This window comes from Pseudomonas medicaginis (assembly GCF_965119365.1).
In the GTDB taxonomy this organism is placed as follows: Bacteria; Pseudomonadota; Gammaproteobacteria; order Pseudomonadales; family Pseudomonadaceae; genus Aquipseudomonas.
The window spans coordinates 5,600,908-5,829,030 of sequence record NZ_OZ221631.1 but is presented as its reverse complement, the minus strand read 5'-3'; the positions used below and the strand labels follow the sequence as shown (position 1 = coordinate 5,829,030).

Here is a 228,123-nt window from a genome sequence, read left to right as displayed (position 1 = left end):
GAGAAAGATGAGCAACGAGGGCAATGAGCCGGGGAGGCCCATCGCGCCAGGGGGGGATTTACGGCAGGACTTGCTTGAACGGCTTGACCACGACATCGGCGTAGACGCCGGCCGCCACGAACGGATCGGCCTTGGCCCAGGCTTGCGCGGCGGCCAGGGAGTCGAATTCGGCCACGATCAGGCTGCCGGTGAAACCCGCCGCGCCCGGGTCATTGCTGTCCACCGCCGGGTGCGGGCCGGCCAGCACGATGCGACCTTCGGCCTTGAGCTGTTGCAGGCGCTCCAGGTGGGCCGGGCGCACGGCCAGGCGTTTTTCCAGGGAGTCGGCGACGTCGGTGGCAATGATTGCGTAGAGCATGTCAGTCCTCGGTTTTGGGCGTGGTGGGGTCGGCATCATGCAGGTGACGGGACAGGTAGATGCCCTGGCCAATCAGGAACAGCAACGTCATGCCCAGGCTGCCGAAGACCTTGAAGTCGACCCAGTACGCCTGGAACGTGAACGCAACGAACAGGTTGGCGGCGCCGCAGAACAGGAAAAACGCGATCCAGGCGATGTTCAACCGGGCCCAGATCAGTTCCGGCAGGTTGATGGCATGGCCCATGATGCGCTTGATCAGCAGGCGGTCACCGATGAAGTGGCTGCCGATGAACGCGAGGGCGAACAGCCAGTTGACCACCGGGGCCTTCCACTTGAGGAAGGTTTCGCTGTGGAACGCCAGGGTCAGGCTACCGAACACAAGGCAGGCGATCAGGGTCAGCCACTGGCTCTTCTCCAGCTTGCGCTGGGACACGAACAGCGCGCCGTAGACCACCACGGAGCTGATGATCAGCACCGCGGTAGCGCTGTAGATACCGCCTACAGTCAAGGAGTGACCGGCGAACTCGACGACCCGGGGATCAAGTTTGTAGACGATGAAAAACAGCAGGAGCGGGATGAAGTCGATGAATTGTTTCACAGTGGCAGCCAGAAGCAGGATGTGGCGGCATAATAACAAACATCCTTGGCCGCGATAGGGCCAGCTGATTTGAGGTAACAAACTCTCGTGAATGTTGATTTGCACTGCCATAGCACGGCCTCCGATGGCGCCCTGGCGCCTGCGGTTCTGGTGGCGCGGGCGTTCGAGCACGGCGTGCGAGTCCTGGCCCTGACCGATCACGACACCCTCGAAGGCCTCGACGAGGCCCGCAGTGCCGCCACGGCGCTGGGCATGCAGTTGGTCAATGGGGTCGAATTGTCCTGTACCTGGGGCGGGGCGACCATCCATGTGCTGGGCTACGGTTTCGATGTCAATGCGCCGGCGCTGGTCGAGGCCATCGCACAATTGCGCGACGGGCGCTGGCTGCGTTCCGAAGAGATCAGCCGCAAGCTGGCGCTCAAGGGCATGCCCGGTGCACTGGACGGCGCCCGGCAGATCCAGCAGGAGCTGGGCGACAGCGGCAACGCACCGGCCCGGCCTCACTTTGCCGACTGGATGGTGCGCGAAGGGTTCGTCAAGGACCGCGCCGAAGCGTTCCGCAAATGGCTGGGGGCCGGCAAGCTGGGGGATGTGAAGCAGCACTGGCCGACGCTGGAAGAAACCGTCCAGACCCTGCGGGCCGCTGGCGCCTGGGTCAGCCTGGCGCATCCGTGGCACTATGATTTTACCCGCAGCAAGCGCCGCCGGCTGGTGGCCGACTATATTCAAGCGGGGGGCCATGCCATCGAGGTGGTCAACGGCCATCAGCCCGCCGAGCAGGTGGGCAGCTTGGCGATCCTGGCCCGTGAGTTCGGTCTGCTGGTGACCGCCGGCAGTGATTTCCATGGCCCTGGGGGCTGGTCCGAGATCGGCGAATACCGCCCGTTGCCGGACGATCTGCCGCCACTATGGTGTAGATTCAAACATGATCCCGTTACCGCCGCCGTCTGAACAGGTAGAACACGTGAGTCAATTTTTCCAGATTCATCCGGAAAACCCGCAACCGCGCCTGATCAAACAGGCCGTTGAAATCATTCGTAGCGGTGGCGTGGTGGTCTATCCCACCGACTCGTCCTACGCTATCGGTTGCCAGATCGGCGACAAGAATGCCGTGGAGCGTGTCAGACGCCTGCGTCAACTGGATGAAAAGCACAATTTCGCGCTCATCTGCAGCGACCTCTCGCAGTTGGGCCTGTTCGCCAAGATCGACACCGGCACCTTCCGCTTGCTCAAGGCCCATTTGCCGGGGCCGTACACTTTCATTCTCAATGCCACGCGGGAAGTCCCGCGGCTGTTGCTGCACCCGAAGAAACGCACCATCGGCCTGCGGGTGCCGAGCCATCCCATCGCCCTGGCGCTGCTGGCGGAGCTGGGTGAGCCCCTGATGAGCGTGACGCTGATCATGCCCGGCGACACCGAGCCGTTGACCGATCCCTATGAGATGCGCCAGATACTCGAGCATCAGGTGGACCTGATCATCGACGGCGGTTTCGGCGGCATGTCGGCGTCCACCGTGATCAACCTCGCCGACGGCGAACCCCAGGTGGTGCGTGTCGGTTGTGGCGATCCGACGCCGTTCATGGTCGAGGCCTGAGTGTCCGTAGTGGAAACCGCCGTGGAAAGTGCCGACAGCCAGGCCGGCGCGCAGCAGGAGCTGCCGTTCGCCATGGTCTATGGCCAGGCGGTCATGGAAATGCCCCTGGACCTGTACATTCCGCCGGATGCGCTGGAAGTGTTCCTCGAAGCCTTCGAGGGCCCGCTTGACTTGCTGCTGTACCTGATCCGCAAACAGAACATCAACATCCTCGACATCCCCGTGGCGGAAATCACCCGCCAGTACATGGGCTATGTCGAGTTGATGCAGTCGGTGCGCCTGGAACTGGCGGCCGAGTACCTGGTGATGGCGGCCATGCTGGCCGAGATCAAGTCGCGGATGTTGCTGCCGCGCTCGGCGGAGGTCGAGGAGGAAGAAGACGACCCGCGGGCCGAACTGATCCGGCGCTTGCAAGAGTACGAACGCTTCAAGGTCGCCGCCGAAGGCATCGACGGCTTGAGCCGGGTGGGGCGCGATGTGGTGGTGCCCAAGCTCGATGCGCCCGAAGCGCGGGCGCGCAAGCTGTTGCCGGATGTGAGCCTGGAAGAGTTGCTGATGTCCATGGCCGAGGTCCTGCGCCGGGGCGATATGTTTGAAAGTCACCAAGTCAGCCGCGAAGCGCTGTCCACCCGCGAGCGCATGAGCGATGTGCTGGAGCGGCTCAAGGGCGGCGGCTTCGTGCCGTTCGTCGAGCTGTTCACCGCCGAGGAAGGGCGGTTGGGGGTGGTGGTGACGTTTATGGCGGTCCTGGAATTGGTCAAGGAATCCTTGGTCGAGCTGGTGCAGAATGAGCCGTTCGCAGCGATCCATGTGCGGGCACGAGCCGAATAACGAGCAAATCAATGAATCTGACTGAACCCCGCGAGCTGGCCCCCTTGCTTGAAGCCTTCCTGTTGGCCTCGGGAAAGCCGCAATCGATGGAGCGCCTGTTCGAACTCTTCGAAGAAGGCGAACGACCCGAGCCGGCCGTCTTCAAGAAGGCTCTGGCGTTGTTGGGCAAGTCCTGCGAGGGGCGGGCTTTCGAACTCAAGGAAGTGGCGTCCGGCTATCGCCTGCAGATCCGCGAGAAGTTCGCGCCCTGGGTCGGGCGTCTATGGGAGGAACGGCCGCAGCGCTATTCCCGAGCACTGCTCGAAACCATGGCGCTCATCGCCTATCGCCAACCGATCACCCGGGGCGAGATCGAAGATGTGCGGGGCGTGGCGGTCAACAGCAACATCGTCAAGACGCTGTTGGAGCGCGAGTGGATCCGTGTCGTCGGCTATCGTGACGTGCCGGGCAAGCCGGCGATGTTCGCCACCACCAAGGGCTTCCTCGATCACTTCAACCTGAAGAACCTGGATGACCTGCCGCCGCTGGCCGAACTGCGGGAGCTGGAACCCGAACCGATGCTGGAGTTCGACGACGCCCCGGTGCCACAGGGCCTGCAGGAATTGGCCGACGCCAGTGCCGAGCCTGAGGAGCCCAAGGAGGAAACCAGTTTCCATTCGTTGTTGCTGGAACTGGACACCATGGAAGAAGGCCTCAAGACCGACTTCGACGACTTGCTGCGCGAGGGGCCGGGGCCTGAAGGCGAGACGGATGAGTTGCCTGAGCCTGACAGCGAGTCGGAACCTGAGCCAGAGCCAGAGCCAGAGCCAGAGCCAGAGCCAGAAGAAGACATCCTCGGCGTGGCCGAAGCCCGGGAAAAACTGCTGGCCGCCGTCGCCGCCCTCCAACCGCCGGAACCCGAATTGAGCGACGAAGAAGCCGAAGCCCGCGCCCTGGCTGAAGCGATCGAAAACGAACGGCGCAAGTTCGACGACTGATCCGATTTTTTGGTGATTGGACCTCTGCTATCGCGAGCAAGCTCGCTCCCACAATTGATCTTCAGTGTTCATGGGGTCCGAATACCCACAGAACCCTTGTGGGAGCGAGCTTGCTCGCGATAGCGGTGGGTCAGTCAACGAAGATGGTGAGGGTAATGACGCTATCGCGAGCAAGCCCGCTCTCACATTGGATGGTGCGGCGTGTCACCGGTCGGCGGAAAAAGCGTCGGGCGTTCGTCGATCAGCTAGTCTCTGATGCGCTATCGTCTCAACGAGCGTATGATTCGCGACCCTTTGGCGATCCCTTCGCCGAAAGACCCGTTTCCAAAGTGTCAGGCCAAGCCTGACCCGACCACACCGGGAGGTGCCCAGAATGAAAGACCAAGATCAGAACGACAGCCAGGAAATCGGCCCAGCGGGCGAGAAGCTGCAAAAAGTCCTCGCCCGTATCGGCGTCGGTTCGCGCCGCGACGTGGAAGCCTGGATCACCCAGGGCCGGATCAAGGTCAACGGCAAAGATGCCACCTTGGGCCTGCGTGTCGACATGCACGATGCCATCACCATCGATGGCAAGGTGATCAAGCGCGAAGAGGCCGCCGAAACGGTGCGCCGCGTGATCATGTACAACAAACCCGACGGCGAGATCTGCACCCGTGACGACCCGGAAGGCCGTCCGACCGTGTTCGACAAGATGCCGCGTCCCAAAGAAGGCCGCTGGATCAACATCGGTCGCCTGGACATCAACACCACCGGTTTGCTGATGTTCACCACCGACGGTGAACTGGCCAACCGCTTGATGCACCCGTCCTACGAAATGGACCGCGAATACGCTGTGCGCGTGCGTGGCGAAGTCGACGACGAGATGATCGAGCGCCTCAAGGCCGGCGTTGTGCTGGAAGACGGCCCGGCGCGTTTTACCGACATCAAGCAGGCGCCCGGCGGTGAAGGCTTCAACCACTGGTACCACTGCGTGGTGATGGAAGGCCGCAACCGTGAAGTGCGGCGTCTGTGGGAGTCCCAGGGGCTGGTGGTCAGCCGCCTGAAGCGCGTGCGTTTCGGCCCGGTGTTCCTCAACTCCGATCTGCCGATGGGCCGCTGGCGTGAAATGAGCCAGTACGAAGTCGACATCCTTGCTGCCGAAGTGGGTCTCAAGCCGGTGGCAATGCCGCAAATGACCGCCAAGAGCAAGGACAAGCTGGAGCGGATGCAGCGTAAGTCCTCGCGTCCGATGGGCAAGACCGAGCGCGTGCGCACGCTGCGTCCGGCTGCCGAGGGCGCGCCGACTGGCCCACGTCCTTCGCGTGAGCCGCAGATCGAAGGCGAGCGCCCGGCCCGCAAGCCTGCGCCACGCCAGGACGGCGAACGTGGCCCACGCACGCCGCGTCCGGCCAATGGTCGGACTGAGCGTGGCGAAGGTCGCGGCGCCCCGGCTGGCCGTGGTACGCCAGTCGCCGATCGCCCGGCCGACACCAAGCGTCCGGCCAAGCCAGCGCCGAAAAAGCGCCCGGGTATTGTCCTGGCCGACCGCGACGCGCCATCGGGCAAGCGCCGTGGTGCACCGACAGGTTCGGGACAGCGTCCGGGGTTCGGGCGTCGTAAGCCGGAGTGAGGCCGCTGTGAGCTTCTAGCTGCAAGCTGCAAGAAAAAACGGCAACCACTAGGTTGCCGTTTTTGTGTCTGGCGTTATTGATACGGTGCCGGTGCGGCCGTCTTCGCGAGCAAGCCCGCTCCCACACTTGATCTTCAGTGAATAGAATATTTTCGTCGGCGTCGCTTCATTGTGGGAGCGGGCTTGCTCGCGAAGAGGCCAGCAGCTCCACACCACGATCCAGAGACTGCTCGCCCTTTCTTGCCGCTTGAAGCTCGCCGCTTGCAACTGCCCCTAAAGCACAAACCGCCCATCAAACATCCGCTCATTATCCAACGCCAACACGCCACTCTCGAAAATCAGATCCAGGTGATGGCTGCCCTTGGCCCCGCCACCCAGTCCCAGGTGCAGGCCGCAGTGGCGCTCCTCGAAACCGGCATTGCGGGCGTACAGGCTCTTGACCCCTTCGTTGGTGCCGATCCCCAACTCCTCGATGCGGCGGTTGGATGGGTTGGCGTCCAGGTACTTGTTGAAGTCATGTTCCAGGCCCGGCACGTCGGTGGCGATTTTCTGGATGGTCGAGTCTTCGATCCACAACTCCAGCGGTGATTGCAGCACGCCGTATTTGCGGGCGAATGGAATGGTGCTCAGGAACGTACCGACGAATTTCACCCGGCCATTGATGGTGTCGCTGTGGGTGGCGATTTCGCCAGGAGCCAGGTCGTAGTTGCCGAGGCCGTTGATGTCGGTCCATTTCTTCACGCTGCCCAGGGCGGTGTCGAAATACGAACCGTGGTCATCCTGAAAACTCAAGGTCGTCGCCTGGGACATGCGCCGGATCAGGTGACTGTTGAGCCCGGCGATACGCTGGGGAATCACGCTGAAGGTGTCGTAGAAATAATCGCCATAGTCCTTGAACAGCAGCGATTTTTTCCAGTTGTCGGCCATGACGCCTTGCAGCGCGCGGACAAACTCCGGGCCGTCGGGGCGTGGGTTGGGCAGGGTGGAAGAGTCGTAGAAGAAAATGTACAGATCGCTGTCGGCAATGGCCTTGGACAGGCGCTCCGTGGACTCGAGGTCCAGGCGCATGGCGCTGAACCTGAAGGGCGTGTCGCTGCCCGCCTGTTCGGCAATGGCGCCGGTCAGCGCTTCGTAGTCAGCGGTATGACCGAGCAACACCTTGGCGGGCTGGATACCAGCCAGGGCGGGATGGTGTTCGAGGTAGTAAAGGAAATGTGAGATGGCTCGTTGTGTGTCCATGCTTATTCTTCCCTGACAAGTTCATTTGACTTCCCTGACAACCGGCAAAGTGTGGCGGAGTCGACCGGCCGGATCGCCTCCGCCGGGTCGAGGCCTACAGAGGCCACATCGCCGTGCCGAACGGAACGACGGCGTCGGCTTGCATCATTTCAACGGCGGCTTCATGGGTAGGGGCTTCAAACCATTCGTCCAGTTGAAGTTCGGTTTCCAAGTCTTTGTCCAGTGCTTGCATAGTGAATCTCCTAGATGACTTTTACGGAAATGAGCGGGCCGGTCGGCCAGTGGAAACCGACCGCAAGCGGCACCGCAAAACTTGTCGGCACGATGCCTTGGCAAGTCGGTGAAAACCTAGTCGAGGGTTTTTTGGAATGCAAAAAGAAATTTTATTTTTTTCAGATGAACTTTTTGTTCTATTTTTGGCGGTTTTTTTTGCTCATGTAAAACAATTGGCTGTGAGGTTTATTCATTAGCTAGCTTCCTACCGTCAATTTCCAGACGGATGACAGAAAATTCCTACATGGAAAAATTGCGTTACGTGTTGTAAAGAAATGCTGACGAAATCGGGCTGTCGCATCGATCCCAAATACCTGTCCCGGCGAATGTAAGAAAAAGCTTCCATCAGACGCTTCAAACGGCGTTTTCCAGGGAATGGGGCGACTTGTTTCCGCCTCTGGGGCAGGGTCAGATGCGTGCCATGCCTTGTGATGGTGTCTGGCGGCAAAAGGTCGGCGGTGTACAATGCGCCGCGTTTTACTGTGACCCTTCGCGTACCCACGCACTTTTCAAGGTTATCCGCCTTGTTCACTCCGCCACGCCACAAGCGTGTCGGGTTCGATTTCGTCACAGATAAAAACAAACAGGTGACGCATGACCGTTGTAAATACGCTGAATTCCTGGTGCCTGCGCTGGGGTTTGATGGGCGCTGCTTGACATCCATTTGAGCGGCAACGTCCTACGAACATCATCAAACCTTGCGTGAGACCCTTTTCATGAGTGGACAAAACTCGCATTCAGGCGAGCTGAAACGCGGCCTGAAAAATCGCCACATCCAATTGATCGCCCTCGGCGGCGCCATCGGTACCGGTCTGTTCCTGGGTTCGGCCGGGGTGCTGAAGTCGGCCGGTCCGTCGATGATCCTCGGTTACGCCATCTGCGGCTTCATCGCCTTCATGATCATGCGCCAGTTGGGCGAAATGATCGTCGAAGAGCCGGTCGCCGGCTCCTTCAGCCACTTCGCCCACAAGTACTGGGGCGGTTTCGCCGGGTTCCTGTCGGGTTGGAACTGCTGGATCCTCTACATCCTGGTGGGCATGTCGGAGCTGACCGCGGTCGGCAAGTACATCCATTACTGGGCCCCGGACATTCCGACCTGGGTGTCGGCGGCGGCGTTTTTCATCCTGATCAATGCCATCAACCTGGCCAACGTCAAAGTCTTCGGCGAGGCCGAGTTCTGGTTCGCGATCATCAAGGTCGTGGCAATTGTCGGCATGATTGCCCTGGGCAGCTATCTGCTGGTCAGTGGCCATGGCGGCCCGCAAGCGTCGGTGACCAACCTATGGTCACACGGCGGGTTCTTCCCCAATGGCGTGAGCGGCCTGGTGATGGCCATGGCGATCATCATGTTCTCCTTCGGTGGCCTGGAAATGCTCGGTTTCACTGCCGCCGAGGCCGACAAACCGAAAACCGTGATCCCCAAGGCCATCAACCAGGTGATCTACCGGATCCTGATTTTCTACATTGGTGCGCTCGTGGTGCTGTTGTCCCTGACCCCGTGGGACAGTCTGCTGACCACCCTTAACGCGTCCGGCGATGCCTACAGCGGCAGCCCGTTCGTGCAGGTGTTCTCGATGTTGGGCAGCAACACCGCCGCGCACATCCTCAACTTCGTCGTACTGACTGCCGCATTGTCGGTGTACAACAGCGGTACCTACTGCAACAGCCGCATGTTGCTGGGCATGGCCGAGCAGGGCGATGCGCCCAAGGCCTTGGCAAAGATCGACAAGCGTGGCGTACCGGTGCGTTCGATCCTCGCCTCGGCGGCGGTCACGCTGGTGGCGGTGCTGTTGAACTACCTGGTGCCGCAGCATGCGCTTGAGTTGCTGATGTCGCTGGTGGTCGCGACCCTGGTGATCAACTGGGCGATGATCAGCTACTCGCACTTCAAGTTCCGCCAGCACATGAACCAGGCCCGCCAGACGCCGCTGTTCAAGGCGCTGTGGTATCCCTACGGCAATTACATTTGCCTGGCGTTCGTGGTGTTCATCCTGGGCGTGATGCTGCTGATCCCCGGCATCCAGATTTCGGTCTACGCGATTCCGGTATGGGTGGTGTTCATGTGGGTGTGCTATGCGATCAAGAACAAGCGCAGTGCCCGGCATGAACTGGCTGTGGCGGCTGCCACCAAGTAAGAAGCCTGAAATACAACAAACCCGGCCAAGTGCCGGGTTTGTCGTTTCAGGCAGGACAACACCTGCTCTTGTGGGAGCGAGCTTGCTCGCGATAGCGGTGTATCAGTCCACATCAATGCTGCTGATCCACCGCCATCGCGAGCAAGCTCGCTCCCACATTGGCTCTTCAGAGTTCACAGAGTGTGTGGTCACCACCACTCCCACAGGGGGCAGGTGTTGTCTAGGGGATTCGCGGTATCCTGTGGGGCCTGATACCGGACACTTTCCATGCTGGCGATTTCCAACACTGTGCATATCCCGGACGCCGAGATCGAGCTGATGGCCATCCGCGCCCAGGGGGCCGGGGGGCAGAACGTCAACAAGGTTTCGAGCGCCGTGCATTTGCGCTTCGACATTCCGGCCTCGTCGCTGCCCGAGTTCTACAAGGAGCGGTTGCTGGCCCTGCGCGACAGTCGCATTACCAGCGACGGTGTGCTGATCATCAAGGCCCAGCAATACCGCACGCAGGAGCAAAACCGGGCCGACGCGCTGGAGCGCCTGACCGAACTGATCCTCAGCGCCACCAAGGTCGAAAAGAAGCGCCGCCCGACCAAGCCGACCCTCGGGTCGAAAAAGCGTCGCCTGGAATCCAAGACCAAGCGCGGCTCGATCAAGGCCGGACGCGGCAAGGTGGATTTCTAGTGCTTCTCCCGCGCTTCACGGTACCGGGGTGCCTGCCGGTACAGGTAGACACTCAGTGCCAACCCGCCCAGGGCTGCCAGGGCGGCGAACAGAAAGATCGAGGCAAAGCCGAAGCCCGCGGCAATCGCGCCGGCCAGCGGCCCGGTGATCCCCAATGACAAATCAATGAACAGCGAATAAGCGCCCACCGCCGCCCCACGACTGGAGGCCGGCACCAGGTTGACCGCTTCCACGCCCAGCGCCGGAAACACCAGGGAAAAGCCGAAACCGCTCAACGCCGCCCCCGCCAGGGCCCAATGGGCATCCGGTGCGAGCCACAACAGCAACAGGCCCAGGGTTTCCACCGACAGGCAGGCAATCGCCACGCGAAAGCCGCCCAGACGGTTGATCAGGTTGCCAAACAGCAGGCGTGCGCCGATGAAGCTGGCGCCGAACAGGCTCAGGCACAGCACGGCGTTGTCCCAGTGCTGCGTGGCGTAGTACAGGGTGATGAAGGTGGCGATGGTGCCAAAACCGATGGAGCCCAGGGCCAGGCCGCAGCCATGGGGCAGGACGCGACCCAGCACGTGCATGAATGGCAGGCGTTCGCCGGCGACGATGGGCGCGGCCAGTTTCGGCCAGGCCAAAGCCAGGCCCAACGAGGCCAGCAGGATAATGCTGACGCCCATGCTCCACAGCCCCAGCGTATTCACCAGCCACACCCCCAGCGGTGCGCCGATCGCCAGCGCACCGTAGCTGGCGATGCCGTTCCAGGAGATGACCTTGGCGGTATTCGCCGCGCCGACCCGGCCGATGCCCCAGCCGATGGAACCCGAGCCGACAAGGCTTTCGGCGCTGCCCAGCACCAGGCGGCCGATGAACAGGCTGGCCAGGCTTAGCATCGGCAGGCTCGGCGTCCAGACCGACACCAGCATGAACACCCCGCTCAGCCCGCAACCGGCGAGGCCGATCATGACCGCACGCTTGCTCCCCAGGTTATCGATGATCCGGCCCGCGTAAGGACGGCTGAGCAGGGTGGCGAGGTACTGGACGCTGATCACCAGCCCGGCAATGACCGCGCCGAAACCCAGTTCGCCGTGGACATACCCGGGCAGCACGGCGAGGGGGATACCGACATTCAGGTAACCAATGAATGTGAACAGGACGATGGAAACGACTTGCAGCGTGACCGCCAGGGGGCGCTGGGAATCTGACATGGGAAAAAGGTCCGCGGAGCAGCAGGATAGATAGGCTGCTTATGATAACGGCGACCGTGGCGTTCGGGCGGGGAAAAGTAAAACTATTTGCCCAATGGTGGCTCAGCTGTCGTGCTGTCCACTGACCAGGCGCGTGGTTACCAGCGCGGCGATGGCGTTTTCTTCGCTGCCGAAGCGAGCCAGCAGGGCCGCTTGTTTCTCGGCGGGAAGGCGGGTCCAGATATCGACCATTTTTTCGGCGGTGCCGATCAGGACGCTGGCCTGGGCTTCGCTGAAGGGAGGGGTGTCATCGCTCATGGGTGGGCACTCGGATTCAGGCAGTGTGGAAAGCGCATCTTAGCGCTTTCCACACGGTCTGGTGGTGCGGGTCAATCAGTCTTCGCTGTCGGCCTGGCGGCGTTCAGCGGCTTCCTTGGGCTCGGGTTGCTGGACATCAGGTTGCCCCCCGGCTTGTAGCGTGGTCGTCTGCTCAGTGTCGTGCAGGCTTGGGAAGGGGAGATTAGGGATCTCGTGCATATCGCGCTCCTCGCAAAGTCTGTGGATAGATCTGGTAGATCCGCGCTTTTACAAAGCCCGGGCAGGATACCCCAGGAGAAATGACAAAAAGACTTTTAAATCCCGTCGGGCCGACAAAAGGGATTGTCTAGACACGTCATGTTCAATAGTCACGTCGCTTGCGAAATGCCCAGCGGCCGGCAATCAGCGTGAAGGTTGCCACCAGTGCCACCAGGATCCAGAAGCCTTCGGGATCGCTGGCAAGCGGCACGCCACCGACGTTCATGCCAAAGAAGCCGGCAATGATGTTGATGGGCAATGCCAATACCGTGACCACCGTCAGGGTGAACAGGGTGCGGTTGCTTTGTTCGTTGAGGTTGGCGGCGATTTCTTCCTGGAGCAGCTTGATCCGTTCACTCAACGCGGTGAGGTCGTTGATGATCAGGGCGAACTCCTCGGTGGATTTGCGCAGCTCCTTGACGTCTTCTTTCTGCAACCATTGCGGCGGGCGGTTGAGCAGACGTAGCAATGAACCCGGCTCCAGGGCCAGCAAGCGCTGCAAGCGCACCAGCACCCGGCGGTTGCTGCCCAGCTCGGCGCGGTTGGTGGACAGCTGCGAGGACAGCAACTGATCTTCGACCTGGTCGACGCTCAGGCTGGTCTTGCGCACGATCTGGGTCAGCACTTCGCCCTGGTCACGCAGCAAGTGCACGAGTAACTCCACTGGCGAGCGAAAGCACTCGCCGGCCTTCACCGACGAGCGCAGCTTGTCGACCGAGTGCAAGGGTTGCAGGCGCGCGCTGACGATCAATCGACTGTGCACGCAAACCCACAATGTGGAGACATCCGAGGACACCATGTTGCTGAGGTTGAACACGACATCGTTCACCACGGCCAGCAACGCCGAGTCGACATGCTCAATGCGGGTCGAGCGCGAGCCTTCGTGCAAGGCTTCGAAAAATTCCTGGGGCAGGTCCAGGTGACCTTTCATCCAGCGCTCGCACGCAGCGTGGGCCAGGTTCAGGTGCAGCCAGAGGAACTCATCCGAGTCTTGCGCGTGTTGCAGGCTCCGTAAGGCCTGGGCCGAATCGATCTCCTGCCCGCGTTCGCCGGGGCGGAAACGGAACCCGTAAAGCAGGCCGAACAGGTCCGGATCACGGTGGCTTTGATCAAGGCTGTGGTTCATGAAGTCTCGCTGGCGGGAAGTGCCTGTCGCGGCTACAGGTTCACTTGAACGCCATCTTCGCAAGCTTTCTTGATGGTTTTGTGACAGTTCCATTCGCACCGCCAAGCTGGCGCTACCGGCAGTCGCCAAGTTTCAAGAATGCCCCGGGCAGGCCGATGCCGTGTACATATCCCCCCCGTATTCAGTGTGTTGCGGACATGGGGGGGCGGGACATCGTTCCTGTTCCTCTTGCTTAGAGATTGCTCCCATGATTCTACAAAAATCCCTTCGAGCCCAGATTCTCGCCCTGTTGAGTGGCAGCCTGCTGGCAATGTTGCTGATCGCCCTGGCGTCCTTTCATTTCCTTTCCAACGGTGTCCAGAACTATCGCAACCTGATCGATGGACCGTTGCGTGCCTCGCAATTGATCGACGAGGCCAACCTGCAGTTCAAGGTGCAGGTGCAGGAATGGAAAAACGTCCTGCTGCGCGGCAAGCAGCAGGCGGACCTGGATAAATACTGGAAGCAGTTCGAGGAACGTCAGCGTGAGGTCCAAGGCATCCTTGGCCAATTGAGCGAACGTGAAGGTGTGCCGGCATCAGTCAAGACCCGTATCGTGGCCCTGCGCGATGAACATCGTCAGTTGGGCGCCGCCTACCAAAAGGGCCGTGACGCATTTGTCGCCTCCGGTGGCGATTCGGCGGCGGGTGATGCGGCGGTCAAGGGCGTGGACCGTGCGGCCAGTGAACAAATGAGTGCGCTGGTGGCGGAACTGCGCAAGCTGGGCTCCGAGCAATCGACGCTGATCAGTGCCGGCGCCGATCGCACGATTATGCTGGGCACCGTGATCATGCTGGTGTCGGGTGTGCTGATTGGGCTGTTCAGCCTGTGGCTGGTCAATCGCAACCTGGTTCAACCGATCCGTAACCTGATCGACTACGTGACCCGACTCAGCCATGGGCGTTTCGCCGAGCGTGTGACGAGCAACCGTCAGGACGAGCTGGGCAATCTGGCGGTAGCGGCCAACACATTGCGCGATTTCCTTGCCGAAACCTTTACCCGTCTGCAACGCAGTGCCACGGAACTGGACAGTGCCAGCGGTGAGCTCAATGCCATCGCCAGCCTGATGAGCCAGGGCACCAGCGAGCAATTCGAACGCACCGACCAGGTGGCGACGGCGATGAACGAAATGTCCGCCACGGCCCAGGAAGTGGCCCGTCATGCCGCCGATGCGGCGCAGGCGGCCGATGACGCCGATCAATCGGCGCAACAGGGCGAGAAGGTCATGCAGGGGACCATCCACACCATCACCCGGATGCGCGGCGAGATCGCCAACACGGCCACGGTCATCCGTCAGTTGGAAACCGACAGCGGGCGCATCGGCAAGGTGCTAGAGGTGATCCGCGGCATCGCTGAACAGACGAACCTGCTGGCCCTCAATGCTGCCATCGAAGCCGCGCGAGCCGGGGAGGCGGGGCGCGGTTTCGCGGTGGTCGCCGATGAGGTCCGCAGCCTGGCCCAGCGTACGGCCTCGTCAATCATCGAGATCAACCAGATTATCCAGACTGTACAAACGGGAGCGGTGGACGCGGCCCACGCCATTGAGAGTGGGCAGTCACGCAGCGAGGAAAGTGTGGAGCAAGTGACCCAGGCCGGTGTGATGCTCGAACGCATCACCCAGGCTGTCGAAGCGATTCGCGACATGAACCGCCAGATCGCCACGGCAGCCGAAGAGCAGACTTCCGTGGCCGAAGACATTTCCCGCAACCTGACGGAAATCACCTGCATTGCCAGCACTAACCTGGACAATGTGCAGCGCACCGAAGCCGCCAGTCGGGATTTGCACGGTTTGTCGGGACAGTTGAATGAAGTGACGGCGCGGCTGAGTGCCTGACGGTCGTTCGCGACAGGTATCGATAAACGCAAAAGAGCCGCGCAACCCCAAGGTTGCGCGGCTCTTTTTTTGCCGATGGATCAAGTGTCTTGCTTGTTGCTCAGGACTTTGCCGGTCGTGGCATCGAAATCAACATCAAACTCTTTGCCGTCGGCGGTTTTCAATTCGACTTCATATTCATAACCGTTGAAGTGGTTATCCAGGTCGGTGTCGGTGATGGTAGCGCCCGGGTGCAACTTCAGGGCTTCGTCGTTCATCGATTCAAGGGACTTGATCTTGCCTTCCTTGACCAGTTGAGGAATCTGATCGACGCGAACATCTGCCTGGGCCAGGCCAGCGGTGAGAGTCAGGGCAGCAGCGGTAAACAGGGCAGTCAACGTTTTCATGAGTGCTTTCCTTGGTGTTGTTAAGGGTGAGTCGTTTAAGTGGGTTCAGATTATCTGTGGCAACTTAATTCACCCTTAATTCGAAAAAACTTGAAGCAGAGCTCCTGAAAACGTCCTTCGGCTCAATAGCCGTTCTTTTCCAATAGTTGCGCCACGCTGCCTGTATTGGAACGATTGAAGTACTTGAGCAGTTCACTGGCACGGTTGGTGAAGATGCCATCGACGCCGGCATCCATCACTTTTTTGAAGTCCACCGGCTCATCCACGGTGTAGACGTGCACCAGCAAACCCTGGTCATGGGTGTACTGGTTCATCCACGGTTGCACCAGGTCCGAGTAACTCTGGCTGCCGCCATGGGTCAAGGCCGCGGACGGTCCGGTGCCTACTGCGCCCTGGGCCTTGGCGTACTGCACCCATTTTTCGAATTCAGCCCTGTCCTTGGGTGCCTGCTTGGCATAGTAGACCGCCTTGTCCGTTTCACCGGATTCGGCAAACGGCACCTTGGACTTGGGTTCGATGTTGCCTTCGCCGACCCATAGCAAGAGGATCTTCGGCACCTTTGGCATCTCTTTGTGCAACAGTTCGAGGCTACTTTTTTCGAAGGTCTGCAAGACCACCTTGCCCTTGCCTTGGCCAACGCCGGTAGCGCTTTTTGCGAGCTTGGACCCGGACGGGCTCAACCAGCCACGGTCCTGCAATTTGTCCTTGAGGTCACGTTCGATGCCGGGAAAGAGCTTGGGCTCCTTGGTTTCGATGTACAGCCCCGGTTTGTGCAACGGGTTGCCCTCGGCAATGTTGATCACTTCGTCGAGGGTCAGGATTTTCAGGCCGGCGAACGAAGGGCGGGCGCGGTCCGGGTAGGCGGTGTTGAACCAGCTGCCGGCATCGAGGGTTTTGAGTTCCGCCATGGTGAATTCGTTGGCGGTGCTGTCCTTGCGTTCGGGAAATCGGGTAGCGACATCCGTGGTGCGCAGCAGGCTGTCGTCATGCAGGACGAACAACACGCCGTCCTTACTGCGTTGCAGGTCCAGTTCCAGGTAGTCGGCGCCCAGGTCGCGGGCCAGCTTGTAGGCGGCAGCGGTGGATTCCGGCGCGTCGAACGAGGCGCCGCGGTGGGCGATGACCGCCGGGTGCGGAATGCCCTGGCGAGTCGCCAGGGCCTTGGGGTTCGGGGCTTCGGAGGCCTGTGTCTGGCCGAAGCCGAGTAACAGGCTCAGTACCAGGGCGCTGCGGGTGAAGGTGACGGGCATGCTCGAGGTCCTTTTGTAGGAGGATGCAAAAACCTATCTTTTAACAACTGAACGCGGTTGGCGCTATCGCTACGCCGACATAAAACAGTGCAAAGCAGATTTTTCCCACGCATTTCCCAGCCGCTTTGCAGTACCCTTGGCCGCAGCAGTTTCCCCGGCAGAGGGAGACCTTGAATCCAGTGTTCGCTTGCCCTGCGTGTAAACCATCGATCAGCCGTCCCGAGGGACGCATCCATGAGGTTTACCATGCGCACCACTTCGACATTCATCTGCCAGGCCGCCGACCAGCTCAAGGGTTTTGTCGGCCTGAACCGCAAGACCGGCCAGTACATCGTGCGGTTCAGCGAAGACGCCTTCGGCATGGACGTGGCCGATGACGGCATCATCCCCGTCAGCGAATTTGTCTGGACCCCCGCGGCAGACTGCACCATGGTCCTCAAGCGCGAGCGAATCCAACTGTTGCTGGACCAGAATATCGACGACCGCATCCATCTCACCGAACCTTTGCGGGTGTACATGGCCCGCAGCGATCTACCGGAAATCGTGGCGGTGCGGCAGTTGGTGGAAGGCTGAAGCCCTCGGTCTTGCGTCGAACAGAGATCTTGTGGGAGCGAGCTTGCTCGCGATAGCGGTGGATCAGCCAACATTATCGTGACTGACCCAGCGCCATCGCGAGCAAGCTCGCTCCCACGGGTTTTGTATCCCGGCATCAGGCTTGGCGTTGGAAGGCATAGTCGCGTTCGACCTTTCACACCCTCGTATGGCAATGGGTATACCAGGTGGAACGGCCGCGCTCACGGATTGCGAGGTGTTCGGGATGCTGCTTCCAGGCCAGGATCGCAGCTTCATCGCTCCAATAGGACACGGTAATCCCCAGGCCATCTTCGCCGCGCGCCGATTCGACACCGAGAAACCCCGGCTGCTCTCGAGCCAAGGCCTGCATGCGCTCGGCGGCTTCGGCGTATCCTTGGTTCCCCTCGGTGCGCAGGGAGGTGAAAATCACTGCGTAGTAGTGAGCGCTCATGGCGTTGTCCTGGCGCAAGCTTCGACAAACGCGCTGACCAGCGGCGGCACGCGCCCTTCCAATGCGGCACGTTCAGGCTGGAACAACGTGGCGACGAAGAACGGATGATCCCGCAGCTCCACGGCCCGCAGTTCGCCGGTCGAATCTCGGGCCACGGCACGCAGACGCTCGCTCAGCAGATCTCGTTCAAACGCTGGATTGACCCCAAAGCGGCAACGATAGCCTTCGAACACTGTCCGGCGGCCATAGGCTTCGGCAATCAACGAGTCCGCATCGAGCTGAAGGCTGTCGATGGTTTCCACCAAGGCACAGCTCAGCGGCGTCAGCAGCGCCCGTTCTGCGCCGGGGGAGGTTTCTCCGTGGGCGGCGTCGGTCCAGCCCATCACGTGGCGCGCGTATTCCAGTACGGCGTGCTGAAACCCACCGCAGGTGCCCAGGAACGGACGACGTTGTTCGCGGGCAAAGCGAATGGCATGCAAGGCGCCGTTTTCGTTTCGGTAGGGGCTGCCGGGTACGCACCAGATGCCGTCGAAGGCGCCCAGAGGGCTATCCTCGGCGATCAGATCGGTCGCCAGCCATTGAAAGCTGATGTCGTGGCCGGTCTGCCTGCTGGCGAGATCAAGTGCAATGGGAATGGCCCGATGGGCCGTTATTTGCGGGTCGTGGTCGCCGATCAGGGCGATGTGTAAAGGACGCTGTTTTTCCATGAGAGACTCGCCGCTTGTTGATTCCTGGTCGCCACTATAGATTGGCGTTCACGCAATCAATATTGGCGTTTATCCAAGTGATCAATGCATCAGCGCACTATCGTCTGGACTATCCCGACCTGTCCCTGATCCTCGCACTGGTCCGTGGCGGCTCACTGGCCCGGGCCGCTCGATTGCTGCAGGTGGACGTGTCCACGGTGTTTCGTTCGGTACGTCGGCTGGAGGCGGCCCTGGGCCAGCCCTTGTTCGAAAAAAGCCGTTCCGGGTACTTGCCCACGAGCCTGGCCCAGGCGCTGGCCGAGCAAGCCGAGCGTGCCGAACAGGCCCTGGAAGCGGCGCGGGTGGGGGTGGAGCTGGGCGGCGAGGTCATCAGCGGGACGGTACGCTTGACGTGCAGTGACTCGGTCCTGCAAGCGTTGCTGCTGCCTGCGCTGGCGCGCTTCATGCCCGCGTATCCGGCGTTGACCCTTGAGCTGAGCACTTCGAACGACTTTGCCAACCTGAGCCGCCGCGATGCCGACATTGCGTTACGCCTGACCCGTACGCCGCCGGAACACCTGGTCGGTCGAAATCTGGGCAATGTGGCATACCGGGTATGCGCCAGCGCCAGCTACCTGCGCTCGACGAATACGGATGACCTGGCTTCCATGACCTGGATCGCGCCGGACGATTTCCTCCCGGATCACCCCACCGTAGCCTGGCGCCGCCAACATCTACCCGCCGTGGTGCCCGCCTATCGCTGCAACAGCATGCTCTCGGTCACCGAACTGGTGCGAGCCGGCTTGGGTGTAGCGGCGCTGCCGGACTTTCTGATCGATGAACACCAGGGTCTGATGCCCCTTGGCGAACCGCTGGTGGGGTATGACACAGCCCTGTGGCTCCTGACTCGCCCCGACTGCCGGGCCTTGCGCTCGGTGGTGACCTTGTTCGATGAGCTGGGGCGCAATCTGCGCTGGCGCTGACTTTTAACGAGTAGGGTGTGCATGACTCAATGGATGACGGTCCCCCAACGGTTATAGTGCCTCGAGCACCAGCCCTTGGCAGAGAACATCACGATGACGAAGTCTTCCCAACCCACTCCCGCCGCACCCGTTGACCACTTGCGTTTTCATCGCCCCCACGCGCATCTGGCGCCGACCTTTGGCAATGACCGCTTTGCGCTGAGAGCGGAGGCGTTCGCGCGTTTTTTCGGGACGCCGATGTTCCTCGGCGCGCAAACCTTGATCGTGCTGATATGGGTCAGCCTGAACCTGGTGGGGGTCTTTCATTTCGATGCTTACCCATTCATCTTGCTGAACCTGGCGTTCAGCCTGCAGTCGGCCTATGCCGCGCCGCTGATTTTGCTGGCACAAACCCGTCAGGCTGCTCGGGACAAAGCCCAGGCGGAAGCCGATGCTCAGCATCGTGAAGCCTTGGCCATCGCCAACAGCGAGCGCCAGGCCCAGGCCGCGCAGAATACGGCGCAATTGCTTGAGTTGTTGGAGCAGAACACGCGTCTTACGGAAATGACCAAGGCATTGACCGAGCGCATCGACAACTTGACCACTGAAATGCACCAGAAGGTCGTGCACAACCCGTCGCTACAGTAGCCCTTCACGCCAGGACTTATTGATCAAGCCTGGTAACGACTCAGGAACATGTCGAGGGCCGATTCGATCACCTGGGTCTGCTCATCCTGGGTCAGGCTGGGTTGCCCCATCGAAACCTGCGGCCAGAAAGCGAACGTCTTGAGCAGCCCGTGCATTTGCTGGGCGGCAAATGCCGGCTCCACGGGTTTCAAGCGGCCGTCGGCCTGGGCCTGGCGAATCCATGCCGTCAGGCCCTCTTCACGTTGCCCCATGCGCGACACCATGTCCTGGGCTCGCTCCGGGGAATGAATCGTTGCAGCGATGGCGATGCGCGCCAAGTCGAGGAAATTCTCGTCCGCCAGCAGGTGCAGCTTGGTTTGCAGCAACGTTTGAAGCTGCTCCCGTAACGGCGTTTGCGGGCTGTAGGGCATGTCCTGTTCTGCGGTAATGCTGTTCCATAACCGATTCAGGATTTCGGCAAACAATGCTTCCTTGCTCGGGAAGTGGTTGTACACCGTGCGCTTCGATACGCAGGCTGTCGCCGCGATCCTGTCCATGCTGGTGATCTCGAAACCGCTGCTGCGGAATTCAGATATCGCGGCCTGGAGGATGGCTTCGCGTTTTCGCTCGGTTAGGCGCTGCGGTACGGTCATGGGCAATTCGTCGGTTGAGGTGAGGAACTTACACTCGGAAGTTTACTTGCTCCCGGGATTCATGCAATCTAGAAACTACACCGAGCGGTGTAGTTCTGTGTCAAACGGCTGAGCGTGCATGCAACGGCCATCCAGCGTCCCACAACGACGAAGCGCAATGGCGGCGACGTCCCTGGAGTTATCGCACCATGACCATTCCCTCTCTTTCGACCGACAGCCCGCCTGTCCATGACTCGTCCCGGCTAGAACAGGGCAAGTACCGCAATCACGCCTTCACGCCACGGGAAGGTTTTGGCACCACCCTGCGCATCATCTGGAACATGATCTTCCACAAGCCGCGTTCCACCCGCCCCGCAGGTGCCATCGACGTTCAACCACTGACGCGCGCTGCCCTGCTGGCCGCGCCGAATCACAGCGTCTTCCGTCTCGGCCACTCCACTGTGCTGCTCAAGCTGCGGGATAAGTTCTGGCTGACAGATCCGGTATTCTCCGAGCGCGCCTCTCCGGTGCAATGGGCTGGCCCGAAGCGTTTTCATCAGCCGCCCATCAGCCTGGACGAGTTGCCGCCCATCGAAGCAGTGATCCTGTCCCATGATCACTACGACCACCTCGATCATCAGGCCATTCTCAAGTTGGCGGCCAAGACCCGTCACTTCCTGGCGCCCCTGGGCGTGGGCGACACCTTGATCAAATGGGGGGTCGACGCCAGCAAGGTACGTCAGTTGGACTGGTGGCAAGGCACCGAGGTGGACGGCATCGAGTTCATCGCCACGCCTTCCCAGCACTTTTCCGGACGCGGCCTGTTCGACAGCAACAGCACCTTGTGGGCCTCATGGGTGATGATCGATGCCGCCACGCGAATTTTCTTCAGTGGCGATACCGGCTATTTCGATGGTTTCAAGCGCATCGGCGAACAATACGGTCCCTTCGACCTGACGTTGATGGAAACTGGCGCCTATAACGTCGATTGGCCTCATGTTCACATGCAGCCGGAGCAGACCCTGCAGGCCCATATCGATCTAAAGGGCCGCTGGTTGCTGCCGATCCATAACGGCACGTTCGACTTGGCGATGCATGCCTGGTATGAACCCTTCGATCGCATCCTGGCCTTGGCCTGGGAGCGCAACGTTTGCATCGCCACACCACGAATGGGCGAAGCATTCACCCTGACGCAGCCGCAGCGTGGCCGCGCCTGGTGGCTGGACGTGGAGCCCTCGGCGTATCAGGACCAGGCCGGTATCGCCTGACACCCGCGCAATAGGGTTATTCGATCATCGCGTAATCGGAGCGCCCCATCGGGTCCGGCGTCGCGCCCTTGATGTTCATGCCGCGCCCCGGCGCGAAGCCGGGGAAGAACACCAGGCCCTCGGCCTCCAGGCGAAACGCCAGGGCCAGGCGAGTGACATCGAGCAACTCGCCGCCCGCTTCGAAGCGGCGGATGGCCTGGACCGAGACGCCGGATTGGCGGGACAGTTCCTCGACACTCCAACCCAGCATGGCTCGCGCCTGTGCACTGTGAGCAGGGGTGAATTGATAGACAGCGATGCGTTCCAGGGTGGTTTTGATTGCGAGAGAGGCCATGGGGGCTCCAAAGCTGTGGGATTCAAAAATACTGTGTTTTTGTACAGTTGTTTTGAATCCGGATCAATCCTATTTTTTTGATCAATGACCGGCGGTCTTCTCCAGCCAGGCGCTCGGGGCATGACCCAATACCCGACGGAACATGGTGGAGAACGCAGCGGGGCTGTCGTAGCCCAGATCAAGGGCGATGCGGGTTATCGAATCGCCTACGGCCAATTGGGGCAATGCCGACATCACACACGCCTGTTGCCGCCATTGGCTGAAACTTACCCCGGTTTGCTGGCTGAACAGGCGATTGAACGAGCGCAAGCTGATATGTAACTGCGCCGCCCATTGCACGGGCGAGACGTGGGCGTTGGGGTGTTTCAGAAAACCCTGACACAGGCCTAGCAGACGCGGGTCCTTGGGCAGTGGAAGGTGCAGCGGCAAATGCGCGCTGCGGACCAGTTCGTGCAGCAACAGATTGATTAATGCACTGTCGCGTCCAGCCTCGTCATAGTCCAGCGCAAGCTCCACGGCTTCCATCAGCAACTGGCGCATCAGGGGCGACACGCTGATGACCTGGCAACGGGCGTCCATGGCCGTTACGGCGGCCGGTTCGATATACAAGCTTCGCGTGCTGACGCCCAGCATCAGCACTTCATGGGCAACCCCGGGCGGGATCCACACCGCCCGTTGGGGCGGCACTACCCAATTGCCCTCCGCGGTGCTGACCTGCATGACTCCGGTGGCGCCGTAGAGCAACTGCGCACGCCGGTGGGTATGGCGGGGCAACCGATGACCGTCGGGGTAATCCGTGCCGATAGCCACCACTGGCCGTGGGGTGTTGTCCAGCAGGTCAATCGAAACATTGCGCATCGAGCGGTATCCGGCGATTGGCGTAAACGCAAACATTATTGGCCTACTTGCTGAAGCAGGCCAAGCCCCATCGCTCTATCGTCGGCCTCTCTCAATTTACGGATGCTGCGCGATGTCCTACCTCTTGCTGGCACTCTTCGGCTGCATGACTGGCGTCACCGCCGTGTTGTTCGGCTTCGGCGGCGGATTCGTCGTGGTGCCCTTGCTATACCGCATGCTCACCGCCACCCACGGCGCTGACGACCCTATCGGTCAATCGGCGATGCACATCGCCGTGGCCACCTCGACCTGCGTGATGATCGTCAACGCGCTGATCGCCACCGCCAAGCATCACCGCGCCGGTAACCTTATTCGCCATTACGTGTGGCCGTTGGGCGGCTTCATTGGCCTGGGCGCTATCGTTGGAGCCGTTGCCGCGATGTGGGCGAGTAGCGAAATCATTCGCTATGCCTTCATCGTTTATCTGGGCGTGACCATTCTGGACTGCTTATTCAGGCGCGGTTTTCTGACACAGTCTGACGCTGTAGTCCCACGGCGATTGGGTAGGGCAGAGGTATCGGCGGGCGGAATCAGCATCGGCGTCATCGCCACTTTTCTGGGCGTGGGTGGCAGCGTCATGACGGTGCCGTTGTTGCGTCGTTGCGGGCTGAACATGTCGCGCGCGACGTCCATGGCCAACCCGCTGAGTTTGCCGGTTGCGGTGGCCGGTACGCTGACTTACATGGCCATGGCGGGGTTTACCGCGTTTGATTTGGGGCCGTGGTTTGTTGGTTACGTCGACTTGATGGCCTTCGCTGCGCTCACACTTGGCGTGCTACTGGGTATTCGTCTGGCAACGCCATGGATCGGACGGATACCGGATAGGCTTCACGCCTGGGTCTATATTGGATTGTTGGTCATTGTGATGCTGGGTATATCGATACAATAATCGCAGCATGATGTGGCTCGATATCTATTTTCGCTGATGCTAAAAAAGCGGACGTCGAAGGTTTTGTTCGACGGTTTTCCGAACGATGGATCGAGGGCCTGATGCGTCACGCAGGGCAGCACGACCTTCTTCGCTGGGTCGATGACGAACCGATGATGGAGCGCTTCCAGGAAAGTTGTCGTAAATACATCTTTTATAAACGTGGCCATCGCGGTGCACAAAAGCACCTCAACGAGATTTCCTGAAGAAGGCATTGCGCTACATCTGGCCTAAGGCGAAGTCACTTATCGGCCAACCCCGGTGCCTCCCGAATAATGAAGTGATCCAGGTTCTCGATATTGGCACTGAACACCCCGAACGTTTCTTCGGGGTTCTTCTTGCTCGGCACCTGTTTCAACTCCGGCGTCACGCCATAAAAGAAGCAATACAACGGCGCGTCACTGACGACGGCATGCTTGATCTCTTCCAGGAACGCTTTGCGCTTGCGGTAGTTATCGATCAGCTTCTTGCTCAGGTAAACGTTGACCGGGTAAGGCTTCTTCTTCGCCTCGTCCGGTTGCTTGAACCAGACCTTTGCTTCGAAATCGATGCGAAAACTCAACGTGTAATCCTTGATCTCCTTGATCTTGCCCCAGTAAATCAAGCCCTTGTTGTCCTGCAAGTATTCGATCTTCTTGAAGAACGATCCATAGGGCGCCGTGTGCTCGCCAATCTTCAACAGCTTGCGCTTGAGCAGGTCCTTGTCTGCGAAGTTCGACACGAAGCACTCCACCGGATGGGCGAAGACATGGGTCTTGTCCGGCGCCGAATCACGGCCCGGGTGCTCGTCATGCCTGGCAACTGAAGGCACTCGCTCATCGCGCATCACGTCTGCCACCACCGTCGGGCTGGACGGCTTGCGCACATACTCACGCCGAGTCAACAACAACTCCGAAGGGAAATGCTCCTCCCGATCGTCATCCGATTCCGCACCATCCACTTCCAGGCCCGACGCCGGCGCCTTCAGGCTGACATAAGGACAACCCTCGATATGCCGCGTACTGGGGATGTTCTTGAAGTGCGGCGTGCGTACGTAATTCACATTCTTGGCGTTGAACGTCCCCAACACATTCGCCGCATCAAACGCCATTCGACAGGCATCGCTGGGGCACTGGAACTGTTCCTTTGCGGAATCGAACGCCACTGTCTCGTCGAAATTCAGATCGCGCACGTCATAGATCGACAGCTTATCGTCGAGGCTACGGCAGTAGGCGAGGTCGAATTTCATGGCAGGCTCGGGTCCTTGAGTGGGGAAGGGTATTAATATCGGGAGGTGGGGCGGGTTGCACTGAATGTTTTCAATACAATACAAAATCGCAGTTATGCGTCGGTCATTGGCAGGGCATGTTGAGACCGTCAGCTTCAGGCAACCCTCGTGGCGAGGGGATTTATCCCCGTGGGGCTGCGAAGCAACCCCAATCCATAAAACCACAAAAAACCGCCGCCCGAACACGGACGGCGGCTGTCATGTGAGCCCGTACGCTCCCGTGTTGGTACTGACGGCCTCGGTCCAGCGTCAAAGCACGCAGTCATAAGTGCGGATATTCTGTCTCAGCGCCGCCAGAAACGAGAAGGCGTTTTCCACCCGCTCGCCCTGGAACCCGTGGTAATAGTTTTCCGGCGTCAGCACCGTGCCGGTGCCGCGTTTGTTGTCGGGGTGCAGGCAGTAGGGGATCGACAGAAAACTGCTGTCGAAGGCACCGAGCAGGGCTTCGGACAAGTTGCTGTCGTGGGCCAGCGTGCCTTCGATCAGGCGTTTTGCGCTACGCAGGACGCGTCCGTGTTCCTGGGAATCGAACGGAATCTGCGGTAAAACACCGTCGGTGTTCAGGCAGTAGTCGCAGTACTCCAGCGCCGCGATATTTTCCTCTACCCGGGGAATGCGCCTTGATTCCACCGGTGTCTTGATGATCACGCGCTGCACACCCGTGGCGCGGATCATAGCCAGCGCATCGCCAGTGATTCGGCAAAAACCGCCAAGCGAGCGCGGGAAGAACCCCATGAACACATAACCGACAAAGTGATAGCTTCCCGGCGCAAAATATTCGGCCGCGAGTTGTTGGAGGGCTGTCACCGCCGCACGATCCTGCACTGGCGAGGTGCCTTGAGCGTAGGAGAATGACAGCGTCTTGATGCCATGGGAGCGCAAGAACAACCCTTCAAGAATATTTAGCGCCACCAGAATCACCGGGTCGCACATCTGTCCCATCATGCAACCGGCGAAGCTTTCGATGTGACTGTTGTCGACGCCGCCGGACAGCACCTGACAGGCTTTCTCCCAGTGACCGAACGCTTCGCGCAACGGCGTGCGACTGTAGGGCAGGCAATAGGAAATCGGCCCGCCCTCGGTGGTGGGCAGACCGACTTCGACCATGCGCTCGAAAATGTGCAAGGGGTCGGGTGAACCATGACGAACCTGCACTGGCAGGCGGTAGCGCGCATCGATCTGGTCGATCATGGCACGGGTCTGCGCCGGCGGATGGTTGACGATCGGATAGCCGTTGAGCATCGATTCGCTGTCGATGGCCCGTTGCGCTGCTTCAAGATTGTTTACCCGGGTGAACGCATCAAGCGTGATGGTGCACACAGTGTTCGCCCGGCTCGCAGCTGTGGCTTCCAGGCCGGCTTGCATCCGGGCCGGGTCACTGAAGCCCATTCGCGGCTGGAGCACCGGGCCATGCGCGTTGAAGCGTTCAAGAACATGGGTGTTGAAATCGATCATCCTGATCTGCCTTTTTCTGCGAATCGGTAAGGGTGCAACGGGTCAGCGAGCGACCCGTTTCTCCAGGTAATGCTCTGGATACAACTGGGCAGACACCAGCTCCTGAAAGGCATCGAAGCTGTTGGCCACGCTGTCGTCGAACACCTCATCGAAACCTGCGGCGCGCAGCGTGTCGCTATGTCGGGCAATAGTTTGAGGATCGTTTTCGGTGCAGATTTTGCCGCCGATATACACCCCGTCGGTGTGTTTGGTTTCGCTACGAATACGCTGCGCGAGTTCAGCGCCTTCGATGTAGCCATGGCCATTGACCGTGCTGACGACAACCATGGCGCAGGCATGGCGGTTGAGCCGCGCGATCACTTCATCCATGGGCGTGTTCGGTCCCAGATTCTCGACGTTGTAGCCCATGTCCGTGAGCAGGAACTCCATGAACACCAGATTCCAGCTATGAGAGTCCGAAGGCACGGTGGTGAGCAGAGCGGTTTTGCTGAACGTCATTGTTAAAGTCCCTTTTTAAGTTGCTATCCTGGTTGCGTAGTACGGGAGCGCCCGCTGAAAGTTGCGAAAGTTGGTGGTCACCGAGTTGATGTAGCCCCAGGTCTCGGTGTAGTTCGTGGGAAAGGGTTTGGAGCCTTCGATCCTGTCGCGTTCGCGGGCAGTAATGTAGTTCGGCCAGTCTTTGGATCGTGGGCGCCGGTGATGAAAGTCGTGACAGGGTGTATCGCCGACCATCACAAACACCCGGACAAACAAGTGGAACGCCAGCATCTTGATCAGCCAAACACTGATATGGGCGAAGCGTCGAACAGTTCCTGCGCCTTCGGGGATGCGCAGCTCTTCGCCGATAAAGACGGCGCTGGTGCTCTCGCAAATGAAGTCGATGCCGCGCCGTTCCAGCACGTCCACGCTGGGCCAGGTGTGCTCGGCCGCCAAGCGAAATGTGGTGCTGATGTGGTAGCCGGCGAAGATCGGAATCACCCACGCCACGATGAACAGATCGAAATGGCCCAAGACTGCCGACAGCAGTGCAAGGCCCGCCCAGAAGACCAAGGTCAATACTGCAACGCGGCGGTTTTCAGCCGTGGCGGTGCCTTTCAGTCGGCCCCAGCACGAACGCAGCACGGCCAGTGGCGACAGCGCGGTCGAGACCAGTTTGGTCCACATGCTGGCGATGCTGTCGGACGGTCTTAACCCCACCACACTTTGCAGGTAGGAGAGGGTGTCATCATCGTCGGTCAGCAGCGTTTTCGAACTGTGATGCAGCGCGTGTTCGCTCTTGTAGGTGTCGAAGGGTTTGAGCATCAGGACGCCGGAAATGATCCGGCCGACGGTCATATTGGTCTCGCGCGATTCGAAGACCATGTCATGGGCGCAGTTGTGGCAGATCATCACTTGCATCTGCTTGATGCCACCGGTGGCCAGGACAAAGCCCAACAGCCACAGCGCAATACTGGCCTGTGCATAACCGATACCGGCCAACAGCGCGCCGCCGGCTATTAATCCCGCCGACACAACGATATGGTGGAACGGCTTCAGGGGTCGGACTTTATCGAGATCTTCGGGCAGAGGCTTGGCTGTCAGCCAACTCAGAAACGGCTGCATGAACCCTGGAAGGGCGCGCATTGAGTTACGTATCATCCATGTTTCCTCTAGGGTTTTGCTCCATGCAAAAACTGTAACGTGGCCTCTGGATATTTCGAATAGAAATAGGTGGGGATCGATTTTCCATTTTTGGGTATGTCATCGACATGGATTGGGATGATCTGAAGGTTTTTATCTTCGTCGCTAAATCGAACAACGTGACCGAGGCCGGAATCTCGCTCAAGGTTTCGGCCTCGACGGTGTCGCGCAAGATCGCGGCGCTTGAGGAATCGCTCGGTACGGTATTGTTTTCGAAGAAGACTAACGGTTACTTCCTGACTGAAGCGGGAAGAGCGTTGCTGCCATTGGCACTGGAAACGGAGGAGCGTTTCAAACTGATCGAGCGGCAGATGTCGCAACCGGTTGATCGGATGGCAGGACAGGTGCGCATTGATTGTCCGGAATTAATGGGCACGCACTTGATTATTCCGCAACTCGCGGCATTTCATGATCAGCACCCCGAGATCAGTTTTGACTTCATTAACTCGGCGGTGTCGTCGAAACTCACACAGAGCCACAGCGACATCATTATCCGCTTGCGCAGACCGGAGAACGGTAACTTCACCGTGCGCCGGGTCGGGACACTGATGCAGGGGCTTTTCTGCTCCCAGGCCTATGCCGATGCCAACGGTCTGCCGGCCGAACCCGCCGACCTCAAGCACCACAGCCTGATCGGCTGGACCGAAGAAATGTCGTATATGCCGCTCGCCCAATGGTTGAGCGAAATGACCGGAGACCAGAAGCTGTGGATGCGTGTTTCAAACCTGAATGCGCAGCTCAAGGCCGTCGAAGCCGATCTGGGGATTGCCGCGTTACCCGCCTATGTCGGACACCAGTCCGGTCTGTGCCAGGTGTTGGCCAATCGCCCTGCTCGCCGCTCGGAAATCTGGTTGCTGCGTAATCAGGCTACCCAGGGTGTGAGCCGCGTTGATCGAGTGGTGGAGTATCTGGCGGAGCTGTTTCACGGTAAAGCGGTCGGCATGCGCTGACGACCGTCTTACCGCGAGGTCATGGCACCAGAATCAATGAACCCTGGGTTTGGCGGTATTGCATGACGCAGTGGGCTTGGGCAGCCAGCGCGAGGGGGAAGCGCGCTATTGGCGGCAAACGAATCGCGCCGCTGGACACTGCTTGCAGCACCCGCGCGGCGGCCTGGGTCAATTCAGCGTCGCCACCGATGTAGTGCTTCAACGACGGCCGCGTCACATGCAGCGAGCCCATTTGCCCGAGCCGGGACAGGTTGAAATCCGTCACGTCGCCCGAAGCATTGCCAAATAGCACGAGGTGGCCGCGCGGACGCAAACTCGCCAATGAGAGCTCTACGGTATCTTTGCCGATAGAGTCGAAGACGACATGGGCACCTTTGCCATCGGTCAATTCACGGATCAACCCCAGTGTGTCCGGAGCTTCGGCATTGAGGGCCGCTATGCACCCCACATCCAGAACCTGACGGCGTTTAGCTTCGGTCGAAGCGAGACCTATCACGTGTACACCGCGAGCGACCAGCCAGCTTGTGGCAATGCTGCCCACGCCGCCCGCCGCCGCGTGCCATACCACAAAGTCACCCGGCGCCAGCGGCACGCAGCGATGCGTCAAGTATTCGGCCGTCAGTCCTTTGAACATTACGCCTGCCGAGACTTCGCTCGGCACGCCATCGGGCAGGCGTATCGCCCGCGAAGCGCGAACGACTGCGTGACCGGCGTAGCTGCCGGTCGAGCTGTCGACGAAGGCCACTCGATCGCCAATGGCCAAGCTTTTCACCTGCGTTCCACATTCGACGACACGCCCAGCACCTTCCATGCCCAGGCCTCTGGGGAAGGCAGAACCATCGTCCAGCGCGCCGGAGCGCCGGTGCAGGTCGATGAAGTTCACGCCGGCGGCTTCGATGGCCACAGTGATTTCTTCAGGGCCGGTGGTACGCAGCGGGTATTTGCGCAATTCCATGACGTTGGGTGCCCCGGGGGCGGCGAAGACAATGCCGTGGGTCTGGGTCATGTGAGCCTCCTTAAAGCGGGCCGATGCGCAGGAAAATCCATACGGCAACCGCTATCAGCATCAGACCGAACGCAGCGTTCTGAAACATCAGCAATTTGGGGCGGGACTGGATCAGTTTCTGCACGGTCGAACCCATCGACACCCAGATGACATGCGAGAAGAAGTTCAGCGAAATCAGCGCCGCACTGAGGATCAACACAACAGTGCTGCTGGTCTCGCCGGAAGGCATGAACGTGGAAAACATCACCAGCAACATCACGATCCCTTGCACGTTGCCCAGTTGTACAACAATGCCGTCCCGAAATTGCAGGTGCATGGCCTTGTCGGTGGGCGCTTTCAGTGGACGGCGCAGCATGCGCACACCCAGCCACAAGATGTAGAAACTGCCCACCACTTGCAGCGTCCATACCAGCGTCGGATTGTTCATCAGCGTGTGATAAAGGCCTAAGCCAACCAGCACGGCGATCAGGAAGTAAGTAATGTCGAGCCCAACGATAAACCGCACCGAACGACGCACACCACTTTGTGCACCCGACGTCGCCACCATCAAGTTGCCGGGGCCCGCACTCAGGGTCAGCGGAACCATGGTCGATAGCCAAAGCAACCAGTTGATGCTGAAGATTTCTTGCATGTTGTCTTCCTTAATCACAACGCGGACTTAACTCCGGCAAGTCTAATTCGCAGCTGCTTCCAAGGTTATAGCGAAGAGCGCAAGGCGGTTTCCCATAAATGGGGGAAGCGTGGTGGGGAGGAGGGTGGTCGCCGTTGCCTTTAGGTGAGCCGACGTTTCGGGGAGGCCAAGCTGCTTGGGCGTGAGGCGTCCGGTGACTATCGGAAATCTCCGGGGTGGGCTAGCTTAGCGAACCCCAGGGAGGTGATTATGAGTGAACGGGTGCAAGTAGATATACATCAGGCCAAGTCCCAACTTTCCCAACTGGCTGAACGTGTATGGCGTGGCGACGAGGTGGTCATCACCAGCTTGCCCTGAAGCTAAACACGGCTGATTCTGCGGGGCACAAAAAACCCCGTTTTTACGGGGTTTTTAGTTAAGCGCTCGCCAAGTAACTCGGCGGGTTCTGCTTAGGATCGTTCGAAATCAATCCCAGCTCAAAGCCCCACCCGTCTGATACTCAATCACTCGCGTCTCAAAGAAGTTTTTCTCTTTCTTCAAGTCCATGATCTCGCTCATCCAAGGGAACGGGTTAGTCGTGCCTGGATACTCTTCTTTCAGACCAATCTGCGACAGGCGACGGTTAGCGATGAACTTGAGGTAGTCCTCCATCATCGCCGCGTTCATGCCCAACACGCCGCGAGGCATGGTGTCGCGGGCGTATTCGATCTCCAGTTGCGTACCCTGCAGGATCATCTGGGTCGCTTCTTCCTTCATCTCGGCATCCCACAGGTGCGGGTTTTCGATCTTGATCTGGTTGATCACGTCGATGCCGAAGTTCAGGTGCATGGATTCGTCGCGCAGGATGTACTGGAACTGCTCGGCGACGCCGGTCATTTTGTTGCGGCGGCCCATGGAGAGGATCTGGGTGAAGCCGCAGTAGAAGAAGATGCCTTCCAGGACGCAGTAGTAAGCGATCAGGTTGCGCAGCAGCTCTTTGTCGGTTTCCGGGGTGCCGGTTTCGAACTTCGGATCGGAGATCGAACGGGTGTATTTCAGGCCCCAGGCGGCTTTTTTCGCGACCGATGGGATCTCGTGGTACATGTTGAAGATTTCGCCTTCATCCATGGCCAGCGATTCGATGCAGTACTGGTAGGCGTGGGTGTGGATCGCCTCTTCGAAGGCCTGGCGCAGGATGTACTGGCGGCACTCCGGGTTGGTGATCAGGCGGTACACGGCCAGGACCAGGTTGTTGGCAACCAGGGAGTCGGCGGTGGAGAAGAAGCCCAGGTTGCGCATCACGATGCGGCGCTCGTCGTCGGTCAGGCCTTCCGGGTTTTTCCAGAGGGCGATGTCGGCGGTCATGTTGACTTCTTGCGGCATCCAGTGGTTTGCGCAGCCGTCCAGGTACTTCTGCCAGGCCCAGTCGTATTTGAACGGCACGAGCTGGTTGAGGTCGGCGCGGCAGTTGATCATGCGCTTTTCATCGACGGCGACACGGGCGGAGGCGCCTTCGAGTTCGGCGAGGCCTTCGGCGACGTCGAGTTTGTCGAGGGCGGCCTTGGCGCGAATGATCGCGGCCGAGTCGCTGGCCGTCACGGCGCGGGCTTCGAGGGCGGCGGCACCGCCGGCGCTGTCGAGGCGGTCCATGTTGGCTTCAGAAGCGTGGCCGGCGTTGGCGCCTTTTACGGCAACTTCGCCGTCTTCTTTGTCGAATTCGTCCCAGCTCAGCATGACGTGTCGTCTCCTGCGTGAGGGCCAGATGCCCGATGAAGGCCTACTGGCCGCGGTGGATCTTGAAAAATCGTTTGTTGCAGCAGCTGACGCAGGCAATAAACAGAAAAATGTACGGGTCATTCCGGAGCGGCTGTGAACGCGAGGAGGCCATTGGCCTCTGCGTGGGCTCCAAGCTGGCGTGATCCCCTGTAAGGGAATATTGCAGGCCCGTTTAAGGCGGCATTATAAGGACTTTTTTGCCTACGTGGTGCGGCGAAATAGCTCACAGAAGGGGCGGTGGGTGGCATATCCGCGTGGGAGCGAGGGTTTACAAGGCTTTGGCCGCTCAAGATTTTTTTTGCATGAAGCGGATCGCGGATTTTTTTGATCAAAAAACCAGCGATTTTTGCGGTTTTGCACTACATGTTGTGTTTATGGAGGGTTTTCGGTGGTTCCAGACACAACCTGGCCCGATCGAAATCGGGCCATGGAAATTGCCAATAATGATCAATCGGTATGGGCCGAATCAGTGTGATCGCGATTGTCCGTGGCGACGGTTGCCGGGTTTGCGCTGTCGTGAGCGTCAGTGGCGATCGTGGCCGAATCCGTCAGGTCGTGACGCTTGAGCGCGGCAGCAGCGCCGGTGCGATCAAAACCGTCGGCGGCGAAGGTCTGGGTGGCCAGCACGGACAGGGCCAGGGCGAGGATCAGTTTGCTTTTCATGGTGATTGTTCCTGGTTCGATGACGTTGATCAGCCGTTGGAGCAACCGTTGCCCATGACGCTGTAGCGCAGGATGTGGCGTTGGCCCTTGGAGTCGTCGTATTCCATCTTCGCCGGGACCACTTCGCAGACGTTCGGGATTTCGCTCATGGAGATGACTTTGGCGATGTCCAGGTGGGTGGAGTAGGTGTATTCCTCGATGGCGGGTGTTTGCTGTGCGACATCGGTCGGGGCCTCATCCGCCATCGCCGTGGCGCAGAGGCTGCCGAGGACCAGAACCCATAAAGCTTTCATCTGTATTTCACCTTTTCTGAGGTCGAGTGGGGTCACGCAACCTTTTTGGGGTTGCGTGTGGAGCAGGTATTGGAAGTTTGATTAACGGCCTTCGTGGGGGCTGTGTTGCGTCAATCGTGTTTGCCGGTTGGCGAGGTGGATTTTAGAAGGTGGGGGTGGGGGTAAACAGACTCGGTTTTGATAAACACTGTTGGTTGATCTGGTAATAATCGTCGTAGGAAGCGCTGGCTGTCTGTTGCATTTGTGTTGGATCTACCGCCGCCTTCGCGAGCAAGCCCGCTCCCACGGAGGATCTGGGTTGGACACAAAATAGGTGTCCACTGACATTCAACTGTGGGAGCGGGCTTGCTCGCGAAGGCGGCGTTACATCAAGCGTTGATGTTGACTGACATACCGCCATCGCGAGCAAGCTCGGCTCCCACAGGTTAGATTCCCACAGGTTCGGTTCCCGCAGGGAAAGGCCTGCCGGCAGTGCTTGCACGTTAGTACCGACATTTTGTAGGGACTTGTTACTACCATCGTCGAATGGTTCTATAGGCCCGCCCCGGGCTACAACGGGACCATACAAAAACAACTATTCACCGAGGTAAGAAAGATGAGTGCGGCTTCTGTGTATCCCGTTCGTCCCGAGGTTGCGGCCAATACGCTGACTGACGAGGCGACCTACAAGGCCATGTACCAGCAGTCGGTGGTCAACCCGGACGGCTTCTGGCGCGAGCAGGCCAAGCGCCTCGATTGGATCAAGCCTTTCACCACGGTGAAGCAGACGTCCTTCGACGATCACCATGTGGACATCAAGTGGTTCGCCGACGGCACCCTGAACGTTTCCTACAACTGCCTCGACCGTCACTTGGCCGAGCGCGGCGATCAAGTGGCGATTATCTGGGAGGGCGATGACCCGTCCGAGAGCCGCAACATCACCTACCGCGAGCTGCACGAAGAAGTCTGCAAGTTCGCCAACGCCCTGCGCGGCCAGGACGTGCACCGCGGCGACGTGGTGACCATCTACATGCCGATGATCCCTGAAGCTGTGGTCGCGATGCTGGCCTGCGCCCGGATCGGTGCGATTCACTCGGTGGTGTTCGGCGGTTTCTCCCCCGAAGCACTGGCCGGCCGAATCATCGACTGCAAATCCAAGGTGGTGATCACCGCCGACGAAGGCATTCGCGCCGGCAAGAAGATCCCCCTCAAGGCCAACGTCGATGATGCGTTGACCAACCCGGAAACCAGCAGCATCCAGAAGGTCATCGTGTGCAAGCGCACCGGTGGTGGCATCAAGTGGAACCAGCACCGTGACATCTGGTACGAAGACCTGATGAAGGTGGCCGGCACCGTTTGCGCGCCGAAGGAGATGGGCGCCGAGGAAGCGCTGTTCATCCTCTACACCTCCGGCTCCACCGGCAAGCCCAAGGGCGTGCAGCACACCACGGCCGGCTACTTGCTGTATGCGGCCCTGACCCATGAGCGGGTGTTCGACTACAAGCCGGGCGAGGTCTACTGGTGCACCGCCGACGTGGGTTGGGTCACTGGCCACAGCTATATCGTCTATGGCCCGCTGGCCAACGGCGCGACCACGCTGCTGTTCGAAGGCGTGCCGAACTACCCGGACATCACCCGGGTGGCCAAGGTTGTCGACAAGCACAAGGTCAGCATCCTCTACACCGCGCCGACCGCGATCCGCGCGATGATGGCGTCGGGCACCGCCGCCGTCGAAGGCGCCGATGGCAGCAGCCTGCGCCTGTTGGGTTCGGTGGGTGAGCCGATCAACCCGGAAGCGTGGGACTGGTACTACAAGAATGTCGGCAAGGAGCGTTGCCCGATCGTCGACACCTGGTGGCAGACCGAAACCGGTGGCGTGTTGATCAGCCCGCTGCCAGGCGCTACGGCGTTGAAGCCGGGCTCGGCCACGCGTCCGTTCTTCGGTGTGGTGCCGGCGTTGGTGGACAACCTCGGCAACCTGATCGAAGGCGCCGCCGAAGGCAACCTGGTAATCCTCGATTCGTGGCCAGGCCAGGCCCGTACCCTGTACGGCGACCACGACCGTTTCGTCGACACCTACTTCAAGACCTTCAGCGGCATGTACTTCACCGGTGACGGCGCCCGTCGCGACGAGGACGGCTACTACTGGATCACCGGTCGCGTGGATGACGTGCTCAACGTGTCCGGCCACCGCATGGGCACCGCCGAAATCGAAAGCGCCATGGTCGCCCACCCGAAAGTCGCCGAAGCGGCGGTGGTGGGTGTGCCGCACGACATCAAGGGGCAGGGCATCTATGTCTACGTCACCCTCAATGCCGGCGAAGAAACCAGCGAGGCCCTGCGCCTGGAGCTGAAGAACTGGGTGCGCAAGGAGATCGGCCCGATTGCTTCACCGGATGTGATCCAGTGGGCGCCAGGGCTGCCGAAAACCCGCTCCGGCAAGATCATGCGCCGCATCCTGCGCAAGATCGCCACGGCTGAGTACGACGGGTTGGGTGATATCTCCACCCTGGCCGACCCGGGTGTGGTGGCTCACCTGATCGAGACGCACAAGACCATGAACGTCGCCTGACGGCAGTCTGCAGCACCGAAAAGCCCCGCCCGGCGTTTGCCGGGCGGGGCTTTTTTATGCTCGTCGTACGGCCTTTGTGGGCAGGGGATAACCTGCCACACCGAGGGGTTTGCATAGGGGCTGCTGCGCAGCCCAGCGGGGATAAATCCCCTCGCCACAGGTTTTGTGTGGGGCTTTGCTGCGAATAAATATCGACCTTCACTCTCAGACCTTCCTGAGCGTTACCGGTGTTTCGAAATGTGTAACCAAAGGCGCCACAACGGGGCGATGTGAAACGGCACGCCCCGAGACAGGGCGCTTCCGGGCGTCTCCAGAAATTAGCCGACACGCTGTGCTTGCCGGATTAGAAGGGTTTGCGAATAATGGGCCCGCAATTTGCAGCATAGATCGGTTTCCCTTCTTTTGCTCTTGCATGATTTTGCGGAGCTGTCAATGTGCTCGAACAGCTTTCTCGGTGCTTCTGTAATTTGTTGTCGCATTGAAGAAATATCGGCTTCGGGCCTGTCGTTAGAATGCCGATCACTCGCTCGTCGAGGCGTGCGTTGAATAAAACGTTCGCTTCCTAGGACGCAGCACCGGAATTCGTTTCACCCATTCGCATATTGGGCTGTTGCTCACTCTGCCGTTTTTGCCCTTTACCGATGGAGTCCCAAGATGAAGAAACTTGTGCTGCTTGGCGCCCTGGCACTGTCCGTGCTGTCCCTGCCGACTTTCGCTGATGAGAAGCCCCTGAAGATTGGTATCGAAGCGGCTTACCCTCCGTTCGCCTCGAAAGCCCCGGATGGCAGCATCGTCGGTTTCGACTACGACATCGGCAATGCGCTGTGCGAAGAGATGAAGGTCAAGTGCGTGTGGGTCGAGCAAGAGTTCGACGGCCTGATCCCGGCGCTGAAGGTGCGCAAGATCGACGCGATCCTGTCGTCCATGTCGATCACCGAAGACCGCAAGAAATCCGTTGATTTCACCAACAAGTACTACAACACCCCGGCTCGCCTGGTCATGAAGGCCGGTACCCAGGTCAGCGACGGCCTGACCGAGCTCAAGGGCAAGAACATTGGCGTGCAGCGTGGTTCGATCCACGAGCGTTTCGCCCGTGAGGTTCTGGCTCCGCTGGGTGCCGAGATCAAGCCGTACGGTTCGCAGAACGAAATCTACCTGGACGTCTCCGCCGGCCGCCTCGACGGCACCGTGGCAGACGCTACGCTGTTGGATGACGGCTTCCTCAAGACCGACGCCGGCAAGGGCTTCGCGTTCGTCGGCCCGGCCTTCACCGACGTCAAGTACTTCGGCGACGGCGTAGGGATCGCGGTTCGCAAGGGCGACGCCCTGAAGGACAAGATCAACGGTGCGATCGCCGCCATTCGCGAGAATGGCAAATACAAACAGATCCAGGACAAATACTTCGCGTTCGACATCTACGGCAAGTAACGACGTCCCGCCACTCGTGCGAAATGGCGCAAGCAACAGGATCTCTGCGGTTTGCGCCATTTTTTCATCCCACTTTCGAGGACCTGAATCATGTTGAAAGGCTACGGGGCTGTCATCCTCGACGGCGCATGGTTGACGCTTGAGCTCGCCTTGTCGTCCATGGCCCTGGCCATCGTCCTGGGGTTGATCGGCGTTGCGTTGCGCCTTTCTCCGGTGCGCTGGCTGGCGTGGCTGGGCGACCTGTATTCCACGGTCATTCGTGGCATTCCTGACCTGGTACTGATCCTGCTGATTTTCTACGGCGGCCAGGACCTGCTCAACCGCGTGGCGCCGATGCTCGGCTATGACGACTACATCGACCTGAACCCGCTGGCGGCCGGTATCGGCACCCTGGGCTTCATCTTCGGTGCCTACCTGTCGGAAACCTTTCGCGGTGCATTCATGGCGATCCCCAAGGGGCAGGCCGAGGCAGGCATGGCCTATGGCATGAACGGGTTCCAGGTGTTCTTCCGGGTGCTGGTGCCGCAAATGATCCGCCTGGCGATCCCTGGCTTCACCAACAATTGGCTGGTATTGACCAAGGCCACGGCGCTGATTTCCGTGGTGGGCCTGCAAGACATGATGTTCAAGGCCAAGCAGGCGGCGGATGCCACTCGCGAGCCTTTCACGTTCTTCCTCGCAGTGGCGGCGATGTACCTGGTGATCACCAGTGTCTCGTTGCTGGCGTTGCGTCACCTTGAGAAGCGCTACTCGGTAGGCGTAAGGGCGGCTGATCTATGATCTTCGACTACAACGTCATCTATGAGGCCTTGCCGCTGTATTTCAGTGGCTTGCTGACCACCCTCAAATTGTTGGCCCTGTCGCTGTTCTTCGGCCTGCTGGCGGCGTTGCCCCTGGGGCTGATGCGGGTGTCCAAGCAGCCGGTGGTCAACATGACGGCCTGGCTCTACACCTACGTGATTCGCGGCACGCCGATGCTGGTGCAACTGTTCCTGATCTACTACGGGTTGGCGCAGTTCGCGGTCGTGCGCGAAAGCTTCCTCTGGCCGTGGCTGTCCAGCGCGACGTTCTGTGCGTGCCTGGCGTTTGCCATCAACACCAGCGCCTACACCGCCGAAATCATCGCTGGCAGCCTGCGGGCCACGCCCAACGGTGAGATCGAAGCGGCCAAGGCCATGGGCATGTCGCGCTTCACGTTGTATCGCCGGATCCTGCTGCCGTCGGCCCTGCGCCGGGCGCTGCCGCAATACAGCAACGAAGTGATCATGATGTTGCAGACCACCAGCCTGGCGTCCATCGTGACCCTGATCGACATCACCGGGGCCGCGCGTACGGTGAATGCGCAGTATTACCTGCCGTTCGAGGCCTACATCACGGCCGGCGTTTTCTACCTGTGCCTGACCTTCATCCTGGTGCGCCTGTTCAAACTGGCCGAGCGCCGCTGGCTGGGTTACCTGGCCCCGCGCAAGCACTGATAACGCATCGATCCGATCGACTGCTCAACGACTGACGTTTTGTGAGAACCGACCGCATGTACAAGCTTGAAGTCCAAGACCTGCATAAACGCTATGGCAGTCACGAAGTGCTCAAGGGCGTGTCCCTGAAAGCCGCCGCTGGCGATGTGATCAGCATCATCGGCTCCAGTGGCTCCGGCAAGAGTACGTTTTTGCGTTGCATCAACCTGCTCGAGCAACCCCATGCCGGCAAGATCCTGCTCAACAACGAAGAGCTGAAGCTGGTGGCGGGCAAGGACGGTGCCATGAAGGCCGCGGACCCCAAGCAACTTCAGCGCATGCGTTCGCGACTGTCGATGGTGTTCCAGCATTTCAACCTGTGGTCCCACATGACCGCGCTGGAGAACATCATGGAGGCGCCCGTGCATGTACTGGGCGTGGCCAAGGCCGAAGCGCGGGAGAAAGCCGAGCACTACCTGAACAAGGTCGGTGTGGCCCATCGCAAGGACGCCTACCCGGGCCATATGTCCGGCGGTGAGCAGCAGCGCGTGGCGATTGCCCGTGCCCTGGCGATGGAGCCTGAGGTGATGCTGTTCGACGAGCCGACCTCGGCGCTGGACCCGGAGCTGGTGGGCGATGTGCTCAAGGTGATGCAGGCCCTGGCCCTGGAAGGCCGGACCATGGTGGTGGTGACCCACGAAATGGGCTTTGCCCGCGAAGTGTCGAACCAGTTGGTGTTCCTGCACAAAGGCATCGTCGAAGAAAGCGGCAACCCGCGCGAAGTGCTGGTGAATCCGCAATCGGAGCGCTTGCAACAATTTCTTTCGGGCAGCCTCAAGTAAACGCTCCCGTTACGCGCCTGATTTGGGTCATGCTGCGCACCGCGCGCCAGATGGTCTAATTTGGTTGCAGCCGCTTTTGGCTTTAACACTGTTTTCGCTTCGGATTGCCCGCCATGACTGCCCATCGAATAGGTTTCCTGATTTGGCCCAGCACTAGAGCCTTGACGCTGGCGCTGGCCGAGGACGCCTTGCGTGTCGCCCAGCGGGTGCATCCGGATGTGGTCTACGAGCTGTCGTTCCTGCAGGCCGAGCCGCCGGCCGATGGCGCCTGGCAACTGCCGGGCGAACCCTGGGCCGGCAAGCTGGAGGGTTTCCAGAAGCTGTTCCTGCTGGCCGATGAGCCGCCGACCGCGCTGGCCTCGCCCCTGAGCAGTGCCCTCAAGCAACTGGTGCGCGCCGGGTGTGTGATCGGCGGCTTGTCCGCGGGTGTCTACCCCTTGGCGCAATTGGGGTTGCTTGATGGTTACCGTGCTGCTGTGCACTGGCGTTGGCAGGATGACTTCTCTGAGCGCTTCCCCAAGGTCATCGCCACCAGCCATCTGTTTGACTGGGACCGCGATCGGCTGAGCGCGTGTGGCGGCATGTCGGTGCTGGACCTGTTGCTGGCGGTCCTGGCGCGGGATCACGGCGCGGAACTGGCCGGCGCGGTGTCGGAAGAGTTGGTGGTCGAGCGCATTCGCGAGGGCGGCGAGCGCCAGCGCATCCCGTTGCAGAACCGCCTTGGCTCCAGCCATCCAAAGCTCACTCAGGCGGTGCTGCTGATGGAAGCCAACATCGAGGAGCCACTGACCACCGACGAAATCGCCCAGCATGTGTGCGTATCCCGTCGGCAGTTGGAGCGAATCTTCAAGCAATACCTCAACCGCGTGCCCAGCCAGTATTACCTGGAACTGCGCCTGAACAAGGCCCGGCAGATGCTGATGCAGACCAGCAAATCCATCATCCAGATCGGCCTGTCCTGCGGTTTCTCCTCGGGACCACACTTCTCCAGCGCCTACCGCAACTTCTTCGGCGCCACGCCGCGGGAAGATCGCAATCAGCGACGCAGCAGCAGTCCGTTCGAACTCTCTTCGGTACCGTCCGAGCGCGGCTAGGACAGGCACAACACCTGAGGCCAGGGCAGACCAACATCTGTGGCCAGGGCAGGCGCAACACTTGTGGCCAGGGCAGACCAACATCTGTGGCCAGGGCAGGCGCAACACTTGTGGCCAGGGCAGACCAACATCTGTGGCCAGGGCAGGCGCAACACTTGTGGCCAGGGCAGACCAACATCTGTGGCCAGGGCAGGCGCAACACTTGTGGCCAGGGCAGACACAACATCCCGAGGCCAGGACAGACACAACACCTGAGGCCAGGGCAGACACAACACCTGAGGCCAGGGCAGACACAACATCCCGAGGCCAGGACAGACACAACACCTGAGGCCAGGGCAGACACAACACCTGAGGCCAGGGCAGACACAACATCCCGAGGCCAGGACAGACACAACACCTGAGGCCAGGGCAGGCACAACACCTGTGGCCAGAACAGACACAACACCCCGAGGCCAGGGTTGACACAACACCCTGTGGCGAGGGGATTTATCCCCGTTGGGTTGCGCAGCAACCCTTCATATCCCTGCCACCTCGGTTCACCAGACTTTCACATCGAGCCTTTTTGAGGCGGCTTCGCAGCCCAGCGGGGATAAATCCCCTCGCCACAGATAACGCCTCTCAGGTTCCAGTTGTGTCTGGCAGCGGAAATGTGGATGCAAGCGCCTCAAATCCCTTGGCAACGTTTAAACTGCGCCTTTGCGACGCTATTTGTCGCATTGCCGTAAACCCGCGAAAAACGTGGGTTGGCGCTATAAGAAGTTGTCGCTTGGCGGCAAGGCCGGGCTGAAAACTGTCCTTACAATCCTTACCAAGCCCGCCAGTTCCAGGCGGGTGTTCCTCATCAGGAGACTCCGATGTCCGTTGAGCAAGCCGCGGTACAACGCGCCGATTTCGACCAGGTTATGGTTCCCAACTATGCGCCTGCTGCCTTCATACCTGTGCGTGGCGCCGGTTCCCGCGTATGGGACCAATCCGGTCGCGAGTTGATCGATTTTGCTGGCGGTATTGCAGTCAACGTACTGGGCCATGCCCACCCGGCGCTGGTCGGTGCACTGACCGAACAGGCCAACAAGCTGTGGCACGTGTCCAACGTCTTCACCAACGAACCGGCCCTGCGCCTGGCTCACAAACTGGTCAACGCGACCTTTGCCGAGCGCGCGTTCTTCTGCAACTCCGGCGCCGAAGCCAACGAGGCCGCCTTCAAGCTGGCCCGTCGCGTTGCGTTCGATCGTTTCGGCAGCGAGAAGTACGAAATCATCGCCGCACTCAATAGCTTCCACGGTCGCACCCTGTTCACCGTCAACGTCGGCGGGCAGTCGAAGTACTCCGATGGGTTCGGGCCTAAAATTACCGGCATCACCCACGTTCCTTACAACGACCTGGCCGCGTTGAAAGCCGCCATTTCGGACAAGACCTGCGCCGTGGTGCTGGAACCGATCCAGGGCGAGGGCGGTGTGCTGCCGGCCGAGCAGGCCTACCTGCAAGGCGCCCGCGACCTGTGCGATGCCCACGACGCGCTGCTGGTGTTCGACGAAGTGCAGACCGGCATGGGCCGCAGCGGTCATCTGTTCGCCTACATGCACTACGGCGTGGTCCCGGACATTCTCACCAGTGCCAAGAGCCTGGGCGGTGGTTTCCCGATTGCCGCGATGCTCACCACCGAAGCGCTGGCCAAGCACCTGGTCGTCGGTACCCACGGCACCACCTACGGCGGCAACCCGCTGGCCTGCGCGGTGGCCGAAGCGGTGATCGACGTGGTCAATACCCCTGAAGTGCTCGCGGGTGTCAAAGCCAAGCATCACAAGTTCAAGGCGCGCCTGGAGCAGATCGGCGAGAAGTACGGCCTGTTCACCCAGGTGCGTGGCCTGGGCCTGCTGATCGGTTGCGTGCTGAACGACGCCTGGAAAGGCAAGGCCAAGGACATCTTCAACGCCGCCGAACAGGAAGGCCTGATGATCCTGCAGGCCGGCCCGGACGTGATTCGCTTTGCTCCGAGCCTGGTGGTGGAAGACGCCGATATCGACGAAGGCCTGGACCGCTTCGAGCGGGCCGCGGCGAAGCTGACGCAAGCCTGAGGCTGAAGCCGGACCCCTTGTGGGAGCGAGCTTGCTCGCGATGGCGTCGGACGAGCCAGCATCCATGTTGTCTGACACACCGCTATCGCGAGCAAGCTCGCTCCCACAGGAGTCTTGCAGCGGCTGAAGAATCGCAGACCGCCGCAGATGCAATGCAGACCCGCGTGTTCGTTTAGTTTTTTTCTGTGTATCGACCCCATGGTCGAACCGTTTATTTCAAGTTAAGGAGTGACACCATGCTGGTGATGCGCCCCGCGCAAATGGCTGATCTGGGCGAGGTACAGCGCCTGGCTGCGGACAGTCCGATAGGTGTCACTTCCTTGCCGGATGACGTGGAACGCCTGAGCGACAAGATCGCCGCAAGCGAAGCCTCGTTTGCCGCCGAAGTCAGCTTCAACGGCGAAGAGAGTTATTTTTTCGTGCTTGAAGACACCGCGACCGGCAAGCTGGCGGGCTGTTCGGCCATCGTCGCGTCGGCCGGTTATTCCGAGCCCTTCTACAGCTTTCGCAACGAGACCTTCGTTCACGCCTCCCGTGAGCTGAAGATCCACAACAAGATCCACGTGCTTTCCCAGTGCCACGACTTGACCGGCAACAGCCTGCTCACCAGTTTCTACGTGGTGCCCGAGCTGGTGGGCTCGCCATGGTCGGAACTCAACTCGCGCGGGCGGCTGCTGTTCGTCGCCAGCCATCCGGAGCGGTTCGCCGATTCGGTGGTGACCGAGATCGTCGGCTACAGCGATGAGAATGGCGACTCGCCGTTCTGGGACGCCATCGGGCGAAACTTCTTCGACCTCAACTACGCCGCCGCCGAGCGCTTGTGCGGGCTGAAAAGCCGTACCTTCCTCGCCGAGCTGATGCCCCATTACCCGATCTACGTGCCGCTGTTGCCGGACGCTGCCCAGGAAGCCATGGGGCAGGTGCATCCACGGGCACAGATCACCTTCGACATCCTGATGCGCGAGGGTTTCGAGACCGATCACTACATCGACATCTTCGACGGTGGCCCGACCCTGCATGCCCGCGTCTCGGGCATCCGTTCGATTGCCCAGAGCCGTGTGGTGCCGGTCAAGATTGGCGAACCCGTCAAGGGCGCCGGCCGGCAATACCTGGTGGCCAATGCCCAATTGCAGGATTACCGCGCCGTGTTGCTGGAGCTGGACTACGCGCCGGGCAAGCCTGTGACGCTGGACATGGAAGCGGCCGAGGCCCTGGGCGTTGGCGAAGGTGCCAGCGTACGCCTGGTGGCGGTTTAATGAGTTTCGCGGGTGGCGCAAGCGACCCGTTTGAGGAGATAGCATGATCGTTCGTCCCGTACGCAGCAGTGACTTACCCGCTCTGATCGCCCTGGCCCGTAGTACCGGTACCGGCCTGACCACCTTGCCGGCCAACGAAGAGCGCCTGGCCCATCGGGTCGGCTGGGCCGAGAAGACCTTTCGCGGCGAAGCCGGGCGCGGTGATGCGGACTACCTGTTTGTGCTCGAAGACGACGACGGTCGCGTGGTGGGCATTTCTGCCATCGCCGGTGCCGTGGGGCTGCGTGAGCCTTGGTACAACTTCAGGGTCGGCCTGACGGTCAGCGCTTCCCAGGAGTTGAACATCTATCGGGAGATCCCGACCCTGTTCCTGGCCAACGACCTGACCGGCAATTCCGAGCTGTGCTCGCTATTTCTCCACGCCGACTACCGCAGTGGCCTCAATGGCCGGATGTTGGCCAAGGCGCGGCTGTTGTTCATCGCCGAATTCCCACAGCTGTTCGGCAACAAGATCATCGCCGAGATGCGCGGCATGTCCGACGACATGGGGCGTTCGCCGTTCTGGGAAAGCCTGGGCCGGCACTTCTTCAAGATGGAATTCAGCCAGGCCGATTATCTGACCGGCGTGGGCAACAAGGCGTTCATCGCTGAACTGATGCCCAAGTTCCCGCTGTACACCTGTTTCTTGTCCGAAGATGCCCGGGCCGTGATCGGTCAGGTTCATCCGGACACCGAGCCGGCCTTGTCGATGCTCAAGAGCGAAGGTTTCAGCTACCAGGGTTATGTAGACATCTTCGACGCCGGCCCGGCGGTGGAGTGCGAAACCGGCAAGATCCGCGCGATTCGCGACAGCCAGGCGCTGGTGCTGGCCATCGGCACGCCGGGCGATGACGCCACGCCGTTCCTCATCCATAACCGCAAGCGCGAAGACTGCCGCATTACCGCTGCACCGGCGCGCTTCGCCGCTGGCACACTGGTGGTCGATCCGCTGACCGCCAAGCGTCTTCAACTCAACGCCGGCGATCAGGTGCGCGCTGTCGCGTTGTCTGCTGCCCGGGAGCCGAAATGATGAAATCGTTGTACATCGCCGGTAGCTGGCTGGAAGGCCAGGGCGACCTCTTTGAATCGTTGAACCCAGTGACCCAACACCTGTTGTGGTCGGGCAACGGCGCCACGGCGGCGCAGGTGGAGTCGGCGGTGCAGGCCGCGCGCCAGGCCTTCCCGGATTGGGCACGGCGCTCGCTGGACGAGCGTATCCAGGTGCTGGAAGCCTTTGCCGCGGCTCTGAAGAACCACGCGGACGAACTCGCCCGGTGCATCGGTGAGGAAACCGGCAAGCCGTTGTGGGAAGCGGCGACCGAGGTGATCAGCATGGTCAACAAAGTCGCCATCTCGGTGCAGAGCTACCGCGAGCGAACCGGCGAGAAGAGCGGCCCCCTGGGCGATGCCACCGCCGTGTTGCGCCACAAGCCCCACGGCGTGGTGGCGGTGTTCGGCCCGTACAACTTCCCCGGTCACTTGCCCAACGGCCACATCGTGCCAGCGCTGCTGGCCGGTAACAGCGTGCTGTTCAAGCCGAGCGAGCTGACGCCGAAAGTCGCCGAGCTGACGGTCAAGTGCTGGGTCGAAGCCGGTCTGCCGGCGGGGGTGTTGAACCTGCTGCAAGGGGCGCGGGAAACCGGTATCGCCCTGGCGGCGAACCCGGGTATCGACGGGCTGTTCTTCACGGGCTCCAGCCGCACCGGCAATCTGTTGCACCAACAATTTTCCGGGCGCCCGGACAAGATCCTCGCGCTGGAAATGGGCGGCAATAACCCGCTGGTGGTGGATGAGGTGGCGGACGTCGACGCGGCGGTCTACACCATCATCCAATCCGCCTTCATTTCCGCCGGGCAGCGTTGCACCTGTGCACGCCGTCTGCTGGTGCCGGAAGGCGCCTGGGGCGATGCCTTGCTGGCGCGCCTGGTGGCGGTCAGTTCGACCCTCGAAGTCGGTGCCTTCGACCAGCAACCGGCACCGTTCATGGGCTCGGTGATTTCCCTGGGTGCGGCGAAGGCGCTGATGGATGCGCAAAACCATTTGCTGGGCAAAGGCGCCGTGCCGCTGTTGGCCATGACCCAGCCGCAGGCCCAGGCCGCATTGCTGACGCCGGGTATCCTGGACGTGACGGCCGTGGCCGAGCGGCCAGATGAAGAGCTGTTCGGGCCGTTGCTGCAAGTGATCCGCTACAAAGATTTCGCAGCGGCAATCACCGAGGCCAACAATACTCAATATGGCCTGGCCGCCGGGTTGCTGTCCGATTCCCAGGAGCGTTACCAGCAGTTCTGGCTGCAAAGCCGCGCCGGTATCGTCAACTGGAACAAACAGCTGACCGGTGCCGCCAGCAGCGCGCCGTTCGGCGGCGTGGGTGCCTCGGGCAACCATCGCGCCAGTGCTTATTACGCGGCCGATTATTGCGCGTATCCGGTGGCGTCCCTGGAGACCCCGAGCCTTGTCATGCCGGCTGCCCTGACCCCCGGCGTGAGAATGGTGTGAGCCACGATCGCGAGTAAGCTCGCTCCCACAAGGACAGTGCAAGACCCTGTGGGAGCGAGCTTGCTCGCGATAGCCGCGCCGCGGTTGTTATTTGATGCCTATAAAAAAACAGATTCTCGTGGAGCCTCGCTGATGAAATCCTATGAAGTCAACTTTGACGGTCTAGTGGGGCCGACCCATAACTACGGCGGGCTCTCGTACGGTAACGTTGCGTCCCAGAGCAACAGCCAGCAGTCCTCCAACCCCAAGGAAGCGGCGTTGCAGGGCCTGGCGAAGATGAAGGCGCTGATGGACATGGGCTTCCAGCAAGGTGTGCTGGCGCCGCAGGAGCGTCCGGACGTGGCCGCCCTGCGCCGGCTGGGCTTTGCCGGCACCGATGCCCAGGTCATCCAGCAGGCCGCGAAAGAAGCGATGCCGTTGCTGGTTGCCAGTTGCTCGGCTTCCAGCATGTGGGTGGCCAACGCCGCCACGGTCAGCCCGAGTGCCGACACCGCCGATGGTCGCGTGCATTTCACCGCCGCCAACCTCAACTGCAAATACCACCGCAGCATCGAGCACCCGACCACCAGTCGCGTGCTGGGGGCGATGTTCGCCAACCCGCAACACTTTGCCCATCACGCCGCCTTGCCGGCGGTGGCGCAGTTCGGCGACGAAGGCGCGGCCAACCACACCCGTTTCTGCCGCGCCTACGGTGAGGCTGGTGTCGAGTTCTTCGTGTTCGGCCGCAGCGCTTTTGACACCCGCTATCCTGCGCCGCAGAAATACCCGGCGCGCCAGACCCTGGAAGCTTCCCAGGCTGTTGCCCGCCTGCACGGGCTGAGGGAGGAGGGCGTGGTGTACGCTCAACAGAACCCATCGGTGATCGACCAGGGTGTGTTCCACAACGATGTGATCGCGGTGGGCAATGGCGAAGTGCTGTTCTATCACGAAGACGCGTTTCTCGAGACCGACAAGATGCTGGCCGAATTGAGCAGCAAACTCGCCAAGGTCGGTGGGAAATTCCAGTCGGTGTGCGTACCGCGTTCGGCGGTCACCGTCGATGATGCGGTACGTTCCTACCTGTTCAATAGCCAGTTGCTGTCGCGTCCCGACGGTTCGATGCTCTTGATCGTGCCGGAAGAGTGCCGTAGCAACGAACGTGTCTGGCAATACCTACAGGGCCTGACGGGCACTGGCGGGGTGATTCGCGAAGTGAAGGTCTTCGACCTCAAGCAAAGCATGCAGAACGGTGGTGGCCCGGCTTGCCTGAGGTTGCGCGTGGCCCTCAATGAAACTGAGCTGGCGGCCGTCAATCCAGGGGTTATCATGACCGCGCCGTTGTACGATTCGCTGACCCAATGGGTCGAGCGGCACTACCGCGACCGCATGACCGAAAATGATCTGGCAGACCCCCAGTTGCTGCTCGAATGCCGTGCGGCACTGGATGAGCTGACACAAATCCTTAAACTTGGCGCGGTTTATCCTTTCCAGATCAATTGAAAGCGCGCGCGACCTGACTACAGTCAAAGCAGGGCGCGTTGCCTTATCCCCAGACGAGAATGTAAAGACATGAGCGATACCCTGCAGCTGATCCTTGAAGACACCGACGGCACCCAACTGGAAACCTCCTGCACCCGCGTCGCGGTGATGTGGCAAGGCAAGGAACTGTGGATCCAGCAGGATGGCCGCGGTCAGTTGCTGATCGGCGTCGATGTCGAGGAAGGGGACGAGGAATACGCCAACCTGTTGTTGCGTCCATTGGCGACCAATCTGGTCAGCCTGCAACTGGAGATGGAACCGGCGGACGTCGACGACGATGACCATGTCCATGGCCCGGATTGCGGCCACGACCATTAAGGAAACCGCGCTATGCTCGCCCTCGGCAAACTGCTTGAACTGACCCTCGCCGGCCGTGAACCGGCGGAGAAGACTCAACTGACTGTCGAAGGCGTACGGATGCGCTGGTTGAGCGAGGGCGCGCTGGAGGTCAAGCCGCCTGATGCACGGGATAACGGCCTGGACCTGCTGCTGTCGGCCGGTATCCACGGCAACGAAACCGCGCCGATCGAATTGCTCGATCGCTTGCTGCACGACATTGCCCGTGGTGATCTGAAACCGCGGGCACGCATACTGTTCCTGTTCGGCAACCCCGAGGCCATCCGGCGCGGCGAGCGTTTCGTCGAACAGGACGTCAACCGCCTGTTCAATGGCCGCCATGAGCTGAGCGGCGGTCCTGAAGCGCTGAGGGCCTGCGAGTTGGAGCGGCTGGCCGCCAGTTTCTTCAGTCGGCCGGAGCGCAGCCGCTTGCATTACGACCTGCACACAGCCATCCGCGGCTCGAAGATCGAGCAGTTTGCCTTGTACCCATGGCAGGAAGGTCGCGCCCATTCACGCCGAGAACTGGCGCGCCTGCGTGCGGCGGGCATGGAGGCGGTATTGCTGCAGAACAAACCGTCCATCGTGTTCAGTGCCTACACCTACGATCAGCTCGGCGCCGAGTCCTTCACCCTGGAACTGGGCAAGGCCCGGCCATTCGGGCAGAACGACGGGGTCAACGTCAGTTTGCTGGAAACCCGCCTGCAACAGATCATCGAAGGCAACGAACCGGAGCTGGATGAAGGGCTCGACGGCCTCCAGCTATTCAGCGTGGCCCGGGAAATCATCAAGCACAGCGACAGCTTCCGCCTGAACCTGCCGGCGGACATCGAGAACTTCTCGGAATTGGGGAAAGGCTACGTGCTGGCCGAAGACATCGCCCAGACCCGCTGGGTGATCGAAGAAGAGGGCGCCCGGATCATCTTTCCGAACCCCAAGGTCAAGAATGGCTTGCGGGCTGGCATTCTGATTGTGCCGGCGACCGACGAAAACCTGATCTAAAACCCACACGGAACTATTGTGGGAGCGAGCTTGCTCGCGATAGCGGCAGTACATCCAACCTTGATGTAACTGACAGACCGCTATCGCGAGCAAGCTCGCTCCCACAGGTTTTTTAGCGGTCTTTAGACCGCCACCGCCCGCTGTTCACTACGGCGCAACGCCCGGGTCTTGTGCAAGGTATCGGCGCAGGTCTTCGCCGCTTCCTGGCCCTTGTGCACGAAGTGCTCGAAGAAGAACTTCTGATGTTCTTCCCCTGCATGGAAGTGATGCGGTGTGAGCACGACCGAGAACACCGGCACTTCGGTTTCCAACTGGACCTGCATCAGGCCGCTGATCACCGATTGGGCGACGAACTCGTGGCGGTAGATACCGCCATCGACCACCAGGCCGGCGGCGACGATGCCGGCATAGCGGCCTGACTTGGCCAGCAGCTTGGCGTGCAGCGGAATCTCGAAGGCACCGCCGACTTCGAAGAAGTCGATATCGCTTTCCTGATAGCCCTGGACGATCATTTCGGCGACGAAGCCTTTACGGCTCTGGTCGACGATTTCCTTGTGCCAGCAGGCCTGGATGAACGCGACGCGCTCGCCCGGATGACTTTTGCTTTTGCTGTCGATTGCAGTGGGTTGCATCTTCTGGTTCCTGTTTGTGTGAGAAACAGGGCGTCATGAATCGAAGGGGATTCGAGGGTACGCCGCGCACGGACAGTCGCAGTCGGCCCTTGGGTATCAATCCCGTTCTCTCTTCATCCGGACTATGACCGTCGGCCCCGGAATCACACCGGGTCTGCTGACCTTGTCGCTACACCCCAAAAAGCGGTGCACCACCAAGCGCTCGCGGGCTATGCACGTTGCGTGCAATTACCGCCGGTGGGGAATTACACCCCGCCCTGAGAACGTTTTGCCGCCATGGTTTTTGGCCGCGGAGGATTTTTAACACATAACCTACTATGGGAGCGAGCTTGCTCGCGATAGCGGTAGTTCAGCTTGCGTTGATGCTGGATGCACTACCGCCATCGCGAGCAAGCTCGCTCCCACAGGAGTGTTTTGATTAATCTTCAGGTACAGGTGGTGTTTTCCTGGGGGCAGGGTTGATTATTCCTGCCCCTGCCCGCAGTAATTGCCCTTCGAAAGGGAATTCCCCCACCAGAACCCGAGGCCAGATTCATGAGTGTTATCGATCTTCGCAGCGATACGGTCACCCAACCTACCGCCGGCATGCTGGATGCCATGGCCAGCGCACCGACCGGCGACGATGTGTATGGCGAAGACCCGACCGTCAATCGTCTCGAAGCGGAACTGGCCGCGCGCCTGGGCTTTGCAGCCGCGCTGTTCGTGCCCACGGGTACCATGAGCAACCTGTTGGGGTTGATGGCCCACTGCGAGCGCGGCGATGAATACGTCGTTGGACAGCAGGCCCATACCTACAAGTACGAAGGTGGCGGTGCGGCGGTACTCGGCTCGATCCAGCCTCAACCCCTCGAAGTACAGGAGGATGGTTCCCTGGACCTGGCGCACGTCGCCGCGGCAATCAAGCCCGATGATTTCCACTTTGCTCGCACCCGCCTGCTGGCCCTGGAAAACACCATGCAGGGCAAGGTGCTACCCTTGGAATACTTGGCCCGGGCCCGGCGCTTCACCCGGGAACATGGCCTGGCCCTGCATCTGGACGGGGCGCGGTTGTACAACGCCGCGGTCAAGCTGAATGTCGATGCCCGGCAAATCACGCAACATTTCGATTCGGTGTCGGTGTGCCTGTCCAAGGGGCTTGGCGCTCCGGTGGGCTCGGTGCTATGCGGCAGCGTCGAGCTGATCGGCAAGGCCCGCCGGTTGCGCAAGATGGTTGGTGGCGGCATGCGTCAGGCCGGGATTCTCGCGGCGGCGGGGCTGTATGCCTTGGAGCATCACGTCCAGCGCCTGGCCGATGACCACGCCAATGCCCAGCGGCTTGCCGAGGGCTTGCGTGCAGCGGGCTACGAGGTCGAGCCGGTGCAAACCAACATGGTCTACGTGCAAATGGGCGAGCGGGCCGAGGCGATCAAGGCATTTGCCGATGAGCGGGGCGTCAAGCTCAGCGCGGCGCCACGCCTGCGAATGGTGACGCACATGGACGTGAGCGCGGCGCAAATCGACCAGGTGATCGCCGCTTTCGTCGAATTTTCCCGCCAATGACCCGACAACCGGGGCAATTGACAGTTTCTATCGCATAAACACGCTGTACCCCACGCGCAGGGCCGATATAATGCGGCCCTTTGCCGTTGCTTCGTCTGTTGACGTTTTGCACAGGCCTTTGGCCGCAGCCTCCGTGGAAGAACCTAATGAAAAGCGCAGAAATCCGTGAAGCCTTCCTTCGCTTCTTCGAAGAGCAAGGCCACACCCGAGTAGCCTCCAGCTCTTTGATTCCGGGCAACGACCCGACCCTGCTGTTCACCAACGCGGGGATGAACCAGTTCAAGGACTGCTTCCTGGGCCAGGAAAAACGTGCCTACACCCGTGCGGTGAGCAGCCAGAAGTGCGTGCGCGCCGGCGGCAAGCACAACGACCTGGAAAACGTCGGCTATACCGCACGTCACCACACCTTCTTCGAAATGCTGGGTAACTTCAGCTTTGGTGACTATTTCAAGCGTGACGCCATCACCTTCGCCTGGACCTTCCTGACGTCCGACAAGTGGCTGAACCTGCCCAAGGAAAAGCTTTGGGTGACGGTCTATGCCAGCGACGACGAAGCCTATGACATCTGGACCAAGGAGGTCGGAGTCCCGGCAGAGCGCATGGTGCGTATCGGCGACAACAAAGGCGCGCCTTACGCCTCCGATAACTTCTGGACCATGGGCGACACCGGCCCCTGCGGCCCTTGCACCGAGATTTTCTACGATCACGGCGCCGACATCTGGGGTGGCCCGCCCGGCTCGCCGGAAGAAGACGGCGACCGCTACATCGAGATCTGGAACAACGTGTTCATGCAGTTCAATCGCACCGCCGATGGCGTGTTGCATCCGTTGCCAGCACCGTCGGTGGACACCGGCATGGGGCTGGAGCGGATCAGCGCGGTGTTGCAACACGTCCATTCCAACTACGAAATCGACCTGTTCCAGAGCTTGTTGAGCGCGTCGGCCAAGGCCATCGGTTGCACCAACGACAACCAGGCTTCGCTGAAAGTGGTGGCCGACCACATCCGCTCCTGCGGCTTCCTGATTGCCGACGGCGTGCTGCCTTCCAACGAAGGTCGCGGCTATGTGCTGCGCCGGATCATCCGTCGCGCCTGCCGTCACGGCAACAAGCTGGGCGCCAAGGGCAGCTTCTTCTATCAGATCGTCGCGGCCCTGGCGGCCGAGATGGGCGATGCCTTCCCGGAACTCAAGTCCCAGCAGGCGCATATCGAGCGCGTGCTCAAGGCTGAAGAGGAGCAATTCGCCAAGACCCTGGAGCAAGGCCTGAAGATCCTCGAGCAGGACCTGGCCGAACTCAAGGGCAACGTGGTCCCGGGCGACGTGGTGTTCAAGCTGTACGACACCTATGGTTTCCCGATGGACCTGACCGGCGACATCGCTCGCGAACGCAACCTGACCCTCGACGAAGAAGGGTTCGAGCGCGAGATGGAAGCCCAGCGGGTGCGCGCGCGTTCGGCCAGCTCTTTCGGCATGGACTACAACAGCCTGGTCAAGGTTGACGTGGCCACCGAGTTCACCGGTTATGCCGGCACCACCGGTTCGGCCAAGATCGTTGCCATCTATAAGGATGGGCAATCGGTCGACATCCTGAGCGAAGGCCAGGAAGGCGTGATCGTGCTGGACAAGACCCCGTTCTACGCCGAATCCGGCGGTCAGATCGGCGACAGTGGTTACCTGCAGGCGGGCAGCTCGCGCTTCGACGTGCGTGACACCACCAAGACCGGCGGCGCCTTCCTGCACCACGGTGTGCTGGTGTCGGGCAGCCTGATGATTGCCGCTCCGGTCGCCGCCCATGTCGATGCCGAGGTTCGCCATGCCACATCGTTGAACCACTCGGCCACGCACTTGCTGCACGCGGCGTTGCGCCAGGTGCTGGGCGAGCATGTCCAGCAGAAGGGCTCGTTGGTGGACAGTCAGCGCCTGCGCTTTGACTTCAGCCATTTCGAAGCCATCAAGCCTGAGCAGCTCAAGGCGCTGGAAGAGATCGTCAACGCCGAGATTCGCAAGAATTCCCCGGTGGAAACCGAAGAGACCGACATCGAGACCGCCAAGCGCAAGGGCGCGATGGCGTTGTTCGGTGAGAAGTACGGCGACAGCGTGCGCGTGCTGAGCATGGGCGACTTCTCCGTTGAACTGTGCGGTGGCATCCACGCCAACCGGACCGGCGACATCGGCCTGATGAAAATCATCAGCGAAGGTGGCGTGGCCTCCGGCGTGCGCCGGATCGAAGCGGTGACCGGCGCTGCGGCCCTGGCGTACCTCAACGCGGCCGAAGAACAACTCAAGGAAGCGGCAACCCTGATCAAGGGCAGCCGCGACAACCTGATCGACAAGCTGTCGGCTGTGCTGGAGCGCAACCGCCTGCTGGAAAAGCAACTCGAGCAGTTGCAGGCCAAGGCCGCCAGCGCCGCGGGCGACGATCTGTCGGCCCAGGCCGTGGACGTCAAGGGCGTGAAAGTGCTGGCCGTGCGTCTGGACGGCCAGGATGGCAAGGCGCTGCTGGCGCTGGTCGATCAACTGAAAAACAAACTCGGCCGCGCAGTGATCCTGCTCGGCAGTGTCCATGAGGAAAAGGTCGTTCTCGTCGCAGGCGTGACCAAAGACCTGACTGGCCAACTCAAAGCCGGTGATTTGATGAAGCAAGCCGCTGCGGCAGTGGGCGGCAAGGGCGGTGGTCGTCCGGACATGGCGCAAGGCGGTGGTACCGACGTCGGCGCACTGGACGCGGCACTGGCCCAGACCGTTGCATTCGTAGAGCAGGGTATTTAAGGCAGCGTCGCGGGCTCGTGGTCTAGTGACGAGCCCAGCCGCTGTTTGAGTGATTTATTGGGCGCCCTTCATGGGCAGAGGCGGCTTTGAAATGGCTTTGATCGTACAGAAATTTGGAGGCACCTCGGTCGGCACTGTCGAGAGAATCGAACAAGTCGCCGACAAGGTTAAGAAATTCCGTGAAGCGGGCGATGACCTGGTGGTTGTGCTGTCGGCCATGAGCGGCGAGACCAACCGTCTGATCGATCTGGCCAAGCAAATCAGCGGCGACCAGCAACCGGTTCCCCGTGAGCTGGACGTGATCGTTTCCACTGGCGAGCAGGTGACCATCGCCTTGCTGGCCATGGCGCTGATCAAGCGTGGTGTGCCGGCGGTGTCCTACACCGGCAACCAGGTGCGTATCCTGACGGACAGCGCGCACAACAAAGCGCGTATCCTGCAAATCGATGACCAGAAGATTCGTGGCGACCTGAAGGCTGGCCGTGTCGTGGTCGTCGCCGGTTTCCAGGGCGTGGACGAGCAGGGCAACATCACCACCCTCGGCCGTGGCGGTTCCGATACCACCGGGGTTGCGCTGGCAGCGGCTCTCAAGGCTGACGAATGCCAGATCTACACCGATGTGGACGGCGTCTACACCACCGACCCACGGGTCGTGCCTGTGGCTCAGCGCCTGGACAAGATCACGTTCGAAGAAATGCTGGAGATGGCCAGTCTCGGCTCGAAGGTGTTGCAGATCCGGGCGGTTGAATTCGCCGGCAAATACAACGTTCCGCTGCGCGTTCTGCACAGCTTCAAAGAGGGTCCGGGCACCCTCATTACTATCGATGAAGAGGAATCCATGGAACAGCCGATCATTTCCGGCATCGCTTTCAACCGCGATGAAGCCAAGCTGACCATCCGTGGCGTGCCAGACACCCCCGGCGTGGCGTTCAAGATTCTCGGCCCGATCAGTGCCGCGAACATCGAAGTCGACATGATCGTGCAGAACGTCTCGCACGATAACACCACCGATTTCACCTTCACCGTGCACCGCAACGACTACCAGTCTGCCGAAGCGATCCTGAAAAAGACCGCTGGCGAGATCGGCGCCCGGGAAGTGGTGGGCGATACCAAGATCGCCAAGGTTTCGATCGTCGGTGTCGGCATGCGCTCCCACGCAGGCGTGGCCAGTCGCATGTTCGAATCCCTGGCCAAGGAAAGCATCAATATCCAGATGATCTCTACCTCGGAAATCAAGGTCTCCGTGGTGATCGAAGAGAAGTACCTGGAACTGGCCGTACGCGCCCTGCACACGGCTTTCGAACTCGACGCTGCCGTCCAACAGGGCGAGTAAGGCGTTGTCTGAGGGCGCGGCTGGACCGCGCCCTTTGTTTTTCTGAATGGCGCGTCCCAAAACTGTTCTTTTGCCCGCGCTGGTCAATACTAGGCCTGTAGGCTTCGACCGTTTCGGTTGTAGGTCCAATGCCTTTTTTTTGCAGACTGTTGTCCCTTAAGTGAATTGCGTGAGGAGAAAGGTATGCTGATTCTGACTCGTCGGTGTGCAGAAAGCCTGATTATTGGCGATGGCGAAATCACCGTGACCGTGCTCGGCGTCAAAGGAAACCAAGTGCGTATCGGCGTCAACGCCCCGAAAGAGGTTGCTGTACACCGGGAGGAAATCTACCTGCGTATCAAGAAAGAGAAGGACGACGAACCAAGCCATTAATTTTTATCGATTTTTATGTTTGCAAACGGGGATGAAGGTGGTTAATATACGCCCCGTGTTGCGGAGAGCTGGCCGAGTGGCCGAAGGCGCTCCCCTGCTAAGGGAGTACACCTCAAAAGGGTGTCGGGGGTTCGAATCCCCCGTTCTCCGCCATTATTCGTTTAGTGCGTCAAAACCTGGCTTGATCAGTAAGTGATTGAAATTACTGAAAAAAGCGCTTTACAAAAGGATTTGACGACCTATAATGCGCGGCAACAAATGCACTCGTAGCTCAGCTGGATAGAGTACTCGGCTACGAACCGAGCGGTCACAGGTTCGAATCCTGTCGAGTGCACCATTTAAGAGTTGTTTGCAGTAATGCAAATAACTTGGCTTCAACCAGTTGTGATCTGGTATAAAACCACAACCTGCACTCGTAGCTCAGCTGGATAGAGTACTCGGCTACGAACCGAGCGGTCACAGGTTCGAATCCTGTCGAGTGCACCAAACACCAAAAAGCCCGCGTTTAACGCGGGCTTTTTGCTGTCTACGATTTGCCTTTCACGCATCCCCTCTCATCGAACACGACCTCGGCACTGCGACCTTTCTTCGCCTTGTAGGTATACCGTGTGCTCGAATTCCGAATCTTGATTGAGTCTGGCTTGCCCAGGGCGCTCTCGACGTCCTGTTGGGTCATACCGGCGATGATTCGTCGTTCCAGGATGGCATCGCGGCGTTGCCTGGCATCGATGAGGTTTGCGCAGCGGTCCTGGAGCTGTCCAACCACGGTCGGTTCCTTGCGTGTGGTTGTGTTGCCGGATGTCTGCCAGCGCTCCGCCTCGGGCAGCATCGCTTCGGTTGACGACTCGATCGAACCTGGAGTGTAGGGATGGATCTGCTGCAGCGACAGGGCTTCTCCCGGACCGCAGCTCAGGGTGGTGAATGTCACATGCCCCGCGGTGCTTTCGCAGCGATGCACGGTTTGTCCCGCGGCCCACAAAGGCAGGCAGGGCAGGCTGGCGAGCAGAAACAGGTAGTAACTGGCGGGCATCCGGTCGTCCTCCTTGACGGTGCAGGAGAGAAGGGTAGTCGCTGCATTCCTGCTCGCGCGTGTGTTTTCTTTTCTGGATAAGTCGTCGTAGAGGAGCAGGTTCAGCCTGGGTTCAGGTTTGTCTCGCAAGCGCTTGTTCTTGCCATGATTTTTTAGCGTTTTAAAGCGTCAAGCGGTGTATGATTGCGCCCGTCAGCCCCGCCGGGGCTTTGGAATATCTCCATGGACTTACCCAGTAGTTACTCAAAATCTAGTTTTGCCAATCATGAATTAACTGATTGATCCTTCCGGCGTGCTCCACTGCTGGGAGTGGAGTTCGCCTATGACCCAAGTAGAAGTAAAAAAAACGCAGGAAAGCCTTCAGGATCGTCTCGCTCAAGTCGTTGAGCTGCTGCAGCGCCAGCGGGTCGTCGAAGACCTGACGCATCGCCAGGAAGGCCCGCATCATGACCGGGTCGAGAGCCTGGTCCACCGGCAGAATCTCGTCGAGCTGCAACGCAAGCTCGATGACCTGCACTCCGCCGACGTCGCCTACATTCTTGAAGCCTTGCCACTGGAAGAGCGTCTGACGGTCTGGCAATTGGTCAAGGCTGATCGCGACGGTGACATCCTGCTCGAAGTGTCGGACTCGGTTCGGGAAACCCTGATCGCCGACATGGATGACCACGAGTTGCTGGCGGCCGCCAAGGAAATGGACGCCGACGAACTCGCCGACCTTGCGCCAGAGCTGCCACGGGACGTCGTCCACGAACTGATGGAAGCCCTCGACGGCCAGCAGCGCGAACGTGTGCGCTCGGCGTTGTCCTACGACGAGGAGCAGGTCGGTGCGTTGATGGACTTCGAGATGGTGACGATCCGCGAGGATGTCAGCCTTGAAGTGGTCCTGCGCTACCTGCGTCGCCTCAAGGAACTGCCTGGCCATACCGACAAGCTTTTCGTGGTCGACTACGACGGCGTGCTCAAGGGCGTGTTGCCCATCAAGCGTCTGCTCGTCAACGACCCGGAAAAACAGGTGGCCGAGGTCATGGCCAGCGACCCTGTGAGCTTTCACCCGGACGAAGATGCCTACGACGCGGCCCAGGCGTTTGAGCGTTATGACTTGATTTCTGCACCGGTGGTCGACAAGAACGGCAAGCTGATCGGCCGTCTGACCATCGATGAAATGGTTGACTTGATTCGTGAGGAAAGCGAAAGCGAAGTCCTCAACATGGCCGGTCTGCGCGAAGAAGAAGATATCTTCGCTTCGGTCTGGAAGTCCCTGCGTAACCGCTGGGCCTGGCTGGCGATCAACCTGATCACGGCCTTTGTCGCTTCTCGGGTCATTGGCCTGTTCGAAGGCTCTATCGAGAAGCTGGTGGCCCTCGCGGCGCTGATGCCCATCGTCGCGGGTATTGGTGGCAACTCCGGTAACCAGACCATCACCATGATCGTCCGTGCCATGGCGCTGGACCAGGTCAGCACCGGCAATACTTCACGATTGATGCGCAAGGAGCTGGCTGTTTCCTTGATCAACGGCGTGATTTGGGGTGGAGTGATTGGTGTGGTGGCTTACCTGCTTTATGGCAGTTGGTCGCTGGGGGTGGTCATGACGGCCGCGATGACGCTCAACCTGCTGTTGGCGGCATTGATGGGGGTCTTGATCCCCATGACCCTGGCCCGCATGGGGCGTGATCCTGCCATGGGGGCCAGCGTCATGATTACCGCCGTGACCGACAGCGGCGGGTTCTTTATTTTCCTGGGGTTGGCGACGATTTTCCTGCTCTGATCGGTGCACTCCCACGCTCCGCGTGGGAGTGGTCAAATGCCAGGCAAAAAAAAGCCAGCACGAGGCTGGCTTGAGTATTTTGGTTGTGATCAGGTCGCGTCTGCGGCCATCTCTACGTCATGGGCAATCAGCGAAACGAGAGCGTTCTGCTGGCGGTGGGAGAGTTGTCGGAAGCGTTGAAGCAGCTCGCGCTCATGCAAAGACAGCTCTGGGCTGTCCAGGCGCATGCTCAACTCTTCACCCAATGCACCTTCCTGAATCAGGCTTTGCTCTAGGCGCGCAATGATTTCAGAGTTCATGCTGCGGTGATGATTACGAGCCACCTCGGCAATGCGCTCACGCATTCCGTCTGGCAGACGTACGACGAACTTGTCAGCCGTACGGCTGGAATAAATTGCCTTTGTCATTGGGCGCATATTTATTTAACCGGTTAGTTCAGGGGAGCGGTTTTCGGGATTGGCCGCAGGATGTCGATAGGACAAGCGCTGCTGCCAAATGTTCAACCTGAATTGTTAAGAGGCCCGCATCATGCCTCAAAATTGCCAGATCATTGGCGCCAATTCTGTGACAAATTCTGATCCGGGTAAAGGCGTTATGCCAGCACCTTTCATCAAAAAATGCGGACTGGTTAGAAAAAACAACAGGTTCGCATTTTGTGACCGCCGGATTGTGTCGATGTGCCATACCGTCTGGCGGATAACGGAAATGGACCAGAACGCCTGCCGTCCCTGTCTTGTACAAGGATAGTGGCAAATGGCCGATTTACTAGGATGACCAAGCTGGGGGCAGATGAATGGTGGTCGTGGGGGCGCTACGGCGTTGTCTGTCTTGCAGCGGTACTATTTGCCTACACTTAAAAACAGGGACGACATGACAAACGCAAGGTAGGTCGTTAACATGCACGCCGTCTCTCGCACCACGTTCCTCGTGGTCGACTCGTGTCTCAGTAGCTCAATTGGATAGAGCATCCCCCTCCTAAGGGGAAGGTTGGCAGTTCGAACCTGCCCTGGGACACCATATATCTCAAGGCTTTCAGCCGATTTTGTTAGTAGTGACTGACTTCGATAGTCAAGCTTGGTAACTACTATGGTCACTACTTCTCTTTCTGTTCCCATCGTTCCCCTGCCCCATGGGATGCCTTCAATGGCTGACAGGTAGGTGCCAATACTACTTCCTCTATTGATGCAGAAAGGCATCAGGCTCATGCTGCCCACAATTCAGGCCACCTCGCGAAAACGCCATGGAAGTGTCACTCAACGGAATGAGCCTTGTTGACTCAATCGTACAAGACCTAGCTGCTCCTGGTATGACTCCTGTGCTTGCAATAGAGCGTGCTCTGGAAGCTCATTTGCACGAGCGATTCGTAGCGGCGTTCTCGAACACCCTGGTCAAGCCGCCGAAGGTCAAGTTCCACTCGATGTACTTCAAGCAGCGTTACGCTTCGCTGCCGGCCCTTCTTAGTAGTGGATACGAGACCTGGTATCCAGAGATCACGCTTGCTACTGTCCCAGCCCATGCTTTCGATCAGATCGAGCTTATATCTGAGTCTCTCGACTTGCTCCCTATCGTGTATGGGGGAGGGGTTTCCAGGGCTCATCAGCTTAAGCGGAAGGATTTGAAGAGGCAGACGAACCACACGGTACGAATTAATCACATCAAGCTTGGTTCAGATGTCATCCAAGCTGTTTTGAGCCGCTTGCACCAATCACCGCCAGCCCAGCCGCTCATATCGAACCTCGACCCCTTATCTAGCTCATGGGGCCTGAGAATCGTGTCTTTCGATCACATGCTTTCCGGCGAGCGAAACCTCTGTGAGTGTTCCAGGGCGTTCCATGTGAATGCTATGGCGAATATGGATACTGGTGGATACCACAGGTCCGCGTTACGTGAGTACCTTTCTACTTGCGACTACACAGCGGGCCTGTGCCACTTGTGCCTGGCTCGGACTCTTTCTGAGAACGACAGGTACGGCCCTAGCATCGAGACCAATTATGAAAGCTATCTCGATCAAGTGATGTTCGACCTGAATGTAGATCAGAGAACCGCTCGCGCCGAGGTCATGCATCTCTTGGGATTGAGTCGATGGCGGCGTGAATCGACGCTCTACGGCCTAGTGAGGGAGATTTTTCCTGACAACCAGGTTCTTCGCGAAGCATCACCACAGTGGCTTGGCAGAATGCGCCTCGACATCTACCTACCGGAGCAGCGGCTTGCCGTTGAGCATCATGGAGAGCAGCACTACCGACCCCTTGCTGTCTTCGGTGGTGAAGAGGCACATCTGCGAGTTGTTGAAAGAGATGCCTTAAAACGTAGGCTCTGTACTGAAAATGGTGTTGAGGTTGTTGATTTTAGGTTTGATGCGCCGCTTACCATATTTTCCGTAAGGAAGCGTCTTTCCAGATATTTGGGTGTTAGCGGATGACAAATTTCAGGGATTTTGATAGTGACTTCAATGTCCTCATCGAACTGATGGTGGCTATGATCGATGCTCGTGCTGCGTGCGCCATCGCTCCAGGTATGGGATGGTTAAACGACATTCAAACGCTCTCAATTAAACTTTTCAAGCAGCTTTGTTCTACGAAAAGCCTATCCAGTGGGTGCGTTTTTCAAAGCGCTACGGGCAAGAGTATTGAATTCATCGATCAGGGATCGGTCTCGATTCTTGCTCGTGCATCTGTTGAGACCTTTCTGACCCTGCACTGGATCTTCGGATGTCCTGCTGAACTGTCCCAATTCAGGCATGCGCTGTGGCAATACGCTGGTCTCACGGATCGAGTGAATTTGAACCCATCAACAGATGAGGGGCGCGTTAAACAGTCTGATGCCAAGGTCCAGCAGATGGAACTGCTCCAGGTTATCGAGGCGTCACCTCTTCTCGGCTCTTACTCAGTAAAGGAGATCAAAGAGCTGAAGAAAGGGAACTGGAGGGTCGGGTGGTCATGGGGTAGCGAAGCGGTACGAGCGGGATTTCATAAATTGTATTTTGACAATGTGTACAGTCACCTGTGTGGCTATTCGCACAGTAATTACATAAGTGCAATGCAGATCGGGCAGGCCCAAAGTACCAGCGACCAAGCCAAACTCGCCTCGGCAGGTATCCAAATCAGCATCCATGTCCTTGCGCATTTCATTCATCTGTATGCGTCCACTTTCTCACCAGCTGCCGATCTTCTGGGTGCTTCGCCAGCTAAGGCAGTAGCTGACCTGTGGCACTTCAACGCCGAAGATATGAACTTCATTTTTGAGCTAGAAAAAAGCGCCGATCCTAATGGTTAGGGAAGGGCGCTCAGGTTGCATAAGGAGTCTGCTGAAGGCTGGGTTTACGCTGCTGGGTTAGTTCCAGCCTGCGTTTCGCTCTTGAGCTTAGTGATGGCTTCAGCGAGCTTGCCCAACAACTTTGCATCGGGTTTACACGTGAATGTCAGTTCGGTTGAGGTAGTGTAGTGGTCAACTAAGCCCGGACACGACGTTAAGTTTTTTCTCGGCCTGAGCCGGTGGCAGCCCACCATTAAATTGGTGCGGTCGAATCCAGTTGTACCGGTGCATCAAAAAATGGCTGATATCCCGCTGAGCTTGTTGGACCGTCGTGTAGCCCATGGTCGGTATCCACTCGGTTTTCAGGCTCCTGAACACCCGCTCCATCGGCGCATTATCCCAACAATTTCCTCGCCGACTCATGCTCTGACGCATGCGATATCGCCAAAGGCGCTGGCGAAAACTCCGGCTTCCATATTGCGAGCCCTGGTCGGAGTGGAACAGCAAACCTTGAGGCTTCCCTCGTTGCTCGTAAGCCATGTCCAAGGCCTTGATGACCAAGTCCGCATCCGGTTTTCCCGACAACGCCCAACCCACAACACGGCGGGCAAAAAGATCTAGCACAACCGCCAGATACTGCCATTTTCCTTGAGCCCAGATGTAAGTGATATCGCCACACCAGACGTGGTCAGGAGCGGGCACATCAAACTCCCGGTTCAAAATATTAGGAATGTCGGGCCGCTCGACCGTTGCCTTTTTGTAAGCATGCGATCCAGGTTGCTTGCTGACCAACTCCAACTCGCGCATCAGGCTGCGCACCTTGAATCGCCCGATCTGCTCGCCGTCGTCCTGCATCATGGCCATGATGCTACGGCTACCGGGAGCACTCCGGCCTTGGGTGAACAACTCGTTCACCTGACTGCGCAGTCGAAGGCGTTCTACATCCGGTGTGCGGCGCCTGAGACGCCGAGCGTAGTAGCACGAGCGGGTCACTTCAAACACCTTGCACAGCCAATCAACCGGCTCGTGGGTGCTCAACTGGTCAATCAGCGCGAACGCTCGAGATCTTCCGACATCAAGAGCGCGGTAGCCTTTTTTAAGATCGACTTTTCCCGCTCAAGGCGAGCAATTCGGGCTTCCAGCTCTTGGATTTTCTGCTGCTCCGGAGTCAGCGCTTTGCTCTGCGGGGTGACGCCCGTGCGTTCTTGCTGCACCTGGTCGACCCATCGGCGCAAAGCCGACTCGCCGACACCAAGCGAGCGGCTGGCCTCAATGAAGCTGTAATTCTGCTTGAGAACGAGGTCGGCAGCCTCGCGTTTGAATTCAGGGGAAAAGGTACGGCGTTGTTTGGTCATCTGACACCTCGTTCTGGCGAGCATTCTCGCCTAAATGGGTGTCCGGTTTCATTAGACCACTACAGAAATACAATCAGAAAATTGTAGTTTCATGTCCGACGGGGTCTATCGTCGCGTTGATGAATAAGCTGAAAACGCCTAATAAAGATCCGGATCTCGCCCTTCAGACATTTTTCGCTATGTCTGATAAGGAGCGTTATGATCTGGAGGATCATCAAGGTGAGTTTCTATTTGAGCGGGCGCTGGAGAAGTTGGGTGCACTTGACGAGCGTGAGGTCTATGGCTTTGAGCCTGCATTGTTTTTTGGAGGGACGGCTTCGCTGGATCAGTTGGTTAAGTGCAATTTAGAGGTTCACTTAACGATCCTTCGACAGATGCGGTCCTGAGTGAGCACGGTAAGCGGAAGGACGTCCTGCTGGTGTAAAAGGAGTGTATCGAAATGGATGAAATCAATGTCCGGCTTGATCGGCACCGTCGTTGGCTTTCCCAGTCGGAAGGCCTGATGGCTCAAGAGCTTGGCTATATTGATGAGGATCTTGCCAGCGACTCATTAAACGGATTGAACAATGTGGCTGACTCGTTGGGGATGCTGGCGACATATTACGGCATTCGGGGCGAAGTCGCGGTCAGTGATGGAGAGGCTTCTGGCTGGGAAGACGTCTCGCGCTCGATGATGTACCGTTATTGGGCGCTGATGCTCAACGCCAAGACTTTCTCAAAAACGAGTTTTCTTCAAGGCATCAAAACCATCCCCAATTTGACTAACCAATTGAGCATTGCTGGATGCTTGCTAGCCGGATTGATAGTGGCTGATCGTCGAGATCTGGCCACGTCCGTAGCCGATGTGCTGGCCGGAATGCTGACTATCAATGGCGCCGTGGATTCCAGCTATCTTGAACGGCGTCGATTCGAGCCTTTCATGCTCTGGCTTTATTCAGTCTATTCGCAAGGAGAGACGCTTCCAGAGATCAAGTCGATGGATCTGGGGATTTATCAAAACGTGATAGACGAATGGACAGATGAACAAGGGCTGGCTCATGCTCTGGAAGAGCTATGTCAATATCACCTCACCCACGCGGAAGACCGCGGTGGGGCGTGGGACCCTGAATTCAAATATGCGCCTTTCGATTGGTTGCCTGTGGAGGTCCACGCGATTTTCCAGGTCCGACAGCAGCTAGGTTTAACTGCTCCAGCGGTGTCGAGCCCTTTATTGTCCGCAGAGACGGCTGCGCTAGAACACCTGGTTATCATTTCTGATCAGCTTGCTGTCCGGGTGGAGACGGCCTACGAGCGTTTCTTCGGGCTTTAAACGTAGGCGCGACCCTTTTTTCAGTGAAGCAACGACACGCGGTGAGCTGAAATGAAGTATTACTTGTTGCGGGAAGATGTGCAGTTTCCTGAACGTTGGCATTTGGGAGATATAAAACACTGCAACAACTGGCTCTTCATCGACCCCCTTCTGAGTACATGGAACCGTGTACCTACGCCCTTGAGGTTCGTGAGGAAGGTGTGAGTCTGGATTTTTCCTTGGCTGGCTATGCCTCTGTGCCGGTCTTGAGTGAAAAAGCCAGGGATGCATTGTTGGGCGTTCCCGACGTTGATGAACCGTATATGAATGTCGTGCTCGAGCCTGTGGCGGTTGCAGGCGAGCAAGCTCATGATCGTTACTATGTGATGATTGTCGAGACCCAATTGGATTGCGTAGACGAATCACGCTCCGCTTTCAAAAAATATGAGGTCCATGATCCCGTGCGACCTGATCGAGCTGGCGAATACAGCGTTTTTCTGAATCTCGTCATTGATCCTGCCAAGGTCCAGGGAAAACATATTTTTCGTATCAAGAAACACTTGGGGGCATTGATCGTTAGCGAGGATGTGAAGCTTCGGCTGGAGCGTGCGGGTCTCAGAGGCATGCTATTGGAGGATGTGAATGGTGAGGGTGAAGTTATTTGCTGATTGGTTGAGGGATGAAGCCTGACCTCGCCACGGTTTGGTTCTCCGCACTGGGCTTCTCCCGCACCTTCCTCTTAACGGAACGCCATCTGCTGCCGATAACCCGATGAGCCCGGTTGTCTCCTGCGTTTTGGCTCGCAATGTGCGTCACGACACAGCCAAACCAAGCGATTACTGAAATCCCTTGAACGTTGCTGGCTGGTGGCTATCATCTGCGCGCCTCGGGGTTGTGACACGGCGTTTCGTTGTTATGCCATTGGGTTATTTTCTTACTTGCCTGGACATCCTCGATGCTGGCGTACCACCAAAAAAGTTTTCTGATCGTCGATGATTTCTCGGATTTCCGCAGTTCGATCCGCTCCATGCTGCGTGAGCTGGGCGTCAAGGACGTGGACACCGCCGACACCGGTGAAGTGGCGCTGCGCATGTGCTCGCAGAAGCGCTATGACTTCATCTTGCAGGACTATCACCTGGGCGATGGGCGCAAGAATGGCCAGCAGGTGCTCGAAGACCTGATGCTCGAGAAGCTGATCAGCCATGAAAGTGTGTTCCTCATGGTGACTGCCGAGACCAGCCAGGCGATGGTGCTCAGTGCCTTGGAGCATGAACCGGATGCCTACCTGACCAAGCCGTTCAACCGCTCCGGCCTGGCCCAGCGGCTGGAGCGGCTCGAGCAGCGCAAGACCCTGCTCAAGCCGATCCTGCAAGCCCTCGATCGTGGCAAGCCGATGGAAGTGCTCAATGCCTGCATCGCCTTGTGCAAGCAGGACCCGCGCTACGGGCCGTTGTGCCTGCGTTATCGGGCCGATGCGTTGCGCGACCTGAATCAGAACGAGGCCCTGGAGCGACTGTACAACTCCATCATCGCGGATCGCCCGTTGCCGTGGGCCTACGCGGGGCTGGGCAAGTTGATGTTCAGGCGTGGCCAGGTGGGGCAGGCCAAGGCCGTTTATGAAAAGGCCCTGAAAGTCTTTCCAATGATGCCGGCGTTGTACGACGGCATGGCCGAAGTGTTGATGGCCGAAGGTGACACCAAACAGGCGCAGCACGTGCTGGAAGAGGCGGTGCGCCTGTCGCCGCTGGCGGTGCGTCGCCAGTCGTTGTTGGGCAAGTTGGCGATGACCAACGAAGACTACGACACGGCTTCCCGGGCTTATCGCCAGGCGGTCGGGCAGGGTGCGCAATCGCGCTTCAAGGATCCGGAAAGCAACCTCGGCCTGGCCCACGCGCTGATCAGCAAGGGCAGCGAAAAAGGCCTCGATACCCGCACCCGGCTGGAGATCAACACCACCCTCAGCGCCGTGGCGAAGGAGAACCTCAACGACCCGGGGTTGCAGGTCCGGGCGCGGCTGATGAAGGCCACCAGCCTGTTGCTCAACGATGCCGAAACCGCCGAGAAACTTACCGAGCAAGCCTTGCAGCGCCTTGATGGCATGGAGCAGTTCATGAGCGCCGAGGCCGCGTTGCTGGTGGCCAAGCAGTTGCAGATGCTCGGCCAGACCAGCGCCGGCGAGTCGATGCTCAAGAACTGCGCGGAAATCTACGGTGATGACCCGACGGTGATGCAAGGCATTGCCAAGCTCACCGACGACCCGAACATCCTCAATCAGGGCAATGCCGCCGCCGAGTTGAACCGCGAAGGCGTGCGGGTCTACAAGACCGGCGCATTGCCGGAGGCGCGGGAGCTGTTCCGCCGCGCGCTGAAGATGCAACCGAAGAACATCAGTATTGCCCTGAACATGGCGCAATCGCTGCTGCATGGCACCGACACCAGCGTGGAGTCGGAACTGCTGCAGGAGTGCCGCGCCTGCCTGAAACTGGTGGGCATGATGCCCGACACCGATGCGCGTTTTGCGCGTTATCAAAAACTGCGAAGCAAGGCATTTGGCGATGAATGACAGCGAACAGGCCCTCGATTTTTCCACGGTGATCGCGTCGACCGTGCACGACATGAAAAACTCCCTGACCTTGCTCATGCAGGCGCATGGGCAATGGCTCGAACGCCTGCCCGAATCCGAGCGGCAGACCTCGGAGCAGGGTGTCATCGAGTTCGAGTTCGCCCACCTCAATGGCCTCATGGTGCAGTTGCTGGGGCTGTACAAGCTTGGCGTCAACCAGTTGCCGTTGCACCCGGCCTACCATGAGCTGGACGATTTCATCGAGGCGCAACTGGCCGGGCATCAGGATGTGTTCCGCAGCCGCGGAATCATGGCCACCTACGATGTCGACCCCCTCAGCCCCTTGGGCTTTTTCGACCGCGAGCTGGTGGCCTCGGTGCTCGACAACTGCATCAATAACGCCATTCGCCATGCGCGCCAGGCGCTGCTGATCAGTGTGAGTGACGAAGCCGGGCAACTGGTGCTGACCATCAACGACGACGGTGAGGGTTATCCGCCGCAGATGATCGAGCGTCAGGCCGAGTATGTGCAGGGCATCAACCACAGCAGCGGCAGCACTGGGCTGGGCCTGTACTTCGCCGCGCGAATCGCCGGGCTGCACCAGCGTGGCGGCGTCAGCGGGCGGACCGAGATTGCCAATGGCGGTGTGTTGGGCGGCGGGGTGTTCCGGCTTTACCTGCCCTGAGCGTGCGCTTTATAAAAAACAGCACAAATCCCCTGTGGGAGCGAGCTTGCTCGCGATAGCGGTGTATCAGTCAGCTCAATATTGACTGAGCCGATGCTATCGCGAGCAAGCTCGCTCCCACACATTTTAATTGCCTCTGGATGCTTGATATTCCGAACAGCCGGAGCCTATTTTGTACGGGTTGCCGTTCGCGGCTCGCACATAACAAGGATTGCGTCATGACGACCGATGGCCAGCGTTCACTCGCGCAGCGATTGACGGGCATTGATGAGATTGAATGCGTCACGCCGGATTTGAACGGCGTGCCGCGGGGCAAAGTGATGACCGCCGAAGGGTTTCTCGAGGGCCGACGGTTGCAACTGGCGCGGGGGGTGCTGCTGCAATGCATCATGGGCGGTTACCCGGCGGCGCGTTTCTACGGCAGCGACGATGGTGACTTGGCGTTGGTGGCCGACCCGAAACAGATCCACCGTCTACCCTGGAGCCATCAGCCCCGTGCCCTGGCCATCTGTGATGCCGACGAACTGAGCGGTGAAAGCTCCCCGCTTTCGACGCGCGGCCAGCTCAAGGCGGTTGTCGCGCGCTATGCCGCCCTTGGCCTGGCGCCGGTGGTGGCGACCGAGCTGGAGTTCTTCGTGTTCGCCCCCAACCCGGACCCGACCCAGCCGTTCCAGCCGCCGATGGGCCTGGATGGACGTCGCGAAGACGGCCATTCGGCGTTCAGCGTCAGCTCCAATAACGGCCTGCGCCCGTTCTTCAGTGAAGTCTATGCCTGCATGGCGGCGCTGGGCCTGCCTCGCGACACCTTCATGCATGAAATGGGCGTGAGCCAGTTCGAGATCAATCTGCTGCACGGCGACCCGCTGCTGCTGGCCGACCAGACCTTCTTGTTCAAGCACCTGCTCAAGGAAGTGGCCCTCAAGCACGGCCTGACCGTGGTCTGCATGGCCAAGCCCCTGGCCCACACGCCGGGCAGTTCGATGCATATCCACCAGAGCGTCGTCGAGGCGGACAGCGGTCGCAACGTGTTCAGCGACGAAGCGGGCGAACCGACGGCCGCGTTCCGGCATTTCCTCGGGGGCCAACAAGCTTGCCTGGCGGACTTCACCGCGTTGTTCGCGCCGAACGTGAATTCCTACCAGCGGCTGTGCCATCCGTTCGCTTCACCGAACAATGCCTGCTGGTCCCATGACAACCGTGCGGCCGGGCTGCGGATTCCCGCCAGTTCGCCGGTGGCCCGACGGGTCGAGAACCGCTTGCCCGGGGCCGACGCCAACCCCTACCTGGCGATCGCCGCCAGCCTGGCCGCCGGGCTGTATGGGATCGAACATCGCCTGGAACCGAGCGCGGCGATCCAGGGCGAATTCGACGTGCCGGATAATCTTTCGCTGCCATGTACCTTGCATGCCGCCCTGGAGCGTCTGAAGCGTAGCCATCTGGCAAAGGAACTGTTCGGCGCGGAGTTCATCGAAGGCTACATCGCTTCCAAGACCCTGGAGCTGACCAGCTTCTTCGACGAAATCACGCCTTGGGAGCGACGTGTCCTCGCGGCCCAGGCATAACGAACCGTCGCATTCGGGCTATCTTCAACAGGTAGCCCTTACTCACCTCAAGGAGCCGCTCGGAACGCCGATGCGCCAAATCTGGAAACCTTTTCGAGCGCTTTATTTCGCCTCGCTGATGATGTTGATCGGCTCGGGCCTCTTGAGTACTTACCTGGCCTTGCGCCTGGCCGCCGACCATGTGGACAGCCTCTGGGTCGGTGCGCTGATGGCCGCCAACTATTTCGGCCTGGTGCTGGGGGGCAAGATCGGCCATCGGCTGATCGCCCGCGTCGGCCACATCCGCGCCTATTCGGCCTGCGCCGGGATTGTCGGGGCGGCAGTGCTGGGCCATGGCCTGGTGGACTGGCTGCCGGCCTGGATCGTGCTGCGGATGATCGTCGGCCTCGGCATGATGTGCCAGTACATGGTCATCGAGAGCTGGCTCAATGAGCAGGCCGACGCCAAGCAGCGTGGGGTGGTGTTCAGCGGCTACATGATCGCCTCGTACCTGGGGTTGGTGCTGGGCCAGTTGATTCTGGTCATGCACCCGGCCCTGGGGCCTGAGCTGTTGATGCTGGTGGCGCTGTGCTTCGCCTTGTGCCTGGTGCCGGTCACACTGACCCGGCGAATTCACCCGGCGGCGCTGCATCCGGCGCCCATGGAGCCGCGCTTCTTCATCAAGCGTGTGCCGCAGTCATTGAGTACGGTGCTGGGCTCCGGGCTGATCGTCGGCTCGTTCTATGGCTTGGCGCCGTTGTACGCCTCTCAGCAAGGGTTATCGACCGAGCAGGTCGGTCTGTTCATGGGTAGCTGCATCTTCGCCGGGCTGCTGGTTCAGTGGCCCTTGGGCTGGCTGTCCGATCGATATGACCGGGCGCTGCTGATCCGCTGCTTTGCGTTGGTCCTGACGGTGTGTGCGCTGCCGTTGGCGATTCTTCCGACGGTGCCGCTGGAGGTGCTGTTCGTCGCCGGGTTCTTCTGTTCGCTGGTCCAGTTCTGCCTGTATCCGCTGGCGGTGGCGTTTTCCAACGACCACGTCGAAGCGGATCGAAGGGTGTCCCTGACCGCGATGCTATTGGTGACCTACGGCGTTGGCGCCAGTATCGGGCCGCTGGTGGCTGGCGTGTTGATGAAGATGTTCGGCAGTCAGATGCTCTACGGCTTCTTCGCCTTCTTCGCCTTGGTGCTGGTGTGGCGGATCCGGCCGAAAGCGGTGACCAACCTGCATCAGGTCGATGACGCACCGCTGCATCACGTGGCGATGCCAGACAGCATGTCGAGTTCGCCTTTGGTGGCGTGCCTCGATCCGCGGGTGGATGAGCAAGTGGTGCAGGAGCAGATGCAGGCACCGGCCAGCCCGGAGGTGGAACCGGAACCCGACCCTGAAACCGCGGCGGCAACTGAAGCCGAGGCGCCCAGCTTTACCCAGGCCAGACCTTGAAGCACGCATAAAAAAAACGGGCAGTCACCGCAAGGGACTGCCCGTTTTTCATGGTTCGACGATCAGAGGTCGTCTTTATCGAAACGCCGGGCTTCGCGCTGGAGCTGATAGACGAACCGCTCGACCTGCCGTTGCACCAGGCCACTGATGTTGTGGAAGCGTACGCCGGCGAACGTGGTATTGATCCTTTCTTCGAAATGCAGGTAGCGCAGTTCGACCGGGGCGGTCATGTTGCCAAAGGGCAGGGCCGCGATGAAACGCTCATACACCTGGCCCAATTGCAGGCGTTCGGTGATGTCACCGTCGAAACGCAACTTGCAACCGGTGGCGGAAATATCCAGCAGCTTGCCGTCCACGGGGGACTTGAGCTTGTCGCCACCCAGTTCAACGTTCACCAGTTGGGCCAGTTTCAGGGCGGCGCGGAAGGCGTTGCGACGTTGGTGGTAGACCACTTCGTCGGGCAGGGCGCCGCGGTAGCAGCGACCGTCGCTGGACTCATCGATGGTCAATGGGCCCTTGCCATCCCAGGCGATACGCACGCCGTCATGGAAACCCTCAACGCGAAACGGCTCGCCGGCCAGCAGGAACCGCTCACCATCCCGGGGAATCATTTCATCCAGGGCGATGGAGTTGGTCTCGCGATCGACATTGACCAGATAGCTCTGGAAGCGCTGGGTACGTTCATGGAAGGTAATGATCAACGGGTCATGGCTATCTTGCAGCATCCGCAGGTTGCCGGAGATTTCCAGGGGCGTGGTAAGGACCTTGGGGGGCTGCGGAGCATCATCCGCGTTTGAGGCATTGAACACGGTGGGTCAATCTCCAGGCAAAATACGACTACAAATAGCCAGCATTTTGCCAGCATGTATCGCGCGTTGATAGAGCGAAGGCATTGTTCGATTCATGCCTGGCTGAGCGGACGGTGCTTGACCATTCTGGCTGTCGAACCGCTGGCATCATACAGCGTCGGGATCTCGCCACCATTGAGGATGCGCAACTGGTTGGCAGTGGCGGCCTGCTGCATCTGGATCGACTGGCCGTTGCGGGCGTTGGTGGCCTGGCATTGGGCGAGCAGGTCGTTGAGCACTTTGCTCTGGGACCGCAACTGATCGCCGATCGCCGACTGGCCGGCCAGTTGCTCAAGACCGTCATGGCTGGCGGGCAGGTTGAGGCTGGCGAGGATCTCGCTGCGCTTGCGGCCATGCTGGTCGAGCAAGATGATCAGTGCCTGTTTCTGCGCCAGGATGTTTTCCAGCAAAGGCATGTCGCGACCGTGCAGTGCCACGGATTCGGCCTGCAATAACTCCAGCAATTGTTGCGCTGGAACAAAGTCGTCGATGATCAGTTGCAATAAATGAGTGTCGTGCATGGCTGGCCTTGGGTCTTAGCGTCCAAAAGCCTGGCGCAGGCGGCGGCCTAGCGCTGGGCTTCGAAGTTGAGCAGTTTGCTGGCTACGCGGTTGCTGTCGACCTTGTAGCTGCCATCGGCGATGGCTGCTTTCAACTCGGCCACGCGGGCGTTGTCGACAACAGGTTGATCGCGCAGCTTGTCAGTGACCTTCTGCAACTGCTGAGCCTCATTGCTGAGGTGTACCGACTCCCCGTTGCTGACCTTTTCGGCTGGCGTGGACAGCGGCGCGGATTTGTCGGTTTCGACGGTTTCCTTGGTGGCGCTGGTACGCGTAGTGCCTGTCAGCGGTGAAGAGCTGTTTAAACGATTGAAATCGATGACCATGGTAAAAAACCTCTGGGTATTTGGACGCTTGCCATGTTTTCGGCCATTCCCAAAAAAACTTTAGGCTCATTTATTCAATGAACGTGCGCACGTCTGCGCTTGCCTTTGCATAAGGCACAGTCTAGGGAACACCGGGATCAAGCGCCAGCTTTCTACCTCCTCTACCAGGTCATTACATCGCCACTTCCACTTGGCCTGGGGCCATCACCTGCGCCTTGATGACGCGCTGGGAATTGAGGTTTTTTACCCGTATCTGTTCACGCATGCCGCCGTTGGACAGGGCCTCGCCGGGCATCCGCACGGCCAGGGAGCCGCTGCGGGCGGTGATGACCACCTGGTCGCCCTTGCGGACCACCTCGGCCTGCTCCAGGTGCACCAGCGTCACGACCTGATCGGCGACCATTGGTCGGACAAGTTTCTGCCCAATGGCTTGATCGACAGAGGTCAGGAAGCCCTGGGTGATCTGGCTGATGTCCCGTTCGCGCAACATCACGTCCTGGGGCTCGACGATCCCGGCCCGCTTGAGCGGACGCGTGGTGGTGACAATGTCCCGGAACAGGCGCACTTGAGCGGGCACGAACACCGTCCAGGGCGCGGAGCTGTCGCAACGGACCTTCACCGTAACGCGCCCCAGGGGCCGGGCCGGGCTCTCCAGCGAAGCAGTCAATTCCTTGTCACACATGGGCATGCGCAGGCGTGGGTCCAGCTGGTTGACTTCGATTTCGTAACGACCTTCGGTTTGACTGGTTGCCAGATAGTCTTCTACGGTGAATTCAAGAAAGCCCTGAGTGACGCCGATAAGGAGATCAGGCAAGGTAACCGGAACCGCCGCAAGGGCAGGACCGCCCGAAGTGAGCAGGCAGGCAGCCAGCAATGCACCGAGCCAGTGGCGGCAGTGAGTGGTCAGGCGTCGAGAAAATGTCGTTTGTGCGTTCATGCCGGTTCAATAGCAAGCCCCGTGCCGTTTAGTGATGAATGCGCGTCGGACACATTAGCGTTAGGTAGGAGTCAGGGCATGGCGGGAGTAATGGATTCGGTAAACCAGCGCACCCAGCTGGTCGGTCAGAATCGCCTGGAGCTGTTGTTGTTCCGTCTCGACGGCCAACAAATGTATGGGATCAACGTATTCAAGGTCCGCGAGGTGCTGCAATGCCCCAAGCTGACCCTGATGCCCAAGTCCAGCCCCGTCGTGTGCGGTGTGGCCAATATCCGGGGTGCGACCATCCCGATTCTCGACCTGGCGATGGCGACCGGTTCCGGGCGTCTGCTGGACCAGAGCAATCCGTTTGTGATCATCACCGAGTACAACACCAAGACCCAGGGTTTCCTGGTGCGCTCGGTCGAACGCATCGTCAACATGAACTGGGAAGAGATCCATCCGCCGCCCAAGGGCACCGGCCGCGATCACTACCTGACGGCGGTGACGCGGGTCGATAACCAGTTGGTGGAAATCATCGACGTGGAGAAAATCCTCGCCGAAGTGGCGCCCACCCCGGAGACGATCTCCGTCGGTGTGGTGGATGCCGAGACGCAGCACAAGGCGGTTTCGCTGCGGGTGCTGACCGTGGATGATTCGTCGGTGGCCCGCAAGCAGGTCACCCGTTGCCTGCAAACGGTCGGCGTCGAGGTGGTGGCGTTGAACGACGGGCGGCAGGCTTTGGATTACCTGCGCAAGCTGGTGGACGAGGGCAAGAAGCCCGAGGAAGAGTTTTTGATGATGATTTCCGACATCGAGATGCCGGAGATGGACGGGTACACCCTGACCTCGGAAATCCGCAGCGATCCGCGCATGCAAAAACTGCACATCATCTTGCATACTTCGTTGTCCGGGGTTTTCAACCAGGCGATGGTCAAGAAGGTCGGTGCCGACGATTTCCTGGCGAAATTCCGTCCTGATGACCTGGCGTCCCGGGTCGTCGACCGGATCAAGACAGCAGAATAAAGTGAAGGTCGGGCGCATTGTGCGCCCGGCAAGTCAACACGATGAAAGAGGCGGTATCTTGTCTACGGGTAATTTGGATTTCGAACAGTTCCGGGTCTTCCTGGAAAAAGCCTGTGGCATCTTGCTTGGTGAAAACAAGCAATACCTGGTGTCGAGCCGTCTCAATAAATTGATGGAGCAACAGGGCCTCAAGTCATTGGGCGAGCTGGTTCAGCGTATCCAGACCCAGCCGCGCAGCGGCTTGCGCGAGATGGTGGTGGACGCGATGACTACCAACGAAACCCTGTGGTTTCGGGATACCTACCCGTTCGAGGTGCTGAAGAACAAAGTGCTGCCGGCTGCCATCAAGGCCAGCCCGGGCCAGCGCCTGCGGATCTGGTCGGCGGCCTGTTCGTCGGGGCAGGAACCCTATTCGCTGTCGATGTCCATCGATGAGTTCGAGCGCTCCAACCTCGGCCAGTTGAAAGGCGGTGTGCAGATCGTCGCCACCGACCTGTCCGGGACCATGCTCAATAACTGCAAGACCGGCGAGTACGACAGCCTGGCCATCGGCCGTGGCCTGTCGCCGGACCGCCTGCAACGCTACTTCGACCCGAAAGGACCGGGCAAGTGGGTGGTCAAGGCGCCGATCAAGAGCCGGGTGGAGTTCCGTTCGTTCAACTTGCTGGACAGCTACGCCAGCCTGGGCAAGTTCGACATCGTGTTCTGCCGCAACGTGCTGATCTACTTCTCCGCCGAAGTGAAGAAGGACATCCTGATGCGTATCCACGGCACCTTGAAGCCGGGCGGCTACCTGTTCCTCGGCGCCTCCGAAGCGCTGAACGGCTTGCCGGACCATTACCAGATGGTCCAGTGCAGCCCGGGGATCATTTACCAGGCGAAGTGATTGGCGGATGTAGTCAAAAGAACGGGAGCCCTTACAGGCTCCCGTTTTTTATGCCTGCCAAATCCCTATCAGTTCCCCCTTTCCCTTGTGGGAGCGAGCTTGCTCGCGATAGCGGTATTGCAGGCGACATCAATGTTGACTGATACACCGCTATCGCGAGCAAGCTCGCTCCCACATTTTTGACCTCTGTTGCCTGGATGAAAGCGGCAGAAAAGCGGCAGCTTGCGGAAGCCGATTGCCGCTTTTCTGGCATTGCCGCCTTGCCGCTGCCCGCAAAGCCCCGGTTTATGGGCTTTGTGAAAGTGGCACGGCGCTTGCTAAAGCCAACGTACGTACATTCTGGTCACCCAAAGGTTTCCGACATGAGCATCAGCTTCGATAAAGCGCTCGGTATCCACGAACAGGCCCTGAGCTTCCGCGCCCAGCGTGCCGAAGTCCTGGCCAACAACATCGCCAACGCCGACACCCCGAACTACAAGGCGCGGGACCTGGACTTCTCCAAAGTGCTCGCCGAGCAGAACGAGAAGACCAAGAACGGCCACTTCGCCTTGAACATGACCAACAGCCGTCATATCGAAGCCGAAGGCCTGGGCAATGGCGACGAGTCGCTGATGTATCGCACGCCGATGCAGCCATCGATCGACCAGAACACCGTGGACGCTCAACTGGAACAGTCCAACTACGCGGAAAACTCCGTGAACTTCCAGGCCAGCTTCACCCTGCTCAACAGCAAGTTCAAAGGGCTGGTATCGGCCCTGCGCGGAGAGTAAGCCATGTCGATTGCTAGCGTATTCAACATTGCCGGCAGTGCCATGAGTGCCCAGACCACTCGCCTGAACACCGTCGCCAGTAACATCGCCAACGCCGAGACCGTTTCGTCGAGCATCGACCAGACCTACCGCGCCCGTCACCCGGTGTTCGCCACCATGTTCCAGGGCGGCCAGTCCGGCGGCAGCGACTCGCTGTTCCAGGACCAGGACGCGGCCGGGCAGGGCGTACAGGTACTTGGCGTGGTCGAAGACCAGAGCAACCTCGAAGCACGTTATGAGCCGAACCATCCGGCCGCGGACGCCAAGGGCTACGTCTATTACCCGAACGTCAACGTCGTCGAAGAAATGGCCGACATGATTTCCGCCAGTCGTTCGTTCCAGACCAACGTCGAAATGATGAACACTGCCAAAGCCATGATGCAGAAGGTCCTGACCCTCGGTCAGTGATAAGGGGCGATTCACATGAGCGTCACCAACACTACCAGCGGTTTGAGTCTCAACGAAATTCTGGCCAACTCCTCGGTCAAGACCAACAACACCTCCGATGGCCTCGGGAGCGCGACCCAGGCGGCGAGCGGCAACCAGGAACTGGGCAAGGATGCGTTCCTGCAACTGCTCGTTACCCAGCTGAAAAACCAGAACCCGCTGGAGCCACAGGACAACGGCGAGTTCGTTGCCCAGTTGGCGCAGTTCAGCAGCCTGGAAGGCATCACCACCCTCAACGAGACGGTGAGCGGCATCGCCGGCAACTACAACTCGTCCCAGGCCTTGCAGGCCTCCTCGCTGGTGGGCCGCTCGGTCATTGCCCCGGGTGACAAAGCCGTGGTCGATACCTCCAAGAGCCTCAACGGCACGGTGGTGGTACCGGCATCGGTGTCCTCCGTCGCCGTCAAGATCGTGGACAAGGACGGCAAGACCGTTCGCACCATCGACCTGGGCAGTCAGAACGCCGGCAACTCCGCTTTCATCTGGGATGGCAAGAACGATGCGGGCACGACGGTCGAATCGGGCACCTACACCTTTACCGCGTCGACCACCATCGATGGCAAGGCCACGTCGCTGATCACCAACCTGCCGGCCACGGTCAGCAGTGTGACCATCAGCCAGACGGGCGGTGAGCTGATGCTGAACCTGGCCGGGCTGGGCAGCATCGCCCTGTCCAAAGTACAAACTATTGGTATGTAGAGCCGACTAACCGGCAAAAGGAGTCAACATGTCTTTCAACATCGGCCTTAGCGGTCTCTATGCAGCCAACAAACAGCTGGACGTGACCGGCAACAACATCGCCAACGTGGCGACCACCGGTTTCAAATCGTCCCGCGCGGAATTCGAAGACGTCTACTCGGCCACCAAGCTGGGTTCGGGCAGCAAGACCGTCGGTAACGGCGTGCGCCTGGCCAACGTTTCACAACAGTTCGGCCAGGGTGACGTCAACAACACCGGCAACGTGCTGGACATGGGCATCCAGGGCCAGGGCTTCTTTGTCCTGAGCAACGACGGCTCCCTGAGCTACACCCGTGCCGGTACCTTCAAGACTGACAAGGAAGGTTTCATCACCAACAGTGATGGCACTGCGCGTTTGCAAGGTTATGGTGTGGACGCCAATGGCAAGATCCAGAATGGGATCCTGACCGACCTGCGCATCGACACCTCGAACCTGCCGCCAAGTGCTACCAGCCTGATTTCCTCGACGATCAACCTGAACTCGACGGCGACGGCGATCACTGCGGCGTTCAACCCGACGGATACGGCCACCTTCACCAAGCAATTCACCACCCCGGTCTATGACACCCAGGGTAACCAGCATTCCATGGACCAGTACATGGTCAAGACTGCCGGCAACACCTGGAATGTCTACACGCTGATCGATGGCCGTAACCTGAATGGCACCTTGCCGACTACGACCGGTGCTACTGCGCCGATCCCTTCGACCATGAACTTCGATTCGAGCGGCAAGTTGACCACGGTCACCACTCCGCCAGCGACGGTCAATAGCGATCTGGTATTGACCGGTTGGGTTCCCGGTACCGTGACCAACGGCGTATGGGCCGCCAACGGCGCCGCGAGCGCGCCGACCATCACGATCTCCATGGGCAACACCACCCAATTCAATGCCGACACCGCGCGGTCGATTCCCGCCCAGAACGGCTACGCTACCGGCCAGATCACCAACCTGACCATCGACGGCAGCGGTGTATTGCTGGCCAACTTCAGCAACAACCAGACCAAGCCGATCGGCCAGCTCGCGCTCGCCAGCTTCACCAACGAGCAAGGCCTGCAGCCGGTAGGTGGCACCAGCTGGAAGGAAACCTTCGCCTCGGGTATCCCTGGCTACGATTCTCCACAAACTGGCACCTTGGGTTCGATCGTCTCCAACTCCCTGGAAGAGTCCAACGTCAACCTGACCAACGAACTGGTCGAGCTGATCAAGGCCCAAAGTAACTACCAGGCGAACGCCAAGACCATCTCCACCCAGAGCACCATCATGCAGACCATCATCCAGATGGCTTGATGTCGACAGTGGCTTGAAGGCTGCACAAGGAGCCCCTCGCAAGAGGGGCTTTCTTTTGGACGGGTGTTTTGTCTTGCCTGTTTGCCCTTGTGGGAGCGAGCCCGCTCGCGAAAGCGATGGTCCGGCCCATGTTCCTGGCGGATGGAACGACGCCTTCGCGAGCGGGCTCGCTCCCGCATGGGAATGCGTTGCCTTGTGGAAGTGAGCCTGCCCGTGGCGAAGCCAGGCGCCGCTTTCCCCCAGGCAAAAGAAAACCCCCGATAAACCAGCGGTCTATCGGGGGCTTTCTTTAGAGGTAGGCGCCTCGCAGCGCCCGCCCGCTCAGCTTATTGGCAAGCTTCGCAATCCGGCTCGTCGATCGCGCAGGCCTTTGGCACTGGCGCCGGACCTGCTGGAGCAGCCAGGACCGAATCGTCACCGTGGTTGCCGCCGCTGGAAACAGCGTTCAGCTTGCCGGTGTTGATGGTCGACTTCTCGGTGCTGGTGGCGGCCAGGGCACGGAGGTAGTAAGTGGTTTTCAGGCCACGGTACCAAGCCATGCGGTAGGTCACGTCCAGCTTCTTGCCCGAGGCGCCGGCGATGTACAGGTTCAGCGACTGCGCCTGGTCGATCCACTTCTGGCGACGGCTGGCGGCGTCGACGATCCACTTGGTGTCCACTTCGAACGCGGTGGCATAGAGCGCCTTGAGCTCCTGCGGGATGCGTTCGATCTGCTGCACCGAACCGTCGTAGTACTTCAGGTCGTTGATCATGACCGAGTCCCACAGGCCGCGAGCCTTGAGGTCGCGAACCAGGTACGGGTTGATCACGGTGAACTCGCCCGACAGGTTCGATTTCACATACAGGTTCTGGTAGGTCGGTTCGATCGACTGCGACACGCCAGTGATGTTGGCGATGGTGGCGGTCGGAGCGATGGCCATGATGTTGGAGTTACGGATGCCTTTCTGTACACGGGCGCGAACCGGTGCCCAGTCCAGGGATTCGTTCAGGTCAACGTCGATGTACTTCTGGCCGCGCTGGGCGATCAGGATCTGTTGCGAGTCCAGCGGCAGGATGCCCTGGGACCACAGCGAACCCTGGAACGTCTCGTAGGCGCCACGCTCGTCGGCCAGGTCGCAGGACGCCTGGATCGCGTAGTAGCTGACCGCTTCCATGGACTTGTCGGCGAACTCGACCGCGGCATCGGAACCGTACGGGATATGCTGCAGGTACAACGCATCCTGGAAGCCCATGATGCCCAGGCCGACCGGACGGTGCTTGAAGTTGGAATTCTTCGCTTGCGGCACCGAGTAGTAGTTGATGTCGATCACGTTGTCGAGCATGCGCACGGCGGTGTTCACGGTGCGTTGCAGCTTGGCGGTGTCCAGCTTGCCGTCGACGATGTGGTTCGGCAGGTTGATCGAGCCCAGGTTGCAGACCGCGATCTCGTCCTTGTTGGTGTTCAGGGTGATCTCGGTGCACAGGTTCGAGCTGTGGACCACGCCCACGTGCTGCTGCGGGCTGCGCAGGTTGCACGGGTCCTTGAAGGTCAGCCATGGGTGGCCGGTCTCGAACAGCATCGACAGCATCTTGCGCCACAAGTCTTTGGCCTGGACGACTTTGAACAGCTTGATCTTGTTGTACTCGGTCAGCGCTTCGTAGTACTCGTAGCGCTCTTCGAACGCCTTGCCGGTCAGGTCATGCAGGTCCGGCACTTCGGATGGCGAGAACAGGGTCCACTTGCCGTCATCGAAGACGCGCTTCATGAACAGGTCGGGGATCCAGTTGGCGGTGTTCATGTCGTGGGTACGACGACGGTCATCACCGGTGTTCTTGCGCAGCTCGATGAACTCTTCGATGTCCATGTGCCAGGTTTCCAGGTAGGCACAGACCGCGCCCTTGCGCTTGCCGCCCTGGTTGACCGCAACGGCGGTGTCGTTGACCACCTTGAGGAACGGCACCACGCCCTGGGATTTGCCGTTGGTGCCCTTGATGTACGAGCCCAATGCGCGAACCGGGGTCCAGTCGTTGCCCAGGCCGCCAGCGAATTTCGACAGCATGGCGTTGTCGTGGATGGCGCCGTAGATGCCCGACAGGTCATCCGGAACGGTGGTCAGGTAGCAGCTCGACAGCTGTGGACGCAGGGTGCCGGCGTTGAACAGGGTCGGGGTCGACGCCATGTAGTCGAAGGACGACAACAGGTTGTAGAACTCGATCGCACGGTCTTCACGCTGCTTCTCTTCGATGGCCAGGCCCATGGCCACGCGCATGAAGAAGATCTGCGGCAGTTCGAAGCGGATGCCGTCCTTGTGGATGAAGTAACGGTCGTACAGGGTTTGCAGGCCCAGGTAGGTGAACTGCTGGTCGCGCTCGTGGTTGATCGCCTTGCCGAGTTTTTCCAGGTCGAATTCGGCCAGGACCGGGTTCAGCAATTCGAACTCGATACCCTTGGCGACATAAGCGGGCAACGCCTTGGCGTACAGGTCGACCATTTCGTGGTGGGTCGCGCTCTCGGCAACGTCCAGGAAGCTCAGGCCTTCGGCACGCAGGGTGTCCATCAGCAGGCGGGCGGTCACGAAGGAGTAGTTCGGCTCGCGTTCCACCAGGGTCCGCGCGGTCATCACCAGCGCGGTGTTGACGTCCTTGAGGGCAACGCCGTCATAGAGGTTCTTCAGGGTTTCGCGCTGGATCAAGTCGCCATCGACTTCTTCCAGGCCTTCGCAGGCCTCGGTGACGATGGTGTTCAGGCGGCCCATGTCCAGCGGCGCCAGGCTTCCGTCGGCGCGGGCGATGCGGATCGAAGGGTGGGCCTGGACCGGTGCGTCGGCCGGGGAGCGGGTCGCACGCTCCTTGGCGCGGGAGTCACGGTAGATCACGTAGTCGCGGGCCACTTTCTGCTCGCCGGCACGCATCAGGGCCAGTTCGACCTGGTCCTGGATTTCTTCGATGTGGATGGTGCCGCCCGAAGGCATGCGACGCTTGAAGGTCGCGGTGACCTGTTCGGTCAGGCGGGCCACGGTGTCGTGGATTCGCGACGAAGCGGCAGCGGTACCGCCCTCAACTGCGAGGAACGCTTTGGTGATGGCGACGGTGATTTTGTCATCGGTGTAAGGAACGACAGTGCCGTTACGCTTGATCACACGCAGTTGGCCCGGCGCGGTGGCGGCCAGATCCGGGGTCGAATCGGCTGCCAGCGGCGCGGTGCCCTGCGGGTTCTCGCGAGTTGTGTCGGTGTGCATGGGTGTCTCCACGTTCTCTATGTTTGTTTGGGCACCATCACGGTGCCCACCGTTCCGTCCTGAAGCACTACAACCGACTGGCGCCGGGCATAACAACTTCGGGACAGTAGGAAGCAGGCGTTTAAGGCCGCTTCCATCCGAAGTTCTCAGGTCGCGAGCGAGGCTCGAAACCCGGTTGCGGGGTGGCAGCAATTGACTGCAACACCCGTACCGTTTCGGTCGTTTTCGACCTTGAAACAGCTGCCATCCGCAGGGGCGGTCTGGGCTTGGGGAAATGCGATGTTCCAGTTGGCCAGAAGCAAGAAAAGCGCTTGAATTCTCTGTCCGACTTGTGTTTGGTTTTTGGCCTAAAACCCTACATGTAGGGTTTTTTACGCGACGGGCTACAAGATAATGCGTTTTCGGGGGGTATGCAACGTACTACCTGTGGATAAGCCTGTGCGTAATTTGTGTGCGAAACGTGGAACTGCTCTGTAGGCCGCGACCTAGCTGGAGTGGACCTTTTTTAATCGGTTTTGACGATCCGAAAACAGCCTGAAGGTTTTTGCGGGCGCGGACGTTACCACATAAAACCCACCTGACCGAAACGCATTTGATGGCTTGTTTTCTGCGCAGGCGACGTTTATACAATCGGCCGGTGCATGGGTACGTTTATCCTCCTTCAACATGACAAAAAGACGGGGAGGCGCAGGACCCAACCTTGTGGGAGCGGGCTGCTCGCGATAGCGTCGGAGCAGCGGCATGGAGGCTGACAGACACACCGCCATCGCGAGCAAGCTCGCTCCCACAGGGTTCGTGCTTGTCAGTGATACTGGTGACACGCCTCTCCTTATTTAGCTAATCAGCCAAAAGGTCCCCCAGTGGAACAAGAAGCCTGGCAGGTATTGATCGTCGAGGATGACCAGCGTCTGGCCGAGCTGACCCGTGAGTACCTCGAAAGCAACGGGTTGCGTGTCGCCATCGAAGGCGACGGCGCGGTGGCGGCCGCGCGGATCATTGCCGAACAGCCGGACCTGGTGGTCCTCGACCTGATGCTGCCCGGCGAAGACGGCCTGAGCATCTGCCGCAAGGTGCGCGAGCAGTATGACGGGCCGATCCTGATGCTCACCGCCCGCACCGATGACACCGATCAGATCCAGGGCCTGGACCTGGGCGCCGATGATTACGTCTGCAAACCGGTTCGCCCGCGCTTGCTATTGGCGCGCATCCAGGCCCTGCTGCGGCGCAGCGAACCGGAACCGAGCGCGGCGCAAAAGCCGCGACGCCTGCAATTCGGCCCGCTGGTGGTCGATGACGCCCTGCGCGAAGCCTGGTTGCAGGGCAACGGCATCGAGCTGACCAGCGCCGAATTCGACCTGCTCTGGCTGCTGGTATCCAATGCCGGGCGCATCCTGTCCCGGGAAGAAATCTTCACTGCCCTGCGCGGCATCGGTTATGACGGCCAGGACCGTTCCATCGACGTGCGCATTTCCCGCATCCGCCCCAAGATCGGCGACGACCCGGACCATCCACGGCTGATCAAGACCATCCGCAGCAAAGGCTACCTGTTCGTTCCCGAAGCTTGCGTAGACCTGGCGCCGTGAATTCGATCTTCCTGCGCATCTATGGCGGCATGTGTGCGGCGCTGGTGCTGGTGGCGGTCCTCGGCGTACTGGCCCTGCACCTGCTCAACCAGACCCGCAGCGAGCAATACCGAGAGCGCCTGGCCCACGGCACGTTTTCGTTGATGGCCGACAATCTGCGGCCGATGAACGACACCGAGCGTCGCCGGGCGCTACTGGTGTGGGAGCGCCTGCTGGGTATTCCCCTGGCGTTGCAGACCTTCGCCCAGACCGACCTCGACCTCAGCCAGCGCACCCGCGTACTGCGCGGCCAGGCGTTGGTCGAGCAGACCGGTCCCCACGCGGCAAAAGTCTATCGGCTGGTCAACGATGCCGAGCAATTGATGTTGGTGGGGGAAGTCCAGCAGATCAGCGAGCAACTGGCCCGCGCGACCATTTACCTGTTGGCCGACGAACTGGTGCGTTACCCGGTGGCCGAACAACCCAAGCGGCTGGCGCAACTGGCGCAGGAAAAAGGGTTTGGTTTCGACCTGCGGCTCATGACCGCCGAGCAGGCCGATATGGACGAAGACCAGCGCCGTCGCGTGTCCGAGGGCGATACGGTGATGGCATTGGGCAAGGGCGGCGACTCCATCCGGGTCTTCGCCGGCATGGTCGGTACGCCGTGGGTGCTGGAGATCGGCCCGCTGTACCAGATGAACCCTTATCCGCCCCAATGGCTGGTGCTGATCGCGGCGCTGGGGTTGAGCCTGATCGGCTTGATCGTCTACCTGTTAGTGCGTCAGCTGGAGCGGCGCTTGCGTGGTTTGGAGTCGGCCGCGACCCAGATCGCCCAGGGCAGCCTGGAGACCCGGGTGCCGGCCCGAGGCGCCGACTCGGTCGGACGTCTGGCCGCGGCGTTCAACGGCATGGCCGAGCACTTGCAGCAACTGTTGGCGATCCAGCGTGAGCTGGTGCGGGCGGTGTCCCACGAATTGCGCACTCCGGTGGCGCGCCTGCGTTTTGGCCTGGAAATGCTCGGCAGCGCCACCACGCCCCAGGCCCGGGACAAATACCTGTCGGGCATGGACCATGATATCGAAGACCTGGATCGGCTGGTGGACGAGATGCTCACCTACGCGCGGTTGGAACAAGGTTCACCGGCCTTGAATTTCCAGCGGGTGGATCTGGATGCGCTGGTCAACCAAGTGATCGATGAACTGGGGCCGTTGCGGGCCGGGATCACGGTCGAGCGCGGTCTTTGCCTGTCGGCCGCCGATTGCGATGGTGCCTGGGTCGAGGCCGAGCCGCGCTTTTTACATCGCGCCTTGCAGAATCTGGTGAGCAATGCCATGCGCCACGCCAGTTCCAAGGTCACGGTCAGTTACCAGGTGGGCCAGTTGCGCTGTCGGGTGGACGTGGAGGACGACGGGCCCGGCGTGCCGGAAGCGGCGTGGGAGCGCATCTTCAAGCCGTTCCTGCGCCTGGACGATAGCCGCGCCCGTGCTTCGGGTGGGCATGGGTTGGGGTTGTCGATCGTGCGGCGGATCATCCACTGGCATGACGGTCGGGCGCTGATCGGCAAGAGCAAAAGCCTGGGCGGGGCGTGCTTCAGTTTGAGTTGGCCGAGGCATCAGGACAGGTCTTGAGAGATGCGGTGGCTATGCCGGCCTCATCGCGAGCAAGCTCGCTCCCACAGGTTGAACGTATTCCCATGTGGGAGCGAGCTTGCTCGCGATGAGGCCCTCCCAGACACCAAAACCCTCAGGTCCTGATCCCCACCAGGCTCAATAGCTGCCCATCCTTCACCCCAAACTGCGCCTGCAGCTCACTGCCATGGCGCCACTCGGCCGACAGGTCCGTCAACAGCCGCAGCCGCACCTGCCCGTCGTGTGTCCAGTCCAGCACTTCGGCGTGCTCGAAATAGAAGCGTTGCCCGACAATGGGGTACAGCGCCTTGAACAGGCTTTCCTTCACCGAAAACGTCAGGGTCACCAGCAGGGCCCGGTCATCGTGGGCGAGGGTGGCCATGCGCAGCAGCTCGGGTGGGGTGAGGATTTCACCGGCCAGGCGCTCGGCGCGTTCGGGGTCGAGCAGGTTTTCCACGTCCATGCCCAAGCCTTGCCAGTGAGCTTTTTTCGCGACGATGGCCGCTGCCCGGCCCGTGCTGTGGGTGATCGAGCCGCTGATATGAGCCGGCCACACCGGGGCGCGGTCTTCGCCGATGGCCGGCACGCAGGCCAGGCCGTCGAGTCGCTGCAAGGCGGCCCGGGCGCAGATCCGCCCGGCCAGGAACTCTGCCTGGCGCTTGGCCACCGAACGCTGGATGCTCGCCGGCGGCTCGATGGCGCTGTTGGGGAAGTCGGCCCCCACCAGCAACAACGGGTCGAAGCAGGTGCTCAGCAGCACCGTATCGGCCAGGGCGTCGGGTAATAACCAGTGCTCATCCAGTGGCGAGCAACAGGCGGGCAGGGCGGGGAGTCTGTTCATGTCGGGCATTTTGCCGGGTTGGTGGGAGGCTGGGTAGTGGGGTGCGCTTCATGGATAGAAGGAGAGGGCTTTTGGTGGCGAGGGAGCTTGCTCCCCCTGGTCTGATGCGGGTTAGCGTTGCGAACACTGTTGTGGCGAGGGGATTTATCCCCGCTGGGCTGCGAAGCCGCCCCAACAACAGCGATGCATCTGATACATGGCGTGTCAGATTCAGGGCCGCTTCGCGCCCCAACGGGGATAAATCCCCTCGCCACAGGTTAGGCGTCAGTCAAAGATCTTTTTGAAGAACGCCTGCATATCCGCCCACGACTTTTCGTCGGCCGCCTTGTTGTAGCCAATGTCCGGCCCGCCATGTTCGCCGTGGCTCAGGCGGTCGGCGTCAGGGTTGCTGAAGCCGTGCTTGGCGCCGTCGAGGCTGACGAATTCATAGTCGGCACCGGCCTTGTCCATCTCGCTCTTGAACGCGGTGACGTTGTCCTGGGTGACCATGCTGTCCTGGGCGCCATGCTCGACCAGCACCTTGGCCTTGACGCTGCCGGGCGTGGCCGGCGTGTTGGTCACCAGCGCACCGTGGAAACTCACCACACCGGCCAGCGGCACGCCCTGGCGCGCTGCATCGAGCACCACCTTGCCGCCGAAGCAGTAACCGATGGCGGCCAGTTTGTCGGGATCGGTCTGGGGCTGTTTTTTCAGCAGGTCGAGACCGGCCTGGAAGCGGGCACTGGCCGCCGCGCTGTCCTTGAGTGCTGCCTGCATGAAGGCCATGGCGTCCTTGGGATGCTCGGTGTTCTTGCCGCCACCGTACATGTCGATGGCCAGGGCGCTGTAGCCCAGGCCCGCAAGGTCACGGGCGCGGCGCTTGGCGTAATCGTTCAGCCCCCACCATTCATGCACCACCACCACGCCAGGGCGCGGGCCTTTGACGGCGTCGTCAAAAGCGTAATAACCCATCAACTGGGTGCCGTCGGCACTGGTGTAGGGGATCTCCTGGGTCTGGATGGCGGCGTGGCTCACACCGCTCATGGCCAGAAGTACAACAGCAAGCAGCCTGCGCATGACGGATCTCCTTATAAAAGTGGTTCGCACAGATTAGCCGATTCATTCAGCGCAGGTTCAGAGAACGTTCAAGGGGTGTTCAGGGACCGCTGGTTAAGGTGACGGCGACTTCACGAAACATCCACGCTGCAAAGGAGCTTGACCATGACTGCTATGAAAAAACTGCTGTTGGCTTTTACCGTGCTGGGCGCCACCGCCATGGCTCACGCCGATGACAACTTCGCCAGCCTGACCCTGGGCCAGACCAGCGACAAGGTGAAGAAATCCGATGCCTTGGACAGCGCCCTGAACAACCCGAACGCCGACGGCATCATCGGCAAGGACACCACGTATGGCCTGCGGCTGGGCAAGCAGAACGACCAGGGCCGCTACTACGCCACCTACGACAACGTTTCGGGCACCCACAACGGCATCAAGCTGCGCCAGGAAAACCTGCTGGGCAGCTACGATGTGTTCTATCCCGTCACCAGCAGCACCAAACTGTTCGGCGGCGGCACGGTGGGCCTGACCAAGTTGACCCAGGATTCGCCTGGCTTCAGTCGCGACAGCGACATTGGCTACGCAGTGGGTCTGCAGGGCGGCGTGCTGCAACAAATTTCGCAGAACACCTCGGTTGAACTGGGTTACCGTTACCTGCGCAGCAACGCCAGCACCGAGATGAGCCCGCACGGTGGCGACAAGGTCGGCTCGCTGGACCTGACCAGCAGCGCCCAGACCTACCTGTCCGCCAACTACACGTTCTAAGCGGGCGAGGATGAGTGTATCCAGCCGGATCGGTCGAAGCCGATCCGGCGCCTTTCGTCGAAGTGCGTCGCGCTGGATTGTCTGATTTGCCTGGGGAGAGGCTCCATGAAGTTACTGGTCGTCGAAGATGAAGCGCTGTTGCGTCATCACCTGCAAACCCGGCTGGCCGACAGCGGCCATGTGGTGCAGGCCGTGGCCAACGCCGAAGAGGCCTTGTACCAGACCCGGGAATTCAACCATGACCTGGCGGTGATCGATCTGGGCCTGCCCGGCATCAGCGGGCTGGAGTTGATTCGTCGGCTGCGCGCCCAGGACAAGACGTTTCCGATCCTGATCCTGACCGCACGCGGCAACTGGCAGGACAAGGTCGAAGGCCTGGCTGCCGGTGCCGACGACTACGTGGTCAAGCCGTTTCAGTTCGAAGAGCTGGAGGCCCGGTTGAACGCCCTGTTGCGCCGCTCCAGCGGTTTCACCCAATCGACCATCGTCGCCGGCCCGTTGCTGCTGGACCTCAACCGCAAGCAGGCGTCCCTCGGCGAGGAACCGCTGGCGTTGACGGCCTACGAATACCGCATCCTGGAGTACCTGATGCGCCATCACCAGCAGGTGGTGGCCAAGGACCGCTTGATGGAGCAGCTTTACCCCGATGACGGCGAGCGCGATCCCAATGTCATCGAAGTGCTGGTAGGGCGCCTGCGCCGTAAACTGGAAGCCCCGGCCGGCTTCAAGCCCATCGACACCGTGCGGGGCTTGGGTTATCTGTTCAACGAGCGCTGCCAGTGATCCGTTCGCTTCGGCTGCGGCTGATGCTGGCCGCGATGACCCTGGCGGTGCTGTTCATGCTGGCCTTGTTGCCGGCCATGCAAGGTGCGTTCAGCCTCGCGTTGCAGGAATCCATCGAGCAACGCCTGGCCTCGGACGTGACCACGCTGATTTCCGCCGCCCGGGTGGAAAACAACCGCTTGAAGATGCCAGCGCAGTTGCCCGATGAACGTTTCAACCTCGCCGATGCCCGCCTGCTGGGCTACATCTATGATCGCGAGGGGCGCCTGGTCTGGCGGTCGAAGGCTACCCAGGAAGAGAACATCAACTACACGCCGCGCTATGACGGCCAGGGCAACCAGTTCGCCCGCATCCGCGAGAACAACGGCCAGGAGTTTTTTGTCTACGACGTCGAGGTCAAGCTGCTCGGTGGCCAGAGTGCGGCGTTCAGCATCGTCACCCTGCAACCGGTGCGCGACTACGAAGTGACCTTGCAAGGGCTGCGGGACAATCTCTACCTGGGCTTTGGCGCGGCCCTGGCGGTGTTGCTGGCCCTGTTGTGGATCGGCCTGACCTGGGGCCTGCGAGCGTTGCGGCGCCTGAGCCAGGAACTGGACGAAATCGAAAGCGGAGCCCGGGAAAGCCTCAGTGCCGAGCACCCTCGGGAACTGTTGCGCCTGACCGGTTCCCTCAACCGCTTGCTCCACAGCGAGCGGGAGCAGCGCAGCCGTTATCGCGACTCCCTCGATGACCTGGCCCACAGCCTGAAAACCCCGCTGGCGGTGTTGCAGGGCGTCAGCGAAGACATGGCCCGGCGCCCCGAGGACCGTGGCCAGGCCTGGGTCCTGCAAACCCAGATCGAGCGCATGAGCCAGCAGATCGGCTACCAGTTGCAGCGCGCCAGCCTGCGCAAGAGCGGGCTGGTGCGCCATCAGGTGCGCGTGCGCCCGGTGCTGCAAAGCCTGTGCGACACCTTGGACAAGGTCTATCGCGACAAGCGGGTCACGGTCAGTTTCGATCTGCCGGAGCACTGCCAGGTGCCGATCGAACAGGGCGCCTTGTTGGAGATGCTCGGTAACCTGCTGGAGAACGCCTATCGATTGTGCCTGGGCGAGGTGCGCGTCAGCGTGCACCAGACCCTGGGTGGCACGGAGTTGACTGTCGAGGATGACGGGCCGGGCGTGCCCCCCGACCAGCGTGCGCGGATTCTCCAGCGGGGCGAGCGCCTGGATCGCCAGCATCCGGGGCAGGGCATTGGCCTGGCGGTGGTCAAGGACATCATCGAAAGCTATGGCGCCCGGCTGGCCCTGGGGGATTCAGAACTGGGCGGGGCGACTTTCCGGATTCATTTTCCGGTGGTTTGACTGGGATGTTTTCGGTGTGTTTGCGGGCCTCATCGCGAGCAAGCTCGCTACCACATTGGATTTTCGGCGCTCACAAATCCCCTGTGGGAGTGAGCTCGCTTGCGATGAGGCCCGTCAGCACGACACAAAAAACAATCAGGAAGTCAGCTCTCCAACTCCCTGTAAGCCCCCGGCGTCAGCCCCGTCCACTTCTTGAACGCCCGGTGAAACGCCGATGGTTCGGAGAAACCCAACTGCTCGGCAATCTGTTGCAACGACAGGTCCGCACGCCCCAAATGGTAGATGGCGATATCCCGCCGTAGCTGATCCTTGAGTTCCTGGAAGCTGGTGCCTTCTTCCCGCAGGTGCCTGCGCAGGGTCTGCGGGCTGATGTGCAAATGGGCGGCAACGGTGTCCAGGTCGGGCCAGCGTGCCGTGTCGCGGCTGAGCAGGCGGCGCAGTTGGCTGCTCAGGCTATGGCCATCGTCCGGGCGCGACAACAGGTCGGCGGGGGAGTGTTCGAGGAAATGCTTGAGGGTGCGTTCATCCTGCAGCAGCGGCATGTCCAGGTAGCGTCGGTGGAACAACAGGCTGCTGGCGGGTGCGTCGAACACCCGCGGGTAGGGGAACAATAAGTCGTATTCGGCCCCGTGGGCGGGCCTGGCGTAGCCGAAGGCCACCTGCTCCAGGCCGATGCGCTGGCCGATCAGCCAACTGGCGAGGCGATGCCAGACCACCAGCAGGCTTTCGGTCAGGAAGTGATCCGGGTCCCACAGTGTCGAATCGTCCAGCACCAGCCGTACGCGTTCGTCTTCGGTTTCCAGCGTCAGGCGCGGGGCGTCGGGGAACAAGCTGTAGAACAGCAAGCCGCGCTGAAGGGCCTTGCCCAAGGTCCGACAGTGGATCAGTGCGTGACACATCATGGCAAACGTCCCGGGTTTACTCGCCGCCCGGCCGAACCCCAGGTATTCGTCCTCCATTGCCAGCCATAGGGCCTGCAACAGGCGGGCGAACTGCTCTGGCGCAATCCGCGCTCGCGGCTCATCCAGCAACTCGGGGCTGATGCCCAGCTGTTGCAGCAAAGGCAAATAGTCGAAGCCTTGCCGACGCGCGCCGCCCAGGGCTGCGCGGGCGAAGTGGCTGGCAATCGTGCGTTGGCGCATGGCAGAAAATCCGTCCGTTAAGCGGACGAATGGTAGCAGGGGGGCGAGGTTGGACAAGGCGGATATCCGCCAAATCCCGGAGCGGTAAACAACCTGCGGGCGGAAATCCGCCATCTTTGACCGTCCTGTTTAAGCCCGGATGAATCCACGAACCCTTCTGTTATGGGGGTTGCAGGGCTTTTCAAAAAAATGGCACGGGGCTTGCGATAGAGCCAGCAGGTCTGCCGCGTGCAGCCGAAAAAAACAAATCCCTCCAGTGCAGGAGGGTTCGCAATTGAGGTGCCGTGGACGACAGGTGGATGTCGTCATGCGGGACTCTTGAGGAAGGTTTGCCATGACGACTCGTCAGCCACTGTACAAATCCCTGTATTTCCAGGTGATCGTAGCCATTGCCATCGGCATTTTGCTCGGTCACTTCTACCCGCAGACCGGTGTTGCCCTCAAGCCATTCGGCGACGGGTTCATCAAACTGATCAAAATGGTCATTGCCCCCATCATTTTCTGTACGGTCGTCAGTGGTATCGGCGGCATGCAGAACATGAAGTCGGTGGGCAAGACTGGCGGCTACGCGCTGCTGTACTTCGAAATCGTTTCCACCATCGCCCTGCTGATCGGCCTGGTCGTGGTCAACGTCGTGCAACCGGGCGCCGGCATGCACATCGACGTGTCGACCCTGGACACCAGCAAGATCGCCGGTTTCATCAGTGCCGGTAAAGACCAGAGCATCATTGCCTTCATCCTCAACGTGATCCCGAACACCATCGTGGGTGCGTTCGCCAACGGCGACATCCTGCAAGTGCTGATGTTCTCGGTGCTCTTCGGTTTCGCTTTGCATCGCCTGGGTTCCTACGGCAAGCCGGTGCTGGACTTCATCGATCGCTTCGCCCATGTCATGTTCATCATCATCAACATGATCATGAAGCTGGCGCCTATCGGTGCGTTCGGTGCCATGGCGTTCACCATCGGCGCCTACGGTGTCGGTTCGCTGGTACAACTGGGCCAGCTGATGATCTGCTTCTACATCACCTGTGTGGTGTTCGTACTGGTGGTACTGGGTGCCATCTGCCGCGCCCACGGCTTCAGTGTCGTCAAGCTGATCCGCTACATCCGTGAAGAACTGCTGATTGTGCTGGGTACTTCCTCCTCGGAATCGGCCCTGCCTCGCATGCTGATCAAGATGGAGCGCCTGGGTGCCAAGAAGTCGGTCGTAGGCCTGGTCATCCCGACGGGCTACTCGTTCAACCTCGACGGTACTTCGATCTACCTGACCATGGCTGCGGTGTTCATCGCACAGGCCACCGACACCCCGATGGACCTGACTCACCAGATCACCCTGCTGCTGGTGCTGTTGTTGTCGTCCAAAGGTGCGGCTGGCGTGACCGGTAGCGGCTTCATCGTACTGGCGGCCACCCTGTCGGCCGTGGGCACCTTGCCGGTGGCCGGCCTGGCACTGATCCTGGGGATCGACCGCTTCATGTCCGAAGCCCGTGCCCTGACCAACCTGGTGGGCAACGCCGTCGCCACGATCGTGGTTGCCAAGTGGGTCAAGGAACTGGACGAAGACCAGTTGCAGACCGAGCTGGCTTCCGGTGGCCGCGGTATCTCCGACGTTCGTGAAGAAGACGACGTGGTTGCAACGGCTGAAACCGTGCCAGCGAAGTAATCTTCAGGCTGCAATGAAAAACCCGCTTCGGCGGGTTTTTTTATGGCGGTCATTTTTCACCGTGGTTGAACCCGGTGGGAGCAGGCTCCCGTCGACCTTGCCTCTACATTGGCTTCCTTGAGCACAATCGTCATTCAACGTGACGAATACGGTAATTGCCCCACCGCCAGACCCTGCCTAGTCTTCAGCCATCACCCTCCCGGAGATCGCCCATGCAAGGTCCACTGGCATCGCTCAAGGTTCTGGACTTCTCGACCCTGCTGCCTGGCCCGTTCGCCTCGCTGTTGCTGGCGGACATGGGGGCCGAGGTGCTGCGCATCGAGTCGCCGACCCGTCAGGACTTGCTGCGGGTGCTGCCGCCCCACGACCAGGGCATATCCGCCAGCCATGCCTACCTCAACCGCAACAAACGCAGCCTGGCCCTGGACCTCAAGCAGCCGGAAGCGTTGGAGGTGGTCACGCAGTTGTTGGGGGACCACGACATCCTGCTAGAACAGTTCCGCCCCGGCGTGATGGAGCGGCTGGGCCTGGGCTACGAGGCCTTGAAAGCCATCAACCCGCGGCTGATCTACGTGTCGATCACCGGCTACGGCCAGAGTGGGCCTTATAAGGACCGTGCCGGTCACGACATCAACTACCTGGCCCTGGCGGGGCTGGCCAGCCACACCGGTCGTGCCGGCAGCGGGCCGTTGCCGCTGGGCATCCAGGCGGCGGACATCGCCGGCGGTTCGCTGCACGGGGTGATCGGACTGCTGGCGGCCGTCATCGCCCGTCAACAGACTGGGCAGGGTCAGCACTTGGACGTGAGCATGACCGACTGTGTGTTCAGCCTCAACGCCATGGCTGGCGCCGGTTTCCTGGCCTGCGGTGTGGCACCGGGCTGGGAGAACCAGATGCTCAACGGCGGTAGCTTCTATGACTATTACCGCACCCGCGATGGTCGTTGGATGTCGGTGGGCAGCCTGGAGCCGGCCTTCATGCAGGCGCTGTGCGCGGCCTTGGGGCGGCCGGAACTGGCGGCCCAGGGGGTGTCGCCCAAGCCTGAGCAACAACGCCTGCTCAAGCAGGCATTGCAAACCGAGTTCGAGAAGCATGATTTTGCCGAGCTGTGCAGCGTGTTTGCAGGGATCGATGCGTGTGTGGAACCGGTGTTGAGCTTGGAAGAAGCGGTCCGGCATCCGCAATTACAGGCCCGGGACGTGGTGACTCAAGTGCCTCGGGGCGATGGTTCGAGCCAGGCGCAGATGGCCTGTCCGTTAAAGTTTTCCGAGGGGTTGCCCGAACCTCGGCATATTGGCGCGGCGCTGGGGGCCCATACGGATCAGGTGTTGGGGGAGTTGGGGTTCAGTGCGCAGCGGATCGCTCAATTGCGGGATGCCAAGGTGATCTTGTAGTGCCCTTTAGGGCCTCTTCGCGAGCAAGCTCGCTCCCACACTGGATCTTGGGCGTTAACAAATCCCTGTGGGAGCGGGCTTGCTCGCGAAGGGGCCATCCCAGACCCCATAAAGCCTGTTACTCCACCCGCATCTCACCACTGAACACCAACGTCCCGCGACAGCGACGGCACAAATACCGCCGTCCCTGGCGCACCAGGCTGTGGCGCTGGGCCGAGAACGGGAAGTCGCTGCCTTCGCAAGGGCACTTGTAGATGTAGCGGGTCACGCTGCGGCGTTTGATTTCGTAGGTATGGCAACGGTTGGGCGGTAGTTCGTACACCCCGCGCATGATCAGTTGCCATTCTTCGCCGTGGGGCTGGATGCGTTCGCCAAACAGTTGGTGGGCGATCAGGTGCGCGACTTCGTGGGCGACGGTCTGCTTGAGGAAATCTTCGGCGTTTTCACGGTACAACTGTGGATTGAAGCGCAGCAGGTTCTCATGCAAGTGCGCGACACCGGCCTTCTGGCCACGCAATTTGAAGCTGACCACCGGGCGTTTGAAAGGACGCTTGAAAAAGGACTCGGCTTGTTGGTAACACTCTTCGACGCGGGTATTGAGTTGCTCGAGCATGCTTTACGGGTCTCCAGAAGCCCGAGTATGCCGCAAGCGTCGGCCGTTGCGAATCGTCCAGGCGCCCAGTGGTCGTTTCAAGCACAGGAAGGCCGCCTTGCGGCGGCCTGTGTCGGCAGATCCTGCTTTTTTATAGGAGGGCACTACTTCAGTTGGTATAGACCGGGCCGACGCCCAGCCCCCAGACGATTACCGTGAACGCCATGATGGCCACCAGCACCACCAGGCCGACGGCGAGTACTGAACTGGAAAACAGAAAGCCTTCGTCCTGGGGAATGTTCATGAACGTGGGCAGGCCCACATACAGCAGGTAGACCGTGTAGCAGATCGCCGCCGTGCCGACGATCATCCCCAGCCACATGTGCGGGTAGAGCGCCGCCAGGCCGCCGATGAACAAGGGTGTAGCGGTGTAGGTGGCGAACGCAACGCAACGGGCCAGGCTTGGATTGGCGTCGTAGGTGCGAGCCATCCAGTGGATGAAGGCACCCATGACCGCCACGCCGCCCAACATGGCCAGGTACGACATGATGGTCATCCACAGCGCACTTTCCTGAGTGAGCATGACCGGTGGACGATTGCCGATGACCCATCCCACCTGCGTGGTGCCGATGAATGCCGAAACCGCGGGAATGGCCGCCAGGATCAGCGTGTGGGTGAGGTACATGTGGCTGATGCTTTCCTCCTGATCGCCACGGATTTCTTTCCATTCTTGATCAGGGTGGGTAAAGAGCCCCACGACATGATGGATCATAGTCAGTCACTCCTTTGTTATTGCCATCGCCCCCCAACGGAGCGCCTACGGGCCAAAAGGCCAAGTAAGTAAAGGTCTGGATATGTGTGCGACCTTATGTCGCAGTATAGAAAGGAGTTACTCCGAGGGGGATGGGGGGCTTAGAGCAAATCGCGCTGTCGGTTGGCGGGTTAATCGCCGATAGGTCTGTATGCATTGCGGGAGGCCAGGGATCTGACCTGTGGCGAGGGGATTTATCCCCGTTGGGCCGCGCAGCGGCCCCTTCGTCAGGTTTGAAATATTGCAGGGGCCAGCGGGTTGGGGGCGCTTAGCGCCCAACGGGGATAAATCCCCTCGCCACAATGGCGTCCGTCACGAGCCTTCGCCCGGAGCAGGTTTTTTGCGTAAAATGCCGGCCTTTCGTCACACCTCACGGATTTCGCGTCATGGGCACTCTTACGGTCAACCAGAACAAACTGCAAAAGCGTCTGCGCCGCCTGGCCGGTGAGGCGGTCGCCGATTTCAACATGATCGAAGACGGCGACAAGGTCATGGTCTGCCTGTCCGGCGGCAAGGACAGCTACACCTTGCTCGATGTGCTGATGCATCTGCAGAAGGTTGCGCCGATCAAGTTCGACATCGTCGCGGTGAACATGGACCAGAAGCAGCCCGGGTTCCCCGAGCATGTGCTGCCGGCCTACCTCGAGTCGCTGGGTGTGGAATACCACATCGTCGAGAAAGATACCTATTCGGTGGTCAAGGAACTGATTCCAGAAGGCAAGACCACCTGTTCGCTGTGCTCGCGCCTGCGTCGCGGTACGCTCTACACCTTCGCCGACGAGATCGGGGCGACCAAGATGGCCCTGGGGCACCACCGCGATGACATCGTCGAGACCTTCTTCCTGAACATGTTCTACAACGGCTCGCTCAAGGCCATGCCGCCCAAGCTGCGAGCCGATGACGGGCGCAACGTGGTGATCCGCCCGCTGGCCTATTGCAGCGAGAAAGACATCCAAGCCTATTCGGATTTCAAGCAGTTCCCGATCATCCCCTGCAACCTGTGCGGCTCCCAGGAAAACCTGCAGCGCCAGGTGGTCAAGGAGATGCTCCAGGAGTGGGAACGCAAGACCCCGGGCCGTACCGAGAGCATTTTCCGCGGTTTGCAGAATGTCATCCCGTCGCAACTGGCGGACCGCAACCTGTTTGACTTCACCAACCTGCGCATCGACGAAAACGCCACGCCGCGGTTCGTCAATGTGGTGAACCTCTGACGCTTCCAAGCGCTTTATTCACGGCGCTCGCGGGCGCCGTTTTCATTTCTTGAACCAGGAGAGGGCATGCGCGATTACAAGTGGCTGCATGAGTATTGTCTGAATCGCTTCGGTTCGGCGGCGGAACTGGAAGCCCATCTGCCTGTTCCCAAGACCCCGGCGCAACTGCGCAAGATCAGCGACGACCGCTACCTCTCGACCATGGCGCTACGGGTGTTCCGCGCCGGGCTCAAGCACAGCCTGGTGGACGCCAAGTGGCCGGCCTTCGAAGAGGTGTTCTTCAAGTTCGACCCGGAGAAAGTCGTGCTGATGAGCGCCGAGCACCTGGAGCGGCTGATGCAGGATGCGCGGATCATCCGCCACCTGGGCAAGCTCAAGAGCGTGCCGCGCAATGCGCAATTGATAGTGGACGTGGCCCATGAGAAGGGCAGCTTCGGCGCGCTGGTCGCCGACTGGCCGGTGACCGACATCGTTGGTTTGTGGACCTACCTGAAAAAGCACGGCCATCAGTTGGGCGGCCTGTCGGCGCCACGTTTCTTGCGGATGATGGGCAAGGACACCTTCGTGCCCAGCTATGACGTGGTGGCCGCGCTCAATGCCCAGGACATCATCGACAAAGTCCCCACCAGCCTGCGGGACCTGGCGACGGTGCAGAACGCCTTCAACCAGTGGCATGAACAGAGCGGTGGGCGGCCGATGAGCCAGATTTCGATGATGCTGGCGTTCACCGTCAATCATTGAGACCGCGTCGCGCCCATCGCGAGCAAGCTCGCTCCCACAGGGGATTTGTGAACACCACAAGACCTCATGTGGGGGCGAGCCTGCTCGCGATGGCGGCCTCTCCCACAGGGGATTTGTGAACACCACAAGACCTCATGTGGGAGCGAGCTTGCTCGCGATGGCGGCCTATCAGGCGACGGAGACCTCGCCTTCGCCCGCCAGCCGCCGATTCAACTGAAACCGCCAGCGCACATACAGCAGGGCCGAGCAGAACACTGCCACGCTCGCCGCCATTTCCAGTACGCCGAACAGCTGCCGGTTCGGGTCATAGGCCGCCAGCGCGCCCTTGATGAAATACAGGTTCACCACGAAGCACATCCACGAGTGTCCGCGGGCGCTGCCGCTGAGCATGCCGGGTGCGAGTATCAGCAGCGGCACCAGTTCGATCAGCAGGATCACCCAGGGGCGCGCGCCGTGCAGGTCGGCGATCAGCAAGTAGTAGGCGCTGAGCAACCCCACCAGGCCAAAAAAACACAGCAGGCTAAGGACGCGGGCGAGGCGTACGCGCGGTTCGAGCCATTGGATGGAAGGCAGGATCTTGGGCTTCTTAGCCACGGCCGTTCTCCAGCAGCAGGGCGGTTTTCGCCAGGCGCGAACCCAAGGCGCGACACAGGGCGACTTCATGTTCGTTCAAGCCGCTTTTACCGTCGGCGCCGGCGTGATGGCTAGGGCCGTAGGGCGTACCGCCGCCCTGGGTGTCGATCAGGGCCGACTCGCTGTAGGGCAGGCCGGTGATCAGCATGCCGTGGTGCAACAGTGGCAGCATCATCGACAGCAGGGTGGTTTCCTGGCCGCCGTGCAGGCTTGCCGTGGAGGTGAAGACCCCGGCTGGCTTGCCCACCAGTGCGCCGGTCAGCCACAGGTTGCTGGTGCCGTCGAGAAAGTATTTGAGCGGCGCAGCCATGTTGCCGAACCGGGTCGGGCTGCCCAAGGCCAGGCCGGCGCAGTTCTTCAGGTCATCGAGGCTGGCGTAGAGCGGGCCTTGTTCGGGGATGTCCGGGGAAACCGCTTCGCACTCGGTGGAAATCGCCGGCACCGTGCGCAGGCGGGCTTCCAACCCGGCCTGCTCGACACCGCGGGCGATCTGCCGGGCCATTTCGTTGGTGGAGCCGCTGCGGCTGTAATACAGCACCAGGATGTACGGTGTGCTCACGGCAGGATCTCCAGGATCTTTTCCGGCGGACGACCGATCACGGCCTTTTCACCGGTTTCCAGAATCGGCCGTTCCATGAGTTTCGGGTGCGCGGCGATGGCTGCGATCAACTGGGCCTGGCTCAGGCTTTCGTCGGCCAGGTTCAAGTCCTTGTATTCATCCTCACCGGTGCGCAGCAACTGCCGGGCGCTGAGGCCGAGCTTGCCCAGCAGGCGTTCCAGTTGCGCGGCGTCGAGGGGGGTCTCCAGGTAGCGGACCACGGTGGGCGTCAGGCCGCGGGCCTCCAACAGTTCCAGCGCACCGCGGGATTTCGAGCAGCGCGGGTTGTGATAAAGCGTCAGATCGGTCATGAGCGGGTCGCATCTTGCGTAAGGTGGCGGCTATTCTACTGTGCCGCGAGGCGCCCGGCATCTTGAGAGAGGCAATGGCGCGCGGCAGCGTTCACATTCAGACAAGGATTGGCACATGGCAAGGCGATTGATAGCGGCACTGGCATTGATGGGAAGCTTGTTGCTTGCCGGCTGTGGAAACGACTACGGGGTGGACCAGAACGGCCAGGCCATCGCCTCGCAGCGGCTGGACGAACAATGGCTGGTGCTCAACTACTGGGCGGAATGGTGCGCACCGTGCCGCACCGAAATCCCGGAATTCAATGCCTTGGCCGAACAGCTCAAGGGGCGCAACGTCGGTGTGTTCGGGGTCAACTTTGATCAGGTCCAGGGCGAAGAACTCAAGAGTGCCAGCGACAAGATGGGGATTCGCTTCACGGTGCTGGCCCGGGATCCGGCCGAGCTCTTCGACCTCCCGCGCAGCGAAGGATTGCCGGTGACCTATATCATCGATAACCAGGGCAAGGTCCGCGAGCAGTTGCTGGGTGAACAGACGGCGGCGGGGGTGATGGCCAAGCTTGAGGCGCTGCAGGCGTTGAAGTAACGCGCTGTGACGGGACTGTTGTAGGAGGCTGTGTGGCGAGGGGATCCATGCCAGATTCAGGATCTTTCCCTTGAGGTATCAGCCTTCTTCCAGCCACCAGCGCAGCGGCTTGCCCTGGGCGGGCCAGAAGCGCATCTGCTCGATGGGCGAGATGTCCCAGCGTTCGACCTTTTCCAGGGCCTGCAAGAAGCGCATTTCCTGCTCCATCACGGCCGGGGCGCAGAGCTTGCGGGTGCTGCCGATCTTGCCGAAGCTCAAACTGTGGCCTTCCAGGGTATAGGGCGCGAACCAGTGGTTGCAGCCGCCGTTGCCATAGGCCCGGCCGTCGTCCCCAAGGGTGATGGTCAGGTGGCTATAGTCCATCAAAGGCCGTTCGCCGATCCATTCCAGGATATAGCTGCGGTTATGTTGCAACTGCACAGGTTCAGCGGCACACCCCATCAGGCTCATGCCGATCGACGCGGACAGGGCCAAACGTTTCATCAGGCGGCTTCCTGGCATGTCGGGCAGAGGTGCTTTTCACCCTGGGTGGTCCAGCCCAACTCGGCGATGCGGGCGCTGGCCGCCGGTTTCTGGGCCTTGACGCCGAGCTTGGCATCGACGGCGAATTCGAAGCTCAGTGCCTTGGCGCAACCGTCGCAGTTGACCTGCCAGGTATGGATCGCCAGCTCGCCGAACACCGGGCCGGTGGTCATGGCCGTCCATTGGCCCATGGGCTTGAGCAGGTGCCGCACGGTATCTACGGTCAGGCGCATGGACAAGTCCGTGCTGCCCTTGAGCGTGACGAGCAACACATCGTTGGCCTGGATCGAACCGCCATTGCCGGTGACCTGGTAGCGGCCCGGCGCCAGGGCACGGACTTCGGTCAAGGTGTGCTGCGGGTTCATCAGGGTGTAGCGGAAATCGTGTTCGGCCATGGGTCCTCCAAATAGGCGCGACATGCTAGCACGGGGCATGGCTGGGGATGGGCAACCACGAGTCTTGCCGACGAAACTCCATCCTGTGGGAGTTATGTGTTGGCTGATAGAGCAGGTCAGCCATCTACCAGGTTTTGTGGCGTGCCGGCCGCCCAGGCGGCGATGTTGTCCAGGGTGGTCATGGCAATCGCCGCCAAGGCTTCGTGGGTCAGGAACGCCTGGTGGGCGGTGACGATCACGTTGGGGAAGGTCAACAGCCGTGCCAGCACGTCATCCTGCAGAGGCAAGTCGGAGCGGTCCTTGAAAAACAACTGCGCCTCTTCCTCGTACACGTCCAGCCCCAGGTAGCCCAACTGACCGCTTTTCAACGCCTCGATCAAGGCCGGTGTGTCCACCAGACCGCCGCGCCCGGTATTGATCAGCATGGCGCCGCGTTGCATGGCGGCCAGCGTTCGGGGGTTGATCAGGTGTCGGCTCTGTTCGTTCAGCGGGCAATGCAGACTGATGATCTGCGCGTGCGCCAGCAGTTCGTTCAAGGACACGTAGCGGGCGCCCAAGGCTTCGACCTGTGGGTTGGGGTAGGGGTCGTAGGCCAGCAGTTGGCAGCCGAAACCGGCCATGATCCGCGCGAACGTAGCGCCGATCTGCCCGGTGCCGATCACCCCGACGGTCTTGCCCACCAGATCGAACCCGGTCAACCCATGGAGGCTGAAGTTGCCGTCCCGGGTGCGGTTGTAGGCGCGATGCAGGCAGCGATTGAGGGCCATGATCAACGCCACGGCATGTTCGGCCACGGCATGGGGCGAATAGGCCGGGACCCGGACGATGCTCAAGCCCAGGCGCTTGGCGGCAGGCAGGTCGACATGGTTGTAGCCGGCCGAACGCAGGGCGATCAGCCGCGTGCCGCCTGCGGCCAGCTGTTCCAGCACCGGGGCGCTCAGGTCATCGTTGATGAACGCACAGACCCCTTCATGCCGTTCGGCCAGGGCCACGGTGTCCAGGTTCAGGCGGGCGGGCTGGAACTGCAATTGAAGGCCCGCAGGCACGGGGGCTTGGGTGAAACTGTCGCGGTCGTAGGTTTGGCTGCTGAAAAAGATCACGCGCATGGCGGCCTCCTGGCACTGGGATGGACTCAGCTTAATCGTGATCGGCTGTGCAGCCATTGCCCTGGATCAGGCGCTGATGCGCGCCTCGCTGGCCAGGCGGTTGATGGCGCGCTCCAATTCTTCCAGGGCGATGGCAGCCTTGGGGTCCTGTTGCTTGAGCAGGGTTTCGCTGCGCTGGCAGGCCGCCCGCAATTGCGGCACGCCGCAGTAGCGGGTGGCGCCGTGCAGGCGGTGGACCCGTTCGATCAGGGCGTTGTGATCGTTGGCCTCGTTGGCTTGGCGGATCGCTTCGCGGTCGGCTTCCAGGGACGCCAGCAGCATCGCCAGCATGTCTGCCGCCAGGTCAGCCTTGCCGGCGGCCAGGCGCAAGCCTTCTTCGTGATCGAGCACCAGCAGTTCGCCGCCACCCAGGGCATCGCTGTTGCGCTCCGGCGATTGGTTGCGCAGCGCCAGGCCGGTCCATTTGAGCACCACTTGGGCCAGTTGCCGTTCGCTGATGGGTTTGGTCAGGTAGTCGTCCATGCCGCTTTGCAGCAGGGCGCGCTTTTCGTTGGCCATGGCGTGGGCGGTGAGGGCGACGATGGGCAGTGGCGTGCAGTGGCGCTCGCTTTCCCACTGGCGGATCGCCTCGGTGCTCTGGCGACCGTCCATGCCAGGCATCTGCACGTCCATCAACACCAGGTCGAAGGTTTCCTTCTGCACGGCCTTGACCGCCGCATAGCCGCTTTCCACCGCCAGTACCTTGGCGCCCATGTCTTCGAGCAGGGTCTGCACCAGCAACAGGTTGGCCGGGTTGTCGTCCACGCACAGCACTTTCGGGGCGCGGCTGGAAACCGGTTCGCTGGGTTCGCTGCGGGTCGGGCGTGGGTTGACCAGGTCGGACAGCGAGCGGCGCAACTTGCGGGTGCAGGCTGGCTTGGCCTGCAACTGACTGTGGGGGTTGGGCACCGAGAGGTGGTACAGGGTCTGTTCGGTGGTAGGGCACAGCACGAGCACTTTGCAGCCCAGGTGCTCAAGGTCCCAGATATGCTGGTTGAGGCGCTCCGGCGGCATGTCGTTACTGGTGATGCCCAGCACGGCCAGGTCGATTGCCTGGTCGGTCTGGTGGGCGACGGTAATGCCGTTGGTCAGGCTCTCCAGGGTGATGAACGGCGTCACTTGCAGGCCGCAGTCTTCGAGCTGGTGCTGCAAGGCCTGGCGGGCCAGTTCGTGGTTCTCCAGCACCGCCACGCGTCGGCCCAGCAACGGCGGCCCAGGCAGGTCCTCGGCATCGTCGCGGGTCTTGGGCAGGCGCAGGCTGATCCAGAACTCCGAGCCTTCGCCTGGTGTGCTGTCGACGCCGATCTCGCCGCCCATCTGCTCCACCAGGCGTTTGGAAATCACCAGCCCCAGACCCGTGCCACCCGGCTGCCGCGACAGCGAGTTGTCGGCCTGGCTGAATGCCTGGAACAGCGCCCGCACGTCCTGGCTGGACAGGCCGATGCCGGTGTCCTGGACGCTGATGCGCAATTGCACGCTGTCTTCGTGCTCGTCTTCGAGCATGGCCCGGGCGACGATGGTGCCCTCGCGGGTGAACTTGATGGCGTTGCTCACCAGGTTGGTGAGGATCTGCTTGAGGCGCAGTGGATCGCCCACCAGCGACAGCGGGGTATCCCGGTAGACCAGGCTCACCAGTTCCAACTGCTTGGCGTGGGCAGCGGGGGCCAGGATGGTCAGGGTGTCCTGCAGCAGGTCCCGCAGGTTGAACGGAATGTTGTCGAGCACCAGCTTGCCGGCCTCGATCTTCGAAAAGTCGAGGATCTCGTTGATGATCCCCAGCAGGCTGTCGGCGGACTTTTCGATGGTGCCCAGGTAGTCGAGCTGGCGCGGAGTCAGTTCGCTCTTTTGCAGCAGGTGGGTAAAACCGAGGATGCCGTTGAGCGGCGTGCGGATTTCATGGCTCATGTTCGCCAGGAACTCGGATTTGATCCGGCTCGCTTCCAGGGCTTCCTTGCGGGCCAGGTCCAGCTCGATGTTCTGGATCTCGATGGTTTCCAGGTTCTGGCGTACGTCTTCGGTGGCCTGGTCGATGCTGTGCTGCAATTCTTCCTGGGCGTTCTGCAAGGTACTGGCCATGCGATTGATGCCCGAGGCCAGTTCGTCCAGCTCCTGGCTGCCCAGCGGTGGCAGGCGGGTTTCCAGGTGGCCGTCCTTGAGTTGCGCCACGGCTTGCTTGATCTGGCTCAGCGGGCGGTTGATTGTGCGGCCCATGCGCAGGGCCAGCAGCGCGGTCAGGCACAGGCCGGCGGCGATCAGCAGCAGGCTGGCGAACAGGCTGCGATAACCGCGCAACAACATGCCGCTGTGGGATAACTCCAGCTCGACCCAGCCCAGCAGGCGGTGGGCTTCTTCGGGAATCAGTTCGCCCGCCAAATTGCGGTGCTTGCCGAATACCGGCAGCAGGTAGCGCGTGGCGTCGTTACCGGTGCGTTGCAGCAACTGCGCACTGTTGCCCTCCGGTGCCCGGTTGAGCATGGTCGGGCCGGCGTGGGCCAGCGGCGCGCGATCGGGGGCGAGGAAGGTTACGGCACGTACGTCCGCTTGCTCGAGGGACTGGGTGGCAATACGCTCCAGCAGATCGGTGTCCTGGCGGCTCATGGCCGGGGCGACCAGCGGGGCCAGTTGCTCGGCGATCATCTCGCCCCGTTGCAGCAACTGGGCGTGCAGGTCCGATTGCTGCATCCAGGTGAAATAACCGCCCAGGACCAGCGCCATCAGGCTGGTCGGCAACAGGGTCAGCAACAGCACGCGGCCTTTGATTCCCAGTTTCTTGAGCACACTTGTCTCCTGCATCCAGCGGTCTGATTGAGCGGTGCGCGCATCCGGCACGCATTACCTGCGCAGTGTAGCGATTTGCGGGCGGGGGATCTTCGTAAAATCGTGCCAGCCGTGCATTTGTGCCGTGGGCACCTGCCCACGGCGATAGGTGGCGGTGGCGTCCAGGAGAGCCTTGAGACTGCTGCGCGGCCCGGCACGAGCAAGCGCTCTCGCCACAGCGGCGCCCTCGGCTTTCGCCTCGCTTATTCCCATAAGCCATAACCACCACACTTTGCGTGATATGGCCGCGCCGGGTTTGCCGGTATGATAGGCACCCCCGCAGTCCGGATTGCGAATACGCCATGACTCTGCAGTACCCCACCATCGCCGATTGCGTCGGCAACACTCCGCTGGTCCGCTTGCAGCGCTTGCCCGGCGACACCACCAATACGCTTTTGCTCAAGCTCGAAGGGAATAACCCGGCGGGTTCGGTCAAGGACCGGCCGGCGCTGTCGATGATCACCCGTGGCGAATTGCGCGGGCAGATCCAGCCTGGCGATACGCTGATCGAGGCGACGTCCGGCAACACCGGTATTGCCCTGGCGATGGCGGCGGCGATCAAGGGCTACAAGATGATCCTGATCATGCCCGACAACTCCAGCGCCGAGCGCAAGGCAGCGATGACGGCCTACGGTGCCGAGTTGATCCTGGTGACGCAGGAGGAGGGCATGGAAGGCGCCCGGGACCTGGCCGAGCGCATGCAGGCCGAAGGACGTGGCAAGGTGTTGGATCAGTTCGCCAACGGCGACAATCCCGAAGCGCACTACACCACCACCGGTCCTGAGATCTGGCGCCAGACCGACGGCACGATCACCCATTTCGTCAGTTCGATGGGCACCACCGGCACCATCATGGGCACCTCGCGCTATCTGAAGGAACAGAACCCGAACGTGCAGATCATCGGCCTGCAACCGATGGAAGGCTCGGCCATCCCCGGCATCCGTCGCTGGCCCGAGGAGTATCTGCCGAAGATCTACCAGGCCGAGCGCGTGGACCGCATCATCGACATGGCCCAGAGCGAAGCTGAGGACGTGACCCGTCGCCTGGCGCGCGAAGAAGGCATCTTCTGCGGCGTGTCTTCGGGCGGTGCCGTGGCGGGGATGCTGCGCTTGTCCAAGGAAGTGGAGAATGCGGTGATCGTCGCGATCATCTGTGACCGTGGCGACCGTTACCTGTCGACCGGCATTTTCGACGCGCCCAACTGATGGCCAGGCAAGAAAGAGGCTTGCGCTTCCAGCCCAGCGGCGGAAGCCGGGCCCCGCAAGTGCCCACCGGTAAAAAGCAGCGCTTGACCATTGAGCGCCTGGCCAACGATGGCCGGGGCATTGCGTTTGTCGATGGCCGGACCTGGTTTGTCATCGGCGCCCTGGCCGGCGAAGACGTCGAGGCGCGGGTGCTCGGTGCCCATGGCAAAGTGGTCGAGGCGCGTACCGAGCGCGTGTTCCTGCCCAGTGAACTGCGACGTGCGGCGCCGTGCATCCATGCTGGTCGCTGCGGCGGTTGCAGCGTTCAACATTTGCCCCATGACGAACAACTCGCCCTGAAACAGCGCATGCTCGCCGAGCAACTGTCGCGGGTGGCCGGGGTCGAGCCCGATGAATGGGCCGCGCCGTTGAGTGGGCCGGAGTTCGGTTATCGGCGTCGCGCCCGGGTGGCAGTGCGCTGGGACCAGAAAGCGAAAAAACTCGAAGTCGGTTTCCGCGCCGTCGGCAGCCAGGACATCGTCGCCATCGGTGATTGCCCGGTGCTGGTACAGCCCTTGCAGCCGATCATGAGCCGCCTGCCGGAGATGCTTCGGCGCTTGAGTAAACCCCAGGCGCTGGGGCATGTGGAGTTGTTCGCCGGTTCGTCCCTCGCGGTGTTGCTGCGCCACATGGCGCCGTTGTCGGAGGCCGACCTGACGATCCTCAAGGATTTTTGTGCGTTTCACGAAGCCCAGTTGTGGCTGCACGGTGCAGGTGAGCCGCAACCGGTCGAGCCCGGACAGGCCCTGGGGTTTCGCCTGGATGCCTGGGAACTTGAGCTGGCGTACCGGCCCGGGGATTTCATCCAGGTGAACGCCGGGGTCAACGAGGCGATGATTGCCCAGGCTCTGCAATGGCTGGCGCCGCAGCCCGAGGAACGGGTGCTGGACCTGTTCTGCGGCCTGGGCAACTTTGCCTTGCCGCTGGCCAAAAGCGTGCGCCAGGTGGTGGCCGTCGAAGGCGTGCAAGCCATGGTGGACCGTGCGGCGGCCAATGCCGTCAGCAACAATTTGAATAACACTGCCTTTTTTCAGGCCGATTTATCCCAGCCTCTGGCCGATGCCGAATGGCTCGGCGAAGGCTTTTCTGCGGTACTCTTGGACCCACCCCGTGACGGTGCTTTCGAGGTGGTGCGCAAGCTGTCGTCCCTGGGGGCCAAACGATTGGTCTATGTATCGTGCAACCCGGCAACTTTGGCCCGGGATACGGTCGAACTGATCAAGCAGGGCTACCGGTTAAAACGTGCCGGGATTCTCGATATGTTTCCTCAAACGGCGCATGTCGAGGCCATGGCGTTATTTGAAGCGAGCCAGGATGGCTTGTCCGACTGACCCGTTCGTGCCAACCCGCCACAGCCCTGGGCGTAAACACGGGCATGAAGGTCAGCGAAGTTGACGCATTGAATCTGCGTCGTAGGGAAGGTAAGTAAAGATGGTACAGGTGAGAGCACACCAGCCGATCAACACCGACGGCAGTATCAATCTCGAGGCTTGGCTCGATCATGCGGTCAGCGTCGACATGGCACTGGATCGCGAAGCCTTGAAGGCCGCCTGCGAGTTCGCTCGCGAGGCGGAGCAGCAACACAACGCGGCGAAGAACCTGTGGTCCGAAGGCACCTCGAGTTTCCAGACGGGCCTGGAGATCGCCGAAATTCTCGCTGACCTCAAGCTCGACCAGGACTCCCTGGTGGCGGCGGTGCTGTACCGTGGCGTGCGCGAGGGGCAGATCCAGCTACCGGTGGTCAGCCAGCGCTTCGGCACCGTGGTGGCCAAGCTGATCGACGGCGTACTGCGCATGGCGGCCATCAGCGCCAGCCTCAGCCCGCGCCAGTCCCTGGTGCTGGGTACCCAGGGCCAGGTGGAAAACCTGCGCAAGATGCTGGTGGCGATGGTCGACGACGTGCGCGTCGCGCTGATCAAGCTGGCCGAGCGCACCTGCGCGATCCGCGCCGTGAAGTCCGCCGATGACGAAAAGCGCAATCGCGTCGCCCGGGAGGTGTTCGACATCTATGCACCCCTGGCCCACCGTCTCGGCATCGGTCACATCAAGTGGGAGCTGGAGGACTTGTCCTTCCGCTACCTGGAGCCCGACCAATACAAGCAGATCGCCAAGTTGTTGCATGAGCGGCGCCTGGATCGCGAGCGTTTCATCACCGATGTGATGACCCAGTTGCGCGAAGAGTTGCAGGCCACCGGCGTGGAAGCCGACATCAGTGGTCGTGCCAAGCATATCTACTCGATCTGGCGGAAAATGCAGCGCAAGGGCCTGGAATTCAGCCAGATCTACGACGTTCGCGCCGTTCGCGTACTGGTCCCGGAAATGCGCGACTGCTACACCGCGCTGGGGATCGTCCATACCTTGTGGCGACACATTCCGAAGGAGTTCGACGACTACATCGCCAACCCCAAGGAAAACGGCTATCGCTCGTTGCACACGGCGGTGATCGGCCCTGAGGGCAAGGTGCTGGAAGTGCAGATCCGCACCCATGCCATGCACGAGGAAGCCGAGCTGGGCGTCTGCGCCCACTGGAAATACAAGGGGACCGACGTCAAGTCCGGGTCCAACCACTACGAAGAGAAAATCTCCTGGCTGCGCCAGGTGCTCGAGTGGCATGAGGAGCTGGGAGACATCGGTGGCCTGGCCGAACAGTTGCGCGTCGACATCGAACCGGACCGGGTCTACATCTTCACCCCCGACGGCCACGCCATCGACCTCCCCAAGGGCGCGACACCGCTGGACTTCGCCTACCGGGTCCACACCGAGATCGGCCACAACTGCCGTGGTGCGAAGATCAACGGACGGATCGTGCCGCTCAACTACAGCCTGCAGACCGGTGAACAGGTCGAGATCATCACCAGCAAGCACGGTACGCCGAGTCGCGACTGGCTGAACCCGAACCTGGGCTACATCACTACCTCCCGGGCGCGGGCGAAAATCGTCCATTGGTTCAAGCTGCAAGCCCGCGACCAGAACGTCGCCGCCGGCAAGACCCTGATCGAGCGTGAGCTCGGTCGCCTGGGTCTGCCGCAGGTGGATTTCGACAAGCTGGCCGAAAAAGCCAACATGAAAACCGCCGAGGACATGTTCGCCGCCCTCGGTGCCGGCGACCTGCGCCTGGCGCAGTTGGTCAACCTGGCCCAGCAACTGGTGGAGCCGGAGCGTGGCAACGAACAACTGGAGCTGATTCCGCGCAAGGCCACCGGCTACAAACCGGGCAAGCGCGGCGATATCCAGATCCAGGGCGTGGGCAACCTGATGACCCAGATGGCCGGCTGCTGCCAGCCATTGCCGGGGGACGCGATCGTCGGCTACATCACCCAGGGCCGCGGCGTGAGCATTCACCGCCAGGACTGTGCCTCGGTGCTGCAACTGGCCGGTCGCGAGCCGGAACGGATCATCCAGGTCAGTTGGGGCCCGGTGCCGGTGCTCACCTACCCGGTGGACATCGTCATCCGCGCCTACGATCGCTCCGGTCTGCTGCGTGACGTGTCCCAGGTGTTGCTCAACGAGCGGATCAACGTGCTGGCGGTCAATACCCGTTCGAACAAGGAAGACAACACCGCACTGATGTCCCTGACCATCGAGATTCCGGGGCTGGATGCACTGGGGCGGTTGCTGGGGCGGATCTCCCAGTTGCCGAATATCATCGAGACCCGGCGTAACCGGACGCCGGGGTAAGCCCTCTGACTAATTGTGGGAGCGGGCTTGCTCGCGAAGGCGGTATGTCAGAAACACTAATGTTGACTGACCCACCGCTTTCGCGAGCAAGCCCGCTCCCACAGGGTTATTTATGTACAGTATTGAAGACCTGCTCCACTTGATGAGCCGCCTGCGAGACCCGCAGTACGGCTGCCCGTGGGACATCAAGCAAACCTACGCCACCATCGTTCCCCATACCCTGGAAGAAGCCTTTGAGGTGGCCGACGCCATCGAGCGCGGTGATTTCGATCACTTGCAGGGCGAGTTGGGCGACCTGTTGTTCCAGGTGGTGTATTACAGCCAGTTGGCCCGGGAAGAAAACCGATTCGAGTTCGCTGGTGTGGTCGACAGCATCACGCGCAAGCTGATCCGCCGCCATCCCCATGTATTTCCTACCGGTGACCTGTGTGCGCCCATGGATATCCCGCGTCTGAGTGAAGAACAGGTCAAGCAGCGTTGGGAAGAAATCAAGGCAGAGGAACGAGCCGAGAAAGCCTCTGCGCCCGAACAGTTGTCGTTGCTCGACGACGTGCCCGCTGCCTTGCCGGCGCTGTCCCGCTCGGCGAAATTGCAGAAGCGTGCCGCCCGGGTGGGTTTCGACTGGCCAGGTCCTTTGCCGGTGCTCGACAAGGTCCGCGAGGAACTGGACGAAGTGCTCGAAGCCATGGCTGACAATGACGCGCAAGCCATCAGCGACGAGATCGGCGACCTGCTGTTCAGCGTGGTGAATCTGGCCCGTCACCTCAAGGTGGACCCTGAAACAGCCTTGCGCGGCGCCAATGGCAAGTTCGAGCGGCGGTTCCGATTTATCGAACAGGCATTGCGCGACACCCACCGTCCCATGGAAGATTGCACCCTCGAAGAGTTGGACGCCTTGTGGGGCGAAGCCAAACGTCAGGAAAAGAATTTGCCCAGCTGTGGCTGAGGCCGTTGCCTAAGTGAGTAAGCACCATGAGCCTTTCCCTTCGCGACCAGTTGCTCAAAGCAGGGCTGGTCAACCAAAAGCAGGCCAAGCAGGTCGGCAAAGAGAAACAGAAGCAGCAGCGCCTGGCCCATAAAGGCCAGATTGAACTGGATGATTCCCAGCAGCGCGCCGCCCAGGAAGCCATGGCCGAAAAGGTCAAGCGCGACCAGGAACTCAACCGGCAGCAGCAGGAAAAAGTCGAGCAGAAGGCCCGCGCTGCACAGATCAAGCAATTGATCGAAGTCTCGCGCCTGCCGAAGCTGACCACCGAGGACTATTACAACTTCGTCGACGACAAGAAGGTCAAGCGTATCTCGGTCAATACCCTGATGCGCAACAAGCTGAGTAGCGGTTCGCTGGCGATCGTCCATCATGCTGGCGGCTACGAAGTGATCCCGCGCGAGGCAGCCCTGAAGATCCAGGAGCGTGACCCCAAGCGCATTGTCCAGCTCAATACCCAGACCGAAGAAGTGGACGCGGACGATCCGTACGCGGCGTATCAGATTCCGGATGATTTGATGTGGTAAGCAGGGTAGCCAGCTAAACACAAAACCTAATGTGGGAGCGGGCTTGCTCGCGAAGGCGGTGGGTCAGGCAACGATTATGTCGACTGACCCACCGCCTTCGCGAGCAAGCCCGCTCCCACAAGTGTTTTGTGTGGCTCAGGATTCTGCTATTTCACGCAAGCGCTGTTTTTCCTGGCGCTCCAGCTCAGCCTTGTAGCTTTGGGCCTCCGTCTCTGAGTGGAACATCCCCACCAGCAAATCCTGTTGATGCACATCCCAAATCCGGATACCCGCCGCAATGGCTTCGTGGGACATGTGGGCGTCGTCGCGTTCATTTACTTTCACAGTCATCTTGCAAGCTCCAATCTCTGTCATCTGCAGCAAGGCGTGTGCAGGACTTTGTTATAGGTTTTGATAGCCTGCTAAGTAAATGCTCCGGTTCGTTAAGAAGTCTTCATGAAACGGGCAGATGTCCTGAGGGTCAGGCGTTACGCGGCATTCGGTCGCAGGTCTGTTTCATGAAGAAAATTTCATGAGATCCCATAGTCCCCCAGCGAAAGCAAAAACCTTGTGGGAGCGAGCCCTGCTCGCGAAGAGGCCATCGCAGTCAGCGACAATTTTCAGCGAGGCAGAGCAAGCCCAAGCAGTCGCGACCGGACAGGCTCGATGAATCGCACCTCCAAAAACCATGCATACCTGTCAACTTTGACAGTTACCCCACTCCCTAAAACCCTGTTTACTTCTAACCAGCGCGGAGACGGGATGGGGTTGGTGGTGCCTGCTCTACCTTGAGGTGAGCCAGCCATGGGCGTCCATGGCAGGGTGGCAATCAAAAGGGGTCATATGATGAATATTTCCAAGGTGATATTGATTGGGCTTATGGTTATAGCCGGCTGTGTAGATGCTGCTTCATCAATGAACGCAGATATGCCAAATGGATCAATTAAACTGTCTGCAAACGAAGATGGGGGAGGTAAGTCATGTGTTTTGAAAATTAAAGAAACAACTGAAGCGCAGTATTTTTCTTTGGCGGATACTGGTTGTACTAATGATGAGGCGAGGTATTTTGCGCTTGATAATGTACCTTCGGCTACACTAATACGGTTTGATGATATACGTTGCAATCAAACCGATCATAACTGGTATTTCAAAATAAAAACAATTGTTCATCCTACTTCGACTCGTCGGATTAATCTCAGGGAGCTGCAGGGGGCGGCAACCGGCTCAATTATAGTTAAGGGGGTTGTGCTTGTAGAAAGAAAATATCCGGGTGACTATCAAGACGGGAAATTGAGTTGCGTCGTCGTTTGGCGTTCGGCCCAGCCGTGAAGTGAGCCAGGGTACATCGGGATAAGAAGGGTGCGCAGCACTTGTTTCTTAAGTTCTGTCTATTTAATTAATTTCTGTTGTTTCAACGCTATTAGTGTTTTCCTATCGGTGACAACGATCTTGCATGCTTTTATGGCTTCACGATTAGCATCACCGTTAACTGATCCACCGCCATCGCGAGCAGGGGGTTGGTGTTGGGTATGAAATTAAGGGCAAAAAGAAGCCCCGCGTTTGCGGGGCTTCTTGGTGTTCGGGTCGATCAGCTGCCTTTCACAGCCTTCCCGTTGACCGTACCGTCCTGGAGCATGATGTTGTACTCCTTGCCGTCGGTCTCGACCTGTTGCAGGCGCACCAGCAGGTAGTCCCAGTCCTTGGCGAACCAGAGCACGGTGATGCGCTTGCTTTGCGTCGGGTCGCGCACGCGTTCGACCTTGATCGCGTCGATCTGGCCGGCCTTGGTCTCGACTTTTTCCGAACCCAGCACGCGGAAGTCATAGGTGTCGACTTCGCCATCGTCGACCACCTGGTAGCTCATGCTTTTCTTGCCGGCCGCGACGTCGTGCTGCAAGGCCAACTGGTAGGTGGACTTGTCGACCATGCCACGGTTGAGCGGCAGCTTGACCGCATCGCCGCGATCGGTGCCGGTGACCATCTTGGTGTTCCAGTCGAAGTCCAGGTCGGCCTTCTTGGCCTTGCCCAGGCCGCCACGTTCGAAGTGGTAGGACTGGGGCAGCAGGGTGTCCTTGTCCAGGGTCAGGGTGCTTTCTTCGGTCAGGCTGGCGATCATCATCGAAGCCTTGAAGCTCAGCTTCCAGGTGCCGTTGGCTTCCTTGGTCAGGCTGCGTTCGGCGGTGCCGCTCATGGGCAGCTGTTTCCAGTCGGCGGTGTAGCTGGCGGAGAACGGTTGAAGGTCTGCGGCCTGTGCCAGGGGCAAGGCAAGCAGAGCGCAAGCGAAGAGCAGGGCGCGACGCATAAAATCTCCTAGTGTCGAATCAAATGGCCGCTGGCGGCGAGCAACTGGCCGTCCAGTGAGGCACCACGATCGTCGAGGGTCAGCCTTCCTTCGGCAAACCAACGCACGGCCATCGGGTAGATCTGGTGCTCGCGGGCGTGAACCCGTTGCGCCAGGCTTTGCGGCGTGTCGTGCAACTCTACCGGTATTACTGCCTGTACGACCAGTGGTCCGCCATCGAGTTCCTCGGTGACGAAGTGCACGGAGCAGCCGTGCTCCGTGTCTCCGGCCTCCAGCGCGCGCTGGTGAGTGTGTAACCCTTTGTATTTGGGCAGCAGCGAAGGATGGATATTGAACAGGCGGCCCTGGTAGTGACGCACGAAGCCAGCGCTGAGGATGCGCATGAACCCAGCGAGTACGACCAGGTGCGGATTGAAGGTGTCGATCTGTTCGATCAGCGCGGCGTCGAAGGCTTCGCGGCCCTCGAACGCCTTGTGATCCAGGACGCGGGTGTCGATCCCCGCGTCCTTGGCGCGTTGCAGGCCGTAGGCATCGGCGCGGTTGGAAATCACCGCGCGGATACGGACCGGGCTGTCGCCGGTCCGGGTGCTGTCGATCAGGGCCTGCAAGTTACTGCCGGTGCCGGACAGCAGCACCACCACGTCACAGGTTGCGGACATCAGTGCGCCTTAAGGTTTTTCAGCTCGACCTGGGCAGCGCCTTCGGCCGCGGTGGCGATCTGGCCGATGACCCAAGGCTGCTCGCCGGCTTCGCGCAGGACGTTCAGGGCAGTTTCGACATGCTCCTGGGCCACGCAGATGACCATGCCCACGCCGCAGTTCAGCACGCGGTGCATTTCTGTTTCATCGACATTGCCTTTCTCTTGCAGCCAGTCGAACACCGCCGGACGGGTCCAGCTCGCCACGTCGACCACAGCCTGGGCGCCTTTTGGCAGCACGCGCGGGATGTTGTCCAGCAAGCCACCACCGGTGATGTGGGCCATGGCCTTGACGGCGCCGGTGTCCTTGATCAGCTTGAGCAACGGCTTGACGTAGATGCGGGTCGGGGCCATCAACAGGTCGGCCAGTGGCTTGCCGTCGAGCTGGGTGTTTTCAATGTCGGCGCCCGAGACTTCGATGATCTTGCGGATCAGCGAGTAGCCGTTGGAGTGCGGGCCGGAGGACGGCAGGGCGAGCAGGGCATCGCCAGCGGCGACTTTCGAGCCGTCGATGATCTCGGCCTTTTCCACGACGCCGACGCAAAAGCCGGCCAGATCGTAGTCTTCGCCTTCGTACATGCCAGGCATTTCAGCGGTTTCGCCGCCGACCAGGGAGCAGCCGGACAGTTCGCAGCCGGCGCCGATGCCGGTCACGACCTGGGCGGCGGTGTCGACGTTCAGTTTGCCGGTGGCGTAGTAGTCAAGGAAGAACAGCGGCTCGGCACCGCACACCACCAGGTCATTCACGCACATGGCCACCAGGTCGATGCCGATGCTGTCGTGCTTGTTCAGGTTCAGGGCCAGGCGCAGCTTGGTGCCGACGCCGTCGGTGCCCGAGACCAGGACCGGTTGCTTGTAGCCGGCCGGGATCTCGCAGAGGGCGCCGAAACCGCCCAGGCCGCCCATGACTTCCGGACGCGCAGTGCGCTTGGCGACGCTCTTGATGCGTTCGACCAATGCTTCACCGGCGTCGATGTCTACACCGGCGTCCTTGTAGCTCAGGGAGGGTTGCTTGCTCATGATCCAGGCCTTTAGGGGGGATTTCTGGGTAACGACCGACGCCGGGGCCATTGAATAACCGTTGTACGAATTATTCTGGGAGCCCAGCCATTGCCGGTCTGCGAAGGCGCGCGATTTTATCAGGCTTGAGGGGCAGCGGCCATCCTCGCGCCGACGGGCAGGGACATATCCACGGAAAAAAACCGATATTTCTTATATTGGTACTGCGCAGCGCCTCTGTATAAGGTGTAGCGGTAACCGGTTATGGTGATGACCGTGCGAAACTTCCACCGGGCGTGTGAATGTTTTGCCGGGTGCTGTGGTCACAGCCATGCTCAATCTTCTTCACACGGCCAGTTCCAGCCGTTATGTCCGGGAATCTTCCATGCGTTTGTTCAAATTCTTGTCTGTGGGCTGCTTGTCGCTGATCAGCCTGGCGAGCCATGCCGAAACCGTCAATGGCCTCTATCAAGTGCTCGAACCGGTCACCAGCCAGGCGCCGGAGGAGCGCAACCAGGCGACGTTGCGCGCCCTGGATACGCTGGTGCTGCGCCTGACCGGCGACGTCAAGGCGGCCCAGAATCCCGGGTTGGCGGCGATCCGCCAGGACCCGCAACAGATCATTCTTCAATATGGCTATGACGCCGGCCCGCCGGAAAGCCTCAAGGTGGACTTCGATCCGACGAGCACCGACCGGGCATTGCGCTCGGCGGGCTTGCCGCTGTGGAGCGCAAACCGGCCATCGATCCTGGGCTGGTGGTTGAACGACTCGACCGAGGGCTCCAGCCTGGTGGGCGACGGCCAGGCCAGCGCCGCACCGCTGCGGCGTGCCGCGCAGCATCGGGGCCTGGCGCTGCACCTGCCGCTGGCGGATTTGAGCGAGCAGATCGTCGCCACTGCGCCGAACCTGGAAGGCAGTGACCCGGCACCGTTGCGCGATGCGTCGGAGCGCTACGCGACGGACGCCTTGCTGGCGGTCCATGCCAAGGAAGAGGGTGGGCAGTGGCAAGGCACCTGGCGCCTGTGGCTGGGGGACCAGCGTGAGCAGGGCACTGCCCAGGGCGCCGATCCCGCCGCCCTGGCCGATGCTGTCATGCTCGCGGTGAGTCAACGCCTGGCGCCGCGTTTCGTCGCCAAGCCGGGTGTGGCCACCGAACAACTGCTGGAAGTACAAGGCATGAACCTGGAGCGCTACGCGGCGCTTGGGCGCTTGCTCGAACCGTTCGCTGGGCAGTTGCAGCGGGTCGAAGGGGACCGGATCGTCTATCGGGTCAACGGCAGCGCCGAACAACTGAAGGCGCAGTTGGCCCTGGCAAAACTGCAGGAGGTTCCACCCGGCGAGGCGGTCGCGCCGGTGCCGGTGGCACCCCCTGCCGCCGAGGGTTCGGCCCCGGTTGCAGCGCCTGCGCCTGCGCCGGCCGCCAACTTGCGGTTCCGCTGGTAGGTTTTCTTTCTTATATATAGCTGGAGTGGTTCATGGGCGATACGCGGCGTTGGTTCTGGTTGGGCGGGGTTGCCCTGCTGTTCGCGCTTATCTATTTGCTGCATCCGATCCTCACGCCGTTCCTGGTTGCCTTGTTGTTGGCCTATCTGTTCGATCCGGTGGTGGATCGCCTGGAAAAACTCGGCCTGTCGCGGACCTGGGGGGTGGTGACAGTCTTCGCCTTGTTCACCTTGATCGTGGTCGCGCTCTTGCTGGTGCTGATCCCGATGCTCGCCAAGCAATTGCTGCGGCTGTACGAGTTGGCGCCGCAGATGCTCGATTGGTTGCAGCACAGCGCGGTGCCATGGGTGCAGTCGAAATTGGGCTTGGCCGACGGTTTCTGGAAGTTCGACAAGGTCAAGGCCGCCATCAGCGAGCACATGGGCCAGACCACCGACATCGTCGGCGTGGTGTTGAGCCAGGCCACGGCCTCGGGGCTGGCGTTGATGGGCTGGCTGGCGAACCTGGTGCTGATTCCGGTGGTGGCTTTCTATCTGCTGCGGGACTGGGACCTGATGATGGCCAAGATCCGCAGCCTGCTGCCGCGGCACCGTGAAGAACGCATCATGACCCTGACCGGCGAATGCCATGAGGTGCTGGGGGCGTTCGTGCGTGGACAACTGCTGGTGATGGTGGCCCTGGGCTTCATCTATGCGGCAGGGCTGATGCTGGTCGGGCTGGAGTTGGGGCTGCTGATCGGCTTGATCGCCGGGCTGGCGGCCATCGTCCCGTACATGGGCTTCGTGATCGGTATTGGCGCGGCATTGGTCGCCGGGTTGTTCCAGTTCGGCGGCGACTTGTACCCGATGGTCGGCATCGTGTCGGTGTTCATGGTCGGGCAGGCCTTGGAGGGCATGGTGCTGACGCCACTGTTGGTGGGCGACCGCATTGGCCTGCACCCGGTGGCGGTGATCTTTGCGATCCTGGCGGGGGGCGAGTTGTTCGGCTTCACCGGGATCCTGCTGGCGCTGCCGGTGGCGGCCGTGATCATGGTGCTGGTGCGGCATATGCACGATCTGTACAAGGATTCGGACATCTACAGCGGCGTCGAAGACCCCGACCTGTAGGGCGAACGGCGGGCGGGGTGTCAGGGAAACTGACGCTCCGCACCCTTGCCGTTGCAAACCTTTGATTTTGCTCGTGGTCCGGCGCATTGTGCGGTCCGCGTCACGGGTATAAACTTTGCGCACTTTACACAGAGGCCACTAACGGTTCCTTGGGAACTGTTCAGTCAGCATGAAACCGATTCAGCTGCCCCTAGGTGTGCGTCTGCGTGATGACGCCACCTTTATCAATTACTACCCAGGCGCCAACGCCGCTGCACTCGGCTATGTCGAGCGGCTTTGCGAAGCCGACGCCGGCTGGACCGAAAGCCTGATCTATCTGTGGGGCAAGGACGGGGTAGGGCGCACGCACCTGTTGCAGGCCGCGTGCCTGCGGTTCGAGCAATTGGGCGAACCGGCGGTGTACCTGCCGTTGGCCGAGTTGCTCGATCGCGGCGTCGAAATCCTCGACAACCTTGAGCAGTACGAGCTGGTGTGCCTGGACGACCTCCAGGCCGTGGCCGGCAAGGCTGACTGGGAAGAAGCGCTGTTCCATCTGTTCAATCGGTTGCGTGACAGCGGTCGGCGCTTGCTGATCGCCGCCTCGACCTCGCCTCGGGAACTGCCAGTGAAGCTGGCGGACCTTAAATCCCGCCTCACCCTGGCGCTGATCTTCCAGATGCGCCCGCTGTCCGACGAAGACAAGCTCCGTGCCTTGCAACTGCGCGCTTCCCGACGTGGCCTGCACCTGACCGACGAAGTCGGGCATTTCATCCTCACCCGTGGTACCCGCAGCATGAGCGCGTTGTTCGAACTGCTCGAACGCCTCGACCAGGCCTCGCTCCAGGCCCAGCGCAAGCTGACTATTCCTTTTTTGAAAGAAACATTGGGCTGGTAGAAGCGTTGCAAGTAGTGGCTCTTGGCCTGCTCTGGGCGCGACGAAACCCACGGTCCTGCTGGGCGGCAGGCCACGTGACGTTCAAAATGGGCTTAAGCGCTTAGATGTAAACGCAAAACCGAGAAGTCACATTTGCATCGATTGAATTTGCAAATGAGGTTGATAGAAGGCATAGTCTCGCCATCTTTACTACTCCAGCCACGGTCGTGCCCATGCTAAATCGCTTCGCACCCCTCGTGCCTCTCGCACTCGTTACCCTGTTGTTCGGTTGCGCTGCCCACTCCCCAGTGTCCCAGCAAGTACAACAACCACAGGTTCAGAACACCGTTACCGCCCAGTCTTCCTCCGTGTCCTTCCAGGAAGAAATGGCCAACGACAAAGAGCTGGCAGCCTTCGCCGGCAACAAGCCTTACCAACTTCCGGTGCTGGCCGACAGCATCCTGGAACGTGGCATGTCGTTGATCGGCACCCGTTATCGCTTTGGCGGCACCTCTGAAGCCGGGTTCGATTGCAGCGGTTTCATTGGCTACCTGTTCCGCGAAGAGGCCGGCATGAACCTGCCGCGTTCCACTCGCGAAATGATCAACGTGAACGCCCCGCTGGTAGCACGCAACCAGTTGGAGCCCGGTGACCTGCTGTTCTTCAGCACCAACGGTCGTCGCGGGCGCGTCAGCCACGCCGGTATCTACCTGGGCGACAACCAGTTCATCCATTCCAGCAGCCGCCGCAGCGGTGGCGTGCGGATCGACAGCCTGGGCGACAGCTACTGGAGCAAGACTTTCATCGAAGCCAAGCGCGCCCTCGCCATGGCACCGACCGTGGTCACTGCTCGCAAGTAAGCACACAGTTTGTAAGGCAAACTTAAAGTCTTACTTGAAGTTTGCTGCATAGCCGCTAGAATCCTTGATCATTGATTGATGGCAATCCGCCTGCGTATTACGCAGGCGGATTTGTTTTCATGCCCACGGCAGAAAAGCCGCATCCAGATCAGGATTGTTCTGCATATGTCGACGTCGGCCCGCCTCTCGCTCATGTTCTTCGCCGCACTGCTCAGTGCGTGTGCCAGCCGTACCCCGCCGCCAGCACCGGTGCGGGCCCCGGTGGTCTTTGCCCCCTCGCAATCCTTTTCCCCGGCCGCCGAAGATGTGCTCTTCCGGGCGCTGGGCCTGGTGGGTACGCCTTATCGTTGGGGCGGTAACACGCCGGATTCAGGCTTCGATTGCAGTGGCTTGATCGGCTATGTGTACCGCGACGCCGCCGGTATTGCGCTGCCACGTTCCACGCGGGAAATGATCAGCATGCGGGCGCCTGAAGTGGGTAAGGACGCGTTGCAGAGCGGTGACCTGGTTTTCTTCGCCACCAACGGCGGCTCCCAGGTCAGCCACGCGGGGATCTATGTCGGCGAGGGGCGCTTCGTGCATGCGCCGGCCACGGGTGGCACGGTCAAGCTCGACAGCCTGTCCAAGGCTTATTGGCAGAAGGCTTACCTGGGCGCCAAGCGTGTGTTGCAACCGGAGCACCTGGCGCGTAATCCCTGAGATGGCGTTGCGCGGATGCACTTTGTGACGGGGGGTATCCCCGCTGGCTGCGCAGCAGCCCCACTACCGCAAATCGCGGCGTGTCAGGCGACTCGCAACCAGGCAGCTATTTTGGGGCTGCTTCGCAGCCCAGCGGGGATAAATCCCCTCGCCACAAAGGTGGACAGTTTTATTTAGCGGACACCCTCCAGATCTTGTTCCCCACGTCATCGGCCACCAAAAGCCCGCCTTGTTTATCAATCACCACGCCCACCGGCCGGCCCTGGGCTTTCTCGTCCGCATCGAGGAACCCGGTCAGCACATCCACCGGTTGCCCCACCGGTTTGCCGCCATTGAACGGTACGAAAATCACCTTATAGCCACTGTGGGGCTTACGGTTCCAGGAGCCGTGCTGGCCGACGAAAGCCCCTTCGGTAAACGGTGCGGGCAAGGTGCTGCCCTCGGCGAAGGTCAGGCCCAATGATGCCGTGTGGGGCCCCACGGCGTAGTCCGGAGCGATGGCCTTGGCCACCAGGGCCGGGTTCTGGGGTTCGACCCGGGTATCGACGTTCTGCCCGTAATAGCTATAGGGCCAGCCATAAAAGGCGCCGTCCTTGACCGAGGTGATGTAGTCCGGCACCAGGTCGCTGCCGATCTCATCCCGCTCGTTGACCGCTGTCCACAGCGCGCCGCTGCGGGGCTCCCAGGCCAAGCCGTTGGGGTTGCGCAGGCCCGAGGCGAAGATCCGGTGATTGCCGCTGGCACGGTCCACTTCCCAGATGGCGGCGCGACCTTCTTCGGCCTCCATGCCATTTTCCGCAACGTTGCTGTTCGAGCCGGTGGTGACGTACAGCTTGCTGCCGTCACGGCTGGCAATCACGTTTTTGGTCCAGTGGTGGTTGAGGGTGCCACCGGGCAGATCGACGACTTTGGTCGGCTGGGCCTTGATTTGCGTGTCGCCATCCTTGTAGGGGAAGCGGATCAGTCGGTCGGTATCGGCCACGTACAGGTCATTGCCGATCAGGGTCATGCCGAAGGGCGAGTTGAGGTTTTCCAGGAACACCGTACGGGTTTCGGCAACGCCGTCGTGATCGGTGTCGCGCAACAACGTGATGCGATTGGGGCTGGGCACCCCGGCTCCGGCGCGGCCCATGACCTTTTTCATCACCCAGCCACGAATGCCCTTGGCGTCGTCCGGCTTGGGCGGGGCGTTGGTTTCGGCTACCAGCACATCGCCATTGGGCAACACATAGAGCCAGCGCGGATGGTCCAGCCCTTCGGCGAACGCCCCCACTTGCAGGCCCGGGGCCGCGGTCGGCTTGGCCCCCTCCGGCCAGCCGATGGCTTCGGCGATGTTGACGGTGGGGATCAGGGTCTTGTTCGGTTCAGGCAGTTTTGGCGCGGGGCCGGTGCCATCGGAGACTTGCAGGGTGGAAGACTCGCCACAAGCGACAAGCCCGGTGGCAAGGGCGACGATCAGAAGGTGGGGTGGCTTGAGCATGCTGGCTTCCCTATGAATGCATGTGGTTATTCATAGAGAAGCGTAGACGCGCGATGGTTCAACTGTGGGTAGGCCAGTCAGCCAGGCAGGTTCCCACAGCTTCTTGTGTGCAATGAATCAACCATGGGCCTGTTTGAACAGCACCGCGATGCCAGGGTGGTACTGCCCGGCTTCGTTGCGCAGCTTGCGATAGGCGTAAGGGAAGTACCAGGCCACGGCGCAGGTGTTTTCCTTCTGCAGGTCGTCGATCATGTCCTGCAGTTCTTCGGGTGTGGCGCTTTGCTGGGCTTTTTGCGGCGAGACGAACAGGCAGCCCAGCTTCAGGTCGCTGGCGTAGCTGATGCGCTTGGCATCGCTGGTGGCTTCCGACAGTGGCTGGGTCAGGTTCAGGTTGTTGACCTTGGGCCAGCGTTGGGTGGCCTGGATGAAGGCGCGTTCCTCGGTGCTGGCGATAAACAGATCGGCGCTGACGTTACGTTCGCCTTCTTCATTCTGCTTGCGAGTCGGCGCGTTCTGCAGCGTCACCATCTCTGCCATCCAGGCGGCGGCCGAGAGCAAGCCAAGGTTGGCCCGTTCATCGAACCAATAGGGCGTGTCATTATCGCCGCGCACGGCATTGTAGCGGTCGATGCAATCAAACCAGCGTTCCAGTACCGGACGCAGGAATTCCAGCTTTGGATTGCTGATGAGCATGCCTTGCATGTTTTTGCCCTCTTGTTCTTGTGATATCGGGTCGTGATGCCTATTTGATATCACTTGCCGCAGCGTGGCACAAGATTGACGTCACTTTATTGATCCGGGCCAATGTTCGGTACATAAGCCGTGGCGGCTTTAATTGACGCTCCACCCCCAACCCTCTAACCTTCGCCGCTTGTTTCAGGTGCTCTGTGGCCGTGGCCGACAGAGTGAAACAGGGAAGCCGGTGAGTGCATACGAACCCGGCGCTGCCCCCGCAACGGTAAATGAGTCAACGCTGTGCTCAAGCCACTGTGTCGCAGACATGGGAAGGCGCACAGACCGGCATTGTGCCGCTCATGAGCCCGGAGACCGGCCTGATCCATCCAACGGCATCACGGTGGGCGATGCCAGGCTTGTTGCCGTCCTTTTTTGTGCCCGCCCGCCGTTATCCAATCCCAACGGAGAGCCCCCATGACCGACTCCCTCATGACCGATACGTCTGATCGCGATGAGCGCCACCTGGCGCGCATGCTGCGCAAGAAAGCCGTGATCGACGAACGCATCGCCAACTCGCCGAACGAATGCGGTTTGTTGCTGGTGCTGACCGGTAACGGCAAGGGCAAGAGCAGCTCGGCGTTCGGCATGCTGGCCCGGTCCATGGGCCATGGCATGCAATGCGGCGTGGTGCAGTTCATCAAGGGTCGTAACAGCACCGGTGAAGAATTGTTTTTCCGCCGTTTCCCGGAGCAAGTGCGTTTTCATGTCATGGGTGAAGGCTTCACCTGGGAAACCCAGGACCGCCAGCGCGACATCGCCGCCGCCGAAGCGGCCTGGGCCGTCTCGCGGCAATTGCTCAGTGATCCGTCCATCGGCCTGGTGGTGCTCGACGAATTGAATATCGCCCTCAAGCACGGCTACCTCGACCTCGATCAGGTGCTGAGCGATCTGCAGGCCCGTCCGCCGATGCAACACGTGGTGGTGACCGGTCGCGGCGCTAAGCCCGAACTGATTGAGCTGGCCGACACCGTGACTGAAATGGGCATGATCAAGCACGCATTCCAGGCGGGTATCAAGGCACAGAAAGGCGTCGAACTGTGAGCGATGCTGCCATGACCCGCCACTGTCCGGCGGTGCTGATCGCAGCGCCGGCCTCGGGCCAAGGCAAGACCACCGTCACCGCAGCGCTGGCCCGGTTGCATCGCAACCAGGGACGCAAGGTGCGCGTCTTCAAGTGCGGCCCGGACTTCCTCGACCCGATGATCCTGGAGCGGGCCAGCGGCGCGCCGGTCTATCAATTGGACATGTGGATGGTCGGCGAGCAGGAAAGCCGCCGGCTGTTGTGGGAAGCCGCCGCCGAAGCGGACCTGATCCTGATCGAAGGGGTGATGGGGCTGTTCGACGGCACCCCGTCCAGCGCCGACCTGGCGCGGCATTTTGGCGTGCCGGTGCTGGCGGTGATCGACGGCACGGCCATGGCCCAGACCTTCGGCGCCCTGGCCCTGGGCCTGGCCCGCTATCAACCGGACCTGCCGTTCGCCGGGGTCTTGGCCAACCGGGTCGGCACCTTGCGCCACGCGCAATTGCTCGAAGGCAGCCTGACCGAAGGCTTGCGTTGGTACGGCGCGCTGTCCCGGGAGACCGGGATCGAGCTGCCCAGCCGTCATCTCGGGTTGGTCCAGGCCAGTGAGTTGAACGACCTCGACCTGCGCCTCGACGCGGCGGCCGATGCCTTGGCCGGCAGCTGCGAAGTCGCGCTGCCGCCTGCCGTCGAATTCGCGGCCCCTGAGGTGATCAATCCCGAGCCGTTGCTCGAGGGTGTGCGCATCGCCGTTGCCCGCGACGAGGCGTTTGCCTTCACCTACGGCGCCAGTCTCGATCTGCTGCGGGCCATGGGTGCGCAGTTGCGCTTTTTTTCGCCGATCCATGACACCGAACTGCCTGAGGCTGACAGTCTGTACCTGCCCGGCGGTTACCCCGAGCTGCATCACGTTGCGTTAGCTGAGAATGCCCCGATGCTGGCAGCGATCCGGGCTCACCATGCAGCCGACAAGCCATTGCTCGCCGAGTGTGGCGGCATGCTGTATCTGCTGGATTCATTGACAGACGTCGACGGCACCCGTGCCGAACTGCTGGGTTTGCTGGCCGGTGAGGCGCAGATGCAAAAACGCCTGGCGGCCCTGGCGCTGCAATCGGTGGAGCTGCCGGAAGGCACCCTGCGTGGGCACACTTACCATCATTCGTTGACCAGCACGGAGCTTGAGCCGATTGCCCGTGGGCACAGTCCCAATGGTGGGCGCGGGGCGGAGGCGGTTTTCCGGCAGGGGCGGATGACGGCTTCCTATGTGCACTTTTATTTCCCGTCGAATCCGCGAGCGATCGCCGGGCTGTTTGCGCCTGGCCTTGAGGCCGCCTTCGCGAGCAAGCCCGCTCCCACATTTGATCACCTGAACCCTGTGGGAGCGGGCTTGCTCGCGAAGAGGCCATGACCGACAACACTTTCTCCCAGGCCGAACGCGAGGCCATCTACCGCGCCATCGCCGAGCGCCGTGACATGCGCCATTTCAGCGGTGGTACGGTGGAGCCGGCTCTGTTGCGTCGGTTGCTGGAGGCTGCGCACCAGGCGCCCAGCGTCGGTCTGATGCAACCCTGGCGGTTCATCCGCATCAGCGATCGCGCCTTGCGCAGCGATATCCACCGGTTGGTGGAACAGGAGCGCATCCGCACCGCCGAGGCCTTGGGTGAGCGCAGCGATGCGTTCATGACGCTCAAGGTCGAAGGCATCAACGATTGCGCCGAGGTGTTGGTGGCGGCGTTGATGGATGACCGCGAGCGGCACATCTTCGGTCGCCGGACCTTGCCGGAAATGGACCTGGCCTCGCTGTCCTGCGCCATCCAGAACCTGTGGCTGGCCTCCCGCGCCGAGGGGCTGGGGATGGGCTGGGTATCGCTGTTCGAACCCCAGGCCCTGGCCGACCTGCTGGGCCTGCCCGCCGGGGCCAAGCCGCTGGCGATCCTCTGCCTGGGCCCGGTCGAAGGTTTTTACCCGGCGCCGATGCTCGCCCTGGAAGGTTGGGCGCAACCGCGTCCGCTCAATGAACTGTTGTATGAAAACCGTTGGGGAGTGAGCCCATGAGTGTGGCGTTGCTCAGTGCCGCCGCAGTGGCGCTGGATGCGCTGTGGGGCGAGCCCCGGCGCTGGCATCCGCTGGTGGCATTCGGCGGCTTTGCCGATCGCATCGAACAACGCTTCAACGCCGGCGGACGCGGCTGGCGCAGCCACGGGGTGACGGCGTGGGTGATCGCCGTGGTGCCGCTGACGCTGCTGGCCACGGCCCTGTCGTGGGCGCCGATGGTGGGCTGGTTGGTGGAGATCCTGGCGTTGTACTGTGCCCTCGGCCTGCGCAGCCTCGGTGAGCACGTCGAACCGGTGGCCCAGGCGTTGCGCAGCGGCGATCTTGACCAGGCGCGCCAGCGCGTCGGCTACCTGGTCAGCCGCGAAACCCGCGAGCTGGACGAAACCGCCGTGGCCCGCGCCGCCACCGAATCGGTCCTGGAAAACGGCAGCGACGCGGTGTTCGCCGCGCTGTTCTGGTTCGCCGTGGCCGGCGCGCCCGGTGTGGTGTTGTACCGGTTGAGCAATACCCTCGACGCCATGTGGGGCTATCGCAACGAACGCTTCGAGCGCTTCGGCTGGGCCGCCGCCAAGATCGATGATGGGCTCAACTACATTCCGGCGCGCCTGGTGGCGTTGACCTACGCGCTGCTCGGCAAGACCCGCCTGGCCCTCAAGTGCTGGCGCCGCCAGGGGCCCACCTGGGACAGCCCCAACGCCGGGCCGGTGATGGCCGCCGGGGCCGGTGCGCTGGGGGTCGAACTGGGCGGGGCGGCGGTTTACCACGGCGAACTGCACCAGCGTCCGCCGTTGGGTGAAGGCGTGCCGGCGAGTGCCGATTCCATTGATCGCGGCTGGCAATTGGTCCAGCGCGGCGTATGGTTGTGGTTGCTGATTCTCTGCCTGGGAGCTGAGTTTTATGCTTGAGCACGGCGGACGCTTGCGCAACGCGGCCCGGCAATACGGCATTGCCGAGGCCGATTGGCTCGATTTGTCCAGTGGCCTCGCGCCTTGGCCGTTCGACGTCCCGGCGATCCCCTTGCGGGCCTGGGCGCGCCTGCCGGAAACCGATGACGGCTTGGAACAGGCCGCCTGCGATTACTACGGCGCATTGGACGTGCTGCCGGTGGCCGGTTCGCAGATGGCCATCCAACTGTTGCCGCGCCTGCGTCGCAGCGGCAAGGTCGGCGTCTTGTCGCCGTGTTACGCCGAGCACGCCGAAGCCTGGCGCCGCAGTGGCTATATCGTGCGCGAAGTGTTGGAAACGGAAGTGGATTTCTTCCTCGACAGCCTCGACGTGCTGGTGGTGGTCAATCCGAACAACCCCACGGGCCTGAGCCTGGCGCCCGAGCGCTTGCTGGACTGGCATGCTCGCCTGGCCCAGCGCGGGGGCTGGCTGGTGGTGGATGAGGCCTTCATGGACGTCACGCCGGCGCTGAGCCTGGCCGCGCACACCCATCTGGTCGGGCTGATCGTCTTGCGTTCGTTCGGCAAGTTCTTTGGTCTGGCCGGGGTTCGCCTGGGCTTTGTATTGGCCGAGCGCCGCTTGCTCAGGTTGCTCGCCGAACAAGTCGGACCCTGGGTCGTCAGCGGGCCGACCCGGGTGCTGGGCCAGGCGTGCCTGCTGGACAGCGCTGCCCAGGTGTACCAGCGCCAACGCTGCGAAGCCACCAGCCAACGCTTGGCGTTGTTGCTCGAGCGGCACGGCTTCAAGCCTCAGGGCGGCTGCGGACTCTTCCAATGGTTGGTGACCGAACACGCCCAAGGGCTTCACGATTTCATGGCCCATCGCGGCATTCTCCTGCGCCTGTTCGTGACCACCAGCAGCCTGCGCTTCGGGCTGCCGGCCGACGACAGCGAATTCCTGCGCCTCGAACACGCCTTCGAGGCCTACGCCAAGGACACTCCATGACCACGTTGATGGTGCAAGGCACCACGTCCGATGCTGGCAAAAGTACCCTGGTCACGGCGTTGTGCCGGTGGGTCCGGCGCCAGGGCGTCAGCGTGGTGCCGTTCAAGCCGCAGAACATGGCGCTCAACAGCGCGGTGACGGCCGACGGCGGCGAGATCGGTCGGGCCCAGGCGGTGCAGGCCCAGGCCGCCGGCCTTGAGCCGCACACCGACATGAACCCGGTGCTGCTCAAGCCCAACAGCGACACCGGCGCCCAGGTGATCATCCATGGCCGCGCCGTCACCAGCATGAACGCCGTGGCCTACCACGATTACAAGGCCATCGCGATGCAGGCGGTGCTGGCTTCCCACGCGCGCTTGAGCGCGGCCTATCCGGTGGTGATGGTGGAAGGCGCCGGGTCCCCAGCCGAGATCAACCTGCGCGCCGGTGACATCGCCAACATGGGCTTTGCCGAGGCGGTGGACTGCCCGGTGCTGCTGATCGCCGATATCAATCGTGGCGGGGTGTTTGCTCATCTGGTGGGCACCCTGGAGTTGCTGTCCCCCAGCGAACAGGCGCGGGTCAAGGGCTTCGTCATCAACCGCTTTCGCGGCGACATCGCTTTGCTGCAACCGGGGCTGGACTGGCTGGAGGCGCGTACCGGCAAACCGGTGGTGGGGGTGTTGCCCTACGTGATGGACCTGCACCTGGAAGCCGAGGACGGCCTCGACCAGCGCCAGGCCGACAAGGCCGAACAGGTGCTCAAGGTGGTGGTGCCGGTGCTGCCACGCATCAGCAATCACACCGACTTCGATCCGCTGCGCCTGCACCCGCAGGTCGACCTGCAATTCATCGGCCCCGGCCAGGCGATCCCGCCGGCCGACCTGATCATCCTGCCGGGCTCGAAAAGCGTGCGCAGCGACCTGGCCTACCTGCGCGCCAACGGCTGGGAAACCGCGTTGCAGCGACACCTGCGCTACGGCGGCAAGCTGCTGGGCATTTGCGGCGGTTTGCAGATGCTTGGCGAGCAGGTCCACGATCCGTTGGGGCTCGAAGGCGCCGCCGGCTCCAGTGCCGGGCTGGGGCTGCTGGATTTTGAAACGACCCTGGAACACGAGAAGCAATTGCGCAATGTGCGTGGGCGACTGGCGCTGGAAGAGGCCGAGGTCGGTGGGTACGAGATCCATGCGGGCGTGACCACAGGCCCAGCGTTGGAACACCCGGCTGTGCAGTTGGATGATGGCCGTTGCGATGGTGCCCGGAGTCCGGATGGGCAGATTTTTGCTACCTACCTGCATGGGTTGTTCGAGTCCCCCGAAGCTAGCTGCGCGTTGTTGCGCTGGGCGGGGTTGCTGGATGTACAGGCGGTGGATTACCACGGGTTGCGCGAGCGGGACATCGAGCGCCTGGCGGACCTGGTGGAGCGGCATCTGGATGTTGGGGTGTTGCGTGAACTCTGTGGGATCTAGGGTGATTGTGAGGCCCCCATCGCGAGCAAGCTCGCTCCCACAATGGGACGGTGTTCACAATCTCCTGTGGGAGCGAGCTTGCTCGCGATGAGGCCAGCCGCCACGGCACCAATTTTGAAGGTAATGCACCATGCTCCAACTCATCCTGGGCGGCGCCCGCTCCGGCAAAAGCCGCCTGGCAGAAAAACTCGCCGCCGACAGCCAGTTGCCCGTGACCTACATCGCCACCAGCCAACCCCTGGACGGCGAGATGAACGCCCGTGTCGCCCAGCACCGTGCCCGGCGCCCGGCCGAATGGGCGCTGGTGGAAGAGCCCGTGGCCCTGGCCCGAGTGCTGCGAGAACACGCCGCGCCTGGCCGCTGCCTGCTGGTGGATTGCCTGACTCTGTGGCTGACCAACCTGCTGATGCTCGACGCCCCCGAATCATTGAATGCCGAGCGCGAAGCCTTGCTGGACAGCCTGGCCGCGCTGCCCGGTGAAATCATTTTTGTCAGCAACGAAACCGGCATGGGTGTCGTGCCGCTGGGCGAGTTGACTCGCCGTTATGTCGATGAAGCCGGTTGGCTGCATCAAGCCCTGGCCGAACGTTGTCAGCGCGTCGTGCTGACCGTCGCCGGCCTGCCCCTGACTCTCAAAGGTAGTGCGTTATGAATCACCGCTGGTGGCTGGACCCGTGTAAGCCCCTCGACACCCAGGCCCTGGAACAGGCCGCGGCGCGTCAGCAACAATTGACCAAGCCGGCCGGCTCCCTCGGGCAACTGGAAACGGTTGCGGTGCAATTGGCAGGGCTGCAAGGGCAGGTCAAGCCGAGGCTGGAGGCCGTGTCGATCGCGATTTTCGCCGGTGACCATGGCGTGGTGGCCGAAGGTGTGTCGGCGTTTCCCCAGGCCGTCACCGGGCAGATGCTGCTCAACTTCGTCAGCGGCGGCGCGGCGATCAGCGTCCTGGCGCGGCAGTTGGGGGCGGCGCTGGAAGTGGTGGACCTGGGCACCGTAACGCCGACGCTGGACTTGCCCGGTGTGCGTCATCTGCGCGTCGGGCCCGGCACGGCGAACTTCGTCCAGGGGCCGGCCATGACCGTGGCCCAGGGCGAGCTGGCGTTGCAGGCCGGACGCGACAGCGTGTTACGGGCCGTCGCCGCTGGCAGCCAGTTGTTCATCGGCGGTGAAATGGGCATCGGCAACACCACGGCCGCCAGTGCCCTGGCTTGCGCCTTGCTCGATTGCCCGGTGGCGCACCTGGTCGGCCCGGGCACGGGGTTGGACGTGGCCGGTGTCAATCGCAAGGCCCAGGTGATCGAACGTGCCCTGGCGTTGCACGCGGCCCAGTGCAACGACCCGTTGCAGACCCTGTTCAACCTCGGCGGTTTTGAAATCGCCGCCCTGGCCGGTGCGTACCTGGCCTGCGCCCAGCAGGGCGTCGCCGTGCTGGTGGACGGGTTCATTTGCAGCGTCGCCGCGTTGGTGGCGGTGCGCTTGAACCCTGAGTGCCGGCCATGGCTGCTGTTCAGCCATCGCGGCGCCGAGCCCGGACATCGCCATGTGCTGGAAACCCTCGGCGCCGAACCGCTGCTCGACCTCGGCCTGCGCCTGGGTGAGGGCAGTGGCGCGGCGTTGGCGGTGCCGTTGTTGCGCCTGGCCTGTGACCTGCACGGGCAGATGGCGACGTTTGCCGAAGCGGCCGTGGCGGACCGTCCGGCATGACCTTGCGCCTGGACCTGCTGCGCCATGGCGAAACCGAGTTGGGCGGCGGCCTGCGCGGCAGCCTCGACGACGCCCTGACCGCCAAGGGCTGGGCGCAGATGCATGCGGCGGTCGACACGGGCGGCCCGTGGGATCGGCTAGTGAGTTCGCCGCTGCAACGTTGCGCCCGTTTCGCCGAGCAGCTCGGTGCCCGCCTCGGCGTGCCGGTGCAATTGGATAAGGACTTGCAGGAACTGCATTTCGGCGCCTGGGAAGGGCGCAGCGCGGCGGCGTTGATGGACACCGATGCCGACGCCCTGGGCCGATTCTGGGCCGACCCCTACGGCTTCACGCCCCCCGATGGTGAGCCGGTGCTGGTGTTTTCCAGCCGGGTGCTGGCCGCCGTCGAACGCTTGCACAGCGCCTATGCCGGGCAGCGGGTCCTGCTGGTCAGCCACGGTGGCGTGATGCGCTTACTGCTGGCCCAGGCCCGGGGCCTTCCCCGCGAACAACTGCTCAATGTCGAAGTCGGCCACGGCGCGTTGTTCGCCCTGCGGGTGACGTCCGGCCCGACCTTGACGGAAGAGGCCTGAGTCGATGCTGCCGTTCTGGATCGCCCTGCAATTTCTCAGCAGCCTGCCAGTGCGCCTGCCGGGCATGCCCGAGCCTGAACAACTGGGCCGCTCATTGCTGTTCTATCCGTTGGTAGGGTTGTTGTTCGGCGGCCTGCTCTGGTTGCTCGACGCGCTGTTGGCCGGGTCGCCTGCGCTGCTTCACGCCGCGCTGCTGCTGACCGCTTGGGTCCTGCTCAGTGGTGGCCTGCACCTCGACGGCCTGGCCGACAGCGCCGATGCCTGGCTCGGCGGCTTCGGCGACCGCGAACGCACCTTGCTGATCATGAAAGACCCGCGCAGCGGACCGATCGCCGTCATCACCCTGGTGTTGGTGCTGCTGCTCAAATTCACCGCGCTGCTGGCGCTCATCGAGCAAGGCCAGTCCCTGGCGCTGCTCATCGTCCCGGTACTGGGGCGCGGCGCGTTGCTCGCTCTGTTTCTGACCACTCCTTACGTGCGTGCCGGTGGGTTGGGGCAGGCGTTGGCCGATCATCTGCCTCGGCGCGCTGGATGGCGGGTGTTAGCTGGATGTGCGCTGGGTTGCATGCTGGTGGCGGGGGGGAGTGGGATACTCGGGCTGGTGGTTGCCTTGGGGGTGTTTGTTGGCTTGCGGCGGATGATGCTGCGCAGGCTCGGGGGATGTACCGGGGATACGGCTGGGGCGCTACTTGAATTGCTGGAGATGGCGGTGTTGGTCGCAATTGTGTTGGGCTGACAGGGGCTACGAGAACACTGTGCGTAAGAACACCTGTCAACTCTGACAGTTTCGTCGTGATCGAAAAAAGCGCTTACTTCGTTCCAGTGCAGAACGACGGGAGGCGTCTGGGCAGTGCCCACTAATAATCGGTCTGCTTTTCGAACTGAAGCGCCATGGGTGTCCATGGCACAAAGTATGAATACGGAGAGCGAGAACATGGCTGATTCAGATAAAAAAGAGCAGTCGGCGTCATCAAATGAGAGCGGAGCCGGCGGGCCCGCGCCGTTTGTGGTACAGGATCCGGTTGTGGAGCCTCCTCCGTTAGGGGGGTTGCCACTAGGGCTTATCCGCAGGTCAGACCTGGATAACGGTCTGACGACAACAATCCAGACTTGGGGCAACGAGATACCGAACGGGTATACGGAATATTTCCGGCTGCAGATTGCAAGAGGGACGAGTAGCGAGTGGGATTTGGTACAGGAGCATCAGTTCACAGGGGGCGCTAACTGGGTGCCGCTGGTGTTCACTATCCCCAGTGCTTTCCTGTTGGACCCGGAGCACGAAGGCACTTTCAGTCTGCGCTACGAGCACGAGAACTTAGGCGGGGTCTTAGATTGGTCTGGACGCGCTTACATCCACATCGATAAGACTCCTCCAGGCGGTACGCTTCCTCCAGACCCAATGACATTCACATTCGTGCCGCCTGTTACCGATGATACGTTTGGCACGGATGACTATCTGGAAGCGACAATACCTCCCTGGACTGGCGATCAAAAGGACGTGTTAATCGCGTTCGGCTGGATAAAAGGAGAATTGCCCGAAGACCCTGCTGATATCGACCTTATCGTTCAGCCTATTGATCCTGCGGTCAGCAGGGTAATACAGATTCCCAAGAGCAAGTTCATCGAGGCCGGGGACGGCAGGTGTTGCGGTGGCTATGTACTGATCGACAAGGCCGGTAACCCTAGCCCTCTGTCGAAATATGAACTCATCTCGGTTGCGCTCGATCCGTGGCCTGTTCCACCATTGGACGAGCCCACGGCTGCGGATGCCACGGGCGGAGAGCTCATTCGTTCGGATGTTGTCGATGGGAACGTGCTGGTCAATGTGCCTTATGTCGACAAGGGCAAGAACACCGATATCGTTGTCGTCAAATGGAACACTAAGGAAATCACTCCGGGTACGCCTTTAGGGAGCAACCCTGCGAGCGGGACCAACATCCCCGTGCCCTGGTCGACTATCTGGGAAGAATACGGCAGCACTACGACTGGCGTGGTGCCCACACCACTGTCCTACACGGTATTTCGAGGGGTAGAGCCCTTCCCATCAGATGTAGCAACCGTACGGTGCAACTTCTCCACCACCGGGCCGGAAGACCCGGATCCGGAACCTGGCAACGATCTATTGGAGCCGGTCACGGTGGTAGGGCTCTCGGGCGTTGACAATGTGCTGGTGCCTAGCGACGAAGATCAAGATATCTTCGCCTATATCAAACTGGTTGCACCGCTGGTCGATGATGACACTTATCAAGTCCTATGGAATGGCACTCCCATCGGCCCCCCCTATGTGATCGATGTCAATAATGATTCGGCTGGGGACGTCATTGAGATTCCACTCGATTGGGACATCATCCGCCTAGAAGGCCCCAGCGCGACCATGCCGGTCTGGTACGAGTTAACCAACGCGAGCCACGTCAACCCGGGAGAGCCGAAGGAACGCACCCCAGTCCAGATTGACTTCCTGGTTAACCAACTGCCGCCGGCCATCCCTCAGCATGTGCATCCAACCAATGGCTTTGTGAACTGTGATTCATTGCGCTGGAATGCGGCTGGAACAAGCTACGGCATCGAATATCTGATTCCGCCGAGTCCCTATCTGAAGGTAGGCGACGATGTTGCAGTGGAATGGAACGGTTATACGAACTTTGCGAACCCGGTGCTGGTACCTGGCACAAATAAAACCCAGACGTTCACCAATATCACCGAGGAACAGGCCACTAACGGGATTATCTGGCTCATCGAACCTTATGCCACCCATCTCCTGCCTGTCTGGCAGAGCACTTCCCAGATAGGAAAAGGCGAAGTGAGCTATACGATTCCAGGGAAACCCGTTGTAGCAACGCCTACGGATGACAGGATAGTGTTATCGCAGGGCGAAGGTACCTGCAACGTCCCAACGAGGCCGACCCCTTGAGATGCAGTTATCCAAGTAATGCCAGTCACCCAGACCAGGACGTCTGGGTGATTGGCATCAGGAAAAGTTAGGCTCGTTCCTAAGATTGGCGTCATCGGTTGTGCAGATAAATTCAGAAAAGTCCTACATACCACGGAATCGACGATCTGTAGCCTGCGCGGCCTTCTGTATCCCAATCGCCACAGGGTGCCTGTATGTCCACGCCTAGATCTTTCACGCTGCGTCCGTTGCTCCGAGCCTTGAAGCTGTTGTCCATCCCACCTCTGGTGCTATTCGCAGAGGTAGGGTACGGGCGGGTCCTCATTCCGGGTGAAGTCGTGGATATCGACAGCACCACCGTAACCGATAACTATGTCTTGAATGGCGAGTCGACATTGAACGCCAATGGCGCCCAGACTCGCGATATTACCGTCAACAATTCCACCCTGAACCTCGACGGTACCAGCGTCCAGGCAACGAGCGCCAATGGCGTTCAACTGAACGCCGGTCGTGCAAACATCAGCAGCAGTCAGATCACCAGCGACCGGATCGGTCTGGCAGTCAGTCGCGACTCCGCAGCTACTCAGGGATCCACCGCGACGGTGAGCGACAGCACCATCATCGGCGCAACGACCGGTGTTTCGGTCACCGGCCTGAGTGAGCTGACACTGGTGCGCTCAACCGTGAAGGGCTCGGGCGCCAATGCCGCCGGCCTGCGGCTGTTCGGCGGAACCGCCACGGTCAGCGACAGCACTATCTCCGGTGCAAGGAACGGTATTGAAATCGGTGGTGATGCCAGCGTGAGCGAACCCTCCACGTTGAACCTGGACGGCACCCATGTCGAAGGCCTGAATGGTTCGGCCATCGTCGTCGATACCTTGGGGTTGGGGGCAAGCGCCGCCAATATCTCAGTGGTCAACGGCTCCACGCTGTCGGCCAGCAATGGCATTCTGATGGACGTTCGCCGTGGCGCCGAGGGCAATTTGGGCGTCAGCGGCAGCACGCTGGTGGGCGATATCGTCGCGGACGACAGCAGTACCGCCAATGTGCTTCTGGAAAATGCCGCGACCCTGACCGGGAACCTGCAGAACGTGAAGGACCTGGGCATCAACAGCAACGCTCGTTGGGTCATGGTCGGTGACGGCGAGGTCAAGAACCTGGTCATGAATGGCGGCGCCATCCAGTTCGGCAATCCGGGCGAATTCTTCAAGTTGAACGTAGAGACCCTGTCCGGCGATGGCGGCACGTTCTACATGCACACCGATTTCAAGACCGGTCAGGTCGACACCCTGACGGTGGCCGGCAACGCCACCGGCGACCACACCATCGCCATGGACTCCAGCGGTTCCGAACCGGTGGGTGCCGGGGCGATCCCGGTGGTCCATATCGGCGGCGGCGACGCGACCTTCACCCTGGCTGGTGGCGAAGTGGACCTGGGGGCCTATTCATACGACCTGATCCAGCAGGGCAGCAACGACTGGTACCTCAACACCGCCTCGCGCACGATCAGCCCCGGTACCCGTTCGGTCATTGCGCTGTCCAACGCCATGCCGACCGCCTGGTATGGCGAACTCAGCACCTTGCGCAGCCGTATGGGTGAAGTGCGCATGGATCATGGCAAGGCCGGCGGCTGGATTCGTGCCTACGGTAACAAGTTCAATGTCAGCGAAAGTGCCGGCGTCGCCTACAAGCAGGTCCAGCAGGGCTTGTCGTTTGGTGCGGATGCGCCGTTGCCGGTGGGTGACGGACAATGGCTGGTGGGCGTGCTGGGTGGCTACAGCAAATCTGACCTGGACATGAGCCGAGGTACCAGCGCAACGATCGACAGCTACTACCTCGGTGCCTACACCACCTGGCTGGATGAGCAGAGCGGCTACTACTTCGACGGTGTGCTCAAATTCAACCGGTTCCAGAACGAGTCTGACGTGCAACTGAGCGACGGCAAGAAAACCAAGGGTGACTACGCCAGCAATGCCGTCGGGACCTCCCTGGAGTTCGGTCGTCATTTCAAGCTGGCTGACGACTATTTCGTCGAGCCGTTTACCCAATTGTCCGGCGTGATCATCCAGGGCAAGGACTATGAGCTGGATAACGGTCTCTCGGCAGAAGGCAGTCGCACGCACTCGCTGATGGCCAAGGCGGGCGCGACCGTCGGGCGAAACTTCACCTGGGATGACAAGACCGTGCAGCCGTACTTGCGCGCCGCGTATGTGCACGAGTTTGCCAACAATAACGACGTGAAGGTCAACGACAACACGTTCAATAACGACCTGTCGGGATCCCGGGGTGAGCTGGGCGCAGGCGTTGCCATGACACTGACCGACAAGGTCTCGATTCATGCCGATTTCGATTACAGCAACGGCAACAAGATCGAACAACCGTGGGGTGCCAACGTGGGCGTGCGCTATCTCTGGTAGTGCTCGCTGAGCAGGCAAGCATGTCGGACGCCGTTCCGGCATCGTCCCTTCGCGGCATTCGAGTGTTCATCAGGATTTTGCCTCCCGGCCATGTCCAGGGGGCTGATAATCAGCAAAGGAGAACATGAAAATGTCATCGACCAAGTCCGACTTGCTCCCTCCTACCATGACGGCCCCTTGGACACGGCCGATGCCTTTGGCGGATGTTCCCGGTGGCGAGCACAACCTGCTGCATCGTTCAGCCTGGAGCGACCCGGCCAACCCTTTGAGGGTCGAATTCAAACCCTGGTATGACGACCCCCCGCCAGCGGGAACCGAGCGAGTCGATGTTTTTCTGAACGATGATGAAAGCAATATCATAGGGTCCGACCAGTGGACCTTGCCTATGGATCCGGGCGATTACTTCGTCGAGATCAGTGCCGACAGATTACCTTCCGGCGAGCATACCCTCAGCTTCATCATGACCAACTTCGCTGACGTGTCGGCGCGATCATTTCCCTTCACCGTGACCGTCGATAAGTCCCCACCAGTGCTGGCTTCTGACAGCAAATTGGTTTTCCCTCCCGAAGTCCTGCCTCCCAACAAGCTCACCGCCCGCTACCTGGAACAGAACGGCGATGCAGTAACAGCTGCTTTACCCCGATATACCGACCCTCGACCCTGGGATCGAATTACCTGGTTCTGGGGCAACAGCCCGGGCACCCAGGATCAGGGTGGCATCGTCGAACTCACCGACCAGAACTACGCTGATCCCGTAGTGATCACGATCCAGGCGGATCTGATACAGAATCGGGGCGATGGCTGGCGCTACGTGTGGTATCAGGCGCAGGATCGTGCAGGCAACCTGAGCCTGCGTTCCGAGCCGGTCGAGCTCGATGTGGCCGCCACGCCTATCCCGCGCACCTTGCCGCCTTCTTCGGTCAAGCAAGCCCAGGGTGGCGCCTCGAGTGGCGTATTGAAACCGCTCGATGCGGTCAATGGCGTGACGGTCGTCATTCCGCCAGAGGCGGTCATCTACGATGGGGAGGGCGTGTTCGTACAGTGGGCCGAGCCGGGTACGGTCGGCGCATTTCGTACCGACATTCCGGACCCAGCAGGGTCGCGGGACTACAAGATCCCCAAAGACAAGATCGCTCAACACCTGGGCAAGACAATCCCGGTGAACTATGAAGTGTTCGAGCCCGGCATTGTCGAGCCGCACAGGTCGAACACCTACAGTTTGCGCTTCGAGGAGTTGACAGGCTTGCCTACGGTGCAATGCGACAAGGTTTCGGGCGGCAAGTTGAGCCTGGCGAGCATTGCAAATGGAGGGTATGCCAATTTCACCCTTGAACGCTGGAGCTTCATGGCCACCGACCAGTTCCTGACGATCGAGGTCAGGGGGGTGGACAGCAGCAATCAGCTGGTGAGGATTCCGGTGCTGACGGAATTCCCGGTGCCGGAGGTGACCCAGACCCTACCCGCCGGGCGAATCTCGAAGACCGACCTGCAACGTCTGAAGATCGGCAATGCGCTGGACGTGCGGGTGAGTGTGAGTTTCGATGCCAAGCAGACCTGGAAGACTTTTCCGACGTTGACGCCGACGTTGATTACTTGAGGTTTCGGATCGGAGGATGCCCAAGACTTCGGCGGCAAAACATTGTTTTGTCACCGAAGTCCATAGGATGGGGTTTATTGGCGCACAGGTGTCTTAGTTGCCACGCCGTGAAGGAACTTCCACGCTCTGGGCTGTTGAGATATTGGGATATGACGGTTAAATCCCCACGCATTAGCTTTGTTCCTTATTACTTGCACATAGCGCTCCGCATCCACTGTTACGTATGGGTACCTGTTGCCTGGGGTGGCGCCAGCACTTCTAGTATTGATAAGTCTTGGTCTAGGAATTGTGAGAGCTGGAGCGTTTGTCGGAACAGCAGCTGGAGCCGCAGATGGAGCCGTTGGCGAACGTGCAGGTGTTGCTTGCGGAGTGGCTCGCGCTACAGGTTTTGCGTTGACCATGTTCGATGATTGGGTAAACCTATTGGGTACTAACCCGCTGACAGGTTTGGTCTTAGCAACGGCGCCAGTTGCTTTTCCGTATATCGACTTAAGTCCTTTGTAAGCACCTTGGACAACAAAGGGGGCGGATGCAACCAATGCTGCATACCCCAGATATTGTCCCCATTTACCCGCTTCCTCATTCTGATTGGCGACTGCCACCGCACTGGAGATTGTCGAGCCGGCTGTGAGTGCGGTTGCAGTCAGCGCCAGGACGAACGCAACGGAGGCGGGGCCTGAAGCGCCCAATGTGGCAACAGTCGTAATGGCCCCAACGACAACAAACACGGCTCCGATTGCCACGGAAATCCAGCCTTCCAAGCTGCTACCGCTCGACGGCAGGGGAGTATCCTCGTCCGACCGTCGCAACCTGCCACTCCAGCCGATCGCCTCGTGCCCGGTGGGGTCACGCAGGGCAATCGGGTTGCCCAGGCAGTAGGTATAAGGATTGACCCCGCCGCTGCCAAACGGGCTGAGGGAGTCCGGACTGTGGAAGCGCATCAGGTTCGGGTTGTAGGCCCTGTAACCCTGGCCGAGCATGTACCAGCCATTGGCTTGTTCCCGGATTTCACCGTTGAACGCCAGCAGGCTTCTCAGGGGGTCGTCACTGTGGCGTTCCCCGTACGCGTTGTAGACGGCTGTGCGTAGGTCGCGTTGCTGGCTTTCACCGATGACACTTTGGCTCGGGTCGGTGAGCAACAGCAAGGTCTGTGAGTCGTCGGCGGCCTGTTGCCCCAAGGGGCCGTCGGTGTGATAGAGAAAGTGGGTCTGCTGGCCGTCCTGGTCGACACTGCTCAGCTGTTCGTCCTGATAGAAGCGCAGGACTTCACTTTCATTGCCTTGTTTCGACGTGAGCAAATGATCATGACTGTCGTAACGGTACTGGCTCACGACCTGGCCCGCGGAGCTTTCGACATCCACCAGGCGGCTCTGGCTGTCATAGATCAAGCGTTGACCGCGCTCGTCGTTGAGTTGGCAACCGTTGGGGTCGTAGCTGAAAGTCGGATTCCCGGTCGCTCTTGCCGGCGTGTACGTGATGCCCTGTAGCTGGCAGGGGTTATCGTCTGCGTAGGTGAATATTGCCCGTTCGGTTGAAGCATCGGCGAATGTCGTCAGGACGAGCTTGATATTGTCCAAGGCATCGAACGCGAAGACTTGTCTGATGATCTCCCTCCCTTCGTTGTCCCTGGGTAACGTGGTGCCCTCGCACTCGTGTTTGACCAGTCGCCCACGGGGGTCATAGCCAAACGTCTCCTTGAGCAGGTTGACCCCGTCCTGCTGCAGGTGCCGACTTTCCAACAAGCCGTCGACCTGCCAGGTTTGCGTCTGAGTGTAGGGTGGCAATTGGTTCAAGGTCAGCGTGCGCAGTACTTCACGACCTTGATCGTCATACTGTAATTGCGTCACCAGCGTGCTGTCCGCCGCCACGTCCGTCGTGGTGGTGCAAAAGAGCTGGCCCATGCTGTTATATTCGAACGCGGAGTGGAGTTGGCCCTGGCTGATGTTACTCACTCGCCCGGCTTCGTCGTAGTCATAGACGGTGTCCAGCCCGGCGCTATGCGCTTGTTTCAATTCGGTGCGCTTGAGCGGACGGCCTTGCATGGAACTCGCATGCAGGGTCTCCCAGGCAGTGTTTCGATTGTCGACCCAGCGCTCGACGCGCAATTGATTGGAGGTGTTGTATTCGTATTCGCGGCGCCCCTGTTCGTTACGTGCCTGGGTCAGGCGCGAGCTGACCGAATGATAGGTGAAGCCAGTGTTTTCATCCGGAGCGCTACTGCTGATGGGCTGGTCGGTGAGGGCCAGATTGTAGTTGTACTCGATGGTATCGTTAGCTGGCGTGATCCTGGTCTTCACCTGCATCTGGCCAGCGTCATAAGTGTAGCGCTCCGTGCGCGTGCCGATCGTAGTCCGGGTCAGGCGTCCCAAGCCATCGAACGCCTGGGTGCCCACGCTTGTTTCGTCTGCGCCATCACCGCTGACGCGCAGGTCCACCGGCAACTCCAAGGTGCTGTGGGCTGCATAGGTGCGCTTGACGATACTGTCGTCGGGCAGCGTGCTGCTGATCAGGCGCGACCAGGCGTCATAGACGAATTCAGTGGTGTATTTCGCGGCATCCGTGTGTTGGGTGCAGCGGCCCAGACCGTCGTAGAGGTAGGTTTCGGTCGCCATTTCCTCCTCGGCTGCATCCAGGGTCTGGACCTGCGTGGGCTTGCCGAATGGGTTGAGCCAGGTCTCGCTCAGGCCGCTTATCATGGGGGATGGTCCGGGGCTCTGGATCCAGTTGCGCTGGATCGGTCCCTGGGACTCCGGTGTTCCGATCGGGTCCAGGCTTTGATGGACCTCGACTCCGTCGGGACCCACCACGTAGCTTTGCTGTGCCCAGTCGTCATAGTAGAACGTGCTCTTGAGCGCCCGCGATTCTCCGTCCAGCCAGTCATACTCGGTTTCTTCAGCCAACTCTCCCCAGGCGTTATAAATGGCCGCATAGGTTTGGCGGATCCTGCTCGAGTCGGCGCTATCGAGATGATCGCTCTCTTGGAAAATCAAACGGCCCAATCCATCGAGCACGCTGCGTGTCTTGATTCTCCTGGCGTCGATGCTCACATGCTCCGCCTGTTGCCCACGCGTGGAGCTGAGGATGTATTCATAATCGCGGGCGGCCGTGAAGGCAGTGTTCGGGGCGACGACTTCCCTCGTCACTCGATTCAGGATGTCATAGTAATAATGGGTTTCCACGCCGTCTTCGTGAGTCGATAATTCTTGCGAAGTGAGCCGCGAATTTTGTCGGACGATGGTTTTGCTAGCGTCATCGAACATCGTGCTCAGCGTTTCCGTGGTTTGCAGGACGGGTACGCCGAACTGAGGGCTGTCGAATTTACTGTAGTCATAATCGATACGGGTGGAATAGCCATTCAAGGTCGTCGTCTGACAGCAAACGTGCCCATGCAGGAACGTATCGGTCGAGTCGTCGATATGCTCGAAGAGCGTTTTTTCCAGCTCGGTTTCGGTGGTCCCGAACTGCACCAGCGTCTGGCTTTCGAGCGTGAGCCATTTCTTTAACGGTAGGTCTTTCGAAGTGCTGTCGCCTACTTGCGACAACTCTTTATAGCGATAACGAGTACTCAGCGTCGGGGCTTGGCCATTAGGTGACGGAGGGGGGGTAACGGTTTGTTCCTTGAGGTTGCGTACAAAACCCTCGGGGTCGGCTGGACAGCCATCGTCACCCAAGGCGGAGTACCAGATGTTGGTTTCAATAACGCCGTCGGCTCGGACCTTCACCCGCAGGTTGCCAAACGTGTCATAAGTGTTGCTGACGGTTTCGCTGCGCCGGCGGTTCGGGTTGTTGAGCAGCGACCAGCTAGTTTTCACTGTCTTGGGTAGTTGGCAGTATTTGGGTTGCTGATCGAACTCGGCGTTCGGCGTCAGGTAATACGTGGTTTCGACCGTCTCGACATTATTGTTCTGAGTAGTCGTTTCGCGGGTCAGCAAATGGAACTGGTTGAACTTGCGCTCGATTTTTCGCACCGGACGCGGTTCCGGTTCCGCGTCACCCTGGACCCACAGGGTTTCGATGCATACGTATTCGTAGGTGCCAATATATTTGTAGAGATTGTCCAGGCCGTTATCTTCCCAGGACATGCGCAGGCCGCCGCCCAGGAAATTCTTCTCGCTTTCCCCGGGGTCTTCACTTTTGTAGGTGTAACGGACATCGACCTGCGGCTGGTCGAAGCCCGGGTCAGTGAGGTGCCGGGTCACCCGGGGCAACGGTGTGCGGCCGCTGTTGTCCGGGAACTGGTGGCCGTCGTCCTGATAAAAGATTTCCTCCCGTCCGCCGGTGGGCGTTTCCACCCAGGTAATGCACAGATGATCGCGGATACGGCTGTAGCCAAAACGCCAGGATGCTTCGTTTTCGGTCGGCAGGCTGATGCGGCTGACATATTTATCGGAACCTTCCAAAGTCATGGCAAAGCGCCCCAGCGGGGCACTATCGGGGCCGGCCAACGGCTGCAACAATACTTCAATGAACGTGCTCTCACGGTTGACCGTCAGCAGGGTCTGCTCCGCGTCATCCTTGACCCATGCCAGTATCTGGTAAGTGCCGCTAAACGGCGCGTAGCCGAGCGTGACCTTGTGCCCGACGGGTGAGCGAATCTCAACGGGCAAGGCCACCGCGTTCTGTGAACTGCCCATCACTTCGAGTATCTCGACCAGGCCGGACTTATGTACGACCCGGTAATGGCTGTCGTCCTCTTGGTAGAAATGAAAACTGTCGAGTTTTTTTTCCTTCATCACCAGCTGACCGCTGTCGGTGTCGCTGCCGGTGACCTTGAAGGTCTCCCCCGTGCTCAGGGCCAGGACCTGATTGGCGGGGGTGTATTGCGACAACTGCAGATTCCAGCCAAAACCGTAGCCACTGTCTTCGGTATTCAGCGAGCTGTACGCCAGCGCCAAGGCAAAACCCGGGCCGCGTAAATCATTGGTTTGGACTTCGGGGAAGTTAATCGATATCGAGTAGAGACCGGTGCGAGGATCCACACCATTCTTTACAGAGCTCATGAAGTTAAGCGCATTGGAATGCAGCGAGCTGGCGACGGACATTGATATGCACCTCATCGAGGATAATAAAAAAATCGCCGGTCACAATGCAGTCGGACATAAACAATGCCAGCGCCGACTACCGCTGACAGCGGACTCCAGGGAATAAATACCGACTTGGGGCAAGTACAGTAACAGCTCGAATAACGCCCGGTAACCTAACAGTTCTGATAGTAGGCAGATCGATGGGCCAGGCGTAAAACGAAGAAAACACGATTGATGCGACAGCGAAGTACCTGGCCATCATCCATACAGACTTGTCGCTTGTCGGAGTTCAAATGGTGGGTAAACAATCCGGGGTGTTGCTGCCTGTTGCGCAATTCAAGGAATCCCATGATTGCGAGGTGGACCTGTCGTTGATAGTGGGTACTGGTGCGACCGTGGTAGCGCCGCCTTACCAGGCGATGTCGGTCGGCGACAAGGTGAGGCTCAGACTGAAAAGATTTTTTGATGACGGTTTTCCGTGGGAGGACTATACCGGCGAAAAAGTCTTGGCCCGACCCGACATCGGGCGACCCGTGCAATGGACAGTGCCCCTCAGCGAGCTGCAAATCATTGAAGATGGCTCCGCGCTGATGAGCTACAGCATCGTCTACGCCAACCCGACAGTGCCCACCGAATCGCAGGAACAGGCGCTGCGTATCGTTACGCCACAGGCCCCGTTGTTGCCGGCACCTCGAGTCAAGGATTTTACCGGCGACATGCTGGACCCCGAGGCGTACCCCAATGGCCTGGTGTTGGTCATCGAGGTGTACCCCGGCATTCAGGTGGACGATGACGTGGTGTTGTACGCCTGGGGTGATCCACGGGCCGTGAAGACGGTGCGCGTCGATCAGTCAACGATCGATAGCCAGTTACTCGAACTCAGCGTTGACTATGACTGGCTGACGGCCAACAACGGCAAAACAGTGGAACTGATCTATCAGTCTGCCCGAGAGGGAAATGCCGGCACATCCATGCCGTTGTCACTGATGTTACGCAAGCCCCTGCATCTGCCACACCCCATTATCGATCGTGTGGTATGGGACGGCGAGGACGACGAATATCGAGGTTATCTCCTGGCCGCATCCCTCACGGGCGGAGTTGATATCGACGTCCCGGAAGAGGCGGTGATCGGTATCGACGACCAGGTTCAAATGCACTGGGAGGGCTATGGCAATACCGGCAGCCATATCGCTGATCCTACGGCTGGTAACCCGAGGCGTTTCAAAATTCCCCCGCGCGCTGTGCCGGCGAACATGGGCAAACGCCTGGACGTATTTTATAAAGTCACACCACCGGGAGAACAGCCGTATACATCCGGGGTTTTCGACCTGGAGATCAAGGACGTCGAGAGCGGATGGCCGGTTCTGCAGATCGACTCCCCGCCTTCTTCGGGAAATAAAATCTCCTTGGCTGCAGTAACGGAGGATGGTGGCGTGACCTTTCGCTTGGGGTCATGGACGTTCATGGTACCGGGCCAACGGGTGAAGATATCTGCCGATGGAGTTCTGCCTGGAGGCGGAAAAGAAGAGATAGAGCTGCGCGCAGGTGATGAGGAATTTGTCACCCCGGATGAATATAACGCAGGCAAGTTGTTCGCGACGCTGCCGCGTTCCTTTCTTGAAAGATTACAACTTGGTAACCAGTTCGATGTGTTCGTCATGACCAGTTTTGACGAGGGTTTTTCCTATAAAAGCTTTCCCTTGATATCCCCGCAGCTGATTGAATAGCGCGGCGGGTTGTTACTCAATTGAATGAGGACGGGATTATGTCAGGTAATTCGCTCGATTCGTTGCTCGTCTGGATGAAAGAGACTTCACGGTTGCTCGGCTGGGGGATGATTGTTGCCCTGGAACGGAACAAGGCGAATTTGTTGATGCGTCAGGAATATATACGTCGCTTCGACAGCGGAAGCTATTTACCCCCGATAAGGGGAGAGGTGCCGATTATCGACAATCAATGGATGGAACTTATCGATGACTTTGTTATGGATGTTCCGTTGCTGTCGTTCGAAAATGCCGACCTGAATGATTCCAAAGCCATGTTGTCCATGGCTGTCGTAGGCGGGAGCCAATTGACGTTAAAACGAGAGAGCGTCGGTTGGAAGGCGCAAAAAGTAGATGAGATCGATCCGCTGCAAGGGCCGAAGTTGTTTTTGGATTTACTGCTTAATCAGGTGCCGGGCGATGTGGATGACGACGGGCGCATCATACTGGATTTAAGCAAGAGCGATCAGTTCAGATTGACCTTTGGCCAAACGGCAGAAGAACAGCGATTGGGCGGAAACTTTTTCCGGGACTTATTCAACGAACTGCCCGCGGAACAACGTATTTGGCCGTTGGGCCGGATCGAGCGTGGAACCAGCGAACTGATGCGGCCGCAGTCATTTGCTCTGCGTACCCAGGCGAGCGGAATGGCGGCCCGGGACCCTCGCTCATCCGAGCACGGCAACGGCGCTATTCTGGCTCTTGTGCGTATGGAGGGTAGCGAGGAAGGTGACTACCCCGGAACGAATTTCAAATATTTGATTCCAGACGATGCTGGTAAGGACTACTCGGCTACAGTGTTATTTGACTGGAAACGATTATCGCCCATCCTGGGGTGGCAGCAAAAGCTGATTGACGCTGTGAAGCAATTATTTGGCACTGATGACCTGGAATATGTCTATAACGATAATCGGCTTGAATCAGTGACCGTAAAAAGTGGGAATATCAGTGTTGGTGCAGATGCCGAGTATGTGTATAACCTGGTGGCCATGGACAGGCCGGTCGTTGTGACTGTGAAGCGAAAAGTCTCCTCCGTTTATGCAAATGGCACTCAACCCTTTACATTGACTTTTGATCTGCGTGGGGCTTCCATGCGTTGGGAGTCGGAGTGTGTCGAAGATCTTAAGATGTACTACGATGGGGCTGGGCCTTTTGATATTGGGATGTCTGTACTCTACAAATTGGAGGCTGCATTTGAGTTGGTGGATGTCACCGACAGCAATGGCGCTATGGAGCCAGTCCTGAAACCTGTCGTTTTCGATCTGTCCGTAGAGCCATTACCTAAAGAACCAACTGGGCAGGGAAATGCTGCTCCTGGAGCGGGCAAAGATATTGCAGATCTACTGATCGCTCTGGTAGTCGTAATCTTGGTAAAGGCACTTGAAACGCTGCACTCAAGCGCAGGTATAGCCTTAGTCCGGGCTGCACTATACCTCCAGTTTCGTTTACAGATCTCGGTCAAACCTCTTATCGAATCCATTATCAAGATGAATTTCGGGCGGGCAATAGAACCCATCCATATCCGCTCGCCTAACGATATCGGTTACTTCGGTCGTATTGATCCCACCCGGACTTCTTTCGTCATCAGCCCGATGCAACCGCTGATGCCGCAGGGTGCAAGACAGCAGTTCAGTACCGCGCCTATTGTTAGCGGGGTGCTGTGGGCAGTGGAAAACCTGCTCAAAGGCGCTGACGACCCTGGGACCATCAGCACCGCCGGGATGTACCAAGCGCCCCCGGCTGCCTCGATCGAGGGGCGTTTCAAACGGGTGCGGATCACGGCGACCGACCCTGTTTCGGGCTACTACAGTTCAGCCCTGGTGACCGTATTGGTCAACGAACTGTCTGTCCATCCTTTGATCCAGATCTGCGACGTCGGCAGCAGCGTCGAGTTGGCCGCAGGCGCCCTGGGTGGCGGCGAACTGATCTGGTCGATCAAGAACCCTGTCGCCAACGAAAGTGGCGAGGTGCTGCCCAGCGATAAACCCGAGGGTGATCATACCTATCATCATGGCCCGGTTGTCCCGGATAGAACCTATGTCGTCGATGAAATAGAAGTCAAAAACACCCGGACCAACCAGACCCGATCCGTTCACGTCCTGGCGCTGCAAGGTACACCCGGCGCGACGGTCAAGATTGTCAGCACAGACCTCGCCCTGGGACAGGTCAAACTGGAGGGTATTGTGAATAACAAGCCCAAGGAGAAGGCTGTGTGGGAGCTTCCATTGGGTGGACCTGGTTCCATCGATTCAACGGGGTTGTACCAGGCCGACCCCGCGGCCACTGAACGATTCGTGCTGATTTTCACTGTGGTCGATGATCCGGATTGGGGCAAATTCGAAGGCCACCTGATCTTGCCACTGCCTTTGATTGAGCTCCCAGAGCTCCTTCAGGTTTGAACCATGAACGTGGTGATGCAGGAGCTGCTAAGTGCCGGTCGATAACTATTAACAACCAAGATGACTCGGCGCTCCTAACAGTTCTGATAGTGGTCAGGCCGATCAACAAGGCGTAAAACAAAGAAAACCTGATTGAAAAGTTAACGAGGTCGTGATTATGTCAACTAACTCTCTCGAGGCGTTGCTCGCCTGGATGAAAGATACTTCGCGACTGTTCGGTTGGGGGATGATTGTCGCCCTGGAACGGAACAAGGCGAATCTATTGATGCGCCAGGAATATATACGTCGGTTCGATAGTGGAAGCTATTTACCTCCGATCAGGGGCGAGGTGCCGATCATCGAAAATCGCTGGATGGAGTTCATCAATGACTTCGTGATGGATGTTCCGTTACTGTCCTTTGAAAATGCCGACCTGAATAATTCCAAGGCCATGCTCACCATGTCGGTAATAGGTGGCAGCCAATTAACGCTAAAAAAGGAAAGTGTTGGCTGGAAGGCTGAAAAAGTGGATGAAATAGATCCGCTGCAGGGGCCGAAATTATATCTGGACTTACTACTGAGTCAAGTGGGGGGGCAAGTCGATGTCGACGGTCGGGTTATCCTGGACCTGAAAAAAAGCGATAACTTTAGGCTGACCTTCGGTCAAACTCCGCACGAACAACGATTGGGCGGGGATTTCTTCAAGGATTTATTCAATCAATTACCTGACGATCAACGGATCTGGCCGCTGGGCAGGATCGAGCGCGGAACCAGCGAATCGATGCGTCCTCAGTCATTTGCTCTGCGCACCCAGGCGAGCGGAGCGGCTGCACGGGACCCAGGCTCATCCGAGCACGGCAACGGCGCTATCCTGGCCCTGGTGCGTATGGAGGGTAGCGAGGAAGGCGATCCCCTCGGTCCGAGTTTCAAATATTTGATTCCAGACGATGCTGATAAGGACTACTCGGCTACGGTGTTGTTCGACTGGATGCGTTTGTCACCTTTGTTGGGGTGGCAGCAGAAGTTGATCAATGCGGTGAAACGACTATTTACTACCGATGATCTGGAGTATGTGTATAACGGTAGTCAACTTCAGTCAGTAGTTGTAAGAAGCGGCGATATGGTTGTTGGTGGCGCTAGCGAGTACGAGCTGGGTGTGTCGTACGAGGGAGAAATTGTACCTGTAATCGTGCGTCGAGGAACTTCATTGGTTCCGGCAAGTGGTGATCATCCTTTTACATTGATTTTCGGTCCGCGTGGGGCTTCTATGCACTGGCGATCGGAAAGTGTTGATAATCTGAAGATGTATTACGTGATTGCGGAAGAAGAGGTTGGTCCTGTTGATTTGGGGGTGAAATTTTTATATAGCCTTGATGCAGAGTTTGCGTTGACTGATGTCGCAGGCATCGGTGGCGTTGTCGAGACGGTCATGAAGCCTATTGTATTTAACGTATTTATAACAAGAGCACCCGAAGACCCAGCTCGACAATCAAATTCCGCTTCCGGGCCGGAAAAAGGGATTGAAGATATAATTTTTGGGCTTGTTATCCGATTGATAATAGAGTGGGCCGAGGGTGTGCACAGGCTGATTGGCATAGCACTACTGCAGATTATGCTGCATCTACAAATTAATTTCAGAGTTGCAATAAAGCCCCTCATCAATAGCATCATCAAAATGAATTTCGGGATGCAATTGGAGCATGTCCAGATTCGTTCACCATACGACATAGGCTTCTTCGGTCGCGTTGATCCAACCCAGACTTCCTTCGTGATCAGCCCGATCCAGCCGCTGATGCCGCAGGATGATACCCAGCAATTCGTCACCACCCCTGTCATCAGCAGGGTGCGGTGGAACGTGGAAAATTTGGCTGAAGACGCCAGCGATCCGGGATCCATCAGCACCGATGGCTTATATCGTTCGCCACCGGCCTCCTCGATCGAAGGGCGTTTCAAACGAGTGCGGATCACCGCGACGGACCCGGCTTCGGGTTTCCGCAGTTCGGCCCTGGTAACCGTACTGATCAACGAATTGTCCGTCCACCCGTTGATCCAGATTTGCGACGTCGGCAGCAGCGTCGAATTGGCCGCAGGCGCCCTGGGTGGTGGCGAACTGATCTGGTCGATCAAGAATCCGGTCGCCAACGAAAGTGGCGAGGTGCTCCCCAGCGATAAACCCGAGGGCGATCACACCTACCATCATGGCCCGGAGGTTGCCAATAAAACCTACATAGTCGATGAAGTCGAAGTCAAAAACACCCGGACCAACCAGACCCGATCCGTTCACGTCCTGGCGCTGCAAGGTACACCCGGCGCGACGGTCAAGATTGTCAGCACAGACATTGCGCAGGGAACGGTCCAACTTCAAGCCATCGTCAATACAAACGTAATGCCGGACGCTGAGTGGAGCCTCCCTCTGGGGGGGCCTGGTTCAATCGATTCAATGGGGCTGTACCGGATGGCCCCGACAGCCACCGAACGATTCGTGCTGATTTTTGCGGTGGTGGATGGTGGGCCATTCGGCAAATTCGAAGGGCACCTGATCTTGCCACTGCCTCTGGTTGAGCTACCCCAATTGCTTCAGGTGCCGAGCCCATGAACATCGGTCATCAAGCAGCCGTCTCGATCCCCGTTATTCGCCCATATCCCTCTGGAGTCAATGTCATGGCCGGTAATTCGCTGGAAAGTCTGTTGGCGTGGATGAACGGCAGTTCCCAAATGCGAGGGTGGGACCTGATCGTTGCCCTGGAAGGACGCGAACTCAACCTTGGATTGCAGCAGGACTACATCACTCGGTTAAGTCAGGGCACGGACCTGGGCGCTATCACCGGCGCCATGGAGATTCCCGAGACCAACATTACTCATCACCTCACAGGTTTCAGATTGGCCGCGCCGGTGCAGTCCTTTGAACGCGCCAGTTTCCAGCACCCCAAGGCATCCTTGAGCCTAGCGGTGGTGGAGGGGACCCATATGATGGTGGAGACGGTCCAGGGCCGGAAGAAAATCACCAGCGTCTCCGCCTTCGATCCTGTGAATGGCTCGCAGTTGGCGCTGGACTTGGCATTGCGCGCAGATGCTCACGGCGTGAGGTGGGACCTGGCGGACAGCGAGGAGGTCTTGCTCAAATCGTTCAACACCCCGACGGAACAGCGTGAAGCCGGGCAGCTTTTCAAGGACTGGTTTCAGGGACTGGAGGCAGACCGGCGGGTCTATACCCTGGCCACCTTTCCCGAAGAGGGAAATCCGTTCATGTTCGCCAGTAGCGTCGATGTGCGGACCCAGGTTCGCGATGAACAGGCGTTGACTCCCGGAACCGAGGACGGCGCGGTGTTGCTGTTCGGGCGCATGGTCGATGGTCGCGCGGGGAGCTTCCCTGGCGATGACTCCGGCTTCAAGTACCTGATCCCCGACGATGATGCCCAGCAATCCTATTCGGCCACGGCGCTGTTTTCCTTACCGTTGATTCATCGCGCTGCGTACGGTCATGCACTCGTACAGTTACTCGAGGATGTTGATTTCCAGCGCTCCGAGGACCAGGACGGCGGGTTGGCCAGGATGGTGGCCCGGCGCGGCGCCCTGCAGGTGAGAGCAGGCACTTACAACACCCTTGATTATGAATTCGAGTCCGAGCCTTTCAGTTTTTCGGCGGCGGACGGGGCATTGCCACTGACCGTCGAGTTTGGCCAGGACGAGGTGGTACAACGCTGGCAGGGCGAGTTCTCACTGGCTTTCAGATACCGTCCTTCAGGCGGCACGGCCTGGCGTACGCAGACGGCAACCTTCACCATCAACCTGCACCATGAGTTCCGGTTGTCGGCGGATGAGTCCGGCGCATCGGCCATGGAAGGTCAGTTGTTCGTACCGTACACCGATACGCAAGAGGTGAGTCATGTCTCCGGACTTCCTGGGTCGATCGAGCCCGGGGAACTGGAGCAGATCAAGGACTTCGTCGCCAATACGGTGAAGAGGGCAATTCTTGAGCGGTTCTCTACCACCCTGACGACGACTTCGTCGCAAACTTTCCTGACCGGCATGGAGTTGATAGGCCGCAGCGTCGCGCAACCGACCCATGTCGCCTTGCCTTTCGATTTGGCAATGTTCGGTCGGATCAATGCCGCCGGCTCGTCGTTCTCCATCGTCGAGCAGCAACCCAGGGTCGCCGCCGGCAGACCTTTTCAATTGAGCACGACGCCTGAACATGCCGGCCTGCGCTGGTCGGTGGAGAATTTTTCCGGAAGCGCCAGCGATCCAGGTGAAATCGACGCCCAGACAGGCCTTTACCAAGCGCCACCCGCCCACGCGATCGCCGGTACCTATAACCGGGTACTGGTCGTGGTCTTGGATCCACTCACCAGTGAGCGAAGCATGACGGTGCTGACGGTCCTGGCGAACCCGATTACCGTCAACCCGCAAATTCAGATGTGTTATCACGGCCAGCGGGTCGAGTTGTCGGCCGGTCACCTGGAAGGGGGCGTGCTTGAGTGGGACATCAAGAATCCCGTTGAGGGTGAAAGCGGTACCGTGGTCGTCAGCGACAAGCCTGGTGGTGATCACGCGTATATCGCTGGCCCACAGGTGTCCACGAAAGCCTATGTGCTTGATGAAATCGAGGTAAGCCAGGGTACGCAGAGCCAATCTGCCTACGTTCTGGTTCTTCAGTCTGAGCCCGGAGCCATCGTACAGCTGGTAGACAATCCGGACTTGCCGGGTGGGCAGGTTCAATTGCAGGTTCTTGTCAACAATCAACGCCGGGATGGCGAGTGGTCGCTCCCGCTCGGTGGGCCGGGTTCGATCGATGCGTCGACGGGCCTGTACAGCGACAGCCCTGGAGCTAAAGAGCGATTCGTTTTGATTGCTGTCTCGGTGGACGGCGGTGACTTCGGTATTTTCGAAGGCCATATCATCCTGCCGCTGCCCCTTTCCGATTACCCGACCGTGCTACAGGCGCTGAGTCAATAGCGAACGGCCATAGTTTTATTGCTTTGCTTCTTAAGTGAGTCAGAGGGCAATATTATGTCTGTCAATTCGTTGGAAAGTCTGCTTAGGCGTATGCAGCAGGGTTCGGTGACCCAAGGCTGGGGCGCTGTCTCAATATTCAGTCGGGAACGCTTGAATCGTTTGTTGGAACAGCAATATATCGAACGTTTCAATGGGCTTGGCTTCCTCCCGCCTTTTGGTGGAAAAGTCTTTCTGGATGAACTTCAAAGCCGTTATGTCGAGTTGGAGAGTATTACGCTGGGCCAACCGCGGTTGTCGTTCAACACCGCGTCGCTGACCAATTCCACAGCGGTCGTGACGATGAATATTTTAAGCGGTCGCTATACCGCTTCTCGTCAAGCTGCTGGTGCGTCGAAGACGCTTTCGTCGATATTCAATATCACGGAGGCACAGGGTTACACGCTCGAAATGGATATTGACTTGTCCATGGTCGTTGGTGAAATCGACAAGCAAGGCAAGGTGAAATTGAACTTGTCTGAAGGGGTAAATTTTCGCTGTAATCTCAGTGAAGATGAGTCAACGAATACATACCTATCGGGTTTCTTCAAACAAAGTTTCGAGGAGTTGCCCGCGCATCGAAGTGTCTTTCAGTTGGGGATGCTTGAACTTAAAGGCTACAGTTATTTGACCCCGACATCCTTTCGCATTCTTACCCAGGCGGCTCCGGGCGCGAAGATCCGAGGAGCGTTGAACTTCGGTGAGGGCGGGGTGGTGATTTTCATTCGGCTGCGGGGCAATACGGCCGACGGCAACTTTCCTCCGACGGGCGACTTTCCCTATCTGCTCCCCGATGATCAGGAGCCCGATGGCAGTGATCGCTATACCGCTGCGCTGGTTCTTTCCCAAGCGATGATTCCGCACATCGAAGACAACCAGCTGGACGTGCTCAATAACCTGCTGTTTCCCGGCGACAATATTTTCGTAGAGCGCGAGCGACATGTGCCGGCCGACCTGGCGGTGTTCGGCAACATCGCTGCGAAACGCACCCGCATTAGCTTGGAACCTGCTTTCCAGACCATCCAGGCCGGAGGCAGCCAGCGCTTCCGGTTGCTGGACTGGAACGGGAGCGAGATTCAGGCCAAGAAGTGGGAAGCGGTCAGTCTGCAGAGCCATCGCGCTGCAGGGCATGGCTCGATCGCGGCCGGGCTTTATACCGCAGCCTCCAGAAGCGTTATCGGACATGATTCCCTGCATGTGGTCGTCACCGCCGAGTATCTCGCTGGGGGCGTTACCTATACCGCATCGGCCTTGCTTCTGGTGGTGTATGACAGCGTGACGGTGGCGCCGCGAAGCGCGGTTTATCCGGTCAGGACGCAATCGCAATCCATTGTGCTGAAGGCCTCTACGGCGGACGCCACGAGCGTGACGTGGGCTCCGCTGTCTCCTGAATACGGGACGCTCAGCCAGCAAGGTAACCAGGCAACGTTCACACCGGATGCCCGGTCCAGAGCCAAAGGCCTGGCTGTTCAACAGATTGAAGTGACAGGTCCTGAGGCACGGCGCGTATCCCTGGTGCTGGTGAATGCACAGCAACAACTGCGGATCGATCCTGCTTATGTCCCGGCGGTACGAAAATCCGTAGAGATACAACTGAGGGATGACGCTACGCTGCTGCCCGGCCTCCCCCGGCGTTGGAAAGTCATCAGTGGCGCCGGCGCCGTCAGTGCCACGGGACGTTTCACCGCATTGGCGCAGGGCCTGGCGTCCAGCAGCGTCGTACAATGCGAAATAGTCAGCAACGGCGTGGTTTTGTCCAGTGGTTACAGCGTCGTTGAGCTTTCTGAACTTGAGCCCGAGCCCAGCTGGAAATCGCTTTCACAATTTACCGTGAAAGTGGCTGGCGGGCTCGAAGGGGGGCGATTGGGTTCGTTGTATGCCAATGGCTACCAGCAGCTCGCGGCCCAGATAGTGATCGAGACCGCCCCCGTCGATCAGGTCGAGTACCCGTTGAGCGTCACCGAGAAGGCCAGCCTGAGGTTGGTGGATGACGACACGAAGGATGAAATAGAACCTGTTGAAGAGCCGCTCGAAGGTATTCCGGCATGGGATGGTGAGACATGGCGCAGTCGCTTGTATCAAAATCGTTTTGAACTGGCCTCACCCAGAGCTGCTGCGCCAGACAGCTCGCGCGGTAGCGTCAGCAATCAGGATATCTATCTCCACACCCGAGCAAGCGCTAATTCGGTAAGGAAGTTTCATGCGACGTTCCAGGCGGACAGCGACCAGAAGTGGTGGAAGTCGACCGATTTCACCGATAACAACAAAACAATCGAGGTTACCGCCCTGGGCATCCCCTCGTTCGTACCGGATGACTACGATTTCGCCAGGGCCAGGGTTGATGGTGGGTCCCATGCCCCGGGGGATCCGGAAGAGGATGATTTTGACTTTCATTTGCGTACTGTCGATTACTGGACGTTACGATACAAGGGCGCGCTTGGAGCGATCCCGGGGACTGCGTTTGAAACGCTGGAGTTTGTTTCCGTCGACGGAAGCGATATTTATCTAGCTCCCCAGACCTCGACCATTCGTTGGGAAAGCGAGCAACTGGCTGAGACAATGTTCAGTTGGACGGGCTATATCTTCAAGGATCCGTTAAAAGATGAACGCGTTGAAAAGGTTAAATTTGACAATGTCTTAAAGGATGTTGTAAAGAGCGAAAGTCTTGATATTGACGTTAATCAGAGCAAGTTTGAGCAAGGCACATTGGTCATTACATTGCATCGCTCTGATCGCATCCCGTATATCCCCAGGGGAAATATGTCACGTGACAAACTGTCTCGTGACCTGGCGGTGCTATTGATAGACCGGCGAGGCAATCCACACTGGCGACGAATTGCCTTCCTCCCGCCAAGCATCGTAGGGGATCGCAACTATTTGGAAAACTCGTTGTTCACGCCTGAAGCTATTGCGGACAGATAATAAATGTTTACGCCCGGTTGAAAAAAAACACGGGCGTATCCAGACGTTGCCAGACCTAAGGTATTGACGGCGATGCCCTGTCGTGGGCTAGGCGTTATTTAAATAGATGAGGACTTGAAAAATGGCCGCCTCGAATTCCGTACATTCCAATGCTTTCAACTTCATGAGCTTTATGGAGGGCGGTGTCGATCCACGCACCGGGCAATATACATTTGCAATCAGCTTGCCCGACATCAAAGCCAATTTTTTGCGCGGGCCGGATGTTCCGCTGAACTTGATATATAACCCGCTCAATACCAGAGACAGCGGTTATGGTCATGGCTGGAATCTGCAATTATCCCAATACACGCCCGCCAGCCAGATTCTGTCCCTGAGCACAGGGGAAACCTTCAAGGTCACCGGCAGCGACACCGTCAGTGGTCAGCTGGTGATGAAGGAAAAAAAACTCGACAGTTTTCACTTCTACCAAGATGACGACAGGCATTACCGGGTCGTGCACAAGTCCGGCCTGGTGGAAATACTGGAAGTGCTGGGCAGTTCTCAGGCTGAGGTGGCCCTGCCTGTTGAGATGCGTTCAGCCACGGGGCATGCGGTCACGCTCGGCTATACCCCGTTCAGTGGCACCGACCAGATACTGGCATGGGTCAAGGATGACGCCAACCAGACTCTGCTGACGGTCGAGCGCCAGAGTACGTCCCTCGAGGTGCTGCTACAGCCATTCGCCGGCCCCGACGGTGGCCCATTGGCGCGTTTTGCCATGACCTTGGAAGGCTCTGACAAATACGTCAGTCGCATCACCCTGCCGACCGAGAACGAAGCATCCTGGCGTTTTGGCTACAACCGCATCCGCGATCATGTGTGCATTACCCGGGTAGAGACCCCTACCGGCGGGCTGGAAGAAATATTCTATCAAGACAACGGTCATCAATTCCCCGATAACAGCGGCCGTACGTCGTTGCCTCGGGTGACCCGGCACCTTACCGAGCCGGGATTCGGCCAGCCTCCGGTCGATGTTCGCTACACCTATCAACTGCCTGACAGTGACATCGAAACGAATTTTCTGGGTGGCGGCTTGCGTCTGTCCTGGGACAACGACGGTCTCGACAACCTCTACAAGCACATCGGCGCCTACGAATACGGTTGCATCGAAACCCACTGGGTCCCTGATGACTCGGGACCGGAGCCGCGGCAGGCACGGAAGATTGAACGTCGGTTCAATCAATTTCATTTGCTGACCCACGAAACGACCACCCAGAACAATAACGTCCAGACGGTTGAAACCACGTACTACGTTGACCCGGATGTCGAGTTCGACGGGCAAGTCCAGTATTGCCAATTGCCGAAGACGGTGAGAACCAGTTGGTCGTTAGTCAACAATCCGAACCGCCGGCGCAGCGAAGTCGTCAGCAATACGTATGACATATACGGCAACCTTCGGGTGCAGGCCTTGGCCAATGGTGTTATCGAAACCAGTACCTGGTATCCCTCCACAGAAAGCGATGGGTGTCCGGCCGATCCCGAGGGCTTCGTGCGTAACCTGAAGGAGAAAAACGTCAACCCGGCTCCCTCGTCCGATGGCCAGGCCCCGACGCTGGCCACCCGCTATCGCTACAAGGCATTGTCTGAAGTAGGGGAATCTTCTCTCAAGAAATGGCTCGCCATCGAGAGCCAGACGCTGGTGCAGCTTGGAAGCACTGAAGCCGAGCTGGAGAGGACACTTTTCGAGCATTTCGATGACCGGACCGATGCGTTCCTCCATGGGCGTGTTTCGGGCCAGACGGTGACCTTGGGTGGCAAGGAGACTGTCACCGAATTTGCCTACAGCACCCTCGATAGCCCGCTGTTCAAGGAAAGCGTGCTGCAAACGGTTGAAACCCTGATGGGTTTTGATCACGAGCAAGAGGACAGGAATGTGCAGAAAGTCGTCACGTTGTGGCATTCGGTGCTCAACGGCGAGCCACTGCTCAACCGCGATGACAACAATGTGGAAATCCACTACGCCTATGACGCGCTCAGACGCGTGACCCGTGAAACCGTAGCGCCCGGCACCGCTTTCGCGGCGTTTCGCAGCTATGAGTATTTTCTGTGTGCCAATGCGGGGGAACAGGCCGAACAACGGCTGTATGACGTCAAACGGGTGAAAACCTGTACGAAGTTCGATGGGCTCAATCGAGCCATCTATGAAGAACGGGACGATGCGGATAATCCCAGCCGCGCCAGTACACCACGTCAGGTCTACGCCGCTGAGTACGATGCATTGGGTAATCTGATCAAGGATGTCGAGTACGACTGGCTGGGTGAGGACGTACGGATCCTGGCAACGGAATATGAGTACGACGACTGGGGCGCACAATACTGTGTCACCGGTCCGGATGGCGTGAAGACCTTCGAGCAGACCGACCCGATCGGTACGTCCGAGTCGCAAGGGCCGATCCAGCGCAGCTGGCGCGAAGGCCTCGTACCCGTCCCGAAAGTCAGTGGCGTCACCGAGACATGGCTCAACCTCTTCGAGAAACCCACCCGCACCGAACGGCGCGATTTGTCCGATCAACCCATCAGCCTGCATCGATATTTTTATGACGGGCTGGGGCGGACCGCAAAAGAGGTTGTCGGATTCCCGGATTTCGAACGTGTCACGCTCTATACCTACGACGCTTTCGACCGGCTCACGGAAAACACCCTGCCGGACACCGCCGTGGTTCGGCGCAGTTATGCTGAACACAGCCGCGAGGACCTGCCTACTTTAATCAGCGTCAATGAAATTGAGCTCGGGACCCAGGTATTCGATGGTCTAGACCGGATGATCCAGTCGACGACTGGCGGTCGTGAGCAGGTTTTCACTTACGAACCCGGGCAAACGCAGCCCCATACGGTCACCACGCCCAGTGGCAAGGTCATCGAGTACGAGTATCAACCCGAGCTGGGCACCGAACCTCTGCGACGCAACCTGGCGGGCAGTATTGCCGCCGACTATGAATATGACCGGGAGAACGCACGCTTGACCAGTTGCCAGGAACAAGGCTTGCAGCTCACTCGTGAGTATTACAGTACCGGAGAGCCGAAAACTGAGAAACGAAGCGTAGAAGGCCGCGAATACACCATGCATTACCGTTACAGCCGACTCGGTCGTTTGCTTGGCTACACCGATGTCCTGGGTCAGGAGCAGAGTTATCGCTATGACGACCAGGGGCGGCTGGAGTACACCGAACTGGGCACTACTGCGTCGACATTTACCTACGACGCGTTGGGCCAGACCGCCACTATCCACACTCACGACAGCCTCAGTGGACAGAGCGTCGGCATCACCCTGCAGTACGACGAGTTCGGTCGTGAAACCTTGCGCACCTTTGATCTCGATGGCGTCGAACAGCAACTGAGCCAGGTCTACAACGATGTTGATGGCCTGAAACAGCGGACCTTGACTCAGGGGGCTGTCGTGCTGCGGGACGAAAACTACACCTATGATCTGCGTGGGCGTCTGATTGACTACACGTGTACCGGCACCCAGCCGCCCGTTGATCCGTATAGCAAACCCATCGACCGCCAGATGTTCCAGTTCGACGCGTTGGATAACCTCAAGCTGGTGCTGACCTACTTTACCGGCGGATTCAACCGGGCGATTTATAAATACCAGGATTTGCCCGATCCTACGCAACTGCGCGAAGTCACCAACACTCATGAGGATTATCCTGAGATCATTGAATTGGAATACAACCTGGACGGTCACCTTATCCGCGACGAAGAGAGTCGTACGCTGGAGTACGACCCTCTCGGACGGCTGATTTCCGTCAGCGGCCAATCGGGCGAACCCCCTGCTGGCTACAGCTACGATCCGTTGGATACGTTGACCGGCCTGGACGATGGAAGCGGGCAAGAGCAGCGCTTCTATCAGGACGGAGAACTGACGAACCAGATCAAGGGCGCCAATAGCAGCACATTCCTGCGTGCAGATAACGTGGTGCTCGCCGAGCATCAGGCTGGTGCTGACCCAAAGTCGTTATTGCTGGCCGGGGATAACAAGAACACCGTGCTCTGCGAAATTGGGCAGGATGCCGCCCAGGCGGTGGCTTACACACCGTACGGCCATCGCGCTGAAGAGGCTGCGGTCGGCAGCCACTTGGGCTACAACGGTGAACGGCGGGAGACGCAAACCGGTTGGTATTTGTTGGGAAAAGGCTATCGGGCGTTCAATCCGTCGTTGATGAGGTTTCATAGTCCGGACAGTTGGAGTCCGTTTGGGGAGGGGGGGATGAATGCCTATGCTTATTGTCTGGGGAACCCGGTTAATCTGAGCGACCCGAATGGGCATGGGCCAGTTTTGGGTTTTATTAGATATATTGGAAGAAAGCTGGGGATTCGGACGGCGCCAAAAGTTCCCAAGCCGGCCACAGTTTCCGAGCAGACTAAGCAAGTTTTCGATGAAATGACCGCAGCGGTCGAAACTCGAAATTTTTCCGAAATCAATGAATCTGGCGACTTTGACTATGGACTATTTGAACGTCCATCCCAATCAAGCCAGAGTGCCCTACCGGGGCCTGCAATGCGACAGAAGGCCAGCATTGAACCACACCGAGATAGGCGCCCAAAATCAGCCATAAAGCCCGCCCCTCGTCTAGTAAAATCACGTCCATTGAGTCGTCCGGTGAGTCAGTCTGTAAAAACACTTGCTCATGAAGAAGAGTACTTCTTACCGAAAAGGGCGACGGAGCTTTTAAATGAAAGGGACCAGGTCGAGAGGCGGTATCATCGCTCGGATGATCAGGGGGAGTACGAAATGGAGCTGACCCGAATTGATCGCGAGCTGGAAAGAATCAGAAGGAGAGTGTAATAGTTGTTTTTCGCGAGTTGTGCGGTCCCACTAGCCCGAGCAAACTCAACCAGCCCACCGTCATGACCAAGCCTAACTTGTCCATGGCGGTGCATTTTTGTCGGCTGATGTGTCGTTGCAGTTGAGCTGAGCGGTAATCTATCTATCGGAAATCCATCGAGAGAATCAATCAACACTCTGCCGATGTGAGGGGGGATTCAAGGGCTCAGATCAACCCCTGCTCACGCGCAATTTTCCCCGCGAGATGACGCGAACTGACGCCGAATTTTCGGCGGATGTTGTTGAAGTGGTAATTGACGTTGGCCTCGCTGCAATCGACGATCACGGCGATTTCCCAAGACGATTTGCCGGCCTCGCTCCATTGCAGAAATTCTTTTTCCCGGTTGGTCAGTCGGATGGACGGAGGTTGTTTGTTCTCGAGCTGGTTAAAGCGAGCCTGGTAGGGCGATGGATGTCCAGGAACGACGGTGCTGTGATACATGGAAATCTCCCATTCATCATCATTGATGGCGTAGGGGCGGCGGAATCTTCCTACTGCGTGATGGCATGGTTCACACGGCCCTTCTTCAGACCCTATGGGGCCGGAGGCACGGGTTCGTTATATCTCGATTCAGGCTGCCTGAAACCTGTCAGACATTACAGGTGCGTGGACTCTAATGAGGGATGATCGAAAAGGCTGTCAGATAAAGCGCTTGATATTGTAGGAATTTTCACGGTTTGTGTGGCGAGGGGATTTATCCCCGCTGGGCTGGGCTGCAGCCCCATGTAGTCCACTTTGATACATCAAGATGTCCGATTTCAGGGCCGCTTCGCGACCCGGCGGGGCGGTGCGACGTTTTGCTAAATTCCCTCACCACAAGATTTGTGAGGGGCGAATTCCTTGATTTAAATTTGCATTCCACCAATCCCGGGTATATACACGCACCCATGCTTCCTTCCCAATGCTTGTGCATCAACCTGCGTCGCGCCGCCCGTGGCGTCAGCAGGCATTACGACGGCGCTCTCGATGGCTTCGGGATCAACGTCGCCCAGTATTCTTTGCTGAACAACCTGGTGCGCCTGGACCAGCCGAGTATTTCTTCCCTGGCCGAGGCCATGGGCCTGGACCGCAGCACCCTGGGGCGAAACCTGCGGGTGCTGGAAGGCGAGGGCCTGGTGAGGCTGGCCGAGGGTGAGGACCTGCGTAACCGCATCGTCGAGCTGACCGAAGCCGGGCATGCCCGGTTGGCGGCAGCGCTGCCGGCCTGGGAAGCGGCGCAACAACGGTTGATCGATAAGCTGGGCGCCGAGAAGCGCACGGCGTTGCTGGCCTTGCTGGACGAGCTGGCTTGAAGCCGTCTCGTTCGAACACAAGCGGGTATATACCCGCGAGCGGAGAATAAGAATGACATCGATGTGGCGTACCTGTGGTTGGGTCCTGGTGGGCAGCGCGCTGATTCTGGCGTTGTCACTGGGCGTGCGGCACGGCTTCGGCTTGTTCCTGGCGCCCATGAGCGCCGAGTTCGGCTGGGGGCGTGAGGTGTTCGCCTTCGCCATTGCCTTGCAGAACCTGATCTGGGGCCTGGCTCAGCCCTTTACCGGCGCGCTGGCGGATCGCTTCGGCGCGGCGAAGGTGGTGCTGGTCGGTGGCGTTCTCTATGCCGTCGGCCTGATGTTCATGGGCATGGCCGACTCGCCATGGTCCTTGTCGTTGAGCGCGGGGCTCTTGATAGGTATCGGTCTGTCGGGCACGTCCTTCTCGGTGATTCTGGGGGTGGTCGGGCGCGCCGTGCCGCCGGAAAAACGCAGCATGGGCATGGGGATCGCCAGTGCCGCCGGTTCCTTCGGCCAGTTTGCCATGCTGCCAGGTACGCTGGGGTTGATCGGCTGGCTCGGTTGGTCGGCAGCGTTGTTGGCGCTGGGGCTCCTGGTGGCGTTGATCGTGCCGCTGGTGAGCATGCTCAAGGACGCGCCGTTGACGGTGTCCGGCCCTGAGCAGACCCTGTCCGAAGCGTTGCGCGAGGCGTGCAGCCATTCGGGGTTCTGGCTGCTGGCCCTGGGGTTTTTCGTCTGTGGTTTCCAAGTGGTGTTCATCGGCGTGCATTTGCCGGCCTACCTGGTGGATCAGCACTTGGCCGCCAGTGTCGGTACGACAGTGCTGGCCCTGGTTGGCTTGTTCAACATCTTCGGCACCTACACCGCTGGCTGGCTGGGCGGACGCATGTCCAAGCCACGCCTGTTGACCGGGTTGTATCTATTGCGAGCCGTGGTGATCGGACTGTTCCTGTGGCTGCCGGTGACCACCACGACGGCGTACCTGTTTGGCATCGCGATGGGCTTGCTGTGGCTGTCGACGGTGCCATTGACCAACGGCACCGTCGCCACCCTGTTTGGTGTCCGAAATCTCTCGATGTTGGGTGGGATCGTGTTCCTGTTCCACCAGTTGGGCTCGTTCCTCGGTGGTTGGTTGGGCGGGGTGGTGTACGACCGCACCGGCAGCTACGACTTGATCTGGCAAGTATCGATTCTGCTCAGCCTGCTGGCGGCGGCGTTGAACTGGCCGGTGCGTGAGCGGCCGGTGGCGCGCCTGCAAGTCCAGGTCGGTGCGGCATGAGTCGCATCGGCCCGTGGTTGATCGCTGTCGGTGCCGGTCTGCTGCTGGCGTTCGCCTGGTGGGGCTGGCATCAGGGCGGGTTGGCCTTGATGCAACTGGGCATGGGCACGTGCTGAACAATGGACGGCATCGGGCGCTGCGAGTAACGTCGTGGTTTGACAGGCTTCTAAGGAAAACCGACATGTTGATGCGCTGGTTTGCTGTCCCCGCCCTGTTGCTGGCTGCGACCGGGCAAGTCTGGGCCGCCGGTTGCCCGCCCTTGCTGGAGGGCTCGTTGCCGAAGCTGCGGGCCAAGGAAACCATCGACCTGTGCCAACGCTTCGCCGGCAAGCCCCTTGTGGTGGTCAACACCGCCAGCTTCTGCGGCTTCGCCCCACAGTTCAAAGGCCTCGAGGCGTTGAATCAACGCTACAAGGACCAAGGGCTGCAAGTGCTGGGTGTGCCATCCAATGACTTCAAGCAGGAGTCCAAGGACGGCGCCGAAACGGCCAAGGTCTGCTACGTCAATTACGGTGTGACCTTCACCATGACCGAGCCGCAGCCGGTGCGTGGTGCGGATGCGATACCGTTGTTCCGGCACTTGGCTGAACAGTCCGGCGCGCCGAAATGGAATTTCTACAAGTACGTCGTCGACCGCCAGGGCAAGGTCGTCGCCAGTTTTTCCAGCCGGATCAAGCCCGACGATCCCGACTTCATCAAGGCCGTGGAAGCCGCCATCGCCTCCAAACCCTGATCGCCAGCCACGAAAAAGCCCCGTCTCCTTGCAGAGTGCGGGGCTTTTTTTCGTTTCAGGTGGCGAAGGGTCAGCTTCGCTTTGAACCATCAGAAGCGGTAGGTTGCACCGACACCGAAACCGTTGGCGCTGTTTTCGTATTCAGCGTTGTAGGACTGGCCCAGGGCGTTGCTGCCGCCGACTTTGACTTTTTCTTCCTTGAGGTAGGAATACGCCACGTCGATGGTCAGGTCGTCAGTTGGGCTCCAGCCGGCACCCAGGCTGAAGATGGTCCGGTCGCCGGTTGGGATGCGTGGGGAGCGGTCCTGGTTGTTGGTCGGCGACTGGTCGAACGTCAGGCCGGTGCGCAATACCCACTGTTTGTTCAACTGGTAGGAGGTACCGATGGCGTAGGCCCAGGTGTCGTGCCAGTTCTGTTCCTCGGTGATGGTGCCGAGAGCAGGGTTCAACAAACCACCGCCACTGCTGGTGCCTTCGTTCTCCACGGTGATTTCCTTCAGGCGGCTCCAACGGGTCCAGGTGCTGCCGGCGTAGACGGTCCAGGCATCGTTGATTTGCTGGGTGACCGAAAAATCCACCGACTCAGGGGTGGTGATGTCCAGCGAAGCGTCGTAGCGACCGTCGGTCAGAAAAAAGGCCGGTGTACCGGCACCTGGGTTCACGTCAGTGTGGCCTTCAAGCTTGTACTTGACCTTGGAATGATAGGTCAGGCCGACACGAGTGGTGTCGGTTGCCTGGACCAGCACGCCGAAGTTGTAGCCGTAGCCAATGTCATCACCCTTGATCTTCACGCCGGCTTCAGGCAGGCCTGTGACGCCCAGTTGCGACTCCAGGGAGCCGGAAATACGGTTGATGGTCGGGCCGAAGCCGATCGATACCTTGTCATTGAAGGCGTAGCTGACGGTAGGCTGGAATGTGACGACCTTCACTTCGCTCTTGCTGCCGAAACTACGGCCCTGGAAGCCATTTTCGTAATCGGTGATCAACCCAAAAGGCGCATACACGCCCAGGCCGAACGCCCATTGATCGTCGATGGGCTTGACGTAATAACCCATCGGGACGCCGGTGAGCGGGACCATGTCGCCTTTGTTGGTACCGGACTGGGTGCCGCTGGCATCGTCGATATCGGTGGAGGCATCAATGGCGGCGAAGCCACCGGTGACCTGCTGGCGCTTGAGGCGGGACATGCCGGCAGGGTTGCCAAACACGGTGCTGGCGTCATCGGCAGAGGAAGAACGTCCTGCGAAACCAGTGCCCATGCCACTGATGCTTTGTTCGTTCAAGGCAAACCCACTGGCGAAAAGTTGTGTGGATGCCAAGGTAACGGCAAGGCCAAGGGTGGTTTTGAGCATCATTTTTTTCATTGTTAGAACTCCTGGTGATCACCGGGGCGAAAATTACCAACATTTTCGTTCAAGCGCTATAGCCTGTATGGCTTGATTTAGAGCGGTTTTGTAGGACAATCCGACCAGATTCGCGACCATTGTAAGAACTTTCCGAATTCCTCGTCAGCAAGCGACCTGATTCAGCGGAGCAACACAGCGTTGCCAGGCGCAGGTGAAATCTCGCAGGCGCCCTTGGGGATAAAACGTCTGGCGCCAGATACGGGCCATGCCCAGCAGGTCACCAGCGTCGGGAAGCGAGGTGTTCTGTTCCTCCACCAACAACCAGGCGATGGCGGTGGCATAGCGCAGGTTGACGGTCAATTCCAGGTGCGGGCCGCTGAGAAAGGCATGCTGGCTGGCCAGGCCGCGCACCAGGCTGGCCCGCTCCGGGTCTCGTGCCAGGTAGTGGTCCCAGAGTGCCTGGTGTCGGGGTTCGGTGATGCGATACAGGCCATGCCCGCGCCGATCATGCAGGGCTGAACCCAGGGCGGACTGGCTGGCGGCAATGCCCAGCAACAAGGATTCCGCCGTTGCGCTGTGACGCTCAAGGTAGAGGAGCGTCGGGCGGATCACATATCGACACAGTTCGCTGGCAGCGATACCCATAAAACCCTCGAAGTGTGAGAGGGGCGGAGCCTGAAGTGTGTGGGCTTGGCAGCGGTGGATCGGTCCAGGCCCCGCCGGAAGCGGATCATGCCGCTTGACTTGAAGTGTAGTGTCATATTTCCGCTGTAAAGGACTGTTTTTAAAACATCTTCAGCGAACGGTTATAACTGTTATATCCCTTGGTTGGGCAATAAAAAGCCCCGCTTTCTGGGCGGGGCCTTTGGGGTTTCAGCTTTTTCTGGCGTCTCAGGCAACCAGTGCCTGGCGGGTACGCTCGATTACGGCCTGCAACGGTTCGGCGCTGGAGTACTGGTCGGGGTACAGGCGTTCGCTGTGACGGGCGATGCCGTGTTCGTTGACCAGCGTAAAGCTGAAGCAGCCCTTGCGAGCGGCCATGATCAGGCAGTTCATCGGGGCAAAGGCGTTGGTGAGGGTGCGGATAGCATCCTGTGCATGGATTTGATTGGACATGTTATGGGTGTTCCTGCAAATGACACGGTTAAGAACCGTGCAGCGTTAAAACGTTCCAGTAACGTCGACCACCATTGGTCGAACGAAGAACCCGACTGGAACAAAGCAGCCAGTTTGAGCGCTATATGAAGTGCGCGCTTGGGCTGGCAGGTAGGTACTTAGGAGGGCAGGCAACACATCGAGGGCAAAGGTTCTGGGCCCGGGGTGAAGATCCTGATCAATTTTGCAGGTTGGTTCGGTCAGAGTAATGAGCCTGGCAACACCCTTTGCATTCGATCAAAGGCTGTGTTGACGCAAGGTTACCTGGAAACCATCGAGGGGGTCGGTCTCCTTTTTCCGGTGAGGCGTCCTTTGGAGGATGGCTGACCGCGGAGATGTGTTCGACCCGGAATTGACTTTCAGCTTGGTACTAACGCCGGGGATACTAACGGATCGATCCCATGAAGGGAAGAGGGCTGGTTAAAAAATATTCAAGCGGGCACGGAATCGCTGCGGGGAGTGAAGGCGTAGCACAGGAACCGATGCTTGCAAGTGCGCCCATGCCGCCGCCGCTGCGCGCGCGACCAGAGGTTATCCCCAGCTTTTACCGCCGGATGCGCCAAAAAATCGCAGTGTTATAACCGGTTCGCCTGTTACTTGTGCACACTTGCTACGCCACTTGTCACCGTACTGTCATGTCGAAACAATCCGGGGTGGGTGCCTGTATCCAAAATTTAAGTCAATGAAAAACATCGCTTTTTTTTACTGGTGAAAAAATCGTCAGTTTGAGCGCAGGCCCCGTTCCACAGGGCTTTGCGCGGCTTCAGGGTGGGTTGTCCACTGAGTTATCCACAGCTTCTGTGGATTGTCCCAAGCGCTTGCTCTAGCACGGGCGTGCCGGTTTTTTTTCGGCTTTACCCGTACGAAAAAAGGAGTAGAGTGGCGCGCCTTCCGATCTGTCCCACAGTGTTTTATGAAGTTTCGCTCAGTATCAAATCCTGTTACCGACACACCCCCTGGTGTTACCCCACCCAAGCGTATTTCAATGCGAGTGGCGGAGTGGCTGCTCGACAGCCCGCGACTGGGGGACAGCCCCAGCGTCAAGCACCTGGCCGGTCGTTTGCTCAAGCAGCCGGCCCGTGAAGGCGTAGTGGCTGCGCAAAGTCGCCTCGGACAGTTGATGTGCCGTGAATGCGGCAACGCCCGGGATCGACGCATCGGCCACGACCTGCTGCGCCAGGCCGCTCGGGCGGGCGATGATCGTGCCCGTCGGGCGCTCGGTGAAATCGAAGACTGAAATCGCAAACTGAGCTGGGCAACCTCCAGCCGCTTGGTTAACCTTCGGGCCTTATTTGATCGGCAGGAATTGTCATGGCTATGGATTTGACCAGCCTGTTGTTTGGCCTGGCAGGCGCTGCGGTGCCGTTGCTGGTGCTGGCCTGGCACCTGCAACGCCAAGCCGCCGCCGCACAGACCGAACTGGCCCTGCTGGAGGAGCGCCTGGCCACGGCCCACATGGCCCACGATGGCCTCAACGCCCAACTCGATGCCTGCCGCGACGAGATCAGCGACCTGAGCCAGGCCAACGCCGCCAAGCAAGCCGAGCTTGCCGCAGCCTGTCGTGAAGTCGACCTGCTGCAGATCGAGCGCGACAATGCCCGGGATGCGGCCCACGCCTGGAACCTCGAGCGCGCCAACAAGGAAGCCGAGCTGCGACGGCTCGATGCCCAGGCGGCGTCGTTGCAAGCCGAACTGCGCGAGCAGCAGGAGAGCCACCAACAACGCCTGGATGACCTGCAGGGTTCGCGAGACGAGCTGCGGGCACAGTTCGCCGAGCTTGCCGGGAAGATCTTCGACGAACGAGAGCAGCGCTTCGCCGAAACCAGCCAGCAACGCCTGGGGCAGTTGCTCGATCCGCTGAAGGAGCGCATCCAGTCCTTCGAAAAACGTGTTGAAGAAAGTTATCAGGCCGAGGCCCGGGAGCGCTTCTCCCTGGGCAAGGAACTGGAGCGCCTGCAACAACTGAACCTGCGCCTGAGCGACGAAGCCACCAACCTCACCCGGGCGCTCAAGGGCCAGAAGACCCAGGGCAACTGGGGCGAGCTGATCCTTGAGCGGGTACTGGAACATGCCGGCCTGGAAAAGGGCCGCGAGTATCAGACCCAGGTCAGCCTCAAGGGCCCGGACGGCGAGCGTTTCCAGCCGGACGTGTTGATTTATCTGCCAGGCGACAAGCAAGTGGTGGTCGATTCCAAGGTCAGCCTCACGGCTTATCAGCAGTACGTGGCTGCTGAAGACGATGCCATCGGCCAACTCGCCCTCAAGCAACATGTGCTGTCGTTGCGCGCCCATGTCAAAGGCCTGGCCGGCAAGGACTACAAGCGCCTGGACGGTTTGCACAGCCTGGATTTCGTGTTGCTGTTCGTGCCGATCGAGGCGGCGTTTTCCGCCGCCCTGCAAGCTGAACCGAACCTGTTCCAGGAAGCCTTCGACCGCAACATCGTGATTGTCAGTCCGACCACTTTGCTGGCGACGCTGCGGGTGATCGACAGTTTGTGGAAGCAGGAGCGCCAGAGCCAGAACGCCCGGGAAATCGCCGAGCGGGCGGGGTGGCTGTATGACAAGTTTGTCCTGTTCATCCAGGACCTGGACGAGATCGGCAGTCGTTTGCAGCAGCTGGACAAAGCCTACGGCGCGGCGCGCAACAAGCTGACGGAAGGGCGCGGCAACCTGATCAGCCGCAGCGAACAACTCAAGCTGCTCGGCGCCCGGGCCAGCAAGAGTTTGCCGGCCGACTTGCTGGAGCGGGCGATGACGGATGTGGATGGGCTGCCGGAGCTGCCGGAAGCGTCCAATGTTAACCCGAGCGCTTGATGTAACCCCTTGATTGGCGAAAAGCCCTGTGGCGAGGGGATTTATCCCCGCTGGGTTGCGAGGCAACCCCAAAAGCCCCCCGCCGCAGTGCAACAGATGACCGTACAAGCCAGTTTGCGACTGCTACGCAGCCGGGCGGGGATAAATCCCCTCGCCACAAGGTTAGGTGTCAGGCAGAAATAATGCTTCTCACAACGGCAAATGCCGGCTCAACAACGCCCGCAATGCCGCTGGTTTCACCGGCTTGGCCAGGTAGTCCAGACCCGCCGCATGCACCTGGGCCACTGTCTCGGGACGGCCATCGGCGCTGATCACCACCCCCGGTACCGGTTCCCCCATGCGCGTGCGCAACCAGGCCATCAGCTCGGTGCCCGTCTCGCCATCGTCCAGATGAAAATCCACCAGCGCCAGTTGCGGTCGGCCGCCCTGGGCCAGCCAACGCTCGCATTCCTCGCGGTTGCGCGCCGTCCACACCTGGCAACCCCAGCGTGTCAGCAGGCTGTTCATGCCGATCAGGATGCTGTCTTCGTTATCGACGCACAGCACCTGGGCGCCGCTGGGCAGGTGACCGTTGGGCTCGGCCACGGGGCTCGGTACGACGGCCTGGGCAGGGGCCAACGGCACACTGACGCTGAACACGCTGCCGCGCCCCGGCCAGGAACGCACGCGCAAGGTATGGCCCAGCACGCGGCATAGCCCGTCGGCGATGGCCAGGCCCAGCCCGAGGCCTTTTTCGGCACGGGTCTGGTGGCTGTCCAGGCGCTTGAACTCTTCGAAAATGATCTGCAGCTTATCCTCGGCGATGCCCGGCCCGCGATCCCAGACTTCCAGGCACAACTCGCCGTTGCGCCGACGCACGCCCAGCAGCACCGGGCCCTTGGCGTAGCGGAAAGCATTGGTCAGGAAGTTCTGCAAAATGCGCCGCAGCAGCTTGATGTCGCTGTCCGCCCGCAACTGCGAGCCGCGAACCCGGAACTTCAGGCCTTGTTCCTGGGCCAGTGCCGTGAACTCAGCGCCGAGGGTATCGAACAGGTCATTGAGGACGAAGGGTTTACGGTCGGGGTTGATCTTGCCGTTCTCCAGGCGGGAGATATCCAGCAGGTCGGTGATCAGGTCTTCAGCCGAGCGCAGTGAACTGTCCAGGTGTTGCACCAGTTGCCGGGCCTCGCCCGGCAACGCGTCGTGCTGGTGGGACAGCGCGGCGGAGAACAGTCGTGCGGCGTTGAGTGGCTGCATCAGGTCGTGGCTGACCGCTGCCAGGAAGCGGGTCTTGGATTGATAGGCCGCTTCGGCGGTGCTCTTGGCTTCGGTCAGGGCCAGGTTCAATTGAGACAATTCCCGAGTGCGTTCGGCCACCCGTTGTTCCAGGCCTTCGTTGGCTTCGGTCAGCGCCTGTGCAGCCTCACGGAAGGCGGTGATGTCGGTGAAACTCATGACGAAACCGCCCCCGGGCATCGGGTTGCCGATCAGCTCGATGACGCGACCGTTGGGGAACAGCCGTTCGGAGGTATGGGCACGGCCCTGGCGCATCCAGTGCAAGCGCCTGGCGACGTGGACTTCCGCCTCGCCTGGGCCGCAGAGGCCACGTTCGGCGTTGTAGCGGATGATGTCGGCAATGGGCCGGCCGACACTGATCAAGCCGTCCGGGTAATTGAACAGCTCCAGGTAGCGACGGTTCCATGCCACCAGCCTGAGGGACTGGTCGACTACGCTGATGCCTTGGCTGATGTTCTCGATGGCGCCTTGCAACAGGGCTCGGTTGAACTGCAGCACTTCCGACGCTTCGTCCGCGATCCGGACCACGTCTTCGAGCTGCATCTCCCGCCCTTCAATGGCCGCTTTCACGACAGCCCGTGTCGAAGAGGCGCCGAGTACGCCGGCCAGCAAGCGTTCGGTGTGGGCGATCCATTCGCTGTCGGCGTTCTGGTTCGGGTTGAAGCCTTTGCCCTGGCGGTAGGCGAAGCGAATGAAACTCTGCCGCGCCCGCTCTTCGCCGACGAAACGCGCGGCCAGTTGCAGCAGGTCGTCGATATGCACCGCCAGCATTGAACGAGGGTTGGGGCGGGCACTGATTTCCTGGCCGATGAATCGCCCGGCCTGCCAGTGTTCCGAGACGCGTGTACGCGACAGCACGGACACCCAGGCAAACAGCGTGAAGTTACCGGCCAGGGACAGAACCACCCCTTGGGTCAGCGGGGTAATCGGCAGGTTCAAGGGATTGCCGTGCAACCAGGCCAGGCCCGGGAAGCTACTGAGCGACCAGCCCAGGCTGTGGGCGGTAATCGGTAGCACCAGGGTGTAGAACCACAGGAAGATGCCCGTGGCGAGGCCGGCGAACACGCCGCGGCGGTTGGCCTGTTTCCAGTACAACGCGCCGAGCATGGCCGGGGCCAGCTGGGTCACGGCGGCGAAGGCAATCTGGCCGATGGTCGCCAGGCTCGCCGTCGAGCCCAGCAGCCGATAGCTGACATAGGCCAGCAACAGGATCACGACGATGCTGACTCGACGCACCGACAGCATCCACTGGCGGAACACTTCAAACGGGCGTTCGGCGGCGTTGCGGCGCAACAGCCAGGGCAGCAGCATGTCGTTGGAAACCATGGTGGACAGCGCCACGCTGGCCACGATCACCATGCCGGTGGCCGCCGAGGCACCGCCAATGAACGCCAGCACGGCCAGTGCCGGATGAGCTTGGGCAAGGGGCAGGCTGATGACGAACGAATCCGGCAGGACCGAACTGGGCAGCATCATTTGCCCGGCGAGGGCGATGGGCACCACGAACAGTGCAGCCAGGGCCAGGTAGGCGGGGAATACCCACTTGGCCAGGCGCAGGTCCTGGGGTTCGATGTTCTCCACCACGGTCACGTGAAACTGCCGCGGCAAGCAGATGATCGCCATCATCGCCACCCCGGTCTGCACCACCATGGAGGGCCAGTTGATGGTTTCTTTCCAGTATTGCTCCAGGCGTGGAGCGAGCATCGCCTGGTTGAACAGGTCGTCAAAGCCGTCGTACAGGCCGTACGTCACGAATGCGCCGACGGCGAGAAAGGCGAGCAGCTTGACCAGGGATTCGAAAGCGATCGCCAACACCATGCCACGGTGGTGCTCGGTGGCGTCCAGGTTGCGGGTACCGAACACGATGGTGAACAGCGCCAGGATCAGCGAGACGATCAGGGCGGTGTCCTGGGCGCGGGTGCCCATGGCATCGGCGCCGGCGCCGATCAGCAGGTTCACCCCGAGCACGATGCCCTTGAGTTGCAAGGCAATGTATGGCAGCACGCCCACCAGGCAGATCAGTGCGACCACCACCGCCAGGGACTGGGACTTGCCGTAGCGGGCGGCGATGAAGTCGGCGATGGAGGTGATGTTCTCCTGCTTGCTGATCATCACCATTTTCTGCAGGACCCACGGCGCGAGCACCAGCAGCAGGATCGGCCCGAGGTAGATCGGCAGGAATGACCAGAGCTGTTCGGCGGCCTGGCCCACGGCGCCAAAGAACGTCCAACTGGTGCAATATACCGCCAGCGACAAGCTGTAGACCCAGGCCCGCACCCGTGGCGGCAGCGGTGTGCTGCGTCGGTCGCCGTAGAAGGCGATGGCGAACATGATGGCCATATAGGCCAGGGCGACAACGGCGATCAGCCCGCTGGACAACGACATGGAAACTCCCCGACAAAGACACCGGGACTTGAGCCCGGCAGGACAGTCTCGCATGCCCGCTCGGGTTCGTCAGTGTCGACCAAGGTCGAGGCGTGGTGGGGTGTCGCAGGTGGGGGGCTTGGGCTATGCAGGGGGGGCTGGCCTCATCGCGAGCAAGCTCGCTCCCACATTGGGTCCTGGGCGAACATGGATTTTGCGTTCGCAGCAGATCGAATGTGGGAGATTCTATGGTTGAGGGAAAGCCCTCAAGCCGCGTTAGGTTGGTATTCGCTTTGCCCTTTCAGCAGAGCGAATACGATCCGAGCAAGCTTGCGAGCCAGCATTACCAACGCCTGAGTGGTAGTGAAACCGCGAGCTCTTTGCTTTTCATAGAAGCCTCTCCAGGCGGACGTGCGGCTAGCCGACATGGCGGCATTGTGTAACAGCCGACGGACTTCCGGGTCGCCTCGTTTACTCAAGCTACGGCGCCCATCTTTTTGTCCTGATTTCGACACTCGCAAGTCCATTCCCAAAAAGGCAATGAAGGCGTCTGAGTTTCTGAAATCCCCTCGTTGAAATGCCGTAAGCAAGCGGGCTCCGGTCAGAAATCCAATGCCCTCAACCTTCAAGCAACGGTTCAACTGACCCAGCAAACCGGCATCCCTCAGATGATCCTTGATCGTCTTCTCGATCAATGTCTCAAGCCTCTGCATGGCTGCAATTTGTTCGGCGAAAGCGGTCTTCAGCAGCGGCTCGTTAGCCCAGCTTTGTACCAGGGCCACTCGAGCCTGAACCAGGGCTGCGCGACGGCGGAAAAGGCTCAGGAGCTGGCGATACAGCGGAGATGGCGGGGTCCAGGGGTTAAGCTCATGCCCTTCGTTTTTCAGGTAACGGGCCAGCAGCTTGGCATCCAGCGCGTCAGTTTTGGCGCGGATTTTTACGCCTTCGCGGTAGTGATGCAGTTCATAACCGCCCACCATGTAGATCTCGCAGCCGGCCTCATAGGCCAGATCAGCGAATTCCAGGTGATAGATATTGGTCGACTCAATGGCTACAGCGACGGGGCCCGGCAATGCTTTCAACCACTTTTTGATGGCCGCTTTGTTGTTGGGAGTCGCCTCCAGTACGTCAAGTTCGGCGTGATAGATCACCAGTTCGTTCTTGGCGACATCCACGCCCACAATCGGCTTTGTGACAGAAACCGGCATTGCCATTGAAAATTCTCCGGGCTAAGGTTTGAACACTTGAAGGGTTCACCCAGAGGCGCAGGCTTGTTCCTATCGTCGGTTTAGGCCAGATGCATTCTTTATCGGCGCTTGGGTGAAAGGAGGAGGGGCGAAATCTCCCACGGTCTGTACTGCGGCTAACAGTCAGAATCGAGCCTTGTCCCTCCTCCTCCCTTCAAGTCCTACCATACAAGCGAGCTTGCTCGCGATGGCGGTATTACTGAGCCAGCGCGATATCCACCAACCGATACAACTCCCCAACCTCAAGTGGCGCCGTAGCAAAGAGGATACGAAACACCGTCGGTGCCACGACTACATTGATCAGACGCTCGACGCCTGGATTGGACTCATCGGGGTAGCGGTCCAGGATGATCTGCAACTGACGACTGATGATCCCCACGCAATGCCCCGGGGTGGCGCAAGCCTGGATGTCACGCATCATGTTGCGACCGGGCTCGGAACTCATCTCGTCCAGGTACTGCTCGGCCCAGGCACGCAGGTCGCCGCGCAAGCTGCCGGTGTCGGCTGGTTCGCCGTCGGGCCGCATGCGAGCGATTGCGACGTCGGCCAACAACGCCGGCAGGTCGCCCCAACGTCGGTAGATGGTGGACGGCGTCACTCCGGCGCGCGTCGCGATTTGCGGCACGGTCAAGGTCGCGCGGTCCTGCTCTTGCAGCAGGGCGCGGACCGCCGAATGAATCGACTCCTGGACCCGGGCGCTTCGACCGCCGGGGCGTAAACCTTCTTTAATAGCCATGCATCAGACCTTAACACAAAGAATTTGCTTTAAGCGCACGCCGGTAGCACACTCCGTAAAAGCAAAAAATTAGCTTTTGTGATTGTCCTGTGGAGCGTGCCCATGTCTCGTCCAGCTTCAACCCGCGCCAGCCTGATCTTCCTGGCGCTCACCTTGCTCGGTTTTCTTGCCGCGTCCAGCGCGCCGACGCCGTTGTATCACCTCTATCAGGAACAGTTGCAGTTTTCCCCGGCCGTCCTGACGCTGATTTTCGGCGTGTATGCCTTCAGTCTGCTGGCGGCCTTGCTGACCGTAGGGGCACTGTCGGATTACCTTGGCCGCAAGCCTGTCATTTTCGTGGCGCTGTTGCTCAACGTGCTGGCGATGCTGCTGTTTATCAGCGCCGACAGCGTAGCCTGGTTGATCAGTGCCCGGTTGATCCAGGGATTTGCCACCGGCATGGCCACCAGTGTACTGGGTGCGGCCTTGCTGGATTTCGACCGACGCCAAGGCCCGCTGATCACCAGCGTTGCGCCGTTGTTGGGCATGGCGTGCGGGGCGCTGGGTTGTGGCCTGCTGGCCGAGTTCGCACCGTTGCCGTTGCAACTGACGTACTGGCTACTGCTGGGGTTATTCCTCGCCCAGGCCATTTACCTCTGGCGCGTGAAAGAAAGCGTCAGCCCACAGCCGGGTGCCTGGCAATCCCTGCGCCCGACCTTGCACGTGCCGCCCCAGGCAAGGCGGGCCTTGTGGCGGGTCCTGCCCCTGAACCTGGCGGCCTGGGCGGTAGGCGGTTTCTACCTGTCATTGGCGCCGTCCCTGGTGCGGGCGGCTACCGGATCGACCTCCAATCTGATTGGTGGCGCGCTGGTGGCGGTGTTGACCCTCAGCGGGGCGCTGTCCATCTACCTGTTGCGCAATCAGGAGGCTGACAAAATGTTGCGTCCGTCCGCCGGCCTATTGGTCATCGGCCTGGCATTGGTGTTGGTGGCGGTGCATGGCGCCAGTTTGCCGTTGTTCTTCGCCGGCACGCTGATCACCGGTGGCGGTTTCGGTGCAGGATTCCTGGGCGCGCTGCGCAGCCTCATGCCATTGGCCTTGCCCCACGAGCGGGCCGGCTTGATGTCGGCGTTCTATGTCCTCAGCTACCTGGCCTTCAGCCTGCCGTCGTTGCTGGCGGGAAACCTGACGCGGGTTTTCGGCTTGATCCCGACGACCGACGGCTATGGGGCCGTGCTGATTGCGTTGTGTGCCGCAGCGCTGTTGGGATTGCGCGCCTCGATCAAACCGTTGAACGATGGCGTTCGGCCCTGAAACCAGGCATGCAGATGTCGCTGGCAGTGGGTTAGTCTTGGCGCCTCAGCTATTTTCCGGACAGATCTCTTGAACATCATTCGCAGCAAATCCTTCACCGGTGACCGTGCCTGGGCGGCGCTGGATATCGCCAACATGAACGGCATCACCACGCGCCTGCACTGGACCGATCAGCCGTACAAATGGCACATCAATGATGGCCAGGAAGTCTTCGTGGTGCTCGATGGGCAAGTGCAGATGTGCTATCGGGAAGAGGGCGTCGAAAAATCGACCTTGCTGGAAGCCGGGGATATTTTCTACGCCTCGGTGGGCACCGAGCATGTGGCCAAGCCCTTGGGTGAAGCGAGAATCCTGGTCGTCGAGACCGAGGGTAGTGTCTGAAGATTATCTGTAAAACAGATAACATATAGAGAAATTACCCGTTATATAGATATTCGTTCTGGTCCTAGCATGGCTCCACCTCATCCGAGGACAGGAGTTCGCCATGACATGCTGCGCTGCAAAAAACCGCTTGCGTCCATTGAGCCATTTGCCCAGGCCGCTGGAGGCCATTCGCCAATTCACGCCTAACTGGTTTGCCGTGGTCATGGGCACCGGAGTGTTGGCGCTGGCCTTGGCGCAATGGCCAGGGAATGTGCCGGGCCTGCGCCTTTTGGGTGAAGGCTTGTGGTTGTTCAACACGCTGCTGTTCGTGGTATTCGCCCTCATGTACACGGCCCGTTGGGTGCTGTTCTTCGACGAAGCGCGACGGATTTTCGGCCACTCAACGGTCTCGATGTTTTTCGGCACCATTCCCATGGGGTTGGCGACCATCATCAACGGCTTTTTGGTATTTGGATTGCCGCGCTGGGGGAGCGGTGTGGTGGCGGTGGCTGAGGCGTTGTGGTGGATCGACGTAGCCATGTCGCTGGCCTGTGGTGTGCTGATCCCATTCTTGATGTTCACCCGCCAGGAACACCGCATCGACCAGATGACCGCTGTGTGGCTCTTGCCGGTGGTGGCCGCCGAAGTCGCGGCGGCCAGTGGCGGGCTGTTGGCGCCGCATCTGGCCGACGCTCATGGGCAACTGGTCATGCTGGTGACCAGCTACGTGCTCTGGGCCTTTTCCTTGCCGGTGGCGTTCAGCATCCTGACGATTTTGCTGTTGCGCATGGCGCTGCACAAACTGCCTCACGAAAGCATGGCCGCTTCGAGCTGGCTGGCCCTCGGCCCGATTGGCACGGGTGCCCTGGGTATGTTGCTGCTGGGCAATGATGCTCCGCTGATTTTTGCCGCCAATGGCCTGCCCGGCGTGGGCGAAATCGCCGCCGGGTTGGGGTTGGTGGCTGGCGTCACCCTGTGGGGCCTGGGATTGTGGTGGATGTTGATGGCGCTGCTGATCACCGCGCGCTACTTGCGCGCAGGTATTCCCTTCAACCTCGGTTGGTGGGGCTTTACCTTCCCCTTGGGCGTTTACGCGTTAACCACGCTGAAGCTATCGGACCTGCTGGGCCTGGTTTTTTTCAGCGCATTCGGCGGTGTGCTGGTGGCGATGCTGGTGGTGATGTGGCTGATCGTCGGGCGGCGTACGGTCCTGGGCGCCTGGCATGGCGAGTTGTTTGTGTCGCCGTGCATTGCGGGGCTGGCGAAATAATCGCTAAAGACAGGTAATGTGTGGCCTGGATCGAAAAACGTTCATTCCAATAAGCGTCCACGCCACTGTAGGAACATGGAAGATGAGTCACCCTTCGCAGTTCACCTTGCTTCGCACGCGGCGTTTCCTGCCGTTCTTCATCACGCAGTCCTTGGGCGCGTTCAACGACAACATTTTCAAGCAGTCGCTGATCCTCGCCATCCTCTACAAACTGACCATCGAGGGGGACCGCTCGATCTGGGTCAACCTCTGCGCATTGCTGTTTATCCTGCCGTTCTTTCTGTTCTCGGCACTGGCGGGGCAGTTCGGGGAAAAATTCGCCAAGGACGCGTTGATTCGTCTGATCAAACTCGGCGAAATCGCCATCATGGCGGTGGGCGCGGTGGGGTTTCTATTCGATCATCTAACGCTGATGCTGGTGGCGCTGTTCGCCATGGGCACGCATTCGGCGCTGTTCGGCCCGGTGAAGTATTCGATCCTGCCCCAGGCCTTGCACGAGGAAGAGTTGGTTGGTGGTAACGGGCTGGTGGAGATGGGCACCTTCCTGGCGATCCTGGCCGGCACCATTGGCGCCGGGATCATGATGTCCTCGGCGCACTACGCCCCGGTGGTGGCCAGCGCGATCATCGGCATTGCCGTGCTTGGTTACCTGGCCAGCCGCAGCATTCCGCGCGCGGCGGCGGCCTCGCCGCAAATGCGTCTGAACTGGAATATATTCAGTCAATCCTGGGCCACCCTGAAACTGGGCCTGGGGCAAACCCCGGCGGTGTCCCGGTCGATCGTCGGCAACTCCTGGTTCTGGTTCGTCGGGGCGATCTACCTGACGCAGATTCCCGCCTATGCCAAGGAGTGGATGCACGGCGACGAAACCGTGGTGACCTTGATCCTGACGGTGTTCTCGGTGGGGATCGCCTTGGGTTCGATGCTGTGCGAAAAGCTTTCCGGGCGCAAAGTCGAGATCGGCCTGGTGCCGTTCGGCTCGTTCGGGCTGACTGTATTTGGCCTGTTGCTGTGGTGGCATTCCGGTTCAATTCCCGCCAGTGTCGAAGGTCACGGCTGGCTTGAAATGCTCGGCTTCGGTCACGCCTGGCTGGTATTGATCGACATCCTTGGCCTGGGTGTCTTCGGTGGTTTCTACATCGTGCCGCTGTACGCGTTGATCCAGTCGCGCACGGTGGAGAACGAACGGGCGCGGGTGATTGCCGCCAACAATATTCTCAACGCGTTGTTCATGGTGGTCTCGGCCATCGTTTCCATCGTGCTGCTGAGCCTGGCCAAGTTGTCGATCCCGCAGTTGTTCCTGGTGGTGTCGTTGCTGAACATCGGCGTCAACGCCTACATCTTCAAGATCGTCCCCGAGTTCAGCATGCGTTTCATGATCTGGCTGCTGAGCCATTCCATGTACCGCGTGGAGCACCGCAACCTGGAGGCGATACCGGATGATGGCGCTGCGCTATTGGTGTGCAACCACGTCTCTTTTGTCGATGCCTTGCTGATTGGCGGCGCGGTACGTCGGCCGATTCGTTTCGTGATGTACTACAAGATCTACAACCTGCCGGTGCTGAACTTCATCTTCCGCACCGCTGGCACGATCCCGATTGCCGGGCGCCAGGAAGACATTCATATCTACGAAAAAGCCTTCAAGCGCATTGCCCAATACCTGAAGGACGGTGAGTTGGTGTGCATTTTCCCTGAAGGAAAACTGACTGGCGACGGTGAGATCAATGAGTTCAAGAGTGGATTGACACGCATCCTCCAGGAGACCCCGGTGCCGGTGATTCCCCTGGCGTTGCAGGGGTTGTGGGGCAGCTTCTTCAGTCGCGACCCGGCCAAAGGGCTGTTTCGTCGGTTCTGGTCGCGGGTGACGCTGGTGGCAGGGTCGGCGGTTGCGGTGGAAGTGGCTGAGCCGGCGAAGTTGCAGGCGCTGGTGGGGGAGTTGCGCGGCACGGTCAGGTAATCGGTGCCCTTGCGGGCCTCTTCGCGAGCAAGCTCGTTCCCACAATGAACCGCGTCCCGTTTGGGCAACTCGGTCAAAGGTGGGAGCGAGCTTGCTCGCGATGGCGACAGTGGCCTAAGCGCTGACCTTGAGCCCGATCAACCCTGCAACGATCAACGCCACGCTGGCCAGGCGAACCAGCGCCATCGACTCACCGAACAAAATGATCCCGGCGATCACCGTGCCCACGGCACCAACCCCGGTCCAGATCGCATAGGCCGTGCCCAGCGGCAGTTCCTTCATTGCAAGGCCGAGCAGGCCGAGGCTGATCGCCATGGCGGCGATGGTCAGTGCAGTGGGGAGAGGGCGGCTGAAACCGTCGGTGTATTTCAGGCCGACAGCCCAGCCGACTTCGAACAGGCCGGCAAAAAACAGAATGATCCAGGACATCACACACCTCATCGATGGATGGGGTCGTCCCCGGATAATGATCGCTCTAGCGTTGCGGGGTCGTCCCCGCATTGGGCGCAAGAGTGCCCAATGCTGACGAATCGGTCAAGATTGTCCTTCAGTTCGCCGCTTGACGGGCCTGTAGTTCACGGTCCTGTTTTTCACTCATGCGCCGGAAATACGTCGAGAGCAGTGCCCCGGAAATGTTGTGCCAAACGCTGAACAGCGCGCTGGGTACCGCCGCCAGCGGCGAAAAGTGTGCACTGGCCAACGCCGCGCCGAGGCCGGAGTTCTGCATGCCCACTTCCAACGACAAGGTTTTGCGCTGAGCCAACGGCAGGCCGAACAAACGCCCGGTGAAATACCCCAGCAGATAACCGAAGCTATTGTGCAGCATCACAATGGCCATGATCAGCAGGCCGGATTCGGCGATCTTCGCCTGGCTGGCCGCGACCACCGCCGTCACAATGATCACGATGCTCACCACCGATATCAGCGGCAGCACGTCGATGGCATGACGAACCCGGGCCCCCAACAGGCGTTGGGCGATGATGCCCAGTGCGATCGGCACCAGCACGATTTGCAGAATCGACCAGAACAGCGCCGAGAACGACACCGGCAACCAGGCCGAGGCCAGCAGCCAGATCAGCGCTGGGGTCAGCAATGGGGCAAGCAGGGTAGTGATGGCGGAAATCGCCACGGCCAGGGCCAAATCACCGCGGGCCAGCCAGGTCATGACATTGGACGAAGTGCCACTTGGGCAGCAGCCCACCAGGATGACGCCCACGGCGATCTCCGGCGGCAGGCTGAACAATTGGCAAAGCAGCCACGCCGTGCCGGGCATGATCACGAACTGGGCAATCACCCCCAGGGCGACGCGGCCCGGATGACGAGCCACTTCGGCGAAGTCTTCCAGCTTGAGTGCCAGCCCCATGCCGAACATCACCAGGCCCAGTAGCGGCACGATGGCGATTTTCAGGTCGACGAACCACTGCGGCTGCAGGAATGCCAATACCGCAAAAAACAGTACCCAGTAAGCGAAGGTATTGCCGACAAAGCGGCTCAATGCAGCCAGTGCGCGCATGACCTGATCCTTGTTATTAAGAACACCAATACTAATGTGGGAGCGAGCTTGCTCGCGATAGCGGCGTGTCAGTCAACATCTCGGTGGCTGTCATACCGCTATCGCGAGCAAGCTCGCTCCCACAGGGGGGGCGGGGTTTAGATCCCCTGCGGCATCTCTTCCCCACCCAGTGCTTCAACCAGCGCCGGCAGGAACTCGCCGAAGGTCAACATCATCAGCGTGAAGCTGGCGTCCAGTTGGCCGAGGGCTTCGTCGCCTCCGTCCTGTTCCGCCTGGTCCTGCAACAGGTCTTCGAACTTCAGGCGCTTGACCACCATCTTGTCGTCGAGCACGAAGGACAGCTTGTCCTGCCAGGCCAGGGACAGTTGCGTCACCACCTTGCCGGTGTTCAGGTGCAGCTGGATTTCGTCGCTGGTCAGGTCCTGGCGCTTGCAGCGGACGATGCCACCGTCTTCGTGGGTGTCGCGCAGTTCGCATTCATCCAGCACGAAGAAGTCGTCCGCGGCTTTCTGGGTCTTGACCCAGTCGGTCATGGTGGCGGTCGGGGCCATCTTGACCGTCAGCGGGCGTACTGGCAGCGAGCCGATGACTTCGCGCAGGGTGGACAGCAGGTCTTCGGCGCGTTTCGGGCTGGCCGAGTTCACCAGGATCAGGCCCTGCTTCGGCGCGATGGCGGCGAAGGTGGACGAGCGACGGATGAACGCACGGGGCAGGAACGCCTGGATGATTTCATCCTTGAGCTGGTCCCGTTCCTTTTTATAGACCTTGCGCATTTGCTCGGCCTCGATCTCTTCGACCTTTTCCTTCAGGGCATCGCGCACGACGCTGCCCGGCAAGATGCGTTCTTCCTTGCGTGCGGCGATCAGCAGGAAATCCTGGCTGACATGCACCAATGGCGCATCTTCGCCTTTGCCAAACGGCGCGACGAAACCGTAAGTGGTCAACTCCTGGCTTGCACATGGACGCGCCAGTTTGCTGGCCAGTGCAGTTTCCAACGCCTCGGCATCAAAAGGCAGATCTTGGGTCAGGCGATAGATAAGCAGGTTTTTGAACCACATGGGGTGAGTCTCTCCTTTATACAAAGGGGGGCATTATTCTCTTAGCGGCGCCATAGGCCAACCCTTCGCTAAGCCTTTGGAAGGCCTGAAAAAATTAATTTAAAAAGTGCTTGCCAGCTTAAAGAGTGCTCCGTAGAATGCGCGCCACACCGAAAGCGAAGGGTGATTAGCTCAGCTGGGAGAGCGTCTGCCTTACAAGCAGAATGTCGGCGGTTCGATCCCGTCATCACCCACCATTCGTTTCAAGTGTTACGCGCAGCGGTAGTTCAGTCGGTTAGAATACCGGCCTGTCACGCCGGGGGTCGCGGGTTCGAGTCCCGTCCGCTGCGCCATATTCGGTTACCTGGAACACTGAACGCCAGGTCGCCACGGAAAGCCCGCTCACGCGGGCTTTTTGCTGTTCGCAGTTCCTGCGGTGTGCGTTGCTCCTGTTTTTTTGCTGAATTTGCTAATTAAATCAGCGCGTTATGAAAAACTGTGAGAGAATGCGCCCCGCATCGAAAGTGAAGGGTGATTAGCTCAGCTGGGAGAGCGTCTGCCTTACAAGCAGAATGTCGGCGGTTCGATCCCGTCATCACCCACCAAACTTTCAATGTTACGCGCAGCGGTAGTTCAGTCGGTTAGAATACCGGCCTGTCACGCCGGGGGTCGCGGGTTCGAGTCCCGTCCGCTGCGCCATATTCGGTTACCTGGAACGCTGAACGCCAGGTACCAACAAAAAGCCCGCTCATTGAGCGGGCTTTTTGCTGTCTGGCGTTTGCCTGCCTCTATTGCTCGGCGTTACGGCTGTGACGGTAATCGCTGACTGCCTCATACACCGCTTTACGCAAGCGGTTGATACCGCCGATGGGGCGATGGGCCTCGATGCCGAACCACGGGTTGAACGACTGATTGTCGCAAGCCAGGTTCTGCCTGGGCGTATCGAAATCCTGGGCCGGCACCTTGATGTGCGCCACGGTCTCGAACGGCGCGTCGCTTTCCAGCCATTCAATACTGGTGTCTTCGATCGGCATGTACTTGCTCGGATCCTGGCGTTGGATCTGCAGGACGAAACACGCTGGCACCCGGTCTGTGGATAACTGCTGATTCAATGCGCTACGCAAGAAGTTCGGCAGGTCCTGGTTCTGGGGAGGCAAGTTGTAGCTTGGGCAGTTGTCCGGGTCCGGCGCGACGCGAAACTTGGCATTGGATTCGCCGAATTTGTAAGGCGACACCGAGAAGTAAGTCGTCTGGGTCGGGCTGGCCGGGGGCGGCGAGAGGGTGGCCAGGGCGATGAACAGATGCCGGATCTGCCAAGTGCGCGGGTCCAGGCTAGGAAAGAAAGCCATCGCCTTTTTTCCATCAGCTTGCGCGGCCACATTCTGACGGTACTCGGCGACATCACTGACAAAGAAGTTCGGATGATTGAACATCACGAAATCCTGCTCGCCCTGTGATTGCCGGTCAGCGAGCAGTTGCGTGCCGGGTACGTTCAGCAGCTTGATCGCCATCCCCCGCGCATCGCGCAGGCTATCGAACTGCGGATAGGCGTTGCCGTTGGACAGGCGGATCGTTGCCTGCCAAGTCTTGCCCGGTTCGGCAAACACGCCTTGGCGCAACGGCGCCGGCAGGTCGCTCGGCACCTGGACTTCGGCCATGACACAGCCGTGGGCCTTGGCGTGGGCGTCGCGCAGGTAACGTGTGCTTTCGCGGTGCTGATCGACGATGCGAATAGCGGTCTGGATGATGTCCTGGGTCATGGCCGCTTCGCCGGGTGCAACATGTTCCTTGTCCGGGACCGGTCCCTTGTGTTGCCAGGCAAACCAGGCCGAGGAGAGTGCCCAGCCGAGCAACCCGATGCCCAGCAGCCATAGGAGCGTCTTGCCCAAAAAGGCGCCGAGGCGCAGCCAGAGGGTGATCAACATGCCAACATCCTTTTACCGGTGGGGTTCATCATTACAGTTGCGACTCCAGTGGCCCGCCCAACACCTTCAAATACTCCAGCAAGGCCCAGCGCTCCTGCGGCTGCAGCAGGCGGCCAATGACGCCGTTGCCGCGCTCGCCCCCGCGGAATTCGTGGCCGCTGTTGTGATTACCGGTAATCCGGGTATCGAAAAGAAAACCGTTGGTGAAGGCTTCGGTGCGATAGCCCAGGTGGCGTGGGTCATATTCGAAGTTGCCTTTATAGAATGTGGTCGCCCGCTCATCCTGAGGGGACAGCAATTGGTAGATCGTCGGTACCGAGCCGTTGTGCAGGAACGGTGGCGTGGCCCAGACACCCGCCAGTGGCCGGGCCTTGTAGGCGCGCAGTTCCCGGACGCCGATGGGCAGGCCGAAACCGTCCAGGGCCGAGCGTTCGGCGGGGGTGACGCCGGCATCGCGGTAAGCGCGGTTTTCGACGAAGGCGGTGACGTAGGCCAGGCCTTTGGCGACCGAAAGCTGGCTCAGGTCCAGCGGCTCCGTCGGGGTTGGATGCAGTTGCACTTCCAGCTTCGCCAACTCGGCAGGGTCCCACTGCAGGCTGGTCAGGTCGAAGCGGTGGTCGGCGATGTTATTGGCGGTGCCCGGGTCGGTGCCGATCACCTGCACGGGCAGCATGTGCAATTGCTGGACCGGCCTGTCAGGCCCCTGGACCACTTTAGGCACATGGCAGCCGGCGCAGTTTTCGGCGAACAGGGCCCGGCCCTGGGCGGCCAGGGGTTTATCGATCGCGCCCAGCAACGCTTCCGGCCACACGGGTGGCTTGAGCAGTTGCAGGGTCTCTTCGATCTTGTTCAAGTCGCGCACGCGCACGCTGGAAGGGTATCGCGCATCGCCCTGCAGCGGTTTGCCCTGGGCGTCGAAGAAACTCAGCGTCGCACCGACCCCCAGCGCTTCACCGACGTTGCGGGCCATCGGTTGCTGTGCCGATCCGTTCCACTGCACCCAGTCGAAGGTCCACATTTCCCACAGCTGCGGGTAATCCACCGGAGCGTTGGCGACCCGGTAGTTTTCCGCCGAGATGGCGTCGCCGAAGCTGGCATTGGCGATGCGGCCGAAGGCATCGGTGCGGCCAGGGCCTTCTTCGGTGGGGTAGAGGCCGCGATGGGTATCGTTCCAGGCCGCCCGCAGGAACGTGTCCAGGGAGGTCTTGAAGGTTTTGCGCAGCGCTTCGTGGCGGGCGTCGTAGTCCTTGCCCAGTACTTGGCGGGCGAAGCGTTCGAATTTCCACGGGTTGTAGTAGGTAGACGCGAGACTGGCGACCAACGCCTGTCCGAAACTGCCACCGCGTAGCGTCGGAACACTGGAAGGCAACACATGCTGGGCCGAGCCTCCGTCGATCCGTATCGCCTGGCCTTTGAAATGCAATTCGCCGGTATGACACGCCGCGCAGGTGATATCGAGGAATTGGTCGGTGCTGCCCGGGTTCTGGTGCCGAGCAAACCCTACCGGCAAGTTGCCGGGATTGTCAGGTGAGGCTTTCTGCGCCGGATCGATCAGGAAACCGAAGCGCGCCAAGTACTCAGGCGAAGCGAAGCGTTGTTGCGAGAACGGCAATTCGAGGGCGGTGAACCAGTCGTAGCGCAGGCCTTTGACCTGGGTGCCCTGGGGCGTGAAGTAATACGTCTGGCGTTCGGCGGTGCTCCATTGATCCAGGTAGTGCACCTGTTCGACGGGGTTATAGAACGGCAAGCGAGGATTGGCGACGTAATAAAGCACCACGGCCACAGCGACAATCAGCAGCGCGAGGAGTAGCAAGAGAAGACGAGAGAGAAGGCGCACGGTAACGTCCTTGTTTTTTTGATAAACCCTTATGCCTCAGTGCTGCGCGGGGGGCAAGTGGCCATTACCCCCTGGCCTGCAGGGGGGCGGCAATTTGTCCCTGTACGTAACAGATGACAGATGCTTCATTCGTTGGGGGTTAAAAAGCGTTTGCCAACCTGAACTTATCATCACTTTGCGGCTCACATGCCGGTAGCCATTGGTCGTGGCCGCCTGATAAGCTCGCGGCTTTACTCGATTGCCCTTTAGGCGCATGAACAAGGAAATAGCATGAAACAGCATCGGTTGGCGGCGGCGGTAGCCCTGGTTGGCCTGGTACTCGCGGGTTGTGACTCGCAGACCAGCGTAGAGCTGAAAACCCCGGCGCAGAAAGCTTCCTACGGTATCGGCCTGAACATGGGCAAAAGCCTGGCTCAGGAAGGTATGGATGACCTGGACTCCAAAGCGGTTGCCCAGGGCATCGAAGATGCCGTCGGCAAGAAAGAACAGAAGCTGAAAGATGAAGAACTGGTCGAAGCCTTTGCCGCGCTGCAAAAGCGTGCCGAAGAGCGCATGGCCAAGATGAGCGAAGAGTCGGCAGCTGCCGGCAAGAAATTCCTCGAGGAAAACGGCAAGAAAGCCGGTGTCACCACCACCGCTTCCGGCCTGCAGTACGAAGTGGTCAAGAAAGCCGACGGTCCACAGCCTAAGCCGACCGACGTAGTGACCGTTCACTACACCGGCAAGCTGACCAACGGCACCGTGTTCGACAGCTCCGTTGAGCGTGGCAGCCCGATTGACCTGCCGGTCAGCGGTGTGATCCCGGGTTGGGTCGAAGGCCTGCAACTGATGCACGTCGGCGAGAAGTACAAGTTGTACATCCCGAGCGACCTGGCCTACGGCGCCCAGAGCCCGAGCCCGGCCATCCCGGCCAACTCGGTCCTGGTGTTCGACCTGGAACTGCTGGCGATCAAGGATCCAGCAAAAGAAGACGCCGCCAAGTAATTGCGTCTGCTATAACGACAACGCCTCGCTTATGCGGGGCGTTGTCGCATCTGCACTGCGGCAAAGTGACAAAAAAACCGAACGCACGGTACAGGCTACAGTCATAGGCAATACAGGCGCTGTGCTAGACGCAGTCAGCTGGTCAAGTCAATGAAATATTGGGTTTTTTTATGTGAGTAAAAAACGCCCGATCTAAGCCGGGCCCTTATAAAACGGGGGCTTCAGCGGTGAAATGCAGCTCTGTTCACAAGGTTATCCACAATTTGTGTGGATAACATTTCAGTGGGAGAAAAAATGAAGGCGCCGTGGAATTTTGCGCGATTTCTGCCCTTGGCCGGCCGCCTGCTGGCCCGCGGTCGATTGCCGACGCTGCTCTTCGCCGTCGCCAGCAAAGGTGCCCGGGAGGGTGGACGGCTGGGCAAGCTCAAGGAGGATCTGCGCCTGTTGCAGGCCTTGTGCCTGGCTTACTGGCGTGGCGAATACCGTGCGGTCAGTGCCAAGTCGATGCTGTCGGTGGTGGCAGGGCTCATGTACTTCCTCAGCCCCCTGGACGCGATTCCAGACCTCTTGCCGATGTTTGGCATGTTCGACGACATCGCGGTGCTGGCCTGGATCATGAAAACCCTCGACGTTGAACTCGAGGCATTCCGCGCCTGGCGCTATCGGCAATCACCCGAGAAGCTGGCCCAGGTCGAACGACTTCCCGATACCCCGGAACAACTCCAGCTCCAAGGTCAGAAAAAGCCTTGATCCCCTGAGAATTCATCACCCCGCGACCTTAGCCAGCATTTAGGATTACACTTCCAAGGAAAAAGGCTGACTTGCTAAGTGTTGTTGTCCTACGGGGTAGACATGGATATTCAAATCATCACACGTGACGGAGAGCCCGAGTACGCGGTTTTGCCGTGGGATCAGTACCAAGCGTTGTTGAAAGCAGCAGGCATCAACCAAGCTCCGCCGCGCGAAGCGACAGTCCGGCACGCGGCGGCACCCGACCAGGTTCTCCCTGGTCTGGATCAATTACGCACTTTACGCGAAGGGAAGGGCATCGCCATCGAGGCGCTGGCCCGCACGGTAGGTATCAGCCCGTCTTATCTGGCCTTGATCGAAAGCGGCGAGCGACAGCCCGATGCCGCGATTCGGCGCAGTCTGGCCTGGGAGTTGACGGTGCCGGGTTGGAGGGAAGAATCGTGAGCGTACGCATCAGTCGGCAGCATTGGGATGGGTTGTTGGGTGAATTGGACCAAGCGCGTCGCCAGCGCCATTTATTGACTTATCGCGCCTTGCTGGAGCGCTTGCAACTGCCCAGCCCGGCCATGCAGACCTTGACCGCGGCCCTTGAGCACCTGGCGGCGCTTGACGCCCGGGCAGAACAGCCGTTGCGCAGTTCCTTGGTGATCAGCCAGGGCGCGAGCCGGTTGCCGCGCACAGGGTTCTTCGAATGCGTTGAACGTCTTGGTCGCTTTTCCGGGCCTTCCGATGGGGTGGCCGCCGCCTCCTGGCACGCTTCGGAAGTGGTCCGGGTGTTTGAATACGAATACCCCGAGTCGGCGGAGGCCTGAGTGCTCTGGCGATTCAAGGCGCGGGTCGGGTATTGGCTGGCGCGTCGGCTGTTTCACTGGTCCTGGTTCGTCCGCCAGGCGCGTGGCTGGGCTTGGCTCGAGGGTCAGTTTTCCCGCATGGCGAACCTGGGCGACGTCGGTGCGCAAAGTTTCTATGGGCACATCCTGACGTTTCGCGGCCAAGGGCTGGGCGCGCGCGAGGAAGGCCTGCGCCTGCTGCGGCTGGCGGCCCTCGCGGGTGATGGTAAGGCGGCCTACCAAGTCGGTGTGATCAGCCTGGCCGGCAGTGCCAGCCAGGCGCCGGACCCGGTCGAAGCAGCGCGCTGGTGGACGCTGGCGGCCAAGGCCGGACATCCATTGGCCGACGTCAAGCTCAAGGCGCTCGAAGTGGGTGACCGCTAGGTTATCCACAGGTCGGGTACGTTCGCCTACCAAGGCGTGATCGACGAGCTTGAGGGCTGGCTGAAAGCGGAGTGGGAGTCGTTTCAACCGCTGCGGAGCAGTCCTAAAGCAGCGAGCTCAATCTTCCTGACATTCCGAGTTGTCTGGTTTGGGGCCGCTTCGCAGCCCAGCGGGGATAAATCCCCTCGCCACAGGGTTTCGCTAGGCGTTTGGGCCGTGACTGGATGGGGCGGGGTAACCCACTCACATCAACAAACCCAACTCCCCTACAGCCTCCCGCTCAGCCAAACCTTCCACCAAGTACACACTGCCCCCCAAAATCTCCTTGGCATGATGCTTAGCCTGGGAAGCCAGCTCAGCCAACTGACTGGCGTCCAATTCTTCACAAGCCTCGGCGCGCAGGTGCACCACCCCAATCGACAGCGACAACAACGCAAACTCCTGCCGTAAGCCCTGTCGATTCAACGCCGTAAAACACCCCGCCTCCAGATGTTCGGGGCGGTAGAAGCGCCGGCAATGGGTCTGGAAGTCGCTCAGCAACTGGTCCAGGCGCTTGCGCCAGTCTTCCGGGCCGAGAACCAATAGGAAATCGTCGCCGCCGATGTGGCCGACGAAGTCGCGGCTGGGGTCGATGCGTTCGTTCAGGCATTGAGCCAGGCATAGCAGGACTTCGTCGCCACGGCCGTAGCCGTAGATGTCGTTGAAGGGCTTGAAGCTGTCGATGTCCACATAGCAGATCACGGATTCCTGCCGTTGCTGCAGCAAGCGGGTGAGGCATTGCTGGATAGGGACGTTGCCCGGCAGCAGGGTCAGCGGGTTGGCGTAGCGGGCCTGTTGGATTTTCAGTTCGGTGATGAGCTTGAGCACGTCGATCACCCGGCCCAGGCCCAGGTAGCTGCCGTTGAGGGTGATGATGAAATCTTCTTCGATGCGTTGTCGGGCGCGGCTGGTGATCAGGCGGCTGACTTGTTGCAGCGACTGGTTCAACTCCACCGCGAGGAAGTCATCGCTCATCAGCCGGCTGATGGGCTTGCGGGCGAACAGGTCGGTGGCGAAGGGCTTGAGCAAGGCATCCGAGAGTGAATGGCGATGGACGATGCCGCAAGGCTGGTTCTGATTGTCCAGCACCGCCAGGGAGTTGAGGTTGGCCTGGCGCCGAAATGCTTCCAGCACGGTGGCGGTCGGCGTGTTGTGGGCCATTGCCGGCTGTTCGTTGAGCAGCGCCCCGAGATCGTTGACCTCATCATTCAGCGCTGCCACGCCGCTGTCCTGCTTGGGCATCAGCGCCCTGGCATCGCGTGATGGTTGTTCCTGGGGGCGCGCCAGCAGATAGCCCTGGACCAGGTCGACGCCCATTTCGATCAGCACCGCCAGTTCTTCCGGCAGTTCGATTCCTTCGGCGATGACTTGGGCGCGGGAGGTCCGGGCGATTTTCAGGATCGAGCCCACGAATTCGCGCTTGAGAGCGTCCTGATGGATGCCGTCGATGAAATGGCGGTCGATCTTCACATAATCGGGGCGCAATTCGGACCACAACCGCAGGCTGGAATAACCGGCACCGAGGTCGTCCAGGGCAATCGAGAAACCCATGGCCCGATAGTGATGCAGGGCGGTTTGCAGGAGCTGGAAGTCATCGATGGGAGTCTGTTCGGTCAGTTCGATCACGACCTGGCTGGGGGCGATGCCGAAGTCTTGCAGCAATTGCAGCGTACGCCCCGTCTGGTGCGCGGACTCCAGCAGGGACTCGGGCGAGACGTTGAGAAACAGCTTGCCCGGCAGTTTTTGCTCGTTGAAGCGTTGGCAGGCGCTGCGGCGGCAAGCCAGTTCCAGCTCGCTGAGGCGTCCGGCCTGGCGCGCCACGCTGAGCAGCGCGATGGGCGAGTGCAGCGGGCTGTTGGAAGGGCCGCGGGTCAAGGCTTCATAGCCCACGATGCGCCGTTCGGAAAGGCAGATGATCGGTTGGAACAGGCTGTGCAAACTGCTATGAGCCAGGATTGAACCCAAGGCACTCAGCTGTTCTGTCGTGGTCATGGCAATCTCTGGCGATAAAAAAAAGGACCGGGTGCGGGCACCCAGTCCTGTATTTCACGACAGACTGATGTCAGTTTGATGACACTCCGGCGAGCATCACCATTAAATGGCCATCATCTTAGTGCTTGGCGATCGCCGTATTGAGTTTCAGGTAGTCCAACAGGATCCGCCCGGTCTCGCTCAGGTAGGCATCGTCTTCCGGCTTGGTTTTCTCCGGCTCGGTGATCAGGTCTTCGTCCTCTTTCTTCAGCTCTTTGAGCGGCTCTTCGCCCTTGGCCTTGCGACGCAGGTTTTCCATGGTCAGTTGCTTGCTCTCGATGTCGGCGTGCTGCGCGCGACGCTCGGCTTCGTTGAGGGTGACGGTTTTCTCCATCATCAACTTCTGCGCCAGGGCCAGCTTGTCGCGAATGAACACGAACTCCGCGTCTTGGGACGAACGGGCGTCGTGGTCGGACTTGAGTTGGGCCAGGAACGGCTTGAACGGGTCCACGGCCGGTTTGATCGCAGGCCGGATGGTGTCCCATGGCATGGCTTCGGGCAGGGCACTTTCACCGATTTCCTTGGTGTCGATGATCGACGGGTAATCGATGTCAGGCAATACGCCCTGATGCTGGGTGCTCTGGCCGGACACCCGGTAGAACTTCGCCAAGGTCAGCTTCAGTTCGCCGTGGTTGAGCGGCTGGATGGTTTGCACGGTGCCTTTGCCGAAGGTCTGGCCGCCGATGATCAGCGCGCGGTGATAGTCCTGCATGGCGCCGGCGAAAATCTCCGAGGCCGAAGCCGACAGGCGGTTGACCAGCAAGGCCATCGGCCCTTTGTAGAACGCGCCCGGGTTCTCGTCTTCGAGCACATCCACCCGACCATCGGCGTTGCGTACGAGCACGGTCGGGCCCTTGTCGATGAACAGGCTGGTCAACTCGGTGGCTTCCTGCAGGGAGCCGCCGCCGTTGTTGCGCAAGTCGATGACCACGCCGTCGACTTTTTCCTTCTGCAGTTCTGTCAGCAGTTTCTTGACGTCGCGGGTGGTGCTCTTGTAGTTCGGATCCCCGGCGCGGAAGGCCTTGAAGTCCAGGTAGAAGGCCGGGATCTCGATGACGCCGAGCTTGTAGTCCTTGCCGTCCTGCTTGAGGTTGAGGATCGATTTCTTCGCGGCCTGTTCTTCCAGCTTCACCGCTTCACGGGTGATGGACACGACTTTGCTGGTCTGGTCGTTCGGCGCATTGCTGGCCGGGATGACTTCCAGGCGTACCACCGAGCCTTTCGGGCCACGGATCAGCTTGACCACTTCGTCCAGGCGCCAGCCGACCACGTCGACCATTTCCTTGTTGCCTTGGGCGACACCGATGATCTTGTCCGCCGGGCTGACCTGCTTGGTCTTGTCCGCGGGGCCCGCCGGGACCAGGCGCACGATTTTTACCTGGTCGTTGTCGCTTTGCAGCACGGCACCGATGCCTTCCAGGGACAGGCTCATGTTGATGTCGAAGTTTTCCGCGTTATCCGGCGACAGGTAATTGGTGTGCGGGTCGTAGGACATGGCGAAGGTATTGATGTACGCCTGGAAAATGTCCTCGGCGCGGGTCTGATCCAGGCGCGCCAATTGGTTCTTGTAGCGCTTGGTCAGGGTTTCCTGGATCTGCTTGGGATCCTTGCCGGCGATCTTCATGCGCAGCACTTCGTCCTTGACGCGTTTGCGCCACAGGTCGTCGAGTTCAGCTGTGCTTTTGAGCCAAGGGGCGTCCTTGCGGTCGACCTGCAAGGCTTCCTTGGCATTGAAATCGATTTTGTCGACGCCTTTGTTCAACTCGGCAAGGGCGTAGTCCAGGCGCGCCTTCACGCGGTCCAGGTAGCGCTTGTAGATGGTGAACCCGGCGTTCAGGTCGCCGCTCTTGAGGAAATCGTCGAACTGGGTTTTCCACTTGTCGAATTCGGCGATGTCGCTGGCCAGGAAATAACTGCGCGACGGATCGAGCAGCTTCAGGTAGCTGTCATAGATGATGACCGAGCGCGCATCATCGAGCGGCGGCTTGCTGTAGTGATGGCGCTTGAGCAGTTCGACGACGTTCAGGCTGGCGATCACTTCGTCACGATCAGGCTGAAGCTTGTCCCAGCTGTTGGCTGCGAACGTATCGTTCGACAGCGGTAACAGGCCGAGGCCAATGACGAGCGCGAGGGCGGTACTGGGGAACAGGTGCTTCATGCTGATTCGACGCAGGGACAATTGATAACGCATATTAGGCCGTCTTTGAAGTCGCCGGTTCCATGTGGCCCGGGCGCATAATGCAAGAAAGCCCGGCGTTGAAGCAGCGGGCCCAGTCGAGACTCACTATGGAGGCACCGTGAAAGCATTGCAAGGCGTTGAAGGCCAAGTGGTATGGGCTGATGAGCCAAGCCCGACGTGTGATGTCGGGCAAGTTCGCATCCGTGTAGCGGCCGCCGGCCTGAATCGGGCCGATTTGCTGCAAAAAGCCGGACTTTACCCGCCGCCACCCGGCGCCAGCCAGGTGTTGGGGCTGGAGTGTTCCGGCGTCATCAGCGAGGTTGGGCCCGGCTCGTCCTGGCAGGTGGGCGACCGGGTTTGCGCGTTGCTGGCCGGCGGCGGGATGGCCGAGGAAGTGGTGGTCGATGGCCGGCATGTATTGCCGGTGCCGGAGGGCTTGTCATTGGCTGAAGCCGCCGCGCTGCCTGAGGTCTACAGCACCGCATGGTTGAATCTGTTCCAGCTGGCCGGGCTCAAGCCGGGGGAAAAAGTACTGTTGCACGCCGGGGCCAGCGGTGTCGGCTCGGCCGCGATCCAGCTGTGCAAGGCATTTGGCAACCCCTGCTGGGTCAGTGTCGGGTCCGCCGAACGGCTGGCCTATTGCGAGGCCCTGGGTGCCCAGGGCGGCGTGGTGCGCACCGATGGCCTGGAGGGTTTGAACGATCTCGGTCCCTTCGACGTGATCCTCGATCCAGTGGGCGGCAGCTACGCCAAACTCAACGTGAAACTTTTGTCAGTTGACGGCCGCTGGGTGTTGATCGGCCTCATGGGCGGGCGCTCGACCGAACTCGATCTGGCCCAGGTGCTGGGCAAACGCATTCAATTGCTCGGCTCGACCTTGCGCAGTCGTGACGAGCACTTCAAGGCCGACCTGATCAGCGAGATGGGCCAACAGGTGTGGCCGCTGTTTGCCGACAAGCGCCTGAGCCCGCAACTGGCCAAGACCTTCGCCATCAAGGACGCCGAAGCGGCGTTTGCGGAGCTGGCGACCAACCAGGTGTCCGGGAAGCTGGTGTTGGTGATCGATGAAAGCCTGAGCTGATTCGGCCCTGTGGGCGCGAGCTTGCAGGAACACTTGCAGGCCCGCGTCGACATGACTGGCAGCGCCTCATCCCTATCGACGGTGGTTTGCACCTTCGGTCGGCCGCCTGTGTCCGGTGCGCGGGTCCTGCTAGCGTTAACTAATGGGGGATGGGGTAACCGCAGCTTTCATTTCACCCGCCAGGTGAAGAGGTTGATCATGGCCATCACCGAATGGCGCATGCAGGGCGTCGAATTCATTGCCTGCAACTGCAATTGGGGCTGCCCCTGCCAATTCAATGCACCACCGACCCATGGTCACTGCCAGGCGGTGGCGTCGATGCGAGTGGAACACGGGTATTTCAATCAGGTGGCGCTGGACGGCTTGTGCTGGGCCGCCACCTTCGCTTGGCCGGGTGCCATCCATGAGGGCAGCGGCAGTTGCCAGGTGTTCATCGATGAACGCGCCGACGAGGCGCAACGCCAGGCCCTGCTGACCATTCTTTCTGGCTTGGAGAGCGACCCTGGGGCCAACGTGTTTCAGGTGTTCAGCAGTACCATGAGTGAAGCGTTCGAACCGCTGTTCGTGCCAATCACCCTTTCCATCGATGTCGATCAGCGCTTGGCGCACCTGGATATTCCAGGCGTGCTGCGGGCCAGCGGCGAGCCGATCCGCAGCCCGATCGACGGCTCACCTCATCGAGTCCGCCTGTCCCTGCCCAACGGCTTCGAGTTCCTTGAGGCTGAAGTGGCCAGTGGCAGCTACCAGACGCATTCAGCCCTCAAACTACAATCCCAGGGCAGTCATAGCCACCTCGCCCACGTGCACTTCACCGGCCATGGCATAGAGCCGTGAAGGCAGAGCCTCAGGCGGCGATGCCGAGCAAGCGACTGACAGGCGAACAGTTGCTGCTCGTGCTCTGCCTGCTCGCGCTGACCGCCCTGGCCTGGCTGCTGCTGTTGCGCATGGCCCGCGACATGAGTGCGCCGGGCGGCATGGCTGATACGGCAATGGGCGGCATGCTCATGCCCTGGAGCCTGGCCGATGCGCTGCTGATGTTCGCCATGTGGGTGGTGATGATGGTCGGCATGATGCTGCCCAGCACCTTGCCCATGCTGTTGATCTACCAGCAGATGCTGCGCAAGCGCATGCCGGCACCGCAGCGACACCTGGCCCTGCTGCTGTTCTGCAGCGCCTATGTCCTGGTTTGGGCCGGTTTCGCCCTGGGCGCCACGGCGCTGCAATGGGCACTCGAACAGCTCGCCCTGCTCAGTCCGGGGATGCGCAGCACCAGTACCGCGCTGGGCGCCGGCCTGCTGCTGGTCGCAGGCGTCTACCAGTGGCTGCCAAGCAAGGCGGCCTGCCTTGAGCATTGTCGCGGACCGCTGCATTTTCTGCTCAGCTACTGGCGCCCCGACGTGCTCGGGGGCTGGCGCATGGGGCTGGCCCATGGCGCTTACTGCCTGGGCTGCTGCTGGGCCCTGATGGGCCTGCTGTTCGTTGTCGGCGTGATGAACCTGCTCTGGGTGGCCGTGATCGGTGCCTTCATCTTGCTGGAGAAAAACCTGCCGCAGGGACTCTGGCTCAGCCGTCTCTGCGGTGTGTTGTTGCTCGGCTGGAGCTTGTGGCTGCTGCTGGGCTGAACCTGTGGGTGCGAGCAAGCTCGCTCCCACAAGGAGGCTTATTTCCAGGTATGAATCGGCCAACCGGCCGCTTCGGCATGGGCCTTCAACACCGGATCCGGGTTCACCACGTGGGGGAAGTCCACCCGCTGCAACAGCGGCAGGTCATTACGCGAGTCGGAATAGAAGCTCGCGCCTTCCAGGTTCTCCTCCTCGGCGTCCAGCCAGTCCAGCAGCCGCGCGATCTTGCCTTCGCGGTAAGTCAGGGTACCGACGGTCTTGCCGCTGTACACCCCATGGGTCACTTCAAGTTCGATCGCCAGGATCTCGTCGATGCCCAGGCGCTCTGCAATCGGCTTGACCAGGTGCGTGCCCGAGGCCGAGATCACCAGGATCCGGTCGCCGGCCTTGCGGTGTTCGGCGATGGTCTTGGTGGCGTCGCTGAAGATGATCGGTTCGATGAAGTCTTCCACCCAAGGCCCTACCAAGTGTTCGATTTCTTCCGGTGTGCGGCCGATCATCGGTTCCAGGCTGAAGTCCATGTACTCTTCCATGCTCAGCTTGCCGTGGCTGTAGGCGTCCATCAGCGCGTTGTTGCGCTGCATGAACGACTCGGGATCGACCCAGCCCAGGCGCCCCATCTGTTCGCTCCAGAGGGTGGCGCAGTCGCCGTGGATCAGGGTTTCGTCCAGATCAAAAATTGCCAGGGCCATCAGCGCGTTTTCCTCTTCAAGATCAGCTTCAAAATCGATAAAGCCATCAGGCTACCTCACACAGCGCCGATGGATCGATGGAAAGTGCCAATCGTGCGCCATCGGGGTGCAGGTCGGCGGCCGAGCGGTTGAGCACATCGACCACCAATTCCACGCCACGGGCCTCGACCCGGTAGCGAATCACGTTGCCTAACAGGCTGTGGCTGCGGATCAGCGCATCGGCCTGGCCGTTACGGCTCAGTTCGATGGCCTCCGGGCGGATGGCGATGCGACCGTTCACCGGCCGCTGCAGCAATTTGCTCGCACTGTCGGCGTCCAGCAGGTTGTAGTTGCCAATGAAGCCGGCGGCAAAGACATCGACTGGCGCCGTGTAAAGGGTTTCGGCATCGCCGCTTTGTACGATCTTTCCCTGGTTCATCAGGAAAATCCGGTCAGACATGGTCAGGGCTTCTTCCTGATCGTGTGTGACAAAGATCGTAGTCAGGCCCAACTCACGCTGGATCTGTCGGATCTGCTCGCGCAAGTGCTTGCGAATCCGTGCATCCAAGGCCGACAGCGGCTCGTCCAACAGCAACAGGCGCGGCCGGGTCACCAGGGAGCGGGCCAGAGCGACGCGCTGGCATTGGCCGCCGGACAGTTGATGGGGATAGCGGGCGGCAAAATCATGCAGCTCCACCAGGCGCAGGATCTCCAGGACGCGCTGGCGGCTGTCCGCTGTATCGACCTTCTGCATGCGCAGGCCGAAGGCGACGTTTTGCTCCACGGTCATGTTCGGAAACAAGGCGTAGCTTTGGAAAACCATGCCGATGCCGCGTTTCTGCGGGCTCAGCGGGACGATGTCTTGCCCATCGAGGATGATCTTTCCGGCATCCACCGCAGTCAGGCCGGCGATGCAGCGCAACAGCGTGGATTTGCCGCACCCCGAAGGGCCGAGCAGGGTGACGAACTCGCCCTTGCCGATCTCGCAGTTGATGTCGCTGAACACCGGTGTGCCGGCGTAGCTTTTTTGCAAATGTTGGACGCTGACGTAGCTCATTGGCTTTTGTCCTTGTTCAAGATATTGGCCGCCCAGGTCAGGACCAGTACGAAGAAGAAATAGGAAATCACCAGGGCACTGGTGAAGTGGCCGCTGCTGTTGCGCATGTTGTTCAGGTACACCTGCAGGGTTTCATAGCGAGTGCCTACGAGGATGTTGGCGAACACGAATTCGCCGAACAGGAACGAGAAGGACAGCAGCAACGCCACCATCAGACCCTTGCGCAGGTTCGGCAGTACCACCAGGAACGCGGCCTGGAAGGTGCTTGCACCGAGCAACTGGGCGGCGTCCATCAGGTCGCGCAAATTGATGGCTTGCAGGTTGTTGGTGATTGCCCGGTACATGAACGGCAGGGCGACGGTGAAATAGCAGCCGATCAGGATCCACGGCGTACCGACCATCGCCAGCGGCCCGGAGCCGTAGAGTTGCAACAACCCCACCGACGACACCACCGGCGGCACCGCGAAGGGCAGCAGGATGAGGATGTTCATCAGCGCATCGAGCTTGGGAAAGTGGTAGTGCACCACGAACAGCAACGGCAGGATCAACACCACCGAGAGCACCAGTGCACCGACGCAGACCAGCAGCGATTGACCGAAGGCGTGGAGAAAGCGCGGATCGCTCCACAACTGCACATACCATTTGAACGTGAAGCCGCTGGGCAGCACGGTGGCCGACCAACTGCTGGCAATGGAGTAGACGAGTGTGCCGGCCAGGGGCAGCAGCAGGATGGCGAACAGCAGGTAGACCACCACCCGATGATAGAGCCCGACGGAGCCCGGTTCAGCGCGAGACATGGTAGCTCCTCTTGAGCAGCAACTGATGGACGATGGTCACCACGGTCATCAACGCCACCAGTATCACGGCCAAGGCACTGGCCAGGTTCGGGTCGAGGGAAATGTCGCCGGAGACCATGGCCGCGATGCGGATCGGTAGGACGTTGAAGTTGCCGGTGGTCAACGCGTAGACCGTGGCGTAGGCGCCGAGGGCGTTGGCCAGCAGGATCACGAAGGTGCCCAGCAGCGCCGGGGTCAGCACCGGCAAGCCGATGTGCCGCCAGAACTGCCAGCCGTTGGCGCCGAGCAACTCGGCGGATTCGCGCCAGTCTTCGCGCAGGGCGTCGAAGGCCGGGTAGAGCAGCAGCACGCCGAGGGGGATCTGGAAATAGGTGTAGAGAATGATCAGCCCGGTTTTCGAGTACAGGTTGAAATCCTCGATGATCCCCGCCTGCTTGAGCATGATCGTGATGCTGCCGTTGAACCCCAGCAAAATGATGAAAGCGAAGGCCAGGGGCACACCGGCGAAGTTGCTGGTCATGTTGGCAAACGCATTGACGAAGTTGCGCAGCCGCGAATCCACCCGGCGCAGGGAGTAGCTGCCGAGCACCGCGATGACGATGCCGAACACACTGGACCAGAAGCTGATCTCCAGGCTGTGCTGGATGGCTTGCAGGTAGAATTTCGAACTGAAGATCTTGTTGAAGTTGGCCAGGCCCCAGCCGAACTCTTCCGATTCCAGGCTGTTGATCAACACCCAGAGCAGCGGGGCGATCTGGAACACGATGAAGAAAATCGCGAAGGGCACCAGGCACAACGCTGCCAGCCATTTGCCGCGCGTCATGGCGTTCACTTGAGTAACTCCTGGCAATAGGGTTTGTCGTGGTCGACGCCGAGCAATTGGCAAATGGTGCCGCACAACTCGGTCTGCCTCGGCGTGGCAGCGGGATCGAAACTGAAGCTGTCACCCAGGACGAACAGCGGCACCTCCCGTTCCTCGGCCAGCAGGCCATTGTGGGAACGGTCGTTGTTCATGCCGTGGTCGGACGTCACCAGTACCTGGTAGCCGGCGTCGAGCCAGGCTTGCAGGTAGACCGCCAGGTTGATGTCGGCCGAGCGGGCACTGTTGCGGTATTGCGGGGTGTCGAGGCCGTGCTTGTGGCCGGCGTCGTCGATGTTCATCGGATGCACCAGCAGGAAGTTCGGCAAGTAGCGCTGGCGCAGGTGTTCGGCGTCCGCGAACAGATGGGAGTCGGGATAGTGGTCATTCCAATAGAAATGCCCATATTGAATCGGCAGGTCGGGGTTGTCGGTGTGACGGTCGCGACCGGCGACGAAGGGTGACGCGTTGTAGAGCTCGCTGACCCAGTGGTAGGCCGCAGCCGCTGTGCTCAGCCCGGCCTCGGTGGCGTAGTGGAAGATGCTGCGCTGGTTCGACAGGCGCGAGACATTGTTGTGCACGATCCCGCTGTCGATGGGCACGACGCCGGTGAGGATGCATTCGTAGAGCGGGCGGGACAGGGCGGGCAACTCACATTCCAGTTTGTAGAGGGCCGCGCGTCCTGCGCCGACGTAAGCCTGCAAATGCCCCATGGCGTGCCGGGCGACCTCGTGGTTGAGACCGTCGAGCACCACCAGGATGACGTTGTGCTTCATGGATACCAAAACTCCGGATGGACACCAGAAAACTCGGATTCACCGCAGGTCCAATGTGGGAGCGAGCTTGCTCGCGATGAGGACGTGTCAGTCGACATCAATGCTGGCTGATACACCGCTATCGCGAGCAAGCTCGCTCCCACAATTGGATCTCCGTTGGATATCCGAGCGGGGCTGACTACCGCCTCACTGCATATTGATGATCACTTCTTCCTGCCACTTCTGCGGTAATGCCTTGGAGGTCTTCTCCCATGCATCCGCGTCCTTGATCGGGGTCACGCCTTTGTACTGCTCGTTCGGCAGCAGCTTGGCCTGGACCTCTTCCGGCAGTTTCAGGTGCTCGGCACGGATCGGACGGGCGTTGCCCTTGGCCAGGTTGATCTGGCCGGCGTCGCTGAAGATGTACTCACGGGCCAGCTTGGCGGCGTTCGGGTGCTTGGCGTATTTGTTGATGATGGTGGTATAGCCGGAGATGACCGAGCCGTCGGACGGAATCAGCACGACGTAGTCATCCGGGTTGGCCATCTTGGCCTTGTAGCTCAGGCCGTTGAAATCCCAGACCACGCCGACTTCGACTTCACCTTTCTCCATCGTGGCGATGGTCGGGTTGGCCATGGACAGGCGCCCTTGCTTGGCGATCTCGGCGAACATCAGCAGCGCCGGCTGGACGTTCTTCTCGTCGCCGCCATTAGCCAGGGCCGCGGCCAACACGCCGTTGGCGGCCTGGGCGGCGGTGCTCACGTCACCGATGGAGACCTTGTATTTGCCGGTCTTCAGGTCCGCCCATTTGGTCGGCACTTCGGAGCCGTGCAGCAGCTTCTTGTTGACGATGAAGGCGATGGTGCCGGTGTAGGCCAATGCCCAGTTGCCGTCCTTGTCCTTGGCCCAGGCGGGGACCTGCTCCCAAGTGCTTGGCTTGTAGGGCTGGACCACGCCCTGCTTGACCGCGATCGGACCGAAGGCCGCCCCGACGTCGCCGATGTCGGCGCTGGCGTTGTCTTTTTCGGCGGCGAACTTGGCGATTTCCTGGGCCGAGCTCATGTCGGTGTCGATGTGTTTCAGGCCGTAGACCTTGGCCAGGTCGTCCCAGGTGCCTTTCCAGTTTGCCCAGTCATCGGGCATGCCGACGCTGTTCACGGCGCCTTCCGCTTTCGCAGCGGCTTCCAACGTTTTCAGATCGGTGTCAGCGGCCATGGCGGCGGTGCACATGGCAATGGTCGAGCCTAACAGTGATGCCAGGAAAAGCTGTTTCATCCGAAGCTCCTATGGGCGTTTTCAACGCTGCGATTGCGGTTGTGTTGGTCTAGGTCAGCAATACCTGAGCCAATGTAGGCGAGCCCTGTGACATTTTGATGTCGGTGTCCCAGGCGGTGCGAAATGCCAGGCTCGTGAAGGTTGGCTGCGAATTAAGCGTAGACCATGGTTAAACGGCTGATCTGCAAGGACTTGGCCGTTTATTTGCACGCTTGCAAAACGACCGTTCGGCGGCTCTGTCATCTGCCAGTCATGTGCAGTGCCTAGGCTTGCTGGACCCATGAGCGGATCGACGGGCCGTCGATCCTGCCCCGAAACAGTGCTGGTCTAGTCCAGATAGGTAACGTTGATGCGCATCGATGCAACCAAAGCGGTGACAGCCATCGGACAGGTCCTGCAAGAGCAACTCGACCACGGGTTACTGGCGCCAGGCAGCAAGTTGCCGGCCGAGCGCAAGCTCAGTGAATTGTTCGGGACCACCCGTATCACCGTACGCGAGGCGTTGTTGCAGCTCGAAGCCCAGGGGCAGATCTATCGGGAGGAGCGCCGGGGCTGGTTCGTTTCGCCGCCGCGCCTGGCCTACAACCTGATGCAGCGCAGCCATTTCCACGCCATGGTTGCGGCCCAGGGGCGTGTGCCTTCTACTCAAGTGATCTCGGCGCGCCTGCAACCGGCTTCGGCGGCCGTGTGTGCCTGGTTGCAACTGCCGGCGCTCTCCAGCGTGATCCAGATCTGCCGCGTGCGCCGTATCGACGAGCGGCTGGTGCTGTACGTCGAGCATTACCTGAACCCGCAGTACTTTCCGGACATCCTCGGGTTCGACCTCAACCAGTCCATCACCGAACTGTATGCTCGCCACTACGACCTGCACTACGGCCGGGTGAAGTTCGAAATCGTGCCGACCTCTTTGCAACTGGAAGCGGCAGCGGCGTTGAGGGTTTCGGTGGGCAGCCCAGGGCTGCGCATCGCGAGGGTCAACTATGACCAGCACCAGCGGTTGATCGACTGCGACCTGGAGTTCTGGCGACACGATGCGATCCATGTCGGCGTGGATGTGCCGGAGCAACCCGTGTCGGGACCATTGCCGGCGGCCTGAGGCAGGCTCAGAGCGTCTCGTTGAGCTTGCTCAGGATCTTGATCACCACCGTGGCGAGAATCAGCAACATGCCGATCCACATGGCGAAGACCCCGACGTTCTTGTCACGGAAGTTGAAACCGATGGCCAGCAGGATCATGCCGGCGATGATGGGCACCAGCATGGCATTGAACGCAGACATCGAGATCATGACGACGGCCTTGTCGGGGAGGGATAGGGTCAGTCTAGTTGGGGTTTTGCCGGGGTGTACTGATGTGCATCACAACCTCCCCGGAATTTGCGGTGGGCACTGTTGTGGTGAGGGGATTTATCCCCGCGGGGCTGCGAAGCAGCCCCAGAATCCACCAAGCACCGCGATTATCCGCAGGGACGTGGGGGCTGCTTCGCAGCCCAACGGGGATAAATCCCCTCGCCACAGGAGGCCGCACGCATCTGGCCCAGGTAGGTTTGGCGGTTAGGGCAATTCGCGAGACGCGTAGAACGCGCTCAGCACCTTCACCAGGTGCGCCAGGTCATGGCTGCCGCACAATTCGCGGATCGAGTGCATGGCGAAGGTCGGCAGCCCGATGTCCACGGTGCGTACGCCCAACTGGCTGGCGGTGATCGGACCGATGGTCGAGCCGCAGCCCATGTCGCTGCGCACCACGAAACTCTGTACCGGTACTTCTTCAGCCATGCACAGGTGGCGGAAGAATCCGGCGGTTTCGCTGTTGGTGGCGTAGCGTTGGTTGCTGTTGACCTTGATCACCGGCCCGGCGTTGAGCTTGGGACCGTGGTTGGCGTCGTGCTTGTCGGCGTAGTTGGGATGCACGCCGTGGGCGTTGTCCGCCGACACCAGCAGGGATTTCTGAATGGTGCGGACGAACTCTTCACCTTCAGGCAGCAGGCGACGCAGGGTTTGCTCCAGCATCGGGCCGTCGGCGCCACAGGCCGAGCACGAACCGACTTCTTCGTGATCGTTGCACACCAGCACGCAGGTTTCTTCGGTATCAGCGTTCAGCAAGGCTTGCAGGCCGGCGTAGCACGACAGCAGGTTGTCCAGGCGCGCACCGGCGATGAAATCGCCGTGCAGGCCAATGATCGCTGCGCTTTGGGTGTCGTAGAAGCTCAACTCGTAATCGAGCACCACGTCGGCATTCAGGCCGTGTTCGCGGGCCAGTTGATCGGTGAGCACGGCACGGAAATCGACCCGCTCGTCCCCGGCGAACTGGGCAAGGATCGGCGGCAGTTCATTCTGCGGGTTGATGGCCCAGCCCTGGTTGGCTTCACGGTTGAGGTGGATGGCCAGGTTCGGAATCGTGGCGATCGGCGCCTTGAAATCGATCAACTGGCTTTCGACCTTGCCATCGCGACGGAAGGTCACGCGCCCGGCCAGGGACAGGTCGCGGTCGAACCACGGCGCCAGCAACGCGCCGCCATAGACTTCCACGCCCAGTTGCCAGAACCCGTGGCGTTGCAGTTCCGGCTGCGGCTTGACCCGCAGGCAAGGGCTGTCGGTGTGGGCGCCGACCAGGCGGATACCATCGTGCAACGGTGAGTTGCGGCCGAGCTTGAAGGCGATGATCGAGGAGTCGTTGCGCGTGACGTAATAGCGACCGTTGGCCTCGGTGGCCCAGGTCTCGCGTTCGTCAAGACGTTGGTAGCCGGCCGCCTCCAGGCGCTTGGCCAGGCTGGCGGTGGCATGGAACGGGGTAGGGGAGGCCTTGAGGAAGTCGATCAGGCCTTGGTTCAACTCTGCGCGCATAAGTCACTCCAGACAGCGATGGGCGGGAGTTTACCCCATCGACCGCCTGCATTGCAGACCAATCCCCCGTCACGGATTGTTCTGTGGTCCCGCGATTGATCAGTCCGAGACAGCGATCCGCTTGCGCAAATGAGCCATGATCAGGGGCTTGTCTGGTGCCTTGGACGGTTCTGGCAGGTGCTGTGGCCACTCCTCCAGTTGGCCGAACAGCTGTTGCTGACGCTCCGGGTCCAGGCGAAGAATCTCCCGCGATGCCGAATCCCACCAATGGTGGCGGCAAAGGTTGTAGTAGGGATGCTCCGGTGCTGCGCTGCCATACAGCAGGTCGCGACCGATCCTGCGCATGGCGCCGCGCTGGTGGCGCAATTTCCATTTGATCTTCAGGCGCCGCCAGACCGAGGGGAAAGGCCGGGTACGCGGTACGTCATGGCAGCGCTCCACCAACTGCATACTGAACGCCTCGCCGTGTTGGGCAAAGAAGTGCGTCAACATGGTGTGGAAGAAGCGTTTCTCGGCGAAGTAGTGATAGACGTGTTTGTTGGTTTCGTTAATGGTCTGGTTGCGTAGCGTGAACGAGATCGCGATCTGTTCGATGGTGTGGATGTCGAAGCCACCTTCGGTCCATTCATCGATCAGCCCGACGGCCTGGCCCAGCAGCACAGTGTCGTTGTCAGTCACGCCGCACAGCCCGCTGTTGTAGAGCTTGAAGCTGTTGTCCGGGGTGATGCCGTGGGCGCGCAGGCGTGTGCCCAGCTTGAGGTAGTCCTCGCGCTTGCAGACGTAGTCCCAGTTGTATTCGAAGCTGTCCATCAGGTATTGCCCTGGCTGGATTTGCTTGAACAGCAGGTCAGGGTCGGCGAGGAATAGCGTGTCGGTGTCGACGAACAGGGTCTTTTCCGCCAGCGTCAGGCCGGCCTCGATGGCACAGGCCTTGCGCCGGTGAATGTAACCGTTGTGGCCTTGCCATTCGGCCAGCAACTGCGGGCTCAATTCGAGGGCTTCGACCGGCCAGCCGCAGTAGTCCTCAGGTCGGTCCGTCAGGATCCTGATGCTGGGCAGGGTGGCTGGATTGCCGTGGGCCAGGGCAGTCAGGATGCTGAACTTGGCTTCGTGGCGATAGACGTCCTTGTCGCCGTAGATCAGGTACAGCAATTGGTGGCGGACTTTTTCGACGGGTGTTTCCTGGAAATCAATAACCTGCATACCGAGCCTATATCGGATCTAGAACGGTGCCGGGCACTCGAAGCGCAGGCGCTCACCGCTTTGCGGATGGGTGAAGCTGAGCATGCTGGCGTGCAGGCACAGGCGTGGCCAGGCGGCGAGGGCCTGCGGGTGGGCGTAGAGTCCGTCGCCCAGCAGCGGATGACCGATGGACAGCATGTGCACGCGCAATTGGTGCGAGCGCCCGGTAATCGGCGTGAGTTCGACCCGGCACCAGTCGCCGCAACGTTCCAGTACGCGCCAGAAGGTCAGGGCGTGTTTGCCCTGTTCATGGTCCACCACATGCCGGGGTTTGGTCGGTGGGTCGTAGCGCAAGGGCAGGTCGATGCTGCCGCTGTCCAGTTCCGGCTGGCCCCAGCACAACGCCGTGTAGGCTTTTTCGGTTTCACGGTCATGAAATTGCCGGGACAGTTCGCGGTGAGTGTCCGGGTCACGGGCCAGCAGGATGATGCCGGAGGTTTCCCAGTCCAGTCGGTGCACTATTCGGGCTTCCGGATAGCCGTTTTCCTGCAGGCGGGTGATCAGGCAATCCTTGTTGTCGTCGGCCCGGCCGGGCACGGAGAGCAACAGGGTCGGCTTGTCGACCACCAGGACAGCAGCGTCCTGATGAATGATGCGGATGTTGGACAGGGGCATTGAAAGCAGTCTCGTTACAAACGCCAACGGCGGCTCGGCCCCTTCTCAAACCCCAGGGGAGCGAGGAGAAGAGCCCGAGCCGCCGTGGCTCCAGCCGGCGCGATCAGCGATCCGGCAGGGTGATGTTGAGTTCCAGGATCGAGCAGCTGCCCTGGCTTTCCAGTGCCACATGCACGTCATCGCTACCGATGTTGACGTATTTGCGGATCACTTCCACCAGTTCCTTCTGCAAGGCCGGCAGGTAGTCAGGGGTGCTGCGTTGGCCGCGTTCGTGCGCCACGATGATCTGTAGACGCTCTTTCGCGACCGAGGCGGTACTGGGCTTTTTGTTGGCACGAAAGAAGTCAAAAAGGTTCATTACCTACCTCCAAACAGGCGCTCGAAGAAACCTTTCTTCGTTACATCGAGGAAACGATGCTCCACGGTTTTGCCCAGCAGGCGATCGACGGCATCGCTGTATGCCTGGCCGGCATCGCTCTGGTCGTCGAGAATTACCGGCACGCCGGAGTTGGAAGCCTTGAGTACCGCTTGGGATTCCGGAATGACACCCAGCAGGGTGACGGCGAGGATTTCCTTGACGTCTTCGACGCCGAGCATTTCGCCATCGCTGACCCGTTGCGGGTTGTAGCGGGTCAGCAGCAAGTGTTCCTTGATCGGCTCTTCGCCCTGCTCGGCGCGACGGGATTTGCTCGCCAGCAGGCCCAGCATGCGGTCGGAGTCACGCACCGACGAGACTTCCGGGTTGGTCACGACAATCGCTTCGTCGGCGAAGTACATGGCCAAGTGGGCACCTTTCTCGATACCGGCCGGTGAGTCGCAGACCACGAACTCGAAGTCTTCCTTGAGTTGCATCAGGACTTTTTCCACGCCTTCCTGGGTCAGCGCGTCTTTGTCGCGGGTCTGGCTGGCGGCCAGCACGTAGAGGTTCTCAAGGCGCTTGTCCTTGATCAGGGCCTGCTGCAGGTTCGCTTCGCCGTTGACCACGTTGACGAAGTCGTAGACCACGCGGCGCTCGCACCCCATGATCAGGTCCAGGTTACGCAGGCCGACGTCGAAGTCGACGATGACTGTCTTGTGGCCGCGCAAAGCGAGGCCGGTACCGATAGCGGCGCTGGTGGTGGTCTTACCCACACCACCCTTGCCGGATGTAACCACGAGAATCTTGGCCAAGGTGTTTCACCCCTAAGGAAAAAGGACTTTTTCAGCCCCTGAAAAACATCTCTGGAAAACCGCTGCAATTGGACAGGCTTGGCTGGAATCGGCGGTCGGGCGGGGTCTACCTCCGGTAAACACTGCCTGATCCTTTTTCCTACGTCGTTTAAGCCGTTTTCGCTCGTTTTAGAGATGCTTGGAAAATGCGGCAGTATCCGTTAAAGCCGAATGATGTTCAACACGTCGCCCGACAGGCTGATCTGAACGCCGGCCCCCCACAACGGATCGCGGCGCAAATCCTCGGAGACCTTGTACTGCCCGGCGATGGAGACCAGTTCAGCGCTCAATTGCTGACAGAAGATCCTGGCTTTGGTATCGCCCTTGACGCCGGCCAGCGCGCGGCCGCGCATCGGGCCGTATACATGGATGTTGCCATCGGCCAGAAGTTCCGCCCCCGGGCTGACCGAGGACACGATGACCAGATCGCCACCCTGGGCATAAATCTGCTGCCCGCCACGCACAGGCGAGGTGATGACGCGCGTCGGCTTGATAGTGGGTTCTGGTGGTTTTTCCGGGACTTTCTTGGCTTCGACCGGGCTCAGCTCCAGCACGCGTTCCCGGGCGCCGGACGGCGGCAGCACGGGAATGTCCACGGCGATGGCCGCGGCGATGTCTTCGATGCGGCTGGCACGGATCGCCAGGGTGCGCAGACCGTGCTGGCGGCAAACGCGCATCAGGCCCGGCAGGTCCACCGAGCCTTCGCCGGCCGGCAGCTTGTCCAGGGCCAGTACCAGGGGGGCATTGCTGAAGAAGTTCGGGGCTTGGGCGACTTTCGCCGCCAGTTGCCGGTCAAGGCTCTCCAGGTCGTTGCGGGCCAGTTCCAGCACCGTAATGGCGAGCATGCTGCCCTTCAGCTGGAACACGGGATCTTGGTCTAGCGGTTCGGTTTGGCTCATGGTCGGCGTACAACGGCTTGTCACTAAAAGTGCCGAGACTTATAACGAGATCGTCCGCCAGCCGCAACCCGGGTCGAACAATGTAGAATGCGCGGCCCATGTCTTAATGGAAGCTGTAATGGATCGCCCGCGTTTTCGTGCTGCATTTTTTCATCCGCGTTTCTGGCTGCTGTGGTGCGGCCTGGGGCTGTTGTGGCTGATCGTTCAATTGCCTTATCCGTTATTGTTGCGGGTCGGTCGCGTATTGGGGGCGCTGATGTACCGGGTGGCTGGCGACCGACGGCGCATCGCCCGCCGCAACCTGGAACTGTGTTTTCCGGAAAAGACCGCGGCCGAGCGCAAGCGCCTGCTCAAGGAAAACTTTGCCTCCACCGGCATCGCCTTTTTTGAAATGGCCATGAGCTGGTGGTGGTCGCGCTCACGGCTGGCGAAACTGGCCCACGTCGAAGGGCTGGAGCACCTCAAGCAGGCCCAGCGCGAGGGTAAGGGTGTGATCCTGATGGCGCTGCATTTCACCACGCTGGAAATCGGTGCGGCCTTGCTTGGCCAGCAGCACACCATCGATGGCATGTACCGCGAGCACAAGAATCCGCTGTTCGACTACATCCAGCGCCGAGGCCGCGAGCGGCACAACCTCGATTCCCTGGCGGTGGAGCGTGACGACGTGCGCGGCATGCTCAAGCTGCTGCGGGCCGGGCGGGCGATCTGGTATGCACCGGACCAGGACTACGGCGCCAAGCAGAGCGTGTTTGTGCCGCTGTTCGGCATCCAGGCCGCGACGGTCACCGCCACCAGCAAGTTCGCCCGCCTGGGCAAGGCGCTGGTGGTGCCCTTCATCCAGGAACGCCTGGCCGACGGCAGCGGTTATCGCCTGGTGATCCAGGCCCCGCTGACGGATTTTCCGGGGCCGACCGAGGAAGCCGATTGCATCCGCATCAATCAATGGGTCGAGCAGTCGCTGCGCGATTGTCCCGAGCAATACCTCTGGGCCCACCGGCGCTTCAAGAGCCGTCCGCCGGGCGAGCCCAAGCTGTACGACAAGCGTGGCTGAACCGCTAGTCCGCCATTTTTTCAATAGCACCTTGAGCACGGAGCATTGCGATGACCCCAGCTGAACCGGTTACAGGTTTGATTCTTTCCGGCGGCGGGGCTCGAGCGGCGTATCAAGTAGGCGTACTGGCGGCCATCGCTGAATTGCTGCCGGACGGGGCGCGTAACCCGTTTCCGGTAATCGTCGGTACCTCGGCCGGGGCGATCAACGCGGTCAGCCTGGCGAGCGGGGCGATGGACTTCAAGACCGCCATCGAGCGGCTGACGGCGTTCTGGCAAGCGGTGCGCAGCCATCAGGTCATGCGCAGCGACTGGCGAGGCGTGATCGCCCAGGCGACGCGTTTCATTACCCACAGTCTGCTGGGCCTGGGGGCCAAGTTGCCGGTGGCGCTGGTCGACAGTTCGCCGTTGCGCGAACTGCTCCGGGCCCAATTCCACGCCTCGGGCATCGAACAGGCCATTGCCGAGCAGCAATTGCGGGCGGTGGCGGTGACGGCATTCGGTTATGAATCCGGCCAGGCCGTCACCTTCTACCAGGGACGCGGGACGATCCATGCCTGGCTGCGTCACCGGCGTATCGGTGTGCCGACGCAATTGTCGGTGGAGCATCTGTTGGCCAGCTCGGCGATTCCGCTGTTGTTCGCGCCGGTCAGGATCGGTCCGCAATACTTCGGCGACGGCGCGGTGCGTCAATCGGCGCCCATCAGCCCGGCCTTGCACCTGGGGGCCAATCGCGTGCTGGTGATCGGTGTCAGTGGCAACCCCCGCGGTGGTGGCGGGCAGGACCCTTCCGAGCGCAGCTACACGGGCATGCAACCGACCCTGGCGCAGATTGGCGGCCATATGCTCAACAGCACGTTCATCGACAGCCTGGAAAGCGATATCGAATTGCTTGAACGCCTGAACGGGTTCAGCCACCTGCTGCCCGATGACGTCCCGGCCCACGCCCTCGGCGCGGCACCGGTGGACGTGCTGGTGATCTCACCCAGCCAGCCGATCGACGAAATTGCCGCCCGCCATCGCCAGGAATTGCCCCGTGCGTTGCGGCTATTCTTGCGCGGGCCGGGCGCGACCAAGACCAGCGGCGCGGGGGTGCTGAGCTACCTGTTGTTCGAGGCAGGGTATTGCAGCGAACTGATCGAACTGGGACGCCAGGATGCGCTGGCGCAGCGTGAAGAGTTGAGTCGGTTTTTGGGGTTGTCCTGACTGATGCAAGCAGGTCCACCGCTATCGCGAGCAAGCTCGCTCCCACAAGGAATTTGCGGCGGGCGCTAAATCCTGGCTTTCATGAAGCCAATGTGGGAGCGAGCGTGCTCGCGAAGGCGACTGAACATTCAACATTGATGTTGGCTGATGGTCCGCTTTCGCGAGCAAGCCCGCTCCTACAAGGGATTTGTGGTGAGCTCTAAACCTGAGGCTCAGTCAGGTCAGAAATGGTACTTCAGCAAGAAGCTGGTATTGCTCTGGTTGGTCTTGAACCCGTCGCTGTCTTCGATCCCGTACTTGTTCTTCCAGTAGTCATACTCCACGCCCACATACAATTGCTTGGCACCGAGCTTCAACGCCTTGCCCAGGTCGTACTTGATCTGCGGGTTGATGTGCAGGTTGGCGTGGTAGGTGCCTTTGGAATTGCTGTCGTTGTCCACCACCCAGTCGATGAAGCCGTCGATCAGGATGTCGGACGATCCCACGGGAAGGGTATAGGCCCAGGCCGGGGTGATCTGCCAGACGTTGTCGCCGGCGCGCGGGCCTTCGGTCTGGCGGTTGTAGAAGTTCAGCTGGAAGTAGTCGAAGCCGGGAATCGCCAGGTCGAAACCAGGGCCTATCAGGTACGACTCGTTGTCGCCTTCCCCGAATTCATACGTCATGGCCAGCAGCACATCCTTGATCGGGCCCAGTTCCAGCTTCTGGTCGAAGATCTTGCCGAACGACAGGCGCGGGCTGAACTCACCGTAGTAGGTGTTCGGGCCGGACTGGCTGTCGTCCTGGCCGTTATAGAAGATCCGGTCGAGGAAGAAGAAGTTGTCCCCGTACTTCCAGGCGTCGGCGTGCTCGAAGGTCACGGTCTGCTGGATACGCGGGTTGACCTGGAAATCCTTGCCGTACAGGTAGGTCAGGCTGTTGTTCTGCCATTGGAACAGATCGTCGGCCATCGCCTGGCCTGCGGCCAGCAAGGATCCTGCGAGTATCAGGCTGGTGCACGTACGTTTCATTCGGTTTGCTCCCAAAGGTAAGTGGTACCGCTTTTTTTTCAGGTCAGCGCTCTGGTGTGGCGCCTTTTTCCATGGATAAAAAACATCCGTTCGGTCAGCTTTTTGAGCGTGGCGAATGCTGATAGCAAGCGCTGAGCCAAGTCCGGAAAAAATCGGAAAATGGCTTGCCCTGCGGTTTTGAACAGTTGGAAAAGCTGTTTTCAGGGGCGCGTATATGCCCGCCAGCGCCGCAGTCAGTTGGCGGTCTGGTCAGGATCGGAAGGGATCGGGTTGTCGGCTTGCTTCAAACGGCCGCGCAGGATACGGGCTTGCCTTGACGGGCTCAAGTGCCCTGTAACGGCGCATGCGCGGCGAATTCGGGGCGTGATGGCAGGGTCTGGTCATCGGGTGCATTCCTCTTGTTTTTATTGTTGAGGCGCAGGCAGTCGCTGATGGGCGACCGGTGGTGTGCCGGTCGACCTGTCAGCGGTATGACGTTTAACGGGGTGGAGCACGTGGCTCAGTTGGTGTGTGCGCCCTGGTTGATCCAGGCGCCGATCAGATCGCGCTCCTGCTGGGTCATCTGGGTGATGTTGCCCAGTGGCATGATCTGGCTGGTCACGGCCTGGGCCTGGATGCGCGCGGCTTGTTGCTGGATCTGCTGCGGCGTGTCGAACATCACCCCGCCCGGCGCGGCGCTGAACAACGGGCTGGTGGGTTTGGCCGAGTGGCAGACCGAGCAGCGCTCCTGGATCACGCTGTGGACTTTCTCGAACGACGGGCCCTGGGCGTTGGCGGCCTGAGTGGGCGCCGAGGCCGGTGCGGCGGGAGGCGTCGCCGGTTTCGTGCCACCGCCCACTGCCGTTTCCGGCAACGGTTGGTACTCGATCACGCCGGGTGCCTTGGCCACTTCCGGTGCGCTGGGCATGGGCTTGGGACCTGTGACATAAGCCAGGCAGATCATCGCCAGGGCGCCAACGGGTAGCGTCCAGGCAAACCGGTTGCTGTCATGGCGCGTGTTGAAGTAATGCCGCACCAACACCGCGGCCACGGCGATACCGGCCAGGATCAGCCAGTTGTACTGGCTGCCGTAGGTGCTCGGGAAATGGTTGCTGATCATGATGAACAGCACCGGCAGGGTGAAGTAGTTGTTGTGGCGCGAACGCAGCAAGCCCTTGGCCGGCAGTGCCGGGTCGGGGGTGCGATTTTCGGCGATGGCCGCGACCAAGGCACGTTGTGCCGGCATGATGATGCGAAACACGTTGCCGACCATGATCGTCCCGATGACCGCCCCGACATGCAGGTAGGCACCGCGACCGCTGAACACCTTGCTGAAGCCGTAGGCCGCGGCGATCAACAGCACGAACAGGATCAGGCCGAGCAGGGCAGGGCGCTTGCCCAGGGCCGAGTCGCAGAGGAAGGAATAGACGAACCAGCCGACGAGCAACGAGCCGAGGCCCAGGGCCACGCCCTCGGGGCCACTCAGGCTGCTGCCGGGGGCCAGCAGGTAGACGGTCGGGTTCCAGTAGAACACTACGCACAGCAGGGCGATGCCCGACATCCAGGTGAAGTAGGCTTCCCACTTGAACCAGTGCAGGTTGTCCGGCATGGACGGTGGCGCGAGCTTGTATTTTTCCAGGTGGTAGATGCCACCACCGTGGATGGCCCACAGGTCGCCGGCCAGGCCGCTCCTGGGGTTGACGCGATTGAGGTTGTTTTCCAGCCAGACGAAGTAGAACGACGCGCCGATCCAGGCCACGCCAGTGATCATGTGAACCCAGCGAACGCTCAGGTTCAGCCATTCCAGCATATGTGCTTCCACAGTCTTTACCTCTCGCCCGTCACGCTTGTTTTCGCGTGATCGGACCTTCTCTTATTGGTGGGGGGCGAGGATCAAACATTCATCCTCTTTGAAGAAATGCTCATCGCAGTTATTGCCTGTGCCACTGCGATCAACCACCAGGAAGTCATCCCGCTTTTCGATCGTCAGCACCGGGTGGTGCCAGACGCCGCGATGGTAATTGATGCCCTGCCTGCCGTTGGTGACGAAGGCGCGGACCAAGCCTGATACAGGTGCATCGCCAAGTGGCGCGACCACGATCAGAAAGGGGTTGCCGAGCAGCGGGACGAAAGCCTGGCTGCCCAGCGGATGGCGCTCCAGCATGCGCACGGTCAATGGCATGTCCAGCGCGTCGGCGCGGAAAATGCTGATGATCGCCTGATCGTCCGGCGTGGCGGTTTCCACCGTCGCCAGGCGATGGAAACGCATGGTCGAACCGTTGTTGATCATGAAGTGATCGCTGCCGTCGGTTTCGATCACGTCACCGAACGGGGCGAAGGCTTCTTTGGTCAAGGGTTCGATCTTGAGTGTGCGCATGCTGGTCTTCTTACCTTGAATTCTGTGTTGTTTGTTGTGCCGCCATCGCGAGCAAGCTCGCTCCCACAGGGGAATGCATTTCAAATGTGGGAGCGAGCTTGCTCGCGATTTGGGTTCACCCTTATTTCGATACCTTGCCAAGTACCCGCAGGCGACTCACACCACCATCCGGGAACACATTGAGGCGGATGTGGGTGATCGGCCCCAAGGCTTTGATCTGCTCGGCGAAGGTGTGTTCGGCGTGCATTTCCAGCTTCTGGCTCGGCAGCAGTTCGCGCCAGAACAGCGACTGGGTTTCGATCTGGCTGTCGGTGCCGCCCTTGACGAACGCGCCCTGGATCGAGCAGCTGTCGGGGTAGTTGCCCTTGAAGTGCAGCGTGTCGACGATGACTTGCTCGACCTCGCCGGCATGGCCCAGGGCGACGATGACCCAGTCATTGCCCGGGGTACGACGACGGGCGGTTTCCCAGCCGTCGCCCATGTTCACGCCGCGACCCGGGTTGAGGATGTTGCTCATGCGGCCGAAGTGCTCGTCGGAACAGGCCAGGGCGCGGCCACCGTTGAGGGCGGCGGCCAAGTCGATCTGTTCGTTGTCGCCCACGGCCGACCAGTCGCGGTACGGAATGCCGTAGACCCGCAACCGGGCTACGCCACCATCGGGGTAGATGTTGAAACGCAGGTGGCTGAAGGCCTGGTCATTGCTGATTTCGTGGTAGTGGTGACTGTTGCCTTGCAGCTCGACGGCCGACAGCACTTCTGTCCACTGGGTGTTTTCGTCCGGTTCGCCCTCGGTCAGGAAGCAGGCTTCCAGGGACGCCGACGGTGGGTAGTTGCCGGTGAAGAATGAGGTGTCGATGTCCACGCCCTTGATCGAGCCTGCCACACCCAGGCGGATTACCGCGCTGTCGTAACCTTCGAAGCGCTTGCGCCGCGACTCCCAGCCGTCCATCCACTTGCCATTGTCATCGAACACGCCCTCCTTCCACACGGCAGGGGTCGGCTGGAACAGACGGTTGGCGTCGGCGAACCAGTCATCGGTGACCGAGATGATCCGGGTGCCCAGGCGGGCGTCGGCCAGGTTGACGAACTTCTCGAAAGGTACGGCGTAAGCTTTCATTCTTCTTGTCTGCCTTTAAATAGGTTGGCTGGGGATGCTTGCAGGACCTGGGGTAGCAGGGCTGCTCGCTAAAGGGTCAGTAATCGGAACAACGCGATCTTGTTGATCTCTGCTAGCGCGCATGTGAATTCGGTGTCTACCGAGTGATGGATGCGCGTTTCGAACGCCGCGAGGATCTGATGCCGGTTGCTGCCTTTTACCGCCATGATGAAGGGAAACTTGAACTTGGCCTTGTAGGCGTCGTTCAGCTCGGTGAAGCGTTGAAACTCTTCGGCCGTGCATTGGTGTATACCGGCGCCGGCCTGTTCGTTCGTGCTGGCTTCGGTCAGTTGGCCCTGGACGGCGGCTTTGCCGGCCAGGTCAGGGTGAGCGTTGATCAGCGCCAGCTGGCTGGCGTGATCGGCGCGGAGCAGGATGTCGCTCATGCGCTGGTGCAAGGTCTCGATCTCGTCGATCGAAGGGTCCTGGCCCAGGTCAAACGCCTTTTCGGCGACCCATGGCGAATGTTCATAGATATCGGCAAAGGCCCGGACGAAGGCTTCACGGCTCAAGGTAGAGGGCTTGAGGGTCTGGAAGGCGGTCATTTCGACGCTCCTGGTTTCGAAGCCCCTTGATACGGGTGGGTCTGTTGCCAGTGGCGGGCGATGTCGACACGGCGGCTGAACCAGACGTGTTCATGGCCCTTGACGTATTCGAGGAAACGCTTGAGGGAGGCCAGGCGTGCGGGGCGGCCGATCAGCCGGCAGTGCAGCCCAATGGAAAGCATCTTCGGTGCCTCGGCGCCTTCTGCGTACAACACGTCGAAAGCGTCCTTGAGGTATTGGAAGAAGTCATCACCCTTGTTGAAACCCTGCACCTGGGTGAAGCGCATGTCGTTGGTGTCCAGGGTGTAGGGGATCACCAGGTGCGGCTTGCCGTGGGGGGTATTCGGTTCCCAGTAGGGCAGGTCGTCGTCGTAGGTGTCGCTGTCATAGAGGAAGCCGCCTTCCTCCATCACCAGGCGCCGGGTGTTCGGGCCGGTGCGGCCGGTGTACCAGCCCAGCGGACGCTCGCCAGTGATTTCGGTGAGGATGCGGATCGCTTCGAGCATGTGCTCGCGCTCCTGGGCCTCATCCATGTATTGGTAGTCGATCCAGCGATAGCCGTGGCTGCAGATTTCGTGACCGGCGGCGACCATGGCGCGAATCACGTCCGGGTGACGCTGGGCAGCCATGGCCACGGCGAAGATGGTCAGCGGGATATCGAACGTCTTGAACAGCTTGAGGACACGCCAGACGCCGGCACGGCTGCCATACTCGTACAGCGATTCCATGCTCATGTTGCGCTCGCCCTGCAGCGGTTGCGCCGCGACCATCTCTGAGAGAAACGCCTCGGACTCCTTGTCGCCATGCAGGACGTTGCGCTCGCCACCTTCCTCGTAATTGAGCACGAACGACAGGGCGACGCGGGCATTGCCCGGCCAATGGGGATGGGGAGGGTTACTGCCGTAACCGATCAGGTCGCGTGGGTAGTCAGCGCTCACTGCAGTTTTCCTTCTTGTTCGAACCATATAGGTGGCGCCTTGGTGATGAATGTCAGGCTGGCGTCACGGCGATGGATTGATTGTATACAACTTTGTGCGCGATTTGTAAGCCTGATTTTTTGCATTTTTCACCGTGTCTCCTGTGTTGTCTACACTGCAAGAAACCTGCCCACTTGGTCAATGAATCGTTGGGAGGATCTTGTATTCATTAGGTTTGACTTGAACGTGGGGCTGGCGTGCGGTCGCGCAGCCAGGGGCGTAAATATTTGTTTTTTATTGTGTACAATTTTCTTTTAAAGTGTCTTAATTCTTTCATCGCCGTAGCGTTTCGTGCTCCGAAACGGTGCGGCCGGTCTTTCAACTGATTCAGGAGGCGTCGGGCCGGACTGCACTGCAGCGAGGCGCGCACAATCAATGGGACGTTTGACTACTCACGTTTTGGATGCCGCACACGGCTGCCCGGGCAGCTCGATCAAGATCGAGCTGTACCGCGTGGAAGGTTCGCAACTGCACTGTGTCGCCAGTGCGCTGACCAACAGCGACGGCCGCTGCGACGCGCCGCTGCTGCAAGGGGATGACTACCGTTCGGGTGTCTATCAATTGCAATTCCATGCCGGCGATTACTACCGTGCCCGTGGCGTCCAACTGCCCGATCCGGCATTCCTGGATGTGGTGGTGCTGCGCTTCGGTATTTCGGCCGAGCAGGAGCACTACCACGTGCCATTGCTGATTTCGCCCTACGCCTATTCAACCTATCGAGGCAGCTGATCCCCCAAGCAGCTGCCTCTCCTGGAAGCGACTGCGCATGGCGCTTCTTTGGTTTTCGCCCGCTCACACTGCGGGCTTTTTTTTGCCTGCGGGTTTACAGCCGGGCGTTGTCATCGCGAATGATGAAGACGGTGTCGGCGAAGCCTGGCAGGATCTGCGAACCGCCCTTGAGCCAGATGATCCTGTTGGCCTCGTGGGCGTCCTTGACGGCTTGCGCGGCGGCGTCGCCGACCTGGGTTTCCAGGTTCATGCCGGTCGTGTTGGGGTTGTTTTGCATGGGTATGGACAGCTTTGGGATCCGGGTGCGGTGCAGGCTCATGAAAAACAGGTTGTCATGGCCTGTGCGTCGAAAGACCAGGGCCGGAAAACTGTTGAAGCTGTTGGGCTCCATGACTGTGTAACCATTGCGGGTCAGCAGGCCGGCCATGAAACGCTTGAAGTCCATGGTCGAGTAGGTCGAGAGGAAGTCATCCCATTGGCTCCGAAACCGCATGGGGTCGAAGTCCAACCGGTTCAAGGCACCCGTCGAGGACGGGGCGGGCAGCTCGATGGTGCGTGACGTATGGGTGATGCCCGATGTGGTGGGAAGAATCGACAGCATCAGCAACGGATCGCTCCATTGCGGGTGCGGTGAAGGGGTGGCGTGCGTCCAGCTGTGGAAAATCTGCCGAAGGGCAGTCAGTCCCGCGGCGTCGGCATACGGTGAGCTGTTGGCCAGCTCGAATTGCTTCCTGGCGATGTTTCCCAGGGTGACGGTGGTGACCTCCGGAAAAACGTCCCTGACGTGAGCCGTCAGTGGTTTGTCGAAGGGCAGCCGGGCATCGATTTCCCAGTGATTGTCCGGCGGAATGCGTATCACGGCCCTGGGCTGTTCCTCGGGCGTGTGCCTGAGAATGGCCTCCAGCACGTCGAAATCATAGGCTGGGTGCGTGGGCGGCTGAATGTAGATGATCGGGAATTCTCGTGCGTCCATGCGGCTCATCACCTTGTAGTGGACACCGTTCGCAGTGATGAACTGGGGCAGCGCGAGTGTTGGCGTGAACGCCCAATCCGGCCTGAATGCCGGCGGGTTTTGCGCGGTGGCTTCGCTTTGCGTAGGTGGTGTCGTGCGCGGACGCTTGGGCGCAATCGCGGGCGACGAATCATCGTCCGACAGGCTGTGCAAGGTGATGGTCAGCGATGAGTCACTGCTCTGGGCTTCGATCGCAACGGCCACCCGCCGCCACAGCAGGCTGCCTGGCACTTGTTCCAGGCGTGGCCCGGAGGCGATCAGTTCGGCGCTGGACCGGGCACTGTAATGGTCCTCGGCATCACGGCCCAGCAGCACCGTCCCACCGTCTTCCAGTTCGACGTAGGTGCGTGTCCTGAATGTCCGGATTCCTGAGGTGGCGTCGGGCTCCGATAGCAGGGGAACCAGTTCTGGCGAAAGGTAATAGGGTTCCAACGACAGGGCGACGGACACCGTGCCGATGGGCTCCGGTGAATCGATCTCGGAGAGGTGGACAGGGGATTGCCGGGGATCGGGCGCCTGGGTGTCGCTTCCCGATGGCGAGCTGGAGGTCGGGCCGCTCCCGTCTCCCCTGATGGGATGCCTGGGCAATGCTTCTGCTTGCGCGTCGCGATGGGTGTGGGGTGCATCGGGGGATTGGCCTGGCACCGTGGGCCGGATGGGTCGTTTTGGACTCATGGGATGTGTCTGCTCCTTGACTGAAAAAAAGATCGAGCCTGCGGCCTGTCGCGCTGACAGGCCGTGGCCTCGAAGATGTTCAGTGAAAAAGAGCAGGCGGGTGCACTACATAGATATGGCGTTCGAACGAACCTTTCGCAAAACCCGCATCAAGGCCGTGAATGTTCGGGCAGCACCTCATCCAGCGTGCGGACCCAGGTGGAATAGGGGAGCTCTTTGCCAAACGTCGGGCTGAGGCTGACGGCGTAGGCCAGCATCAGCGACTTGCTCAATGTGAAGCCCTCTACCAGTTTCACGCATTGTTCCCGCAATAGACGCAGTGCGTTGTCGCCGAGGGGCGGGTGTTGGCTGAGGCCTTCACGGACGAGGTCCTGATAGATCTGGAGATGGTGGTCGCACAGCTCGGTCTTTTTCAGCTGATGCGCCGCGATGACCCGGGAGGGTTGCGTATCAAGGCGCCAGCGACGTGCCTTGAGGTGATAACTCAAGGTGCCGGGTGAGCCGTCCTTGAGGGCCATATGGGAAACCCTCAAGGACTCGGATGACACCTTGGTCAGTTCAGGCGGCAAGGGGGCGCTGGCATCGATCATGGGCGCCAGGTAGCGGCCATCCAGCGATTCGATGTAGACCCGCTCGAACAGGCTGTCGACCCCATAGACGACACCTTGTGCGGTAATCACCCGTATCCGGTCGACAAGGTCTTGCGCTGCATGGGCGGGAAGATGGATGACCGTTGCACCGATATGCAGTCGGTTGGACGCCAAGGTGATCTCGACCTGGCCGAGGGCCGTGGCATCGAGTTCCCAGGTGGACGCTTGGGGCAAGCGGGGATTGGCGCCAGCCAGTGCGCCCGGGGTGGACAGGCGCAGCGTCATGTTCGGGCTCAGGTGGACCAGGTAGGTCGCTCCTTGGCCGATCAGGACTTCGACGCCACTCTGTTGCGCGCGGGCCGTGAGCTTGGCGCAGGTCGCCCGGTGGCCCATGTAATGGGGTTTTTTATCCAGGGGTTGAAGGTAGGCGTAGCGCTTTCGGGTGGGCGTGAGCGCGTGAGGCGCCTCGGTTTTCCAGCTCACGGGCTCCTTGTTTATGAAGCGCTTGTCCAGCAACAGGCCATAGTCGGGAGCGGGTAGGGCCAGGCGGTAGGACGAACCGTCATTCATGACCAGGATGAACACATGCTGCGAAACCAGCGCAGAAAAGGCCCGGCGCCCGGTTGGCTTTATCCGCGCGGTATAGCGCTCATCGGAACTGGCCAGGTTGTTCAGGACGACCCGGTTTTCGCCGAAGTGCAGCGTCAGGCCACATTCGCCGTATCTGACGCTGTCCCCTTCGTCCTCCTGGGTGACATGAGCGTTGTAGTGGGCCTCGATCCGGGTCAGCTCGGTGCGGGTGTAGTCCAGGTGAAGCGTGGTGGAGCGGTCACTTTTGTGCTTGACGTTGAGGGTGGTGAGCCCGACCAGGCGGGAGACGTAATGGCTCGTGTCCCTGTCGTGGGCGATCGACACCTCGCTGCGATCATTGAGGATGCTCGGGTTTCGCGGTGTGCCTTGTTGCACCATGATGGCTTCGACGGCGAGCCGGTTGCCATCCTCGAGGCTGTCGGGCAAGTCGGGCACCCAGTGGAAGCCGTCTTGGGTGATGAAGGTCAGCCGGTTGTTTTGCAGTGCCCTTGGGTACGCCGTGTTGCGATAGACGTTGCTGACGGTCACGGTGCGAACGTCCCAGTCGTTTGCATCGAAACAGGCACTCATCACCAGGTTGCCCGCGTCAATCACCCAGCCATCGATCAGGTCCGCGCGCCAGTCCAGGGTGATGACGCTGGGGTCCAGGCCGTCTTCGCTGATCCAGACATGGCCGGGGCGGTGGGCGATGGCATAGACGTCATCGCCGGGGCCGCCGTCTGCGTTGCGGTTGCTGCCGCCGAGGATGAAAATCCGGTCATCCCCGGCGCCGGCCTCGATTGAGTCGTAACCGCGGGACTTGAGGGTGTTCGAACCGGCCGTTCCCTTGATGACGCTGGTCCCGCCTTCAAGGATTTCGACGTGTTCGATGCCTTCCAGGACGGTAGGGCGGTAGGTGTCGCTCGCTGCTTCAGAGGTTTGGGCGATGACGGAGACTTGCCCGGCCTCCAGGTCGACGTGATAACCCAGCCTCGGCGCCTGGGGGTTGCTGTTCCGGCCGGCCAATATCAGCGTGTCGCTGCCCGCGCCGCCCACCAGGCGATTGGGCGAGGGCGTTGGTGCTTGCGCGACGATGTCTGGCGAACCCTCGAAAATGAACACGTCATCTTTCGCGCCGCCGGTCAGCGTTTTGATACCGCTGCCGTAATGGAACACGTTCGGTTTGTTTTCCGCGCCCAGGAGGGTGTCGTTGCCACCGCCGATGTACCAATGGATGCCCTTGTGGTCCGCCGCCCCTTCGATGACGGCGCCGGGCGTTTCCTGCGTGACGCCGTTACGTGCGTCGAGGGTGTCATCGCTGTCCTTGATTTGCGGGCGCACGGTCGTCGCTGGATGGCGTTCACCGGTCCACCAGTTCCAGGTGTTGTAGGTCACCCGTTCGAGTTCGACGGTGAACCGGCCGTTCACGATCGCTTCAGTGCTGTGCTTTAACGGCCCCCTGAGCAGGTTCAAGGCGTTGGCCTGGAGTCGCCGGGTATGTTCGGCGCTTGCCTTGGCGACGATATAGCGATCGCGGATATCGTCATCCGGGTTGATCATCCAGAACGCGAACCAGCCCGTACGCAGGCGTTCGTGGACGGTGAGCTGCAGGTAGTCATCGATTTCATCGACTTGACGGATGGCGCCCCAGACCTGTGAGCCGACCATCAGGATCAGCCCGGCGGCCAGGCCCGCGGGACCGGCCGAAGTGAACCCGGCCAGCGCGGCGGCACCGAGGGTCACGGCCATGGCGGCACTGGTGACGCTCAAGGCGGCGCTGACGTAGTGATCGGTGGACTCCCTGCCGTCCGCGGTGGCGGCGGCCTTGAAGGCATCGACGGCGGCGATGAGGTCGAAAGGCAGGGTCAGCGCGCTGGCGATCAGGCCGCTTGCGCGGGCCAGCCGGAGGGCGAACGTGGTTTTGCCGAAGTCCTCCAGGGAACGCTGGCCGGCCTTGAGCATCTGGGTGGCCTGCCGGGTCACCAGCGCTTCGACGCCGATGGACGCCACCTCGGCGCTTACGCTGGCGCCATTGAACAGCGTCTGGTAGGCGTCCTGGTTGCGGATGGCGTCTTGCAGCCCTCGCAGGCCGCTGTAGATGCCGAAGGCCTGGAGGCCCAGGCCGGTAGGAATGAGCACATGGCTCTTGGCCTGGCTCAACCAGCTCAGCGACTGTTGCGCCCAGCCACGGCTGTCGAGGTTCTGGGCCAGCTTCAAGAGCCTGTCCAGCGTACTCCGGTGACTGCCCGGCTCAGCCTGGGTTTGCCCAGGTTGCTCCAGCAATGGGCGCGCGGCCCGGGAGCGTAGGCTCGCCATTTCGAAGAGCAGGGTGGGCAGGCGATAGTCGTTGGCATCGGTGGTGTGTGTCAGGCGGGTTTCAATGGCATCCGGATTGAGCTGCAATGAATCCAGGAAGAAGCCGCTGGGGGTGCGAAAGAATGTATTGTCGCCGTTCAGCGGCTGCCCATCGGTCGTCGCACCCAGTGCGTCCAGGGCCGAACGGGTGACGGCCACGGAGCCGATGTGGAAGGGGCCGTAAAGTTGATCGACGACCTCGAGCTGGGCTTGTCTGTGGGCGTGTTCGGGGCTGGGCGGTGCTTGATCGGTTGCTCGGAAATCGAGTGTCTCGGGCGTGTGCTCATTGGTGTGCAGACCCAGGTCCGCGACGACAACACCGTGGTCGTCGGCAGCGGAGTGGGGCAAGGTAACCTCGGCCATGATGAACTTCCTTGTTCAACGGTATGTGAATGGCCTTCTATGTAAGGTGTTTTCCCCGGGGTGTATATCGATGGGTTGTTGCCACGTTTTGCGAAGGCCTGCGGTCAGCAAGCCCGGGCCATTGTGGAGATCGGGGCTCAGTGGACGGACATCAGGGATGCCGCGCCCGCGCCGCCGAACAGGCTGGCGCTGATGCGATTGAACCAGCTCTGGCCCTTGCCCGTGCGCAGGTACCGCGCCGCGCCGTGTGCGCCGAGCCCGTAGGCCAGTTTGCACAGCAGGTCGAGGACGGTCCAGGTGGCGATCATGATCAACAACTGAGGCAGGAACGGCTGTTCGGCGCTCAGGAATTGCGGCAGGAAGGCGGCGAAGAACAGGATGTCCTTCGGGTTGCTGGCGCCCAGCACGAAGGCCCGACCGAAGAGTGCGCGAAAGCGCGGCACGGCGGCGGCCTGGGGCACTTCGGCGCCCTGGGATGGCTGGCGCGATTGCTGCCAGCTCTGCCAGGCCAGGTAGAACAGGTACAGCGCGCCGGCGATTTTCAGGCCACTGAACAGTTTTTCCGACGCCAGCAGCAATGCACCGAGCCCCAGCGCCGAGGCGCTCAGCAGGCAGATCGAGGCCATCACCCCGCCGAGGAACGCCGGGTAGGAGCGGCGCAGGCCGTAGTTCAGGCTGTTGCCGATCATCAGCAGCGACAGGGGACCGGGGATGAGGATTACCACCAGCGCGGCGCCACTGAACAACAGCCAGGTTTCCAGATTCATTGCTTTGCTCCTGATGTACAAAAGCCTCACCCGAGGGGTGAGGCGGGTGGATACGGTGTCGCTTACAAGAAGATGAACTTGGCGATGAAGATCGCGCAGAGCACCCACAGGCTGACGGAAATGTCCTTGTGCTTGCCGGCGCCGGCCTTGAGCACAACATAAGTGATGAAGCCCAGGGCGATGCCGTCGGCCACCGAGAACGTCAGGGGCATCATGATGGCCGTGACGATGGCCGGAATGCTGTCGGTCGGTTCGTCCCATTCGATGTGCGCCATGCCGCCCATCATCAGCATGGCGACGTAAATCAGCGCGCCGGCCGTGGCGTAGGCCGGGATCATCCCCGCCAGCGGAGCGAAGAACATGGCGGCAATAAATAACACACCGACGGTCACCGCGGTAAGCCCTGTCCGGCCACCGGCCGCGACGCCGGCCGCGCTTTCCACGTAGCTGGTCACCGGCGGCACACCGACCATGGCGCCGAATACGCTGGAGGCGCTGTCGGCCTTCAAGGCGCGGGACAGGTTCTCGATCTTGCCATCGGCTTTCACCAGGCCGGCACGCTGGGCGACGCCCATCAGGGTTCCAGCGGTGTCGAACATGTGCACGAACAGGAAGGCCAGCACCACGCTGATCATGCTGATGTTGAACACGCCGGCCACGTCCATCGCCATCCAGGTCGGGGCCAGGCTCGGTGGTGTCGACATGACGCCGTTGTACTGCACCAACCCCAGGCCCCAGCCGGCCAGGGTCACGGCGATGATGCTGATCAGGATCGCGCCGAACACGCGGTGATAACTGAGCACCGCGATCATCAGGAAGCACACCGCGGCCAGCAACGGCCCGGGTTCACGCAACGAGCCAAGCTTGATCAGGGTGGCGGGGCTGTCCACGACGATCCCGGCGGTTTTCAGGCCGATCAGCCCGAGGAACAACCCGACCCCCGCGCCCATGGCGAATCGCAGGCTCACCGGAATGCTGTTGAGCAGCCATTCGCGCACCCGTGACAGGGTCAAGAACATGAACAGCACACCGGATATGAACACCGCACCCAATGCGGTTTCCCAGTTGTAGCCCATGGTGCCGACCACCGTGTAGGTAAAGAAGGCGTTCAGGCCCATGCCCGGCGCCAGGCCCACCGGCCAGTTGGCGTACAGGCCCATCAACAGGCAGCCCAGGGCGGCGGCGATGCAGGTGGCGACGAACGCGGCACCGTGATCGATGCCGGCGTCGGCCATGATGTTGGGGTTGACGAAGATGATATAGGCCATGGTGATGAAGGTCGTCAGGCCGGCAATCAGCTCGGTCTTCACCGTGGTGCCATGCACGCTGAGTTTGAAGATGCGTTCCAGCCAGCCACTGCGTAGTGGCGGCGAGAGGTCCAGCGTCCGGGCTTCGGGTTTGCGGCTTTCCACAGCGAGTACTCCTCAAGAGTCTTATTGTTATTTCCAGCACCGCTAACGCCCGAGGGGTGGTTGCGATGCGTTGAGGCAGGTAAGGCTAGCGAGGTTTGTTGACCTATTGGTCAGGAACTCGCACGAGGCGAATTATGCTTTTGTATACAAATAATGCAAATAATGTTTTCTGTGTTGTCGACGAAATATCGGGTGATAGGGATATATCGACCTTGCGGGCGCTATCGCGAGCGAGCTCGCTCCCACAATGGGCTTTGGTGAATGCAAGATTTGTGTCTGGCGACGTCCCCTGTGGGAGCGAGCTTGCTCGCGATAGCGTCGGATCAGACGCCTTCAGTCGCCAGACTTGCCCAGTGCCAGGTTCACCGCCAACCATCCATTCACCGCCGCCTCACCAGCCTCGGCAAACACTCGCTCCAGTAACTTCACCTGCTCACGCCGCAAGGCCTGCTCAAAGCGCTCGCCTTCAGCGGTCAATTCCAGCAGCCGTTTGCGTTTGTCGGTCTCGGACGCGACGCTGTTCACCAGGTGCATTTCCATCAACTGCCGCAACGGCATGTTCAGCGCCTGTTTGCTCACCCCGAGCACCGCCAGCAACTCCTTCACGCTCAATGAGGGATAGCGGGCGATGAAAAAAACGATGCGCTGGTGGACCCGGCTCAATCCTCGGCGCTCGAGCATTTCATCGGCCTTGGCGGTGAACGCCTGGTAACCAAAGAAAAACGCTTCCATGGCCATTTGTTGGGACGTCGGGTTTTTAAGGTCAATCATGTTGACGTATCCAGAGAAGTCGGAGTAATTTCGGTCAACAAGTTTGACTCATTCTTCCAGTGACCCGCTACAGGTGACCCCATGGCTTTTTCCGAACGTGTCTCGCGCCTCAAAAGTTCTTTGATTCGAGAAATCCTCGCGGCGGCGCAGCGCCCTGAAGTGATGTCGTTCGCCGGCGGCCTGCCGGCCAAAGCCATGCTGCCGAAAGTGGAATGGGCAGCCATGCCGTTGTCCATGGGCCAATACGGCATGAGCGAAGGTGAGCCGGCTTTGCGCGAAGCCCTGGCGGCACAGGCGCGGGGGCTGGGTGTGGCCTGTGAGGCGAGTCAGGTGCTGGTGGTCAGCGGTTCCCAGCAGACCCTCGACCTGGCGGCCAAGTTGCACATCGACGTGGGCACCGAAGTGATGCTCGAAGCGCCGACGTATCTGGCGGCGTTGCAGATATTCCAGCTGTTCGGTGCCGATTGCATCACCGTGCCCCTGGAAGCCGACGGTCCGGACCTGAAGCAGCTGCGGGCTCGGTTGGAGCAGCATCGGCCAGCGTTCATCTACCTGATTCCGACGTTCCAGAACCCCTCGGCGGTGCGCTACAGCGAAGCCAAGCGCGATGCCGTGGCAGCGTTGCTGGACGAATTTGGCGTCACCCTGATCGAGGACGAACCCTACCGCGAGCTGACGTTCGATGGCGGCAGTGCCACGCCGATCGTCAGTCGCTTGAAGAAGGCCAGTTGGATCTACACCGGCACCGTGTCGAAAACCCTGTTGCCGGGGCTACGGGTGGGTTACCTGATCGCCAGCCCGGATTTGTTCCCGCACCTGCTGCGGCTCAAGCAGTCGGCGGACCTGCACACCAATCGCATCGGTCAGTGGCAGGCGTTGCAATGGATCGGCACCGAACAGTACCGCTGTCATTTGAGCGAGTTGAGGGGGTTCTACCGGGACCGTCGCGACCGGTTCCAGGCGGCGTTGCAAACGCACTTCTCGGATATCGCCGATTGGAGCGTGCCCCAGGGCGGGTTGTTTTTCTGGCTGACCCTCAGGCAACCACTGGACACCCGGAGCTTGCTTGCCGCCGCGCTGGCGGCCGACGTTGCCTTCATGCCGGGGGAGCCATTCTTCCCTGAGCCGGACCAGCATCCCGGGCACTTGCGCTTGAATTTCAGCCACATTGACCCGGCGCGGCTGGATGAAGGGCTCAAACGGTTGGCGGGAGTGGTGCGGGAGGCGTTGGCTGCAAAGGCAGCTTGATAGCAGGGGGCTTTGCGGTGGTTGTCGGGGCCCCATCGCGAGCAAGCTCGCTCCCACAGGGGATTTGTGGATGATTGCAGATTTTCAATCAACACCGGCCCCCTGTGGGAGCGAGCTTGCTCGCGATGAGGCCGGTAGTCACAGTAGAAAATGGTCAGGCTGCAGAGAACCGCTTATCCAGATATTCAATGATCACCTTGGACTCATACATCCAGGTGGTCTCGCCATTCTCTTCAATACGCAGGCACGGCACTTTGATCCTGCCGCCTTGCTCCAGCAGCGCCTGGCGATCCTGCTCGTTGTTTTTCGCATCGCGCAGGGCCACCGGCACATTGAGACGGCGCAGGGTACGGCGGGTCTTCACGCAGAACGGGCAGGCATGGAATTGATACAGCGTCAGGCTGCGGGCGGCCTGGTCGACCTGCGCCTGGGCGTCGGCCGGGCGCTGTTTCTTGCCAGGACGGGTGACGAAGTCGATGAAGATAATGAGCTGACCCAAGCCAACTCGAAGCGCTTTGACGATCACGGTATTCAGCCTCGCGGCAGGGAAGAAGAGGGCGCGCAGCTTACCTGATTTTTCACCGGCGAAAAAAAACCGGCGATCAATGCCGGTTTTCTTCATGCGACGGTTTACTTGATGAGGCTCAGGAACTCGCTGCGAGTGGCGGCGTTTTCCCGGAACTCGCCGAGCATCACCGAGGTGATCATCGACGAATTCTGCTTTTCCACACCGCGCATCATCATGCACATGTGCTTGGCCTCGATCACCACCGCCACGCCCAGGGCGCCGGTCACTTGCTGGACCGCATCGGCGATCTGGCGGCTGAGGTTCTCCTGGATCTGCAGGCGACGGGCATACATGTCGACGATGCGCGCGACTTTCGACAGCCCCAGTACCTTGCCGCTCGGGATGTAGGCCACGTGGGCCTTGCCGATGAAAGGCAGCAGGTGATGCTCGCACAACGAGTACAACTCGATGTCCTTGACCAGCACCATCTCGCTGTTGTCGGAGCTGAACAAGGCACCGTTGGTGACTTCTTCCAGGGTCTGCTCATAACCGCGGCAGAGGTACTGCATGGCCTTGGCAGCGCGCTTGGGCGTGTCGAGCAGGCCCTCGCGGGAAACGTCCTCGCCCAGTTGGCCGAGAATCGCGGTGTAATTCTGTTCCAGTGTCACGAAGGCTGATTCCATAAGGGTTTCAGGAGGGTACGTGTTCTGTTTGTACCCATTTTGTACCAATCAAGCTGTTTTCGAGTTTCCCGAGTGCGCCCCAGTCGGCGCTGGAGCTGATCCATCGGGCATGGGTCGAGGGCAACATCTGAACGCTGTGACCCAGTTGAGTGGCAATAAACGCAGGGTTCATACCCGTCATGGGGCACATGGTAGCGTATGTGTGTCGGCATTTGTATGGTCGACGCCATCTGGCTGTCACTGAACCGATGGACAGGCGTGCCAGTACCGAGGCCGCGTCAGCCTGGGGCATTGTTGTGTCCGGTGTGTGCTTGTTTCCTTGTCCGTCGCCGCGCCAATCGGATGAACGCGTGAGGCGCACCTTGATGACTGCCTTGGGGAGGGCGATAAGTGAATGCGCGCACAGGGACCCGGTGCGTTGACTAGATGCCCCGCCAGAAATGGACGGGGCGTTTTTCATTCGGGCTTGGAGGGGTTGCTCAGTATCCAAGGCGAACGAT

At 60.3% G+C, this 228,123-nt stretch carries 202 protein-coding genes, 8 tRNA genes, 1 pseudogene and 2 riboswitches; of the genes and pseudogenes, 119 read left to right on the top strand and 92 right to left on the bottom strand.

From position 1 onward, the window contains the following. Positions 1-58: 58 nt before the first annotated feature. Positions 59-358, bottom strand: a complete 300-nt coding sequence (locus ACMTA2_RS25585; protein WP_046062580.1) for a YciI family protein — start codon at positions 356-358, stop codon at positions 59-61. Position 359: 1 nt separating this feature from the next. Continuing rightward, on the bottom strand, positions 360-956 hold the full coding sequence (locus tag ACMTA2_RS25580; protein WP_413792302.1) for a septation protein A: 597 nt from the start codon (positions 954-956) through the stop codon (positions 360-362). Positions 957-1,043: 87 nt separating this feature from the next. Here ACMTA2_RS25580 and ACMTA2_RS25575 point away from each other — a divergent pair, with 87 nt between their 5' ends. The 5 genes from ACMTA2_RS25575 to rluB all read left to right on the top strand — a co-directional run bounded on the left by ACMTA2_RS25575 (position 1,044) and on the right by rluB (position 5,967). Beyond that, positions 1,044-1,907 carry a PHP domain-containing protein gene (locus ACMTA2_RS25575; RefSeq protein WP_413792301.1) on the top strand — a complete coding sequence of 288 codons (864 nt, stop codon included), beginning with the start codon at positions 1,044-1,046 and terminating at the stop codon, positions 1,905-1,907. A gap of 13 nt (positions 1,908-1,920) precedes the next feature. Further along, complete coding sequence (locus tag ACMTA2_RS25570) at positions 1,921-2,550, top strand: L-threonylcarbamoyladenylate synthase (protein WP_413792300.1); 630 nt, start codon at positions 1,921-1,923, stop codon at positions 2,548-2,550. A gap of 72 nt (positions 2,551-2,622) precedes the next feature. Continuing rightward, on the top strand, positions 2,623-3,381 hold the full coding sequence (locus ACMTA2_RS25565; RefSeq protein WP_490166890.1) for a segregation and condensation protein A: 759 nt from the start codon (positions 2,623-2,625) through the stop codon (positions 3,379-3,381). Positions 3,382-3,392: 11 nt separating this feature from the next. Beyond that, a complete protein-coding gene (gene scpB, locus ACMTA2_RS25560; protein ID WP_413792299.1) occupies positions 3,393-4,358 on the top strand; it encodes an SMC-Scp complex subunit ScpB in 966 nt (321 codons plus the stop codon). A gap of 373 nt (positions 4,359-4,731) precedes the next feature. Further along, a complete protein-coding gene (gene rluB, locus ACMTA2_RS25555; protein WP_413792298.1) occupies positions 4,732-5,967 on the top strand; it encodes a 23S rRNA pseudouridine(2605) synthase RluB in 1,236 nt (411 codons plus the stop codon). Between the two features lie 273 nt (positions 5,968-6,240). Here the strand turns inward: rluB and ACMTA2_RS25550 are convergent, their stop codons facing one another. Together ACMTA2_RS25550 and ACMTA2_RS25545 are read right to left on the bottom strand one after the other, a co-directional pair. Beyond that, positions 6,241-7,206, bottom strand: a complete 966-nt coding sequence (locus tag ACMTA2_RS25550; RefSeq protein ID WP_413792297.1) for a M29 family metallopeptidase — start codon at positions 7,204-7,206, stop codon at positions 6,241-6,243. Between the two features lie 94 nt (positions 7,207-7,300). Then, positions 7,301-7,438 carry a hypothetical protein gene (locus ACMTA2_RS25545; RefSeq protein WP_003178782.1) on the bottom strand — a complete coding sequence of 46 codons (138 nt, stop codon included), beginning with the start codon at positions 7,436-7,438 and terminating at the stop codon, positions 7,301-7,303. A gap of 14 nt (positions 7,439-7,452) precedes the next feature. On the opposite strand from ACMTA2_RS25545, the gene ACMTA2_RS25540 reads away from it, so the two are divergent. The 3 genes from ACMTA2_RS25540 (at position 7,453) to arfB (ending at position 10,295) form a co-directional block, all read left to right on the top strand. Then, a complete protein-coding gene (locus ACMTA2_RS25540; protein ID WP_413792296.1) occupies positions 7,453-7,647 on the top strand; it encodes a hypothetical protein in 195 nt (64 codons plus the stop codon). A 548-nt stretch (positions 7,648-8,195) separates the two neighbouring features. Then, positions 8,196-9,614 (top strand): amino acid permease, encoded by a 1,419-nt coding sequence (locus ACMTA2_RS25535; protein WP_413792295.1) that lies wholly within the window; start codon positions 8,196-8,198, stop codon positions 9,612-9,614. A gap of 267 nt (positions 9,615-9,881) precedes the next feature. Further along, entirely contained in the window at positions 9,882-10,295 is a 414-nt protein-coding gene (arfB, locus tag ACMTA2_RS25530) for an alternative ribosome rescue aminoacyl-tRNA hydrolase ArfB (RefSeq protein ID WP_413792294.1), read from the top strand. Here the strand turns inward: arfB and ACMTA2_RS25525 are convergent. The 4 genes from ACMTA2_RS25525 to ACMTA2_RS25510 form a co-directional block, all read right to left on the bottom strand. Further along, positions 10,292-11,491 (bottom strand): MFS transporter, encoded by a 1,200-nt coding sequence (locus ACMTA2_RS25525; protein ID WP_413792293.1) that lies wholly within the window; start codon positions 11,489-11,491, stop codon positions 10,292-10,294. The genes arfB and ACMTA2_RS25525 overlap by 4 nt on opposite strands. A 102-nt stretch (positions 11,492-11,593) precedes the next feature. Then, positions 11,594-11,788, bottom strand: a complete 195-nt coding sequence (locus tag ACMTA2_RS25520; RefSeq protein ID WP_413792292.1) for a hypothetical protein — start codon at positions 11,786-11,788, stop codon at positions 11,594-11,596. A 75-nt stretch (positions 11,789-11,863) separates the two neighbouring features. Next, positions 11,864-12,007, bottom strand: coding sequence for a hypothetical protein (locus tag ACMTA2_RS25515; RefSeq protein ID WP_413792291.1), 144 nt, complete (start codon positions 12,005-12,007; stop codon positions 11,864-11,866). 142 nt (positions 12,008-12,149) lie between these two features. Beyond that, positions 12,150-13,172, bottom strand: coding sequence for a transporter (locus tag ACMTA2_RS25510; RefSeq protein WP_413792290.1), 1,023 nt, complete (start codon positions 13,170-13,172; stop codon positions 12,150-12,152). A gap of 247 nt (positions 13,173-13,419) precedes the next feature. On the opposite strand from ACMTA2_RS25510, the gene ACMTA2_RS25505 reads away from it, so the two are divergent. Then, complete coding sequence (locus ACMTA2_RS25505) at positions 13,420-15,045, top strand: methyl-accepting chemotaxis protein (RefSeq protein ID WP_413792289.1); 1,626 nt, start codon at positions 13,420-13,422, stop codon at positions 15,043-15,045. Between the two features lie 80 nt (positions 15,046-15,125). Here ACMTA2_RS25505 and ACMTA2_RS25500 read toward each other — a convergent pair whose 3' ends face one another. Together ACMTA2_RS25500 and ACMTA2_RS25495 are read right to left on the bottom strand one after the other, a co-directional pair. After that, positions 15,126-15,431, bottom strand: a complete 306-nt coding sequence (locus ACMTA2_RS25500) for a PepSY domain-containing protein (RefSeq protein WP_063324687.1) — start codon at positions 15,429-15,431, stop codon at positions 15,126-15,128. Between the two features lie 122 nt (positions 15,432-15,553). After that, positions 15,554-16,681, bottom strand: a complete 1,128-nt coding sequence (locus tag ACMTA2_RS25495; protein ID WP_413792288.1) for a glycerophosphodiester phosphodiesterase — start codon at positions 16,679-16,681, stop codon at positions 15,554-15,556. A gap of 246 nt (positions 16,682-16,927) precedes the next feature. Here ACMTA2_RS25495 and ACMTA2_RS25490 point away from each other — a divergent pair, with 246 nt between their 5' ends. Further along, positions 16,928-17,254 (top strand): DUF2025 family protein, encoded by a 327-nt coding sequence (locus ACMTA2_RS25490; protein ID WP_413792287.1) that lies wholly within the window; start codon positions 16,928-16,930, stop codon positions 17,252-17,254. Between the two features lie 175 nt (positions 17,255-17,429). On the opposite strand, the gene ACMTA2_RS25485 is transcribed toward ACMTA2_RS25490, so the two are convergent. Together ACMTA2_RS25485 and ACMTA2_RS25480 are read right to left on the bottom strand one after the other, a co-directional pair. Continuing rightward, positions 17,430-17,705 carry an antibiotic biosynthesis monooxygenase family protein gene (locus ACMTA2_RS25485; protein ID WP_413792286.1) on the bottom strand — a complete coding sequence of 92 codons (276 nt, stop codon included), beginning with the start codon at positions 17,703-17,705 and terminating at the stop codon, positions 17,430-17,432. After that, positions 17,702-18,412 carry a CTP synthase C-terminal region-related (seleno)protein gene (locus ACMTA2_RS25480; protein WP_413792285.1) on the bottom strand — a complete coding sequence of 237 codons (711 nt, stop codon included), beginning with the start codon at positions 18,410-18,412 and terminating at the stop codon, positions 17,702-17,704. The genes ACMTA2_RS25485 and ACMTA2_RS25480 overlap by 4 nt, the downstream gene beginning before the upstream one ends. A 14-nt stretch (positions 18,413-18,426) precedes the next feature. Between ACMTA2_RS25480 and ACMTA2_RS25475 the strand changes: the two genes are divergently transcribed. Then, the gene (locus ACMTA2_RS25475; RefSeq protein ID WP_413792284.1) at positions 18,427-19,374 is read left to right on the top strand and encodes a LysR family transcriptional regulator; all 948 of its coding nucleotides are present in this window, start codon (positions 18,427-18,429) and stop codon (positions 19,372-19,374) included. Between the two features lie 93 nt (positions 19,375-19,467). Further along, positions 19,468-20,001 (top strand): DUF1003 domain-containing protein, encoded by a 534-nt coding sequence (locus tag ACMTA2_RS25470; protein WP_413792283.1) that lies wholly within the window; start codon positions 19,468-19,470, stop codon positions 19,999-20,001. Positions 20,002-20,024: 23 nt separating this feature from the next. On the opposite strand, the gene ACMTA2_RS25465 is transcribed toward ACMTA2_RS25470, so the two are convergent. Further along, on the bottom strand, positions 20,025-20,633 hold the full coding sequence (locus ACMTA2_RS25465) for a TetR/AcrR family transcriptional regulator (protein ID WP_413792282.1): 609 nt from the start codon (positions 20,631-20,633) through the stop codon (positions 20,025-20,027). A 188-nt stretch (positions 20,634-20,821) separates the two neighbouring features. Here ACMTA2_RS25465 and ACMTA2_RS25460 point away from each other — a divergent pair, with 188 nt between their 5' ends. Next, the gene (locus ACMTA2_RS25460; RefSeq protein ID WP_413792281.1) at positions 20,822-21,880 is read left to right on the top strand and encodes an MBL fold metallo-hydrolase; all 1,059 of its coding nucleotides are present in this window, start codon (positions 20,822-20,824) and stop codon (positions 21,878-21,880) included. 16 nt (positions 21,881-21,896) lie between these two features. On the opposite strand, the gene ACMTA2_RS25455 is transcribed toward ACMTA2_RS25460, so the two are convergent. Together ACMTA2_RS25455 and ACMTA2_RS25450 are read right to left on the bottom strand one after the other, a co-directional pair. Beyond that, positions 21,897-22,214: a helix-turn-helix domain-containing protein gene (locus tag ACMTA2_RS25455; RefSeq protein ID WP_003204826.1), complete on the bottom strand. Its 318-nt coding sequence runs from the start codon at positions 22,212-22,214 to the stop codon at positions 21,897-21,899. An 81-nt stretch (positions 22,215-22,295) separates the two neighbouring features. Further along, complete coding sequence (locus tag ACMTA2_RS25450; RefSeq protein WP_413792280.1) at positions 22,296-23,072, bottom strand: AraC family transcriptional regulator; 777 nt, start codon at positions 23,070-23,072, stop codon at positions 22,296-22,298. Positions 23,073-23,184: 112 nt separating this feature from the next. Between ACMTA2_RS25450 and ACMTA2_RS25445 the strand changes: the two genes are divergently transcribed. Beyond that, a complete protein-coding gene (locus tag ACMTA2_RS25445) occupies positions 23,185-24,000 on the top strand; it encodes a sulfite exporter TauE/SafE family protein (RefSeq protein WP_413792279.1) in 816 nt (271 codons plus the stop codon). 26 nt (positions 24,001-24,026) lie between these two features. Continuing rightward, positions 24,027-24,242: pseudogene (locus tag ACMTA2_RS25440) on the top strand (DUF6933 domain-containing protein); the annotation flags it as partial. A 38-nt stretch (positions 24,243-24,280) separates the two neighbouring features. Here ACMTA2_RS25440 and ACMTA2_RS25435 read toward each other — a convergent pair. The 4 genes from ACMTA2_RS25435 to ACMTA2_RS25420 form a co-directional block, all read right to left on the bottom strand. Beyond that, the gene (locus ACMTA2_RS25435) at positions 24,281-25,267 is read right to left on the bottom strand and encodes a hypothetical protein (RefSeq protein ID WP_413792278.1); all 987 of its coding nucleotides are present in this window, start codon (positions 25,265-25,267) and stop codon (positions 24,281-24,283) included. 288 nt (positions 25,268-25,555) lie between these two features. Continuing rightward, the gene (locus tag ACMTA2_RS25430; protein WP_413792277.1) at positions 25,556-26,761 is read right to left on the bottom strand and encodes a methylaspartate mutase; all 1,206 of its coding nucleotides are present in this window, start codon (positions 26,759-26,761) and stop codon (positions 25,556-25,558) included. Between the two features lie 42 nt (positions 26,762-26,803). Beyond that, on the bottom strand, positions 26,804-27,259 hold the full coding sequence (locus ACMTA2_RS25425; RefSeq protein ID WP_413792276.1) for a cobalamin B12-binding domain-containing protein: 456 nt from the start codon (positions 27,257-27,259) through the stop codon (positions 26,804-26,806). Between the two features lie 15 nt (positions 27,260-27,274). Then, the gene (locus ACMTA2_RS25420) at positions 27,275-28,399 is read right to left on the bottom strand and encodes a fatty acid desaturase (protein ID WP_413792275.1); all 1,125 of its coding nucleotides are present in this window, start codon (positions 28,397-28,399) and stop codon (positions 27,275-27,277) included. Positions 28,400-28,509: 110 nt separating this feature from the next. On the opposite strand from ACMTA2_RS25420, the gene ACMTA2_RS25415 reads away from it, so the two are divergent. Then, positions 28,510-29,391, top strand: a complete 882-nt coding sequence (locus tag ACMTA2_RS25415; RefSeq protein WP_413792274.1) for a LysR family transcriptional regulator — start codon at positions 28,510-28,512, stop codon at positions 29,389-29,391. 19 nt (positions 29,392-29,410) lie between these two features. Here ACMTA2_RS25415 and ACMTA2_RS25410 read toward each other — a convergent pair whose 3' ends face one another. The 5 genes from ACMTA2_RS25410 to ACMTA2_RS25390 all read right to left on the bottom strand — a co-directional run bounded on the left by ACMTA2_RS25410 (position 29,411) and on the right by ACMTA2_RS25390 (position 33,739). Further along, positions 29,411-30,397, bottom strand: a complete 987-nt coding sequence (locus ACMTA2_RS25410) for a quinone oxidoreductase family protein (protein WP_413792273.1) — start codon at positions 30,395-30,397, stop codon at positions 29,411-29,413. Between the two features lie 10 nt (positions 30,398-30,407). After that, positions 30,408-31,028 (bottom strand): LysE family translocator, encoded by a 621-nt coding sequence (locus tag ACMTA2_RS25405; RefSeq protein ID WP_413792272.1) that lies wholly within the window; start codon positions 31,026-31,028, stop codon positions 30,408-30,410. 465 nt (positions 31,029-31,493) lie between these two features. Then, positions 31,494-32,741: a ribonucleotide-diphosphate reductase subunit beta gene (locus ACMTA2_RS25400; protein WP_024776511.1), complete on the bottom strand. Its 1,248-nt coding sequence runs from the start codon at positions 32,739-32,741 to the stop codon at positions 31,494-31,496. Between the two features lie 489 nt (positions 32,742-33,230). Then, on the bottom strand, positions 33,231-33,446 hold the full coding sequence (locus tag ACMTA2_RS25395) for a hypothetical protein (protein WP_413792271.1): 216 nt from the start codon (positions 33,444-33,446) through the stop codon (positions 33,231-33,233). Between the two features lie 29 nt (positions 33,447-33,475). Beyond that, positions 33,476-33,739 carry a DUF2790 domain-containing protein gene (locus tag ACMTA2_RS25390; RefSeq protein WP_413792270.1) on the bottom strand — a complete coding sequence of 88 codons (264 nt, stop codon included), beginning with the start codon at positions 33,737-33,739 and terminating at the stop codon, positions 33,476-33,478. 595 nt (positions 33,740-34,334) lie between these two features. Here ACMTA2_RS25390 and acs point away from each other — a divergent pair. The 13 genes from acs (at position 34,335) to astE (ending at position 49,830) form a co-directional block, all read left to right on the top strand. Next, complete coding sequence (acs, locus tag ACMTA2_RS25385; protein ID WP_413792269.1) at positions 34,335-36,290, top strand: acetate--CoA ligase; 1,956 nt, start codon at positions 34,335-34,337, stop codon at positions 36,288-36,290. 654 nt (positions 36,291-36,944) lie between these two features. After that, on the top strand, positions 36,945-37,718 hold the full coding sequence (locus ACMTA2_RS25380; protein ID WP_047701101.1) for an ABC transporter substrate-binding protein: 774 nt from the start codon (positions 36,945-36,947) through the stop codon (positions 37,716-37,718). A 90-nt stretch (positions 37,719-37,808) separates the two neighbouring features. Continuing rightward, positions 37,809-38,498, top strand: coding sequence for an ABC transporter permease (locus tag ACMTA2_RS25375; protein WP_014339811.1), 690 nt, complete (start codon positions 37,809-37,811; stop codon positions 38,496-38,498). After that, a complete protein-coding gene (locus ACMTA2_RS25370) occupies positions 38,495-39,193 on the top strand; it encodes an ABC transporter permease (RefSeq protein WP_413792268.1) in 699 nt (232 codons plus the stop codon). The genes ACMTA2_RS25375 and ACMTA2_RS25370 overlap by 4 nt, the downstream gene beginning before the upstream one ends. Before the next feature lie 56 nt (positions 39,194-39,249). Beyond that, positions 39,250-40,014, top strand: coding sequence for an ABC transporter ATP-binding protein (locus tag ACMTA2_RS25365; RefSeq protein ID WP_053124413.1), 765 nt, complete (start codon positions 39,250-39,252; stop codon positions 40,012-40,014). A 113-nt stretch (positions 40,015-40,127) separates the two neighbouring features. Continuing rightward, entirely contained in the window at positions 40,128-41,108 is a 981-nt protein-coding gene (locus tag ACMTA2_RS25360; protein WP_413792267.1) for a GlxA family transcriptional regulator, read from the top strand. Between the two features lie 854 nt (positions 41,109-41,962). Next, complete coding sequence (locus ACMTA2_RS25355) at positions 41,963-43,183, top strand: aspartate aminotransferase family protein (protein WP_214509497.1); 1,221 nt, start codon at positions 41,963-41,965, stop codon at positions 43,181-43,183. A gap of 236 nt (positions 43,184-43,419) precedes the next feature. Beyond that, the gene (aruF, locus tag ACMTA2_RS25350; protein WP_003178851.1) at positions 43,420-44,439 is read left to right on the top strand and encodes an arginine/ornithine succinyltransferase subunit alpha; all 1,020 of its coding nucleotides are present in this window, start codon (positions 43,420-43,422) and stop codon (positions 44,437-44,439) included. A gap of 43 nt (positions 44,440-44,482) precedes the next feature. Next, complete coding sequence (astA, locus tag ACMTA2_RS25345; protein WP_413792266.1) at positions 44,483-45,508, top strand: arginine N-succinyltransferase; 1,026 nt, start codon at positions 44,483-44,485, stop codon at positions 45,506-45,508. Beyond that, positions 45,505-46,974: a succinylglutamate-semialdehyde dehydrogenase gene (gene astD / locus ACMTA2_RS25340; protein ID WP_413792265.1), complete on the top strand. Its 1,470-nt coding sequence runs from the start codon at positions 45,505-45,507 to the stop codon at positions 46,972-46,974. The genes astA and astD overlap by 4 nt, the downstream gene beginning before the upstream one ends. Before the next feature lie 132 nt (positions 46,975-47,106). Further along, positions 47,107-48,453: an N-succinylarginine dihydrolase gene (astB, locus tag ACMTA2_RS25335; protein ID WP_413792264.1), complete on the top strand. Its 1,347-nt coding sequence runs from the start codon at positions 47,107-47,109 to the stop codon at positions 48,451-48,453. A gap of 69 nt (positions 48,454-48,522) precedes the next feature. After that, entirely contained in the window at positions 48,523-48,810 is a 288-nt protein-coding gene (locus tag ACMTA2_RS25330; protein ID WP_413792263.1) for a topoisomerase II, read from the top strand. A 12-nt stretch (positions 48,811-48,822) separates the two neighbouring features. Beyond that, positions 48,823-49,830, top strand: coding sequence for a succinylglutamate desuccinylase (gene astE, locus ACMTA2_RS25325; RefSeq protein ID WP_413792262.1), 1,008 nt, complete (start codon positions 48,823-48,825; stop codon positions 49,828-49,830). Between the two features lie 122 nt (positions 49,831-49,952). Here the strand turns inward: astE and ACMTA2_RS25320 are convergent, their stop codons facing one another. Then, positions 49,953-50,462, bottom strand: a complete 510-nt coding sequence (locus tag ACMTA2_RS25320) for a 6,7-dimethyl-8-ribityllumazine synthase (protein WP_210640180.1) — start codon at positions 50,460-50,462, stop codon at positions 49,953-49,955. Positions 50,463-50,562: 100 nt separating this feature from the next. Then, a riboswitch (FMN riboswitch) is annotated at positions 50,563-50,731 on the bottom strand. 265 nt (positions 50,732-50,996) lie between these two features. On the opposite strand from ACMTA2_RS25320, the gene ltaE reads away from it, so the two are divergent. The 7 genes from ltaE (at position 50,997) to ACMTA2_RS25285 (ending at position 56,960) form a co-directional block, all read left to right on the top strand. Further along, on the top strand, positions 50,997-52,001 hold the full coding sequence (ltaE, locus tag ACMTA2_RS25315) for a low-specificity L-threonine aldolase (protein WP_413792261.1): 1,005 nt from the start codon (positions 50,997-50,999) through the stop codon (positions 51,999-52,001). Between the two features lie 146 nt (positions 52,002-52,147). Continuing rightward, on the top strand, positions 52,148-54,769 hold the full coding sequence (gene alaS, locus ACMTA2_RS25310; RefSeq protein WP_413792260.1) for an alanine--tRNA ligase: 2,622 nt from the start codon (positions 52,148-52,150) through the stop codon (positions 54,767-54,769). A 91-nt stretch (positions 54,770-54,860) separates the two neighbouring features. Continuing rightward, positions 54,861-56,102, top strand: coding sequence for an aspartate kinase (locus tag ACMTA2_RS25305; protein ID WP_053124398.1), 1,242 nt, complete (start codon positions 54,861-54,863; stop codon positions 56,100-56,102). Positions 56,103-56,285: 183 nt separating this feature from the next. Then, a complete protein-coding gene (gene csrA / locus ACMTA2_RS25300; RefSeq protein WP_003178872.1) occupies positions 56,286-56,474 on the top strand; it encodes a carbon storage regulator CsrA in 189 nt (62 codons plus the stop codon). 62 nt (positions 56,475-56,536) lie between these two features. After that, positions 56,537-56,627, top strand: a tRNA-Ser gene (locus ACMTA2_RS25295). Positions 56,628-56,734: 107 nt separating this feature from the next. Next, positions 56,735-56,811: transfer RNA gene (locus ACMTA2_RS25290), tRNA-Arg, on the top strand. Positions 56,812-56,883: 72 nt separating this feature from the next. Further along, positions 56,884-56,960, top strand: a tRNA-Arg gene (locus tag ACMTA2_RS25285). A 40-nt stretch (positions 56,961-57,000) separates the two neighbouring features. Here the strand turns inward: ACMTA2_RS25285 and ACMTA2_RS25280 are convergent. After that, entirely contained in the window at positions 57,001-57,504 is a 504-nt protein-coding gene (locus ACMTA2_RS25280; RefSeq protein WP_413792259.1) for a cell envelope protein SmpA, read from the bottom strand. Between the two features lie 322 nt (positions 57,505-57,826). Here ACMTA2_RS25280 and mgtE point away from each other — a divergent pair, with 322 nt between their 5' ends. Then, on the top strand, positions 57,827-59,269 hold the full coding sequence (gene mgtE / locus ACMTA2_RS25275) for a magnesium transporter (protein WP_413792258.1): 1,443 nt from the start codon (positions 57,827-57,829) through the stop codon (positions 59,267-59,269). An 89-nt stretch (positions 59,270-59,358) separates the two neighbouring features. Here mgtE and ACMTA2_RS25270 read toward each other — a convergent pair whose 3' ends face one another. Further along, the gene (locus ACMTA2_RS25270) at positions 59,359-59,685 is read right to left on the bottom strand and encodes an Arc family DNA-binding protein (RefSeq protein WP_092169876.1); all 327 of its coding nucleotides are present in this window, start codon (positions 59,683-59,685) and stop codon (positions 59,359-59,361) included. A gap of 524 nt (positions 59,686-60,209) precedes the next feature. Between ACMTA2_RS25270 and ACMTA2_RS25265 the strand changes: the two genes are divergently transcribed. From ACMTA2_RS25265 to ACMTA2_RS25255, 3 genes are all read left to right on the top strand, one after another. Beyond that, a tRNA-Arg gene (locus tag ACMTA2_RS25265) sits at positions 60,210-60,286 on the top strand. 223 nt (positions 60,287-60,509) lie between these two features. Further along, positions 60,510-61,691, top strand: a complete 1,182-nt coding sequence (locus ACMTA2_RS25260; protein ID WP_413792257.1) for a hypothetical protein — start codon at positions 60,510-60,512, stop codon at positions 61,689-61,691. After that, positions 61,688-62,545 carry a hypothetical protein gene (locus tag ACMTA2_RS25255; protein WP_413792256.1) on the top strand — a complete coding sequence of 286 codons (858 nt, stop codon included), beginning with the start codon at positions 61,688-61,690 and terminating at the stop codon, positions 62,543-62,545. Before ACMTA2_RS25260 ends, ACMTA2_RS25255 begins: the two co-directional genes overlap by 4 nt. A gap of 171 nt (positions 62,546-62,716) precedes the next feature. On the opposite strand, the gene ACMTA2_RS25250 is transcribed toward ACMTA2_RS25255, so the two are convergent. Beyond that, a protein-coding gene (locus tag ACMTA2_RS25250; protein ID WP_413792255.1) for an IS3 family transposase occupies positions 62,717-63,879 on the bottom strand; the annotation gives its coding sequence in 2 pieces (ribosomal slippage) (positions 62,717-63,627 and positions 63,627-63,879; 1,164 coding nt in all). Between the two features lie 119 nt (positions 63,880-63,998). On the opposite strand from ACMTA2_RS25250, the gene ACMTA2_RS25245 reads away from it, so the two are divergent. From ACMTA2_RS25245 to ACMTA2_RS25215, 7 genes are all read left to right on the top strand, one after another. Further along, entirely contained in the window at positions 63,999-64,265 is a 267-nt protein-coding gene (locus tag ACMTA2_RS25245; RefSeq protein WP_413792254.1) for a T6SS immunity protein Tdi1 domain-containing protein, read from the top strand. A gap of 53 nt (positions 64,266-64,318) precedes the next feature. Then, the gene (locus ACMTA2_RS25240) at positions 64,319-65,188 is read left to right on the top strand and encodes a hypothetical protein (protein WP_413792253.1); all 870 of its coding nucleotides are present in this window, start codon (positions 64,319-64,321) and stop codon (positions 65,186-65,188) included. 200 nt (positions 65,189-65,388) lie between these two features. Beyond that, the gene (locus ACMTA2_RS25235; RefSeq protein ID WP_413792252.1) at positions 65,389-65,835 is read left to right on the top strand and encodes an imm11 family protein; all 447 of its coding nucleotides are present in this window, start codon (positions 65,389-65,391) and stop codon (positions 65,833-65,835) included. A gap of 287 nt (positions 65,836-66,122) precedes the next feature. Next, positions 66,123-67,730 carry a response regulator gene (locus ACMTA2_RS25230; protein ID WP_413792251.1) on the top strand — a complete coding sequence of 536 codons (1,608 nt, stop codon included), beginning with the start codon at positions 66,123-66,125 and terminating at the stop codon, positions 67,728-67,730. Further along, positions 67,723-68,415: a sensor histidine kinase gene (locus ACMTA2_RS25225; protein WP_413792250.1), complete on the top strand. Its 693-nt coding sequence runs from the start codon at positions 67,723-67,725 to the stop codon at positions 68,413-68,415. The genes ACMTA2_RS25230 and ACMTA2_RS25225 overlap by 8 nt, the downstream gene beginning before the upstream one ends. Positions 68,416-68,735: 320 nt before the next feature. Beyond that, a complete protein-coding gene (locus ACMTA2_RS25220) occupies positions 68,736-69,977 on the top strand; it encodes a glutamine synthetase family protein (protein ID WP_413795720.1) in 1,242 nt (413 codons plus the stop codon). 70 nt (positions 69,978-70,047) lie between these two features. Further along, positions 70,048-71,400, top strand: coding sequence for an MFS transporter (locus tag ACMTA2_RS25215; protein ID WP_413792249.1), 1,353 nt, complete (start codon positions 70,048-70,050; stop codon positions 71,398-71,400). 62 nt (positions 71,401-71,462) lie between these two features. On the opposite strand, the gene ACMTA2_RS25210 is transcribed toward ACMTA2_RS25215, so the two are convergent. The 4 genes from ACMTA2_RS25210 to flgA form a co-directional block, all read right to left on the bottom strand. Continuing rightward, a complete protein-coding gene (locus tag ACMTA2_RS25210) occupies positions 71,463-72,209 on the bottom strand; it encodes a flagellar brake protein (RefSeq protein WP_176689251.1) in 747 nt (248 codons plus the stop codon). Between the two features lie 92 nt (positions 72,210-72,301). After that, positions 72,302-72,769, bottom strand: a complete 468-nt coding sequence (locus tag ACMTA2_RS25205) for a flagella synthesis protein FlgN (protein ID WP_413792248.1) — start codon at positions 72,767-72,769, stop codon at positions 72,302-72,304. Between the two features lie 47 nt (positions 72,770-72,816). After that, complete coding sequence (gene flgM / locus ACMTA2_RS25200) at positions 72,817-73,134, bottom strand: flagellar biosynthesis anti-sigma factor FlgM (protein ID WP_122569261.1); 318 nt, start codon at positions 73,132-73,134, stop codon at positions 72,817-72,819. A 172-nt stretch (positions 73,135-73,306) separates the two neighbouring features. Next, on the bottom strand, positions 73,307-74,071 hold the full coding sequence (flgA, locus tag ACMTA2_RS25195; protein WP_413792247.1) for a flagellar basal body P-ring formation chaperone FlgA: 765 nt from the start codon (positions 74,069-74,071) through the stop codon (positions 73,307-73,309). A 78-nt stretch (positions 74,072-74,149) separates the two neighbouring features. On the opposite strand from flgA, the gene ACMTA2_RS25190 reads away from it, so the two are divergent. From ACMTA2_RS25190 to flgE, 6 genes are all read left to right on the top strand, one after another. After that, positions 74,150-75,076: a chemotaxis protein CheV gene (locus ACMTA2_RS25190; protein WP_413792246.1), complete on the top strand. Its 927-nt coding sequence runs from the start codon at positions 74,150-74,152 to the stop codon at positions 75,074-75,076. 58 nt (positions 75,077-75,134) lie between these two features. Next, positions 75,135-75,962 carry a protein-glutamate O-methyltransferase CheR gene (gene cheR / locus ACMTA2_RS25185; RefSeq protein ID WP_413792245.1) on the top strand — a complete coding sequence of 276 codons (828 nt, stop codon included), beginning with the start codon at positions 75,135-75,137 and terminating at the stop codon, positions 75,960-75,962. 362 nt (positions 75,963-76,324) lie between these two features. Next, entirely contained in the window at positions 76,325-76,732 is a 408-nt protein-coding gene (flgB, locus tag ACMTA2_RS25180) for a flagellar basal body rod protein FlgB (RefSeq protein ID WP_003204732.1), read from the top strand. Positions 76,733-76,735: 3 nt separating this feature from the next. After that, positions 76,736-77,179: a flagellar basal body rod protein FlgC gene (gene flgC, locus ACMTA2_RS25175; protein ID WP_413792244.1), complete on the top strand. Its 444-nt coding sequence runs from the start codon at positions 76,736-76,738 to the stop codon at positions 77,177-77,179. Between the two features lie 15 nt (positions 77,180-77,194). Beyond that, on the top strand, positions 77,195-77,917 hold the full coding sequence (gene flgD / locus ACMTA2_RS25170; protein ID WP_413792243.1) for a flagellar hook assembly protein FlgD: 723 nt from the start codon (positions 77,195-77,197) through the stop codon (positions 77,915-77,917). A 28-nt stretch (positions 77,918-77,945) separates the two neighbouring features. Then, a complete protein-coding gene (flgE, locus tag ACMTA2_RS25165; protein ID WP_413792242.1) occupies positions 77,946-79,244 on the top strand; it encodes a flagellar hook protein FlgE in 1,299 nt (432 codons plus the stop codon). A 326-nt stretch (positions 79,245-79,570) separates the two neighbouring features. On the opposite strand, the gene ACMTA2_RS25160 is transcribed toward flgE, so the two are convergent. Beyond that, positions 79,571-82,462 (bottom strand): ribonucleoside-diphosphate reductase subunit alpha, encoded by a 2,892-nt coding sequence (locus ACMTA2_RS25160; protein WP_413792241.1) that lies wholly within the window; start codon positions 82,460-82,462, stop codon positions 79,571-79,573. An 860-nt stretch (positions 82,463-83,322) separates the two neighbouring features. Between ACMTA2_RS25160 and ACMTA2_RS25155 the strand changes: the two genes are divergently transcribed. Further along, on the top strand, positions 83,323-84,045 hold the full coding sequence (locus ACMTA2_RS25155) for a response regulator (RefSeq protein WP_413792240.1): 723 nt from the start codon (positions 83,323-83,325) through the stop codon (positions 84,043-84,045). Further along, positions 84,042-85,652, top strand: a complete 1,611-nt coding sequence (locus ACMTA2_RS25150; RefSeq protein WP_413792239.1) for an ATP-binding protein — start codon at positions 84,042-84,044, stop codon at positions 85,650-85,652. The genes ACMTA2_RS25155 and ACMTA2_RS25150 overlap by 4 nt, the downstream gene beginning before the upstream one ends. A gap of 115 nt (positions 85,653-85,767) precedes the next feature. On the opposite strand, the gene ACMTA2_RS25145 is transcribed toward ACMTA2_RS25150, so the two are convergent. Both ACMTA2_RS25145 and ACMTA2_RS25140 read right to left on the bottom strand, forming a co-directional pair. Continuing rightward, positions 85,768-86,493 carry a 4'-phosphopantetheinyl transferase family protein gene (locus tag ACMTA2_RS25145; protein WP_413792238.1) on the bottom strand — a complete coding sequence of 242 codons (726 nt, stop codon included), beginning with the start codon at positions 86,491-86,493 and terminating at the stop codon, positions 85,768-85,770. A gap of 264 nt (positions 86,494-86,757) precedes the next feature. Beyond that, positions 86,758-87,549, bottom strand: a complete 792-nt coding sequence (locus ACMTA2_RS25140) for a dienelactone hydrolase family protein (RefSeq protein ID WP_413792237.1) — start codon at positions 87,547-87,549, stop codon at positions 86,758-86,760. Between the two features lie 144 nt (positions 87,550-87,693). Between ACMTA2_RS25140 and ACMTA2_RS25135 the strand changes: the two genes are divergently transcribed. The 3 genes from ACMTA2_RS25135 (at position 87,694) to ACMTA2_RS25125 (ending at position 90,419) form a co-directional block, all read left to right on the top strand. Next, positions 87,694-88,293 carry a hypothetical protein gene (locus tag ACMTA2_RS25135; RefSeq protein ID WP_413792236.1) on the top strand — a complete coding sequence of 200 codons (600 nt, stop codon included), beginning with the start codon at positions 87,694-87,696 and terminating at the stop codon, positions 88,291-88,293. A gap of 105 nt (positions 88,294-88,398) precedes the next feature. Continuing rightward, positions 88,399-89,076 carry a response regulator gene (locus ACMTA2_RS25130; RefSeq protein WP_413792235.1) on the top strand — a complete coding sequence of 226 codons (678 nt, stop codon included), beginning with the start codon at positions 88,399-88,401 and terminating at the stop codon, positions 89,074-89,076. Next, the gene (locus ACMTA2_RS25125) at positions 89,073-90,419 is read left to right on the top strand and encodes an ATP-binding protein (protein WP_413792234.1); all 1,347 of its coding nucleotides are present in this window, start codon (positions 89,073-89,075) and stop codon (positions 90,417-90,419) included. The genes ACMTA2_RS25130 and ACMTA2_RS25125 overlap by 4 nt, the downstream gene beginning before the upstream one ends. A 143-nt stretch (positions 90,420-90,562) precedes the next feature. Here ACMTA2_RS25125 and ACMTA2_RS25120 read toward each other — a convergent pair whose 3' ends face one another. After that, positions 90,563-91,561, bottom strand: a complete 999-nt coding sequence (locus tag ACMTA2_RS25120) for an AraC family transcriptional regulator (protein WP_413792233.1) — start codon at positions 91,559-91,561, stop codon at positions 90,563-90,565. Between the two features lie 334 nt (positions 91,562-91,895). On the opposite strand from ACMTA2_RS25120, the gene ACMTA2_RS25115 reads away from it, so the two are divergent. Both ACMTA2_RS25115 and ACMTA2_RS25110 read left to right on the top strand, forming a co-directional pair. Then, positions 91,896-93,224 (top strand): dicarboxylate/amino acid:cation symporter, encoded by a 1,329-nt coding sequence (locus ACMTA2_RS25115; protein ID WP_413792232.1) that lies wholly within the window; start codon positions 91,896-91,898, stop codon positions 93,222-93,224. Between the two features lie 212 nt (positions 93,225-93,436). After that, on the top strand, positions 93,437-94,618 hold the full coding sequence (locus ACMTA2_RS25110; RefSeq protein ID WP_413792231.1) for a CaiB/BaiF CoA transferase family protein: 1,182 nt from the start codon (positions 93,437-93,439) through the stop codon (positions 94,616-94,618). Positions 94,619-94,736: 118 nt separating this feature from the next. On the opposite strand, the gene ACMTA2_RS25105 is transcribed toward ACMTA2_RS25110, so the two are convergent. Together ACMTA2_RS25105 and ACMTA2_RS25100 are read right to left on the bottom strand one after the other, a co-directional pair. Continuing rightward, positions 94,737-95,231: a SprT family zinc-dependent metalloprotease gene (locus ACMTA2_RS25105; protein ID WP_413792230.1), complete on the bottom strand. Its 495-nt coding sequence runs from the start codon at positions 95,229-95,231 to the stop codon at positions 94,737-94,739. A 148-nt stretch (positions 95,232-95,379) separates the two neighbouring features. Further along, positions 95,380-95,982: a Yip1 family protein gene (locus tag ACMTA2_RS25100; RefSeq protein WP_039591896.1), complete on the bottom strand. Its 603-nt coding sequence runs from the start codon at positions 95,980-95,982 to the stop codon at positions 95,380-95,382. Positions 95,983-96,407: 425 nt separating this feature from the next. Between ACMTA2_RS25100 and ttcA the strand changes: the two genes are divergently transcribed. Then, positions 96,408-97,232, top strand: coding sequence for a tRNA 2-thiocytidine(32) synthetase TtcA (gene ttcA, locus ACMTA2_RS25095; protein WP_063324743.1), 825 nt, complete (start codon positions 96,408-96,410; stop codon positions 97,230-97,232). A 66-nt stretch (positions 97,233-97,298) separates the two neighbouring features. Further along, complete coding sequence (locus ACMTA2_RS25090) at positions 97,299-97,973, top strand: DNA-3-methyladenine glycosylase I (RefSeq protein ID WP_413792229.1); 675 nt, start codon at positions 97,299-97,301, stop codon at positions 97,971-97,973. 168 nt (positions 97,974-98,141) lie between these two features. Here ACMTA2_RS25090 and ACMTA2_RS25085 read toward each other — a convergent pair whose 3' ends face one another. Genes ACMTA2_RS25085 through arsC form a run of 3 tightly spaced genes read right to left on the bottom strand, consistent with a single transcriptional unit; the run spans position 98,142 to position 99,515 of the window. Continuing rightward, on the bottom strand, positions 98,142-98,567 hold the full coding sequence (locus ACMTA2_RS25085) for a DUF2069 domain-containing protein (RefSeq protein WP_413792228.1): 426 nt from the start codon (positions 98,565-98,567) through the stop codon (positions 98,142-98,144). Further along, positions 98,560-99,165 carry an NAD(P)H:quinone oxidoreductase gene (wrbA, locus tag ACMTA2_RS25080; RefSeq protein WP_413792227.1) on the bottom strand — a complete coding sequence of 202 codons (606 nt, stop codon included), beginning with the start codon at positions 99,163-99,165 and terminating at the stop codon, positions 98,560-98,562. The genes ACMTA2_RS25085 and wrbA overlap by 8 nt, the downstream gene beginning before the upstream one ends. Beyond that, complete coding sequence (gene arsC, locus ACMTA2_RS25075; RefSeq protein ID WP_413792226.1) at positions 99,162-99,515, bottom strand: arsenate reductase (glutaredoxin); 354 nt, start codon at positions 99,513-99,515, stop codon at positions 99,162-99,164. Before arsC ends, wrbA begins: the two co-directional genes overlap by 4 nt. Positions 99,516-99,630: 115 nt before the next feature. Between arsC and ACMTA2_RS25070 the strand changes: the two genes are divergently transcribed. Further along, on the top strand, positions 99,631-100,098 hold the full coding sequence (locus tag ACMTA2_RS25070; RefSeq protein ID WP_413792225.1) for a TlpA disulfide reductase family protein: 468 nt from the start codon (positions 99,631-99,633) through the stop codon (positions 100,096-100,098). 78 nt (positions 100,099-100,176) lie between these two features. On the opposite strand, the gene ACMTA2_RS25065 is transcribed toward ACMTA2_RS25070, so the two are convergent. The 4 genes from ACMTA2_RS25065 to ACMTA2_RS25050 all read right to left on the bottom strand — a co-directional run bounded on the left by ACMTA2_RS25065 (position 100,177) and on the right by ACMTA2_RS25050 (position 104,938). Beyond that, complete coding sequence (locus ACMTA2_RS25065; RefSeq protein ID WP_413792224.1) at positions 100,177-100,581, bottom strand: META domain-containing protein; 405 nt, start codon at positions 100,579-100,581, stop codon at positions 100,177-100,179. Then, the gene (locus tag ACMTA2_RS25060; RefSeq protein ID WP_413792223.1) at positions 100,581-101,015 is read right to left on the bottom strand and encodes a hypothetical protein; all 435 of its coding nucleotides are present in this window, start codon (positions 101,013-101,015) and stop codon (positions 100,581-100,583) included. The genes ACMTA2_RS25065 and ACMTA2_RS25060 overlap by 1 nt, the downstream gene beginning before the upstream one ends. Positions 101,016-101,131: 116 nt before the next feature. After that, entirely contained in the window at positions 101,132-102,121 is a 990-nt protein-coding gene (locus ACMTA2_RS25055) for a 2-hydroxyacid dehydrogenase (RefSeq protein ID WP_413792222.1), read from the bottom strand. Positions 102,122-102,187: 66 nt separating this feature from the next. Further along, positions 102,188-104,938, bottom strand: a complete 2,751-nt coding sequence (locus ACMTA2_RS25050; protein WP_413792221.1) for a response regulator — start codon at positions 104,936-104,938, stop codon at positions 102,188-102,190. A 341-nt stretch (positions 104,939-105,279) separates the two neighbouring features. Between ACMTA2_RS25050 and cysM the strand changes: the two genes are divergently transcribed. The 5 genes from cysM to ACMTA2_RS25025 all read left to right on the top strand — a co-directional run bounded on the left by cysM (position 105,280) and on the right by ACMTA2_RS25025 (position 111,411). Next, a complete protein-coding gene (gene cysM, locus ACMTA2_RS25045) occupies positions 105,280-106,182 on the top strand; it encodes a cysteine synthase CysM (protein WP_413792220.1) in 903 nt (300 codons plus the stop codon). Continuing rightward, the gene (gene rlmD, locus ACMTA2_RS25040; protein ID WP_413792219.1) at positions 106,182-107,552 is read left to right on the top strand and encodes a 23S rRNA (uracil(1939)-C(5))-methyltransferase RlmD; all 1,371 of its coding nucleotides are present in this window, start codon (positions 106,182-106,184) and stop codon (positions 107,550-107,552) included. The genes cysM and rlmD overlap by 1 nt, the downstream gene beginning before the upstream one ends. A 100-nt stretch (positions 107,553-107,652) precedes the next feature. Then, a complete protein-coding gene (gene relA, locus ACMTA2_RS25035) occupies positions 107,653-109,899 on the top strand; it encodes a GTP diphosphokinase (RefSeq protein WP_413792218.1) in 2,247 nt (748 codons plus the stop codon). Positions 109,900-110,011: 112 nt separating this feature from the next. After that, a complete protein-coding gene (mazG, locus tag ACMTA2_RS25030) occupies positions 110,012-110,845 on the top strand; it encodes a nucleoside triphosphate pyrophosphohydrolase (protein ID WP_413792217.1) in 834 nt (277 codons plus the stop codon). 26 nt (positions 110,846-110,871) lie between these two features. Next, on the top strand, positions 110,872-111,411 hold the full coding sequence (locus ACMTA2_RS25025; protein WP_053124301.1) for a DUF2058 domain-containing protein: 540 nt from the start codon (positions 110,872-110,874) through the stop codon (positions 111,409-111,411). A gap of 135 nt (positions 111,412-111,546) precedes the next feature. Here ACMTA2_RS25025 and ACMTA2_RS25020 read toward each other — a convergent pair whose 3' ends face one another. Continuing rightward, positions 111,547-111,741 (bottom strand): hypothetical protein, encoded by a 195-nt coding sequence (locus ACMTA2_RS25020; RefSeq protein ID WP_413792216.1) that lies wholly within the window; start codon positions 111,739-111,741, stop codon positions 111,547-111,549. A 495-nt stretch (positions 111,742-112,236) separates the two neighbouring features. Between ACMTA2_RS25020 and ACMTA2_RS25015 the strand changes: the two genes are divergently transcribed. Beyond that, positions 112,237-112,719 carry a hypothetical protein gene (locus ACMTA2_RS25015; RefSeq protein ID WP_413792215.1) on the top strand — a complete coding sequence of 161 codons (483 nt, stop codon included), beginning with the start codon at positions 112,237-112,239 and terminating at the stop codon, positions 112,717-112,719. A 259-nt stretch (positions 112,720-112,978) separates the two neighbouring features. Here the strand turns inward: ACMTA2_RS25015 and ACMTA2_RS25010 are convergent, their stop codons facing one another. The 3 genes from ACMTA2_RS25010 to purM are packed head-to-tail and all read right to left on the bottom strand — an operon-like array spanning position 112,979 to position 115,409. Then, complete coding sequence (locus tag ACMTA2_RS25010) at positions 112,979-113,692, bottom strand: DUF3108 domain-containing protein (protein WP_413792214.1); 714 nt, start codon at positions 113,690-113,692, stop codon at positions 112,979-112,981. A gap of 8 nt (positions 113,693-113,700) precedes the next feature. Next, entirely contained in the window at positions 113,701-114,351 is a 651-nt protein-coding gene (gene purN / locus ACMTA2_RS25005) for a phosphoribosylglycinamide formyltransferase (RefSeq protein ID WP_413792213.1), read from the bottom strand. Next, positions 114,351-115,409: a phosphoribosylformylglycinamidine cyclo-ligase gene (purM, locus tag ACMTA2_RS25000; RefSeq protein ID WP_003204658.1), complete on the bottom strand. Its 1,059-nt coding sequence runs from the start codon at positions 115,407-115,409 to the stop codon at positions 114,351-114,353. The genes purN and purM overlap by 1 nt, the downstream gene beginning before the upstream one ends. Before the next feature lie 364 nt (positions 115,410-115,773). Here purM and ACMTA2_RS24995 point away from each other — a divergent pair, with 364 nt between their 5' ends. The 5 genes from ACMTA2_RS24995 (at position 115,774) to ACMTA2_RS24975 (ending at position 120,350) form a co-directional block, all read left to right on the top strand. Then, positions 115,774-116,832, top strand: coding sequence for a DUF2066 domain-containing protein (locus ACMTA2_RS24995; RefSeq protein ID WP_413792212.1), 1,059 nt, complete (start codon positions 115,774-115,776; stop codon positions 116,830-116,832). A gap of 32 nt (positions 116,833-116,864) precedes the next feature. After that, a complete protein-coding gene (locus tag ACMTA2_RS24990) occupies positions 116,865-117,938 on the top strand; it encodes an AI-2E family transporter (protein ID WP_413792211.1) in 1,074 nt (357 codons plus the stop codon). Positions 117,939-118,107: 169 nt separating this feature from the next. Beyond that, entirely contained in the window at positions 118,108-118,812 is a 705-nt protein-coding gene (gene hda / locus ACMTA2_RS24985; RefSeq protein WP_003178999.1) for a DnaA regulatory inactivator Hda, read from the top strand. A 212-nt stretch (positions 118,813-119,024) separates the two neighbouring features. Continuing rightward, complete coding sequence (locus ACMTA2_RS24980) at positions 119,025-119,651, top strand: C40 family peptidase (RefSeq protein ID WP_413792210.1); 627 nt, start codon at positions 119,025-119,027, stop codon at positions 119,649-119,651. Positions 119,652-119,816: 165 nt separating this feature from the next. Beyond that, positions 119,817-120,350, top strand: a complete 534-nt coding sequence (locus tag ACMTA2_RS24975) for a C40 family peptidase (protein ID WP_413792209.1) — start codon at positions 119,817-119,819, stop codon at positions 120,348-120,350. A gap of 169 nt (positions 120,351-120,519) precedes the next feature. Here ACMTA2_RS24975 and ACMTA2_RS24970 read toward each other — a convergent pair whose 3' ends face one another. After that, positions 120,520-121,830 carry a PQQ-dependent sugar dehydrogenase gene (locus tag ACMTA2_RS24970; protein WP_413792208.1) on the bottom strand — a complete coding sequence of 437 codons (1,311 nt, stop codon included), beginning with the start codon at positions 121,828-121,830 and terminating at the stop codon, positions 120,520-120,522. A gap of 117 nt (positions 121,831-121,947) precedes the next feature. Continuing rightward, positions 121,948-122,532 (bottom strand): hypothetical protein, encoded by a 585-nt coding sequence (locus ACMTA2_RS24965; protein WP_413792207.1) that lies wholly within the window; start codon positions 122,530-122,532, stop codon positions 121,948-121,950. Between the two features lie 159 nt (positions 122,533-122,691). After that, a riboswitch (cobalamin riboswitch) is annotated at positions 122,692-122,900 on the top strand. Between the two features lie 94 nt (positions 122,901-122,994). Here ACMTA2_RS24965 and cobO point away from each other — a divergent pair. The 13 genes from cobO to ACMTA2_RS24900 all read left to right on the top strand — a co-directional run bounded on the left by cobO (position 122,995) and on the right by ACMTA2_RS24900 (position 138,159). Beyond that, positions 122,995-123,606, top strand: coding sequence for a cob(I)yrinic acid a,c-diamide adenosyltransferase (gene cobO, locus ACMTA2_RS24960; protein WP_413795719.1), 612 nt, complete (start codon positions 122,995-122,997; stop codon positions 123,604-123,606). 11 nt (positions 123,607-123,617) lie between these two features. Then, a complete protein-coding gene (locus tag ACMTA2_RS24955; RefSeq protein ID WP_413792206.1) occupies positions 123,618-124,994 on the top strand; it encodes a cobyrinic acid a,c-diamide synthase CobB in 1,377 nt (458 codons plus the stop codon). Next, entirely contained in the window at positions 124,991-125,641 is a 651-nt protein-coding gene (gene bluB, locus ACMTA2_RS24950; protein ID WP_413792205.1) for a 5,6-dimethylbenzimidazole synthase, read from the top strand. Before ACMTA2_RS24955 ends, bluB begins: the two co-directional genes overlap by 4 nt. Beyond that, positions 125,638-126,546, top strand: coding sequence for an adenosylcobinamide-phosphate synthase CbiB (gene cbiB / locus ACMTA2_RS24945; protein WP_413792204.1), 909 nt, complete (start codon positions 125,638-125,640; stop codon positions 126,544-126,546). The genes bluB and cbiB overlap by 4 nt, the downstream gene beginning before the upstream one ends. Next, positions 126,539-127,531, top strand: coding sequence for a threonine-phosphate decarboxylase CobD (cobD, locus tag ACMTA2_RS24940; RefSeq protein ID WP_413792203.1), 993 nt, complete (start codon positions 126,539-126,541; stop codon positions 127,529-127,531). The genes cbiB and cobD overlap by 8 nt, the downstream gene beginning before the upstream one ends. Continuing rightward, positions 127,528-128,979, top strand: a complete 1,452-nt coding sequence (locus tag ACMTA2_RS24935) for a cobyric acid synthase (RefSeq protein WP_413792202.1) — start codon at positions 127,528-127,530, stop codon at positions 128,977-128,979. The genes cobD and ACMTA2_RS24935 overlap by 4 nt, the downstream gene beginning before the upstream one ends. A 130-nt stretch (positions 128,980-129,109) precedes the next feature. Continuing rightward, positions 129,110-129,631 (top strand): bifunctional adenosylcobinamide kinase/adenosylcobinamide-phosphate guanylyltransferase, encoded by a 522-nt coding sequence (gene cobU / locus ACMTA2_RS24930; RefSeq protein ID WP_413792201.1) that lies wholly within the window; start codon positions 129,110-129,112, stop codon positions 129,629-129,631. Beyond that, positions 129,628-130,683, top strand: a complete 1,056-nt coding sequence (gene cobT / locus ACMTA2_RS24925) for a nicotinate-nucleotide--dimethylbenzimidazole phosphoribosyltransferase (RefSeq protein WP_413792200.1) — start codon at positions 129,628-129,630, stop codon at positions 130,681-130,683. Before cobU ends, cobT begins: the two co-directional genes overlap by 4 nt. After that, positions 130,680-131,255: an alpha-ribazole phosphatase family protein gene (gene cobC, locus ACMTA2_RS24920; protein ID WP_413792199.1), complete on the top strand. Its 576-nt coding sequence runs from the start codon at positions 130,680-130,682 to the stop codon at positions 131,253-131,255. The genes cobT and cobC overlap by 4 nt, the downstream gene beginning before the upstream one ends. 4 nt (positions 131,256-131,259) lie before the next feature. Further along, positions 131,260-131,991: an adenosylcobinamide-GDP ribazoletransferase gene (locus tag ACMTA2_RS24915; protein ID WP_413792198.1), complete on the top strand. Its 732-nt coding sequence runs from the start codon at positions 131,260-131,262 to the stop codon at positions 131,989-131,991. 198 nt (positions 131,992-132,189) lie between these two features. Continuing rightward, on the top strand, positions 132,190-134,166 hold the full coding sequence (locus tag ACMTA2_RS24910; protein WP_413792197.1) for a hypothetical protein: 1,977 nt from the start codon (positions 132,190-132,192) through the stop codon (positions 134,164-134,166). A gap of 194 nt (positions 134,167-134,360) precedes the next feature. Next, on the top strand, positions 134,361-136,562 hold the full coding sequence (locus ACMTA2_RS24905; RefSeq protein ID WP_413792196.1) for an autotransporter outer membrane beta-barrel domain-containing protein: 2,202 nt from the start codon (positions 134,361-134,363) through the stop codon (positions 136,560-136,562). A 130-nt stretch (positions 136,563-136,692) separates the two neighbouring features. Continuing rightward, positions 136,693-138,159: an Ig-like domain-containing protein gene (locus ACMTA2_RS24900; RefSeq protein WP_413792195.1), complete on the top strand. Its 1,467-nt coding sequence runs from the start codon at positions 136,693-136,695 to the stop codon at positions 138,157-138,159. A 74-nt stretch (positions 138,160-138,233) separates the two neighbouring features. Here the strand turns inward: ACMTA2_RS24900 and ACMTA2_RS24895 are convergent, their stop codons facing one another. Then, positions 138,234-143,201 carry an RHS repeat domain-containing protein gene (locus ACMTA2_RS24895; protein ID WP_413792194.1) on the bottom strand — a complete coding sequence of 1,656 codons (4,968 nt, stop codon included), beginning with the start codon at positions 143,199-143,201 and terminating at the stop codon, positions 138,234-138,236. Positions 143,202-143,476: 275 nt separating this feature from the next. Between ACMTA2_RS24895 and ACMTA2_RS24890 the strand changes: the two genes are divergently transcribed. From ACMTA2_RS24890 to ACMTA2_RS24865, 6 genes are all read left to right on the top strand, one after another. Next, complete coding sequence (locus ACMTA2_RS24890) at positions 143,477-144,910, top strand: hypothetical protein (RefSeq protein ID WP_413792193.1); 1,434 nt, start codon at positions 143,477-143,479, stop codon at positions 144,908-144,910. A 38-nt stretch (positions 144,911-144,948) separates the two neighbouring features. Then, complete coding sequence (locus tag ACMTA2_RS24885) at positions 144,949-147,345, top strand: hypothetical protein (protein WP_413792192.1); 2,397 nt, start codon at positions 144,949-144,951, stop codon at positions 147,343-147,345. Between the two features lie 157 nt (positions 147,346-147,502). Further along, positions 147,503-149,920, top strand: a complete 2,418-nt coding sequence (locus ACMTA2_RS24880; protein ID WP_413792191.1) for a hypothetical protein — start codon at positions 147,503-147,505, stop codon at positions 149,918-149,920. Continuing rightward, complete coding sequence (locus tag ACMTA2_RS24875) at positions 149,917-152,280, top strand: hypothetical protein (protein ID WP_413792190.1); 2,364 nt, start codon at positions 149,917-149,919, stop codon at positions 152,278-152,280. The genes ACMTA2_RS24880 and ACMTA2_RS24875 overlap by 4 nt, the downstream gene beginning before the upstream one ends. Before the next feature lie 54 nt (positions 152,281-152,334). Continuing rightward, positions 152,335-155,238, top strand: a complete 2,904-nt coding sequence (locus ACMTA2_RS24870) for a hypothetical protein (protein WP_413792189.1) — start codon at positions 152,335-152,337, stop codon at positions 155,236-155,238. Positions 155,239-155,359: 121 nt separating this feature from the next. Then, complete coding sequence (locus ACMTA2_RS24865) at positions 155,360-160,066, top strand: RHS repeat-associated core domain-containing protein (RefSeq protein ID WP_413792188.1); 4,707 nt, start codon at positions 155,360-155,362, stop codon at positions 160,064-160,066. A 205-nt stretch (positions 160,067-160,271) separates the two neighbouring features. On the opposite strand, the gene ACMTA2_RS24860 is transcribed toward ACMTA2_RS24865, so the two are convergent. Next, positions 160,272-160,547: a helix-turn-helix transcriptional regulator gene (locus ACMTA2_RS24860; RefSeq protein ID WP_413792187.1), complete on the bottom strand. Its 276-nt coding sequence runs from the start codon at positions 160,545-160,547 to the stop codon at positions 160,272-160,274. A gap of 446 nt (positions 160,548-160,993) precedes the next feature. Between ACMTA2_RS24860 and ACMTA2_RS24855 the strand changes: the two genes are divergently transcribed. The 3 genes from ACMTA2_RS24855 to ACMTA2_RS24845 all read left to right on the top strand — a co-directional run bounded on the left by ACMTA2_RS24855 (position 160,994) and on the right by ACMTA2_RS24845 (position 163,392). Then, complete coding sequence (locus ACMTA2_RS24855; protein ID WP_413792186.1) at positions 160,994-161,398, top strand: MarR family winged helix-turn-helix transcriptional regulator; 405 nt, start codon at positions 160,994-160,996, stop codon at positions 161,396-161,398. 52 nt (positions 161,399-161,450) lie between these two features. Further along, the gene (locus tag ACMTA2_RS24850; protein WP_413792185.1) at positions 161,451-162,659 is read left to right on the top strand and encodes an MFS transporter; all 1,209 of its coding nucleotides are present in this window, start codon (positions 161,451-161,453) and stop codon (positions 162,657-162,659) included. A 181-nt stretch (positions 162,660-162,840) separates the two neighbouring features. Further along, entirely contained in the window at positions 162,841-163,392 is a 552-nt protein-coding gene (locus ACMTA2_RS24845) for a glutathione peroxidase (protein WP_413792184.1), read from the top strand. 89 nt (positions 163,393-163,481) lie between these two features. On the opposite strand, the gene ACMTA2_RS24840 is transcribed toward ACMTA2_RS24845, so the two are convergent. From ACMTA2_RS24840 to ACMTA2_RS24830, 3 genes are all read right to left on the bottom strand, one after another. Continuing rightward, positions 163,482-164,756 (bottom strand): OmpP1/FadL family transporter, encoded by a 1,275-nt coding sequence (locus ACMTA2_RS24840; protein WP_413792183.1) that lies wholly within the window; start codon positions 164,754-164,756, stop codon positions 163,482-163,484. A gap of 144 nt (positions 164,757-164,900) precedes the next feature. Then, positions 164,901-165,383: a hypothetical protein gene (locus ACMTA2_RS24835; RefSeq protein ID WP_413792182.1), complete on the bottom strand. Its 483-nt coding sequence runs from the start codon at positions 165,381-165,383 to the stop codon at positions 164,901-164,903. A gap of 246 nt (positions 165,384-165,629) precedes the next feature. Beyond that, entirely contained in the window at positions 165,630-165,854 is a 225-nt protein-coding gene (locus ACMTA2_RS24830; protein WP_053124246.1) for a hypothetical protein, read from the bottom strand. 952 nt (positions 165,855-166,806) lie between these two features. On the opposite strand from ACMTA2_RS24830, the gene ACMTA2_RS24825 reads away from it, so the two are divergent. Both ACMTA2_RS24825 and ACMTA2_RS24820 read left to right on the top strand, forming a co-directional pair. After that, positions 166,807-167,130 carry an SEL1-like repeat protein gene (locus ACMTA2_RS24825; RefSeq protein WP_413792181.1) on the top strand — a complete coding sequence of 108 codons (324 nt, stop codon included), beginning with the start codon at positions 166,807-166,809 and terminating at the stop codon, positions 167,128-167,130. Positions 167,131-167,318: 188 nt separating this feature from the next. After that, entirely contained in the window at positions 167,319-168,707 is a 1,389-nt protein-coding gene (locus tag ACMTA2_RS24820; RefSeq protein WP_413795718.1) for a DNA recombination protein RmuC, read from the top strand. Between the two features lie 189 nt (positions 168,708-168,896). On the opposite strand, the gene ACMTA2_RS24815 is transcribed toward ACMTA2_RS24820, so the two are convergent. The 3 genes from ACMTA2_RS24815 to ACMTA2_RS24805 form a co-directional block, all read right to left on the bottom strand. Next, on the bottom strand, positions 168,897-172,367 hold the full coding sequence (locus ACMTA2_RS24815) for a hybrid sensor histidine kinase/response regulator (protein WP_413792180.1): 3,471 nt from the start codon (positions 172,365-172,367) through the stop codon (positions 168,897-168,899). Between the two features lie 245 nt (positions 172,368-172,612). Further along, a complete protein-coding gene (locus ACMTA2_RS24810; protein ID WP_413792179.1) occupies positions 172,613-173,560 on the bottom strand; it encodes an IS110 family transposase in 948 nt (315 codons plus the stop codon). 229 nt (positions 173,561-173,789) lie between these two features. Next, positions 173,790-174,329: a TetR/AcrR family transcriptional regulator gene (locus ACMTA2_RS24805; RefSeq protein WP_413792178.1), complete on the bottom strand. Its 540-nt coding sequence runs from the start codon at positions 174,327-174,329 to the stop codon at positions 173,790-173,792. A 102-nt stretch (positions 174,330-174,431) separates the two neighbouring features. Here ACMTA2_RS24805 and ACMTA2_RS24800 point away from each other — a divergent pair, with 102 nt between their 5' ends. From ACMTA2_RS24800 to ACMTA2_RS24785, 4 genes are all read left to right on the top strand, one after another. Continuing rightward, on the top strand, positions 174,432-175,622 hold the full coding sequence (locus ACMTA2_RS24800) for an MFS transporter (RefSeq protein ID WP_413792177.1): 1,191 nt from the start codon (positions 174,432-174,434) through the stop codon (positions 175,620-175,622). Positions 175,623-175,691: 69 nt separating this feature from the next. After that, the gene (locus ACMTA2_RS24795) at positions 175,692-176,003 is read left to right on the top strand and encodes a cupin domain-containing protein (RefSeq protein ID WP_413792176.1); all 312 of its coding nucleotides are present in this window, start codon (positions 175,692-175,694) and stop codon (positions 176,001-176,003) included. Between the two features lie 103 nt (positions 176,004-176,106). Further along, on the top strand, positions 176,107-177,255 hold the full coding sequence (locus ACMTA2_RS24790; RefSeq protein WP_413792175.1) for a TDT family transporter: 1,149 nt from the start codon (positions 176,107-176,109) through the stop codon (positions 177,253-177,255). A gap of 82 nt (positions 177,256-177,337) precedes the next feature. Further along, positions 177,338-179,212, top strand: a complete 1,875-nt coding sequence (locus ACMTA2_RS24785; RefSeq protein ID WP_413792174.1) for an MFS transporter — start codon at positions 177,338-177,340, stop codon at positions 179,210-179,212. A 114-nt stretch (positions 179,213-179,326) separates the two neighbouring features. Here the strand turns inward: ACMTA2_RS24785 and sugE are convergent, their stop codons facing one another. The 3 genes from sugE to rdgC form a co-directional block, all read right to left on the bottom strand. Then, on the bottom strand, positions 179,327-179,641 hold the full coding sequence (sugE, locus tag ACMTA2_RS24780; protein WP_003204587.1) for a quaternary ammonium compound efflux SMR transporter SugE: 315 nt from the start codon (positions 179,639-179,641) through the stop codon (positions 179,327-179,329). 118 nt (positions 179,642-179,759) lie between these two features. Next, entirely contained in the window at positions 179,760-180,725 is a 966-nt protein-coding gene (locus ACMTA2_RS24775; RefSeq protein ID WP_413792173.1) for a bile acid:sodium symporter family protein, read from the bottom strand. 137 nt (positions 180,726-180,862) lie between these two features. Beyond that, on the bottom strand, positions 180,863-181,783 hold the full coding sequence (gene rdgC / locus ACMTA2_RS24770) for a recombination-associated protein RdgC (protein ID WP_092204091.1): 921 nt from the start codon (positions 181,781-181,783) through the stop codon (positions 180,863-180,865). 160 nt (positions 181,784-181,943) lie between these two features. Here rdgC and ACMTA2_RS24765 point away from each other — a divergent pair. From ACMTA2_RS24765 to ACMTA2_RS24750, 4 genes are all read left to right on the top strand, one after another. Continuing rightward, positions 181,944-182,019: transfer RNA gene (locus ACMTA2_RS24765), tRNA-Val, on the top strand. Positions 182,020-182,038: 19 nt separating this feature from the next. Next, positions 182,039-182,115, top strand: a tRNA-Asp gene (locus ACMTA2_RS24760). Positions 182,116-182,291: 176 nt separating this feature from the next. Next, positions 182,292-182,367: transfer RNA gene (locus ACMTA2_RS24755), tRNA-Val, on the top strand. Between the two features lie 17 nt (positions 182,368-182,384). Further along, positions 182,385-182,461, top strand: a tRNA-Asp gene (locus tag ACMTA2_RS24750). Positions 182,462-182,550: 89 nt separating this feature from the next. Here the strand turns inward: ACMTA2_RS24750 and ACMTA2_RS24745 are convergent. After that, positions 182,551-183,687, bottom strand: coding sequence for a catalase family protein (locus ACMTA2_RS24745; RefSeq protein ID WP_413792172.1), 1,137 nt, complete (start codon positions 183,685-183,687; stop codon positions 182,551-182,553). A 31-nt stretch (positions 183,688-183,718) separates the two neighbouring features. After that, the gene (locus ACMTA2_RS24740; RefSeq protein ID WP_413792171.1) at positions 183,719-185,524 is read right to left on the bottom strand and encodes a di-heme-cytochrome C peroxidase; all 1,806 of its coding nucleotides are present in this window, start codon (positions 185,522-185,524) and stop codon (positions 183,719-183,721) included. Between the two features lie 270 nt (positions 185,525-185,794). On the opposite strand from ACMTA2_RS24740, the gene bamJ reads away from it, so the two are divergent. The 5 genes from bamJ to ACMTA2_RS24715 all read left to right on the top strand — a co-directional run bounded on the left by bamJ (position 185,795) and on the right by ACMTA2_RS24715 (position 188,472). Continuing rightward, positions 185,795-186,508 (top strand): BamJ family beta-barrel-assembly machinery protein, encoded by a 714-nt coding sequence (gene bamJ / locus ACMTA2_RS24735; RefSeq protein ID WP_003204577.1) that lies wholly within the window; start codon positions 185,795-185,797, stop codon positions 186,506-186,508. A gap of 294 nt (positions 186,509-186,802) precedes the next feature. Next, entirely contained in the window at positions 186,803-187,258 is a 456-nt protein-coding gene (locus tag ACMTA2_RS24730; protein WP_413792170.1) for a YkvA family protein, read from the top strand. Between the two features lie 102 nt (positions 187,259-187,360). After that, a complete protein-coding gene (locus tag ACMTA2_RS24725; RefSeq protein ID WP_413792169.1) occupies positions 187,361-187,702 on the top strand; it encodes a helix-turn-helix domain-containing protein in 342 nt (113 codons plus the stop codon). Further along, the gene (locus tag ACMTA2_RS24720; protein WP_003179080.1) at positions 187,699-188,070 is read left to right on the top strand and encodes a hypothetical protein; all 372 of its coding nucleotides are present in this window, start codon (positions 187,699-187,701) and stop codon (positions 188,068-188,070) included. The genes ACMTA2_RS24725 and ACMTA2_RS24720 overlap by 4 nt, the downstream gene beginning before the upstream one ends. Further along, positions 188,071-188,472: an SEL1-like repeat protein gene (locus tag ACMTA2_RS24715; protein ID WP_413792168.1), complete on the top strand. Its 402-nt coding sequence runs from the start codon at positions 188,071-188,073 to the stop codon at positions 188,470-188,472. Positions 188,473-188,715: 243 nt separating this feature from the next. On the opposite strand, the gene ACMTA2_RS24710 is transcribed toward ACMTA2_RS24715, so the two are convergent. Together ACMTA2_RS24710 and ACMTA2_RS24705 are read right to left on the bottom strand one after the other, a co-directional pair. After that, positions 188,716-190,503 (bottom strand): bifunctional diguanylate cyclase/phosphodiesterase, encoded by a 1,788-nt coding sequence (locus ACMTA2_RS24710; protein WP_413792167.1) that lies wholly within the window; start codon positions 190,501-190,503, stop codon positions 188,716-188,718. Positions 190,504-190,621: 118 nt separating this feature from the next. Next, a complete protein-coding gene (locus tag ACMTA2_RS24705; RefSeq protein ID WP_413795717.1) occupies positions 190,622-192,700 on the bottom strand; it encodes a carboxy terminal-processing peptidase in 2,079 nt (692 codons plus the stop codon). A gap of 139 nt (positions 192,701-192,839) precedes the next feature. Here ACMTA2_RS24705 and ACMTA2_RS24700 point away from each other — a divergent pair, with 139 nt between their 5' ends. The 3 genes from ACMTA2_RS24700 (at position 192,840) to ACMTA2_RS24690 (ending at position 195,424) form a co-directional block, all read left to right on the top strand. Then, on the top strand, positions 192,840-193,802 hold the full coding sequence (locus ACMTA2_RS24700) for a zinc-binding dehydrogenase (protein ID WP_413792166.1): 963 nt from the start codon (positions 192,840-192,842) through the stop codon (positions 193,800-193,802). Positions 193,803-194,000: 198 nt separating this feature from the next. Beyond that, positions 194,001-194,636 carry a DUF1326 domain-containing protein gene (locus ACMTA2_RS24695; RefSeq protein WP_413792165.1) on the top strand — a complete coding sequence of 212 codons (636 nt, stop codon included), beginning with the start codon at positions 194,001-194,003 and terminating at the stop codon, positions 194,634-194,636. Next, the gene (locus ACMTA2_RS24690) at positions 194,633-195,424 is read left to right on the top strand and encodes a DUF2182 domain-containing protein (protein WP_413792164.1); all 792 of its coding nucleotides are present in this window, start codon (positions 194,633-194,635) and stop codon (positions 195,422-195,424) included. Before ACMTA2_RS24695 ends, ACMTA2_RS24690 begins: the two co-directional genes overlap by 4 nt. Positions 195,425-195,462: 38 nt before the next feature. On the opposite strand, the gene ACMTA2_RS24685 is transcribed toward ACMTA2_RS24690, so the two are convergent. The 6 genes from ACMTA2_RS24685 to ACMTA2_RS24660 form a co-directional block, all read right to left on the bottom strand. Next, the gene (locus ACMTA2_RS24685) at positions 195,463-196,116 is read right to left on the bottom strand and encodes an HAD family hydrolase (RefSeq protein WP_413792163.1); all 654 of its coding nucleotides are present in this window, start codon (positions 196,114-196,116) and stop codon (positions 195,463-195,465) included. A gap of 46 nt (positions 196,117-196,162) precedes the next feature. Then, complete coding sequence (locus tag ACMTA2_RS24680; RefSeq protein WP_413792162.1) at positions 196,163-197,152, bottom strand: ABC transporter ATP-binding protein; 990 nt, start codon at positions 197,150-197,152, stop codon at positions 196,163-196,165. Continuing rightward, positions 197,149-197,949: an ABC transporter permease gene (locus ACMTA2_RS24675; protein ID WP_027911529.1), complete on the bottom strand. Its 801-nt coding sequence runs from the start codon at positions 197,947-197,949 to the stop codon at positions 197,149-197,151. The genes ACMTA2_RS24680 and ACMTA2_RS24675 overlap by 4 nt, the downstream gene beginning before the upstream one ends. Next, positions 197,936-198,772, bottom strand: a complete 837-nt coding sequence (locus ACMTA2_RS24670; protein ID WP_413795716.1) for an ABC transporter permease — start codon at positions 198,770-198,772, stop codon at positions 197,936-197,938. The genes ACMTA2_RS24675 and ACMTA2_RS24670 overlap by 14 nt, the downstream gene beginning before the upstream one ends. A 5-nt stretch (positions 198,773-198,777) precedes the next feature. Then, positions 198,778-199,584, bottom strand: a complete 807-nt coding sequence (locus tag ACMTA2_RS24665) for an alkaline phosphatase family protein (protein WP_413792161.1) — start codon at positions 199,582-199,584, stop codon at positions 198,778-198,780. A 186-nt stretch (positions 199,585-199,770) separates the two neighbouring features. Next, on the bottom strand, positions 199,771-200,838 hold the full coding sequence (locus tag ACMTA2_RS24660) for an ABC transporter substrate-binding protein (protein WP_413792160.1): 1,068 nt from the start codon (positions 200,836-200,838) through the stop codon (positions 199,771-199,773). A 349-nt stretch (positions 200,839-201,187) separates the two neighbouring features. Here ACMTA2_RS24660 and ACMTA2_RS24655 point away from each other — a divergent pair, with 349 nt between their 5' ends. Further along, positions 201,188-201,934, top strand: coding sequence for a UTRA domain-containing protein (locus ACMTA2_RS24655; RefSeq protein ID WP_413792159.1), 747 nt, complete (start codon positions 201,188-201,190; stop codon positions 201,932-201,934). Between the two features lie 7 nt (positions 201,935-201,941). On the opposite strand, the gene ACMTA2_RS24650 is transcribed toward ACMTA2_RS24655, so the two are convergent. The 7 genes from ACMTA2_RS24650 to minC all read right to left on the bottom strand — a co-directional run bounded on the left by ACMTA2_RS24650 (position 201,942) and on the right by minC (position 207,643). Next, on the bottom strand, positions 201,942-202,124 hold the full coding sequence (locus tag ACMTA2_RS24650) for a hypothetical protein (RefSeq protein ID WP_413792158.1): 183 nt from the start codon (positions 202,122-202,124) through the stop codon (positions 201,942-201,944). Between the two features lie 264 nt (positions 202,125-202,388). Next, positions 202,389-203,678: a M18 family aminopeptidase gene (locus tag ACMTA2_RS24645; protein ID WP_413792157.1), complete on the bottom strand. Its 1,290-nt coding sequence runs from the start codon at positions 203,676-203,678 to the stop codon at positions 202,389-202,391. A 99-nt stretch (positions 203,679-203,777) separates the two neighbouring features. Beyond that, positions 203,778-204,881, bottom strand: coding sequence for a hypothetical protein (locus ACMTA2_RS24640; protein ID WP_413792156.1), 1,104 nt, complete (start codon positions 204,879-204,881; stop codon positions 203,778-203,780). Positions 204,882-204,899: 18 nt separating this feature from the next. Beyond that, the gene (locus tag ACMTA2_RS24635) at positions 204,900-205,535 is read right to left on the bottom strand and encodes an RluA family pseudouridine synthase (protein WP_018612476.1); all 636 of its coding nucleotides are present in this window, start codon (positions 205,533-205,535) and stop codon (positions 204,900-204,902) included. 103 nt (positions 205,536-205,638) lie between these two features. Continuing rightward, positions 205,639-205,893 carry a cell division topological specificity factor MinE gene (gene minE / locus ACMTA2_RS24630; protein WP_003179111.1) on the bottom strand — a complete coding sequence of 85 codons (255 nt, stop codon included), beginning with the start codon at positions 205,891-205,893 and terminating at the stop codon, positions 205,639-205,641. Continuing rightward, positions 205,893-206,705: a septum site-determining protein MinD gene (minD, locus tag ACMTA2_RS24625; RefSeq protein WP_025214989.1), complete on the bottom strand. Its 813-nt coding sequence runs from the start codon at positions 206,703-206,705 to the stop codon at positions 205,893-205,895. Before minD ends, minE begins: the two co-directional genes overlap by 1 nt. A gap of 200 nt (positions 206,706-206,905) precedes the next feature. Next, positions 206,906-207,643: a septum site-determining protein MinC gene (minC, locus tag ACMTA2_RS24620; protein WP_413792155.1), complete on the bottom strand. Its 738-nt coding sequence runs from the start codon at positions 207,641-207,643 to the stop codon at positions 206,906-206,908. 118 nt (positions 207,644-207,761) lie between these two features. On the opposite strand from minC, the gene ACMTA2_RS24615 reads away from it, so the two are divergent. Together ACMTA2_RS24615 and ACMTA2_RS24610 are read left to right on the top strand one after the other, a co-directional pair. After that, positions 207,762-208,694: a lipid A biosynthesis lauroyl acyltransferase gene (locus ACMTA2_RS24615; RefSeq protein WP_413792154.1), complete on the top strand. Its 933-nt coding sequence runs from the start codon at positions 207,762-207,764 to the stop codon at positions 208,692-208,694. Between the two features lie 50 nt (positions 208,695-208,744). Further along, positions 208,745-209,899 carry a patatin-like phospholipase family protein gene (locus ACMTA2_RS24610; RefSeq protein ID WP_413792153.1) on the top strand — a complete coding sequence of 385 codons (1,155 nt, stop codon included), beginning with the start codon at positions 208,745-208,747 and terminating at the stop codon, positions 209,897-209,899. 221 nt (positions 209,900-210,120) lie between these two features. Here the strand turns inward: ACMTA2_RS24610 and ACMTA2_RS24605 are convergent, their stop codons facing one another. The 6 genes from ACMTA2_RS24605 to puuE form a co-directional block, all read right to left on the bottom strand. Continuing rightward, a complete protein-coding gene (locus ACMTA2_RS24605; protein ID WP_413792152.1) occupies positions 210,121-210,906 on the bottom strand; it encodes an outer membrane protein OmpK in 786 nt (261 codons plus the stop codon). Between the two features lie 499 nt (positions 210,907-211,405). Further along, positions 211,406-212,707, bottom strand: a complete 1,302-nt coding sequence (locus ACMTA2_RS24600) for a urate hydroxylase PuuD (protein WP_413792151.1) — start codon at positions 212,705-212,707, stop codon at positions 211,406-211,408. Between the two features lie 51 nt (positions 212,708-212,758). Beyond that, entirely contained in the window at positions 212,759-213,262 is a 504-nt protein-coding gene (locus ACMTA2_RS24595) for an ureidoglycolate lyase (protein ID WP_413792150.1), read from the bottom strand. Positions 213,263-213,383: 121 nt separating this feature from the next. Then, positions 213,384-214,379, bottom strand: a complete 996-nt coding sequence (gene alc / locus ACMTA2_RS24590; protein ID WP_413792149.1) for an allantoicase — start codon at positions 214,377-214,379, stop codon at positions 213,384-213,386. 68 nt (positions 214,380-214,447) lie between these two features. Continuing rightward, positions 214,448-214,963, bottom strand: coding sequence for a 2-oxo-4-hydroxy-4-carboxy-5-ureidoimidazoline decarboxylase (gene uraD, locus ACMTA2_RS24585; RefSeq protein ID WP_413792148.1), 516 nt, complete (start codon positions 214,961-214,963; stop codon positions 214,448-214,450). Continuing rightward, entirely contained in the window at positions 214,960-215,901 is a 942-nt protein-coding gene (gene puuE, locus ACMTA2_RS24580) for an allantoinase PuuE (protein WP_413792147.1), read from the bottom strand. The genes uraD and puuE overlap by 4 nt, the downstream gene beginning before the upstream one ends. 414 nt (positions 215,902-216,315) lie before the next feature. Here puuE and uraH point away from each other — a divergent pair, with 414 nt between their 5' ends. Continuing rightward, the gene (gene uraH, locus ACMTA2_RS24575; protein WP_122566981.1) at positions 216,316-216,669 is read left to right on the top strand and encodes a hydroxyisourate hydrolase; all 354 of its coding nucleotides are present in this window, start codon (positions 216,316-216,318) and stop codon (positions 216,667-216,669) included. Positions 216,670-216,763: 94 nt separating this feature from the next. Here the strand turns inward: uraH and ACMTA2_RS24570 are convergent, their stop codons facing one another. The 5 genes from ACMTA2_RS24570 to ACMTA2_RS24550 all read right to left on the bottom strand — a co-directional run bounded on the left by ACMTA2_RS24570 (position 216,764) and on the right by ACMTA2_RS24550 (position 225,184). After that, positions 216,764-218,356: a hypothetical protein gene (locus tag ACMTA2_RS24570; RefSeq protein WP_413792146.1), complete on the bottom strand. Its 1,593-nt coding sequence runs from the start codon at positions 218,354-218,356 to the stop codon at positions 216,764-216,766. A gap of 149 nt (positions 218,357-218,505) precedes the next feature. Beyond that, positions 218,506-222,234: a calcium-binding protein gene (locus ACMTA2_RS24565; RefSeq protein WP_413792145.1), complete on the bottom strand. Its 3,729-nt coding sequence runs from the start codon at positions 222,232-222,234 to the stop codon at positions 218,506-218,508. A 137-nt stretch (positions 222,235-222,371) separates the two neighbouring features. Continuing rightward, the gene (locus ACMTA2_RS24560) at positions 222,372-223,001 is read right to left on the bottom strand and encodes a LysE family translocator (protein WP_413792144.1); all 630 of its coding nucleotides are present in this window, start codon (positions 222,999-223,001) and stop codon (positions 222,372-222,374) included. Positions 223,002-223,063: 62 nt separating this feature from the next. Further along, positions 223,064-224,413, bottom strand: coding sequence for an NCS2 family permease (locus ACMTA2_RS24555; RefSeq protein WP_413792143.1), 1,350 nt, complete (start codon positions 224,411-224,413; stop codon positions 223,064-223,066). 333 nt (positions 224,414-224,746) lie between these two features. After that, a complete protein-coding gene (locus ACMTA2_RS24550) occupies positions 224,747-225,184 on the bottom strand; it encodes a MarR family winged helix-turn-helix transcriptional regulator (protein ID WP_413792142.1) in 438 nt (145 codons plus the stop codon). An 81-nt stretch (positions 225,185-225,265) separates the two neighbouring features. Between ACMTA2_RS24550 and ACMTA2_RS24545 the strand changes: the two genes are divergently transcribed. Continuing rightward, complete coding sequence (locus tag ACMTA2_RS24545) at positions 225,266-226,432, top strand: aminotransferase-like domain-containing protein (RefSeq protein WP_413792141.1); 1,167 nt, start codon at positions 225,266-225,268, stop codon at positions 226,430-226,432. Positions 226,433-226,586: 154 nt separating this feature from the next. On the opposite strand, the gene ACMTA2_RS24540 is transcribed toward ACMTA2_RS24545, so the two are convergent. Then, positions 226,587-226,958, bottom strand: coding sequence for a glutathione S-transferase N-terminal domain-containing protein (locus tag ACMTA2_RS24540; protein WP_413795715.1), 372 nt, complete (start codon positions 226,956-226,958; stop codon positions 226,587-226,589). A gap of 104 nt (positions 226,959-227,062) precedes the next feature. Continuing rightward, positions 227,063-227,608: a GTP cyclohydrolase I FolE gene (gene folE / locus ACMTA2_RS24535; protein WP_010456659.1), complete on the bottom strand. Its 546-nt coding sequence runs from the start codon at positions 227,606-227,608 to the stop codon at positions 227,063-227,065. Positions 227,609-228,123: the final 515 nt, after the last annotated feature.

Excerpts from the sequence above, each read along its gene's own strand:
- ACMTA2_RS25585 (WP_046062580.1), bottom strand. The coding sequence starts at position 358 with ATGCTCTACGCAATCATTGCCACCGACGTCGCCGACTCCCTGGAAAAA.
- ACMTA2_RS25565 (WP_490166890.1), top strand. The coding sequence starts at position 2,623 with ATGGTCTATGGCCAGGCGGTCATGGAAATGCCCCTGGACCTGTACATT.
- scpB (WP_413792299.1), top strand. The coding sequence starts at position 3,393 with ATGAATCTGACTGAACCCCGCGAGCTGGCCCCCTTGCTTGAAGCCTTC.
- rluB (WP_413792298.1), top strand. The coding sequence starts at position 4,732 with ATGAAAGACCAAGATCAGAACGACAGCCAGGAAATCGGCCCAGCGGGC.
- ACMTA2_RS25550 (WP_413792297.1), bottom strand. The coding sequence starts at position 7,206 with ATGGACACACAACGAGCCATCTCACATTTCCTTTACTACCTCGAACAC.
- ACMTA2_RS25545 (WP_003178782.1), bottom strand. The coding sequence starts at position 7,438 with ATGCAAGCACTGGACAAAGACTTGGAAACCGAACTTCAACTGGACGAA.
- ACMTA2_RS25540 (WP_413792296.1), top strand. The coding sequence starts at position 7,453 with ATGACTTTTACGGAAATGAGCGGGCCGGTCGGCCAGTGGAAACCGACC.
- ACMTA2_RS25535 (WP_413792295.1), top strand. The coding sequence starts at position 8,196 with ATGAGTGGACAAAACTCGCATTCAGGCGAGCTGAAACGCGGCCTGAAA.
- arfB (WP_413792294.1), top strand. The coding sequence starts at position 9,882 with ATGCTGGCGATTTCCAACACTGTGCATATCCCGGACGCCGAGATCGAG.
- ACMTA2_RS25525 (WP_413792293.1), bottom strand. The coding sequence starts at position 11,491 with ATGTCAGATTCCCAGCGCCCCCTGGCGGTCACGCTGCAAGTCGTTTCC.
- ACMTA2_RS25520 (WP_413792292.1), bottom strand. The coding sequence starts at position 11,788 with ATGAGCGATGACACCCCTCCCTTCAGCGAAGCCCAGGCCAGCGTCCTG.
- ACMTA2_RS25515 (WP_413792291.1), bottom strand. The coding sequence starts at position 12,007 with ATGCACGAGATCCCTAATCTCCCCTTCCCAAGCCTGCACGACACTGAG.
- ACMTA2_RS25510 (WP_413792290.1), bottom strand. The coding sequence starts at position 13,172 with ATGAACCACAGCCTTGATCAAAGCCACCGTGATCCGGACCTGTTCGGC.
- ACMTA2_RS25505 (WP_413792289.1), top strand. The coding sequence starts at position 13,420 with ATGATTCTACAAAAATCCCTTCGAGCCCAGATTCTCGCCCTGTTGAGT.
- ACMTA2_RS25500 (WP_063324687.1), bottom strand. The coding sequence starts at position 15,431 with ATGAAAACGTTGACTGCCCTGTTTACCGCTGCTGCCCTGACTCTCACC.
- ACMTA2_RS25495 (WP_413792288.1), bottom strand. The coding sequence starts at position 16,681 with ATGCCCGTCACCTTCACCCGCAGCGCCCTGGTACTGAGCCTGTTACTC.
- ACMTA2_RS25490 (WP_413792287.1), top strand. The coding sequence starts at position 16,928 with ATGCGCACCACTTCGACATTCATCTGCCAGGCCGCCGACCAGCTCAAG.
- ACMTA2_RS25485 (WP_413792286.1), bottom strand. The coding sequence starts at position 17,705 with ATGAGCGCTCACTACTACGCAGTGATTTTCACCTCCCTGCGCACCGAG.
- ACMTA2_RS25480 (WP_413792285.1), bottom strand. The coding sequence starts at position 18,412 with ATGGAAAAACAGCGTCCTTTACACATCGCCCTGATCGGCGACCACGAC.
- ACMTA2_RS25470 (WP_413792283.1), top strand. The coding sequence starts at position 19,468 with ATGACGAAGTCTTCCCAACCCACTCCCGCCGCACCCGTTGACCACTTG.
- ACMTA2_RS25465 (WP_413792282.1), bottom strand. The coding sequence starts at position 20,633 with ATGACCGTACCGCAGCGCCTAACCGAGCGAAAACGCGAAGCCATCCTC.
- ACMTA2_RS25460 (WP_413792281.1), top strand. The coding sequence starts at position 20,822 with ATGACCATTCCCTCTCTTTCGACCGACAGCCCGCCTGTCCATGACTCG.
- ACMTA2_RS25455 (WP_003204826.1), bottom strand. The coding sequence starts at position 22,214 with ATGGCCTCTCTCGCAATCAAAACCACCCTGGAACGCATCGCTGTCTAT.
- ACMTA2_RS25450 (WP_413792280.1), bottom strand. The coding sequence starts at position 23,072 with ATGCGCAATGTTTCGATTGACCTGCTGGACAACACCCCACGGCCAGTG.
- ACMTA2_RS25445 (WP_413792279.1), top strand. The coding sequence starts at position 23,185 with ATGTCCTACCTCTTGCTGGCACTCTTCGGCTGCATGACTGGCGTCACC.
- ACMTA2_RS25435 (WP_413792278.1), bottom strand. The coding sequence starts at position 25,267 with ATGAAATTCGACCTCGCCTACTGCCGTAGCCTCGACGATAAGCTGTCG.
- ACMTA2_RS25430 (WP_413792277.1), bottom strand. The coding sequence starts at position 26,761 with ATGATCGATTTCAACACCCATGTTCTTGAACGCTTCAACGCGCATGGC.
- ACMTA2_RS25425 (WP_413792276.1), bottom strand. The coding sequence starts at position 27,259 with ATGACGTTCAGCAAAACCGCTCTGCTCACCACCGTGCCTTCGGACTCT.
- ACMTA2_RS25420 (WP_413792275.1), bottom strand. The coding sequence starts at position 28,399 with ATGATACGTAACTCAATGCGCGCCCTTCCAGGGTTCATGCAGCCGTTT.
- ACMTA2_RS25415 (WP_413792274.1), top strand. The coding sequence starts at position 28,510 with ATGGATTGGGATGATCTGAAGGTTTTTATCTTCGTCGCTAAATCGAAC.
- ACMTA2_RS25410 (WP_413792273.1), bottom strand. The coding sequence starts at position 30,397 with ATGACCCAGACCCACGGCATTGTCTTCGCCGCCCCCGGGGCACCCAAC.
- ACMTA2_RS25405 (WP_413792272.1), bottom strand. The coding sequence starts at position 31,028 with ATGCAAGAAATCTTCAGCATCAACTGGTTGCTTTGGCTATCGACCATG.
- ACMTA2_RS25400 (WP_024776511.1), bottom strand. The coding sequence starts at position 32,741 with ATGCTGAGCTGGGACGAATTCGACAAAGAAGACGGCGAAGTTGCCGTA.
- ACMTA2_RS25395 (WP_413792271.1), bottom strand. The coding sequence starts at position 33,446 with ATGAAAAGCAAACTGATCCTCGCCCTGGCCCTGTCCGTGCTGGCCACC.
- ACMTA2_RS25390 (WP_413792270.1), bottom strand. The coding sequence starts at position 33,739 with ATGAAAGCTTTATGGGTTCTGGTCCTCGGCAGCCTCTGCGCCACGGCG.
- acs (WP_413792269.1), top strand. The coding sequence starts at position 34,335 with ATGAGTGCGGCTTCTGTGTATCCCGTTCGTCCCGAGGTTGCGGCCAAT.
- ACMTA2_RS25380 (WP_047701101.1), top strand. The coding sequence starts at position 36,945 with ATGAAGAAACTTGTGCTGCTTGGCGCCCTGGCACTGTCCGTGCTGTCC.
- ACMTA2_RS25375 (WP_014339811.1), top strand. The coding sequence starts at position 37,809 with ATGTTGAAAGGCTACGGGGCTGTCATCCTCGACGGCGCATGGTTGACG.
- ACMTA2_RS25370 (WP_413792268.1), top strand. The coding sequence starts at position 38,495 with ATGATCTTCGACTACAACGTCATCTATGAGGCCTTGCCGCTGTATTTC.
- ACMTA2_RS25365 (WP_053124413.1), top strand. The coding sequence starts at position 39,250 with ATGTACAAGCTTGAAGTCCAAGACCTGCATAAACGCTATGGCAGTCAC.
- ACMTA2_RS25360 (WP_413792267.1), top strand. The coding sequence starts at position 40,128 with ATGACTGCCCATCGAATAGGTTTCCTGATTTGGCCCAGCACTAGAGCC.
- ACMTA2_RS25355 (WP_214509497.1), top strand. The coding sequence starts at position 41,963 with ATGTCCGTTGAGCAAGCCGCGGTACAACGCGCCGATTTCGACCAGGTT.
- aruF (WP_003178851.1), top strand. The coding sequence starts at position 43,420 with ATGCTGGTGATGCGCCCCGCGCAAATGGCTGATCTGGGCGAGGTACAG.
- astA (WP_413792266.1), top strand. The coding sequence starts at position 44,483 with ATGATCGTTCGTCCCGTACGCAGCAGTGACTTACCCGCTCTGATCGCC.
- astD (WP_413792265.1), top strand. The coding sequence starts at position 45,505 with ATGATGAAATCGTTGTACATCGCCGGTAGCTGGCTGGAAGGCCAGGGC.
- astB (WP_413792264.1), top strand. The coding sequence starts at position 47,107 with ATGAAATCCTATGAAGTCAACTTTGACGGTCTAGTGGGGCCGACCCAT.
- ACMTA2_RS25330 (WP_413792263.1), top strand. The coding sequence starts at position 48,523 with ATGAGCGATACCCTGCAGCTGATCCTTGAAGACACCGACGGCACCCAA.
- astE (WP_413792262.1), top strand. The coding sequence starts at position 48,823 with ATGCTCGCCCTCGGCAAACTGCTTGAACTGACCCTCGCCGGCCGTGAA.
- ACMTA2_RS25320 (WP_210640180.1), bottom strand. The coding sequence starts at position 50,462 with ATGCAACCCACTGCAATCGACAGCAAAAGCAAAAGTCATCCGGGCGAG.
- ltaE (WP_413792261.1), top strand. The coding sequence starts at position 50,997 with ATGAGTGTTATCGATCTTCGCAGCGATACGGTCACCCAACCTACCGCC.
- alaS (WP_413792260.1), top strand. The coding sequence starts at position 52,148 with ATGAAAAGCGCAGAAATCCGTGAAGCCTTCCTTCGCTTCTTCGAAGAG.
- ACMTA2_RS25305 (WP_053124398.1), top strand. The coding sequence starts at position 54,861 with ATGGCTTTGATCGTACAGAAATTTGGAGGCACCTCGGTCGGCACTGTC.
- csrA (WP_003178872.1), top strand. The coding sequence starts at position 56,286 with ATGCTGATTCTGACTCGTCGGTGTGCAGAAAGCCTGATTATTGGCGAT.
- ACMTA2_RS25280 (WP_413792259.1), bottom strand. The coding sequence starts at position 57,504 with ATGCCCGCCAGTTACTACCTGTTTCTGCTCGCCAGCCTGCCCTGCCTG.
- mgtE (WP_413792258.1), top strand. The coding sequence starts at position 57,827 with ATGACCCAAGTAGAAGTAAAAAAAACGCAGGAAAGCCTTCAGGATCGT.
- ACMTA2_RS25270 (WP_092169876.1), bottom strand. The coding sequence starts at position 59,685 with ATGCGCCCAATGACAAAGGCAATTTATTCCAGCCGTACGGCTGACAAG.
- ACMTA2_RS25260 (WP_413792257.1), top strand. The coding sequence starts at position 60,510 with ATGGAAGTGTCACTCAACGGAATGAGCCTTGTTGACTCAATCGTACAA.
- ACMTA2_RS25255 (WP_413792256.1), top strand. The coding sequence starts at position 61,688 with ATGACAAATTTCAGGGATTTTGATAGTGACTTCAATGTCCTCATCGAA.
- ACMTA2_RS25245 (WP_413792254.1), top strand. The coding sequence starts at position 63,999 with ATGAATAAGCTGAAAACGCCTAATAAAGATCCGGATCTCGCCCTTCAG.
- ACMTA2_RS25240 (WP_413792253.1), top strand. The coding sequence starts at position 64,319 with ATGGATGAAATCAATGTCCGGCTTGATCGGCACCGTCGTTGGCTTTCC.
- ACMTA2_RS25230 (WP_413792251.1), top strand. The coding sequence starts at position 66,123 with ATGCTGGCGTACCACCAAAAAAGTTTTCTGATCGTCGATGATTTCTCG.
- ACMTA2_RS25225 (WP_413792250.1), top strand. The coding sequence starts at position 67,723 with ATGAATGACAGCGAACAGGCCCTCGATTTTTCCACGGTGATCGCGTCG.
- ACMTA2_RS25220 (WP_413795720.1), top strand. The coding sequence starts at position 68,736 with ATGACCGCCGAAGGGTTTCTCGAGGGCCGACGGTTGCAACTGGCGCGG.
- ACMTA2_RS25215 (WP_413792249.1), top strand. The coding sequence starts at position 70,048 with ATGCGCCAAATCTGGAAACCTTTTCGAGCGCTTTATTTCGCCTCGCTG.
- ACMTA2_RS25205 (WP_413792248.1), bottom strand. The coding sequence starts at position 72,769 with ATGCACGACACTCATTTATTGCAACTGATCATCGACGACTTTGTTCCA.
- flgM (WP_122569261.1), bottom strand. The coding sequence starts at position 73,134 with ATGGTCATCGATTTCAATCGTTTAAACAGCTCTTCACCGCTGACAGGC.
- flgA (WP_413792247.1), bottom strand. The coding sequence starts at position 74,071 with ATGAACGCACAAACGACATTTTCTCGACGCCTGACCACTCACTGCCGC.
- ACMTA2_RS25190 (WP_413792246.1), top strand. The coding sequence starts at position 74,150 with ATGGCGGGAGTAATGGATTCGGTAAACCAGCGCACCCAGCTGGTCGGT.
- flgB (WP_003204732.1), top strand. The coding sequence starts at position 76,325 with ATGAGCATCAGCTTCGATAAAGCGCTCGGTATCCACGAACAGGCCCTG.
- flgC (WP_413792244.1), top strand. The coding sequence starts at position 76,736 with ATGTCGATTGCTAGCGTATTCAACATTGCCGGCAGTGCCATGAGTGCC.
- flgD (WP_413792243.1), top strand. The coding sequence starts at position 77,195 with ATGAGCGTCACCAACACTACCAGCGGTTTGAGTCTCAACGAAATTCTG.
- flgE (WP_413792242.1), top strand. The coding sequence starts at position 77,946 with ATGTCTTTCAACATCGGCCTTAGCGGTCTCTATGCAGCCAACAAACAG.
- ACMTA2_RS25160 (WP_413792241.1), bottom strand. The coding sequence starts at position 82,462 with ATGCACACCGACACAACTCGCGAGAACCCGCAGGGCACCGCGCCGCTG.
- ACMTA2_RS25145 (WP_413792238.1), bottom strand. The coding sequence starts at position 86,493 with ATGAACAGACTCCCCGCCCTGCCCGCCTGTTGCTCGCCACTGGATGAG.
- ACMTA2_RS25140 (WP_413792237.1), bottom strand. The coding sequence starts at position 87,549 with ATGCGCAGGCTGCTTGCTGTTGTACTTCTGGCCATGAGCGGTGTGAGC.
- ACMTA2_RS25135 (WP_413792236.1), top strand. The coding sequence starts at position 87,694 with ATGACTGCTATGAAAAAACTGCTGTTGGCTTTTACCGTGCTGGGCGCC.
- ACMTA2_RS25130 (WP_413792235.1), top strand. The coding sequence starts at position 88,399 with ATGAAGTTACTGGTCGTCGAAGATGAAGCGCTGTTGCGTCATCACCTG.
- ACMTA2_RS25120 (WP_413792233.1), bottom strand. The coding sequence starts at position 91,561 with ATGCGCCAACGCACGATTGCCAGCCACTTCGCCCGCGCAGCCCTGGGC.
- ACMTA2_RS25115 (WP_413792232.1), top strand. The coding sequence starts at position 91,896 with ATGACGACTCGTCAGCCACTGTACAAATCCCTGTATTTCCAGGTGATC.
- ACMTA2_RS25110 (WP_413792231.1), top strand. The coding sequence starts at position 93,437 with ATGCAAGGTCCACTGGCATCGCTCAAGGTTCTGGACTTCTCGACCCTG.
- ACMTA2_RS25105 (WP_413792230.1), bottom strand. The coding sequence starts at position 95,231 with ATGCTCGAGCAACTCAATACCCGCGTCGAAGAGTGTTACCAACAAGCC.
- ACMTA2_RS25100 (WP_039591896.1), bottom strand. The coding sequence starts at position 95,982 with ATGATCCATCATGTCGTGGGGCTCTTTACCCACCCTGATCAAGAATGG.
- ttcA (WP_063324743.1), top strand. The coding sequence starts at position 96,408 with ATGGGCACTCTTACGGTCAACCAGAACAAACTGCAAAAGCGTCTGCGC.
- ACMTA2_RS25090 (WP_413792229.1), top strand. The coding sequence starts at position 97,299 with ATGCGCGATTACAAGTGGCTGCATGAGTATTGTCTGAATCGCTTCGGT.
- arsC (WP_413792226.1), bottom strand. The coding sequence starts at position 99,515 with ATGACCGATCTGACGCTTTATCACAACCCGCGCTGCTCGAAATCCCGC.
- ACMTA2_RS25070 (WP_413792225.1), top strand. The coding sequence starts at position 99,631 with ATGGCAAGGCGATTGATAGCGGCACTGGCATTGATGGGAAGCTTGTTG.
- ACMTA2_RS25065 (WP_413792224.1), bottom strand. The coding sequence starts at position 100,581 with ATGAAACGTTTGGCCCTGTCCGCGTCGATCGGCATGAGCCTGATGGGG.
- ACMTA2_RS25060 (WP_413792223.1), bottom strand. The coding sequence starts at position 101,015 with ATGGCCGAACACGATTTCCGCTACACCCTGATGAACCCGCAGCACACC.
- ACMTA2_RS25055 (WP_413792222.1), bottom strand. The coding sequence starts at position 102,121 with ATGCGCGTGATCTTTTTCAGCAGCCAAACCTACGACCGCGACAGTTTC.
- cysM (WP_413792220.1), top strand. The coding sequence starts at position 105,280 with ATGACTCTGCAGTACCCCACCATCGCCGATTGCGTCGGCAACACTCCG.
- rlmD (WP_413792219.1), top strand. The coding sequence starts at position 106,182 with ATGGCCAGGCAAGAAAGAGGCTTGCGCTTCCAGCCCAGCGGCGGAAGC.
- relA (WP_413792218.1), top strand. The coding sequence starts at position 107,653 with ATGGTACAGGTGAGAGCACACCAGCCGATCAACACCGACGGCAGTATC.
- mazG (WP_413792217.1), top strand. The coding sequence starts at position 110,012 with ATGTACAGTATTGAAGACCTGCTCCACTTGATGAGCCGCCTGCGAGAC.
- ACMTA2_RS25025 (WP_053124301.1), top strand. The coding sequence starts at position 110,872 with ATGAGCCTTTCCCTTCGCGACCAGTTGCTCAAAGCAGGGCTGGTCAAC.
- ACMTA2_RS25020 (WP_413792216.1), bottom strand. The coding sequence starts at position 111,741 with ATGACTGTGAAAGTAAATGAACGCGACGACGCCCACATGTCCCACGAA.
- ACMTA2_RS25015 (WP_413792215.1), top strand. The coding sequence starts at position 112,237 with ATGAATATTTCCAAGGTGATATTGATTGGGCTTATGGTTATAGCCGGC.
- ACMTA2_RS25010 (WP_413792214.1), bottom strand. The coding sequence starts at position 113,692 with ATGCGTCGCGCCCTGCTCTTCGCTTGCGCTCTGCTTGCCTTGCCCCTG.
- purN (WP_413792213.1), bottom strand. The coding sequence starts at position 114,351 with ATGTCCGCAACCTGTGACGTGGTGGTGCTGCTGTCCGGCACCGGCAGT.
- purM (WP_003204658.1), bottom strand. The coding sequence starts at position 115,409 with ATGAGCAAGCAACCCTCCCTGAGCTACAAGGACGCCGGTGTAGACATC.
- ACMTA2_RS24995 (WP_413792212.1), top strand. The coding sequence starts at position 115,774 with ATGCGTTTGTTCAAATTCTTGTCTGTGGGCTGCTTGTCGCTGATCAGC.
- ACMTA2_RS24990 (WP_413792211.1), top strand. The coding sequence starts at position 116,865 with ATGGGCGATACGCGGCGTTGGTTCTGGTTGGGCGGGGTTGCCCTGCTG.
- hda (WP_003178999.1), top strand. The coding sequence starts at position 118,108 with ATGAAACCGATTCAGCTGCCCCTAGGTGTGCGTCTGCGTGATGACGCC.
- ACMTA2_RS24980 (WP_413792210.1), top strand. The coding sequence starts at position 119,025 with ATGCTAAATCGCTTCGCACCCCTCGTGCCTCTCGCACTCGTTACCCTG.
- ACMTA2_RS24975 (WP_413792209.1), top strand. The coding sequence starts at position 119,817 with ATGTCGACGTCGGCCCGCCTCTCGCTCATGTTCTTCGCCGCACTGCTC.
- ACMTA2_RS24970 (WP_413792208.1), bottom strand. The coding sequence starts at position 121,830 with ATGCTCAAGCCACCCCACCTTCTGATCGTCGCCCTTGCCACCGGGCTT.
- ACMTA2_RS24965 (WP_413792207.1), bottom strand. The coding sequence starts at position 122,532 with ATGCAAGGCATGCTCATCAGCAATCCAAAGCTGGAATTCCTGCGTCCG.
- cobO (WP_413795719.1), top strand. The coding sequence starts at position 122,995 with ATGACCGATACGTCTGATCGCGATGAGCGCCACCTGGCGCGCATGCTG.
- ACMTA2_RS24955 (WP_413792206.1), top strand. The coding sequence starts at position 123,618 with ATGACCCGCCACTGTCCGGCGGTGCTGATCGCAGCGCCGGCCTCGGGC.
- bluB (WP_413792205.1), top strand. The coding sequence starts at position 124,991 with ATGACCGACAACACTTTCTCCCAGGCCGAACGCGAGGCCATCTACCGC.
- cbiB (WP_413792204.1), top strand. The coding sequence starts at position 125,638 with ATGAGTGTGGCGTTGCTCAGTGCCGCCGCAGTGGCGCTGGATGCGCTG.
- cobD (WP_413792203.1), top strand. The coding sequence starts at position 126,539 with ATGCTTGAGCACGGCGGACGCTTGCGCAACGCGGCCCGGCAATACGGC.
- ACMTA2_RS24935 (WP_413792202.1), top strand. The coding sequence starts at position 127,528 with ATGACCACGTTGATGGTGCAAGGCACCACGTCCGATGCTGGCAAAAGT.
- cobU (WP_413792201.1), top strand. The coding sequence starts at position 129,110 with ATGCTCCAACTCATCCTGGGCGGCGCCCGCTCCGGCAAAAGCCGCCTG.
- cobT (WP_413792200.1), top strand. The coding sequence starts at position 129,628 with ATGAATCACCGCTGGTGGCTGGACCCGTGTAAGCCCCTCGACACCCAG.
- cobC (WP_413792199.1), top strand. The coding sequence starts at position 130,680 with ATGACCTTGCGCCTGGACCTGCTGCGCCATGGCGAAACCGAGTTGGGC.
- ACMTA2_RS24915 (WP_413792198.1), top strand. The coding sequence starts at position 131,260 with ATGCTGCCGTTCTGGATCGCCCTGCAATTTCTCAGCAGCCTGCCAGTG.
- ACMTA2_RS24910 (WP_413792197.1), top strand. The coding sequence starts at position 132,190 with ATGGCTGATTCAGATAAAAAAGAGCAGTCGGCGTCATCAAATGAGAGC.
- ACMTA2_RS24905 (WP_413792196.1), top strand. The coding sequence starts at position 134,361 with ATGTCCACGCCTAGATCTTTCACGCTGCGTCCGTTGCTCCGAGCCTTG.
- ACMTA2_RS24900 (WP_413792195.1), top strand. The coding sequence starts at position 136,693 with ATGTCATCGACCAAGTCCGACTTGCTCCCTCCTACCATGACGGCCCCT.
- ACMTA2_RS24895 (WP_413792194.1), bottom strand. The coding sequence starts at position 143,201 with ATGTCCGTCGCCAGCTCGCTGCATTCCAATGCGCTTAACTTCATGAGC.
- ACMTA2_RS24890 (WP_413792193.1), top strand. The coding sequence starts at position 143,477 with ATGGTGGGTAAACAATCCGGGGTGTTGCTGCCTGTTGCGCAATTCAAG.
- ACMTA2_RS24885 (WP_413792192.1), top strand. The coding sequence starts at position 144,949 with ATGTCAGGTAATTCGCTCGATTCGTTGCTCGTCTGGATGAAAGAGACT.
- ACMTA2_RS24880 (WP_413792191.1), top strand. The coding sequence starts at position 147,503 with ATGTCAACTAACTCTCTCGAGGCGTTGCTCGCCTGGATGAAAGATACT.
- ACMTA2_RS24875 (WP_413792190.1), top strand. The coding sequence starts at position 149,917 with ATGAACATCGGTCATCAAGCAGCCGTCTCGATCCCCGTTATTCGCCCA.
- ACMTA2_RS24870 (WP_413792189.1), top strand. The coding sequence starts at position 152,335 with ATGTCTGTCAATTCGTTGGAAAGTCTGCTTAGGCGTATGCAGCAGGGT.
- ACMTA2_RS24865 (WP_413792188.1), top strand. The coding sequence starts at position 155,360 with ATGGCCGCCTCGAATTCCGTACATTCCAATGCTTTCAACTTCATGAGC.
- ACMTA2_RS24860 (WP_413792187.1), bottom strand. The coding sequence starts at position 160,547 with ATGTATCACAGCACCGTCGTTCCTGGACATCCATCGCCCTACCAGGCT.
- ACMTA2_RS24855 (WP_413792186.1), top strand. The coding sequence starts at position 160,994 with ATGCTTCCTTCCCAATGCTTGTGCATCAACCTGCGTCGCGCCGCCCGT.
- ACMTA2_RS24850 (WP_413792185.1), top strand. The coding sequence starts at position 161,451 with ATGACATCGATGTGGCGTACCTGTGGTTGGGTCCTGGTGGGCAGCGCG.
- ACMTA2_RS24845 (WP_413792184.1), top strand. The coding sequence starts at position 162,841 with ATGTTGATGCGCTGGTTTGCTGTCCCCGCCCTGTTGCTGGCTGCGACC.
- ACMTA2_RS24840 (WP_413792183.1), bottom strand. The coding sequence starts at position 164,756 with ATGAAAAAAATGATGCTCAAAACCACCCTTGGCCTTGCCGTTACCTTG.
- ACMTA2_RS24835 (WP_413792182.1), bottom strand. The coding sequence starts at position 165,383 with ATGGGTATCGCTGCCAGCGAACTGTGTCGATATGTGATCCGCCCGACG.
- ACMTA2_RS24830 (WP_053124246.1), bottom strand. The coding sequence starts at position 165,854 with ATGTCCAATCAAATCCATGCACAGGATGCTATCCGCACCCTCACCAAC.
- ACMTA2_RS24825 (WP_413792181.1), top strand. The coding sequence starts at position 166,807 with ATGAAGTTTCGCTCAGTATCAAATCCTGTTACCGACACACCCCCTGGT.
- ACMTA2_RS24815 (WP_413792180.1), bottom strand. The coding sequence starts at position 172,367 with ATGTCGTTGTCCAGCGGGCTGATCGCCGTTGTCGCCCTGGCCTATATG.
- ACMTA2_RS24810 (WP_413792179.1), bottom strand. The coding sequence starts at position 173,560 with ATGGCAATGCCGGTTTCTGTCACAAAGCCGATTGTGGGCGTGGATGTC.
- ACMTA2_RS24805 (WP_413792178.1), bottom strand. The coding sequence starts at position 174,329 with ATGGCTATTAAAGAAGGTTTACGCCCCGGCGGTCGAAGCGCCCGGGTC.
- ACMTA2_RS24800 (WP_413792177.1), top strand. The coding sequence starts at position 174,432 with ATGTCTCGTCCAGCTTCAACCCGCGCCAGCCTGATCTTCCTGGCGCTC.
- ACMTA2_RS24790 (WP_413792175.1), top strand. The coding sequence starts at position 176,107 with ATGACATGCTGCGCTGCAAAAAACCGCTTGCGTCCATTGAGCCATTTG.
- ACMTA2_RS24785 (WP_413792174.1), top strand. The coding sequence starts at position 177,338 with ATGAGTCACCCTTCGCAGTTCACCTTGCTTCGCACGCGGCGTTTCCTG.
- sugE (WP_003204587.1), bottom strand. The coding sequence starts at position 179,641 with ATGTCCTGGATCATTCTGTTTTTTGCCGGCCTGTTCGAAGTCGGCTGG.
- ACMTA2_RS24775 (WP_413792173.1), bottom strand. The coding sequence starts at position 180,725 with ATGCGCGCACTGGCTGCATTGAGCCGCTTTGTCGGCAATACCTTCGCT.
- rdgC (WP_092204091.1), bottom strand. The coding sequence starts at position 181,783 with ATGTGGTTCAAAAACCTGCTTATCTATCGCCTGACCCAAGATCTGCCT.
- ACMTA2_RS24745 (WP_413792172.1), bottom strand. The coding sequence starts at position 183,687 with ATGTTGATCACCCTCTGGCTGCGCCTCGGCGCCTTTTTGGGCAAGACG.
- bamJ (WP_003204577.1), top strand. The coding sequence starts at position 185,795 with ATGAAACAGCATCGGTTGGCGGCGGCGGTAGCCCTGGTTGGCCTGGTA.
- ACMTA2_RS24730 (WP_413792170.1), top strand. The coding sequence starts at position 186,803 with ATGAAGGCGCCGTGGAATTTTGCGCGATTTCTGCCCTTGGCCGGCCGC.
- ACMTA2_RS24725 (WP_413792169.1), top strand. The coding sequence starts at position 187,361 with ATGGATATTCAAATCATCACACGTGACGGAGAGCCCGAGTACGCGGTT.
- ACMTA2_RS24710 (WP_413792167.1), bottom strand. The coding sequence starts at position 190,503 with ATGACCACGACAGAACAGCTGAGTGCCTTGGGTTCAATCCTGGCTCAT.
- ACMTA2_RS24705 (WP_413795717.1), bottom strand. The coding sequence starts at position 192,700 with ATGAAGCACCTGTTCCCCAGTACCGCCCTCGCGCTCGTCATTGGCCTC.
- ACMTA2_RS24695 (WP_413792165.1), top strand. The coding sequence starts at position 194,001 with ATGGCCATCACCGAATGGCGCATGCAGGGCGTCGAATTCATTGCCTGC.
- ACMTA2_RS24685 (WP_413792163.1), bottom strand. The coding sequence starts at position 196,116 with ATGGCCCTGGCAATTTTTGATCTGGACGAAACCCTGATCCACGGCGAC.
- ACMTA2_RS24680 (WP_413792162.1), bottom strand. The coding sequence starts at position 197,152 with ATGAGCTACGTCAGCGTCCAACATTTGCAAAAAAGCTACGCCGGCACA.
- ACMTA2_RS24675 (WP_027911529.1), bottom strand. The coding sequence starts at position 197,949 with ATGTCTCGCGCTGAACCGGGCTCCGTCGGGCTCTATCATCGGGTGGTG.
- ACMTA2_RS24670 (WP_413795716.1), bottom strand. The coding sequence starts at position 198,772 with ATGACGCGCGGCAAATGGCTGGCAGCGTTGTGCCTGGTGCCCTTCGCG.
- ACMTA2_RS24665 (WP_413792161.1), bottom strand. The coding sequence starts at position 199,584 with ATGAAGCACAACGTCATCCTGGTGGTGCTCGACGGTCTCAACCACGAG.
- ACMTA2_RS24660 (WP_413792160.1), bottom strand. The coding sequence starts at position 200,838 with ATGAAACAGCTTTTCCTGGCATCACTGTTAGGCTCGACCATTGCCATG.
- ACMTA2_RS24655 (WP_413792159.1), top strand. The coding sequence starts at position 201,188 with ATGCGCATCGATGCAACCAAAGCGGTGACAGCCATCGGACAGGTCCTG.
- ACMTA2_RS24650 (WP_413792158.1), bottom strand. The coding sequence starts at position 202,124 with ATGATCTCGATGTCTGCGTTCAATGCCATGCTGGTGCCCATCATCGCC.
- ACMTA2_RS24645 (WP_413792157.1), bottom strand. The coding sequence starts at position 203,678 with ATGCGCGCAGAGTTGAACCAAGGCCTGATCGACTTCCTCAAGGCCTCC.
- ACMTA2_RS24640 (WP_413792156.1), bottom strand. The coding sequence starts at position 204,881 with ATGCAGGTTATTGATTTCCAGGAAACACCCGTCGAAAAAGTCCGCCAC.
- ACMTA2_RS24635 (WP_018612476.1), bottom strand. The coding sequence starts at position 205,535 with ATGCCCCTGTCCAACATCCGCATCATTCATCAGGACGCTGCTGTCCTG.
- minE (WP_003179111.1), bottom strand. The coding sequence starts at position 205,893 with ATGAACCTTTTTGACTTCTTTCGTGCCAACAAAAAGCCCAGTACCGCC.
- minC (WP_413792155.1), bottom strand. The coding sequence starts at position 207,643 with ATGAGCCAAACCGAACCGCTAGACCAAGATCCCGTGTTCCAGCTGAAG.
- ACMTA2_RS24615 (WP_413792154.1), top strand. The coding sequence starts at position 207,762 with ATGGATCGCCCGCGTTTTCGTGCTGCATTTTTTCATCCGCGTTTCTGG.
- ACMTA2_RS24610 (WP_413792153.1), top strand. The coding sequence starts at position 208,745 with ATGACCCCAGCTGAACCGGTTACAGGTTTGATTCTTTCCGGCGGCGGG.
- ACMTA2_RS24605 (WP_413792152.1), bottom strand. The coding sequence starts at position 210,906 with ATGAAACGTACGTGCACCAGCCTGATACTCGCAGGATCCTTGCTGGCC.
- ACMTA2_RS24595 (WP_413792150.1), bottom strand. The coding sequence starts at position 213,262 with ATGCGCACACTCAAGATCGAACCCTTGACCAAAGAAGCCTTCGCCCCG.
- alc (WP_413792149.1), bottom strand. The coding sequence starts at position 214,379 with ATGAAAGCTTACGCCGTACCTTTCGAGAAGTTCGTCAACCTGGCCGAC.
- uraD (WP_413792148.1), bottom strand. The coding sequence starts at position 214,963 with ATGACCGCCTTCCAGACCCTCAAGCCCTCTACCTTGAGCCGTGAAGCC.
- uraH (WP_122566981.1), top strand. The coding sequence starts at position 216,316 with ATGGGACGTTTGACTACTCACGTTTTGGATGCCGCACACGGCTGCCCG.
- ACMTA2_RS24570 (WP_413792146.1), bottom strand. The coding sequence starts at position 218,356 with ATGAGTCCAAAACGACCCATCCGGCCCACGGTGCCAGGCCAATCCCCC.
- ACMTA2_RS24565 (WP_413792145.1), bottom strand. The coding sequence starts at position 222,234 with ATGGCCGAGGTTACCTTGCCCCACTCCGCTGCCGACGACCACGGTGTT.
- ACMTA2_RS24560 (WP_413792144.1), bottom strand. The coding sequence starts at position 223,001 with ATGAATCTGGAAACCTGGCTGTTGTTCAGTGGCGCCGCGCTGGTGGTA.
- ACMTA2_RS24550 (WP_413792142.1), bottom strand. The coding sequence starts at position 225,184 with ATGATTGACCTTAAAAACCCGACGTCCCAACAAATGGCCATGGAAGCG.
- ACMTA2_RS24545 (WP_413792141.1), top strand. The coding sequence starts at position 225,266 with ATGGCTTTTTCCGAACGTGTCTCGCGCCTCAAAAGTTCTTTGATTCGA.